This window comes from Chthonobacter rhizosphaerae (assembly GCF_013839525.1).
GTDB lineage: Bacteria > Pseudomonadota > Alphaproteobacteria > Rhizobiales > Pleomorphomonadaceae > Chthonobacter > Chthonobacter rhizosphaerae.
On the sequence record NZ_JACDIS010000006.1, the window covers coordinates 1 to 228,065 of the forward strand.

The 228,065-nt window shown below is 69.9% G+C and carries 200 protein-coding genes, 5 tRNA genes, 1 pseudogene and 1 other annotated feature (1 of these 207 running past the window's edge); of the genes and pseudogenes, 77 read left to right on the plus strand and 129 right to left on the minus strand.

The features are described 5' to 3' along the window. Positions 1-260 precede the first annotated feature (260 nt). The 12 genes from dnaE to HND91_RS12090 all read right to left on the minus strand — a co-directional run bounded on the left by dnaE (position 261) and on the right by HND91_RS12090 (position 17,416). Positions 261-3,716 (minus strand): DNA polymerase III subunit alpha, encoded by a 3,456-nt coding sequence (gene dnaE / locus HND91_RS12035; RefSeq protein ID WP_181707134.1) that lies wholly within the window; start codon positions 3,714-3,716, stop codon positions 261-263. Positions 3,717-3,882: 166 nt separating this feature from the next. Beyond that, entirely contained in the window at positions 3,883-4,173 is a 291-nt protein-coding gene (locus HND91_RS12040; RefSeq protein ID WP_181706830.1) for a hypothetical protein, read from the minus strand. 339 nt (positions 4,174-4,512) lie between these two features. After that, positions 4,513-5,583, minus strand: coding sequence for a BMP family ABC transporter substrate-binding protein (locus HND91_RS12045; protein WP_181706831.1), 1,071 nt, complete (start codon positions 5,581-5,583; stop codon positions 4,513-4,515). A gap of 117 nt (positions 5,584-5,700) precedes the next feature. Continuing rightward, positions 5,701-6,615: an ABC transporter permease subunit gene (locus tag HND91_RS12050; protein ID WP_181706832.1), complete on the minus strand. Its 915-nt coding sequence runs from the start codon at positions 6,613-6,615 to the stop codon at positions 5,701-5,703. Beyond that, positions 6,608-7,696 (minus strand): ABC transporter permease, encoded by a 1,089-nt coding sequence (locus HND91_RS12055; RefSeq protein ID WP_181706833.1) that lies wholly within the window; start codon positions 7,694-7,696, stop codon positions 6,608-6,610. The genes HND91_RS12050 and HND91_RS12055 overlap by 8 nt, the downstream gene beginning before the upstream one ends. Before the next feature lie 385 nt (positions 7,697-8,081). Beyond that, the gene (locus HND91_RS12060; RefSeq protein WP_181706834.1) at positions 8,082-9,656 is read right to left on the minus strand and encodes an ABC transporter ATP-binding protein; all 1,575 of its coding nucleotides are present in this window, start codon (positions 9,654-9,656) and stop codon (positions 8,082-8,084) included. 37 nt (positions 9,657-9,693) lie between these two features. Continuing rightward, positions 9,694-10,683 (minus strand): xanthine dehydrogenase accessory protein XdhC, encoded by a 990-nt coding sequence (gene xdhC / locus HND91_RS12065; protein ID WP_181706835.1) that lies wholly within the window; start codon positions 10,681-10,683, stop codon positions 9,694-9,696. 38 nt (positions 10,684-10,721) lie between these two features. Continuing rightward, positions 10,722-13,070: a xanthine dehydrogenase molybdopterin binding subunit gene (xdhB, locus tag HND91_RS12070; RefSeq protein WP_181706836.1), complete on the minus strand. Its 2,349-nt coding sequence runs from the start codon at positions 13,068-13,070 to the stop codon at positions 10,722-10,724. Next, positions 13,057-14,553: a xanthine dehydrogenase small subunit gene (xdhA, locus tag HND91_RS12075; RefSeq protein ID WP_181706837.1), complete on the minus strand. Its 1,497-nt coding sequence runs from the start codon at positions 14,551-14,553 to the stop codon at positions 13,057-13,059. The genes xdhB and xdhA overlap by 14 nt, the downstream gene beginning before the upstream one ends. Before the next feature lie 4 nt (positions 14,554-14,557). Continuing rightward, positions 14,558-14,914 carry a hydroxyisourate hydrolase gene (gene uraH / locus HND91_RS12080; RefSeq protein WP_181706838.1) on the minus strand — a complete coding sequence of 119 codons (357 nt, stop codon included), beginning with the start codon at positions 14,912-14,914 and terminating at the stop codon, positions 14,558-14,560. 275 nt (positions 14,915-15,189) lie between these two features. Continuing rightward, positions 15,190-16,158 carry a quinone oxidoreductase family protein gene (locus HND91_RS12085; protein WP_181706839.1) on the minus strand — a complete coding sequence of 323 codons (969 nt, stop codon included), beginning with the start codon at positions 16,156-16,158 and terminating at the stop codon, positions 15,190-15,192. 79 nt (positions 16,159-16,237) lie between these two features. Next, entirely contained in the window at positions 16,238-17,416 is a 1,179-nt protein-coding gene (locus tag HND91_RS12090) for an MFS transporter (protein ID WP_181706840.1), read from the minus strand. A gap of 281 nt (positions 17,417-17,697) precedes the next feature. On the opposite strand from HND91_RS12090, the gene HND91_RS12095 reads away from it, so the two are divergent. After that, the gene (locus HND91_RS12095) at positions 17,698-18,198 is read left to right on the plus strand and encodes a TIGR00645 family protein (protein WP_181706841.1); all 501 of its coding nucleotides are present in this window, start codon (positions 17,698-17,700) and stop codon (positions 18,196-18,198) included. Between the two features lie 164 nt (positions 18,199-18,362). Then, positions 18,363-18,438, plus strand: a tRNA-Lys gene (locus tag HND91_RS12100). A gap of 318 nt (positions 18,439-18,756) precedes the next feature. On the opposite strand, the gene HND91_RS12105 is transcribed toward HND91_RS12100, so the two are convergent. From HND91_RS12105 to HND91_RS12120, 4 genes are all read right to left on the minus strand, one after another. Beyond that, positions 18,757-19,374, minus strand: coding sequence for a hypothetical protein (locus HND91_RS12105; protein WP_181706842.1), 618 nt, complete (start codon positions 19,372-19,374; stop codon positions 18,757-18,759). Positions 19,375-19,799: 425 nt separating this feature from the next. After that, entirely contained in the window at positions 19,800-21,434 is a 1,635-nt protein-coding gene (locus HND91_RS12110; protein ID WP_181706843.1) for a glycosyltransferase family 39 protein, read from the minus strand. Beyond that, positions 21,431-21,868 carry a GtrA family protein gene (locus HND91_RS12115; RefSeq protein WP_181706844.1) on the minus strand — a complete coding sequence of 146 codons (438 nt, stop codon included), beginning with the start codon at positions 21,866-21,868 and terminating at the stop codon, positions 21,431-21,433. Before HND91_RS12115 ends, HND91_RS12110 begins: the two co-directional genes overlap by 4 nt. Continuing rightward, entirely contained in the window at positions 21,865-22,881 is a 1,017-nt protein-coding gene (locus HND91_RS12120; RefSeq protein ID WP_181706845.1) for a glycosyltransferase family 2 protein, read from the minus strand. The genes HND91_RS12115 and HND91_RS12120 overlap by 4 nt, the downstream gene beginning before the upstream one ends. A gap of 324 nt (positions 22,882-23,205) precedes the next feature. Between HND91_RS12120 and HND91_RS12125 the strand changes: the two genes are divergently transcribed. From HND91_RS12125 to HND91_RS22760, 3 genes are all read left to right on the plus strand, one after another. Next, complete coding sequence (locus tag HND91_RS12125) at positions 23,206-24,294, plus strand: glycosyltransferase (RefSeq protein WP_181706846.1); 1,089 nt, start codon at positions 23,206-23,208, stop codon at positions 24,292-24,294. Positions 24,295-24,341: 47 nt separating this feature from the next. Further along, positions 24,342-24,518: a hypothetical protein gene (locus HND91_RS12130; protein ID WP_181706847.1), complete on the plus strand. Its 177-nt coding sequence runs from the start codon at positions 24,342-24,344 to the stop codon at positions 24,516-24,518. Positions 24,519-24,618: 100 nt separating this feature from the next. After that, the gene (locus tag HND91_RS22760; RefSeq protein ID WP_246329454.1) at positions 24,619-25,401 is read left to right on the plus strand and encodes a restriction endonuclease; all 783 of its coding nucleotides are present in this window, start codon (positions 24,619-24,621) and stop codon (positions 25,399-25,401) included. 100 nt (positions 25,402-25,501) lie between these two features. Here HND91_RS22760 and HND91_RS12140 read toward each other — a convergent pair whose 3' ends face one another. From HND91_RS12140 to HND91_RS12150, 3 genes are read right to left on the minus strand one after another with little or no spacing between them, the layout of a single operon-like run. After that, positions 25,502-26,212: a Bax inhibitor-1/YccA family protein gene (locus HND91_RS12140; protein ID WP_181706848.1), complete on the minus strand. Its 711-nt coding sequence runs from the start codon at positions 26,210-26,212 to the stop codon at positions 25,502-25,504. A 29-nt stretch (positions 26,213-26,241) separates the two neighbouring features. After that, positions 26,242-27,003 (minus strand): anti-sigma factor family protein, encoded by a 762-nt coding sequence (locus HND91_RS12145; protein ID WP_181706849.1) that lies wholly within the window; start codon positions 27,001-27,003, stop codon positions 26,242-26,244. Then, entirely contained in the window at positions 26,990-27,538 is a 549-nt protein-coding gene (locus HND91_RS12150) for a sigma-70 family RNA polymerase sigma factor (RefSeq protein WP_181706850.1), read from the minus strand. The genes HND91_RS12145 and HND91_RS12150 overlap by 14 nt, the downstream gene beginning before the upstream one ends. 159 nt (positions 27,539-27,697) lie before the next feature. Here HND91_RS12150 and HND91_RS12155 point away from each other — a divergent pair, with 159 nt between their 5' ends. Next, positions 27,698-28,075, plus strand: a complete 378-nt coding sequence (locus HND91_RS12155; protein WP_181706851.1) for a DNA-binding transcriptional response regulator — start codon at positions 27,698-27,700, stop codon at positions 28,073-28,075. A gap of 267 nt (positions 28,076-28,342) precedes the next feature. Continuing rightward, a complete protein-coding gene (locus HND91_RS12160; RefSeq protein ID WP_181706852.1) occupies positions 28,343-28,669 on the plus strand; it encodes a hypothetical protein in 327 nt (108 codons plus the stop codon). Positions 28,670-28,708: 39 nt separating this feature from the next. Here the strand turns inward: HND91_RS12160 and HND91_RS12165 are convergent, their stop codons facing one another. Beyond that, a complete protein-coding gene (locus HND91_RS12165; protein WP_181706853.1) occupies positions 28,709-28,918 on the minus strand; it encodes a hypothetical protein in 210 nt (69 codons plus the stop codon). A gap of 201 nt (positions 28,919-29,119) precedes the next feature. On the opposite strand from HND91_RS12165, the gene HND91_RS12170 reads away from it, so the two are divergent. Further along, positions 29,120-29,422: a hypothetical protein gene (locus tag HND91_RS12170; RefSeq protein WP_181706854.1), complete on the plus strand. Its 303-nt coding sequence runs from the start codon at positions 29,120-29,122 to the stop codon at positions 29,420-29,422. 205 nt (positions 29,423-29,627) lie between these two features. Then, positions 29,628-30,035 carry a DUF4864 domain-containing protein gene (locus tag HND91_RS12175; protein ID WP_181706855.1) on the plus strand — a complete coding sequence of 136 codons (408 nt, stop codon included), beginning with the start codon at positions 29,628-29,630 and terminating at the stop codon, positions 30,033-30,035. Positions 30,036-30,084: 49 nt separating this feature from the next. On the opposite strand, the gene tgt is transcribed toward HND91_RS12175, so the two are convergent. The 19 genes from tgt to HND91_RS12270 all read right to left on the minus strand — a co-directional run bounded on the left by tgt (position 30,085) and on the right by HND91_RS12270 (position 56,884). Then, positions 30,085-31,227, minus strand: coding sequence for a tRNA guanosine(34) transglycosylase Tgt (gene tgt / locus HND91_RS12180; protein ID WP_181706856.1), 1,143 nt, complete (start codon positions 31,225-31,227; stop codon positions 30,085-30,087). Then, positions 31,228-32,313 carry a tRNA preQ1(34) S-adenosylmethionine ribosyltransferase-isomerase QueA gene (gene queA, locus HND91_RS12185; protein ID WP_181706857.1) on the minus strand — a complete coding sequence of 362 codons (1,086 nt, stop codon included), beginning with the start codon at positions 32,311-32,313 and terminating at the stop codon, positions 31,228-31,230. Positions 32,314-32,966: 653 nt separating this feature from the next. Continuing rightward, entirely contained in the window at positions 32,967-34,307 is a 1,341-nt protein-coding gene (locus HND91_RS12190) for an aromatic ring-hydroxylating oxygenase subunit alpha (protein WP_181706858.1), read from the minus strand. Positions 34,308-34,452: 145 nt separating this feature from the next. Beyond that, a complete protein-coding gene (locus tag HND91_RS12195; protein WP_181706859.1) occupies positions 34,453-36,051 on the minus strand; it encodes a dipeptide ABC transporter ATP-binding protein in 1,599 nt (532 codons plus the stop codon). A gap of 235 nt (positions 36,052-36,286) precedes the next feature. Further along, on the minus strand, positions 36,287-37,153 hold the full coding sequence (locus HND91_RS12200; RefSeq protein ID WP_181706860.1) for an ABC transporter permease: 867 nt from the start codon (positions 37,151-37,153) through the stop codon (positions 36,287-36,289). Further along, on the minus strand, positions 37,150-38,106 hold the full coding sequence (locus HND91_RS12205) for an ABC transporter permease (RefSeq protein WP_181706861.1): 957 nt from the start codon (positions 38,104-38,106) through the stop codon (positions 37,150-37,152). Before HND91_RS12205 ends, HND91_RS12200 begins: the two co-directional genes overlap by 4 nt. Positions 38,107-38,825: 719 nt before the next feature. Further along, the gene (locus tag HND91_RS12210; RefSeq protein WP_246329455.1) at positions 38,826-40,454 is read right to left on the minus strand and encodes an ABC transporter substrate-binding protein; all 1,629 of its coding nucleotides are present in this window, start codon (positions 40,452-40,454) and stop codon (positions 38,826-38,828) included. Between the two features lie 105 nt (positions 40,455-40,559). Next, positions 40,560-41,672 carry an enolase C-terminal domain-like protein gene (locus HND91_RS12215; RefSeq protein ID WP_181706863.1) on the minus strand — a complete coding sequence of 371 codons (1,113 nt, stop codon included), beginning with the start codon at positions 41,670-41,672 and terminating at the stop codon, positions 40,560-40,562. Between the two features lie 14 nt (positions 41,673-41,686). Further along, entirely contained in the window at positions 41,687-43,198 is a 1,512-nt protein-coding gene (locus HND91_RS12220) for an aldehyde dehydrogenase (protein ID WP_181706864.1), read from the minus strand. A 96-nt stretch (positions 43,199-43,294) separates the two neighbouring features. Beyond that, entirely contained in the window at positions 43,295-44,440 is a 1,146-nt protein-coding gene (locus HND91_RS12225) for an iron-containing alcohol dehydrogenase (protein WP_181706865.1), read from the minus strand. Positions 44,441-44,651: 211 nt separating this feature from the next. Continuing rightward, on the minus strand, positions 44,652-47,126 hold the full coding sequence (locus HND91_RS12230; RefSeq protein ID WP_181706866.1) for a GcvT family protein: 2,475 nt from the start codon (positions 47,124-47,126) through the stop codon (positions 44,652-44,654). A gap of 773 nt (positions 47,127-47,899) precedes the next feature. Beyond that, complete coding sequence (locus HND91_RS12235; protein WP_181706867.1) at positions 47,900-48,757, minus strand: DUF4747 family protein; 858 nt, start codon at positions 48,755-48,757, stop codon at positions 47,900-47,902. A gap of 111 nt (positions 48,758-48,868) precedes the next feature. Beyond that, positions 48,869-50,212, minus strand: a complete 1,344-nt coding sequence (gene hflX, locus HND91_RS12240) for a GTPase HflX (protein WP_343057339.1) — start codon at positions 50,210-50,212, stop codon at positions 48,869-48,871. A 479-nt stretch (positions 50,213-50,691) separates the two neighbouring features. Beyond that, positions 50,692-50,937: an RNA chaperone Hfq gene (hfq, locus tag HND91_RS12245; RefSeq protein WP_181707136.1), complete on the minus strand. Its 246-nt coding sequence runs from the start codon at positions 50,935-50,937 to the stop codon at positions 50,692-50,694. A gap of 169 nt (positions 50,938-51,106) precedes the next feature. Further along, entirely contained in the window at positions 51,107-51,991 is an 885-nt protein-coding gene (locus HND91_RS12250; RefSeq protein WP_181706869.1) for a D-amino-acid transaminase, read from the minus strand. Positions 51,992-52,000: 9 nt separating this feature from the next. Continuing rightward, positions 52,001-52,723 carry an ABC transporter ATP-binding protein gene (locus HND91_RS12255; protein WP_246329456.1) on the minus strand — a complete coding sequence of 241 codons (723 nt, stop codon included), beginning with the start codon at positions 52,721-52,723 and terminating at the stop codon, positions 52,001-52,003. After that, positions 52,720-53,988: a lipoprotein-releasing ABC transporter permease subunit gene (locus HND91_RS12260; RefSeq protein WP_246329457.1), complete on the minus strand. Its 1,269-nt coding sequence runs from the start codon at positions 53,986-53,988 to the stop codon at positions 52,720-52,722. Before HND91_RS12260 ends, HND91_RS12255 begins: the two co-directional genes overlap by 4 nt. A 76-nt stretch (positions 53,989-54,064) precedes the next feature. Next, positions 54,065-55,387 carry a proline--tRNA ligase gene (gene proS, locus HND91_RS12265; RefSeq protein ID WP_181706870.1) on the minus strand — a complete coding sequence of 441 codons (1,323 nt, stop codon included), beginning with the start codon at positions 55,385-55,387 and terminating at the stop codon, positions 54,065-54,067. A 909-nt stretch (positions 55,388-56,296) separates the two neighbouring features. Continuing rightward, positions 56,297-56,884: a class I SAM-dependent methyltransferase gene (locus HND91_RS12270; protein WP_181706871.1), complete on the minus strand. Its 588-nt coding sequence runs from the start codon at positions 56,882-56,884 to the stop codon at positions 56,297-56,299. Positions 56,885-57,243: 359 nt separating this feature from the next. On the opposite strand from HND91_RS12270, the gene HND91_RS12275 reads away from it, so the two are divergent. Further along, positions 57,244-57,567: a hypothetical protein gene (locus HND91_RS12275; protein ID WP_181706872.1), complete on the plus strand. Its 324-nt coding sequence runs from the start codon at positions 57,244-57,246 to the stop codon at positions 57,565-57,567. A gap of 13 nt (positions 57,568-57,580) precedes the next feature. Here HND91_RS12275 and HND91_RS12280 read toward each other — a convergent pair whose 3' ends face one another. The 4 genes from HND91_RS12280 to HND91_RS12295 form a co-directional block, all read right to left on the minus strand. Further along, a complete protein-coding gene (locus HND91_RS12280; RefSeq protein ID WP_181706873.1) occupies positions 57,581-58,228 on the minus strand; it encodes a glutathione S-transferase family protein in 648 nt (215 codons plus the stop codon). A 199-nt stretch (positions 58,229-58,427) separates the two neighbouring features. Next, positions 58,428-58,880 (minus strand): DNA polymerase III subunit chi, encoded by a 453-nt coding sequence (locus HND91_RS12285; protein WP_181706874.1) that lies wholly within the window; start codon positions 58,878-58,880, stop codon positions 58,428-58,430. Positions 58,881-58,890: 10 nt separating this feature from the next. Next, positions 58,891-59,061, minus strand: coding sequence for a hypothetical protein (locus tag HND91_RS12290; protein WP_181706875.1), 171 nt, complete (start codon positions 59,059-59,061; stop codon positions 58,891-58,893). 238 nt (positions 59,062-59,299) lie between these two features. After that, on the minus strand, positions 59,300-60,796 hold the full coding sequence (locus HND91_RS12295) for a leucyl aminopeptidase (RefSeq protein WP_181706876.1): 1,497 nt from the start codon (positions 60,794-60,796) through the stop codon (positions 59,300-59,302). Between the two features lie 270 nt (positions 60,797-61,066). On the opposite strand from HND91_RS12295, the gene HND91_RS12300 reads away from it, so the two are divergent. From HND91_RS12300 to HND91_RS23220, 9 genes are all read left to right on the plus strand, one after another. Beyond that, the gene (locus HND91_RS12300; protein ID WP_181706877.1) at positions 61,067-62,245 is read left to right on the plus strand and encodes an LptF/LptG family permease; all 1,179 of its coding nucleotides are present in this window, start codon (positions 61,067-61,069) and stop codon (positions 62,243-62,245) included. A 2-nt stretch (positions 62,246-62,247) separates the two neighbouring features. Next, positions 62,248-63,333: an LPS export ABC transporter permease LptG gene (gene lptG / locus HND91_RS12305; RefSeq protein WP_246329469.1), complete on the plus strand. Its 1,086-nt coding sequence runs from the start codon at positions 62,248-62,250 to the stop codon at positions 63,331-63,333. Positions 63,334-63,370: 37 nt separating this feature from the next. Then, positions 63,371-65,704, plus strand: a complete 2,334-nt coding sequence (locus tag HND91_RS12310; protein WP_181706879.1) for an LPS-assembly protein LptD — start codon at positions 63,371-63,373, stop codon at positions 65,702-65,704. Between the two features lie 234 nt (positions 65,705-65,938). Further along, positions 65,939-66,898 (plus strand): SurA N-terminal domain-containing protein, encoded by a 960-nt coding sequence (locus HND91_RS12315; protein WP_181706880.1) that lies wholly within the window; start codon positions 65,939-65,941, stop codon positions 66,896-66,898. Positions 66,899-66,935: 37 nt separating this feature from the next. After that, the gene (gene pdxA / locus HND91_RS12320) at positions 66,936-67,970 is read left to right on the plus strand and encodes a 4-hydroxythreonine-4-phosphate dehydrogenase PdxA (RefSeq protein WP_181706881.1); all 1,035 of its coding nucleotides are present in this window, start codon (positions 66,936-66,938) and stop codon (positions 67,968-67,970) included. A 49-nt stretch (positions 67,971-68,019) separates the two neighbouring features. After that, positions 68,020-68,880: a 16S rRNA (adenine(1518)-N(6)/adenine(1519)-N(6))-dimethyltransferase RsmA gene (gene rsmA, locus HND91_RS12325; RefSeq protein ID WP_181706882.1), complete on the plus strand. Its 861-nt coding sequence runs from the start codon at positions 68,020-68,022 to the stop codon at positions 68,878-68,880. A 152-nt stretch (positions 68,881-69,032) separates the two neighbouring features. Next, positions 69,033-70,556 (plus strand): hypothetical protein, encoded by a 1,524-nt coding sequence (locus HND91_RS12330; RefSeq protein WP_181706883.1) that lies wholly within the window; start codon positions 69,033-69,035, stop codon positions 70,554-70,556. Between the two features lie 151 nt (positions 70,557-70,707). Next, complete coding sequence (locus HND91_RS12335) at positions 70,708-71,001, plus strand: hypothetical protein (protein WP_181706884.1); 294 nt, start codon at positions 70,708-70,710, stop codon at positions 70,999-71,001. Beyond that, on the plus strand, positions 70,998-72,449 hold the full coding sequence (locus HND91_RS23220) for a methyl-accepting chemotaxis protein (RefSeq protein ID WP_210272687.1): 1,452 nt from the start codon (positions 70,998-71,000) through the stop codon (positions 72,447-72,449). The genes HND91_RS12335 and HND91_RS23220 overlap by 4 nt, the downstream gene beginning before the upstream one ends. A gap of 84 nt (positions 72,450-72,533) precedes the next feature. Here HND91_RS23220 and gmk read toward each other — a convergent pair whose 3' ends face one another. From gmk to pabB, 5 genes are all read right to left on the minus strand, one after another. After that, positions 72,534-73,214 carry a guanylate kinase gene (gene gmk / locus HND91_RS12345; protein ID WP_181706885.1) on the minus strand — a complete coding sequence of 227 codons (681 nt, stop codon included), beginning with the start codon at positions 73,212-73,214 and terminating at the stop codon, positions 72,534-72,536. Positions 73,215-73,220: 6 nt separating this feature from the next. Beyond that, a complete protein-coding gene (locus tag HND91_RS12350) occupies positions 73,221-74,105 on the minus strand; it encodes a YicC/YloC family endoribonuclease (protein WP_181706886.1) in 885 nt (294 codons plus the stop codon). 112 nt (positions 74,106-74,217) lie between these two features. After that, positions 74,218-75,069: an aminotransferase class IV gene (locus tag HND91_RS12355; RefSeq protein ID WP_181706887.1), complete on the minus strand. Its 852-nt coding sequence runs from the start codon at positions 75,067-75,069 to the stop codon at positions 74,218-74,220. Next, a complete protein-coding gene (locus tag HND91_RS12360) occupies positions 75,066-75,650 on the minus strand; it encodes a glutamine amidotransferase-related protein (RefSeq protein ID WP_181706888.1) in 585 nt (194 codons plus the stop codon). Before HND91_RS12360 ends, HND91_RS12355 begins: the two co-directional genes overlap by 4 nt. Beyond that, entirely contained in the window at positions 75,647-77,047 is a 1,401-nt protein-coding gene (gene pabB / locus HND91_RS12365; RefSeq protein WP_181706889.1) for an aminodeoxychorismate synthase component I, read from the minus strand. Before pabB ends, HND91_RS12360 begins: the two co-directional genes overlap by 4 nt. Before the next feature lie 291 nt (positions 77,048-77,338). On the opposite strand from pabB, the gene rimO reads away from it, so the two are divergent. The 6 genes from rimO to HND91_RS12390 all read left to right on the plus strand — a co-directional run bounded on the left by rimO (position 77,339) and on the right by HND91_RS12390 (position 83,203). After that, entirely contained in the window at positions 77,339-78,703 is a 1,365-nt protein-coding gene (gene rimO, locus HND91_RS12370; RefSeq protein ID WP_181706890.1) for a 30S ribosomal protein S12 methylthiotransferase RimO, read from the plus strand. Between the two features lie 336 nt (positions 78,704-79,039). Continuing rightward, on the plus strand, positions 79,040-79,786 hold the full coding sequence (locus HND91_RS12375) for an ABC transporter substrate-binding protein (RefSeq protein WP_210272688.1): 747 nt from the start codon (positions 79,040-79,042) through the stop codon (positions 79,784-79,786). 9 nt (positions 79,787-79,795) lie between these two features. Then, a complete protein-coding gene (locus HND91_RS22460; protein ID WP_210272689.1) occupies positions 79,796-80,020 on the plus strand; it encodes a substrate-binding domain-containing protein in 225 nt (74 codons plus the stop codon). A gap of 16 nt (positions 80,021-80,036) precedes the next feature. Continuing rightward, positions 80,037-80,798 (plus strand): ABC transporter permease, encoded by a 762-nt coding sequence (locus tag HND91_RS12380; protein ID WP_181706891.1) that lies wholly within the window; start codon positions 80,037-80,039, stop codon positions 80,796-80,798. Beyond that, complete coding sequence (locus HND91_RS12385; protein WP_246329458.1) at positions 80,798-81,589, plus strand: ABC transporter ATP-binding protein; 792 nt, start codon at positions 80,798-80,800, stop codon at positions 81,587-81,589. The genes HND91_RS12380 and HND91_RS12385 overlap by 1 nt, the downstream gene beginning before the upstream one ends. A 288-nt stretch (positions 81,590-81,877) precedes the next feature. Further along, positions 81,878-83,203, plus strand: a complete 1,326-nt coding sequence (locus tag HND91_RS12390) for an NAD(P)/FAD-dependent oxidoreductase (protein ID WP_181706893.1) — start codon at positions 81,878-81,880, stop codon at positions 83,201-83,203. Positions 83,204-83,388: 185 nt separating this feature from the next. Here HND91_RS12390 and HND91_RS12395 read toward each other — a convergent pair whose 3' ends face one another. Next, entirely contained in the window at positions 83,389-83,958 is a 570-nt protein-coding gene (locus HND91_RS12395) for a TetR/AcrR family transcriptional regulator (RefSeq protein ID WP_181706894.1), read from the minus strand. 174 nt (positions 83,959-84,132) lie between these two features. Between HND91_RS12395 and HND91_RS12400 the strand changes: the two genes are divergently transcribed. Further along, positions 84,133-84,579: a DUF2214 family protein gene (locus tag HND91_RS12400; RefSeq protein ID WP_181706895.1), complete on the plus strand. Its 447-nt coding sequence runs from the start codon at positions 84,133-84,135 to the stop codon at positions 84,577-84,579. A gap of 50 nt (positions 84,580-84,629) precedes the next feature. On the opposite strand, the gene HND91_RS12405 is transcribed toward HND91_RS12400, so the two are convergent. The 3 genes from HND91_RS12405 to uraD are packed head-to-tail and all read right to left on the minus strand — an operon-like array spanning position 84,630 to position 87,657. Next, positions 84,630-85,847 carry a M20/M25/M40 family metallo-hydrolase gene (locus HND91_RS12405; RefSeq protein ID WP_181706896.1) on the minus strand — a complete coding sequence of 406 codons (1,218 nt, stop codon included), beginning with the start codon at positions 85,845-85,847 and terminating at the stop codon, positions 84,630-84,632. Then, positions 85,844-87,121 (minus strand): allantoate amidohydrolase, encoded by a 1,278-nt coding sequence (locus HND91_RS12410; RefSeq protein ID WP_181706897.1) that lies wholly within the window; start codon positions 87,119-87,121, stop codon positions 85,844-85,846. Before HND91_RS12410 ends, HND91_RS12405 begins: the two co-directional genes overlap by 4 nt. Continuing rightward, entirely contained in the window at positions 87,118-87,657 is a 540-nt protein-coding gene (gene uraD / locus HND91_RS12415) for a 2-oxo-4-hydroxy-4-carboxy-5-ureidoimidazoline decarboxylase (RefSeq protein ID WP_181706898.1), read from the minus strand. Before uraD ends, HND91_RS12410 begins: the two co-directional genes overlap by 4 nt. Before the next feature lie 159 nt (positions 87,658-87,816). On the opposite strand from uraD, the gene HND91_RS12420 reads away from it, so the two are divergent. Further along, complete coding sequence (locus tag HND91_RS12420; RefSeq protein WP_343057330.1) at positions 87,817-88,485, plus strand: MarC family protein; 669 nt, start codon at positions 87,817-87,819, stop codon at positions 88,483-88,485. A 56-nt stretch (positions 88,486-88,541) separates the two neighbouring features. Here HND91_RS12420 and ssb read toward each other — a convergent pair whose 3' ends face one another. Next, entirely contained in the window at positions 88,542-89,090 is a 549-nt protein-coding gene (gene ssb / locus HND91_RS12425) for a single-stranded DNA-binding protein (protein ID WP_181706900.1), read from the minus strand. Positions 89,091-89,810: 720 nt separating this feature from the next. Between ssb and uvrA the strand changes: the two genes are divergently transcribed. From uvrA to trmFO, 3 genes are all read left to right on the plus strand, one after another. Beyond that, positions 89,811-92,729 (plus strand): excinuclease ABC subunit UvrA, encoded by a 2,919-nt coding sequence (uvrA, locus tag HND91_RS12430; RefSeq protein ID WP_181706901.1) that lies wholly within the window; start codon positions 89,811-89,813, stop codon positions 92,727-92,729. 525 nt (positions 92,730-93,254) lie between these two features. Next, positions 93,255-93,404, plus strand: a complete 150-nt coding sequence (locus HND91_RS12435; RefSeq protein ID WP_181706902.1) for a DUF1127 domain-containing protein — start codon at positions 93,255-93,257, stop codon at positions 93,402-93,404. Positions 93,405-94,156: 752 nt separating this feature from the next. Continuing rightward, a complete protein-coding gene (gene trmFO / locus HND91_RS12440; RefSeq protein ID WP_425485450.1) occupies positions 94,157-95,572 on the plus strand; it encodes a methylenetetrahydrofolate--tRNA-(uracil(54)-C(5))-methyltransferase (FADH(2)-oxidizing) TrmFO in 1,416 nt (471 codons plus the stop codon). Between the two features lie 50 nt (positions 95,573-95,622). Here trmFO and HND91_RS12445 read toward each other — a convergent pair whose 3' ends face one another. The 5 genes from HND91_RS12445 to yajC all read right to left on the minus strand — a co-directional run bounded on the left by HND91_RS12445 (position 95,623) and on the right by yajC (position 99,991). Further along, positions 95,623-96,489, minus strand: coding sequence for a phytoene/squalene synthase family protein (locus HND91_RS12445; protein WP_181706903.1), 867 nt, complete (start codon positions 96,487-96,489; stop codon positions 95,623-95,625). A 4-nt stretch (positions 96,490-96,493) separates the two neighbouring features. Further along, positions 96,494-96,910: an Mth938-like domain-containing protein gene (locus HND91_RS12450; protein ID WP_181706904.1), complete on the minus strand. Its 417-nt coding sequence runs from the start codon at positions 96,908-96,910 to the stop codon at positions 96,494-96,496. A gap of 50 nt (positions 96,911-96,960) precedes the next feature. After that, complete coding sequence (gene secF / locus HND91_RS22770; RefSeq protein ID WP_181706905.1) at positions 96,961-97,905, minus strand: protein translocase subunit SecF; 945 nt, start codon at positions 97,903-97,905, stop codon at positions 96,961-96,963. 30 nt (positions 97,906-97,935) lie between these two features. Continuing rightward, positions 97,936-99,549: a protein translocase subunit SecD gene (gene secD / locus HND91_RS22775; protein WP_181706906.1), complete on the minus strand. Its 1,614-nt coding sequence runs from the start codon at positions 99,547-99,549 to the stop codon at positions 97,936-97,938. A gap of 97 nt (positions 99,550-99,646) precedes the next feature. Next, positions 99,647-99,991, minus strand: a complete 345-nt coding sequence (gene yajC, locus HND91_RS12465) for a preprotein translocase subunit YajC (RefSeq protein ID WP_181706907.1) — start codon at positions 99,989-99,991, stop codon at positions 99,647-99,649. Positions 99,992-100,230: 239 nt separating this feature from the next. Here yajC and HND91_RS12470 point away from each other — a divergent pair, with 239 nt between their 5' ends. Beyond that, positions 100,231-101,109, plus strand: coding sequence for an ATP-binding protein (locus tag HND91_RS12470; RefSeq protein ID WP_181706908.1), 879 nt, complete (start codon positions 100,231-100,233; stop codon positions 101,107-101,109). A gap of 108 nt (positions 101,110-101,217) precedes the next feature. Here the strand turns inward: HND91_RS12470 and HND91_RS12475 are convergent, their stop codons facing one another. The 14 genes from HND91_RS12475 to HND91_RS12540 all read right to left on the minus strand — a co-directional run bounded on the left by HND91_RS12475 (position 101,218) and on the right by HND91_RS12540 (position 116,511). Further along, positions 101,218-102,663, minus strand: a complete 1,446-nt coding sequence (locus HND91_RS12475; RefSeq protein ID WP_343057331.1) for a peptidoglycan DD-metalloendopeptidase family protein — start codon at positions 102,661-102,663, stop codon at positions 101,218-101,220. A 277-nt stretch (positions 102,664-102,940) separates the two neighbouring features. Further along, complete coding sequence (locus tag HND91_RS12480; protein ID WP_343057332.1) at positions 102,941-103,594, minus strand: protein-L-isoaspartate(D-aspartate) O-methyltransferase; 654 nt, start codon at positions 103,592-103,594, stop codon at positions 102,941-102,943. A 32-nt stretch (positions 103,595-103,626) separates the two neighbouring features. Further along, positions 103,627-104,394, minus strand: a complete 768-nt coding sequence (surE, locus tag HND91_RS12485) for a 5'/3'-nucleotidase SurE (RefSeq protein WP_181706910.1) — start codon at positions 104,392-104,394, stop codon at positions 103,627-103,629. Between the two features lie 71 nt (positions 104,395-104,465). Then, entirely contained in the window at positions 104,466-105,764 is a 1,299-nt protein-coding gene (serS, locus tag HND91_RS12490) for a serine--tRNA ligase (RefSeq protein ID WP_181706911.1), read from the minus strand. Between the two features lie 54 nt (positions 105,765-105,818). After that, the gene (gene tatC, locus HND91_RS12495; RefSeq protein WP_181706912.1) at positions 105,819-106,607 is read right to left on the minus strand and encodes a twin-arginine translocase subunit TatC; all 789 of its coding nucleotides are present in this window, start codon (positions 106,605-106,607) and stop codon (positions 105,819-105,821) included. After that, complete coding sequence (gene tatB, locus HND91_RS12500) at positions 106,604-107,281, minus strand: Sec-independent protein translocase protein TatB (RefSeq protein ID WP_181706913.1); 678 nt, start codon at positions 107,279-107,281, stop codon at positions 106,604-106,606. The genes tatC and tatB overlap by 4 nt, the downstream gene beginning before the upstream one ends. A 194-nt stretch (positions 107,282-107,475) precedes the next feature. After that, a complete protein-coding gene (locus tag HND91_RS12505; protein ID WP_181706914.1) occupies positions 107,476-107,721 on the minus strand; it encodes a twin-arginine translocase TatA/TatE family subunit in 246 nt (81 codons plus the stop codon). A gap of 113 nt (positions 107,722-107,834) precedes the next feature. Then, positions 107,835-108,950: an ABC transporter ATP-binding protein gene (locus HND91_RS12510; protein ID WP_181706915.1), complete on the minus strand. Its 1,116-nt coding sequence runs from the start codon at positions 108,948-108,950 to the stop codon at positions 107,835-107,837. Positions 108,951-109,043: 93 nt separating this feature from the next. Further along, positions 109,044-109,844 (minus strand): SMC-Scp complex subunit ScpB, encoded by an 801-nt coding sequence (scpB, locus tag HND91_RS12515; RefSeq protein ID WP_181706916.1) that lies wholly within the window; start codon positions 109,842-109,844, stop codon positions 109,044-109,046. Continuing rightward, positions 109,841-110,719: a segregation and condensation protein A gene (locus tag HND91_RS12520; RefSeq protein ID WP_181706917.1), complete on the minus strand. Its 879-nt coding sequence runs from the start codon at positions 110,717-110,719 to the stop codon at positions 109,841-109,843. Before HND91_RS12520 ends, scpB begins: the two co-directional genes overlap by 4 nt. Before the next feature lie 54 nt (positions 110,720-110,773). Beyond that, positions 110,774-111,784 (minus strand): beta-N-acetylhexosaminidase, encoded by a 1,011-nt coding sequence (nagZ, locus tag HND91_RS12525; protein ID WP_181706918.1) that lies wholly within the window; start codon positions 111,782-111,784, stop codon positions 110,774-110,776. A gap of 112 nt (positions 111,785-111,896) precedes the next feature. Then, positions 111,897-113,423, minus strand: coding sequence for an SPOR domain-containing protein (locus HND91_RS12530; protein WP_181706919.1), 1,527 nt, complete (start codon positions 113,421-113,423; stop codon positions 111,897-111,899). Between the two features lie 80 nt (positions 113,424-113,503). Continuing rightward, positions 113,504-115,255 (minus strand): arginine--tRNA ligase, encoded by a 1,752-nt coding sequence (argS, locus tag HND91_RS12535; RefSeq protein ID WP_181706920.1) that lies wholly within the window; start codon positions 115,253-115,255, stop codon positions 113,504-113,506. Positions 115,256-115,293: 38 nt separating this feature from the next. Next, complete coding sequence (locus HND91_RS12540; protein ID WP_181706921.1) at positions 115,294-116,511, minus strand: deoxyguanosinetriphosphate triphosphohydrolase; 1,218 nt, start codon at positions 116,509-116,511, stop codon at positions 115,294-115,296. Between the two features lie 183 nt (positions 116,512-116,694). On the opposite strand from HND91_RS12540, the gene erpA reads away from it, so the two are divergent. Then, positions 116,695-117,021: an iron-sulfur cluster insertion protein ErpA gene (gene erpA, locus HND91_RS12545; RefSeq protein ID WP_181707142.1), complete on the plus strand. Its 327-nt coding sequence runs from the start codon at positions 116,695-116,697 to the stop codon at positions 117,019-117,021. Positions 117,022-117,054: 33 nt separating this feature from the next. Here erpA and HND91_RS12550 read toward each other — a convergent pair whose 3' ends face one another. Then, the gene (locus HND91_RS12550) at positions 117,055-117,876 is read right to left on the minus strand and encodes a hypothetical protein (protein WP_181706922.1); all 822 of its coding nucleotides are present in this window, start codon (positions 117,874-117,876) and stop codon (positions 117,055-117,057) included. 205 nt (positions 117,877-118,081) lie between these two features. Here HND91_RS12550 and xth point away from each other — a divergent pair, with 205 nt between their 5' ends. Beyond that, positions 118,082-118,873: an exodeoxyribonuclease III gene (gene xth, locus HND91_RS12555; protein WP_181706923.1), complete on the plus strand. Its 792-nt coding sequence runs from the start codon at positions 118,082-118,084 to the stop codon at positions 118,871-118,873. 124 nt (positions 118,874-118,997) lie between these two features. On the opposite strand, the gene HND91_RS12560 is transcribed toward xth, so the two are convergent. From HND91_RS12560 to HND91_RS12570, 3 genes are all read right to left on the minus strand, one after another. Further along, positions 118,998-119,321 carry a hypothetical protein gene (locus HND91_RS12560; protein WP_181706924.1) on the minus strand — a complete coding sequence of 108 codons (324 nt, stop codon included), beginning with the start codon at positions 119,319-119,321 and terminating at the stop codon, positions 118,998-119,000. Between the two features lie 98 nt (positions 119,322-119,419). Further along, positions 119,420-120,265: a tetratricopeptide repeat protein gene (locus HND91_RS12565; RefSeq protein WP_246329459.1), complete on the minus strand. Its 846-nt coding sequence runs from the start codon at positions 120,263-120,265 to the stop codon at positions 119,420-119,422. A gap of 656 nt (positions 120,266-120,921) precedes the next feature. Continuing rightward, complete coding sequence (locus HND91_RS12570) at positions 120,922-121,998, minus strand: hydantoinase/oxoprolinase family protein (RefSeq protein WP_181706925.1); 1,077 nt, start codon at positions 121,996-121,998, stop codon at positions 120,922-120,924. 34 nt (positions 121,999-122,032) lie between these two features. On the opposite strand from HND91_RS12570, the gene HND91_RS12575 reads away from it, so the two are divergent. Next, the gene (locus tag HND91_RS12575; protein WP_343057333.1) at positions 122,033-122,731 is read left to right on the plus strand and encodes a HisA/HisF-related TIM barrel protein; all 699 of its coding nucleotides are present in this window, start codon (positions 122,033-122,035) and stop codon (positions 122,729-122,731) included. A 255-nt stretch (positions 122,732-122,986) separates the two neighbouring features. On the opposite strand, the gene fae is transcribed toward HND91_RS12575, so the two are convergent. The 7 genes from fae to HND91_RS12610 all read right to left on the minus strand — a co-directional run bounded on the left by fae (position 122,987) and on the right by HND91_RS12610 (position 129,592). Then, complete coding sequence (fae, locus tag HND91_RS12580) at positions 122,987-123,493, minus strand: formaldehyde-activating enzyme (RefSeq protein ID WP_181706926.1); 507 nt, start codon at positions 123,491-123,493, stop codon at positions 122,987-122,989. A gap of 182 nt (positions 123,494-123,675) precedes the next feature. Then, a complete protein-coding gene (locus tag HND91_RS12585) occupies positions 123,676-124,512 on the minus strand; it encodes a triphosphoribosyl-dephospho-CoA synthase (protein WP_181706927.1) in 837 nt (278 codons plus the stop codon). Further along, on the minus strand, positions 124,509-125,447 hold the full coding sequence (locus HND91_RS12590) for a RimK family alpha-L-glutamate ligase (RefSeq protein ID WP_181706928.1): 939 nt from the start codon (positions 125,445-125,447) through the stop codon (positions 124,509-124,511). The genes HND91_RS12585 and HND91_RS12590 overlap by 4 nt, the downstream gene beginning before the upstream one ends. Beyond that, positions 125,431-126,408 carry a methenyltetrahydromethanopterin cyclohydrolase gene (gene mch, locus HND91_RS12595; protein WP_181706929.1) on the minus strand — a complete coding sequence of 326 codons (978 nt, stop codon included), beginning with the start codon at positions 126,406-126,408 and terminating at the stop codon, positions 125,431-125,433. Before mch ends, HND91_RS12590 begins: the two co-directional genes overlap by 17 nt. Further along, entirely contained in the window at positions 126,405-127,634 is a 1,230-nt protein-coding gene (locus HND91_RS12600) for an ATP-grasp domain-containing protein (RefSeq protein ID WP_181706930.1), read from the minus strand. Before HND91_RS12600 ends, mch begins: the two co-directional genes overlap by 4 nt. Before the next feature lie 11 nt (positions 127,635-127,645). Next, positions 127,646-128,545: an NAD(P)-dependent methylenetetrahydromethanopterin dehydrogenase gene (locus tag HND91_RS12605; protein WP_181706931.1), complete on the minus strand. Its 900-nt coding sequence runs from the start codon at positions 128,543-128,545 to the stop codon at positions 127,646-127,648. A 78-nt stretch (positions 128,546-128,623) separates the two neighbouring features. After that, positions 128,624-129,592, minus strand: coding sequence for a beta-ribofuranosylaminobenzene 5'-phosphate synthase family protein (locus HND91_RS12610; protein WP_181706932.1), 969 nt, complete (start codon positions 129,590-129,592; stop codon positions 128,624-128,626). Between the two features lie 145 nt (positions 129,593-129,737). Between HND91_RS12610 and HND91_RS12615 the strand changes: the two genes are divergently transcribed. The 5 genes from HND91_RS12615 to HND91_RS12635 all read left to right on the plus strand — a co-directional run bounded on the left by HND91_RS12615 (position 129,738) and on the right by HND91_RS12635 (position 134,695). After that, entirely contained in the window at positions 129,738-130,106 is a 369-nt protein-coding gene (locus HND91_RS12615) for a 4a-hydroxytetrahydrobiopterin dehydratase (protein ID WP_181706933.1), read from the plus strand. Positions 130,107-130,267: 161 nt separating this feature from the next. Further along, positions 130,268-131,362: a molybdopterin-binding domain-containing protein gene (locus tag HND91_RS12620; protein WP_181706934.1), complete on the plus strand. Its 1,095-nt coding sequence runs from the start codon at positions 130,268-130,270 to the stop codon at positions 131,360-131,362. Beyond that, positions 131,359-132,999, plus strand: coding sequence for a formylmethanofuran dehydrogenase subunit A (locus tag HND91_RS12625; RefSeq protein ID WP_181706935.1), 1,641 nt, complete (start codon positions 131,359-131,361; stop codon positions 132,997-132,999). The genes HND91_RS12620 and HND91_RS12625 overlap by 4 nt, the downstream gene beginning before the upstream one ends. Next, complete coding sequence (fhcD, locus tag HND91_RS12630) at positions 132,987-133,892, plus strand: formylmethanofuran--tetrahydromethanopterin N-formyltransferase (RefSeq protein WP_181706936.1); 906 nt, start codon at positions 132,987-132,989, stop codon at positions 133,890-133,892. Before HND91_RS12625 ends, fhcD begins: the two co-directional genes overlap by 13 nt. Next, entirely contained in the window at positions 133,892-134,695 is an 804-nt protein-coding gene (locus tag HND91_RS12635; RefSeq protein WP_181706937.1) for a formylmethanofuran dehydrogenase subunit C, read from the plus strand. Before fhcD ends, HND91_RS12635 begins: the two co-directional genes overlap by 1 nt. 27 nt (positions 134,696-134,722) lie before the next feature. Here HND91_RS12635 and recO read toward each other — a convergent pair whose 3' ends face one another. The 4 genes from recO to coaD all read right to left on the minus strand — a co-directional run bounded on the left by recO (position 134,723) and on the right by coaD (position 137,282). Further along, positions 134,723-135,457 carry a DNA repair protein RecO gene (gene recO / locus HND91_RS12640; RefSeq protein WP_181706938.1) on the minus strand — a complete coding sequence of 245 codons (735 nt, stop codon included), beginning with the start codon at positions 135,455-135,457 and terminating at the stop codon, positions 134,723-134,725. A gap of 202 nt (positions 135,458-135,659) precedes the next feature. Continuing rightward, positions 135,660-136,139, minus strand: a complete 480-nt coding sequence (locus HND91_RS12645) for a peptidylprolyl isomerase (protein ID WP_181706939.1) — start codon at positions 136,137-136,139, stop codon at positions 135,660-135,662. A gap of 68 nt (positions 136,140-136,207) precedes the next feature. Beyond that, complete coding sequence (locus tag HND91_RS12650) at positions 136,208-136,744, minus strand: peptidylprolyl isomerase (RefSeq protein ID WP_181706940.1); 537 nt, start codon at positions 136,742-136,744, stop codon at positions 136,208-136,210. A gap of 43 nt (positions 136,745-136,787) precedes the next feature. Then, positions 136,788-137,282, minus strand: coding sequence for a pantetheine-phosphate adenylyltransferase (gene coaD, locus HND91_RS12655; protein WP_181706941.1), 495 nt, complete (start codon positions 137,280-137,282; stop codon positions 136,788-136,790). Between the two features lie 232 nt (positions 137,283-137,514). Here coaD and HND91_RS12660 point away from each other — a divergent pair, with 232 nt between their 5' ends. The 3 genes from HND91_RS12660 to HND91_RS12670 all read left to right on the plus strand — a co-directional run bounded on the left by HND91_RS12660 (position 137,515) and on the right by HND91_RS12670 (position 139,036). Continuing rightward, positions 137,515-137,784, plus strand: coding sequence for a hypothetical protein (locus tag HND91_RS12660; protein ID WP_181706942.1), 270 nt, complete (start codon positions 137,515-137,517; stop codon positions 137,782-137,784). A gap of 129 nt (positions 137,785-137,913) precedes the next feature. Further along, complete coding sequence (locus HND91_RS12665) at positions 137,914-138,219, plus strand: hypothetical protein (RefSeq protein ID WP_181706943.1); 306 nt, start codon at positions 137,914-137,916, stop codon at positions 138,217-138,219. Positions 138,220-138,847: 628 nt separating this feature from the next. Next, positions 138,848-139,036 carry a hypothetical protein gene (locus HND91_RS12670; protein ID WP_181706944.1) on the plus strand — a complete coding sequence of 63 codons (189 nt, stop codon included), beginning with the start codon at positions 138,848-138,850 and terminating at the stop codon, positions 139,034-139,036. A 63-nt stretch (positions 139,037-139,099) separates the two neighbouring features. Here the strand turns inward: HND91_RS12670 and parC are convergent, their stop codons facing one another. Continuing rightward, positions 139,100-141,352 carry a DNA topoisomerase IV subunit A gene (gene parC / locus HND91_RS12675; RefSeq protein ID WP_181706945.1) on the minus strand — a complete coding sequence of 751 codons (2,253 nt, stop codon included), beginning with the start codon at positions 141,350-141,352 and terminating at the stop codon, positions 139,100-139,102. Positions 141,353-141,897: 545 nt separating this feature from the next. Between parC and folP the strand changes: the two genes are divergently transcribed. Genes folP through HND91_RS12710 form a run of 7 tightly spaced genes read left to right on the plus strand, consistent with a single transcriptional unit; the run spans position 141,898 to position 147,000 of the window. Continuing rightward, positions 141,898-142,722 (plus strand): dihydropteroate synthase, encoded by an 825-nt coding sequence (folP, locus tag HND91_RS12680; protein ID WP_181706946.1) that lies wholly within the window; start codon positions 141,898-141,900, stop codon positions 142,720-142,722. Next, the gene (gene folB / locus HND91_RS12685) at positions 142,719-143,087 is read left to right on the plus strand and encodes a dihydroneopterin aldolase (RefSeq protein ID WP_181706947.1); all 369 of its coding nucleotides are present in this window, start codon (positions 142,719-142,721) and stop codon (positions 143,085-143,087) included. Before folP ends, folB begins: the two co-directional genes overlap by 4 nt. Further along, positions 143,080-143,625: a 2-amino-4-hydroxy-6-hydroxymethyldihydropteridine diphosphokinase gene (folK, locus tag HND91_RS12690; RefSeq protein WP_246329460.1), complete on the plus strand. Its 546-nt coding sequence runs from the start codon at positions 143,080-143,082 to the stop codon at positions 143,623-143,625. Before folB ends, folK begins: the two co-directional genes overlap by 8 nt. After that, positions 143,625-144,311, plus strand: a complete 687-nt coding sequence (locus tag HND91_RS12695; protein ID WP_181706948.1) for a (5-formylfuran-3-yl)methyl phosphate synthase — start codon at positions 143,625-143,627, stop codon at positions 144,309-144,311. Before folK ends, HND91_RS12695 begins: the two co-directional genes overlap by 1 nt. A gap of 5 nt (positions 144,312-144,316) precedes the next feature. After that, entirely contained in the window at positions 144,317-144,952 is a 636-nt protein-coding gene (locus HND91_RS12700) for an amino acid kinase family protein (protein ID WP_343057334.1), read from the plus strand. A 24-nt stretch (positions 144,953-144,976) separates the two neighbouring features. Further along, a complete protein-coding gene (locus HND91_RS12705; RefSeq protein ID WP_181706949.1) occupies positions 144,977-146,440 on the plus strand; it encodes a DUF6513 domain-containing protein in 1,464 nt (487 codons plus the stop codon). Further along, a complete protein-coding gene (locus tag HND91_RS12710) occupies positions 146,440-147,000 on the plus strand; it encodes a DUF447 domain-containing protein (RefSeq protein WP_181706950.1) in 561 nt (186 codons plus the stop codon). The genes HND91_RS12705 and HND91_RS12710 overlap by 1 nt, the downstream gene beginning before the upstream one ends. Here HND91_RS12710 and HND91_RS12715 read toward each other — a convergent pair. From HND91_RS12715 to HND91_RS12740, 6 genes are all read right to left on the minus strand, one after another. Then, a complete protein-coding gene (locus HND91_RS12715) occupies positions 146,988-147,293 on the minus strand; it encodes a type II toxin-antitoxin system RelE/ParE family toxin (RefSeq protein WP_246329474.1) in 306 nt (101 codons plus the stop codon). The two genes, HND91_RS12710 and HND91_RS12715, sit on opposite strands and share 13 nt — an antisense overlap. Then, positions 147,293-147,547: a ribbon-helix-helix domain-containing protein gene (locus HND91_RS12720; RefSeq protein WP_181706952.1), complete on the minus strand. Its 255-nt coding sequence runs from the start codon at positions 147,545-147,547 to the stop codon at positions 147,293-147,295. The genes HND91_RS12715 and HND91_RS12720 overlap by 1 nt, the downstream gene beginning before the upstream one ends. Positions 147,548-147,773: 226 nt before the next feature. Next, positions 147,774-150,503: a valine--tRNA ligase gene (locus HND91_RS12725; RefSeq protein ID WP_181706953.1), complete on the minus strand. Its 2,730-nt coding sequence runs from the start codon at positions 150,501-150,503 to the stop codon at positions 147,774-147,776. Positions 150,504-150,705: 202 nt separating this feature from the next. Continuing rightward, positions 150,706-151,458, minus strand: a complete 753-nt coding sequence (locus HND91_RS23070) for a PopZ family protein (RefSeq protein WP_181706954.1) — start codon at positions 151,456-151,458, stop codon at positions 150,706-150,708. A gap of 174 nt (positions 151,459-151,632) precedes the next feature. Next, the gene (locus tag HND91_RS12735; protein ID WP_343057335.1) at positions 151,633-152,976 is read right to left on the minus strand and encodes a TolC family outer membrane protein; all 1,344 of its coding nucleotides are present in this window, start codon (positions 152,974-152,976) and stop codon (positions 151,633-151,635) included. Between the two features lie 464 nt (positions 152,977-153,440). Beyond that, positions 153,441-154,103 (minus strand): protein-L-isoaspartate O-methyltransferase family protein, encoded by a 663-nt coding sequence (locus HND91_RS12740; protein ID WP_181706955.1) that lies wholly within the window; start codon positions 154,101-154,103, stop codon positions 153,441-153,443. Between the two features lie 201 nt (positions 154,104-154,304). On the opposite strand from HND91_RS12740, the gene HND91_RS12745 reads away from it, so the two are divergent. Together HND91_RS12745 and HND91_RS12750 are read left to right on the plus strand one after the other, a co-directional pair. After that, positions 154,305-154,378: transfer RNA gene (locus HND91_RS12745), tRNA-Cys, on the plus strand. A gap of 113 nt (positions 154,379-154,491) precedes the next feature. Further along, positions 154,492-154,884, plus strand: coding sequence for a DUF2177 family protein (locus HND91_RS12750; protein WP_181706956.1), 393 nt, complete (start codon positions 154,492-154,494; stop codon positions 154,882-154,884). A gap of 32 nt (positions 154,885-154,916) precedes the next feature. On the opposite strand, the gene HND91_RS12755 is transcribed toward HND91_RS12750, so the two are convergent. Further along, positions 154,917-155,183 (minus strand): PGPGW domain-containing protein, encoded by a 267-nt coding sequence (locus HND91_RS12755; protein WP_425485452.1) that lies wholly within the window; start codon positions 155,181-155,183, stop codon positions 154,917-154,919. 158 nt (positions 155,184-155,341) lie between these two features. Here HND91_RS12755 and HND91_RS12760 point away from each other — a divergent pair. Beyond that, a tRNA-Asn gene (locus HND91_RS12760) sits at positions 155,342-155,417 on the plus strand. A gap of 234 nt (positions 155,418-155,651) precedes the next feature. Here HND91_RS12760 and HND91_RS12765 read toward each other — a convergent pair. The 8 genes from HND91_RS12765 to HND91_RS12800 form a co-directional block, all read right to left on the minus strand. After that, on the minus strand, positions 155,652-156,677 hold the full coding sequence (locus HND91_RS12765; protein WP_181706958.1) for an acyltransferase family protein: 1,026 nt from the start codon (positions 156,675-156,677) through the stop codon (positions 155,652-155,654). Between the two features lie 260 nt (positions 156,678-156,937). Beyond that, positions 156,938-157,636, minus strand: coding sequence for a phosphate regulon transcriptional regulator PhoB (gene phoB / locus HND91_RS12770; protein ID WP_181706959.1), 699 nt, complete (start codon positions 157,634-157,636; stop codon positions 156,938-156,940). A 34-nt stretch (positions 157,637-157,670) separates the two neighbouring features. Beyond that, positions 157,671-158,375 (minus strand): phosphate signaling complex protein PhoU, encoded by a 705-nt coding sequence (gene phoU, locus HND91_RS12775; RefSeq protein WP_181706960.1) that lies wholly within the window; start codon positions 158,373-158,375, stop codon positions 157,671-157,673. Between the two features lie 38 nt (positions 158,376-158,413). Beyond that, positions 158,414-159,244 (minus strand): phosphate ABC transporter ATP-binding protein PstB, encoded by an 831-nt coding sequence (pstB, locus tag HND91_RS12780; RefSeq protein ID WP_425485453.1) that lies wholly within the window; start codon positions 159,242-159,244, stop codon positions 158,414-158,416. A 34-nt stretch (positions 159,245-159,278) separates the two neighbouring features. Continuing rightward, positions 159,279-160,568, minus strand: coding sequence for a phosphate ABC transporter permease PstA (pstA, locus tag HND91_RS12785; RefSeq protein WP_181706961.1), 1,290 nt, complete (start codon positions 160,566-160,568; stop codon positions 159,279-159,281). Between the two features lie 28 nt (positions 160,569-160,596). Next, a complete protein-coding gene (gene pstC / locus HND91_RS12790) occupies positions 160,597-161,976 on the minus strand; it encodes a phosphate ABC transporter permease subunit PstC (protein WP_181706962.1) in 1,380 nt (459 codons plus the stop codon). A 108-nt stretch (positions 161,977-162,084) separates the two neighbouring features. Beyond that, entirely contained in the window at positions 162,085-163,122 is a 1,038-nt protein-coding gene (locus HND91_RS12795) for a PstS family phosphate ABC transporter substrate-binding protein (protein WP_343057336.1), read from the minus strand. A 289-nt stretch (positions 163,123-163,411) separates the two neighbouring features. Then, the gene (locus HND91_RS12800) at positions 163,412-164,827 is read right to left on the minus strand and encodes a glycoside hydrolase 5 family protein (protein WP_181706964.1); all 1,416 of its coding nucleotides are present in this window, start codon (positions 164,825-164,827) and stop codon (positions 163,412-163,414) included. Positions 164,828-165,004: 177 nt separating this feature from the next. Between HND91_RS12800 and HND91_RS12805 the strand changes: the two genes are divergently transcribed. The 4 genes from HND91_RS12805 to HND91_RS12820 all read left to right on the plus strand — a co-directional run bounded on the left by HND91_RS12805 (position 165,005) and on the right by HND91_RS12820 (position 167,583). Next, positions 165,005-165,658 carry a DUF2076 family protein gene (locus tag HND91_RS12805; protein WP_181706965.1) on the plus strand — a complete coding sequence of 218 codons (654 nt, stop codon included), beginning with the start codon at positions 165,005-165,007 and terminating at the stop codon, positions 165,656-165,658. Positions 165,659-165,852: 194 nt separating this feature from the next. Next, positions 165,853-166,857: a UV DNA damage repair endonuclease UvsE gene (gene uvsE, locus HND91_RS12810; RefSeq protein WP_246329461.1), complete on the plus strand. Its 1,005-nt coding sequence runs from the start codon at positions 165,853-165,855 to the stop codon at positions 166,855-166,857. 76 nt (positions 166,858-166,933) lie between these two features. Continuing rightward, entirely contained in the window at positions 166,934-167,143 is a 210-nt protein-coding gene (locus HND91_RS12815) for a hypervirulence associated TUDOR domain-containing protein (RefSeq protein ID WP_181706967.1), read from the plus strand. A gap of 20 nt (positions 167,144-167,163) precedes the next feature. After that, positions 167,164-167,583, plus strand: a complete 420-nt coding sequence (locus HND91_RS12820; RefSeq protein WP_181706968.1) for a VOC family protein — start codon at positions 167,164-167,166, stop codon at positions 167,581-167,583. 62 nt (positions 167,584-167,645) lie between these two features. Here HND91_RS12820 and HND91_RS12825 read toward each other — a convergent pair whose 3' ends face one another. Beyond that, on the minus strand, positions 167,646-168,956 hold the full coding sequence (locus tag HND91_RS12825; RefSeq protein ID WP_181706969.1) for an O-acetylhomoserine aminocarboxypropyltransferase/cysteine synthase family protein: 1,311 nt from the start codon (positions 168,954-168,956) through the stop codon (positions 167,646-167,648). Between the two features lie 590 nt (positions 168,957-169,546). Here HND91_RS12825 and opgC point away from each other — a divergent pair. The 6 genes from opgC to HND91_RS12855 all read left to right on the plus strand — a co-directional run bounded on the left by opgC (position 169,547) and on the right by HND91_RS12855 (position 180,082). Next, the gene (opgC, locus tag HND91_RS12830; protein ID WP_181706970.1) at positions 169,547-170,764 is read left to right on the plus strand and encodes an OpgC domain-containing protein; all 1,218 of its coding nucleotides are present in this window, start codon (positions 169,547-169,549) and stop codon (positions 170,762-170,764) included. A 205-nt stretch (positions 170,765-170,969) separates the two neighbouring features. After that, the gene (locus HND91_RS12835) at positions 170,970-171,761 is read left to right on the plus strand and encodes a hypothetical protein (protein WP_181706971.1); all 792 of its coding nucleotides are present in this window, start codon (positions 170,970-170,972) and stop codon (positions 171,759-171,761) included. A gap of 578 nt (positions 171,762-172,339) precedes the next feature. Continuing rightward, positions 172,340-174,550, plus strand: a complete 2,211-nt coding sequence (gene bcsA / locus HND91_RS12840; protein WP_181706972.1) for a UDP-forming cellulose synthase catalytic subunit — start codon at positions 172,340-172,342, stop codon at positions 174,548-174,550. 38 nt (positions 174,551-174,588) lie between these two features. After that, entirely contained in the window at positions 174,589-176,967 is a 2,379-nt protein-coding gene (locus HND91_RS12845; protein ID WP_181706973.1) for a cellulose biosynthesis cyclic di-GMP-binding regulatory protein BcsB, read from the plus strand. A 2-nt stretch (positions 176,968-176,969) separates the two neighbouring features. Further along, complete coding sequence (locus HND91_RS12850; protein ID WP_181706974.1) at positions 176,970-178,247, plus strand: family 8 glycosyl hydrolase; 1,278 nt, start codon at positions 176,970-176,972, stop codon at positions 178,245-178,247. Next, a complete protein-coding gene (locus tag HND91_RS12855; RefSeq protein WP_181706975.1) occupies positions 178,238-180,082 on the plus strand; it encodes a tetratricopeptide repeat protein in 1,845 nt (614 codons plus the stop codon). The genes HND91_RS12850 and HND91_RS12855 overlap by 10 nt, the downstream gene beginning before the upstream one ends. Before the next feature lie 86 nt (positions 180,083-180,168). Here HND91_RS12855 and HND91_RS12860 read toward each other — a convergent pair whose 3' ends face one another. From HND91_RS12860 to HND91_RS12885, 6 genes are all read right to left on the minus strand, one after another. After that, entirely contained in the window at positions 180,169-181,614 is a 1,446-nt protein-coding gene (locus tag HND91_RS12860; protein WP_181706976.1) for an amidase family protein, read from the minus strand. Then, positions 181,611-181,826, minus strand: a complete 216-nt coding sequence (locus tag HND91_RS12865) for a hypothetical protein (RefSeq protein WP_181706977.1) — start codon at positions 181,824-181,826, stop codon at positions 181,611-181,613. Before HND91_RS12865 ends, HND91_RS12860 begins: the two co-directional genes overlap by 4 nt. A gap of 18 nt (positions 181,827-181,844) precedes the next feature. After that, on the minus strand, positions 181,845-182,855 hold the full coding sequence (locus HND91_RS12870) for an ABC transporter permease (protein WP_181706978.1): 1,011 nt from the start codon (positions 182,853-182,855) through the stop codon (positions 181,845-181,847). Beyond that, positions 182,855-184,435 carry a sugar ABC transporter ATP-binding protein gene (locus HND91_RS12875; protein ID WP_210272693.1) on the minus strand — a complete coding sequence of 527 codons (1,581 nt, stop codon included), beginning with the start codon at positions 184,433-184,435 and terminating at the stop codon, positions 182,855-182,857. The genes HND91_RS12870 and HND91_RS12875 overlap by 1 nt, the downstream gene beginning before the upstream one ends. After that, a complete protein-coding gene (locus tag HND91_RS12880; RefSeq protein ID WP_181706979.1) occupies positions 184,432-185,538 on the minus strand; it encodes a sugar ABC transporter substrate-binding protein in 1,107 nt (368 codons plus the stop codon). Before HND91_RS12880 ends, HND91_RS12875 begins: the two co-directional genes overlap by 4 nt. Positions 185,539-185,885: 347 nt before the next feature. Continuing rightward, a complete protein-coding gene (locus tag HND91_RS12885; protein ID WP_181706980.1) occupies positions 185,886-187,112 on the minus strand; it encodes an MFS transporter in 1,227 nt (408 codons plus the stop codon). Positions 187,113-187,450: 338 nt separating this feature from the next. On the opposite strand from HND91_RS12885, the gene HND91_RS12890 reads away from it, so the two are divergent. From HND91_RS12890 to HND91_RS12910, 5 genes and pseudogenes are all read left to right on the plus strand, one after another. Beyond that, positions 187,451-188,263: a GntR family transcriptional regulator gene (locus HND91_RS12890; RefSeq protein WP_181706981.1), complete on the plus strand. Its 813-nt coding sequence runs from the start codon at positions 187,451-187,453 to the stop codon at positions 188,261-188,263. Between the two features lie 171 nt (positions 188,264-188,434). Continuing rightward, the gene (gene rutA / locus HND91_RS12895) at positions 188,435-189,517 is read left to right on the plus strand and encodes a pyrimidine utilization protein A (RefSeq protein WP_181706982.1); all 1,083 of its coding nucleotides are present in this window, start codon (positions 188,435-188,437) and stop codon (positions 189,515-189,517) included. Positions 189,518-189,577: 60 nt separating this feature from the next. Beyond that, positions 189,578-190,885: an amidase gene (locus HND91_RS12900; protein WP_181706983.1), complete on the plus strand. Its 1,308-nt coding sequence runs from the start codon at positions 189,578-189,580 to the stop codon at positions 190,883-190,885. Next, the gene (locus HND91_RS12905; protein ID WP_181706984.1) at positions 190,882-191,514 is read left to right on the plus strand and encodes an isochorismatase family protein; all 633 of its coding nucleotides are present in this window, start codon (positions 190,882-190,884) and stop codon (positions 191,512-191,514) included. The genes HND91_RS12900 and HND91_RS12905 overlap by 4 nt, the downstream gene beginning before the upstream one ends. A gap of 102 nt (positions 191,515-191,616) precedes the next feature. Beyond that, a pseudogene (locus HND91_RS12910) lies at positions 191,617-193,020 on the plus strand (erythromycin esterase family protein); the annotation flags it as partial. A gap of 58 nt (positions 193,021-193,078) precedes the next feature. Here the strand turns inward: HND91_RS12910 and HND91_RS12915 are convergent. The 5 genes from HND91_RS12915 to HND91_RS12935 all read right to left on the minus strand — a co-directional run bounded on the left by HND91_RS12915 (position 193,079) and on the right by HND91_RS12935 (position 196,636). Beyond that, entirely contained in the window at positions 193,079-193,468 is a 390-nt protein-coding gene (locus tag HND91_RS12915; protein ID WP_181706986.1) for a hypothetical protein, read from the minus strand. A 131-nt stretch (positions 193,469-193,599) separates the two neighbouring features. Further along, the gene (locus tag HND91_RS12920) at positions 193,600-193,917 is read right to left on the minus strand and encodes a hypothetical protein (protein ID WP_181706987.1); all 318 of its coding nucleotides are present in this window, start codon (positions 193,915-193,917) and stop codon (positions 193,600-193,602) included. A gap of 22 nt (positions 193,918-193,939) precedes the next feature. After that, complete coding sequence (locus HND91_RS12925; RefSeq protein WP_181706988.1) at positions 193,940-194,248, minus strand: YggT family protein; 309 nt, start codon at positions 194,246-194,248, stop codon at positions 193,940-193,942. A 91-nt stretch (positions 194,249-194,339) separates the two neighbouring features. Then, positions 194,340-196,334 (minus strand): sodium:solute symporter family protein, encoded by a 1,995-nt coding sequence (locus HND91_RS12930; RefSeq protein ID WP_181706989.1) that lies wholly within the window; start codon positions 196,332-196,334, stop codon positions 194,340-194,342. A gap of 11 nt (positions 196,335-196,345) precedes the next feature. Next, on the minus strand, positions 196,346-196,636 hold the full coding sequence (locus HND91_RS12935) for a DUF4212 domain-containing protein (RefSeq protein ID WP_343057337.1): 291 nt from the start codon (positions 196,634-196,636) through the stop codon (positions 196,346-196,348). A gap of 277 nt (positions 196,637-196,913) precedes the next feature. Here HND91_RS12935 and HND91_RS12940 point away from each other — a divergent pair, with 277 nt between their 5' ends. Both HND91_RS12940 and HND91_RS12945 read left to right on the plus strand, forming a co-directional pair. Beyond that, entirely contained in the window at positions 196,914-197,537 is a 624-nt protein-coding gene (locus HND91_RS12940; protein WP_181706991.1) for a hypothetical protein, read from the plus strand. Between the two features lie 75 nt (positions 197,538-197,612). Beyond that, on the plus strand, positions 197,613-199,727 hold the full coding sequence (locus HND91_RS12945; protein WP_181706992.1) for a DUF294 nucleotidyltransferase-like domain-containing protein: 2,115 nt from the start codon (positions 197,613-197,615) through the stop codon (positions 199,725-199,727). Positions 199,728-199,761: 34 nt separating this feature from the next. On the opposite strand, the gene HND91_RS12950 is transcribed toward HND91_RS12945, so the two are convergent. The 8 genes from HND91_RS12950 to HND91_RS12985 all read right to left on the minus strand — a co-directional run bounded on the left by HND91_RS12950 (position 199,762) and on the right by HND91_RS12985 (position 209,498). Beyond that, positions 199,762-199,837: transfer RNA gene (locus HND91_RS12950), tRNA-Val, on the minus strand. A 355-nt stretch (positions 199,838-200,192) separates the two neighbouring features. Beyond that, complete coding sequence (locus HND91_RS12955; RefSeq protein WP_181706993.1) at positions 200,193-200,468, minus strand: HU family DNA-binding protein; 276 nt, start codon at positions 200,466-200,468, stop codon at positions 200,193-200,195. 303 nt (positions 200,469-200,771) lie between these two features. Further along, positions 200,772-203,195 (minus strand): endopeptidase La, encoded by a 2,424-nt coding sequence (gene lon / locus HND91_RS12960; protein WP_181706994.1) that lies wholly within the window; start codon positions 203,193-203,195, stop codon positions 200,772-200,774. Positions 203,196-203,562: 367 nt separating this feature from the next. After that, positions 203,563-204,828: an ATP-dependent Clp protease ATP-binding subunit ClpX gene (clpX, locus tag HND91_RS12965; RefSeq protein WP_181706995.1), complete on the minus strand. Its 1,266-nt coding sequence runs from the start codon at positions 204,826-204,828 to the stop codon at positions 203,563-203,565. A gap of 391 nt (positions 204,829-205,219) precedes the next feature. After that, the gene (locus HND91_RS12970; protein ID WP_181706996.1) at positions 205,220-205,855 is read right to left on the minus strand and encodes an ATP-dependent Clp protease proteolytic subunit; all 636 of its coding nucleotides are present in this window, start codon (positions 205,853-205,855) and stop codon (positions 205,220-205,222) included. Positions 205,856-206,208: 353 nt separating this feature from the next. Beyond that, positions 206,209-207,564: a trigger factor gene (gene tig / locus HND91_RS12975; protein ID WP_181706997.1), complete on the minus strand. Its 1,356-nt coding sequence runs from the start codon at positions 207,562-207,564 to the stop codon at positions 206,209-206,211. A 216-nt stretch (positions 207,565-207,780) separates the two neighbouring features. Then, positions 207,781-207,865: transfer RNA gene (locus HND91_RS12980), tRNA-Leu, on the minus strand. A gap of 118 nt (positions 207,866-207,983) precedes the next feature. Continuing rightward, positions 207,984-209,498, minus strand: a complete 1,515-nt coding sequence (locus tag HND91_RS12985; protein ID WP_181706998.1) for an NAD(P)H-hydrate dehydratase — start codon at positions 209,496-209,498, stop codon at positions 207,984-207,986. 421 nt (positions 209,499-209,919) lie between these two features. On the opposite strand from HND91_RS12985, the gene HND91_RS12990 reads away from it, so the two are divergent. The 4 genes from HND91_RS12990 to HND91_RS13005 all read left to right on the plus strand — a co-directional run bounded on the left by HND91_RS12990 (position 209,920) and on the right by HND91_RS13005 (position 214,950). Further along, positions 209,920-210,258 carry a P-II family nitrogen regulator gene (locus HND91_RS12990; protein WP_181706999.1) on the plus strand — a complete coding sequence of 113 codons (339 nt, stop codon included), beginning with the start codon at positions 209,920-209,922 and terminating at the stop codon, positions 210,256-210,258. Positions 210,259-210,357: 99 nt separating this feature from the next. Next, entirely contained in the window at positions 210,358-211,767 is a 1,410-nt protein-coding gene (gene glnA / locus HND91_RS12995; protein ID WP_181707000.1) for a type I glutamate--ammonia ligase, read from the plus strand. A 243-nt stretch (positions 211,768-212,010) separates the two neighbouring features. Beyond that, a complete protein-coding gene (locus HND91_RS13000) occupies positions 212,011-212,886 on the plus strand; it encodes a universal stress protein (RefSeq protein ID WP_181707001.1) in 876 nt (291 codons plus the stop codon). 162 nt (positions 212,887-213,048) lie between these two features. After that, the gene (locus HND91_RS13005; protein ID WP_181707002.1) at positions 213,049-214,950 is read left to right on the plus strand and encodes a PhoX family protein; all 1,902 of its coding nucleotides are present in this window, start codon (positions 213,049-213,051) and stop codon (positions 214,948-214,950) included. 537 nt (positions 214,951-215,487) lie between these two features. Here HND91_RS13005 and HND91_RS13010 read toward each other — a convergent pair. Together HND91_RS13010 and HND91_RS13015 are read right to left on the minus strand one after the other, a co-directional pair. Continuing rightward, entirely contained in the window at positions 215,488-216,735 is a 1,248-nt protein-coding gene (locus HND91_RS13010) for an Hsp70 family protein (RefSeq protein ID WP_181707003.1), read from the minus strand. A gap of 126 nt (positions 216,736-216,861) precedes the next feature. After that, the gene (locus tag HND91_RS13015) at positions 216,862-217,080 is read right to left on the minus strand and encodes a hypothetical protein (RefSeq protein ID WP_181707004.1); all 219 of its coding nucleotides are present in this window, start codon (positions 217,078-217,080) and stop codon (positions 216,862-216,864) included. Positions 217,081-217,470: 390 nt separating this feature from the next. On the opposite strand from HND91_RS13015, the gene parE reads away from it, so the two are divergent. Further along, positions 217,471-219,546, plus strand: coding sequence for a DNA topoisomerase IV subunit B (gene parE / locus HND91_RS13020; RefSeq protein ID WP_181707005.1), 2,076 nt, complete (start codon positions 217,471-217,473; stop codon positions 219,544-219,546). Positions 219,547-219,602: 56 nt separating this feature from the next. Here parE and HND91_RS13025 read toward each other — a convergent pair whose 3' ends face one another. Then, positions 219,603-221,729, minus strand: a complete 2,127-nt coding sequence (locus tag HND91_RS13025) for a heavy metal translocating P-type ATPase (RefSeq protein ID WP_181707006.1) — start codon at positions 221,727-221,729, stop codon at positions 219,603-219,605. Between the two features lie 69 nt (positions 221,730-221,798). Here HND91_RS13025 and HND91_RS13030 point away from each other — a divergent pair, with 69 nt between their 5' ends. After that, positions 221,799-222,227, plus strand: coding sequence for a MerR family transcriptional regulator (locus HND91_RS13030; RefSeq protein WP_181707007.1), 429 nt, complete (start codon positions 221,799-221,801; stop codon positions 222,225-222,227). A 119-nt stretch (positions 222,228-222,346) separates the two neighbouring features. Here HND91_RS13030 and HND91_RS13035 read toward each other — a convergent pair whose 3' ends face one another. The 3 genes from HND91_RS13035 to HND91_RS13045 form a co-directional block, all read right to left on the minus strand. Continuing rightward, positions 222,347-223,198, minus strand: coding sequence for a universal stress protein (locus HND91_RS13035; RefSeq protein ID WP_181707008.1), 852 nt, complete (start codon positions 223,196-223,198; stop codon positions 222,347-222,349). A gap of 72 nt (positions 223,199-223,270) precedes the next feature. After that, positions 223,271-224,752: a SulP family inorganic anion transporter gene (locus HND91_RS13040; protein WP_181707150.1), complete on the minus strand. Its 1,482-nt coding sequence runs from the start codon at positions 224,750-224,752 to the stop codon at positions 223,271-223,273. An 83-nt stretch (positions 224,753-224,835) separates the two neighbouring features. Further along, positions 224,836-224,895, minus strand: a sequence feature (sul1 is cis-regulatory element that is thought to sense ions involved in sulfur or methionine metabolism; They are found in Alphaproteobacteria). A gap of 95 nt (positions 224,896-224,990) precedes the next feature. Further along, positions 224,991-225,695, minus strand: a complete 705-nt coding sequence (locus HND91_RS13045; protein ID WP_181707009.1) for an alpha/beta fold hydrolase — start codon at positions 225,693-225,695, stop codon at positions 224,991-224,993. Positions 225,696-225,909: 214 nt separating this feature from the next. Between HND91_RS13045 and HND91_RS13050 the strand changes: the two genes are divergently transcribed. Then, positions 225,910-227,472 (plus strand): DEAD/DEAH box helicase, encoded by a 1,563-nt coding sequence (locus tag HND91_RS13050; protein WP_181707010.1) that lies wholly within the window; start codon positions 225,910-225,912, stop codon positions 227,470-227,472. Positions 227,473-227,733: 261 nt separating this feature from the next. Then, positions 227,734-228,065, plus strand: partial view of a GGDEF domain-containing protein gene (locus HND91_RS13055; protein WP_181707011.1) — the 5' portion only. The gene runs 736 nt beyond the window's last position; the window shows 332 of its 1,068 coding nt (coding positions 1-332); the start codon lies at positions 227,734-227,736; the stop codon falls past the right edge of the window.

Sequence of the window (228,065 nt, forward strand, 5' to 3'; positions counted from 1 at the left end):
CACCTCTCCCCGGCCCTCTCCCTCAAGGGGAGAGGGGGTGGGGTGCGTCGATGGGAGGCGTGGTGGTTCACACCTCTCCCCGGCCCTCTCCCTCAAGGGGAGAGGGGGTGGGGTGCGTCGATGAAAGGCGTGGTGGTTCACCCCTCTCCCCGGCCCTCTCCCTCAAGGGGAGAGGGGGGAGCGTTGTGCGGGGGCGGCCGCGGTTGTGCGGAGGCGGCCGCGGTTGTGCAGGGGGGCTGCGGCCGTGATGCCGGCTGTCGTCAGGCCACCAGTTCGACCTCCACCACGCCCGGGACGGCGCGCAGCGCGCCGGCGATCTGGGGGGAGACCTTGTAGCGGCCGGGGAGCTTGACCTCGACCTCGCCCTTGCCGCCGCCGGACACCACGATGAGCGACACGTCGCCCTCGCCCGTCGGCTCCAGGCGCTTGGCGATGGCTTCCAGCGGCTGCTCGTCGCGAAGGAAGACGCGGAGCGCGTTCTTCAGCTTGCCGGCGGCCTGGTCGAGCGGCTCCACCGTCTCGATGCGGACCGAGATGCCCTCCGGCTTGTCCTCGGCGGAGACCAGCAGGATGACCGAATGGCCGGGCTCCAGGAGGTCCCGGTAGTGGTTGAGCCCCTCGGAGAAGATGACCGCCTCGTACTGGCCGGTCGGGTCCGAGATGCCGAGGATGCCCATCTTGTTGCCGGTCTTGGTCTTGCGCTCCTGGCGGGCCACCACGGTGCCGGCGAGGCGGCCGGCGGTGGCACCGCGCTTCACCGCGGCCGAGAACTCGCCCCAGCTCTGGACGCGCAGGCGGCCGAGGATGGCCTGGTAGGCGTCGAGCGGATGGGCGGAAAGGTAGAAGCCGATGGCGCCGTGCTCGCGCTGGAGGCGCTCCTCGGGCAGCCAGTCGGCCACGGCCGGCAGACGGACGGGCTCCGGCTCGCCGCCGCCGCCGAACATGTCGTTCTGGCCGGTCGCCTCCTGGCCGACGCGCCGGGCGGCGACCGCCAGGATGATGTCGAGGCCCTCCACGATGCGGGCGCGGCTCTTCTCCAGGGCGTCGAAGGCGCCGGCGGCGACGAGGTTTTCGAGGACCCGCTTGTTGAGCGCCTTGGGCTGGATGCGGTCGGCGAAGTCGGCGAGCGACTTGAACGGGCGGTCGCCGCGCACGTCCACGATGTGCTCGACCGCCTGCCGGCCGACGCCCTTCACGGCGGCGAGCGCGTAGAGGATGCGGCCGTCCTTGACCTCGAACTCCACATCGGATTCGACCACCGAAGGCGGCTGGACCTTGATGCCGAGGCGGATGGCGTCGCGCCGGAAGTCGTTGATCTTGTCGGTGTTCGCCATGTCGAGCGTCATGGACGCGGCGAGGAATTCGACCGGGTGGTTGGCTTTCAGGTAGGCCGTCTGGTAGGCGACGAGCGCGTAGGCGGCCGCGTGGCTCTTGTTGAAGCCGTAGTCGGCGAACTTCGCCAGGAGGTCGAAGATCATGTCGGCCTGGGCCTTGTCGATCCCGCGCTCCACCGCGCCGGAGACGAAGCGGACGCGCTGCGCGTCCATCTCGGCCTTGATCTTCTTGCCCATGGCGCGGCGCAGAAGATCGGCCTCGCCGAGGGAATAGCCCGACAGGATCTGGGCGATCTGCATCACCTGCTCTTGGTAGACGATGATGCCGTAGGTCTCCTTCAGCACCGGTTCGAGGCTGGGGTGCAGGTAGTCGGGCTCCTCAAGGCCGTACTTGCGCGCGCCGTAGACGGGGATGTTGGCCATCGGACCCGGCCGGTAGAGGGCCACGAGGGCGATGATGTCCTCGAACCGGTCCGGCTTGATCTCCGAGATGGCCTTGCGCATGCCCATGGATTCCAGCTGGAACACGCCGACGGTCTCGGAGCGCGCCAGCATGGCGTAGGTGGCCTCGTCGTCGAGCGGCAGGGCCGAGAGGTCGATGGTGACGCCCTTGCGCTCGATCAGCCGGAGCGCCTTTTCGAGCACGGTCAGGGTCTTGAGGCCGAGGAAGTCGAACTTGACGAGGCCGGCGCTCTCCACCCACTTCATGTTGTACTGGGTGACCGGCATGTCGGAGCGCGGGTCGCGGTAGACCGGCACCAGCCGGTCGAGCGGCCGGTCGCCGATCACGATGCCGGCGGCGTGGGTGGAGGCGTGGCGGTAGAGGCCCTCCAGGCGCAGCGACATGTCGAGCAGACGGTCGACGATGGGCTCGTCGCGCCGGGCCTCGCGCAGGCGCGGCTCGTCGGTGAGGGCCTGGGCGAGCGTGACCGGGTTGGCGGGGTTCTGCGGCACCAGCTTGCAGAGCTTGTCCACCTGGCCGTAGGGCATTTGGAGCACGCGGCCGACGTCGCGCAGCACCGCGCGGGCCTGCAGGGTGCCGAAGGTGATGATCTGGGCGACCTGCTCGCGGCCGTACTTCTCCTGGACGTAGCGGATCACCTCCTCGCGCCGGTCCTGGCAGAAGTCGATGTCGAAGTCAGGCATCGACACGCGTTCCGGGTTGAGGAAGCGCTCGAACAGGAGCGCGAACCGCATCGGATCGAGGTCCGTGATGGTGAGCGCGAAGGCGACGAGCGAGCCCGCGCCCGAGCCGCGACCCGGCCCGACCGGGATGCGGTGCGCCTTCGCCCACTTGATGAAGTCGGCCACGATGAGGAAGTAGCCGGGGAACTTCATCTTGGTGATGATGCCGAGCTCGAAATCGAGCCGCTGGCGGTAGTCGTCCTCCGTGGTGCCGGGGGCGCAGCCGTGCACCTTGAGGCGCGCGTCGAGGCCCTCCCACGCCTGGCGGGCGAGTTCCGCCGCCTCGGCGCGCTCGGCCTCGGCCACGTCGGCGACGTCGGCCCCGGCGAAGCGCGGCAGGATGGGCTTGCGCTTCTTCGGCCGGTAGGCGCAGCGCATGGCGATCTCGACCGTGTTGTCCACGGCCTCCGGCAGGTCGGCGAAGACCTCGCGCATCTCGCGGCGGGTCTTGAAATAGTGCTCCGGAGTGAGCCGGCGGCGGTCGTCGTCGGCGAGCACGCGGCCTTCCGCGATGGCGATCAGGGCGTCGTGGGCCTCGTAGTCGTCGCGGGCGGGGAAGAAGCACTCGTTGGTGGCGACGAGCGGAATGCCGCGGTCGTAGGCGAAGTCGAGGAGGTCCGGCTCGACCATCCGCTCCTCGTCGGTGCCGTGGCGCTGCAGCTCCATGTAGAGCCGGTCGCCGAACAGCTCCTCCAGCAGGGTGAGGCGGGCGGCGGCGCAGTCGCGGTCGCCGCGCCGGAGCGCCTGGTCGACCGGGCCGCCGGGGCCGCCGGTGAGCGCGATCAGCCCGCCGGTCAGACCCTTCAGCGCGTCGACCGACACATGGGCGCGGGCGCCGGGCTCGGTCTCCATGAAGGACTTGGAGACGAGGAGGACGAGGTTGTCGAAGCCGGCCTGTGTGCCGGCGAGGAGCACGATGGACGGCAGCGTCGGGCCGAGGCCGGGGCGGCGGCGATCGAGCGGCTCGTCGGCGAAGTCGAGGGCGAGCTCGCAGCCGACGATCGGCTGGATGCCCTTCTCGGCCGCCTTCTCGGAGAATTCCAGGGCGCCGAACAGGTTGCCGGTGTCGGTGACCGCGATGGCGGGCTGGCCGTCCGCGTCGGCGAGCTTCAGGATCTTGCCGAGCGGCAAGGCCCCCTCGAGCAGCGAATAGGCCGAATGCACGCGCAGGTGCACGAAACCGACGTCGTCCGCCATCGTGTCCGCCACCGTCACCCTCCCGTCGGCGCCGATCCGCGCCGTTTCGACCTGTCGGGCCCCGCCACGCGCGGCGGGCCGCCCGATTCGGCCACTGTGAACCGCCCCCCTTCCCCACTCAATCGTCAGACCTCGCCAGCGCCCCGGTCATCAACAGCCAGGCCCGTCAGACGCCCGGATCGCCGCCGAGCACGAGGGCCAGCATGGTGGCGAACAGGATGAGCGCCCCGAAGGCGGCGACGTCTCGCACCAGGGCGGCCTGGAGGACGCTGGCGGCGATGCGGCGGTGGGCGGGGACCATGAAGTCGGAGACGGTGAGGATCATGGTCTCGTCCGCCTCGCGCGACCGGATCAGCGGCACCACCGGGGTGCGCCGCTGCTGACGGCGGCTGACCGGGCGGGCCGGCATGGAGACGGGGAGCGGATGGGAGATGGTCGCCCGAGCAGTGGCCCGCATGTGATCCTCCGGAACTCGTTATGATTTTAGTTTGTTCTTATTTTGTTCTCTCGTCAAGCGCTTCGTATCATCCACTTGGGTGATGCATTTTCGGCGTCCGCATGGCCCCGGACGCTGATGTTCGCCAAGCGTTCTCGGCTTCGGCAAGGCCGGTCCCGCGCACCGTCGCGCCAGGTTGGAGAGATGCGCGGCGACGCTGGGGGCTCGACAAGGGCCGGCGGGTCGGGCGGGGCTGGACGATGGCGCGGCGGGGCCTGGGGCCGTCTCGCAACGAAAAAGGCCGGCCCTCGGGTGAGGGCCGGCCGCGTCGTCCGGCGGGGTGGAGGCGCCCTGCCCGGCTTACTGGGGCAGCTTGTCGTCCACGCCCTTCACGTACCAGTTCATGCCGAGGAGGTCGCCGTCCGGCACCACCGCGCCGGCCGGGTAGCGCTCCTTGCCCTCCTGGTCGACGATCGGGCCGGTGAACGGGTGGAAGCTGCCGTCGGCGATCTTGGCCTCGGTCTCTTCGGCGAGCTTCTTGGTGTCGTCGGCCATGTTGGCGTACTCGGCCATCACGACGGCGCCGTCCTTGATGCCTTCCCAGACGTCCGTGGCGGTCCAGGTGCCGTCGAGGGCGGCCTGTACGCGCTTGACGTAGTAGGGACCCCAGTCGTCCACGATGGAGGTCATCTGCGCCTTCGGGGCGAACTTGACCATGTCGGACGACTGGCCGAAGCCCTTGAGGCCGCGCTCCTCGGCGATCTGCAGCGGAGCGGTGGAGTCGGTGTGCTGGACGATGATGTCCGCGCCCTGGTCGAACAGCGCCTTGGCGGCGTCGGCTTCCTTGCCCGGGTCGAACCAGGTGTTCACCCAGACGATCTTGACCTTGAAGTCCGGGTTCACGGACTGGGCGCCGAGCATGAAGGCGTTGATGCCCATGACGACTTCCGGGATCGGGAAGGACACGATGTAGCCGGCGAGACCGGCCTTCGACTCCTTCGCGGCGATCTGGCCGAGGATGTAGCGGCCCTCGTAGAAGCGGGCGTTGTAGATGGCGACGTTGTCGGCCTTCTTGAAGCCGGTGGCGTGCTCGAACTTCACGTCCGGAAACTTCTTGGCGACCTTGATGGTCGGGTCCATGAAGCCGAAGGAGGTGGTGAAGATCAGCTGGCAGCCTTCGCGGGCGAAGCGCTCGATGGCGCGTTCCGCGTCCGGACCCTCGGCCACGTTCTCCAGGTAGGCGGTCTCGACCTTGTCGCCGAGTTCCTTCTCCACCTGCAGACGGCCCTGGTCGTGCTGGTAGGAATAGCCGAAGTCGCCGATCGGGCCCACGTAGACCCAGCAGGCCTTGAACTTGTCCTGGGCGGAGGCGGCGGAGGCGCCGAGCGCGACGGCGAGCGCCGTGCCGGCGAGGAGGAGCATCTTCTTCATTCTGGTGTCTCCCTGGAAGGGGTCGTCAGCGGCCTGTCATAGGCGGGCGGAAGCGGGCCGTTTCGCCTCCGCCGGTTCGGCCGGCGCGCCGATGGGCGCGCCGATGCCGGTCCGGGGTCACCGGTCCGGCACGAAGGGGGTCCCGAGGCATGCGGGCGTGTTGAAGCGCGTGGTGCGGCGGTTGCCCGAGATGAGCACCAGCACGATCACCGTGGCGAGATAGGGCAGCATGGACATGAACTGCGCCGGCACGCCGAGGCCGAGCGGCTGGGCATGGAGCTGCAGGATCGTGACCGCGCCGAACAGGTAGGCGCCGACCACGAGGCGGCTCGGCAGCCAGGACGAGAAGACCACGAGGGCGAGCGCGATCCAGCCGCGGCCGGCGGTCATGGTCTCCACCCAGAGCGGCGTGTAGGCGAGCGACAGGTAGGCGCCGCCGAGGCCGGCGCAGGCGCCGCCGAAGAGGACCGCGAGGTAGCGCACCCTCACGACCGAGTATCCGAGCGCGTGGGCCGAACCGTGGTTGTCGCCCACGGCCCGGAGCACGAGGCCGGCGCGGGTGCGGAACAGGAACCAGGAGACGCCGAGGACGAGCGCGAAGGAGACGTAGACCAGGATGTCCTGGCCGAACAGGATGCGCCCGACGACGGGCAGGTCCGTGAGGCCGGGGATGAAGAGGGCCGGGAGCTTCAGGCCCGGCGTGCCGACGAAGCCCTCGCCGAGGAGGCCGGCGAGGCCGAGGCCGAACAGGGTGAGCGCGAGGCCCGACGCCACCTGGTTTGCGACGAGCGTCTGCGTCACGAAGGCGAACACGAGGCTGACCGCCATGCCGGCGAGCGCGCCGGCCACGATGCCGGCGAAGGGCGTGCCGAAGGTGAGCGAGGCGGCGAACCCGGACACAGCGCCCATGGCCATCATCCCCTCGACGCCGAGGTTGAGGACGCCGGAACGTTCCACCACCAGTTCGCCGATGGCGGCGAGGAGGAGCGGCGTCGCGGCGGTGATCACGGTGAGGATGATGGCCTCAAGCACGGGCGGGCTCCTTCGGCGCGCGGCCGACCAGACGGACGCGGTAGAGGATGAGCGTGTCGCAGGCAAGCACGAAGAAGAGCAGCATGCCCTGCACCACCGTCGCCACCTTGGAGGACATCTGCAGGGTGGTCTGGATCGCCTCGCCGCCGAGGTAGGAGAGCGCGATGACGAGGCCGGCGATCAGGATGCCGATGGGGTTCAGCCGGCCGAGGAAGGCCACGATGATGGCCGTGAAGCCGTAGCCGGGCGAGATGGCCGGCTGCAGCTTGCCGATCTCCGACGCCACCGTGAGGATGCCGGCGACGCCGGCGAGCGCGCCGGAGACCATGAAGGCGAAGAGCGTCATCCTCTCGGCGGAGAAGCCCGCGAAGGCACCGGCCCGCGGGCTCTGGCCGAGGACGCGGATCTCGAAGCCCTTCAGGGTGCGGCCGAGGGTGACGGCGAGCACGACCACGAGGATGAGGGCGAGGAAGGCGGAGAGGTTGAGGTAGAGCGGCCCGATCGGGAAGGTGGCCGGGACGGCCGCCTCGTTGAAGTCGATGGTGATCGGGAAGTTGTAGCCCTGCGGGTCGCGCCACGGGCCGCGCACCAGCCAGTCGAGGAAGAGGCCGGACACGTAGACGAGCATCAGCGAGGTGAGGATCTCGTTGGTGCCGAAGCGGGTCTTCAGGAGGGCCGGAACGGCCGCGTAGAGGGCCCCGCCGAGCGCGCCGAGGAGGATCATCAGCGGCAGGGTGGCGGGGGAGACGAACTCCGGCAGGAGGACCGGCAGGATGGAGCCGGTGATGGCCCCGACGGTGAGCTGGCCCTCCGCGCCGATGTTCCAGTTGTTGGAGAGGTAGCAGACCGACAGTCCGAGGGCGATGATGACGAGCGGCGTCGCCTTCACGATCAGCTGCTCGATCGACCAGGGCGAGAGCAGCGGCTCGACGAAGAAGTGGTAGACGCCGGCGGCCGGGTCCTTGCCCTGGAGCGCGAACACGACGGCGGCGAACAGGACGGTGAGGCCGACGGCGAGCACCGGCGAGACCACCATCATGACGCGGCTGACCTCTGGCCGCTTGACGAGTTCTAGGCGCATGGGCGGGCGTCCGGGCGGGGGTGATCTGGGCGGTGGGATTTCGATCGGGCGGCGGTGGCACCCCCCTCTCCGGCTCTCCCCCTCAAGGGGGGAGAGGGTTCGGTGGTGGGTGGGGTGGAGGTGGCGCCTCTTTCTCGGGCTCTCTCCCACAAGGGGAGACAGAATTTGGTTGGGATGGAGGTGGCACCCCTCTCTCCCACTCTCTCCCACAAGGGGAGAGAGGGCCGGTTGGCGGATGTGAGTTCTGCCGTCCCGAACCGGCCACAGGCGGTCCGGCGCTTCACGACTGAGCCGCTGACGGGACCCTCTCTCCCCTTGTGGGAGAGAGCCGGAGAGAGGGGTGTCGGCGAAGACGCCTGGCGTTGCTCGCCTCGACAGATCCCCATCACCGCTTCTCCGCCCCGCCGGCCATCAGAAGGCCGATCTCCTCGCGGGTCATGGCGTCGGCGTCCTTCGGGGGGCTGAGGTGGCCTCGGGAGATGACGGCGATGCGGTCGGCGATCTCGAAGATCTCGTCCAGGTCCTGGCTGATGACGAGGACGGCGGAGCCGGCGCGGGCGAGGTCGATGAGGGCCTGGCGGATGACGGCGGCGGCGCCGGCGTCGACGCCCCAGGTGGGCTGGGCGACGACCAGGATGCCGGGGGTGCGGTCCACCTCGCGGCCGACCACGAACTTCTGCAGGTTGCCGCCGGAAAGCGACCGGGCCTCCGGGTCGGCGGGGCCCTTGCGGACATCGAAGCGCTGGGTGACGGCCTCCACGATGCGGCCGGCGAGGCCGAAGCGCGTGAAACCGCGGGCGGCGATGCCCTCGCCGGTGCCGTGGCGGGTGAGAACGACGTTCTCCGACAGCTTGAGGCTGGGCACGGCGCCGTGGCCGAGCCGCTCCTCCGGCACGAAGGCGGCGCCGAGCCGGCGGCGGCCGTTGACGCCGAGGTGGCCGACCGGCTTGCCGTCGATCACCACGGCCTCGGCGCGGCCGGGACGCTCGCCGGAGATGGCGTCGAAGAGCTCGCCCTGGCCGTTGCCGGCGACGCCCGCGATGGCGACGATCTCGCCGGCGGAGACGGCGAGGTCGATGGCGCGGAGCGGCACGCCGAAGGCCCCGAGGGCCGGCATGTCGAGGCCGGAGAGGACGAGGCGCGGCGCGCCGGGCGTGCCCCTGGTGCGGTTGACCGCGTCCACCGCTGTGCCGACCATCAGGCGCGCGAGGGTCCCGACCGTCTCCGCCGTCGGATCGGTCTCGGCCACCACCTTGGCGCGGCGCATGATGGTGGCGTGATGGCAGATGGCGCGCACCTCCTCCAGCCGGTGGGAGATGTAGAGGATGGCGCAGCCTTCCGAGGCGAGGCGCTTCAGCGTCTCGAACAGCTGGTCCGCCTCCTGGGGCGTCAGCACGGACGTGGGCTCGTCCATGATGATGAGCTGCGGGTTCTGGAGAAGGCAGCGGACGATCTCGACCCGCTGGCGCTCGCCGACGGAGAGGTCGGCGATGCGCGACGCGGGATCGAGCGGCAGGCCGTAGTCGCGGGAGACGCGGGCGATGGTGGCGGAGAGATCGCGCGTGTCGGTGCCCTTCGGCAGGGCGAGCGCGATGTTCTCGGCGACCGTGAGCGCCTCGAACAGCGAGAAGTGCTGGAACACCATGCCGATGCCGAGCGCCCGCGCCTCGGCCGGCGAGGCGATCACCACCGGCTGGCCCTTCCACAGGATCTCGCCGGCGTTCGGCTGCAGGGCGCCGTAGAGGATCTTCACCAGGGTTGACTTGCCGGCGCCGTTCTCGCCGAGGAGGGCGTGGATCTCCCCCGGCATGACCCGGAGGCTGACGTCGTCGTTGGCCGTGGTGGCGCCGAAGCGCTTGACGATGTGCCGGGCGTCGAGAAGCGGCACGCCGCCCCCGTCCCCTCTCCCGCCGCGCGGGCGCGCGGGCGTCGGTCCCGGTTGCGTGCTCGTCGCCGTCATGGTCTCGCCGTCCACCCTCGTTTCGCTCCCTCGACGCTCATGGCACAGCCTGGATCAGCGGCTCGCCCGGATGGCGGCGCGCCCGCACGGCTTCGTCCTCGATCAGCAGTTCGGCCGCAACCGCCGCGGCGATCAGCGCGGGCTCCTTGGACGTGATCCCCGACACGCCGATGGGGCAGCGGAAGGCCCTCGCCTCGGCCGCCGGCAGCCCGAGCGCCTGCAGCCGGCTCTCGAACCGGGCGCGCTTGGTGGCGCTGCCGATGAGGCCGAGGAAGGCGTGGCGCCGGGCCCTCAGCGCCGCGTGCATGATGGCGAGGTCGACGCCGTGGTCGTGGGTCATGACGAGCGCGAAGGCGCCCTCCTCCATGGCGGCGGCGACGACCTCCGGCCGGTCGGTGACGACCGGCTCGGCGGTGCGCGGCATGGCGGCGGGAAACATGTCGGCGCGCTCGTCCACCCAGAGGACCCGGAACGGCAGGGGCGCGAGGGCGAGGACCACGGCGCGGCCCACGTGGCCGGCGCCGAACAGGTAGACCGGCCGGCGGCGCTCGCCGAACACCTCGTGGAGGGTGCCGTCGTCGGCGAGGCGGGCGGTGGGCGACGCGGGGCCGTGGCCGACGATGGCGCGGCGGACGCCCTGCCCTTCCGTGAAGCGCGCGGCGGTGACGAGGCCGCCCGCGGCCTCGCCGGCGGAAAGCGCCTCGATCTCCGGCCGATGGGCGGCGGTGATGGCCTCGATGGCGAGGGTCACGTGGCCGCCGCAGCACTGGCCGAGCGCCGGGCCGAGCGCGAATCGGCGGAGGATGGCGGTGTCGCGCCCGGCGGACGCAAGGGCGCGGGCGGCGTCGACGGCCTCGAGCTCCAGGCGGCCGCCCCCGATGGTGCCGGAGATGGCGCCGGCGGCGGTGACGACCATGCGGGCGCCCGCCTCCCGCGGCGTCGACCCGCGCGCGCCGACTACCGTGACGAGCGCCACGGCGGGTTCGGCGGCAAGGACCTTCGCGAGGGTGGCGAAGACGGCGGACACGGGTACGGCTCGCTTTCTTACCGGGGGACGGGGCCTGGTCAGGCCTCCGCCCGTCGCATGGCGGTGACGGCGCGCATGATGGCCTCCGGCGTCGCCGGCGCGTCGAGGAGCGGGACCACCCCGGGCCTCAGGCTGGCGACGGCGTCGAACACGGCGGAAAAGACGGACGCCGCCAGCATGAGCGGCGGCTCGCCGACGGCCTTGGAGCGGAAGATGGTGATCTCCCGGTTGCCGGGGCTGTCGTAGAGCGCGGTGTGGAAAGCCTCCGGCACGTCGGACGAACAGGGGATCTTGTAGGTGGACGGGGCGTGCGTGCGCAGGCGGCCCCGCTCGTCCCACCAGAGTTCCTCGGTCGTGACCCAGCCCATGCCCTGGATGAAGCCGCCCTCGATCTGGCCGATGTCGATGGCCGGGTTCAGGGACTTGCCGACGTCGTGGAGGATGTCGATGCGGTCCACCTTCATCTCGCCGGTCATGGTGTCGATGGTCACCTCCGAACAGGCGGCCCCATAGGCGAAGTAGAGGAAGGGCCGGCCCTCCGCGCGGTCGCGGTTCCAGGTGATTTTCGGCGTCTTGTAGTAGCCCGCCGAGGAGAGCTGGATGCGGGCGAGGAAGGCCTTCTTGACGATGTCGCGGAACGGCACGGAGCCGTTGCCGATGATGACCTGGCTGTCGCGGAAGGCGATCTGGTCGGCCGGTGTGCCGTATTCCAGGGAGACGAAGTCGACGAGGCGGGCCTTGATCTGCCGGCAGGCGACCTGGGCGGCCATGCCGTTGATGTCGGTGCCGGAGGAGGCGGCGGTCGGGGCGGTGTTCGGCACCTTGCCGGTGGTGGTGGCGGTGATCTTCACCTGGTCGAGCGGCAGGCCGAACTCCTCGGCCACCACCTGGGCGACCTTGGTGTTGAGCCCCTGCCCCATCTCGGTGCCGCCGTGGTTGAGGTGCACCGAGCCGTCCGTGTAGACGTGCACGAGCGCGCCCGCCTGGTTGAGGTGGACGAGCGTGAAGGAGATGCCGAACTTCAGCGGCGTGAAGGCGATGCCCTTCTTCAGGATGCGGTTCTTCGCGTTGAAGGCCTTCACCTCGGCGCGGCGGGCGGCGTAGTCGGACGTGCGCTCCAGCTCGGCGATGATCTCCGGGAGAACGTTGTCCTCCACCTTCATGCCGTAGGGCGTCAGGTCCCGGCCGGGGCCGTAGATGTTGCGCTTGCGGACCTCGAGCGGGTCGAGGCCGGTCTCGACCGCGATGGTGTCCATGATGCGCTCGGCGGCGAGCACCCCTTGCGGGCCGCCGAAGCCCCGGAAGGCGGTGTTGGACACCGTGTTGGTCTTCAGCCGCTGGGACAGGATGCGCACCGCCGGGTAGAAGTAGGCGTTGTCGGCGTGGAACATGGTGCGGTCGTTGACCCCGAGCGAGAGGTCGGGGGAATAGCCGCAGCGGGCGTAGAAATCGAGCCGGGTCGCGACGATCCGGCCCTCGGCGTCGTAGCCGACGTCGAACTCGGCCACGTCGTCGTGGCGCTTGCCGGTCATCACCATGTCGTCGTCGCGATCGAGGCGGAGCTTGCAGGGTCGGCCGGTTTGCGCCGCCGCGAGGGCGGCGATCACGGCCCACTGGCTCGCCTGGCTCTCCTTGCCGCCGAAGCCGCCGCCCATGCGGCGCACCTCGGCGGTGACGGCGGCGTCGGGCACGGCGAGCGCCTTGGCGACGAGGTGCTGGACCTCGGTCGGGTGCTGGGTGGACGAGTGGACGTGCATGTCGCCGTCCTCGCCCGGAACGGCGAGCGCGATCTGGCCCTCCAGGTAGAAATGCTCCTGGCCGCCCATGGTGATGCGGCCGCTCACCCGGCGCTGGCAGTCGCCGAGGTCGCGGTCCACGTCGCCGCGGCCGAACCGGTATTCGGGCAGGACGTGGAGGTCGGCCGCGCGGGCGTCGGCGACCGTGATGGCGGGCGTCTCGGCGACCGCCTCGAAGCGGGCGAGCCTGGCGGCCCGGCGGGCGGCGTCGCGGGTGGTGGCCACGACGGCGAACACCACCTGGCCCCAGAACTCGATCTCGCCCTCGGAGAAGATCGGATCGCCGCCGACCGACGGCGAGCAGTCGTTGACGCCCGGGATGTCGGCGGCGGTCAGGACGGCGACGACGCCCGGATGGGCGCGGACCGGATCCAGGTCGACGGCGGTGAAGCGGCCCTTGGCGAGCGACGCGCAGAAGCCCGGCGCCACGTGCAGCGTGCCCTCCGGCTCGCGCATGTCGTCGATGTAGACGGCCGCGCCGGTGACGTGCTTGACCGCGCTGTCGTGTCGGATCGGCTGGCGGACGACGGCGAAGACGCCGTCCTGGCTGTCGTCGCGCGTGTCGTCGTGATCGCTCTCAAGCGCCGACATGGGCGGCCTCCTGGCGGGGTTCGCGGTGTCCGACGACGCGGGTGCGGCTGGTGGGGGCGCCGGCCGTCTCCAGGAGCGCCTTGGCGAGGAGGGCCCGCGCGGTCTCCAGGCGGTAGTGGGCGCTCGCCCGCATGTCGGTGAGAGGCTGGAAGTCCTCGGCGAAGGCCTCGATGGCCGGGCTCCAGGCGGCGGCGGACGCCGGCGAGACGCCGACGAGCCTCTCCTCCACGGCCCGCGCCCGTTTCGGGATGGCGGCCATGCCGCCGAAGGCGACCCGCGCCTCGGTGATGACGCCGTCGCGGAGGGTGAACAGGAAGGCGCCGAGGACGGCGGAGATGTCCTGGTCGAAGCGCTTGGAGATCTTGTAGGCGCGGAAGACCTGATCGTCCTTCAGCTTCGGCACCAGGACGCCGGCGACGAACTCGGACGGGCGGCGGTCCTGGACGCCGTAGTCGAGGAAGAACTCCTCCAGCGGCATGGCGCGGTTGGCCTCGGCGGAAACGAGCTCCAGGGTCGCCCCGAGGGCGATCAGCATGGGCGGGGTGTCGCCGATCGGCGAGCCGTTGGCGATGTTGCCGCCGATCGTGCCGGACGCCCGCACCTGCCGTGAGCCGAGCCGCCTGAGGACGGCGCCGACGTCCGGGTCGACGGCCGCGAGCGCGTCGAACGCCGCCTCGTAGGTGGCGGTGGCGCCGATGATGAGCGCGGGGCCGAGGTCCTCGATCCGGTCGAGCCCGTCGACGCGGCCGAGGTGGATGAGCTTGCGGATCGGCCGGAACTGCTTGGTGATCCAGAGCCCGACGTCGGTGGCGCCCGCCACCAGGGTGGCGTCCGGATGGCGGCCGTAGAGGGCGGCGAGCGCCTCCACGGAACGCGGCGCGGCGAAGAAGGCGTCCTCGGTGCCGACGAACACGTCCTGGTCGTCGGCGAGGAACTGGAGGACGCCGGTGGTCGCCTCGGCGGAGCGGGTGAACATGTCGTCCGCCGGCGACGCGAGAGCCGTCCTGGCGGCGTCGACGATCGGCCGGTAGCCGGTGCAGCGGCACAGGTTGCCGGCGAGCCATTCGTCGATCACGGCGCGGGACGGCGGCGTCTCGCGCGCGGCGTCCTGGTAGAGGGAGAAGAGGCTCATCACGATGCCCGGCGTGCAGAAGCCGCACTGGGAGCCGTGGTGGTCCACCATGGCCTGCTGCACCGGATGGAGGCCGGACGGACCGGCGATGTCCTCCACGGTGACGATCTCCTTGCCATCGAGCTGGCCGACGAACTGGATGCAGGCGTTGACCGGCCGGTAGATCAGCCGGTCGCCCTCCACGGAGCCGACCGCCACGGTGCAGGCGCCGCAGTCGCCCTCGTTGCAGCCTTCCTTGGTGCCGCAGGCGCGCTCGCGCAGGCGCAGATAGTCGAGCAGGGTCTCGGTCGGGGCGACGTCCCGCACCTCGACCACCCTGCCCTTTCGAATGAAGCGGATGGTGTCGCGCATGGGGTCAGCTCCCGCGATAGGTGGAATAGCCGTAAGGCGAGAGGAGCAGCGGCACGTGGTAGTGGCGCGACGGATCCGCGATGCCGAAGCGGATCGGGATGATGTCGAGGAAAGCCGGCTCGGGCAGCGCGTGACCGGCCGCGCGCAGATAGGCGCCGGCTTCGAAGCGGAGCTCGTAGGTGCCGGCGGCGAGCGCCTCGCCCTCCAGGATGGGCGCGTCGCAGCGGCCGTCCGCGTTGGTGACGACCGTCTTCACCGGCTCGCCGGCGCCGTCCGGACCGACGCGCAGCAGGTGCGCCACAAGCCCGGCGGCGGGCAGGCCCGATGCCGTGTCGAGTACATGCGTCGTCAGTCGACCCAAACCGCACCTCCCGGACAACCCCAGCGAAGACCCTAACGCTCCGCGGCCTCGCCGTTTTTCTCACCATGCCGAAAAAACGATCGCATACAAGAGGACGGCCGGGAAGGTGCGGAATGAAGTTCCCCAACCGATGTTGGCGGAGGGACGAGCCCGCCCGATCGGAGGACCGGTCGGGCGGGGACTCCGGACGCCCGCGCGCACGGCGCGCTTCGAGAGCCCGCCGGGCGCACGGCGCCCTTCGAGAGCCCGGCGGAGGGCCGCCGGGCCGCGCTCCGTCACGGCAGCAGGAGGGTGGCTCCGCGCGTGGTGCGGGCCGCCATGGCCTCGTGGCAGGCAACCACGTCGTCGAGGGCGAAGGTCTGGCCGATCTCCGGGCGGACCACGCCGGCGGCGACCTTCTCGAACAGGTCGGCGGCGGCGGCGGTGAGTTCCTCGCGCTTCGCCACGTAGTTGAACAGCGTCGGCCGGGTGGCGAACAGGGAGCCCTTGCGGGAGAGGAGCAGCATGTCGAACGGCGGGACGGGTCCGGAGGAGTTGCCGAACGAGACGAACAGGCCGCGCGGCTTCAGGCAGTCGAGCGAGCCGGGGAAGGTGTCCTTGCCGACGCTGTCGTAGACCACGTCCACCTTGGCGCCCTCGGTGAGTTCGGCGACGCGGGCGACGAAATCCTCGGTGCGGTAGTTGATGACATGGGTGTAGCCGGCGGCCTTGGCGGCCTCGGCCTTCTCGTCGGAGCCGACCGTCGCGATGGAGGTGCATCCGATCGCCTTCAGCCACTGTCCGGCGATGAGGCCGACGCCGCCCGCCCCTGCGTGGAAGAGCACGGTGTGCTCCGGCCCGACCGGAAAGGTGCGGGTGAGGAGGAACTGGACGGTGAGGCCCTTCAGGAGCACGGCGGCGGCGGTGCGGTCGTCCACCCCGTCGGGGATGGAGACCAGCCGGTCGGCCGGCATCACGCGCATCTCGCTGTAGGCGCCGGTGGAGCCCGCGTAGGCGACGCGGTCGCCGGGCTTCACGGTGGTGACGCCCTCGCCCACCGCCTCGACCACGCCGGCGGCTTCGGCGCCCGGCACAAAGGGCAGATCCGTGGGGTAGAGGCCGGAGCGGAAGTAGGTGTCGATGAAGTTGACGCCGATGACGGTGTGGCGGACGAGCGCCTCGCCCGGCCCTGCGGACGGGACGGGGACGTCCTCGATCCGCAGCACCTCGGGGCCTCCGGTCTTCGTGACGCGAACGGCTTTCATGCGCTTTCTCCACCCAATCAACGAGTCGCTGGTCGGACGCTAGCCGATGGCGCGGCCGGCGTGAACCGGTCGCCGCCCGTCACGCGGCTTCGGGACACGCCGCCGCCGAGGTCGGGTCCCGGCGGACGCGGGCGTGGCCGGCGAGGAGGCCGGTCATGACCACCGCCGGCAGAAGCGCCAGGAACGCCGTGCCGAGGCCGGCGACCTCGGCCATGAAGCCGATCAGCGGCGGCGCGGTGAGGAGCGCCGCCATGACGGCGAGGGAGAGGCCGGCGAGGTTGTTGGCCGCGCTCGCGCCGCTCCGGTCCGCGACGGCGCTCGCCGCCATCGGGAAGACGAGCGAGACGCCCGCGCCGAGCACCACCAGGGCCGCGCAGGCGAGCGGCACGGTGGGAGCGAGAATGAAGCCGACGAGGCCGATGGCGGCGGCGAGCGAACAGGCCCGGATGATGGTGGGCGCCGGGAAGCGCTCGCGGATGACGTCGCCGGAGAAGCGGCCGACCGCCATGGCGACGGCGAAGCAGGCGTAGCCGACGCCCGCCGCGAACGGCGACGCGCCGAGATCCTGGCGCAGGAAGAGCGTGCCCCAGTCGTAGAAGGCGCCCTCGGCCAGGGTGACGCCGATGGCCATGAGACAGGCGCCGAGCACGGCCCGGCCGGGCAGCGCGAAGATCGGCGCTTGGCCGCCCTCCCCGCCGGTCTTCGGCTTCACGAAGGCGACCGGCGGCAGGGCGCGCGCGAGCGCGAGGGCCGCCCCGATGGAGACCGCCGCGACGGCGGCGAAATGGACCGGGTAGTCGACGCCGATCTGCCCGGCCGCGCCCGCGACGAGCGCGCCGGTCATGATGCCGAGGCTCCAGAAGCCGTGGCAGCGCGCCATGACCTTGCGGCCGTCCGCCTTCTCGGACGCGTCGGCGGCGGCGTTCTGGGCCACCTCCATGCCGGCGTTGGTGACGCCGGCGACGAAGATCGCCACCGTGAGGGTGAGCCAGTCCGGCGCGAGCGCGATCGGCAGGAGCGCCAGCGCGAGGCCGACCCCGGATGCGATGAAGACCGTGCCGGGCGACGTGCGGTCGATCCAGCGGCCGACGAACGGCAGCACCGCGAGCGTGCCGATGGGACCGGCCGTGAGCGCGAGGCCCATGGCCGCCTTGGTGAGTCCGAGCGCCTCCATCACGTCGGGCACCCGGGTGAGCCAGGTGCCGAGGAGGACGGCGTTGAGGAAGAAGGCGGCACCGATGCGGATGAAGACGGGCACGACGGGCACCAGACGGGCGAGAGACACGGGCGGAAGATGACGAACGCGCGGCACAAGGCACCGTTCCGGTGACGCCGCGATGACGGCCACCGCGCGGGCGGCGGCCGGACCGATCCGCGATGGACACCGGCCGTGTGGCCGATCCGTGGCGGAGCCTGCGTCATGGCGCTGTCTCGACGCTGACAAGGCCGGCGGCCTAGAAGAACTGCGAGGGATTCGGCGGGGCCGGCCCCGTCGGGCGTCGTGCCGCGACGCCGGCCCGCCCACGGACGGGGGTTCGCATGAAGGCGGTGGAGATCTTCGTCGAGCGGCTGATTCTCGCCAGCCGGTTCGTGCTGGTGGTGTTCTACGTGGGGCTCGGGCTGGCGCTCGCGGTCTACGCGGTCTCCTTCATGGCGAAGCTCTGGAAGGTGGCGGCCAGCGTGTTCGTGCTCTCCGACGCGGAGATGATCCTCGCCATGCTGGCGCTGATCGACGCCGCGCTGGTGGCGAGCCTCCTCGTGATGGTGATGATCTCGTCCTACGAGAACTTCGTCAGCCGGTTCGACGACGAGGAGGCGGACATCTCCTTCCTCGGCAAGCTGGACAGCGGCAGCCTGAAGATCAAGGTGGCGTCGTCGATCGTGGCGATCTCGTCGATCCACCTGCTGCAGGTGTTCCTGAACGCGGACCAGTATGCCAACGACCGGATCATGTGGCTGACCATCCTGCACATGGCCTTCGTGATCTCCGCGCTGCTGCTGGGCTTCCTGGAGAAGCTGATGGCGAAGACGAAGGTGTGACGGCGTCCCGCCCGCCGGGCCGCGGCGCGCCGGCGCGGCCGCATGTGTTGCGCAAGCCCGTGCGCTTGCGTATAGGAGTGCCCACCGCGGGCGAGCGGCCCCTCGCCCACCGCCGTTCAGCCGAACGGCACCGCACCTCCGGCCGGAGGCGCGACGCGGTTTGGGAGCGCGTAGCTCAGCCGGTAGAGCACGTGACTTTTAATCATGGGGTCCTGGGTTCGAGTCCCAGCGCGCTCACCAAAACCCTTGAACGTATCGAACATCGTGCGCTGAACTCTAGTCGAGGGCAAGTTGTCCGATACGCGGCCGCTACCGAGACCAAGTAACGGTTATCATCCATCGACAAGATAGCTGAAGACGGTGGGACGAAACGCATGAAACGATCAGATGCTCATCGTCGGCCACGCTAGAGCATTCTCCGATCAAATTGCACGACCTGATCGCCGAAAGAATGCTCCGGCTTATCGAATCTGGAGCGATTTCTTGTCGACCTGACGTTACCGTCAGGTCGGGAAGCGCTCTAGGCGCTGCACTGGCAACGGCTGTGAACCCTCGCAATCAGCGTTCGACGTCCATCGCACCTGCAAAAGCGCGCGACATCTTCGCCGCCGTGGAACGGTCCAAGTAATGGAAAATCGAAGCCGGCCTGCCCATCGAGTATGCTACAATAAGAATGGGCACAGAGAACACAATCGTCGTAAATATCACAGCTACCGACAAAGGCGAGTTGAGAACCTGAATCTTCTCGGACAATTCAAATATTTCTTTCCGAGCTTCTGAATTCCAGAAAATAGGCTCATGATCGTAGCCATCAAGCTCGCTACGCAGCCATTCTTCTTCGATCTTATCTGCACGCTTGGACAGGTTCTCGAAATCGGAGGAACCGCGGTCAGGCGAGCGCAGGGAACGAGGGTATAACAACGCCTCTCCGACAGCGGCGATGATCGCCAACGGCAGACCGAGCGCCATCAGCGGCAGCTCTATGCGATTGAGCGCCTGATTCATCGCGAGTGTGAGCCACGCGCGGTCCGCGTCGGTCGCGCTGGGCTCGGAGGCGATACGTTCCACCATGACGGCGAGCCGGCTATACATCGGACGGGAAAGAAAAGCCGTGACGGCGCGAAGCGACCCTACGATGATCAGCCCCATCAACGCCCACTGACCGATCTGTTCCATCACTTATCTCCGCCCCGATCCATTTTGTCTCGCAGACGCTCCAGATCTCTTTTCGGCCCCTCGAGCCCCCACCGTATTGTGAAAACGCCCACGTAGCAGAGACCGAGGCCGGCTGCCAGAAGCCGATTCTGTATAGCCCAAACCCTTACATCCTCGTCATACCCGAGGAAAAACAGGACTGTGGCCGTCGCTCCACCATATGTGGTGATGTTGGCCGCCAGATCCTTCAGGAACCTGAAAAGTTCTCGCCCCAACTGAAGCCCCCGCCGCCACGCGTCGGAGACTTGCACATTTTCCGCGTTTCCGCACACGATTCAGCACGGATGAACCGCTACCGACGACGCGCCCCGCACCCGGCGGGCGGCCGAGCGGCGGGTGTCGGGTTCGCCGGCGACGTCGGGACCATCGCGACCGGCCCGGCGGCGTCAACGGGCGGGCGGGGCGTAGGTCTCGGCGGTCACGCCCGCGTAGGTGCGCCGGCCGTCGGTCTGCAGACCCGCGGCGGCGAAGGCGGCTCGGACCGCGTTGGCGAAGCCGCCCTTGCAGAAGATCTCCGGGCGGATCGTGGTGATCCGATCGTAGCGGGCCGGGAGATCGGACAGGGAGAGCCGGGACCGGCCCCGTTCGGCGAGGACGCGGGCGATGGTGGCGTCCACGTCTGGACGGCGCTCGGCGACCGGCAGGCCGAACACCGCCAGCCAATCGTCCAGGGTGAACTGCCAGACGCCGCCGTCCGGGAAGAGCACGAGCACGTCGGCCTCGCGCACGTAGGTGCTGACGGTCGGGACCGAAAAGCTTTCGCAGAGGAGGATGGCGGACCGGGGCGTGTCCGGGCTCTCGGCCACGGCGGCGCGCCAGTTCTGCACCAGATGGCCGCCGAGGGAGGGGTCGGCGGGATCGCGGGTGAGATAGGCGACGGACGAGACCGCCGAGGCGAGGAGCGCGGCGCCGGCGACGGCCGCCGCGACGGCGCGCCACCGGACGAGGGCGGCGACGGCGCCGACCGCGAGCGCGGCGCCGAACAGCATCGGCAGGATCGTCCGCTCCATGTAGATGGGCTTGTAGACGAAGCCGAAGGCCCAGATCAGCAACGGGAAGACGATCAGGTGGAAGAGGACCGCCGTGGCGAGGCCGATGTTGCGGGAGAAGACGGTGACCGCGAGGCCGAGCACGATGGCGAGCGCGGCGGCGAGCGCGCCCAAGGCGCCGACGTCGTTGGGCAGCACGGTGACGAGCGCCACCCAGGCGGCTTCCCGGATGCCGGCCTGAGGGAGCCAGTTGAAGTCGTCGGTGGTGGAGAGGATGACCCTCAGCCAGGGAATCCAGGCGGCGACGACCGGCAGGTTGAGGAGGATCAGCGCGACCCCGAGGCGGACGATCGTCCGGGGGCTGCGGACGAGTTCGGCGACGCCGACGGCGGCGTTGGCGAAGACCAGGTAGAAAACGCTCTGGTTGTGGGTGTAGAGCGCCGCCACGGCGCACCCGGCGTAGACCAGCGCCGGCGCGGCGAGGCGGCGGGCGGTCGGGCGAGCGGGCGCACGGATGGCGTCGGCGACGGCGAGGAGCGCCCCGAAGGCGCCGAGCATCAGGACGAGCAGGACCGTGTAGTTCCGGGCGTTGGCGGCGTAGACGAGGCTCGTGTACTCCAGCGCCAGGACGGCGGCGGTCACGAGGGCGCCGACCGGGCCGATCAGCCGGCGCGCGATGGCGTAGGCCACGCCCATCGCCGCCAGCGACGCGACGACCGACGGCAGCCGGACCGCCGCCTCGCCGTCGCCGAAGACCATGAACGCCTTGACGATCGTGTAGTGGAGCGCCGGGTGGACGTCGAACGGCACGCTCCACAGATGGCCGAACGGCAGCTGGGCGATCGCCAGGGTGTAGCCCTCGTCGACCCAGAGCGAATCCGCCGAGATAGTCGCGAGGCGCAGGGCGGCGCCGACCGCCAGGATGAGCGCGAGAAGAACGGCCTCGGTGCGCGGCGCGACGGCGGCGGGCGCGCCGACGAGCGAGGGCACGCGGAGAGCGGGCGCTGTCGCGACCCAAGACTGCCGGTTCACGCCTGCCTCCCGCGGAATGCCCAGAACTTGCTGGCGAGGTAGAGGAAGCCCGCGACGGCGACGATGACCGCCGCCAGCGCTGGACGGTGCGGCAGGCCGGCCCCCTCCACGAGGAGGAGGACGCCGGTCTGGTTGAGGAGAAAGCCGGTGAGCGCGAGGGCCAGGAAGCGGCCGGCCGACTGGCCGGTGACGCTCGCCGCGCGGCCGTAGCGCCGGGCCGAGAATGTCAGGAAGGCGTGTCCGAGATAGCTGACGGGAAGCGCCGTCAGGAAGGCCACCATGTTGGCGAGCCAGGGCCGCAGGCCGGCCTCCTCGATGAGGAGGACGGCGGCGGCGAAGTGGACGACGGAGGCGGTGAGGCCGACCGCCGCGAAGGCGGCGACCTCCCAGAGGCGGCTGTCGATCCGCAGGCCGCGCAGGATGCCGACGGTCATGTTGGCTCGACGAGGCGGGTGGCGCCTGGCACGGGGGCGTAGCCGGGGGCGCCGTCGAAGCCGTCGATCTCGTTGATGAGATAGATCGGGCGCCCCTTCACCTCGACGAAGATGCGGGACACGTACTCGCCGATGACGCCGAGACTGATCATCACCATGCCGTTGAAGAAGAGGATGACGCTCATGGTGGAGGCGTAGCCCGGCACCTCGATGCCGGTGAGGAGCGTGCGGACGACCAGGAAGACCATGAAGCCGACCGCGAGCACGCTGACCAGGAAACCGAAGTAGGACCAGACCTTCAGCGGGAAGGAGCTGAACGACACGATGCCGTCGAGCGCGAAGTTCCAGAGCTTCAGGTAGTTGAACTTGGTGGCGCCGGCCGCGCGGGGCTGGCGCACGTAGTCGATCGTGACCTGCCGGTAGCCGACCCAGGCGAACAGGCCCTTCATGAAGCGCGACCGCTCGGGCAGGCGCTTCAGAGCCTCCACGACCGTCCGGTCCATGAGGCGGAAATCGCCCACGTTGTTCGGCATGGCCGGCTGGGCCATCCTGGCGAGGACATAGTAGAAGCCGGCGGACGTGGCGCGCTTCAGGGGGCTGTCCGAGGACCGATCGATCCGGCGGGCGAGCACGACCTGGGCGCCGGCGCGCCAGGCGGCGACCATGTCGGCGAGGAGTTCGGGCGGGTCCTGCAGGTCCGCGTCGATGGGCACCACGGCCCGGCCGGTGGCGAGGTCGAGGCCGGCCGTGAGGGCGGCCTCCTTGCCGAAGTTGCGGGACAGATTGACGACCTTGATCCGCGGATTGCGCGAACGGTGGGCCAGCAGCCGTTCGAAGGTGCGATCCCGGCTGCCGTCGTTGACGCAAACGATCTCATAGTCAGGATCGAGATTCTCCAGGATCGGCTCGACCGTGTCGAAGAAGAGGTCGCAGTTCTCCTCTTCGTTGTACATGGGCACGATAAGCGAAATCTCGGGCGGCGACTTGTCCCGGCCAATGACCGACTGGAGCATCGGACTCCTCCGGACGATGAAACGTGTCCCTCTGTCGAGGGGAGGCGAAAACGCGCGGTCCGACGCGGCGCATGTCCGACGCGGCGGCCGGCAGGCCGGAAATGAGGGTGGCCTGCGTTTTGAGTATGCTTGAACGTATATATCACATGGTTCCCGGCATATATTAGATGTTTGATGCAAGGTTAAGGACCGCGCTGGGCCCGCGCCGGACGGGTGGGGCCGGCCCGCTGGTTTTGCGGCGCACCCGATCGTGCTAGACGCAGCCCGGGAGCGGCGCCGACAAGGGCTTTTCGGCGGCCCCGAGCCCTTTCGGGAAGGACTTCGATGACGGAGCCTCGTGTTTCCATCGCCCTGGCGACCTACAACGGCGAGCGGTACCTGGCGGAGCAGCTGGCGAGCATCCGCGCCCAGACCCTGGCGCCTGCGGAGCTGGTGGTCGGCGACGACGGCTCCACGGACGGCACGATGGGCATCCTCGCCCGGTTCGCCGAGGACGCGCCGTTTCCGGTGCGGATCCTGCCGCCCGGCGGGCGGCTCGGCTATCGGCTGAACTTCATGCGCACGGCCGAGGCGTGCGCGGGCGACCTGGTCGCCTTCTGCGACCAGGACGACGTGTGGCTGCCGCGCAAGCTGGAGGCCTCGGCCGCCGCCTTCGCGGACCCGACCATCCTGGCGAGCGCCCACAACGTGTTCCTGATGACCGCCGAGGGCGACCGGATGGGCCGCCTGAAGCCCCCGTTCGCCGACCGGACGGTGACCGAGCGGGACATGCCGCCGTTCAGCTTCTTCCCCGGCTTCACCATGACGATCCGGCGCGACCTGGTGCTGTTCGAGGCCTTCTGGCGGATGAGCGACGACACCTTCAACGTGGGCGAACGGCTCGGCCACGACACCTGGTTCTTCTTCCTGGCGTCCGCGATCGGGCGCATGCGCCTGATCGGCGAGGAGCTTGCGCTCTACCGGCAGCATCCGGCCAACGTGTCGGGCCAGAAGAGCGACCGCTCGCTCGGCTCCGACCTGGCCGCCAAGCTGAAGGACCGGACGGCGGAATACCGGCGGCGGGTGGAGCTCGCCCGCAACCGGGCGGACATCCTGGACGCCATCCTGGAGGCGGCGCGGTCCGGCCGGCGGCCGGAGATCGCCGAATTCCTAAAAAGCCACGGAGCGTCTTCAGACGGCATTGCCGAGTTGCGCGATAAATACATGACGCTGGAGGCGCGCTCGCGCCGGCGGGCCGAGATCTACGGCGAGCGCTCGCCGCTCGCCTTGGCCGGACGGCTCGGCCGGAGCGCACTTCTCGGCGACTACGGCGTGTCCGACCCGTGGCGGCCGAGCCTGCTCGGGCTCGCGCGCGACGTGGTGACCGGCGTGGCCGGGGCGGTTTCGCCCCGACGGGTGAGCGAGGGGCGCTGACCGCGGCCGCCGCCACGACCCGGCGGGGGACGGAGGACGGGCGGGACATGGAGCGCGACGAGGACCGGTATCGGGTCGCCCTGGAGACGATCCACTATTATGCCGACCATCCGAAATGGGGGCCGGAACGGATCCGCGCCGTGGTGGCCGAGACGCTCGGCCCGGTGGAGCGCCCTCCCCTCGTGCGACGGCTCCTGTCCGCGCTGAGGCCGGCGATCCGCTGACGGGCGTCGCGCAGCGTTCGGCCGGCGGCTTGACAAGCGCACCCGATCTCTGACGTTTTCTGCCTGTTCCGGTTTTGGTCCATCAGGAGGGGCAGGCTCGATGACGTGGGCTTTCGCGGCCGCAATTCTTTGCGCCGGACTGGCCTTCGAGGTGACGCGCGCCTACGCGGTGCTGGGGGTGCTCGCCATGGCGGGCGTCGGCGGGACCATCATGATCCGGACGGCCGTGTCGGTGGACCGGGGCCTGCGCGAGGCCCGGGACGCCGTGGAGGCTGCGGTCGACACCCACCTGGAGACGCTCGCGCGCAGGCGCCTGAACCTCGTGACGCGCGACCACTACGGCGTGCTGACGGACGGCGGCTGGGACGCGGAGATCGACCATTTCCTCGACAACGTGGTGGCGCCGGAGCTGGGGCCGGAAGGCCGGCGCGCGCTGTTCGGCAGGTCCCGCCGGGACGGCTACTGGCAGCGGCTGATCGAGGAGCCGGTGTTCGCCCGCGCCCGGGCCATCGACCGGCAACTCGCCTTCACCGAGACCCTGAGCCCGGCGGAGTTCGAGCGCTGGTGCGAGAAGATGCTCGCCAAGGCCGGCTGGCGGACCACCGCGACGGGCGCTTCCGGCGACCAGGGGGCCGACGTGCTGGCCGAGAAGAACGGCGTGGTGGCGGTGCTCCAGTGCAAGCTCTACGGCTCGCCGGTGGGCAACAAGGCGGTGCAGGAAGCCTTCTCGGCCCAGCGCCACTACCGCGCCGACCTTGCCGCCGTGGTGACGAACGCCGCCTACACGCCGTCCGCGCGGGCGCTGGCGGAGTCGACCGGGGTGTTGCTGCTGCACCAGTCCGACATGGACCAGTTCGACGCGCTGGCGGCGGCGCGGGCGTGACGGTGGGGGCGAGGATGCCCGGGCGGCGGGCATGAAAAAGGCCGGCGCTTCGGGGGCGCCGGCCGGAGTTTCTCGTGCTGTCAGGCTTGCGAGGCCGTGATCACTCCTCGCGCTGGCCGAGCAGCGACAGGAGCATCTGGAACAGGTTGATGAAGTTCAGGTAGAGCGACAGGGCGCCGAAGACGGCGAGCTTCTGGTTGCTCTCCTCGCCGAAGCTCTCGGCGTACTGGGCCTTGATGTTCTGCGTGTCGTAGGCGGTGAGGCCGGTGAACACGATCACGCCGATCACCGAGACGGCGAACTGCAGGGCGTCGGACGCCAGGAAGATGTTCACCAGGCTGGCGATCACGATGCCGATGAGGCCCATGATCAGCAGCGAGCCGAACTGCGACAGGTCGCGCTTGGTGGTGTAGCCCCACAGCGCGGTGGCGCCGAACATGGCGGCGGTGATGAAGAACACCCGCACGATGCTCTGCCCGGTGAAGACCAGGAAGATGGACGCCATGGAGAGGCCCATCACGGCGCAGAAGGCCCAGAACAGCAGCTGTGCGGTGCCGGCCGAGATGGCGTGGATGCGGAACGAGAAGAAGAACACGAAGGCGAGCGGCGCCAGCATCACCACCCACTTCAGCGGGGTGGAGAAGATGGGCACGTAGAGCGCCGGCGTGGTGCCGACCACGAAGGCGACGACGCCCGTGATGACGAGGCCGAGGCCCATGTAGTTGAACACGCGCAGCATGTGCTGGCGCAGGCCCTCGTCGAAGGCGGCGCTGTCGACGCCGATGTGCGAGCGGTAGATGGGAGTGGCCATGAGTTTCCTCTGGTTGCGATGGTAAGCGGTCAGTACAGGCTGCCGGCCAGCCGCTCTGCGGCAAGCCGCAGCCGCGCGGGCTCCGTTTCGCCGGACAGCACGAACACGTCCTGGCCGACCTGCCAGTAGACGCTGTCGCCGTCCTCGGACGACATCGGCGTGGGGCGGACCACGTCGAAGCTGGGGGCGCGGGCGGCGAACAGCGAGACGCGGCCGGCGTCCTTTGCGTCGGCCATCAGTTCCACGCTGAAACCACCCGCGTAGGGGAATATCTGCACGTCTGCGACCCGCCAGTCCTTGGGCAGGGACGGCAGGGCCAGGCTGGTGGCGCGGCGCAGCTCGGCCGGATCGTAGACGTCCGACTTCGGCTGCGAGGCGAGCTCGGCCCGGGTGCGGGCGGTCTTCAGGGCGGCGAGCGCCCCGTCCACCACCGGCGGCACCGTGGCGGCGACGCTTTCGCGCACGCCGGCAAGACCGAACGCCGCGTGGGCGTACCAGCCGCCGGCGACGAGGAGAGCGGCCGCCGCGAGCCGGGCGAGCGGCAAGAGGCTTCGCCGGCGCTCCAGGCCGCGCTCCAGCACCCGCGCCGCCTCGGTGAGCCGCGGATCGGGGTTCAGGTCGGCGGCGGCGAGCCGGAGGGCGTCGCGGGCCGCGAGGTCGGCCATCACCCGGGCTGCGATGTCCGGATGGGCGGCCAGGTGATCCTCCACCTCCACGCGCCGGGCCGGGTCGAGCTGGTCGTCCACATAGGCGTGGAGGTCGATGTCGGTGATCGCGTCAACGCGGGTCATCGTGTCCTCCGACGATCTTGAGATTGGGCCGCGGCGACGGCTCGGCCGCCCGGTCGGCCTCCAGGGCCCGGAGCGCGGCGCGCGCCCGGCCGATGCGGGACATGAGCGTGCCGACCGGCACGCCGAGCACGGCGGCGGCCTCCTGGTAGGGAAGGCCGTCCACGGCGACGAGGTGCAGCGCCTCGCGCTGGTCGTGCGGCAAGGCGTCGAACGCGCGGCGGATCTGAGACAGGCGCACCGCGGCGTCCTGGGCCGGTTCGGCGACCGTGCCGACCGCGTCGCGGCCGTAGTCGCCGTCGCGCGCGGCCTCCGCCTTGCGGCGGCGGACCCGATCGATGAACGTGTTGTGCAGGACCGAGAACAGCCACGGCTTCAGGCCGCGGCGGGTGTCGAACGAGCCGCGCCGCTCGTAGGCCCGGACGAGGGCGTCGTGGACGAGGTCGTCGGCCTCCGTGTCGTCGCGCGTCAGCGTACGCGCGAAGCGCCGGAGCGCCGCGAGGTGCTGGACCACGTCGAAGGAACGGTTCTGCGTCATGCCCCATGTACGGAGCCGAACCGGCCCCGCATCCCTGGCCCGACCGGATTTTTTGTCGCAGCCGGCCGAAAACGCCAGTGCTGGCCGGTCAAGCTCGAACCAACCGGCCGAGCAGGCGTTGGCGGATAGTTCACCGAGGGAATCGAGACGGAGGCCACCATGGGACAGGCGATACCGCGACGGCAGATCCTCATCGTCGACCGGGACGAGGAAGCACGCCATCTGGCCGGTGCGCTTTTCGAGGAAAGCGACCTCGACCCGATCGAATGCGACACCGCCGCGGACGCCCTGAGGCAGCTGGAAACGGTCGGCGACCAGGTGGTCGCCCTGTTCGTGGATCTGGACGACGCCGGACCGGCCTCGGCCAAGCTGTTCGAGACCGTGCGGGCGCGGTTCCCATGGGTGCGCGTGATCGCGACCGGCCGTCACGCCGGGCAGCAGACGCCCGCCGATGCCCGCTTCATGCGCAAGCCCTGGCTGCCGCTCGACCTCCTGATAGCGGCGGAGACGACCGTGCCCCAGGGCCGGCCGCACTGACCGCACGGACGGGCGTCCGAGGCCCGCGTCGACGCGTCGAACGCTCCGGGCGGGCGCGGCGCGCGGGGCGGGCGTGTCGGCAAGGACACAGGAGCCCGATCCTGTATGTCGCATACGTCATGACGCGTATTCAGTTCGACGGCTCACCGGCATAGCGTTTGCAAGCGACCTCGTCGCCTGCACGCGCGCGGTTTCGCGCGCGGCTTCAACCGCCCTTCGGGGCGGGGCGGAAGGCGCCCACCGTTGTCTGTCGAGAATAGCCCGCCCATGACGATTTCGATGCACCCCAGGATGCGCTCCCGGCTGGACCGGATCGAGCGGGAACGAACCCTTGCGGCCGATCGCGCCTTTCTGACGTCGATCGACGAGGTCGAGACGCTGGCGACCACCATGGAGAGCCAGATCGGCCGCAGCCTGACCGAGGCGGTGCTGGACACCTGCCGCGTCCTCCGCCGGTCCATGGACACCCACGACCCGGACAGCCCGGCGGGCGCCATCATCCGCCGCTTCCTGCCGCTGCGTCTCGACGAGTTGCGCCTCGTGTGCCAGGAATCCGCCGTGATGCTGTCGGAGCGGCAACTGGCGGACGCCTGACCGCCGGCCGATCGGCCCGCGCGGGGGATCGGCCGGGATCTAGCGTGCGTCGCGCGCCGGCCACCGCCATGCGACCGCCGGGCCCGGCAGCGGCTCGCCGTCATAGACGAGCGGCGTTCCGACCTTGCGGCACTCGGCGCGGGCGATGACCCCGTTCGCGTCGCGCACGTCCACATGCGCGTGCACGGGCATGAAGGCGATCGGCTGCCACGGATCGGCGGCGAGCCCGACTCTCGGCGTAAAATTCACGGCAACCCCCCGATTCATTTGGCGCACCGACGCGGAAACGCGCCGGACGTCGGGCCGTTCAATTGGCAGACGATCAATCCGCGCTGTGGTTGACGTTTCCTTTCGTCGGCTCAAGTGTCCGGTCTCGGCCCTCGGCAAAGCCGAACTTCAGCGCGGCCTTCGGCGTTGTCGTCGAACAACGCGACAGAAGGAAGGACGCCCATGTCGGCAGCCCAGCGGACACCCGGCCAGAAACCCCTGACGGCGCTCCACGTGTACCGGGCCGACGACGGCTCCGCCTGCGCCTATGCGGACATCCCGGAGGAGGGGGTCTCGGGCGTCACCTGGCACCGCATTCCGTTCGGAACGCCGCTCGTGGACGCGGAGCGCGAGGCCATGCTCCTCGCCGATCGGCTCGGCATGGCGCTGGAGGTGCGCGACCCGCTGCGCCTGCGGACCGGGGCGGCGGTGAGCGACCTCGGCGTCCTGCATCCGCAGGACCTCAACGCGTCCAACGACGATTGACCACGGCGCGGCATCGGCGCGCTTGAGCGCCGGCGCCGCGTGCAGCCTCTTTTCCGGAGCGGAAAGGGTGCTACCTTCTTTTCCAGTGAGATGGTCCGCCCTCGCCCGCCCCGGACGACGGACCGTCCCGGCACTCGGCGCGTCGACCTCCGGCCGGCCCGCATGTTTCAGAATGCTGACCATTCCGGCTCAGGAGGACATGACGATGCGTGTCGCGAGTTGGTGCCTCGGGTTTCTGCTTCTGACGTCCCCCGCCCTCGCGGAGGATCCGGCGTCGTCCATCAAGTCGCTGATCGATCGCCAGATCCAGGCGTTCCAGGCGGACGACGCCTCCACGGCCTACAGCTTCGCGTCCCCGAGGCTGCAGGAGATCTTCCCCAACCCGGACGTGTTCATGTCCATGGTGCGGAGCGCCTACCGGCCGGTGTACCGGCCGAAGTCCGTGGCCTTCGGCCAGCTCCGCGACCGGAACGGCGCCTTCATCCAGGAGGTGTTCCTGGTGGATCCGGACGGCGTCGAATGGACCGCGCTCTACGCCCTGCAGCAGCAGGCGGACGGCACGTGGCGCATCGCCGGATGCCAGCTGACGAAGGAGCCGCGGGTGAGCGCCTGACGGCGGCGCCGATGCGGTCTTCTCGACGCCGCGACGTGGACGCGGCCGGTCAGCGCGGCGGCAGGTCGCCCCGCGCCCAGCCCGACTTGGTCTCGGCGACGAAATCCGCGTAGCGGCCCGCCTCGATGGCCGCGCGGATGCCTTTCATCAGCGTCTGGTAGTAGGCGACGTTGACCCAGGTGAGCAGCATGGCGCCGAGCGCCTCGCCCGTGCGGACGAGGTGGTGCAGGTAGGCGCGGCTGTAGTCGCGCGCGGCCGGGCAGTCGCTCTCCTCGTCCAGGGGACGGGGGTCGTCCATGTGGCGGGCGTTCTTCAGGTTGATCTTGCCGAAACGCGTGTAGGCGAGGCCATGCCGGCCGGCGCGGGTGGGCATGACGCAGTCGAACTGGTCGATGCCGCGGGCGACGCTCTCCACGATGTCGTCCGGCGTGCCGACGCCCATCAGGTAGCGCGGCTTGCCGGCGGGCAGGACCGGCGTGGTGATCTCCAGCATGGCGAGCATCACCGCCTGCGGCTCGCCGACCGCGAGGCCGCCGACGGAATAGCCCTCGAACGGGAGCGCGCGCAGCCCCTCCGCGCTGGCGACGCGCAGGTGCGGCACGTCTCCGCCCTGGACGATGCCGTAGAGCCCCTGCCCTTTCGCCGGGCCGCCGAGCGCCTCGAACTTCGCCCGCGACCGCTCGGCCCAGCGCAGCGACAGGCGCATGCCGCGCTCCACCTCGTCCGGGGTGGCGGGCAGGCGCACGCACTCGTCGAGCTGCATCTGGATGTCCGAGCCGAGGAGACCCTGGATCTCGATCGACCGCTCGGGCGTGAGCTCGTGCCGCGATCCGTCGATGTGGCTCTGGAAGGTGACGCCGCGCTCGGTCAGCTTGCGCAGCTGGGCGAGCGACATGACCTGGAAGCCGCCGCTGTCCGTCAGGATGGTGTGCGGCCAGGTGGAAAAGCGGTGCAGGCCGCCGAGCGCCGCCACCCGCTCCGCCCCCGGCCGGAGCATCAGGTGATAGACGTTGCCGAGCACCACCTCCGCGCCGGTGGACCGGACCGTATCCATGAACATCGCCTTGACGGTGCCCTGCGTGCCCACCGGCATGAAGGCGGGCGTCTGCACCGTGCCGTGCGGCGTGGCGATCTCGCCCCGGCGGGCCATGCCGTCGGTGGCGAGGAGGCGGAAGGAGAAGGGCTGGGTCATTCAGGGTCCGGGAAAGAGCAGCGAGCTGTCGCCGTAGGAGTAGAAGCGGTAGCCCTCCGCGATGGCGTGGGCGTAGGCCGCCTTCATGACGTCGAGGCCAGAGAAGGCGGAGACGAGCATGAAGAGCGTCGACTTCGGCAGGTGGAAGTTGGTCATCAGGGCATCGACCGCCCGGAACCGGTGGCCAGGGGTGATGAAGATGTCGGTTGGGCCTTCGAATGGCCGGATCGCGCCGGTCTCGTCGACGGCGCTTTCGAGGAGCCGGAGCGAGGTGGTGCCGACCGACACGATCCGCCCGCCCCGGGCGCGCACCGCGTTCAGCGCGGTGGCGGTCTCGGCCGACACGTGGCCGACCTCGGCGTGCATCTTGTGGTCGCGGGTGTCGTCGGCCTTCATGGGCAGGAAGGTGCCAGCGCCCACGTGAAGGGTCACGAAGTGCCGCTCCAGGCCGCGCCCGTCGATCCGCTCCAGAAGCTCGGGCGTGAAGTGGAGACCGGCGGTGGGGGCCGCGACGGCGCCGTCCTCGCGGGCGTAGACGGTCTGGTAGTCGGCCCGGTCGCGGGCGTCCTCCGGGCGGCGGGCCGCGATGTAGGGCGGCAGGGGAATGTGGCCGACGGCGGCGAGCGCCTCGTCGAGGGCCGGGCCGGCGAGGTCGAAGGCGAACTCGGCCTCTCCGTCCTCGCCCTTCTCGGAAACGGTCGCCTCCAGCGCGCCGAGCAGGCAGACCGAGGTTCCGGGCCCCTCCCCTTCGAAGCGCACCCGGTCGCCCGCCTTCAGCTTGCGCGCCCCCTTTACGAAGGCCTTCCAGCGGTCCGCCCCCACGCGCATGTGGAGCGTGGCGGAGAAGCGCGCCGGCTCGGCGCCCTCGCGCAGGCGGACGCCCTCGAGCTGGGCCGGGATGACGCGGGTGTCGTTGAAGACGAGCGCGTCGCCGGGGTTCAGGAGATCCGGCAGGTCGCGGACCACCCGGTCGTCGAACGGCGCGCCCGGACGGACCACGAGCAGCCGCGCGGCGTCGCGCGGGGACGCGGGCCGAAGGGCGATCCGCTCGGGCGGCAGCTCGAAATCGAACAGGGAAACGTGCATGGCCGACGGATACGCGACGGGGCGGCCGGAGGCAACAGCGAGCGGGGGTCGCGCGCGAGGATCGGGGGCGGGCGTGGTCCGCGGGCGTGGGCTGTGGCAGTCGGCGGGGCGTGGCCAGGGCGCGTCGGGGGACCTCATTCCGTCATCCCGGCGAACGCCGGGATCCAGCCGACGGGTGGGCTGGCCGCCCGTGGCGGTTTCCATCGACGACGGTTGGGCCCCGGCTTTCGCCGGGGTGACGGGCTGGACTGGCGGGGGTGGCGGGCTGGACAGACGGGGGTGGTGGGCTGGACAGGCGGGGGTGGCGGGCTGGACAGGCGGGGGGTGGGCTGGACAGACGGGGGTGGCGGGCTGGACGAAGGGCGGCGCGTCGGGAGACCCGCTTCCGTCATCCCGGCGAACGCCGGGATCCAGCCGACGGGTGGACTGGCCGCCCGTGGCGGTTTCCATCGACGACTGTTGGGCCCCGGCTTTCGCCGGGGTGACGGTCTGGACTGGCGGGGGTGGCGGCCGGGAGTAAGGCTGGCGCGTCGGCCGGCCGGTCTCAACCGCCGACCGGCCCGTTCGTCGTGGTCTGCGTCGGGCAGACCACCCACGCATCGTTCCTTCGCTCCGGCCGAGGGCTCCCTTCCGGCCCTGCCGGGAGCTTCGTCTCACTCCGCCGGGGCGGCCGGGGCGGCGGCGGGGGCTCGGCCGGGGGGCGGGGTGTAGACGGCGCGCTCCGTCGGCGCGGTGGAGACGGCCGGGGGCGGGAGGCCGAGGGTGTCGCAGAGGGAGACCTCAAGCTCGTCCGTGTACCACTGGATCAGGTCGCGGACGCCCATCTCGATCACCGCCGAATAGGGGCCGGGCTCGTAGCGGGAGTTGTTGATGCCGAGCTGGTTCCACTCGGCCAGTTCCTTGTCCTGGTCGTTGGTGGCCTTCCAGACGGCGGTCAGCTTCTCCACGTCGTAGTCGACGCCCTCGACCGCATCCTTGTGGACCAGCCACTTGGTGGTCACGATGGTCTCCTGGGCGGAGATCGGCATCACCCGGAACGCCATCATGTGGTCGGACAGGAGGTGGTTCCAGTTGTTCGGCAGGGAGAGCATGCGCACCGAGCCGAGGTCGTAGTCGGTGAAGTCGGCCATCAGCTTGCGGCAGGCGAGCGTGCCGTCCAGCGTCATGGACTGGTGGCCGTCAATGAACGGCAGCCGCACCGCCCGGTAGCGGATGTTCGGGTCGGTCGGGCCGTGGGGAACGCCCTGCGCGTCCCACTCCTCGTTCTTGCGGCGCATCAGGTCGACGTACTTCGGATCGACGCGCGGGTCGGTCGGGTCGTCGAACTCGGCGAGGGTGCGCAGGAGTTCCGGGTGGTTGGAGGCGCAGTGGTAGCACTCGCGATTGTTCTCCATCACGAGCTTCCAGTTGGCCTTCTCGTGCAGCACCTGGGTGTAGGCCACCTTGGCGTTCTCGATGTCCTGGCGCTTGATGAAGGGCTCCAGGTCGGCGCGGAACTTGTCGAACGCGGGGGCCTCGTCGGCGAGGCAGAGGAAGATGTAGCCGGAAAGGTTCTCGCAGTGGACCGGCTTCAGGCCGAATTCGGAGCGGTCGAAGTCGCCTTCCATGTAGCGGGTGCGGATCAGCTCGCCGGTGAGATCGTAGGTCCACTGGTGGTAGGGGCAGACCAGGCGCTTGGCCTTGCCCTGGTGCTCCAGGCAGATGCGCGAGCCGCGATGGCGGCAGGAGTTGTGGAAGGCGCGGATCTGCCGGTCGTTGTCGCGCAGGATGATGATGGAGTCGCGCCCGACCTCCACGGTGATCCAGTCGCCCGGGTTCGGCACCTCGCAGGAGAGCGCCACGAAGATCCACTGGCGACCGAACACGTGCTTCATGTCGATCTCGAAGAAGGCCTCTTCCGTGTAGAAGGGCTGCGGCAGGCTCCAGTGCTTCCTGCGGGTGCGCAGGAGGTCGAGGGCATAGGTTTCCAGTCGGCTCATCTCATGAGGCAGCATCGGGTCCCCCTTCGTCCGGCGCAATGGCACGTCTGACCGCGTAGGAGGATGCAACGGCGGGCGAAACGCATGAACGTTTGCGCCGCCGCACCCCTCAGAACCGCCATGGCGCGCGTTTCGCCGTCGGCGACGGACGCCTTGAGCCCTACTCGGCCGCCGCGTCCGCGTCGCTCCGCATCTGGCCGGGAGCGGCGGCGACGAGCTCGCGCGTGTAGGGGTGTTTCGGCCGGCGCAGCACGTCGCGCGCGAGGCCGAACTCCACCACCTCGCCGCGCTTCATCACGGCGATATGGTCGGCGATCTGGGCGGCGACGCGCAGGTCGTGGGTGATGAACAGCATGGTCATGCCGGTCGTCTTCTGCAGGTCGTCCAGAAGGGTGAGCACCTGCGCCTGGACCGAGACGTCGAGGGCCGACACGCTTTCGTCCGCGATCACGATCTCCGGGTTCATGGCGAGCGCGCGGGCGATGGAGATGCGCTGGCGCTGGCCGCCGGAGAAGGCGTCCGGCCGGCGGTCGAAGGCCTCGCGCGGCAGGCGGACGAGGTCGAGCAGTTCCAGGGCGCGGCGGCGGGCGGTGGCCGCGTCTGCGCCGCCGAGCACGCCGGCGCGCATCAGCACCTCGCCGACGGTCCGGCGCGGGTTGAGCGAGCCGAACGGGTTCTGGAAGATCATCTGCACCAGCCGGCGGCGGGCCTGGAGATCGCGCCCCTTGAGGGCCGTGTAGTCCACCCCGCCGACCGCGATGGTGCCGCTGTCCGGCTCGTGCAGGCGGATGATGGTGCGGGCGAGCGTGGACTTGCCCGACCCGGATTCGCCCACCACCGCCAGGGTGGCGCCCTTCGGGATGGAGACCGACACGTCCTTCAGGGCCTTCACCGGGCCGTAGAAGGCGACGAGGTCGTCCGCCTTCAGGGCCGGCGGGGCCGAGAGGTCGGTGGACCGCGCCGGCGGGTTCAGCGACGGCACGGAGGCGATCAGCGTGCGGGTGTAGTCGTGCGACGGCCGGTCGAGCACGTCGGCGGCGGGGCCGATCTCCACCAGCCGGCCGTGGCGCATGACGGCCACCCGGTCGGCCACCTCGCGCACCACGCCGAAGTCGTGGGTGATGAACAGGATGCCGTGCTGGTCGCCGCCCCGCAGTTCGTTGAAGAGCCGCAGGATCTGCGCCTGGGTGGTGACGTCGAGCGCGGTGGTCGGCTCGTCCGCGATGAGGAGCTTCGGCTCCAGAGCGAGCGCCATGGCGATCACCACGCGCTGGCACTGGCCGCCGGAGATCTGGTGCGGATAGGCGCCGTGGATGCGCGCCGGTTCCGGCAGGTGCGTGGACTCCAGGAGCGCCAGCGCCCGGGCGCGCCGCTCCTCCGGCTTCAGGTCGGTATGGATCTCGAACACCTCCTCCACCTGCCGGCCGACCGGGATGGCGGGGTTGAGCGAGGCGATCGGGTCCTGGAACACCATGGCGATCTCGTTGCCGCGGATCGACCGGAGGTCCCGGGCCCTCAGTTTCGTGAGGTCGCGGTCGCCGAACCGCACGCTGCCGCCGCCGAACGTCAGCCCGCGCGGGAGGGCGCCCATGATGGCGGCCGAGAGCACCGACTTGCCCGAGCCGGACTCGCCGACGACGCAGAGGATCTCGCCGCGCCGGACATCCAGGCTGACGTCCTCCACGGCGAAGGGCCGATCCGCGCCCCGTGGCAGGCGGACGGAGAGGTTCTGGACGGAGACGACGGAAGGGTGGGTCATGGCCGTGCTCCGGGGGAGAGAATGCATGAAGGTGAGGATGAGCCGGCGATCCGGGCGGCGGCGACGCCCGGATCAATATCGTGCGCGGAGGCGGACAACCCACGCATGCCTTCGGGCAGCGAGGGGGTGAATGCATGGGTGGTCCGCCTGCGCGGATCCTGACGGCTGGGGGCGGCGGCGGCGGTCATACGCGGACCCGCGCCCTCCCCCGCGCTCGACTTCGACCCGGCCCCCATCACGCCCTCCCGTGCCTCAGGCCGAGCTCGCGGATGCCGTCGGCCACCAGGCTGAGGCCGAGGGTCATCATGGAGATCGCGATGCAGGGGAAGATCACCATGTGCGGGAAGGCGATGGCCATCGGGCGGCCGTCGTTGACCATGCTGCCCCAGTCGGGCGTCGGGGGCGGCAGGCCGAGGCCGAGGAAGCCGAGGACGCCGATGGTGATCGTCGTGTAGCCGAGCCTCAGGCAGGCGTCGACGATCAGCGGCCCGGCGGCGTTCGGCAGGATCTCCACCGCCATGATCCGCAAGGGGCTTTCGCCCTGCACGATGGCGGCCGCCACATAGTCCTGCGCGGCGATGTCGATGGTCAGCGCCCGGACGATGCGGAAGATGCCGGGCGCGGAGGCGAACGTCACCGCGAGCACGATGTTGAGGCCCGACGCCCCGAAGGTGACGATCACCAGGATGTAGAGGACGAGCACCGGAAAGGACAGGATCACGTTCGCGATGAACGAGAGGACCTTGTCCACCCAGCCCTTGTAGAAGCCGGCGACGAGGCCCATCGCCAGCCCGACCGCGAAGGCCGTCGCCGTGGCGAGGCCCGCCCAGAGCACCACCGCGCGCGCGCCCCAGATGAGGCGCGAGAGGATGTCGCGGCCGAGGAGGTCCGTGCCGAGGAGGTAGAGCGAGCCGTCCGGCCCGCGCGACATCGGCAGCTGCAGCGGCGCTCGGCTCTGCAGCGGGTCGTAGGGGGCGATCCAGGGCGCGAACAGGGCGGCGAAGACCCACACGCCGACAAGGACGGCGCCGAGCAGGATGGTGGGGCTCTTCAGCGCGGCCGGAACGCGCAGGCCGGTGCGGCGGGTCTCGATGGCGGTCATGCGGTGGCTCCAGCCGGCTTGACGGCCACGCGCAGGCGCGGGTTGAGCAGGCGGTAGAGGATGTCGGAGATGAGCTGCGTGGCGACGACGACGACCACGCTGACCATCGCGCAGGCTTCGATCAGGAAGACGTCGGAGTTGAGCGCGGCCTCGTAGAGAAGCGTCCCGAAGCCCTTGTAGGCGAAGAAGACCTCCACGACGATCACGCCGGAGAGGAGCCACGGGATCTGCAGCATCACCACGGTGACGGGCGCGATCAGGGCGTTGCGGAGGGCGTGGTGCAGCACGATCCGCGAGGTCGAGGCGCCCTTCATCAGGGCCGTGCGCACGTAGGGGCTGCGCATCGCCTCCACCATGGAGGCGCGGGTGATGCGGGCGAGATAGCCGGCCGAGTAGAGCGTCAGCACGCTGACGGGGAGGATCAGTTCGGTGATCGAGAAGCCGCTGATCATGGTGGAGGCGCCGGGCAGCCAGCCGAGCCAGAACACGAAGATGGCCGACAGGAAGACCGCCGTGGCGAATTCCGGGATCGAGGTGGTGAGCACGGAGAAGAAGGACACCGACCGGTCGGTGGCCGACCCCTCGCGCATGCCGGCCACGATACCGAGCACGAGGGCGATCGGCACCATCAGGGCCAGCGTCGCGCCGGCGAGAACGCCGGTGGCGGCGAGCCGCTGGGGCAGCACGTCGGTCACCGGCACGCGGAACAGCGTGGACTGGCCCCAGTCGAGGGTGACGAAGTCCCAGAGCCAGCGCACGTATCGGACCAGGAAGGGATCGTTGTAGCCGTTCTCGGCCAGCCAGGCGGCGCGCTGGTCCGGCGCCGAATAGGCGCCGAGCACCTTCACGGCCACGTCCTCCACGTTCGCTTCCAGCACCAGGAAGACGATGAACGACACGACCAGCATGGCGCCGAGCACCTCGGCGGTCTTCTTGGAGATGGCGCTGAGCATCGGACCCTTGACGTTTGCGGTCGGCCGGCGGATGGACCGGGGGTCCATCCTACCGGAAAACATGAATGCGGTCGCCCGGAGTGGGGCGGGCGGGTGTCCCGGTCCGCGGCGCGCGGCGCGCGGCGAACCGGAATGGGCGGGCGTCGCGGACCGTGACCGGGAGGAGACATCCGCGACGGTGGAGCCGGTCGCACGGTTGGCTGGATCCCGGCTTTCGCCGGGATGACGGGTCGGAAGGAGTTGGCGGCCCCGCAGGCGTCCGGCCCTCCCACTCGGCGAACCGTCATGGTCCGGTTCATCCGGACCACCCACGATTTTGCCCGGCGTGCCCAGGACTGCGGGGATGATCCGCCGCGCCCGGTCCAGACCGTCACCCCGGCGAAAGCCGGGGCTCGACCGTCGCGGGCGTTGTCCGCGACAGTCAGCCGGTCGCACCGTCGGTTGGATCCCGGCTTTCGCCGGGATGACGGATCGGAAGGAGCCGGCGGATTCGCAGGCTCCTGTCCCTCCCCATCCGCCAACCGTCATGGTCCGGTTCATCCGGACCACCCACGCCTTCACTCGGTCCAGACCGTCACCCCGGAAAGCCGGGGCCAACCCGTCGCGGGCGTTGTCCGCGACGGTCGAGCCGGTCGCACGGTCGGATGGATCCCGGCTTTCGCCGGGATGACGGATCGGGCCGTCACGACTGTGCGTCGCGCGCGCCCGACAGTCGCGGATCAGGCGGACAGCCAGACCTTGTCCATCTTGAAGTAGTCCGACGGGTGCAGCTTGAAGTTCTGCACCTTGGTGGACGTCGCCGTGAACTTGCCGGCCCAGTAGGGCTGCACCATCACGGCGGCGTCCTGGAGGATCTGCTCCACCTCGACCATGGCCTTCGACCGCTCCTTCGGGTCGACGATGGCCATTGCCTTGTCGAGGGCCGCGTCGAACTTCGGGTCGGAGTAGCGGGACTCGTTCCAGACCGCGCCGGTGCGGTAGGCGAGGTTCAGCGTCATCACGCCCAGCGGCCGGTGCGACCAGAAGGTGAGCGAGAAGGGCGCCTTGTCCCAGATGTTCCAGTATTCCGTGGCAGGCATCACGTTGAGCTTGATGCGGATGCCGGCCTCGGCCACCTGCTGCTGCAGGATTTGCGCCGTGTCCTGCTCCCACTTGCCCTGGGTGTTGCCGACCACGAGCTCCACGTCGATGCCGTCCGGATAGCCGGCCTCGGCGAGCAGCTTCTTGGCGCCTTCCACGTCGCGCGTCAGCTTCGGCAGCTCGGCATATTCCGGATGGAACGGCGCCACGTGATGGTTCTCGCCGACCACGCCCTTGCCGCGGTAGGCGATGTCCAGGATCTGCTGGTTGTCGGCCGCCATCACCAGCGCCTTGCGGACGCGGACGTCGTCGAACGGCTTCTGCGGCTGCATGCGGATGCAGAGCGTCTGCGCCGCGTTGCCGGTGAGAAGCTTCACGTTCGGCAGCTTCTCGACGAGGTCGAGCTCGGCGATGGTGATGCGGTAGAGGAGGTCCACCTGCCCGGCCGCGAGCGCCGCCACGTGGGCGGCCACGTCGGCGCCGAGGTCGATGTACTGGATCTCGTCGAGCAGCGCCTTCTCGCCCCAGTAGGCGTCGTTGCGCTTGAAGAAGGCCTTCTGGCCGACCGCGTAGTCGGTCAGCAGGAAGGGCCCGGTGCCGACGGGATCCTTGGACCAGTCACCCGCGAAGTTGCGGTTCACGATGGCGCAGGTGAACGCGTAGAGCATCTCCGGAATGGCGAGGTTCGGCTGGCTCAGGGTCAGCACGATCTCGTGGTCGCCCTTCTTCTCGATGTTGGTGATCATCTCGAAGGAGGTGCGGTTCGGCGACGCGGAGTCCTTCTCGGTCCAGCGCTTCAGGTTGAAGATGACGTCGTCGGCGTTGAAGTCGTCGCCGTTGGTCCACTTCACGCCCTGGCGGAGCTTGAAGGTCCAGGTCTTCAGGTCCTCGGACGGGTCCCAGCTTTCCGCGAGGTAGGGATGGGTGACGTTGTTCTCGTCCACCTCGGTGAGGAATTCGCACGAGTTGCGGATCAGGTCCGACGCCTCGACCCAGTTCACCAGCATCGGGTCGGTGATCTCCTGGATCTGGCAGGCGAAGCGCAGGGTGCCGCCGGCCTTCGGCGTCTCCTGGGCGGCGGCGGCCGAGACCATCGGCATGCCGATCTCACCGAGGAAGGCGTTGGCCGAGACGGCCGAGACGCCCAGAAGGCACACGGTGCGCAGGAAGGCGCGGCGGTCGATCTCCCCGGCGGCCACCTGCTCGCAGAGGCCCTCCACCTTCGGGTGCGTCGGTCGTCCACTGTTGGTCCAAAGCTTGAAACGCATGCTCGTCATCCTCCTCGGGTTGAACGGTGGCGGGCCGGGGCTGGTCCCCTGTTTTGTGTTGAGCCCGTAACGATCCGGCCACCGTGGTTCAGGTTTGCGAAACTGTCATGAATATGCGGTCGCGCGCAGCGCCTCCTCGTCCGGGCGGTAGCCGAGACCGGGCGCGTCGCCGAGATGGATCCAGCCGTCCCGATCGACGGCGAGCGGCTCGGCCATCATGAAGTCGCGCCGCGCCAGGCTCCATTCCGGGGGATCGTATGGGAATTCCAGGAAGGGCGCATCGGAAAGCGCGGCGGTCAGGTGGGCATTGGCGGCGACGCCCATGCCGTTGGTCCAGGTGTGCGGCGTGAAGGCCACGTTGTGCTCCTGCGCCATCAGGGCGACCCGGCGAAGGCCGGTGATGCCCCCGACGAGCGCCGCGTCCGGCTGCAGCACGTCGAGGCAGCCGTCGCGGACGAGATCGCGGAAGGCGGTGAGCTCTCGCGTCATCTCGCCGCCGGCGATGCGCACGTCCACCGCCTCGCGCAGGCGGCGCATGCCCTCGCGGTCGGCCCGGTGGAGCGGTTCCTCCATCCAGTAGACCGCGAGGCGCTCCAGTTCGCGCGCCACCTGGAGGGCGTCCTTGAAGGTCCAGGGCGCCACCGTGTCCCAGGGCATCCGCCAGCCCTGGTTGCAGTCCACCATCAGGGTGAGGCGGTCGCCCACGCGGGCGCGGACCGCCTCCAGCGCCCGGATGTCGTCCTGCCAGCGGCCCCGCTGGAAGCGGATCTTCATGGCGGGAAAGCCCTCGCCGATGAAGCGCTCCGCCGTGTCCGCCATGGCGGACGGGTCGCGGAGCGTGCCGGACGACGCATAGGCGCGCACCTTGTCGTTGAGGCCGCCGAGGAGCTTCCACACCGGCTGGCCGGTGATCTTTCCGGCGAGATCCCAGAGCGCCAGGTCGAGCGGCCAGGAGCGGCCGTAGTGGAAGTCGAGGTGCGACAGCACCCGGTAGTGCCGCTCGATGCGAAGCGGATCCTCGCCGACGAACAGGTGCTCGTGGCCGGCGAAGCCGAGCATCAGGTCGCCGGACGCGACACCTTCGTGGCCGTCGTCGGTGAGGACGCGCACCACCGTCGCGTCGAAGTGGGTGCGCGGGCGCGAGTCCCACGAGGCCACGAACGGCGGGTCCAGCGGCAGCCGGTGGTGGGAGATCTCGATGCGGTCAATCTTGGTCACGAGAGGTTCGCCCGTCAGCCGAAATGGGTCCAGATCGTCTTGAAATCCATGTACTTGTCGATCGCGTGCGGGCTGCGGTCGCGCCCGAAGCCCGACTGCTTGAAGCCGCCGAACGGTGTCGCGAGGCTCGACCGGTCGTAGCAGTTGACCCACACGGTGCCGGCGCGGATGGCCGACGACAGGCGGTGCGCCTTGCCCATGTCGCGGGTCCAGACCGCGGCGGCGAGGCCGTAGATGCTGTCGTTGGCGAGGCGGACCGCGTCCGCCTCGTCGTCGAAGGTGAGCACGGTCAGGACCGGGCCGAAGATCTCCTCGCGGGCGACCCGGTGCTCGGGCTTCACGCCGTCGAGGATGGTGGCCTCCACGTAGGCGCCGCCCGGCAGCGCGTCCACACGGGTGCCGCCGAGGGCGACGCGGGCGCCCTCCCCCTTGGCGATGGCGACGTAGTCGAGGACGCGGTCGGCGTGGCGCTTCTCCACCAGCGCAGCCATGCGCGAGGCCGGGTCGAGGGCGTGGCCGAGGGTGATGGTGGCGGCGTGCTCGGCGATCTTGTCGACCAGCGCGTCCTTGATCCGGGCGTCGACGATCACCCGGCTGCCGGCGTGGCAGGTCTCGCCCTGGTTGTAGAAGATGCCCCAGGCGATGCCGGAGGCGACGGCGTCGAGGTCGCCGCAGTCGGCCAGCACCACGTGCGGGCTCTTGCCGCCGCATTCCAGGGCGACGCGCTTCATGTTGGAGCGGGCGGAGGCCTCCAGCATCAGCTTGCCGACCTCGGTGGAGCCGGTGAAGGTGATCATGTCCACGTCGCCGTGGCAGGCGAGCGGCGCGCCGGCGGCTTCGCCGAAGCCGGTGACCACGTTGAGGACGCCGTCGGGAAGGCCGGCGTCGGCGGCGAGCCTGGCGAGGAGGAGAGCCGACAAAGGGCTCTGCTCAGCCGGCTTCAGGACCACCGAATTGCCGGCGACGAGAGCGGGGCCGAGCTTCCAGGCGGTGATGATCAGCGGATAGTTCCACGGCACGATGGCGCCCACCACGCCCAGCGGCTCGCGCCGGATCAGCGCCAGGTCCGCCGGCCCGGTCGGGGCGATCTCGTCCACCAGCTTGTCGGCGAACTCGGCGTAATACTGGATGCAGTCCGCCGCGAAGGGTGCGTCGACGGCTAGCGAGTCGGAGATGGGCTTGCCGACGTCGAGGGTCTCCAGGAGCGCCAGTTCCTGGGTGTGGGCGCGGATGAGGTCGGCGAACCGGTGCAGCACGGCCTTGCGCTGCTTCGGCTCCAGGCCGCGCCAGCGCCCGTCCTCGAACGCCGCCCGCGCGCTCGCGACCGCCCGGTCCACGTCCGCCGCGCCGCCAGCCGCCACCTCCGCCACCACGCGCCCGTCCACCGGCGACACCTTGGCGAAGGTCTCGCCCGACTGGCTGGCGACGAAGGCGCCGCCGATGAAGTGCGACGCCTCCGGCTTCAGCACGGACGCGGCGGCTTCCCAATCGGCGCGGGTGGCGGGGAAGACGGCGGGCTTGTTCATCGGTCGGTCGCTCTGTCGTCGGATGAAGAAAACGAGGTCCGCCCGAGGCATGGACGGGAGCCCTAAGGCCCGGATGGAAGGTCGCGCCGGACGGCGCTACGCCTGCGTCAGCACGCGCTCGGCGAAGACCATCAGGTCGTCGTCGGTCACGGTCCGCGCGTTGGACCGGCGCATCGGCGCGTTCTCCGGCGCGGCCATCTTGGCGGCGAGCGCCGCAGGCGTGATACCGTCGAAGCCCTCTCCGACGAGCGAGACCTTGACGCCGCTCGCCCGCAGCAGCCGCTCGTAGGCGTGCGCGAGCGCCGCCGCGCCGCCCGTCTCGCCCATGGCGGCGGCGACGGCGGCGAAGCGGCCGTCGGGGTCCTCCGCGGCGTTCCAGGCGAGCGTCGCCAGCACCGCGACGCCGACCGCACGCCCGTGGTGGATGGGTCTCAGCGAGGCGAGCGCATGGCCGATGTTGTGGCCGATGGCGGTACCGGCGTTGTCGATGGCGACGCCCGCCAGGGCGGCGGCGAGCTGCAGGCCGGCGCGCGCGGTCAGGTCAGCGGGATGCTCCACCGCCCGCAGCAGGTGCCGCGTCACGAGGCCGATCGCCGCGTGGGCGTAGACGTTGTTGGCGGCGGTGGCGTTCACGTTCGTCGCCGCCTCCATGGCGTGCACGAAGGCGTCGATGCCGGTCGCCGCCGTCAGATGCGCCGGCAGACCGACCGTCACCGTCGGGTCGAGGATCACCTCGTCGGCCTTCATCTCGTCGCCCCAGAGCCAGACCTTGGAGCCGTCAGCCAGGCTCAGCACCGACACCCGCGTGGTCTCCGACCCCGTGCCCGATGTGGTCGGCACGCAGATCTTCGGCAGTGGCTTTGCCGGCAACGGGTTGGCGCAGAGCGCGTAGGCGTCGCACGAAAGCGTGCCCGGCGCCGCGCAGGCCACCGCCTTGCCGAGGTCGAGCGCCGATCCGCCGCCGAGCGCCACCACCAGCCCGGCACCGCTTTCACGCGCGAGCGCCGCCGCCGCGTCGGCCGACGCGGTCGTCGGGTCCGACTTGAACGCGTCGAATACGACCGGACGGAGCCCCGCGCCGACCAGCGACGCGATCGCCCGGTCGGTGATACCGGACGCCTTCAGCCCCGGATCGGCCACCAGCAGCACCGCGCCGCCCGGCGCATGCCGCGCCGCCAGCGTCCCAACCCTGTCGAGCGCCCCCGCCTCCTGGATCATCCGCGGAACCCGGTCCAGCATCATCGCCCGTCACTCCCCCAAGTGGCCGTCGTCGATCCAACCCTCAACCGTCATCCCGGCGAACGCCGGGATCCAACCGCACGCCGTGGCAACCGCGACGTCGCGGCCCGCCCGCACCGGCTTTACCCGTCCGCCCCGTCGGCTGGATCCCGGCGTTCGCCGGGATGACGGGACGGGCGGGGGCAAACTTCGGGGCCGGGCGTCACCCCACCCCTCAGGCGCGCAACTTCTTCCCTTCCGGATCGAACAGCGGGTCGTTCGCGACGGTCGCGGCGAAGCGCTGGCCGAGGTATTCGATCTCCACGCTTTCGCCCACGGTGGCGAGCGCGACGGGGAGATAGGCGAAGGCGATCATCTTGCGGACCGCGTAGCCGTAGTTGGCGCTGGTGACGTAGCCGACCGGGGCGCCGTCCTTCAGGACCGGCTCCTTGCCGAGGGCGACGGCGTCGGCGTCGTCGAGGGTGAGGCAGCAGAGGCGCGAGGGCACGCCGGCGGCCTTCTGGGCGGCGATGGCGTCGCGGCCGATGAAGTCGCCCTTCTTCATGCTGACCGACCAGCCGAGCCCGGCCTCGAGGGCCGTCTTGTCGCCGGTGAGGTCGGCGCCGGCGAGGCGGTAGCCCTTCTCGATCCTGAGGCTGTCGAGGGCGCCGATGCCGCAGGCGACGAGGCCGTGCGGCTTGCCGGCCTCCACGAGGAGATCCCAGACGGCGCGGCCGTGGGGCGCGGGCACGTAGATCTCGAAGCCGAGCTCGCCGGCGTAGGAAATGCGGAGCGCCCGCGCCTCCACGTAGCCGATCTGGATCAACCGGGACTTGTAGTAGGGGAGCGCCTCGTCGGAGACGTCGGTCTCGGCGACGGCGGCGAGGATGTCGCGCGCCTTCGGACCCCAGAGGCCGATGCCGCAGAGCTCGTGGGTGATGTTGCGGAAGCGCAGGACGTCGGACCCGAGGCCCTTGGCGCGGGCGACCCGCCGCATGTGGGCGAGGTCGGAGAGGCCCGAGCCGGTGCCGGTGAGGATGAGGAACTCGGTCTCGCCGGTGCGGGTGACGACCATGTCGGACATCACGCCGCCGCGCTGGTTGAGCATGCAGGTGTAGACCACCTGGCCGACCGGCTTGTCGATGTCGTTGGCGAGCACGTAGTTGAGGAAGGACACGGCCTCCGGCCCCTCCACCACCAGCTTGGTGAAGGTGGAGACGTCGTAGAGGCCGGCGGCGGAGCGGGTGGCGACGGCCTCCGCCCCCTGGATGGGCGACCACTCGATGGCGGACCAGCCCTCGCGCTTCGGCAGGGCGAGGTTGGCGGTGAGGCCGGCGTTCGCCTCGTTCCAGGCCGGACGCTCCCAGCCTGCGACCTCCCAGAAGTGGGCGCCGTTGGCGAGGTGGCGGTCGTGCATGGGCGAGGTGCGCAGGCCCCGCGCGACCGTGGGCTGCATCATCGGGTGGATGATGTCGTAGACCTCGCGGTACTGCTGGGAGCCGCGATCGTTGACGTACTTGCGCGTGGTCTGGAAGCGGGCGAAGCGGTTCACGTCCGCCTCGCGGATGTCCACGCCCGGATCGCCCTCGATCATCCAGTGGGCCATGGACCGGCCGATGCCGGCCGAATGGGTGATCCAGACGCCTTCGCAGACCCAGAAGCCCGGCAGCTCCGCATGCTCGCCCATGAGGGGCATGCCGTCCGGCGGGAAGGAGAAGATGCCGTTGAACGCATCCGCCTGGGCGGCGCCCTCCACCACCGGGAAGAGGTTCACGGTGGCGCGGTGGCATTCCTCGAAGTGCTCGGGCGTGAACTCCATGCAGGAGGGCATGCGCGGGGCGAGCTTGAAGGGAAGCAGCGTCTCGGCGTCCACCGGCAGCGGGGCGTGGCGGTAGTTGCCGATGCCGAACTGGTCGAAGTGCTGGCGGAAGTAGAGCGAGTTGTCCTGGGCGCGGATCAGCGGCATGGCGCTTTCCACCGTGCCGCCCCGGCTCAGCTCCTTCAGGACGCCGAGCGCCTCGGTCTTCACATACTGGTGCTGCATGGGCTGGAGCGCGATGGGCACGCCGGCGAGCCGGCCGACCTTCGGGCCCCAGATGCCGGCGCAGCAGAGCACCATCTCGGCCTCGATGCGGCCCTTGGTCGTCACGACGGCGGACACGCGGCCGTTGCGGCGCTCGAACCCGGTGACCTCCACCTCGCCGTGGAACTCGATGCCGGCGTTCCGGGCGGCGACGCCCATGGCCTCGGCGGCGAGAACCGGCCGGCCGATGCAGTCGTCCGGCACGTAGAGGCCGCCGAGGATCTTCTTCTCGTCGATGATCGGGATGTGCGTCTTCACCTCGGACGGGCCGAGGATCTCGCCCGGGATGCCCCAGCTCTGCTGCAGGCCGCGCCGGCGCTTCAGCTCCTGCAGGCGCTCGGGCGTTTCGGCGAGCTCGATGCCGCCGAGGAAGGCGGCGCCGGACTTGCCGTCCACCTCCAGGCCCGCGAAGGTCTGGATGGTGTAGCGCGCCCAGGTGGACATGGTGCGCGACGTGTTGGTCTGGAACATGCCGCCCGGCGCGTGGCTGGTGGAGCCGCCGGTGCGGAACAGCGGCCCCTGGTCGATGACCACCACGTCGGTGACGCCGAGCTTCGCCAGGTGATAGGCCGTGGAGGTGCCCGCGATGCCGGCCCCGATGATGACGATCCGCGCCCGTTCCCGCATGGCCCATTCCCCTCGATCACACCGCCGTCTGGCTCGTGGGGACTAAACTCGTGGGAAAGCGAAGGCGGGGAAAGGACGACGGCGACATGCGGGGGGTGAAACGCGACACGACGTCGGGAACGTTCAAGGGGGGGTGGTGGGGAGGAATTTATGTCGACACGATCCAGCCAAGTTGGCCCACTAGGCTCAAGTTGGCCCGCTAGGCTAATGATCGGCTGGATCGCTAATGCCCGCGATACGATAAACCGCAAGCGCGGCAGCTATTGTTAAAGTTATGCAGTAGGTTAGGAAAAAGTGACCGACAAATGAGATTAACAATCTTGCGTACTCGATTGCCTTATAGATCCTTTCTTTCCAAGCCCCTAATTGGCTAAGATCTAGACAGTAGTCGAAAACCCCGTCCGCTAGTATCGCCCAAATTACACACAATACCTGAACAAATATGAAATGGTAGAATGTCGCGTTTATTTCATCTAAATAACTGACCCCTCTGGAATTTTTTACTGATCTCAGAGCCTTTTTGAGTCGTCCGGTCATCAAACTAAATAAAATTGCATAAGATCCGAGGCTGAAACCTAGTAAACTCGGAATCATCGAGTAAGTACTCTCTATCCAATCTTGTTGCAGCCAATTCGGATAGCTAAATCCGCTTACAACTATAGCTACAATGAACATGGGCGAGCTAAAAATAGCTGCCCAACCACCATACGCGCAGAAATACCTACGCGTTTGCCGCTGAAATGCCTTGAATTGCTCGAGAATGTGCAAATCAGTTATCCGTCTTTCGCGACTATGCGGCGGAACGCGTTTTCCTCCGACATAACATTCGGATCATATCGGTCCTGCAGTAACTTGGGGTATTCGTTTGTTGACCGATAAACTGCACCGGTCTCATCGCGTCCTTTGATCTCGACTCCGCCGTTTTCGAGCGCAACTTGGGTAACATTCTTGATACCCTCGTTTATCACGATCGACTGCCCTGGCTCAGCATCATACGTCAACACAAGACTTCTTGAATGCGTCTCATGCAAATGGGCTTCGATTTTTGCTTCGAAGTCATCTTCGAAAATGTCAGAATTTGGTTTTAGTATTGTGATTTTCACTTCATTTATCTTGGCGACGCTAAACAGTTGTGCCAGCCCCTCAGCACTTTGTACGATGGTTATAGTCGCCAGGTTGTACTTAGCTGTAATATCAAGATTATCAGAAAGCCCTTCGAAAAGGCGTAATGCAGAGGCGGGTGTAAACTGCCGTCCTTTTGTGTACTGCTGGATATATATTCGGTGCTTCTTGGTATCGAATAGAAAATAGAATGATGCAGAATTCGGGTACAGGTTTTCTGGTATAGACAGCCTTGAGATCTGGTTCTCGGTTGCCTCTTCTAGCTTGTCTGCATCGAACCATGAACCATTTTTGTCGATTCGAGTGAATGCAGTGACCGCTCCAAAGAATGTTCCATCGGACGCGTTCGACGTATCCAGCATGGAAAGCATCGCATATCTGTCGCCATGAATCCGTACAGGCAGCCTACGCTGATGTAGATCTTTTATGTATTCGGCATAAATGCTTGGCGAGTGCGGGTGAAGTCTGACATTAAGGATACTCACGGCCATCTTGATTGTGCGCGCCATTTCTTTCGCCCCCTGATGGAGACGTCACTATCAGATATCGCGCACATCCGTAACTAGCAAACGGGAATGTTCCACAATGTTCACACTCACTGGTGTAGTGTGGATATAAAACTACGTGATATTGCCCACCCGATACCGCCCCAAGAACTCGTCCTGGAACTTCTCCGGAATCCGCACGGTCAAATGCAGCCCGTCCTCGGGGCTGTCGTCGCGGGTGAGGACTTCGCCGTGGCTGTAGAGCCAGGCGAGGCCTTCGCCGTCGGTCTTGTCCACCACCACCGCGAAGGTGGGGCGGTCGCCGACGAGGCGGCGCTCGATGGAGGCGATCAGGGGCTCCAGGCCCTCGCCGGTGACGGCGGAGATGGCGAAGCGCTCCTGGCCGGCGGGGTCCGGGGCGTCGGCCTGGGCGAGGAGGCTTTCGCGGCGGGCCGGGTCCAGCGCGTCGATCTTGTTCCAGACCTCGATCACCCGGGCGGCGTCCTCCGGGTTCACGTCCAGCTGGCGCAGCACGTCCGAGACGTCCTCGGCCTGGGCCTCGGTGTCCGGGTGTGAGATGTCGCGCACGTGGAGGATGATGGTGGCCTCCACCACCTCCTCCAGCGTGGCCCGGAAGGCGGCGACCAGGTGGGTGGGGAGGTTGGAGATGAAGCCCACCGTGTCGGACAGGATGGCGTCGGTGCCGTGCGGCAGCCGGACCTTGCGCAGGGTGGGGTCGAGCGTAGCGAACAGGAGGTTCTGCGCCAGCACGTCGGCGCTGGTGAGGCGGTTGAACAGGGTGGACTTGCCGGCGTTGGTGTAGCCGACGAGGGCGATGACCGGGTGCGGGGCCTTCTGGCGCTGGCGGCGGTGCAGGTCGCGGGTGCGGCGGACCTGCTCCAGCTCCTCCTCCAGGCGGGAGATCTTGTCCTGGAGCTGGCGGCGGTCCGCCTCGATCTGGGTCTCGCCGGGGCCGCCCATGAAGCCGAAGCCGCCGCGCTGGCGCTCCAGATGGGTCCAGGAGCGGACGAGGCGCGACTTCTGGTAGTTGAGGTGGGCGAGGTCCACCTGCAGCCGGCCCTCGCGGGTGTGGGCGCGCTCGCCGAAGATCTCCAGGATCAGGCCCGTGCGGTCGAGCACCTTGGCGCCGAGGCCCTTTTCCAGGTTGCGCTGCTGGATGGGCGTGAGGGCGTGGTCGACGATGACGAGCTCGGCCTCCTCGGTGGCGACGGCGAGCTTGATCTCCTCGAGCTTGCCGGTGCCGACCAGGGTGGCCGGGCGCACGGTGGTGAGCCGCACCGGGATGGTGGCGCGCACGTCGAGGTCGATGGCGAGCGCGAGGCCGACGGCCTCCTCCACGCGGGCGTCCATGGAGCGGGAGGCCACGCGGCCGCGCTCGCGGTCGGCGTCGCGCTGGGCGCGGTTGTCGATCTCGGGGACGACGACGATCGCCTTCGTCCGCTCGGCAAGGCGGGAGATGGTGCGGGGCTTCGGGGTGTTGAGCCCGCTCTCGTCGCGGGGATCGCGGTGATCCAAGACGCCTCCCAAGGGTGTCGTTCGTTGATGGCTCGCCGCCCGGGACCCGCCTCGCCTGTCGGGCGGCCCGGGAGCCGCCGCCCCTGGCCTCTCCAACACCCGGCGGGGCGGAATGATCCCGCCGGCGGCGGCGGCATGTGCCGGGCCGGGGGTGAAGCCGGCCGGCGCGGGGTGCGAAGCGCGCCGTCGGGGGCCGGCGCGGGGGTGAAGCGGGCCGGCGGGCGGGGGCGTCCGGCGGGGATGGCCGCCGGGCGACGGAGGATCGGCCGCGCGGCGGGCGCGGGATCAGCCGCGCGCTGCGTTCGGCGGGCGCGGGATCCGGCGCCATAGGGCGCGAGATCGGCCACGCCTCGCCGAGGATCGGCCGCGCGGCGGGCGGCGGCCGCGCCTTGCTCAGGATCGGCCGCGCGGCGGGCGCGGGATCAGCTGGCCGCGTCCTCCCCCGGCTCGAACAGCTGGACCGGCTGGGCCGGCATGATGGTCGAGATCGCGTGCTTGTAGACGAGCTGCGAGTGCCCGTCGCGGCGCAGCAAAACACAGAAGTTGTCGAACCAGGTCACCACGCCTTGGAGCTTGACGCCGTTGACGAGAAAGATGGTCAACGAGGTCTTGTTCTTGCGTACATGGTTGAGAAAGGTGTCCTGAAGGTTCTGGGCTCGGTCCGCCATTGTCTGTTGGCCTTTTTTTCGGCGTTTATAGTCGCGTTGTCCGGCGTTGGTCCGAAGGGGGACGGACACCCGATGGGTGTCCGCCAAGAGAGTATTCCACCGCGAAATCAAACGAAAGTCACCCCCCGCGCGCCGCGCGGGGAAGACAATGTGCAGATTGAACCCAACCTCAGGCCGACTTGTTGCTGCCCTGCAACGGAACATGCTCCGCCACGCCCCGGAACGCGGCCCGGAGCCGCGTCGCCACCGAGCCGGGCGCACCGTTGGCGATGGGCCGGCCGTCGAGGGTGACGATCGGCATGACGAGGTTGCCGGCCGAGGTGAGGAAGACCTCGCGGGCGGCGAGCGCCTCGGCGACGGTGAAGCGGCGCTCCTCCACGGACAGGCCCTCGGCGGCCGCGACCTTCAGGACGGTGGTGCGGGTGATTCCCCTCAGGATGCCCCGGTCGGCCGGCCGGGTGACGAGCGCGCCGTCGGCGGTGACGATCCAGACGTTGGTGGAGGCGCCCTCGGTGACGTGGCCGTCCGCGTCCACCAGGATGGCCTCCAGCGCCCCCGCCTCGCGGGCTGCCTGCTTGGCGAGCGCGTTCGGCAGGAGGCCGATGGTCTTGATGTCGACCCGGTCCCAGCGCTCGTCCGGCCGCGTGATGGCGGCGACGCCAGCGGCCGCCATGGCGTCGCCCTTGGCGGGATCCGCCGGGCGGGCGGTGACCACGAGGGCGGGCCGGACGGGCGTCTTCGGGAAGGCGTGATCGCGCGGGGCGACGCCGCGGGTGACCTGCAGGTAGACGAAGCCGGAGCGGATCCGGTTGCGCCGGGCGACCTCCCTCAGGACGGCCACGAGGGCCAGACGGCTCATGGGGGCCGCGATGGCGAGTTCGGAGAGCGAGCGGTCGAGCCGGTCCAGGTGACCGGTGAGGTCGATGAAGTCGCCCTCGTGGAGCTCCACCACCTCGTAGACGCCGTCGGCCAGCTGGTAGCCGCGATCCTCCACGTGCACGGCCGCGTCGGCATGGCGGACGTAACGGCCGTTCACATAGGCGGTGCGGAACATGGCGACGGTCTACTCCAGCTCGACGACCTTGCCGTCTTCCAGCGTGATGCGCCGGTCCATGCGGGCGGCGAGGTCGTGGTTGTGGGTGGCGATGATGGCGGACAGGCCCGTGGCGCGCACCAGCGCCGACAGGGCGTCGAACACGTAGTGCGACGTCTTCGGGTCGAGGTTGCCGGTGGGCTCGTCGGCGAGCAGCACCTTCGGGGCGTTGGCGACGGCGCGGCCGATGGCGACGCGCTGGCGCTCGCCGCCGGACAGCTCGGACGGAAGGTGGGTCGCCCGGTGCTCCAGCTTCATGTAGGCGAGAAGCTGCATGGCGCGCTCGGTGGCGTCCTTGCGGGCGAGGCCGGCGATCATCTGCGGGACGACCAGGTTCTCCACGGCGGTGAATTCCGGGAGAAGGTGGTGGAACTGGTAGACGAAGCCGATGGCGGTGCGGCGGACGGCGGTGCGCTGGGCGTCGTCCATCTTGCCGCACGCCTTGCCGGCGATCACCACCTCGCCGGAATCGGGCCGCTCCAGGAGGCCGGCGATGTGGAGAAGCGTGGACTTGCCGGCGCCGGACGGCGCGACCAGGGCCACCACCTCGCCGGCGTAGAGCTCGAACGCCGCGCCGCGCAGGATGGGCAGGACGCCGTCGCCCTCCCGGTAGGACTTCTCCACGGCGGCGAGGCGGAGGACGGGGTCCTCCACGCCGGTGATCAGGCCCTTCGGCGCCTCGGTCATGGTCATTCGTACCTCAGGGCGTCGACCGGATCGAGGCGCGCGGCGCGCCAGGCCGGGTAGAGGGTGGCCAGGAAGGAGAGGAGCAGCGCCATCACGACGACGGTGGCGGTCTCGCCGGCCTGGATGTCGGCGGGCAGCCGGCTCAGGTAGTAGAGTTCCGGGGAGAACAGCTCGGTCGTGGTCAGCCAGGAGACGAACTGGCGGATCTCCTCCACGTTGAGGCAGACGATCAGGCCGAGGACGAAGCCCGCCACGGTGCCGGCGAAGCCGATGGACGCGCCGGTGATGAGGAAGACGCGGAGAATCGCCCCGCGCGTCGCCCCCATGGTGCGCAGGATGGCGATGTCGCGGCCCTTGTCCTTCACCAGCATGGTCATGCCGGAGATGATGTTGAGGGCGGCGACGAGCACGATCAGCGTCAGGATCATGAACATCACGTTCCGCTCCACCTCCAGGGCGGAGAAGAAGGTGACGTTGCGCTGCCGCCAGTCGGTGACGAGGGCCGGCCGCTCGGCGGCGACCACGATGCTGTCGCGCATGGCGCCGACGGAGTCCGGATCCTCCAGGAAGACGTCGATGGCGCTGACGTTGTCCGGCATGGCGAAGAATCGCTGCGCCTCGGCGAGCGGCAGGAACACGAAGGTGCCGTCATACTCCGACATGCCGATCTCGAAGATGGCCGTCACCGGGTAGGACTTGACCCGCGGCGTGGTGCCGAGCGCGGTGACGTTGCCCTTGGGGCTGACCAGCGTGACCCGGTCGCCGACGGCGACGCCGAGCGACTGGGCCATGCGCAGGCCGATGGCGACGCCGTTGGCGGTGTCGAACCCGTCGAGCGTGCCCTGGCGGATGGTGCCGGAGACGAGCTTCAGCCCGGCGAGATCGGACGCGCGGACGCCGCGCACCAGGGCGCCGGTGGCGTTGGACGGGCCGGAGGCCAGCACCTGCCCTTCCACGAAGGGCATCACCAGGGTGACGCCCGGCACGCCGGCGATGCGCTGGGACACCACGTCGAAATCGGTCAGCGGCTGGTCGATGGCCTGCACCACCACGTGGCCGTTGATGCCGAGGATCTTTTCCAGGAGCTGGCCGCGGAAGCCGTTCATGACCGCCATGACGATGATGAGCGTGGCGACGCCGAGCATGATTCCCGTGAAGGAGAAGCCCGCGATGACGGAGATGAAGGCCTCGCGCCGACGCGAGCGCAGGTAGCGCCCGGCCAGCATCCATTCGAAGGGGGCGAAGGGTCGTCCCGCTTTCGCCTCGCTCATACCATGCTCCTCATACTGCCCATGAGGGGGACCGAGGCCGTGGTCCCCTCCCCGTCCGGCCGGATCAACGGCGCGATCAGGACTTTTCTGTGACGCGGGCGAGCGCGGACTCCAGCGACACCGACTGCTTCTCGCCGGTGGCGCGCCGCTTGAGCTCGACCACGCCCTCGGCGAGGCCCTTCGGCCCGACGACGATCTGCCAGGGCAGGCCGATGAGGTCGGCGGTCGCGAACTTGGCGCCGGGCCGCTGGTCCGTGTCGTCGTAGAGCGGATCGCGGCCGGCGGCGGCCAGGGTGGCGTAGGCGCTTTCGCAGGCCGCGTCCACCGCCGCGTCGCCGGGCTTCAGGTTGAGGATGCCGACGCCGAACGGGGCGACCGAATCCGGCCAGATGATGCCCGCGTCGTCGTGGCTCGCCTCGATGATGGCGCCGAGGAGACGGGAGACGCCGACGCCGTAGGAGCCCATGTGGACGGGGCGCTCCACGCCGTCCGGACCCGCCACCTTGGCGCCCATGGCGTCGGAATACTTGGTGCCGAAGTAGAAGATGTGGCCGACCTCGATGCCGCGCGCGGAGACCTGGCGGTCCTCCGGCAGCGCCTTGAAGGCGGCCTCGTCGTGCATCTCCTCGGTGGCGGCGTACTTCGTGGTGAAGGACTCCACGATCGGGGTCAGGTCGGCGTCGAAGTCCAGGTCCTCGCCCGGGACCGGCGTGTCGAGGAGCGCGCGGTCGCAGAAGACGGCGCTCTCGCCGGTGGACGCCAGAATGATGAACTCGTGGCTGAGGTCGCCGCCGATCGGGCCGGTGTCGGCGCGCATCGGGATGGCCTTGAGGCCGAGACGCTCGAACGTGCGCAGATAGGCGACGAACATCTTGTTGTAGGCGACGCGCGCGCCGGCCTGGTCGAGGTCGAACGAATAGGCGTCCTTCATCAGGAACTCGCGGCCGCGCATGACGCCGAAGCGGGGGCGCACCTCGTCCCGGAACTTCCACTGTATGTGGTAGAGGTTCAGCGGCAGGTCGCGGTAGGACCGGACGGACGTGCGGAAGATGTCGGTGATCATCTCCTCGTTGGTCGGCCCGAACAGCATCTCGCGCTCGTGGCGATCCGTGATGCGCAGCATCTCTTTGCCGTAGGCGTCGTAGCGCCCGCTTTCGCGCCAGAGGTCGGCCGCCTGAATCGTGGGCATGAGAAGTTCGATCGCGCCGGAGCGGTCCTGCTCCTCGCGCACGATCTGCTCGACCTTCTGGAGCACCTTGAAGCCGAGCGGGAGCCAGGCGTAGATGCCCGCCGCCTGCTGGCGCATCATGCCGGCGCGCAGCATCAGCCGGTGGGAGACGATCTCGGCTTCCTTGGGCGTCTCCTTCAGGATCGGCAGGAAGTAGCGGCTGAGACGCATGGAATCCTCGTGTCGGCGGGTCTTGGTGAGCCGCGTCAGTCAAAGCGCATCGAACCGGAAAACTCAAGCCCGGCCGGGCGTTCGGAGCCGGCGTCCAACACGAGAAACCGTGTTGCGACAATACGACCAAAGGCGCGGCATTTTTTTTGTGCGAGGGGTGCACAGGGAGATGACAATCCTAAGAACGGGGTGTAAGGTGGCCCCATAAAAACAAGGAGACACCTGTCGGACGATGTAATGTCTCAATAATCGAGACCGTCAGCCGACTATAGCGGAAGTGTTCTCATCAAATCGCGGTCTGAGTCTTGGGAGGAAAAACCCCGCTGGCGCGGAAATCGCTGCCTCTTCTTTGATCGGTCGGGAGGTCTATTCGGTCAGAGTCGTAAGGGGTCGACACGCGGAACTACCATAGAGCGGGGCTTCGGCTCCGCTCTTTTGTTTTTGTTAATCGATTTATTTTTCGACCGGCGCGATCTATCGCGTGACGGGCATGCGCGCAGATGTGCCGCGCGGGCGCTGGAGACATCCGCGACGATCGCGGGGTTGGCCGGATCAGCAGCGGAAAACAGGGAAGCGGGACGGTCGGCGGGTGTTCGCCGGGCGAGGTGGATGGGTCGGCCGGTTCGGGCGATCCGTTGTCCGCCCGCTCGACCACCCGTCATGGTCCGGTTCGTCCGGACCACCTACGCATGCTCCGGCCGACCGAGCGCCCTGCCCTATGGTGAACGCGGGGTTGGCCCGCCTGCGCGGGCCATGACGGCGGTGGAGCGGGCCGGCGGGGGCGGGTCGGGTCCTCGGGCGGACCTTCGGTGGTCCGTCTGCGCGGACCATGACGGTGAATCGTGAGGGTCGCCGGGGACGGGCGGGGCCGCGTCCCTGGCGCCTATCGCGGCGCGGGCGTCGCTCGGGTCAGCGGGGGAGGACGGGCTTGCGGCCGCAGTAATGGACGCGCCAGCCTTCGCGGGTGCCGCCGAAGATGTCGCCCACGTCGCGGCGGGCGCGGCGGGTTTCGTCGCGGCGGCGCTCGGTTGCGTCGAACTCGGCGGTCAGGCACTCCAGGCTCTCGAACAGCGACTTGAGGCCGTCCGGCGTGAAGCGGAAGAAGTCCTCCGGCCGGGGCTGGTAGCGGGTCGTGAACACCGTGGTGTGGAAGGTGATGCCGCCCGGCTTCAGGATGCGGGCGATCTCGTCGGCGACGCGCCACGGCGTGCGGACGTGCTCGATGGAATCGACGGAGAAGACCGCGTCGTAGCTGCCGTTGGGGATGTCGGCCAGGATGGAGACCACGTCGGCCGGGAGACCGTCGCGGACGATGTCGCGCTGGTCATGCCGCACACCCTCGTCGAGCCAGGCGGCATGGGACTGGCCGCAGTGACCGATCTCCAGGACGCGGACGGCGCGACCATGCTGGCGGATCTGACGGCGGAAGAGCGTCTCGGCCCTGCATGTCTCGGACGGGGCGAAGCCCTTGAGCCCGACCGACACCTTCGGCGTCATGCCTGAGCCCACGTCGATCCCGGCGCCGAGGAACCTGAAGAAGCGTGATCCGAACCGTTGCCTTAAAGCGTTCACAGCGCTCATTTTCACCCCCAACCCGATCGTTCGACCGGTGTCGGCGTTCCTCTCCAGGGTCCGGGTTCTATGCCCGGACCTCGACGTGGTCCCGTCAAGGGCCGCACCCGTGAGGTTCACGCCGCGCCCCTGTCAGGACGAAACATCTTCCCCACAAAAATCCCGTCGATGCAAGGCTGAACTGAGAAAAACACTAATAGAAATCGCCGCTGATACCATAGTCAAACCCGATCACCGGTCCGGCGGATATTCCATTGGGAGTCGAATGAAATGCGAGGACTAGGATGATGATCGAACACATACGGCGTTTGCTGACCGTTTCTGTACACCTGTTGGTGTTCGCCGGAGCCCTCGGTCCGGTCGCCCCCGCGATCGCCGAGACTTTGCCGCTCCGCTCGCCGACCGGCCAGGGCGACGTTCCGATCTACCGGCCGAGTGACGCCAGACCGCGAAATATTCTGCCGATACCTGAAAACGGGATCGAAAACCCCGACAACGTCGTGCCGGAGAAATCCTCGCCGTCGTCGGTCTATGACAGATGCAGAACACTGCCGGGGGTCGGCGAAGGGTCCAACCGGCCGATCTACTGCAAGGGCATCCGGCGTTGACCGGCGGGCGGGGTCAATCCACCTCGTCGGAGGGAACCACCCAGGTCTCCGCCCTCCCCGCCTCCGCCCACTCGGCCATGGGGCCGAAGGCCATGACGGCGTCCATGTAGGCGGCCTCCACCGGCCCGACCGGAATGCGGTACGTGGCGAATCGGCTGACCACCGGCGCGTAGAAGGCGTCCGCGATGGTGAAGGCGCCGAAGAGGAACGGCCCGCCGGCCCCGAAGCGGGCGCGGGCGGTGCGCCAGATCTCGCGCACCCGGGCGATGTCGGCCGCCGCCGCGGGCGTCGGCTCGCGAACCGCAGGCGGACGGCGGATGTTCATGGGAAAATGGCCGCGCAGGCCGCCGAAGCCGGAGTGCATCTCCGCCGCGATCGCCCGCGCGACCGCGCGCGCCGCCGGATCCGTCGGCCAGAGGTTCGCCTCGGGCGCCTTCTCGGCCAGGTATTCGGCGATGGCGAGGCTGTCCCAGACGGTGACGTCGCCGTCGACGAGCACCGGCACGCGGCCGGCGGCGGAATGGGCGGCGATGCGCTCGGCGGTGTCCGGCGCGTCGAGGTCGATCAGCACCTCGTCGAACGGCAGGCCGGTCGCCTTCAGGGCGAGCCAGGCGCGCAGCGACCAGGACGAATAGTTCTTGTTTCCGATGATGATCTTCATGAAGACGGTCCCGCCGGTCGGACGTGAGGCCCGGACGGTGCGCCGGTCCAAAGCGGCGGTCAAGCCTCCGGCAGCACGGCTCGGGGCGGGCGCGTCTCGGGCGGGCGGGGCACGGGCGGGCGGGGCACGGGCGGGCAGGAACTGAGCGGGCGCTCCCGGGACCGGTGGTGGACGCCGGCGCGCAGGCGCGGACGGCGGTTCAGGCCTTGCGCTCCCAGCCGCCGCGCGCGGTCTGCTGCCAGTATGTCACCTCGTGGCCATCGGCCTTCAAGCGTTTCCACGCCGCCCTGGCCTCCGCGAGGGCGTCCGGGTCGCCGCCGTCGAAGACGAGGACGAGGCGCTGGTAGGCGGCCGGATCGAGCGGGGGCGGCGCGCGGTCCACCAGGAAGCGGACGGCGGCGCCGTTGGGGTTGGCGTCGTCGGTGGTGAGGAAGACCGGCTGCTCGGCCTCGAACCCGTCGGCGGCGGTGCCGTGGGGCAGGAAGCTCTCGTCCGTGAAGGTCCAGAGGTGGGTGTCGAGGGCCTCCAGGCGCTCGGCGGACCCGGCCTGGACGACGGCGGTCCAGCCGCGCTCCAGCGTCTTCTGGAGAAGAGCGGGCAGCACCGCCTCCAGGGGACGGTTTTCCAGATGGTAGAACAGGACCTCGGTCATGAGGCGAGGTCTACCACCCGATGTGGGCATCCATAAAGACAATGATGCCGGCCACCACCGCGGCGCCCACGAGGGCCGACAGGAAGGTGGGCGGGCGGCCCGTGAAAGCCCGGCCGAGAGTGACGGCGATGAACCAACTCACCACCGCGACGGTCACGATCTTGACTGTGATGCGTATCACGCCGGCACCGCATATTCGCCAACCGGCAACAACGCCGGCCCCATGAGCATTGGGGCAGATTTCGGTTAAAAATTCCGATATTCGATTGGACGACTCGAACGCAAGGCGGCGGGGGGCGGCTCCAGGGAAGCGACATCGGCTTCGTGGATCGGGCCGCGCGGATGCCGCCAGGCGGATCGGGCGCGCCGTGGGTGACGGCGCGCCCGTGCGAGGCGAACGAAGGAGAGGAGCGTCGCCCTCAGCTCTCGTAGTTGTCGCGCACCAGGCGGTCGAGGAGACGGACGCCGAAGCCCGACCCCCACGAGCGGTTGATCTCCGAATCCGCGGCCGCCATGGCGGTGCCGGCCACGTCGAGGTGCGCCCACGGGGTTTCGTTGACGAAGCGCTTCAGGAACTGGGCCGCCGTAATGGCGCCGCCGTAGCGGCCGCCGGTGTTCTTCATGTCGGCGAACCGGCTGTCGATCTGCTTGTCGTAGTCCGGGCCGAGCGGCAGGCGCCAGATCTTCTCGCCGGTGGCCTGGCCGGCCCCGTAGAGCTTCTCGGCGAGGGCGTCGTCGTTGGAGAAGAGGCCCGCGTGCTGGGTGCCGAGCGCGACCATGCAGGCGCCCGTGAGGGTGGCGAGATCGATCATGAAGGCCGGCTTGAACCGGTCCTGGGCATACCAGAGCGCGTCGGCGAGCACGAGGCGGCCTTCCGCGTCGGTGTTGATGATCTCGATGGTCTGGCCGGACATGGAGGTGACGATGTCGCCCGGCCGCTGGGCGTTGCCGTCCGGCATGTTCTCCACGAGGCCGAGGATGCCGATGGCGTTGACCGCGGCCTTGCGGCCCGCGAGCGCCCGCATGAGGCCGATGACCGCCGCCGCGCCGCCCATGTCGCCCTTCATGTCCTCCATGCCGGCGGCGGGCTTGATGGAGATGCCGCCGGTGTCGAACACCACGCCCTTGCCGACGAAGACCAGCGGCTGATCGTTCGACTTGCCGCCGTTCCACGTCATGATGGCGAGGCGGGCCGGACGCGCGGAGCCCTGGGCGACGCCGAGGAGCGCGCCCATGCCGAGCTCGCGCATGTCCTCGTCGACCAGGATCTCCACCTCCAGGCCGTGGGCCTCGAGCGCCTTGGCGTGATCGGCGAACTCGACCGGGCCGAGGATGTTGGGCGCCTCGTTGACGAGATCGCGGGCGAGCTCGACGCCCGCGGCGACCTCGGCGGCGGCGGCCCACAGGCCGCCGGCCCGGTCGGCGTCGTCGATCGCGAGGGTGATGGCCGCCGCCGGCGGGGGATCGTCCTTCTTCTTGGTCTTGTGCTTGTCCCACTCGTAGGCGCGCAGGCGCAGGCCGAGGGCGATCTCGGCGGCGAGCGCCGGGTCGAACGCCTCGCCGTCCGGCCGCTCCAGGACGAGGGTGACCTCGGCGGCGCGGGACTCCTTGATCTTGCCCATGAGGGTGCCGCCGAGCTTCAGGGCGGCGGCGGCGTCGAAGGCGTCGAGCGCCCCGAGGCCGACCACGAGCACCCGGTCGACCGCAAGGCCCGCGGGGGCGACCACGTCGAGGACCGAATTGACCTTGCCCTTGAAGGCGGCCGCCGAGAGGGCGCGGGCCAGCGCGCCGCCGGACGCCTCCAGCATCTGCCGGCCGAGCGGGCCGAACCCGTTGTCCGCGTCGACGAACAGGACCGCCGCGCCGCGCTCGGGCAGCGCGGACTGGGCGAAGGAGATGGTGGGTAGGGCTGCCATGATGGGAACGTGTGCCTTTTCTGCGGGCGGCGGCTGACGCCTGCCGGCCGTCGCCTGTTACGTCGAGGGTGCGCGATCGCGCGATCCGGCCCGAACGCCGCGCGCGGCCGGCGTGTCGGCGGGGCCACAAGGTGGCGCGTCTCGCGCGGGACGGCAAGAACCCTCTTGCGCCGGTCAACCCCGACAAGAGACAAGGGCGGTGCCGGCGCGCGTTCATGGCCGGGGGGTCCCGCGGCCCTTGCGGCCGCCCCGAGAGCATGACTTGTCGCGATGAGCAGACTGGCCGTTCACATCTTCGCCAGAACCGGCGTCGTCTTCCTCGCGGTCCTGGCCACGCTGACCGGCATCGTGTGGGTCACGCAGGCGCTGCGGCGCTTCGACCTGGTGACCGCCAAGGGCCAGGCGATCGCGACCTATCTCGGCATGACCTTCCTGGCGGTGCCGTTCCTCACCACCGTGGTGGCGCCGTTCGCGCTGGCGATCGCCATTATCGTGGTGCTCAACGCCATGCATTCGGACAGCGAGCTGGTGGCGATCAACGCGGCGGGCGGATCGCACCGGCAGATCGCGCGGCCGTTCGTGATGCTGGGGCTGATCGTCGGCATCTGGGTGGCGTTCATCTCGCTGTTCGCCGGGCCGCAGGCGCTGCAGACCCTGCGCGACATGACCAACAGGATTCGCGCGGACGTGGTGGCGAACGTGCTGCAGCCGGGCCGCTTCGTGGAGATCGACGAGGACTTCACCTTCCACATCCGCAACCGCGCGGGCGACGGATCGCTGGAGGGCCTGTTCATCTACGACAGCCGCGACCCGGTGTTCCTGTTCACCTACACGGCCGAGCGGGGGCGCGTGGTGGAGGCGCTCGGCCGCAGCCTGGTGGTGATGGAGAACGGCACCATCGAGCGCACCCGGCGGGCGGACCAGTCGTCCACCTTCGTGGCGTTCGGATCCTACGGGTTCGACCTGTCGGAGCTGCAGCCGGAGGGCACGGACCGGCCCTACCAGGTGAACGAGCGGACGATCGTGGAGCTGATCACGACGCCGGTGGACGACCCGTTCCGGGCGAAGCGGGAGGACCAGTTCCAGGCGGAGATCCACAACCGGCTCACGGTCGGGGTCTATCCGCTGCTGATGGTGCTGGCGGTGCTGGTGTTCATGGGCCTGCCGCGCACGACCCGCGGCGGGCGCGCGGCCGCGGTGGTGAGCGCCATGCTGGCGGCGACCGGCGTGCGCATCGCGGGATTCCTGGTGGCCGGGGCGGCAGGGTCGAACGCGGCGCTGATCCCGCTCGTCTGGGCGGTGCCCGGAGGGCTGATGGTGGTGCTCGGCGCGGCCTTCTGGGCCGGGCGCCAACCCGCCCTCCCCGGCTTCGTGACCGACGCGGCCGACCGGGTCGCCGAGTGGGCGCGGGCGCTCGCGGCCCGGGCCGTGAAGGCGGGCGGGTCGTGAGCATGGTCGGAACGCTCGGGCTCTACTACGCGCGGCTTTTCCTGAAATGGATCGTCGGCCTCTTCCTCGGGGCCGGATTCCTCGCCTTCCTGATCGACATCCTGGAGGTGATCCGGGCGAACGGCGACAACGAGAACTTCACGCTCCTCGGCGCGCTCGGCGTGTCGGCGCTCCGGATCCCGCTGATCACCGAGCAACTGCTGCCGTTCGCGGTGCTGATCGGGTCGATCGCGGCCTTCCTCAACCTGTCGCGACGGTCCGAGCTGATCGTGTCGCGCGCGGCGGGGCTGTCGGTCTGGCAGTTCGCGATGCCGGGGCTGGTGGTGGCGCTGGCGATCGGGGTGTTCGCCACGCTCGTCTACAATCCGGCCGCGACGGCGATGAAGATCCAGTCGGACCGGATCGCGGCGGGATTCGGGTCGGTGGCGTCCATCCTCAGCGACACGGCGAGCGACACGTGGCTGCGCCAGCGCACCGAGGAGGGCGAGGCGGTGATGCGGGTGGAGGGCATCGCGGACGCCGGCCGGATGATCCTGGAGCCGACGTTCTGGCTGTTCGACACCGAGGGCCGCCTGATCCGACGTGTGGAGGCGGTGGTGGGCGAGCTGGTGGACGACCACTGGCTGCTCTCGGCGGCCATATCCACAGATATCTCCGGCCAGCCGGAAAGCCTGCCGGACCTGCGTCTGCCCACCTCGCTGACGGCCGACCAGGTGCGGGACCGGCTGTCCGCCCCGGAGGCCGTGTCCTTCTGGCGACTGCCGGAGACGATCGAACAGGCGGCGGCGGCCGGGTTACCTCCATATAGATTTAATTTGCAATTTCATGTCCTCCTGGCGAGACCGCTGCTGCTCGCCTCGATGGTTCTCATCGCCGCGACGGTGTCGCTGGGCCTGTCCCGGTCGGGTGGCGTGGGGCGAATGATTCTCGGTGGCGTAAGCTCGGGCTTCGTGCTTTATGTCGTCACTGAAATCGCTCGCGATTTGGGCAGCGAGGGGCTGGTTCCGGCAGCCCTGGCGGCCTGGGCTCCGGCAGTGGTGGCAAGCCTCTTGGGGTCTACAGTCCTGCTGCACCGGGAGGATGGCTGAGTTGCAGAATCGCGTCCGCACGAGACGGTCGACCACCATGCTCGCCTGGACCTTGTCCGGGGTGGCGCTGGGCGCGCTCGTGCTCTCGGCGACCGGGCCGGCGCCGGCCCAGGAGGCCGCCCAAGGAACCGACGATCCGTCGCTGTCGGGCCTCGCGGGCGCCGGCCAGGACCAGGGCCGCATGCTGGTCGAGGCGGATTCGCTCATCTACGACATCGACGACGAGACCATCGCGGCCGTCGGCAACGTGGTGATCTACTACGGCGACTACACGCTCGCGGCGGACCGGGTGGACGTGGAGAGCCAGACCGAGCGGGTGCGGGCATCGGGCGCGGTGCAGCTGACCGACGCCAGCGGAACGGTCGTGCGGGCCGACAGCCTGGACATCACCGACGACCTGAAGGAAGGCGTGATCGAGGCGCTGCAGATCGTCACCGCCCAGCGGACGGCCTTCACGGCCGAGCGCGCGCGGCGGACCGGCGGCGACGTGACCGAGCTCGACAACGGCGTCTACCTACCGTGCGTGGACTGCGACGGCGTTCCGGGCCGCCAACCGGTGTGGCGGATCAACGCCAAGCGGATCATCCACCGCCAAGGCGACCGGACGATCACCTTCCGGCAGACCACCTTCGAATTCCTGGGCGTGCCGATCGCCTACGTGCCGGCGTTCAGCGCGCCGGACCCGACCGTCCGGCGCAAGTCGGGCTTCCTGGCGCCACGCCCGAGCTATGACGGCGACCGGGGCGTCGGCATCCAGACGCCCTATTTCCACGTGCTCGCGCCCAACATGGACGTGACGCTGTCGCCGGCCTTCTATTCGAACCAGGGCCCGCTGCTCGACGCCGAGTTCCGCCACCGGGTGATGGACGGCGCCTACTCGATCCGGATCGCGGGCCTGCGCCAGGAGGACCCGGCTGCCTTCGAGGACACGTCGGGCGACCGGCTCTACCGGGGCTCCTTCTCGTCCACCGGCGACTTCCGGATCAACGAGCGCTGGACCTGGGGCTGGGACATCGCGGTGGCGACGGACCGTTCGTTCTTCGAGGACTACGACCGCCCCGAGGCGGACGACGACGTGGCCGTGAACGACATCTTCCTGACCGGCGTCGACGGCCGGAACCGGTTCGACGCGCACGCCTACGGCTTCTTCGTGCAGCAGGAGGACAGCACCGAGCCCGGCGCCCTGGAGCAGGACGTCTCGCTTCAGGCCAAGCAGCCGATCGTCCACCCGGTGATCGACCACGAGGTCTACGCGGACGAACCGGTGGCGGGCGGCGAGTTCTCGGTGCGCAGCAACTTCACCAGCCTGACCCGGCGCAAGGACGACATCTTCGAGTTCGAGACCGGCCCCGAGACTCGCCTGCGCGCCGCCTCGGGCACGTTCACCCGCGGATCGGTGGACGCGCTGTGGCGTCGGCGGCTGGTGGATTCGGCGGGCCAGGTATTCACGCCCTTCGCCTACATGCGCGGCGACGTGTTCTTCACCGCGCCGGAGGACGGCAGCGCGATCGGCCTGACCGAGACGGACGTGGCGCTGCGCGCCATGCCGGCTGTGGGCCTGGAGTACAGCTATCCGCTGCTGTTCCAGTCGGCGATCGGCTCCACGGTGATCGAGCCGACGGCGCAGCTGATCGTGCGGCCGAACGAGACCGAGACGGGCGACATTCCGAACGAGGACGCCCAGAGCCTGGTGTTCGACGCCACCTCGCTGTTCGACTACGACAAGTTCTCCGGCTACGACCGGGCCGAGGGCGGCACGCGGCTCAACGTGGGCCTGCGCTATTCCTCGCAGTTCGTGGGCGGCGTGTCGGTGAGCGGCGTGGTGGGCCAGTCGATCCACCTTCTCGGCCGGAACTCGTTCGAGACGGACACCGCCTACAACACCGGCGCGGATTCCGGCCTCCAGAGCGACCAGTCGGACTACGTGGCCTCGCTCAACATCAACACCAACCAGGGCCTCCTCCTCGGCACCAGCGCGCGCTTCGACCAGGAGGACTTCGCGCCGAACCGCGTGACCGCCCAGGCGGTGGGCCTCGCCGGCCCGCTGACCACCGCCGTCACCTACGCGTTCATGCGCGAGCAGCCCGACCTCGGCATCGACGACGACCGGTCGGAGCTGCAGGCGGCCGCGAGCCTGCGGCTGAACGAGCACTGGCGCGTGTTCGGGGCGACCCGCTTCGACATCGAGAACGAGAACTTCGTGCGCCACGCGCTGGGCTTCGCCTATGACGACGAGGCCTTCTCGTTCTCGCTCGCCTATGCGGAAGACAAGACGCGCACGACCGGCGAGGCGACCGACCGGACGATCTATCTCCGGCTCGGGTTCCGGACGCTCGGCGACATCAACGGCTCCTTCGACGCCATGGAGTGACCCCGGAGCGGCCGGGGCCGGCCGACCGGCGTCCTACGGGCGTGGAGGGGCGTGGACCGGGCGTGCGCCGAGAGAGTCGGTCGTTCGCCGGCTTCGCCTTCCGAGCGGCGCGCCTTCAAAGCGCCATCAGCGGCCGATAACCGCTCCTTTGGCTTGACAGGCCGCACCCGGACGACGCTACATCCCGGCAAACCGCGATGAGCCGGTCCGATGCCGTTCGAGACGGAAATGAAGATGCGCATGCCCAAGACCTTCCTGACGTCCCTCTTCAAGGGCACTGCCGCAGCCGTCCTGGCCGTCGGCCTCCTGACCGCCGGACCGGCGGTGGCGCCCGTGGCGGCGCAATCGTCCATCAAGGTGATAGTCAACGACAGCGCGATCACCACCATGGACATCTCCAGCCGCGCCAAGCTGCTGCAGCTCGCCAACCGGCTGTCGCCCGGAGCGGCCCAGAAGGCCGCCGTGGAGGAGCTGATCGACGACACGCTGCGGCTGTCCGAGGCCAAGCGCCGGGGCATCACCATCAAGGACGAGCAGGTGAACGAGGCGGTGGCGGAGATCGCCTCGCGCTCCAAGCTGACGCCCGCCCAGTTCGCGCAGGCGCTCGGCCAGTCGGGCATCTCCATCAAGACCCTGAAGGAGCGCATCCGCGCCCAGATGGCCTGGGGCCGCATCGTGCGCGCCAAGGTGCAGCAGAACGTGCGCCAGGAGCAGACCGACCTGGTGGCGCAGATGCGCCGGCAGGAGCAGTCGCCCGACAGCGTGACCGCCGAGGACTACGTTCTGCAGCGCGTGGTGTTCACCCTGCCGGCCAAGCGCGGCGATGCCGACGTGCAGCGCCGCCGCCGGGAGGCCGAGGCCCTGCGCAGCCGCTTCAACGGCTGCGAGGAGGGTCTCGCGGCCGCCAAGTCGCTGAAGGAGGTGGCGGTGCTCAACATCGGCCGCCGGCTCGCCAGCGAGGTGCCGCCGCAGATGCGCGAGCAGGTGAAGGAGACCAAGAAGGGCGCCCTCACCAAGCCGCAGGTGACCGACCAGGGCATCGAGATGCTGGCCGTGTGCGACCGGATCACCGTGACCGGCGAGAGCGCCATGTCGGCGAGCCTCGACGCCGAGCAGATGAGCGCGCAGGCCAAGACCGTCTCGGAGACCCTGCTGCGCGAGCTGAGGCAGAAGTCCAACATCGTCTACCGCTGAGCGGCCCCCGCTCGGCGCACCCGGAGCCGCGCCGCCCATGGTTGTCGAGACAGACGCGGCGGGCGGCCCCGCCCTACCCCTCGCCGTCAGCGTCGGCGAACCGGCCGGCATCGGCGCGGAGATCGTGGCGCGCGCCTTCGAGCGGCGGACCGACGCGTCCGTGCCGCCCTTCTATCTGCTGGCCGACCCGGATTTCGTATTCTCGCGTCTGGCGCGGGCGCGCATCGCGGTGCGGGTGGAGACGACCACGCCGGAGGAGGCCGCCGACTGCTTCGCCCGCGCGCTGCCGGTCGTCCCGCTGACCGCCCGGATGGGCGACAGGCCGGGCAGGCCCGATCCGGCGGACGCTCGGGCGGTGGTGGAGGCGATCGAGACCGCCGTCCGCCACGTGGCCGAGGGCCGGGCCTCGGGGCTGGTGACCGCGCCGATCCAGAAGGCGAGCCTGTACGCCGCGGGCTTCGACCACCCGGGCCACACGGAATTCCTGGGCGCGCTTGCCGAACGCCACTTCCCCGGCGAGCCAGCCGAACCGGTGATGATGCTGGCCGGGCCAGAGCTTTCCACGGTGCCGGTGACGGTGCACATTCCGCTGAAGGACGTGCCGCGCGCGCTGACCGCCGAGCGGATCGTGACCGTGGGGCGGATCGTGGCGCGGGACCTCGCCCGACGCTTCGGCCTCGAGGCCCCTCGCCTCGCCCTCGCCGGGCTCAACCCGCACGCGGGCGAGGACGGCACCATGGGGACCGAGGACCGGGACGTGATCGCGCCCGCGGTCGCGGCGCTCGTGGCCGAGGGCATACGGGCGACCGGGCCGCACCCGGCGGACACGCTGTTCCACGCGCGCGCCCGAGCTGGCTACGACGTGGTGCTCGCCATGTACCACGACCAGGCGCTGATCCCGGTGAAGACCATCGCGTTCGACGAGACGGTGAACGTCACCCTCGGCCTGCCGTTCGTGCGCACCTCGCCGGACCACGGGACGGCGCTCGACATCGCCGGCAAGGACGTCGCCCGACCGGACAGCCTGATCGCGGCGCTCCGGCTGGCGGGGCGAATGGCGGCCGTTTCATGAGCCGGGCCGCCCCTGCGGGTCGGGTCGCCCTCGCGAGCCCGGTGACCGGATGAGCCAGATCGACGATTTGCCGCCGCTGCGCGACGTGATCGAGCGGCACGGGCTCCAGGCCATGAAGAGCCTGGGGCAGAACTTCCTGCTGGACCTGAATCTCACGTCGCGGATCGCCCGATCGGCGGGCGCGCTCGCCGGTCACACGGTGGTGGAGATCGGCCCCGGCCCCGGCGGGCTGACGCGGGCGCTGCTCGCCAACGGGGCCGAGCACGTGGTGGCGATCGAGCGCGACCACCGGGCCATCGCGGCGCTGGCCGAGATCCAGGCGGCCTATCCGGGGCGGCTGACCGTGGTGGAGGGCGATGCGCTCTCGCTGGACACCGTGGCGCTGGGGGCCGGCGACGGGCGGCCGCTGCGGATCATCGCCAACCTGCCCTACAACATCGCGACGCCGCTTCTCATCGGCTGGCTGTCGGCCGAGCCCTGGCCGCCGCGCTGGGCCTCCATGGCGCTGATGTTCCAGAAGGAGGTGGCCGACCGGATCACCGCGCGGGAGGCCGACGACGCCTACGGGCGGCTCGGCGTGCTGACCGGCTGGCGGACGCGGGCGACGCAGATGTTCGACATCTCGCCCAAGGCCTTCGTGCCGCCGCCGAAGGTGACCTCCACGGTGGTGCATTTCGAGCCGCGGCCGGAGCCGCTGGCCTGCCGGCAGGGCGCCCTGGAGGCGGTGACGCTGGCGGCCTTCGGCCAGCGGCGGAAGATGCTCCGCCAGAGCCTGAAGAGCCTCGGCGTCGACCCGCAGGCGCTCTGCGACGCCGCCGGGCTGGACCCGACCGTGCGGGCGGAGGTGGTGCCGGTGGCGGGATTCGTGGCGCTGGCCAACGCGTTCGACGCGATGAAGGGACGGGGCTGAGCGAGGCGGGCCGAGGAACGTGTCTGGCCTCGGCCGGCGCGCGACGGATGGCTTAACGCGCATTTCAGAGCTTTCGGGTTCAACTGCCGGACGGCCCGGACCGACCGGGCGCACAGGCGGCGGCTTCGGGTCGCCGAAAGCGCGGGTCCCGGATGAGCAGCGCGTCGCAGTCCACCGCCGGTACGGCAGACCGGCTCCGTTTCGGGGCCGGCGCCGTCGTGGCGCTGGTCGTGCTGGCGGCGTTCGCGGCACACACCGCCCTGGTGGGGACGACGCCGGACTTTCCGCTCGACGACGCCTATACGGTCCTGCACAACGCCCGGCTGCTTCACGAGGGCGGTGCGGACCCGACCTATCCGGGCGTGCCGGCGCTCGTCGGCAGCACGAGCGCGGTCCACTTGGCGATCGTCGCCCTGCTGGGCTTCGTGCTGCCTCTCCCCTTGGCGTTGCATGGGGTCGCTTGGGCTGGTGCGCTGCTCTATGGCCTCGGGTGCGCGCGGCTCGCCGGCGCGGCGGGCGCGGGACCGCGGACGGCGGCGGGGTTCGGGCTTGCGGCGCTCCTCGTATCCGATACGCCGATGCAGCTTCTGAACGGGCTGGAGACCGGGCTCGCCATGGCGGCGGTCGCCTGGGCGCTGGCGCTGGCCGCCGAGGGCGTGACGCGCCGGCCGCTGGCCACGGCGGCGCTGGCGGGAGCGATGCCGTTCATCCGGCCCGAGCTGGCGGCCCTGGCGGCGCCGCTGTTCGGCTGGCTGATGCTGGCCACGACCCGGGCGGCCGGGGACATGCGCGGGGGTCTGGCGCGGTGCGCGGGGCCGGCGGCGGTGGCCGTACTTGTGGCGGCGCCCTGGATGGCGTGGGCTCTGGCGGAGACCGGGGGCGTGCTGCCGGCGACGGCGGCGGCCAAGCGGGCGTGGTTCGCGGAGGCGGGCCTCGGTGCGGGGCGGTCGCTGGCGCTGGTCGGCGTGGCGGTGGCGTCCTTCCTGGGACCCTTCTGGATGGCCATCCTGGCGGCGCCGCAATTCCCGGTGCGGACGGCGGCGGGCCGGCTGGCGATCGGATTCGCCGGGCTGGTGGTGGGAAGTTTCGCGGTGAATCTGCCGGGGGCGCTGTTCCACAACGATCAGCGGTATCTCTACGGGCTGGCGCCGGTGCTGCTGCTCGCGATCGCCCAGATGGCGCGGGCGCCGCTGAGGCTGCCGGGCGGGCGAACGATCCCGCCGGCATGGGTGATCGGGCTCTTCGTCGCACAGGCGGTAGTGCTCGCGCCGGCGGGGATCGAGCGGTATCGGGCGGCGCTGGAGCGGACGGACGTGGAGCTGGCGAGCCTGTCCCGGTGGGCGCGGGAAACACTGCCGGCAAACGCGCACCTGCTGGTCCACGACGTGGGGCACCTGTCGTGGGCGACGGGGTTCCGGATCACGGACCTCGTCGGGCTGAAGACGCCGTCGAGCATTCCAGACCACTTGGCGCTGACCCTGCCGTCGAACGGGGCGCGGCGCGGGGAGGCCGTCGCCCGGATCGCCGCCCGGGCGGGCGCCACCCATCTGGTCGCGCTCGACGAATGGGACAGGCTGTTCGCCATCACGGACGGGCTCCGGGCGGCAGGATGGACGCTCGTGCCGGTGCGGGGCGACGGGCGGTACCGGGTCTACGCGCTGACGCCGCCTGTGTGACGCGGACTCCGTGCGATCGTGCGGGCTTTGCTCGCGCCGGGCGAAGTGCACCGCACAGACCGAATGTGCAATGCACATTTTTGCATGCATATCGCCGATCTTAGGACATTCTTTGGAACATATGCCGATATGCATTCCTCAGGAGGAACGCATGTCGGCAGGTCTTCTGTCCTTTGCCGCCGCCGCAGGCGCGGTGGCGATCCTGTCCCTCGCGCCCGGGGCGAACGGCGAGGTGGCCGTGCTCGCGCCCGCGTCTACGCCGGCGGTCGAGATCGTGGCGGCGGCGGGTGGCGCTGTGGCGGCGGTGTCGCCGTCGGGCCGGGTGGCGATCGCGGTCGCGACCGCCGACGGCTTCGTCGGCCGCCTCTACCGGGCCGGCGCCCTCCTGGTGTTCAACCCAGCGCTCGCCTCCGGATGCGAACCGCAACAAGGACGTGACCAGTGACAGCCATCGATACCATCCGCAATCGCTTTTCCGTGTTCCTGATGTCGGTGATCTGGCTGAACGTCGGGTTCATCGCCCTCCGGTCGATCTGGTCCGAACAGTCGGCGCTGGCGATGATCGGCGCGGCCCTTCTCTGCGCCCTGGTGGCGACCGGCGCCTGGATGACGGACCGCACCGGCGCGCAGACGCGGATCGCGACGTCCGTCGCGTCGACCGCCATGGTGATGATCCTCGTCTATGGCTTCGCCGGCACCACCATGCAGATCGACCTCCACATGTATTTCTTCGCCATGCTGGCGGTCATCGCCGGCTGGTGCGACTGGCGGGCCCTGGTGGCGAGCGCCGGCATGACGGCGGTGCACCACGTGGTGCTGAACTTCACCATTCCGGCGGCGCTCTACGGCGGCGATGCCGACGTGGTCCGGCTGGGGCTCCATGCGGTGATCCTGCTGGCGCAACTCGGCGTGCTGGTCTGGGTGGTGGACCAGCTCAACGCCGCCTTCGCGACCTCCGCCCGGGCGACCGCCGACGCCGAGGCCGCGCGGGAGCGGTCCGAGGCGCTGGCGCGCGAGCGGGAGGCGGCCGCCATCGCGGACCGGGGCCGCGGCGAGGACCTGATGCGCGCCGTCGCCGAGTTCCGCGCCCTGGCGGGCGGCGCCATCGAGACGGTGCGGGCCGACATCGTGCGGGCGCATGGCGTGACCCAGCGCATCACCGGCATCTCGGCGTCGGCCGCCGACCAGGCGCTCAGCGTGGCGTCCGCCTCGCAGCAGGCGTCGTCGAACGTGCGCACGGTCGCGGCCGCGGCGGAGGAGCTGTCGAGTTCCATCCAGGAGATCGACGACACGGTGAGCCGGACGCGGTCGGTGATCGACCAGGCCCGCGCCGACGTGGACGGTACGGTGCAGCGGGTGGGCGACCTGTCGCAGGAGGCGGTGAAGATCGGCGAGATCGTGACACTGATCCAGGCCATCGCCGAACAGACCAACCTTCTCGCCCTCAACGCCACCATCGAGGCGGCGCGCGCCGGAGAGGCCGGGCGCGGCTTCGCCGTGGTGGCGGCCGAGGTGAAGGGCCTCGCCGACCAGACCCGGAAGGCGACCGAGGAGATCGCCGCGCGGGCGAACGGCATCGGGGCGTCGACCGACGCGGCGGTGACGGCGATCCGAGGCATCGCGCACAGCATCGGCGACGTAGTGCGCTTCGCGGACTCCATCGCGGCCGCCATGGGCGAGCAATCGAGCGTCACCTCCGAGATCGCCCGCAACGTGGCCGAGGCGGCGCGCGGCACGGAGGCGATCGCGGTGAACTCCACGAGCGCGGTCGAGGGAGCGCGGGGAACGAGCGACGGCGTGACCGAGATGGCGCAGGCGGTCCAGTCGATCGCCTCGGCGGCGGACCGGCTGTCAACGGAGATCGACGTGTTCCTGCGCCGCGTGGCGGCCTGATGGGAATCGAGCGGGCGGGGCGGACGACCTGTCCGTCCCAGTGCCCGCCTCCGACCGGCCGGTTCGACCGCTCGAGAGGGGCGGTCAGATGGGCTGGTCGAGGAGGCGCTGGACCAGGGCCTCGGTGCCGGGGGCGATGCGGGCGCGCTTCTTGCGCTCGGCCCGCAGGATCGCGTTCAGGTCGCCAAAGGCGCCCTGCAGGTCGTCGTTGACGACGATGTAGTCGAAGTTCGGCCACTGCTGGATCTCGGAGCGGGCGTTCTTCAGCCGCTTCTCGATCACGTCGGCGGCGTCCTCGGCCCGGCGCGTGAGGCGCGCCTTCAGCTCGGCCATGGTGGGCGGCAGGATGAAGATGGAGACCACGTCGTCCGGCATCTTCTCGCGCAGCTGGGCGGCGCCCTGCCAGTCGATGTCGAACAGGACGTCGCGGCCGGCGGCGAGCGCCTTCTCCACCGGCGGGCGGGGTGTGGCGTAGAGGTTGCCGTGCACCTCGGCCCATTCCAGGAGCTCGCCGCCGTCGCGCATGGCGTGGAACAGCGGCGGCGTGATGAAGTGGTAGTGGACGCCGTCCACCTCGCTCGGCCGGCGCTCGCGGGTGGTGACCGAGATGGAGAGGGTGATGTCCCGGTCCGTGTCGAGCAGGAGGCGCGACAGCGTTCCCTTGCCAGCGCCGGACGGGGACGAGATCACCAGCATGACGCCGCGGCGCGCCATCGGCACGCGCTGCAGGTCCGGCGAGGACGGGGACGACTTGGCAGCACTCATCGGGGCCTACTCGATGTTCTGCACCTGCTCCTTGAACTGGTCCACCGTCGCCTTGAGGGCGAGCCCGATGCGAGTGAGCTCGGTGTCGTTCGACTTGGAGCAGAGCGTGTTGGTTTCGCGATTGAATTCCTGGGCGAGGAAGTCGAGCCGGCGGCCGACCGCGCCCTCGGCGGCGAGAAGGTCGCGCGCCTGGGCGACGTGGGCGGACAGGCGGTCGAGTTCCTCGCGCACGTCGGCCCGGGTTGCGAGGAGCGCCGCCTCCTGGTGCAGGCGGGCGGGGTCGATGTCCTCGCGGGCGAGGAGCACGGAGAGCTGGTCGAGGAGGCGTGCCTTGATGGCCTCGGGCGTGCGCGCGGGCAACGCCTCGGCCTCGGCGGCGAGGCGGGCGATCTCGTCCACCTGGGCGGACAGGATGCGCAGGAGCGCCGCGCCCTCCTGGCGGCGGGCGGCCACGAAGTCGTCGAGCGTGGCGTCGAAGGCGGCGAGGAGCGCCTCCTCCAGGCCCTTCTGGGCGGCTTCGTCGGGCAGCGCGTCCACGATGTCGACGACGCCGCGGATGGCGAGGAGACCGTCGATGGAGGCGGGCGTGACGCCGGGCCGGTCGGCGTAGCGGCCGGCGGTGGCGATCAGCGCCTCGAGGAGGTCGGTGTCCACCTGGAAGACGCGGCCGCTGCCCTCGCGGGCGACCGTGAGGCCGACGGAGACTGTGCCGCGGGCGAGCCGGTCGCCGGCGAGCGCGCGGGCCTTCGCCTCCACGGCGTCGAAGCCCTGGGGGGTGCGGAAGCGCAGGTCGAGCCCGCGGCCGTTGACGGACCGCATCTCCCAGGCGAACCGCCACGCCTCGAAGCGTCCGTCCCGTCGGGCGAAGCCGGTCATGCTGGTGAGCGCCATCAGGGCCGTCCTTCCGAGGGCTTGGGCGGTACGGCCGTTCATGTGCCACAGGCACGAGGGGGCGGCAAGGACAAGCCGACGGGCGGGCGCGTCGGGGGTGGGTGCCCTCCCCTTACAGGCGGACCGGGTCGACGCCGCATTCCTGGACGATGACGTCGAGGACCCGGTCGAGGATCGCGCGGACGAGGGGCTGGTCGCCGGCGAGGCGGCTGTTGTCGATGGTGGTGACCGGTTGGACGAGGCGGACGGAGTTGGTGAGGAAGACCGTGCCGGAGGAGACGAGATCGCGCGCGGTCAGCGACTTCTCCACCGGCTTCAGGCCGAGGTCGGCGGCGGCGGCAAGGACGATGGAGCGGATGATGCCCGGCAAGACCCCGTCGCGGATCGGCGGGGTGAAGAGGTGGCCGTCGGCGATGCAGAACACGTTGGCGGCCGTGGTGCAGGCGACGCGCAGCTGGCTGTTCAGCATCAGGGCGTCCTTGGCGCCCTTCGAGACGGCCTCGCGGAGGGCGAGGACGTTGTCGAGGTATTGGAGCGACTTCAGCCGCGCCAGGGGCGAGCCGTCGTTGCGCCGGATCGACGAGGTGAAGAGCGTGGTCGGCTCGAACACCAGCTCGCGGCGAAAGCCTGAGAGCGACAGCATCACGGTCGGGACCGGATCGGCCGGCGGCGCGAGGCCGCGGGCGCCGGGGCCGCGGGTGACGGTGAGGCGCAGCACCGCCCCGTCCGGCGGCTCGTGGCCGGCGATGCGGATGATGTCGGCATAGAGCCGGTCGCGCTCGACCGAGAAGCCCAGGACCTTGAGGCCGTGGTCCAGGCGGTCGAGATGGGCATCCAGGCGGAAGACCGTGCCGCCGAACAGCGTCATGGTCTCGAACAGCCCGTCGGCGAGGGTGAGGCCGCGGTCGGTCAGATCGAACGGCGCGACGTTGCCCTCGTGGAGCTCGCCGTCGAGGGAAATCATCGGCCGGTGCGCTCCGCGGCCAGCTTCAGGAAATTGGCGAGCATGGCATGTCCCCCTTCGGTGAGAATCGATTCCGGGTGGAACTGCACACCGTAGGTCGGATGTTCCCGATGGGCGAGACCCATTACCTCTCCCTTATCCGATCGGGCTGTGACGACCAGCGGGCTCTCGGGGTCGTCCACCTCGACGATGAGGGAGTGATAGCGGCCGACCTTTACGGGATTGGGGAGGCCGGCGAACACGTCGGTGCCCTCGTGGGTGACGAGGGAGGCGCGGCCGTGCATGGGCTCGCGCGCCCGGACGACGCGGCCGCCGAGCACGTCGCCGATGCACTGGTGGCCGAGGCAGATGCCGAGGATCGGCGTGCGACCGGACAGCGCCTCGACGATGCCATTGGAGATGCCGGCCTCCTTCGGGCTGCACGGGCCGGGCGAGATGACGATGGCGCGGGGGCTCAGCGCCTGGACCTCGTTCACCGCCAGGGCGTCGTTGCGCACGACGGTGACCTCCTCGCCGAGCTCGCGGAAATAGCGGGCGACGTTGCCGACGAAGCTGTCGTAGTTGTCCACAATGAGGATCACGGGCGGTCCTCCGGCCGGAAGGTGGCCAGCACCCGGCTCGCCTTGACGAGCGTCTCGTCATACTCGTCGGCCGGGTCCGACAGGGCCGTGATGCCGCCGCCGCCGAACAGGATGGCCTCGCCGTTGACGAAGGTGACGGTCCGAATGGCGATGTTGGTGTCGGCCGCGCCGTCGAAGCCGAGGTAGCCGATCGACCCGCAGTAGACGCCGCGTTCCACCTTTTCCAATTCCGTGATGATCTCCATGGCCCGGATCTTCGGCGCCCCCGTGATCGACCCGCCGGGGAAGGCCGCGGCGAGGAGGTCCACCACGTCCCTGCCCTCGTCGAGGACGCCGGTGACGACCGACACCAGATGGTGAACGGTGGCGTAGGTTTCCAGGACGTTGAGCGCCGGCACGTGCACGGTGTGGGGCCGGCAGACGCGGGACAGGTCGTTGCGCAGGAGATCGACGATCATGACGTTCTCGGCCCGGTCCTTCTCCGAGCCGAGGAGCACGCCGGCGAGGTTCATGTCCTCCAGCGGATGGGCGGAGCGCCGGATGGTGCCCTTGATGGGCCGCGTCTCCACCCTGCCCTCGTAGACCTGGGCGAAGCGTTCCGGCGACGACGAGGCGATCTTCAGCGGGCCGTAGTCGAGCCAGGCGGCGAAGGTGGCGGCGTTGCGGGCGCGGAGGCGCTGGTAATAGGCGAAGGCGTCGAAATCGGCCGGAAGCCTCGCCGAGAACCGCTGGGCGATGTTGGCCTGGAAGATGTCGCCCGCGAGGATGTACTCCACCGTGCGGGCGATGATCGCCTCGTACTCCGGCCGGGTGAAATTCGACTGGAAGGCGAGCTCGGCGGTGCCGACGCCGGTGCCGGTGAAGAGCGCGGGCGCGGCGAGCCGCTCCTCGAACGCGTCGGCGCGGGCGGCGGCGCGCCTCTCGCGGGCGAGCGGGTCCGTCTCGGGCCAGCCGGTGGAGACGAGCCAGGCGCGGTTCTCCCGGTGGTCCCAGGCGAAGACCACGTCGTAGAAGTGGAGAAGCACCTGGGGGACGCCGGGCTGCAGCGTCTCGGGCGTGGGCAGGCGTTCCAGCTCGCGGCCGAAGTCGTAGGCGAGGAAACCCGCGGCGCCGCCCTGGAAGGGCGGCAGGCCAGGCACGCTGACCTGGCGATAGAGGGCGAGCTTTTCCTTGAGGACCGCCAGCGCGGCGCGGCCGCCCTCGGCGATCCGCTCGCCGTTCCAGGTGGCGACGCCGCCCTCGACCTTGAAGGTGGCGAACGGGTCGGCAGCCACGAAGGAGAAGCGCCCCAGGGTGGCGTGGGCCATGGCGCTGTCGAGGAAGGTGACGTTCGGCAACCCCGACAGGCGGCGGACCACCTCCACGGGATCGCGCAGGGAGAGCGACCGGACCAGCATGACGGAGACGACCTCGCGTGACCGGGCGCGGCGGACGCGGCCGGATTCCTGTGAGCGGAAGCTAGGCGGCGCGAGGGGGCGTGTCGAGGGGGTGCGGGGTCGCGGGGGTGAAGCGCGGGCGGGACCGGGCGGCGGACGATCGATACGGGCCTGGCCCGCGTTCGCGGACGTGACGGACCGGTCGGCAGTGGCGGATCTCTGCGGACATCCTTGACGTCGCCGCAATTCGCCGGCATGCATCCGGCCAACGTTTGTCGCGGGTGCGCCCGCCCTGATCACGATCCCCGACCCATGACCGACATCCAGTCCGCCGCCCTGGGCGCGCCGTCCTCGTCCGCTGCCGAGAGCGCCCCGAAGATCTCGTTCGTCAGCCTCGGCTGCCCCAAGGCGCTCGTGGACAGCGAGCGCATCGTCACGCACCTGCGCTCGGAAGGCTACGAGATCGCCAGCAAGCACGACGGGGCCGACGTGGTGATCGTCAACACCTGCGGCTTCCTGGACAGCGCCAAGGCCGAGAGCCTGCAGGCGATCGGCCAGGCCATGAAGGAGAACGGCCGGGTGATCGTCACCGGCTGCATGGGCGCCGAGCCCGAGCAGATCCGCGAGGCCTTCCCGGACGTGCTGGCGATCACCGGGCCGCAGGCCTACGAGAGCGTGATGACGGCGGTGCACGAGGCGGTGCCGCCCCGGCACGACCCGTTCGTGGACCTGGTGCCGCCCCAGGGCGTGAAGCTGACGCCGAGGCACTACGCGTACCTGAAAATTTCCGAGGGCTGCAACAACCGGTGCACCTTCTGCATCATCCCGAAGCTGCGCGGCGACCTCGTCTCGCGGCCGGTGGTGGACGTGCTGCGCGAGGCGGAGCGGCTGGTGAAGGCGGGCGTGAAGGAACTGCTCGTCATCAGCCAGGACACGTCGGCCTACGGCCTGGACCTCAAGTACCAGACCGGGATCTGGAAGGACCGGGAGGTGCGGGCGCGCTTCTTCGACCTCGCCGAGGCGCTGGGCGAGATGGGTGTGTGGGTGCGCATGCACTACGTCTACCCCTATCCGCACGTGGACGAGGTGATCGGCCTGATGGCGGAGGGCAAGGTGCTGCCCTACCTGGACATCCCGTTCCAGCACGCCGCCCCGCCGGTGTTGAAGGCCATGCGCCGTCCCGCCCACCAGGAGAAGACCCTGGAGCGGATCCACAGATGGCGCGAGATCTGCCCGGACCTCGCCGTGCGCTCCACCTTCATCGTGGGCTTCCCCGGCGAGACCGAGGAGGACTTCGAGTACCTGCTGCAGTGGCTGACCGAGGCGAAGCTGGAGCGCGTCGGCTGCTTCAAGTACGAGCCGGTGGCGGGCGCGACCGCCAACGACCTGGGCCTCCCGGCCGTGCCGCCGGAGGTGCAGGAGCGCCGCTGGCACCGGTTCATGGCGCACCAGCAGGCGATCTCGGCGCGGCTCCTGCAGCGGCGCGTGGGCAAGCGCATCCCGGTGATCGTGGACGAGACGCAGGGAACGGTGGCCAAGGGCCGGTCCAAGTGGGACGCCCCGGAGATCGACGGCACGGTGCACATCGCCAGCCGCCGCCCGATCCGGGCGGGCGAGATCGTGACCGTGAAGGTGGACCGCGCGGACGCGTACGACCTCTACGGGACGGTGGTGTGAGAGCGCGTGCTGAGATCTGCAGAGGAAGGCCCTACGCGAAGGCAAAGGGTCATTGAGCGGTCAGGCGCGGCGACGAATCGACTCCTCCGCCTGCGCTGACATCTGCACTCGAAATAAGCAAATTTGTCGCCATTGTATGCAATCGTGAATTCAGCGCTTCAGCGAAGCTGAAGTATGAAATGAGGCAATGTACTCAACGGGCCGAGGCGAAAGGCAGATCCAGCTTTCAATTAAGCATGATTCAATCAGAATTCTTGTTGGTACAATTCTCGCTTTAGAAGGTTCAAGCGCCTGGCGTCGCGAATTCCCGTTCCCCACGCCAAGGAATTCTTGACCATGACTTTCAAGTTGAACCGCCGACAACTCCTGTCCGGCGGCGTCGGCCTTGCGACGCTTGGATTTGTCGGCCCGGCCCGGGCGGACGACACACCGATCAAGATCGGCTATTGGCCGATTTCGGCGGGCCTCCCCTTCTATACGGCCGTCGAGAAAGGCTTCTTCAAGGACGCCGGACTGAATGTGGAACCCGTAAAGCTGGCCAGCGCAAACCAGATCGTCGAAGGCATGATCGCCGGCCGTGTCGACGGTTCCGCCAACGGCACCGCGTCGGCCACGCTGGCGCTTGGCGATTTCACGTCGCCCGGGTTCATGAAGATCTTCTGCTCCAACCCGAGCAACCGGTCGCTGGTGCTGGACCAGTTCCTGGTTGCCAAGGACAGCCCGATCCAGACGATCGGGGAACTCGCCGACAAGCGGGTCGCCTGCGGTCCCGGCATCCAGAACGTGGCGCTCGCCAAGACCGTGCTCGAGCGCAACGGCGTGAAGGACCCCTCCGTCATCGAGCTGCCCATCGGCCAGCATGTCGCGGCCCTGGCGGCCGGCCAGATCGACGCCTGCTATACGCTGGAGCCGACCGGCACGGTTGGGACGCTCAAGGGCATCTCCCGCATCCTGGAGAGCGGCGTCATATCCAAGTACATCCTGGGTGACCCGGATGCGCCCTGGTACGGCGGCTCGGCGTCGCTGACCACAAGTTTTCTGAACACCCGGCCGGAGACCGCCAAGGCCTATATGGAGGCCTAAGCGCGCGGCGTGGCCTTCGTGAAGGAGAAGCCGGACGAAGCTCGCGCTTTCCTTCCGGGATACACGAGCATCGAGCCCGACCTCGTCGACAAGGTGCCGCTGGCCGGATACGTGCTTGCCAAGGATTTCACCGAGAAGGACCTCGGCTACTTCCAGACCTTCTTCGACCTCTTCACCGAAAAGGGCGTGTTTCCGGCGAAGGTGGACGTGCCCTCGCTGATCCTGAAATCCTGACCGGGCGCGCCGCGACATGACCTCCCAACTGACGCAACGCCTGCTGCCGCTCGTCGGCCCGCTCGTCTTTTTCGCGACATGGTGGGTCGCGGTCGCGGCGCACCTGGTGAATCCCGTGTTGATGCCTTCACCAGTGGATACGGTCATCCACATGGCGGCAGCTCTCGCGACCGGAACGCTCGGAGGCGACCTCGCAGTCACCTTTTTGCGAACGAGCATCGCCTTCCTGGTGGCGGCCATCGTCGGCGTGCCCTTGGGCACCGCCCTCGGCGCGTCCGCGCCGCTCTATCGGAGCGTGGAATTCCTCATCGACTTTTTCCGCTCAACCCCATCGAGTGCGCTGATCCCCCTGTTCATGCTCATCTTCGGATTGTCGGACGCTAACAAGATCGCCATAGCGGCCTTCGCGGCTCTGCTGCTCGTCGTCTTCAACTCCGCCTACGGCGTGATGAACGCCCGCAAGACGCGCATTCTGGCGGCCAAGGTGATGGGCGCCACGCCCTGGCAGATCTTTCGCGAAGTGCTCCTGAAGGAAAGTCTGTCACAAACCTTCGTGGGATTGCGGACCGGCGTCTCGATGGCGCTCGTCATCGTCATCGTGGCGGAGATGTTCATCGGGGCGGAAAGCGGCCTCGGTCACCGTATCATCGACGCCCAGCAAGTGTTGAACGTGAAGGACATGTATGCCGCCATCCTCGTGACCGGCGCGCTCGGCTACCTTCTCAACGTCGGCTTCCTGGTGATCGAAACCCGGTTCATCCATTGGAGCGGCAAATGATGGAACAGCTCGTCGCGCAAACCGGCCCTGCCGTGGAGGCCGCCCACATCGAGGTCCGGCGCCTCAGCAAGTCATTCTCAGGCTCGCCGCTCTACACTGATTTCGACGTAGACTTCCCGCGCGGCAAGATCGTCTCGATCTTCGGGCCGAACGGCTGCGGCAAGTCCACGCTGATGAACATGATCGCCGGCATCACGCCGATCGACAGCGGCGACATCCGGATCGGCGGCAAGACCGTCAAGGAGAGCCGGATCGGCTACGTGTTCCAGCAATACCGGGAGGCGATGTTTCCTTGGCTCCGGGCGTGGGACAACATCGCTTGGCCGTTGCGCATCGCCAAGGTGCCGGAAGCCGAGGTGAAGGCGCGCGTCGATTCGATCGTGGCGTCCTTCGAGATCCGGTTCGACCTCCACCGCTATCCGTACGAGCTATCCGGCGGACAGCAGCAGACGGTCTGCATCATGCGGGCGCTGGTGACACGGCCGGAGGTGCTCTTCCTCGACGAGCCCTTCTCCGCACTCGACTACGAGATGACGCTCTTCATCCGCGAGAAGCTGCAGGACATCCAGATGCGGACGGGCACCACGATGGTGATCGTATCGCACGACCTGGAGGACGCCGTCTTTCTCGCCGACAAGGTGCTGCTGCTGACGCGGCGCCCCACCCGGATCGCGGAATACCTTCCTTTTCCGCTTGGCCGCCCGCGAACGGCGGAATCCATGGAGGATCCTCTCTACCTCCAAACCCGCAGCCATGCGCTGGCCGTGTTCAAGCGGGAGGCATGGGCCTGACCGCCGCGCCGGCCGGCAAGCCCGCCCGGTCGATCCCGGTCGACCGCGCGGCGGTCACCGAGCCGTACCAGAGAGTCATCGCTGACGGCACTGATCGGCCCGAGACTCCTAACCTCGACGGCGGGTCGCTCCCGCCGTCTCCCTGCTCGCGTCGCCGCTCCCTCTAGCCCCCTCCCCGCGACCTCGCGACGCAAGGCTCGGAAAGTCATGCTTAGGTGAAGGAGGGGAACATAGGCTTGGTCCGGGAGATCGGCCGGAGAGTCGGTGAGCGAGGGGGAGAGGCGCGAGATGGCGCGGAGCGACGACGAGAGCCTGCATCACATCGTGGTGGTCGGCGGCGGGGCCGGTGGGCTGGAGCTGGTGACGCGGCTCGGAAACACGCTGGGCAAGCGCGGCAAGGCGCGGATCACGCTGATCGACGGATCGCGCACGCACGTCTGGAAGCCGCTGCTGCACGAGGTGGCGGCCGGCTCCATGGACGAGGACCGGCACGAACTGGACTATCTCGCCCACTCGCACTGGCACCATTTCCGCTTCCGCTTCGGCCGGATGGTGGGCCTTGACCGGGAGAGGAGGCTCGTGCACCTGGCGCCGACCCACGACGAGGAGGGCGACGAGATCACGCCGGCGCGGTCGTTCCAGTACGACACGCTGGTGATCGCGATCGGCTCCACCACGAACGACTTCGGCACGCCCGGCGCCAAGGAGCACGCCATCGCGCTGGAGACGCCCGAGGAGGCGGCGCGCTTCAACCGGCGGATCGTGAACGCCTGCTACCGGGCGCACACCCAGCCGGAGCCGATCCGCCCGGGCCAGTTGCACGTGACCATCATCGGCGCGGGCGCGACCGGCACCGAGCTTTCGGCCGAACTGCACCGGACCACGCGCGCGGTGGTGGCCTACGGGCTGGACAAGATCGACCCGGACCGGGACCTGAAGATTACGCTCGTGGAGGCCGGGCCGCGCATTCTGCCGGCGTTGCCCGAGCGGCTTGCGGCCTCCACGTCGGAGCTTCTGCACGGCCTCGGGGTCCAGGTGCGCACCGGTGCGAAGGTGACGCGGGTGACCGGCACGGGCGTGGAACTCGCCGACGGATCGTTCATCGACAGCGAACTGGTGGTCTGGGCGGCCGGCGTGAAGGGGCCGGACGTGCTGAAGGACATCGGCGGGCTGGAGACCACGCGCACGAACCAGCTGGTCGTGGAGCCGACCCTGCAGACCACGCGGGACAAGGACATCTTCGCCATGGGCGACTGCGCGGCCTGCCCGCGCCCGGAGGGCGGCCTGGTGCCGCCCCGCGCCCAGGCGGCCCACCAGCAGGCGGCGCACCTCTACGGCCAGATCCGGCGGCGGCTGGCGGGCAAGCCGCTGAAGCCGTTCGTCTACCGGGACTTCGGCTCGCTCGTGTCGCTCGGCCACTATTCCACCGTGGGCAGCCTGATGGGCTTCGCGGTCGGCCGGTCCATGTTCATCGAGGGGCTGTTCGCCCGGCTGATGTACAAGTCGCTCTACAAAATGCACGAGATGGCGCTGCACGGCTTCCTGAAGGTGGCGCTCGACACGGTCGTGCGCAGCATCGTGCGGCGGACCGAGCCGCAGGTGAAGCTGCACTGAGGGGCTCGAGGAGTGACGAGGCGGCGGGCGGTACGCCCGTCATCAGGCCGGTGGGAGGACGGCTCGGGCGTCGCCATCGACCTCGCCGGTCCGCGCGCATGTTGACGCCATCGATATTCGCTCGATCTTGATGGCGAGCAGATCGGGCCGCGATCTGCGGGCCGCACAGATGCGCGGGTGGCCGGTCATGCTCCTGCCCTGGTGAGCGGCAGGCGTTCGGCCAGGTCCTCGAAGCGGGAGACAGCGACCTCCAGAGGCCCGATCCGGCCGGCGTTGTGCAGGGTCACCAGGCCGTGCACGGTCGCCCAGGCGAACAGCGGCGCGTCCGGGTCGCCGTCCTCGGTTCTGGCGGTCTCGGCCATGACGGCGAAACACTCGGCCGCCGCCGCCTTCAGCCCTTCGCTGGACGCCTCCCCATGGCGACCGAACATCAGGTCGTAAAGGTGGGGATTCTCGATGCCGAAGCGGAGATAGACGCGGGCGAGCGCGGTCATGCGGGCGCGCCTGTCCGGCCGGGACGCGACCAGGATCTCGCGGCTGCGGGCTGTCAGCTCCTCGAAGCCGAGGCGGGCGAGTTCGGCCAGAAGCTCGTCCTTGCTGGCGAAGTGGGAGTAGGGCGCGTTGAAGCTGACCCCCACCGCCGTCGCCAGCTGGCGCAGGCTGAGCTTCGCCGGCGGCTCGGAGCGCAGCGCCTCCCTGGCGGCCGCGAGCAGCGCGGCGCGGAGGTTGCGGTGGTGATAGGCGTCCTTGGCCATGAGCCCTCCCCTGTGCGGGCCGGACACGACCCCGGCCCGATCTTGGCGGCGTCAACTTGTAACTTGACGCCACACATATCGGTGTTCAGTCTTGACGGTGTCCACATTACACCAGACGAGCCCGGCCCGCCTCTCCTTTCGTCGGGACGGCTCGCGCTTCAAGGAGGCGCCGTCATGGATGCCGCATATGCGCTCGCGCTCGCCCACCATCTCGCGGTGTTCGCTCTCGTGGCGACGCTCGCGGCCGAAACGGCCCTGCTCGCGGCGGGACCGCCCTCCCCGCCCATTCTGGCGCGGCTGGGCAGGTTGGACCTCGCCTACGGGGCGCTCGCCCTGGCGGTGATCGCCATCGGGGTGGTGCGGGTGCTGTTCAGCCTGAAGGGCTGGGCGTTCTATGTCGCCAACCCGTACTTCTGGGCGAAGATGGGCGCGTTCGTCCTCGTGGGCGCGCTCTCGGCGCCGCCCACGATCGCCATCGCCCGGTGGGGGCGGGCGCTGAAGGCGAGCGGCGCGCTGCCGAGCGCGGACGCGGTCGCCCGGGTGCGCGGCTGGGTGAAGGCAGAGTGGGCCGTGCTCGCCACGGTGCCGGCCTTCGCGGCGGCGCTGGGGCTGAACTGGTGAAGGGGGAGGGGCGGCGGCGCCCTTCCGGGATGAGCGCCGCCGCCCTGCCCTCACCCGGCTTTGAGAAGGTCCGCGAGGGCGAGCGCCACGACCTCGGTGGCGGCCTTCAGGTCGGAGAGTTTCAGGTGCTCGTCGGCCGCGTGGGCGTTGGCTTCCAGGATGGAGCGGGGGCCGGCACCGTAGAGGATGGTGGGGATGCCGGCGGCCGCATAGTGGCGGGCGTCGGTGTAGAGGGGGACGCCGGTGGGCTCCACCGGGACGCCGAGAACGGCGGTGGCATGGGTGCGGACCGCGTCGACCAGCTTCTCGACGCCGGGCAGCGGGCGCAGCGGCTCGGCCAGCATGATGCGGCGGACTTCCACCTCCAGACCCGGCGCCTTCGGGGCCGCGTCCTCGATCAGCTTGACGAGGGCGGCCTCCACGTCGAGGCCGACCTCCTCCGGGATCAGGCGGCGGTCGAGCCGCAGCATGATGCGGTCGGGCACCACGTTGGTGTTGATGCCGCCGGAGATGAGCCCGACGGTGAGCTTCGGCGAGCCGATGCCCTTCTGACCGGACACGGTGGCGTCGAGGCGGTGCCGCTCCGCGTAGAGCGCCTGGAGGATGGGCACCGTGTGCTCCAGGGCGTCGACGCCCGTCTCCGGCATGGCGGCGTGGGCCTGGCGGCCGCGAACGACGATCTCCAGGTGGAGGACGCCGTTGTGGGCGGTGGTGATGGCGTAGGAGAAGCCGGCCGAGAAGGCGAGGTCGGGCTTGGAGAGGCCCTGCTCGATCAGCCACTTGGGGCCGACGAAGCCGCCCGCCTCCTCGTCGTAGGTGAGGTGCAGCTCCACGGTGCCGTCGAGCGGCTGGCCGGAGGCGACGAGCGCCTTCAGGGCATAGGCGTAGGTGGCGAAGTCGGACTTGGAGACCGCGACGCCGCGGCCGTAGATGGCGCCCCCGCGCTCCTCGGCGCCATAGGGATCGGCGGTCCAGCCCTCGCCGGGCGGCACCACGTCGCCGTGGGCGTTGAGGGCGATCACCGGGCCCTTGCCGGTGCCGAACACGTGGCGGACGATCAGGTTGGTGACCGAGCGCATGCCGTGCTGGCGCACGAAGGGCTCCGGCACCGGATGGCGCTCGACCGCGAAGCCCATGGCCTCCAGAAGCGCGGCGGCGGTCTCGGCGTGGGCGGCGCAGTCTCCGGGCGGGTTGTCGCTCGGCACGCGCACGAGCGCCTTCAGGAAGGCGACCTCCTCGTCGAAGGCGGCCTCGATGATGGACTTCATGTGCTTCCCTCTCCCTCACCGTCCGCGAGGGCCGTCAGCGCCCGGATGAGCGCCTCGACCGCCAGTCCCATGTCGCCCGCGTCGGCATATTCGTTCGGATTGTGGCTTATACCAGCCCGGCACCGGACGAACAGCATGCCGATGTCGCAAAGGGCGTGCATGGCGTGTCCGTCGTGGCCCGCGCCGGACGTGAGGCGCCGGGCCGGCAGGCCGAGGTCGCCCATCGCCCGGGCGAAGGCGTCCTGGATCCGGCCGGCGCAGGGCGTGGTGGGCGTGTCGTGGTAGCGGTCCATCAGGAAGGCGACGGACCGGGCCTCCGCGATGGCGCGGAACCGGTGCCTGACGGCGGCTTCGGCGGCGGCGCGCGGCGGGTCGGTCGCGGCCCGTAGGTCGACCGTGAAGCTCACCCGCGACGGGATGACGTTGACTGCCCCCGGCTCCAGCGACAGGCGGCCGACGGTGGCGACCATCTGGTGCTCGCGGCCGGCGCGGGCGATCTCCTCCACGGCCAGGATCATCTCGGCGCCGGCGGCGAGCGCGTCGCGGCGGTGGCCCATGGGCACGGTGCCGGCGTGGCCGGCGTCGCCGGTGACGGTGACGAGGAAGCGGGACTGGCCGGCGATGGACGTGACGACGCCGAGCGGCCGGTCCTCGATCTCCAGCACGGGGCCCTGCTCGATGTGGACCTCCAGGTAGCCGAGCACCTCGTCGCGAGGATAGGCGGCGGATGCGACGCCGTCCGGATCGCCCCCGAAGGCGACGAGCGCCTCGCGCAGGCTGACGCCGGCGGCGTCGCGGGCCCCGTCGAGATCGGCCGTGTCGAACACGCCGGCGACCGCCGACGAGGAGGCGAGCGTCGTCGGAAAGCGCACGCCCTCCTCGTCGCCGAAGGCGAGCACGTCGACGCCGAACGGCAGCCGAATGCCGCGGGCGGCGATCTCCTGCAGGGCGAGGATGCCGGCGACCACGCCGAGCATGCCGTCGTAGCGGCCGGCGTCCACCACCGTGTCGATGTGCGAGCCGACCAGGTAGCGGCGGTTGGAGGACGGCCCGGGGGCGCCCGGCGGCGTCGATCCGCGCACGGTGCCGAGGGCGTCCTCGCTGACGGCCATCCCAGCCTCGCGCATCCAGCGGGCGACGAGGTCGGCCGCGCGCCGGTGGGCCGGCGACAGGTAGAGGCGCGTGATGCGCCCCTCCTCGTCCGAGATGGCCGCGAGGGCGTCCAGCATCGCCTGGGCGCGACGGCCGAGTTCGGCGGGGCTGTCGGCGGTCATGGGCGGGGCTCGCCGTCGGTCACCCGGTCCTCCAGGCGGAAGCGGAAGATCCGCGCCACCTGGGCGAGGGCGGTGTCGAACTCGACCTCGACGTCGTTGCCGACGCGGGCCTCGAAGGCGTCCAGGATCATGTGCTTGGTTGCGCCCTTGACGGCGAAGATGAACGGGAAGCCGAAGCGCGCGCGATAGCGGTCGTTGAGGGCGGTGAAGCGGGCGTACTCGTCGGGCGTCAGGGTGTCGAGGCCGGCGCCCTTCTGCTCGCGCCGGCTGTCCTCCGCGATGGCGCCGGCGAGCGCCGCCCGGCCGGCGAGGTCCGGATGGGCGCGCAGAAGCGCGAGCCGGGCGTCCCGGTCGGCCTCGTCCACCACCGCGGCGAAGGCGGCGACCATGGCCTCCCGGTCCGCGAACGGGCGCCGGGCGGCGGCGCCGGCGGCGACCCAGGGCGAGTGTTCGGCCACGTCGCCGAACCGGGCGAGAAAGGCCTCGTCGTCCAGCGCGTTCACGGCGGACAGGGCGATGGGGAAGGCGGCCGTCATGGGCGGGGCTGAATCCGGGCCTCTTGGAAGGGAGTCGCGGAACGCAAACTGCCACCCCGACGCGGACGTCCGCAAGGGCGGATGCGGGGGCGCACTCTCCCCTTGCGCGCCGGTCCTGTCCCTTGCGAAGGTTCGGCGCGGCCGGAGGAGGCGCGACTCGTGGACGATTACATCCTGAACGCCTTCGCGACGCTGCTCGTGACCATCGACCCGATCGGCCTTGCGCCGCTGTTCCTCGCCGTCAGCCGGGGCGCCTCGGCGGAGATGCGCCACGCCATCGCGGTGCGGGCCTCGCTGATCGCCGCCGGGATCCTGGTGGCGTTCGCTCTGACCGGCACCACGGTGCTGAATTTCCTCGGCATTTCGCTGCCGGCCTTCCGGATCGCAGGCGGCCTGCTGCTGTTCTGGATCGCGTTCGAGATGGTGTTCGAGAAGCGCGAGCGGCGGAAGGCCGCCTCGGCCGAACAGGCCCGCGCGCCGCACCCCACCGGGCCGCATCCGCACACGCCGCCCCCGGCCGCGCCGGAGGACCTGCGGCACCTGGCGGTGTTTCCGCTGGCGATCCCGCTGATCGCCGGGCCGGGCGCCATCTCGGCCACCATCCTGCTCGCGTCCCAGGCCCGCGACACCCTGGCGCTGACGGTGCTGATCGCGCTGGTGATCGCCATCATCGCCAGCTGCTTCCTGGTGTTCATCGCGGCCGACCGGGTGGACCGCTACCTGGGCGAGACGGGCCGCAGCGTGCTGACGCGGCTTCTGGGCGTGCTCCTGTCGGCGCTCGCGGTGCAGTTCGTGGCGGACGGCGTGAAGGCGATCATGGCGGTGTGAGGCTAAGAAGAGAACGGCCCGGGAAAGCCGGGCCGCCATCGTGCGTTCCGTCCTGCTCAGAACGGGATCTCGTCGTCCATGTCGGAGCCGTAGTTCGACGGGCCGGAGCCGCCGCCGGACCGGCCGCCGCCGCCACCGCCGGAGCGCTGGCCGCCGCCGTAGCCGCCGCCACCGCGGCCTTCCATCGGGCCGGAGGAGCCGAATTCCGCGCCGCCGCCCTCGCCATAGTCGTCGCCGCCGCCGGCCCGGTCGCCGCGCCCGCCGAGGAGCGTCAGTTCGCCACGGTAGCGCTGCAGCACGATCTCGGTGGTGTAGCGCTCCTGGCCGGACTGGTCCTGCCACTTGCGGGTCTGCAGCTGGCCCTCGATGTAGACGGTGGAGCCCTTGCGCAGATACTGCTCGGCGATCTTGGCGAGGTTCTCGTTGAAGATCACGACCGAGTGCCACTCGGTGCGCTCCTTGCGCTCGCCGCTCGCCTTGTCGCGCCAGGTTTCGGACGTGGCGATCCTGAGATTGACCACCGGCTCGCCGGATCCGAGCCGCCGCACTTCCGGGTCCCGGCCCAGATTGCCGACGAGGATCACCTTGTTCACGCTGCCAGCCATGGCCTTACTCTCCTGCTTCGTTTCGCGGCACCCGGCGCGGCGACGGCCTTTCGACCGCCCTGCCCCGCCGGCCGGACCGTGGCACGGTCCCGCGCCCCAGAACGGGGCACCCTACGCTGCGGGCCGGCGATGCGGAACACCGGCGGCCGACTGCGTCCGGTTTTCCACAGCCGTTAGGAAATCGTTAGCACAGTCTCGTCGTTCCTGCTATGTTCTTTGCAGCCGGTTGGCGGTTTTCGATTCCAGCCTATATGTGAGCCGGTCCGGACGGGTTTTCTCTTCTGATCAGTGGATCCACGGCAGCGGATGACGTCGCCGACGGGACGCCGTCGACGGTGGGTATGTCCGCTCTCGCGGCGCGTGCGCGGTTCGTGCGGTTCCTCGGGAGGCGACGGGGGGCGGGCGACGGGCGATCGCGCTGCTGACGGCCCGCGTCAGCAGCGACGGCTAGCGTGGGCTGGCCGGCACGGGGCTTGCGAGGGTTCGGGCTCGCGAGAGTTTCGGGCTCGCGAGAGTCCAGAAGGGCTCGGGCGGGCTCGGGGCCAGTCGGATCGGGGCTGGTCGGATCGGCGGTCGGGGCGATGCGCGGGCATGCTCCGGCCGGCACGAGTCCGGGCGGGCGAGAGGCGGCGGGATCTCGGCGGCTGTCCGCGCCGGGGTCGGTCGGGGCGAGGGGCCGGTCGGCGAAGGACCGGTGAACGGAATGACTCGGGTGAGCGAATGACCAAGTCGAAGACGAGCGCGTTCGACACGGCGCGGCGGGTGATCTCCATCCGCGGGGCGCGGGAGCACAATCTGAAGAACGTGGACCTGGACCTGCCGCGCGACTCGCTCGTGGTGATGACGGGGCTGTCCGGCTCGGGCAAGTCGTCGCTGGCGTTCGACACCATCTACGCGGAAGGCCAGCGGCGCTACGTGGAGAGCCTCTCCGCCTATGCGCGCCAGTTCCTGGAAATGATGCAGAAGCCGGACGTGGACCAGATCGACGGCCTGTCGCCGGCCATCTCGATCGAGCAGAAGACCACGTCGCGCAACCCGCGCTCGACCGTCGGCACGGTCACCGAGATCTACGACTACATGCGCCTGCTGTTCGCCAGGGTGGGCGTGCCCTATTCGCCGGCGACGGGCCTGCCGATCGAGAGCCAGACCGTCAGCCAGATGGTGGACCGCACACTGGCGCTGCCGGAGGGGACGCGGCTCTACCTGCTGGCGCCGATGATCCGCGGCCGCAAGGGCGAATATCGCAAGGAATTGGCGGACCTGCAGAAGAAGGGCTTCCAGCGCGTCAAGATCGACGGCGCCTTCCACGAGATCGCCGACGCGCCGGCCCTGGACAAGAAGCTGAAGCACGACATCGACGTGGTGGTGGACCGGGTGGTGGTGCGCCCGGACATGGCGACGCGGCTCGCCGACAGCTTCGAAACGGCGCTCGGCCTCGCGGACGGCATCGCGGTGATCGAGTTCGCCGACGAGAAGGACGACAAGGGCGACGCCCGGCGGATGCTGTTCTCGGAGAAGTTCGCCTGCCCGGTGTCGGGCTTCACGATCTCGGAGATCGAGCCGCGGCTCTTTTCGTTCAACAATCCCTTCGGCGCCTGCCCTGCGTGCGACGGCCTCGGCGTGACCATGAAGTTCGAGGCGGCGCTGGTGGTGCCGGACGACAGCCTCAGCCTGCGCGGCGGCGCCATCGTGCCGTGGGCGAAGACCGGCTCGTCGTCGCCCTATTACGCGCAGACGCTGGAAGCCCTCTGCCGGCACTTCAAGGTGTCGATGACCGCGCCGTGGCGCGATCTGCCGGAGCGGGTGCGCGAGGTGATCCTGCTCGGCTCGGGCAGCGAGGAGATCGAGTTCACCTATGACGACGGCCTGCGCGGCTACAAGACCCGCAAGCCGTTCGAGGGAGTGGTGAACAACATCGAGCGGCGTTGGAAGGAGACCGAGAGCGACTGGGTGCGCGAGGAACTGGGCCGGTTCCAGTCGGACCACCCCTGCCCCGCCTGCAACGGATACCGCCTGAAGCCCGAGGCGCTGGCGGTGAAGATCGACGGCCGTCACATCGGCGAGGTGTCGCAGCAGTCCATCCGCCAGGCGTCGGTCTGGTTCGAGGGGCTGCCGGGCCGCCTGTCGGACAAGCACAACGAGATCGCCGGCCGCATCCTGAAGGAGATCCGCGACCGGCTGAAGTTCCTGAACGACGTGGGCCTCGAATATCTGACGCTCGCCCGCTCGTCCGGCACCCTGTCGGGCGGCGAGAGCCAGCGCATCCGGCTGGCGTCGCAGATCGGGTCGGGCCTGACCGGCGTGCTCTACGTGCTGGACGAGCCCTCCATCGGCCTGCACCAGCGCGACAACGACCGGCTGATCGACACGCTGAAGCGCCTGCGCGATCTCGGCAACACGGTGATCGTGGTGGAGCACGACGAGGACGCGATCCTGGCGGCCGATTACGTGGTGGACGTGGGCCCGGGCGCGGGCATCCACGGCGGGCGGATCGTGAGCCAGGGCACGCCGGCGGAGGTGATGGCCGACCCGAATTCGCTGACCGGCCAGTATCTGTCCGGCGCGCTCGGCATCCCGGTGCCGAAGGAGCGGCGCAAGCCCCAGAAGGGCAAGATGCTGAAGGTGGTGGGCGCGCGCGGCAACAATCTGAAGAACGTCTCGGCCGAACTGCCGATCGGCACCTTCACGTGCGTGACCGGCGTGTCGGGCGGCGGCAAGTCCACCTTCCTGATCGACACCCTGTTCAAGGCGGCGGCCCGGCGGCTGAACGGCGCGCGCGAGCAGGCGGCGCCGCACGACCGGATCGAGGGCCTGGAGCACCTGGACAAGGTGATCGACATCGACCAGTCGCCGATCGGCCGCACGCCGCGCTCCAACCCGGCCACCTACACGGGCGCGTTCACGCCGATCCGGGAGTGGTTCGCGGGCCTGCCGGAGGCGAAGGCGCGCGGCTACCAGCCCGGGCGCTTCTCCTTCAACGTGAAGGGCGGCCGGTGCGAGGCCTGCCAGGGCGACGGCGTCATCAAGATCGAGATGCACTTCCTGCCGGACGTGTACGTGACCTGCGACGTCTGCAAGGGCAAGCGCTACAACCGCGAGACCCTGGACGTGCAGTTCAAGGGCAAGTCGATCGCGGACGTGCTGGACATGACCGTGGAGGAGGCGTGCGACTTCTTCCAGGCGGTGCCGGCTGTGCGGGACAAGATGACGTCGCTGCGGGACGTGGGCCTCGGCTACATCAAGGTGGGCCAGCAGGCGACGACCCTGTCGGGCGGCGAGGCGCAGCGGGTGAAGCTCGCCAAGGAGCTGTCGCGCCGGGCCACGGGCCGGACGCTCTACATTCTCGACGAGCCGACCACCGGCCTGCACTTCCACGACGTGGCGAAGCTCCTGGAGATGCTACACGAGCTGGTGGACCAGGGCAACACGGTGGTGGTGATCGAGCACAACCTGGAGGTCATCAAGACCGCCGATTGGCTCGTGGACCTCGGCCCGGAGGGCGGCGACGGCGGCGGCACGATCGTGGCGACCGGCCGGCCGGAGGACGTGGTCAAGGTGGGGCTGTCCTACACGGGCCGCTACCTGAAGGACCTGCTCGGCCGCCGGCCGGTGCGGCCGGGGCGCGTCGCGGCGGAATAAGGTCCGGCCGGCGAGTGGTCGCCGGCCTGCGTGGTCCGAACCCGAGTCGCGGCTCGAGAAGGCCCGGCGGGCCGCTCCGGGTTTTCCGCGTTGTTTCGGCGCTTTCCTCCCTGTGCATCTGCCTGGTTCGGACCAGCCGAACGGGGCGCGATACCTCCCTGACATCGATGTCCACAGGCCAAGGCAGAGGTCGCCCTGACCTGATGCAGATTTGCCACAGCCGTCATTGTGCAGTGCGAAATATTGCTTGGGGCCAAAATAAATCGGTTTAGCGGCGCCGCCCGCCCGCTTCTGCGCGATTTCCGCAGAATCCAGCCGCCTTTCAGCCTCAGAGTTTAAGAAAAAGTTACCGTCACGGCCGCGTGATTAATGCTGCCTTGCAACAAGCGCATCGCTGACATGCGAATATCCCCCTGCCAGCGCAGGGCTCGGGGCCCTATCTCTGTGTTCGTCAAGAGCGACGCACCGCAGGCCACCGGGTCAGTGTAGAGCGACGCCACTCCAAGTTTCGTGAAGGAACACGTCATGTTCGACACCGTTGTCAAGAAGCTCCGCACCTACCGCAAGTACCAGGAGACCTATCGGGAACTGTCCCGCCTCTCGTCCCGCGAGCTGGACGATCTGGGCATCTCCCGTTCGGACATCCCGTACATCGCTCGTCGCGCCAGCTTCTGAGTGAAGAAATACGGTGCGATGGCACCGGAACACTTGAACCCGGTTCCGACCCCGCATACATGGGGTCCATGAAACGGAACCGCGACTCAGGGGTTCACGACATCAGACACCGCCGCCACCCCGCATCCTCCTCCCAGCGGGCCCGGCGGTTCTGATCGAAGCCGCGGCAGACCTCCTCCCCTGCCCCGGCCTCACGAGCCGGCGACGCGAACCTCCTCCCTCGCCTCGTCGGTTCTTGCAAGAACGGTCGCTCGTCGGATCCTCCTCCCCCGCCGAGTCGCCGTCATCAGAAGCCCGGACGCCTGAGCCAACCTCCTCCCTGGCTCCCGTCCGGACAAGCCGGCACCGACCTCCTCCGTCGTGCCGGTGACCGTGGTGGCCTCCTCCACCCGGTCCGAGCCATGAAGCGGACCTCCTCCCCCGCATTCATGGCGTTACACGTCGCCCGCCGGATCTCCTCCCCCGGCGGGCGATCGTGTTTTCGGGGGTAACTCCAGTCGTGACCGGTCGGGCGGCGTTGCGCGCGCCCCGCGTTCAATGCATGGGCGGCCCGCGGCCGTGGTCCGTCCAGGGCGTCACCGCGGCGAAGGCCCGGGTTGAACCGTCGCGCGTGGATTGTCGCCGGACGGGCGGGTTGCGCCGTCGGCTGGGCCCCGGCTTGCGCCGGGGTGACGGGGCTGGCGGGGTACGGTGGGCGGGTCTCGCGGTCCTGTGCGTTGAACCGGCGACCGCGTGGTCCTATGGTCCGCCGCATGATGAAAACCTCACCTTCCCCCATCCATGTCGTCGGCGGCGGGCTCGCCGGGTCGGAGGCCGCGTGGCAGCTGGCCGAAGCCGGCGTGCCGGTCGTGCTGCACGAGATGCGTCCGGAGCGGCGCACGGACGCCCACGGGACCGACAAGCTCGCGGAGCTCGTCTGCTCCAACTCGTTCCGCTCCGACGACCACACCCAGAACGCCGTCGGACTGCTCCATGAGGAGATGCGCCGGGCGGGCTCGCTGATCATGGCGTCGGCGGACAGGAACCAGGTGCCGGCGGGCGGTGCGCTCGCGGTGGACCGGGACGGGTTCGCGGACGCGGTGACGGCGGCGCTCGCCGCCCATCCGCTGATCACCATCGACCGGCGCGAGGTGGCGGGCCTGCCGCCGGCGGACTGGGACAGCGTGATCGTGGCCACCGGCCCCCTCACCTCCCCGGCCCTCGCCGAGGCGGTGCGCGGCCTGACCGGGGCGGAGAGCCTGGCCTTCTTCGACGCCATCGCGCCGATCGTCCATTTCGACAGCATCGACATGGGCAAGGCGTGGTTCCAGTCGCGCTACGACAAGGCCGGGCCGGGCGGCACCGGGGCGGACTACATCAACTGCCCGATGAACCGGGACGAGTACGAGGCCTTCATCGACGCGCTGCTCGCCGGCGAGAAGACCTCGTTCAAGGAATGGGAATCGACGCCCTATTTCGACGGCTGCCTCCCCATCGAGGTGATGGCGGAGCGGGGCCGCGAAACCCTGCGCCACGGGCCGATGAAACCGGTCGGCCTGACCAACCCGCACGACCCGACCGTGAAGGCCCATGCGATCGTGCAGCTGCGCCAGGACAATGCGCTCGGCACGCTCTACAACATGGTCGGCTTCCAGACCAAGCTGAAGTATGCCGAGCAGGTGCGGGTGTTCCGGATGATCCCGGGCCTGGAGACCGCCGAATTCGCGCGGCTCGGCGGCCTGCACCGCAACACCTACCTGGACAGCCCGCGCCTCCTCGATGGCACGCTGCGGCTGAAGGCCGATCCGCGCCTGCGCTTCGCCGGCCAGATCACCGGCTGCGAAGGCTATGTGGAATCGGCCGCCATCGGGTTGCTGGCGGGCCGGTTCGCGGCGGCGGAGCGGCTCGGCCGCGAGCCGTCGCTGCCGCCCGTCACGACGGCGTTCGGGGCGCTGCTCGGCCACATCACCGGCGGCCACCTGTCGGTGGAGGGCGAAGGCCCGCGCTCCTTCCAGCCCATGAACGTGAATTTCGGCCTGTTCCCGCCCGTGGAGGTGCCGAAGGAGCCGGGCAAGCGGCTGCGCGGCGCCGAGAAGGCGATCGCCAAGAAGCGCGCGCTGACCGGCCGGGCGCTCATGGACGTGGACGCCTGGCTCGGCCGCGCCGGCACGCGCGAGGCGGCGGAGTAGCAGGGCTCGGGCACGGCCCGGCAGGGAGCCGGGCGGCTTCGCCCGGGGCCTCAGCGCAGGCGTCGGGCGAAGCGCCAGAGCAGGACGGGCTTGCGCCAGGACGCCACGTCGGCGACGGCCGCGAAGGGATCGCGCTGGCGCTCCAGCGCGTTGAGGTAGGGCTCCACCAGCGCGAGCGGCACGAAGGCCGGCAAGGCCCGGCGGTCGACGCGGTCGAGCGCGGCCATGGCCCGGGCGAGATGGTGGCGGGCGTGCTCGCGCATCTCGGCGAGCGCCCCCTCGACGGCGGGGGTCGGCTTGGCGGCGCGGATATCGTCGGGACCGGCGCCATGGCGGGCGAGGACGTCCGCCGGAACGAACACCTGGCCGCGCCGGGCGTGGATCGGCAGGGCCCGGAGCAGGCCGGTGATCGCGTAGGCGACGCCGGCGTGGCCGGCCGCATCGGCGGCCTTCGGATCCTCGCCGTCGCAAAGCACGAGAGCCGCCGCCTGGAAGAGCACGGAGGCGGTCTCGCCGGCGTAGCCCTCCAGGTCGAGCAGGCTGGGCATCGGGTCGTCGTAGAGGTCGAAGGTGCGGGCGTCGATGAGGCCGACCAGCGGCGCGAGCGGCAGGGAGAAGCGGCGCACCGTGTCGATGAGCGCGGCGGCGGCCGGATGGCCTTCCACGTCGCCGTGGCCGTGACCCTCCAGGGCGTCGCGCCACCACTGCAGGCGCACCTCCCCCGGCAAGGGCTCGCGGACGGTCTCGCGCACGCGGGCGATCTCGGACGAGAAGGCCTGCAGCGCCGCCACGTGGCGGCGCTTGTCGGCGGGAACGAACAGGTCGGCGAGCCAGCGGTCGCGGTCGGCGTCGCGGACGATCGCCTCGGCGGCGTCGTAGGCGCCGGCGAGACGGTCCGGAGCGGCGGCGTCGGTCATCCGGTCACTCGACCGCCAGGAGGGCGGCGGCGACCGCGCGATTCTCGCCGAGCATGATGTTGTAGGTGCGCACGGCCGCCCCGGTGGGCATCACGTCCCCGCGAAGGCCCCGTTCGCGCATGGCGAAGCGCAGGGATTCGGCCATGGGCACAATGCTCCGGCCGGAGCCGATCAGCAGGACCTCGAAGTCCGCCGCCTCGTCGAGGGCCTTCCTCAGGGTCTCGACGCCGATCTCCGAGGCTTCGGACACGCTCCAGCCGTGGATCCCCGACGGCAGGCACAGGATGGACCCTCGGTGGGACATGTCGGCGAAGCGGAAACCGCCGTTGCCGTAGGCGCTGATGGGCGCCCGGCCGGGAAAGTGCTGCTCCCGCATGACGATCCCGTGCGCGCCGCGCGGTTCGAACAGCTTGCCGGCCATGACACCCTCTCGACGCTCGCGCCTGAAGCAGCCGTCCGCGGCGGCCCCGGTCAGGCCGCCTTGGGCTCCGCGGTGGTCTCCTCCTCGTCCGCCGGATTCGGGGTGAGCTGCGGGTCGAGGAAGATCAGCACCGGGGCGGCGATGAAGATGGACGAATAGGTGCCCACCAGCACGCCGAACAGCATGGCGAAGGTGAAGGAGCGGATCACCTCGCCCCCGAAGAGATAGAGCGACGACAGCGCAATCAAGGTGGTGGCCGCCGTCATGGTGGTCCGCGCCAGGGTCTGGTTGATGGCGAGGTCCAGGAGGGTGATCAGGTGCATGCGCTTGTACTTCCGCCGCAGCTCGCGGATGCGGTCGTAGACCACGACCGTGTCGTTCAGCGAATAGCCGATGATGGTCAGGATGGCGGCGATGGACGACAGGTTGAATTCCAGCTGCAGGAAGGCGAACAGGCCGACCGTGAGCACGATGTCGTGCAGCGTCGCCACGATGGCCCCGAGGGCGTACTGCCACTCGAAGCGGAACCACACGTAGACCATGATGCAGAGGAGCGACAGGAGGACGCCGAAGGTGCCGTTCTGGGCGAGTTCGCCCGAGACGCGCGGGCCGACGACCTCGACGCGGCGGTATTCCACCTCGTCGCCGAAAGCCGCCTGCACCTTGCCGACGACCGCCTGCTGGGCGTCGTCGCCGCCCTCCTGGCGGACGATGCGGATCAGCACGTTCTGCGGCTCTCCGAACTCCTGGACCTGGACCTCGCCGAGGTTGAGTTCGCCCAGGCGCTCGCGGATGGCGCCGAGGTCGGCGGGGCCGTCCTTCGTCTCGATCTCCATGAGCGTGCCGCCCTGGAAGTCGATGCCGGTGTTCATCCCGATCAGGAAGAAGCCGAGGAAACACACCACGGACAGGAGGCCGGACAGCGGGAAGCTGAGCTTCCGCCAGCGCATGAACGGGTAGTGCGTATCGTCTGGGAACAGGCGAAGGAGACGCATGCTTCTGGTTTTCCTTGTCCCGGCCGGCGGTCAGATCGGCACCGTCGTCGGACGACGGCGGCGGACCCAGAGGGCGATCAGGAGGCGGGTGAAGGTGATGGCGGTGAACACCGTGGTGACGATGCCGACGGTCAGCGTCACGGCGAAGCCGCGCACCGGACCGGAGCCGAGCTGGAACAGCACCGCCGCGGCGATCAGGGTGGTGATGTTGGCGTCCATGATGGTGCCGAAGGCTCGCTGGAAGCCGGTGTCGATGGCGGTCACCGCCGAGCGGCCGAGCCTCTGCTCCTCACGGATGCGCTCGTAGATGAGCACGTTGCTGTCCACCGCCATGCCCATGGTGAGCACGATGCCGGCGATGCCCGGCAGGGTGAGCGTCGCCTGCAGGAGCGTCAGCACCGCGAAGATGAGCACGATGTTGACCAGGAGGGCGATGTTGGCGAACACGCCGAGCAGGCCGTAGGCGGCCATCATGAAGAGCGCCACCGCGATCGCGCCGATGAGTGAGGCGATCTGGCCGGCGGCGATGGAGTCGGCGCCGAGCCCCGGGCCGACGGTGCGTTCCTCCACCACGGTGAGGCGGGCCGGCAGGGCGCCGGCGCGCAGCAGCACGGCGAGGTCGTTCGCGCTCTCCACGGTGAAGCTGCCGGAGATCTGGCCGGAACCGCCGGTGATCGGCTCGCGGATGACGGGGGCGGAGATGACCTCCCGGTCGAGCACGATGGCGAACGGCCGGTTCACGTTGTCGGTGGTCACCTGGGCGAACCGGCGCGAGCCGCCGGTCGAGAGCCGGAACGAGACGATCGGCTCGTTGGTGCGGCTGTCGAAGCTCGCCTGCGCGTCGACGAGGTCTTCGCCGGAGAGGAGCGGCGCCTCCTCGACCACGTAGGGGATCGGCGGGTCGTCCATGGATTCCAGCACCATGGTGCCCGGAGGCGCGTTGCCGGCGAGGGCGTCCTGCGGGTTGGCGTTGACGTCGACCAAATGGAAGGTGAGCTGGGCCGTTCGGCCGACGATGTCCTTCAGGCGCGCCGGATCCTTCTCGCCGGGCGCCTCCACGAGGATGCGCTCGGCGCCCTGGCGCTGGATCGACGGCTCGGTGGTGCCGAGTTCGTCCACGCGGCGCCGGATGACCTCGATCGACTGGTTGATCACCGTGCCGATCCGCTGCTCCAGGCCCTGGGTGGTGAAGTTCATCCGGAACAGGCCGTCGCCCTCGTCGTCGACGGCGAACTCGGTGAGGGCGGTGCCGCCGAGGAGATTGTTGCTGATCGGATTGACGAGGCCCTGGAGGCGCTCGGCGGCTTCGGCGACGCGCGCGGTGTCGCGGATGCGCAGCTGCACGCCGTCGCCCTGGACGCCGAGCCCCGTGTAGCCGATGCGCGGCTCCTGGCGCATGGCGTTGCGGATGTCGCTCTCCAGGCCCTTGAGGCGGCGGGCCTTGTAGTCGGCCGTGTCGACTTCATAGAGCAGGTAGACGCCACCCTGGAGGTCGAGGCCGAGCACGATCTGGCGGCCGGGCAGCCAGTTCGGCCAGTTGTTCCGCAGCTGGTCCGCCGACAGGAAATTCGGGACGACGACCAGGAGCCCGAGCAGGATCGTGCCCAGGATCGCCGTGATCTTCCAGCGGGAGAAGTAGAGCATGGCACCCTCGCGCCCCGTCGGTCCGGGGCCTCTGGTTCAAAAGGCAGGCGGCGCCCAGGGCGCCGCCGGCTTCCCGTATGCGCGCCGATGGCGGGCGTCAGGCGTCCTTGACCGGCTCGCCCTTGGAGCGCAGCTCCGCGACGGCGCCGCGGGCGACGCGCACCTTGATGCCGCCGGCGCCCTCGCCGATGTCGAGCACCATCTCGCTGTCGTCCACGATCTTGGCGATCTTGCCGACGAGACCGCCGTTCATGACCACCACGTCGCCGCGGCGCAGGTTCTTGATCATGTCGCGATGCTCGGCCGCGCGCTTCTGCTGCGGGCGGATGAGCAGGAAGTACATGATCACGAAGATCAGGATGAACGGCATGAACTGAATCAGGAAGGCGGTGGCGCCCGCCGGCTCTCCTGCCGCCTGCGCAAACGCGGGGGTGACGAACATCCGTTCTGGCTCCTTGACGACGGTCGGGTTCGGGCGCCTCGTCGTTGACGGGTGCGAGGCGGCTTCGGGTCCCCCGGTCGCCGAGGCACCCCACGAAAGCGCGCGGACTATAGCGACAGGCGGGCGGAAAGCAAATGACCCGTAACCATGCCGCGCGCCGCATCCGGCCATACGGAATTGCGGTCGCGCGCCCGACAGGCTTTAAGTCGTGGCATTGACCAACGGGATCACCGCCGCCCATGTCCAACGACCCCATCGCCGTCCTCAACCAGCACCTGTCCCGGCTCGTGGAGCTGATGGAACGCACCGCGCCGCCGAAGCCGGTGCGGCCCGACTTCGAGGCGGCGGACGCGTTCGTCTGGGTGGCCGGATCGCGGTCGCTGCAGCCGGTGCCGCGGGTGAACCGGGTGGAGATGGTTCTCCTCAAGGGCATCGACCGGAACCGCGACCTGATCACCGAGAACACCGCCCGGTTCGCGGCGGGCCTGCCGGCCAACAACGTGCTCCTGTGGGGCGCGCGCGGCATGGGCAAGTCCTCGCTGGTGAAGGCGGCGCACGCGTCGATCAACCAGGAGCGCCGGACGGCGGGCGAGCCGACGCTGAAACTCGTGGAGATCCACCGGGAGGACATCGAGAGCCTGCCGGAGCTGATGACCCTGGTGCGCGCCGACCGGCACCGGTTCGTGATCTTCTGCGACGACCTCTCGTTCGACCATGACGACACCTCCTACAAGTCGCTGAAGGCGGTGCTGGAGGGCGGCATCGAGGGCCGGCCGGAGAACGTGCTCTTCTACGCCACCTCGAACCGCCGGCACCTGCTGCCGCGGGACATGATGGAGAACGAGCGCTCCACGGCCATCAACCCGAGCGAGGCGGTGGAGGAGAAGGTGTCGCTGTCCGACCGGTTCGGCCTCTGGATCGGCTTCCACAAGTGCTCGCAGGACGACTATCTCGCCATGGTGGAGGGCTACGTGGCCCACCACGGCCTGACGATCGATCCGGCGACGCTGCGGGCCGAGGCGCTGGAATGGTCCACCACGCGCGGGGCCCGGTCGGGGCGCGTGGCGTGGCAGTACGTGCAGGACCTCGCCGGGCGCCTGGGCAGGCGGCTCGGCTGACCGCCCTGCCCCATTGCGGGTTCGGGATGCTGGGCTACGGGCGGAACGAACGCGACAAAGGCCGCGACGGGAGTCGCGGCCTTTGTCGTTGAACGTGAGGAGCGGCGGTCAGCCGTTCAGGTGCGGCAGCGGATCCACCGGGCGGTTGCCGTTGCGGATCTCGAAATGGAGCTGCGGGCGACTGACGCTGCCGGTGGCGCCCACCTTGCCGAGGGTCTGGCCGCGCATGATGGTGTCGCCGCGCCGGACCAGGATCTCGCTGGCGTGGGCATAGGCGGACACGAAGCCGTTCGGGTGCTTGACGAGCACCAGGTTGCCGTAGCCCTTCAGCTCGTTGCCGGCGTAGATGACCGTGCCGCCCTCGGCCGCCTTGATGGGCGTGCCCTCGGGCACCTCGATGTTGATGCCGTCGTTGCGTTCGCCGTTCGCCTTGGCGCCGAAGCCCGAGATCACGCGGCCGCGCACCGGCCAGCGGAAGCTGCCGGACTTGGCGCTCTCCACGCCGCCGGACTGGGGCACCGCCGTCGGGGCCGGAGCGGGCTGGAGCGCGGCCTGCTGCTGCGGAGCCGGCTGGGCGGGCGCGGCGGGCTGCTGCACCGGCTGGGCCGTCATCGGCTGGGTGGCCGGCTGGCCCGGCTGGGTGACGGCGGGCAGCCGCGGCACCGCCGCCGGCTGGGGCGCGTCGGTCATGGTGGTGGTCGGCAGGGCTGCGACCTGTGTGCCCTGGCCGGCGGCGCCCGGAATGGTGAGCTTCTGGCCGATGCGGATCGGCGCGCTCGGGTCGATGCCGTTGGCGCGGGCGAGGTCCGCCGACTTCATGCCGTGCCGGTTGGCGATCTTGCCGAGGCTGTCGCCGGGCTGGACCGTGTAGACGGTCGCGCCGCCGGCCGAGGCCATCTGGGCGGGAGCGCCGGAGGCCGGCAGCTGGCCGAGGGTGGCCGGGCCGGGCGCGGTGCCGCCCACGGGCGCCGGGGCGAGCTGGCCGACCGGGGCCGCGGATGCGACCTGGCCGCCGCCGGAGCTGTAGGTCGGGATGACGATCTGCTGGCCGGGCTGCACCATGCTGGAGGCGGTGAGGCCGTTGGCGGCCCGGATCGCCTTCTCCGGCACGCCGTAGCGCTGGGCGAGGGTCGCGATCGTCTCGCCCTGGCGGAGCATGACGGCGGAACCGCCCTCCGCGCTCCAGCCGGCCGCGCGGGGCGCGGTGGGAACCGGCGCGAGGGCCGCCTGCTGGGGCGCCGCGCCGAGCGGCGGCAGGGCCGCGGTGCTGGCCGGGCCGGGCGGAAGCGGCGCGACCGAACTCGGCGTCGCATAGGGATCGGCGCCGGCGAGCGGAGACCGCTGGAACGGCGCATTGGACACCACCGCGCCCGGGGCGGGTGGGAGGGTGTTCGAGGTCACGGACGGCGTCCGGTAGGCCGGGGCCTGGCCGACCGAGCCGGTCACCACGTCGTCATTGGCATAGGCGGGCTGGGCGGGCGCCTGGGCGGGGGACTGGGCCACGATCGCGGATCGGTTGCCGGTCTCGTCGAAGAGCGTGCCGAACCGAGTCACGTCCGAGCTGCAGCCGGCAACCCCGGAGGCCATCAGGGCCAAGGCCGCAGCCCGAGCCAGATAAACGCCTTTGGAACGTCGGGTGGTCATGCACTTCATCGGGATTCTCGCCACGCTTCACCGTCTTCGGCGATTAAAGCCCGGTAACGTTTATAAAGATTTAAAATCGGCAACCGACCGACCGGCCACCGCTCGTGTTTTTCCGCAGAATACCGCCTGTTTTCCTGGACTTGCGTTGCTCTTCGGCAACGGTCGGCCGTTGTCGTGGCGGCAGCGGTCAGAGGCGAGCTGCAACACCCTCGACGAGCGGCACGAAACGGACGGTGCCGACCTCCTGTCGATGGAAGAGCCGCCCGTCGCGCACGACCCTGACGAGCGTCTGACTCGATCCGGTGCCGACCGGCGCGACCAGCACGCCCTTGTCGCCGAGCTGGTCGAGGAGGGGCGGCGGGATCCGCGACACCGCGCCGTCCACCAGGATCCGGTCGTAGGGCGCATGGCGGGTGAACCCCTCCAGGCCATCGGCAACGATGACGTTGACGTTCTCGATCTTCAGCGCCGCGAGCCGGTCCTCGGCGAGCTCGCCGAGGGTGCGGAACCGATCCATCGTGACCACCCGGGTGACCATGTGAGCGAGAATCGCGGTCTGGTACCCGCTGCCGGTGCCGACCTCGAGCACCTTGTGGTCGAGCTTCAGGTCGAGGGCGGCGAGGAGGACGGCGGTGACGGACGGGGCGCTCATCACCTGTCCGCATTCAATCGGCAGCGCCTTGTCGGTGTAGGCGCTGGGCTGGTAGGGCGCGGAGACGAAGACGCGACGTGGCACGGCCGCGATGGCCGACACGATGCGCCGGTCGGTGACGCCGTCCCGGCGCAGACCCGCCAGCATCTCCACCAGGGCGGCCTTGTCCCGAGGGCTCAGCGCGATCACCGGCTTTCATGCTCCCTGAACGGATCCGAAGGTCAGCGAAGGGCCGGGCCGAGAAGGTCGGCCAGACGGCCGAGGCCGTCGTGGTCGGTCATGTCGAGCCGGAGCGGGGTGACGGAGATTCGGCCGGCCGCGAGCGCGTGCACGTCGGTGCCGGGCTCCGGCGGCGTGGTCGAGCGCGCGTAGGCGAGCCAGTAGTAGGGCTTGCGGCGGCTGTCGATGCGGGCCTCGGCCGTGAGGCCGTGGGTGGCTGTGCCCTGGCGGGTGATCTCCACGCCGGCCACCTCGTCCGGGGCGCGGTCGGGGAAGTTGAGGTTCACCAGGGTGCCGCGCGGGATGCCGGCGGCCGCGATGCGGCGGACGAGGTCGGGCGCGTGGCGCTCGGCGGTCTCGTAGGGGATCACCGCGCCTTCGGTCCAGGAGAAGCCCTGGCTGAGCGCGATGGACGGGATGCCGAGGAGCGTGCCCTCGATGGCGCCGGCCACCGTGCCCGAATAGGTGACGTCGTCGGCGATGTTCGACCCGGCATTGACGCCGGAGAGGATGAGATCCGGCGGCGACGGCATCAGCTCGCGCACCGCCATGATCACGCAGTCGGTGGGCGTGCCCCGGACCGCGTAGGTGCGCTCCTCGATGTCGCGGACGCGCAGCGGGTCGTGCAGCGTCAGCGAATGGGCGAGGCCGGACTGGTCCGTCTCCGGAGCGACGATCCACACCTCCGTGCCGACCGCCGCGGCGATGCGGGCGAGCGTCTGCAGGCCGGGAGCGAGGATGCCGTCGTCGTTCGTGATCAGGATTCGCATCGTGTCCTCGATACGCGGGAAATCGGGAATCGGACCCCGGACGGGGCGGCGGCGGTGCCGTCGCCCTGGTTTCAGACCCGCTCGATCCGGTCGAGGCCGCCCATGTAGGGCTTCAACACCTCCGGGACCGTGATGGATCCGTCCTCGTTCTGCCAGGTCTCCATGACGGCGATGAGGGCGCGGCCGACCGCGGTGCCCGACCCGTTCAGCGTATGGACGAAGCGGGTGCCCTTGGCGTCGCCGGCCGGGCGGTAGCGGGCGTTCATGCGCCGGGCCTGGAAGTCGCCGCAGACCGAGCAGGAGGAGATCTCGCGATACTGGTTCTGGCCCGGGAGCCAGACCTCGATGTCGTAGGTCTTCCGGCTGCCGAAGCCCATGTCGCCGGTGCACAGCGTCACGACCCGGAAGGCGAGGCCGAGGCGCTTCAGCACCTCCTCGGCGCAGGCGAGCATGCGTTCGTGCTCGTCGCGGGACGTGTCGGCGGACGTGATCGAGACGAGCTCGACCTTGTTGAACTGGTGCTGGCGCAGCATGCCGCGCACGTCGCGGCCCGCCGACCCGGCTTCGGAGCGGAAGCAGGGCGTGAGCGCGGTCATGCGGACCGGAAGCTCCTTCTCGTCCAGGATCTCGCCGGCCACGAGATTGGTGAGCGGCACCTCGGCGGTCGGGATCAGCCAGCGGCCGTCGGTGGTGCGGAACAGGTCCTCGGCGAACTTCGGCAGCTGGCCGGTGCCGAACATGGCGTCGTCGCGCACCATCAGCGGCGGCTGCACCTCCGTGTAGCCGTGCTCGCCGGTGTGGACGTCGAGCATGAACTGGCCGAGCGCCCGCTCCAGCCGGGCCACCTGGCCCTTGACCACCGTGAACCTTGCGCCGGAGAGGCGGGCCGCGCGCTCGAAATCCATGCCGCCAAGCGCCTCGCCGAGCTCGAAATGCTCCTTCGGCGCGAAAGCGAAGGTCTTCGGCTCCAGGTGCCGGCGGTATTCCACGTTGTCGTGCTCGTCCTTGCCGTCGGGCACGTCGTCGGCGGGGACGTTCGGGATGACCGCGAGGGCGGTCTGGAGCGCGAGGTCGAGCTCCCGCTCCGTCTGCTCGCCGTCCTGGATGAAGCTCTTGAGCTGGCCGACCTCGGCCATCAGCGCCTGGGCGGCGGTCTCGTCCTTGGCGGCCTTCGCCTTGCCGATCTCCTTGGAGGCGCTGTTGCGGCGCTCCTGGGCTTCCTGCAGAGCCTTCAGATGCTGGCGGCGGGCGTCGTCGCGGGCGATCACGTCGGCCACGGTGGCGCGGGCGGCGTCCTCCGGCTGGTTGCGTCGGACGAGCGCGCGGACGAGCGCCTCGGGCTCGTCACGGATCCACTTGATATCCAGCATCGGCGACCTTGATCCCGGGCGCGGGGATCGCCGGCGCGTCCGCGGGCCTGACGATCAGGTTCCCGCCGCGGTCCGCCGCTCCTCGTCGCGCTTCTTCATGAGCCTGAGGGCAATGATGGAGACTTCGTAGAGAAGCATCGTCGGTATCGCAAGAAGGATCTGGCTGAGCGGATCCGGGGGCGTCAGGATGGCCGCGGCCACGAAGGCCGCCACGATGGCGTAGCGGCGCTTCTCCTTCAGGGTCTCCTCGGTGATCACGCCGGCCCGGCCGAGCAGCGTGAGGATCACCGGCAGCTGGAAGGTGATTCCGAAGGCGAAGATCATGGTCATGATCAGGCCGAGATACTCGGACACCCGGGGCAGGAGCGAGATGGCCGCCTGCCCCTCCCCGCCTTCCTGCTCCATCGACAGGAAGAAGTGCATGATGGTCGGCATCACGAGGAAGTAGACCAGCATCGCGCCGAGAAAGAAGAGGATCGGCGTCGCGATCAGGAACGGCATGAAGGCCTGGCGCTCGTTCTTGTAGAGGCCGGGCGCAACGAACATGTAGATCTGCGACGCGATGACCGGGAACGCGATGAAGAGCGCGCCGAACAGGGCGATCTTCAGCTGCGTGAAGAAGTACTCCTGCGGAGCCGTGTAGATCAGCTGCACGTCCTGACCGACGCCGGCGGCCTGCTCGTAGGGCACGACCAGGATGTTGAAGATGCCGGTGGCGAAATAGAAGCAGATCAGGAAGCAGATGAAGATCGCGATCAGCGACTTGATGAGCCGCGACCGCAGTTCGATCAGATGCTCGATCAGCGGCGCGCGGGACGCTTCGATGTCGTCTTTGTCGCTCACCGGTCAACTCCGTCGGCGGACGATGCGGTCCTGGTCAGGTCGAGGGGCGCTCCGACCGGAGCGGGCGCGACCGGTTGAGGCGCGGCAACCGGCGCGGCGGGCACGGGCAGCGGCTGGCCGGAGGGAGCCCTCGGAACGGGCTGCGCGGCGGACACCGGTTGGGCGGCGGGTGCAGGCTGGGCGGCGGCGGGCGCCGGGGTCGGCTGCGCGGGGGCGGCGGCGGGCTGGGCCGCGGCAGGCGCGGGCTGGGCCGATGCCGCCGGGGCCGGAGCGACGGCCGGCGCGGGATCGGCCGGCGTGCCCGGAATCGGCGCGGCGTGGCCGGTCTTGGCGGGCTCCGCCGCCTCCGGCTCGGCCTGGTCGGACGAGGAGTCGACCGCGGCGAGATCCGCTTTCAGGCTGTCGCCGATGGAGCGGATCGGATCGAGCGCCGTCTTGACCTCGTCGAAGGGGTTGATGGACTGGACCGCCTTCTTGGTTTCGAGCAGGTCGACCTCCCGCTCCGCCTCGCGCAGCGCGGCGTTGAACTGGGACTGGAAGTCGCCGGCCAGGCGGCGGGCCTGGCCGATGAAGCGGCCGACCGTCCGCAACAGACGCGGCAGATCCTTCGGGCCCACGACCACGATCGCCACGATCGCGATGAGGAAGATTTCCGACCAACCGATCTCGAACATAACGGTCGTCCGCACAGGCGTTCAGCGCGGAAACCGACCGGCCCCGCGCGCGGAACGCCCCCTTTCCTGGATCCCGGCCCTTAGAGCATTCTCCGATCAAGTTGCACGACCTGATCGCCGAGAGAATGCTCCAGCTCATTGAATCTGGAGCGATGTCTTGTCGACCTGACGAGTCCGTCAGGTCGGAAGGCGCTCTAGACCTTGTTGACGTCCTGCGGCTTCGTCGCGACAGGGTCGGCCGTCTTGTAGTCGAGGACCTTCGGATCGGTCACAGGCTTGGTCTCGTCGGCGACGTCGTCGTCCTTGTCCGCGAGGCCCTTCTTGAAGTTCTTGATGCCCTTGGCGAAATCGCCCGCGAGCTCCGGAATCTTGCCGCGACCGAAGAGGAGAAGCACGACCACCAGCACGATGAGCCAGTGCCAGATGCTGAACGAACCCATACCCAGAAACTCCCCGCTGTGGCGGTGCATTCGAATTTGCCGGCACCATGGCACAAAGGACTAGGCACCGCAACAAAGCCCCTTGTGCACGGCCGTTCCCCCCATGTGGGAGGTCATCTCGGAAATACGAGGACGTCGCGCGGATCCGTGTCGACGGAAATGTCGGCGCCGACGGAGAACGGCTCCGACATGGCCCGCAGCCGCGCCTTCAGCGGCCGGTCGAGGCCTTCCACGACCACCTCGACGAGGGACACCTCGCCGAGGAAGCGCTGGCGGATGACGCGGCCCTCCGCGCCGGCGCCGGGCGGGCCGAGGAGGACGCCGGGCAGGCGCACGCAGACGTCCACCGCGGCGCCTTCGGCGAAGCGCTCGGCCGGGAATCGGCCGATCGGGGTCTCCACCATGCCGCCGCGGACGACGCCCTCGATGACGTTCACCTCGGAGAAGAAGCGGGCGGCGAAGAGGTCCACCGGGCGGGCGTAGAGGTCCTCGGCGGTGCCGATCTGGACGAGGGCGCCGCCGCGCATGAGGGCGATCCGGTCGGCCATGCGCATGGCCTCCTCCGGGTCGTGGGTGACCACCAGGGCGGTGGCGCGGGTCTCGCGCAGGACGGCGATAGTCTCGTCGCGGACGTTGTCGCGCAGGCGCCGGTCGAGGCCGGAAAAAGGCTCGTCCATCAACAGGATGGACGGCCGCGGCACGATCGCTCGGGCGAGCGCGACCCGCTGCTGCTCGCCGCCCGAGAGGGCGTGGGGATAGTCGTCCGCGTGGCTCTCCAGGCCCACCCGGCCGAGGGCGGCGCGGGCGGCGCGTTCGGCGGCGGCGCGGTCGAGGGAGGTGAGGCCGAACATGACGTTCGCCAGGATCGTCATGTGCGGAAAGAGCGCGTAGTCCTGGAACATCAGGCCGACGCCGCGCCGCTCCGGCGGGACGAAGCGGTTGGGGCCCGCCATCTCCATGCCGTCGATGCTGACGCGGCCGGAACTCGGCTGTTCCAGACCGGCGACGATGCGCAGGAGCGTGGTCTTGCCGCAGCCGGAATGTCCAAGCAGGCAAACGATTTCGCCCGGCGCGACGTCCAGCGAGACGCCCTTCAGGGAGGGCACGCCGTCATAGTCGTGGACCACCGCCTCGAAGGTCAGCCGCGACGCGATGATGGCGGGCGCGGTGCCGCGCTGGCCCCAGTTCGGCAGGTCGGCGGCGGACGTCTTGGCGGCCGGATCGGGCATGGACGCGGAAAACCTCGTGGTGGATTTCGCGCCCTTACTATCAGGTTCGAGCCGGATGCGAAGCTCAAAGGCGGGTGAACGGCGGACGTGCGTTCACCGCCCCCCGACATCGGTTTTGTCGGAAATCGAGGGCGGAAAACCGGTCCCACCGTCGGGCGTGTCGTCGTCCATGTCGTCTTCCGCCGCCTCGTCGGCGTCCTCCTCGACGAGGTCGGGCGGATCGCCGTCCGTCGGGTCGTCGTCGAGCGGATCCTCGTCGGGACCGAGGCCGCCGTCCTTCGGAACCGGGATGGAGAAGCCGGCCGGGATGGTGCCCTCGATCAGGCCGGCGCCCTTCAGCTCGTCGAGGCCGGGCAGGTCGGACAGGCCGTCGAGCCCGAAGTGGACCAGGAAGGCTTCCGTCGTGCCGTAGGTGACCGGACGGCCGGGCGAACGGCGGCGGCCGCGCATGCGCACCCAGCCGATCTCCATCAGGACGTCCATGGATCCCTTCACGGTGCTGACGCCGCGGATCTCCTCCACCTCCGCCCGGGTGACGGGCTGGTGGTAGGCCACGATGGCGAGGGTCTCCAGGGCCGCGCGGGACAGCTTGCGCTGCTCCCGCGCCTCGTGGCGAAGAAGGAAGGAAAGGTCGTCGGCGGTGCGGAACATCCACTGGCCGCCGACCTTGGCGAGCGTGACGCCGCGCCCGGCGTAGAGGGCCTGGAGGTCGGCGAGGATCTCGCCGACCGGAACGCCCGCGGGCAGGCGCTCCGCGAGGGCGGCCTCGGACAGCGGGGTCGCGGAAGCGAAGAGCAGCGCCTCCACGATCCGGTGAGCGAAGAGGCGGACCTCCTCCGGGCCGTCCGGCAGCGGCGGCGCGGGTTGGTCGTCCTCGTCCGGGGCGGCGGTCATGGGTGCCCCTCCCCGCCCGGACCGTCGCCGGCGTTCTCCTCGGAGAGCGCGTCGAGGTCCACCGCCCGGGGGGCGGCAGCGCGGACGTAGAGCGGGCCGAAGGCCTCCGACTGGCGGAGCTCCATCTTGCCCTCGCGGACCAGTTCGAGCGTGGCCGAGAAGGTGGACGCCCGGACGGTGGCGGCGAGGTCGCGGGTCGTCATGTAGGGCTTGAGGAAGGTCTCCAGGGGAAACCAGTCGCCGTGGCGGCCGATCAGGCGGGTCAGGATGTCCCGCGCCTCCACGAGCGACCAGACGGCCCGGCGGCGCACGTGGACGCGGGTGACCATGTGGCGTTGGCGGTCGGCCGCGTAGGCGGCGAGGAGATCGTAGAGCGTGGCGTCCCAGACCGTGTGGCGGTCCACGACCACGGGCTCGGGCGCCCCCCGGCCGAAGACGTCGCGGCCGAGGCGGGAGCGGTCCATCAGATGGTCGGCGGCCCGGCGGATCGCCTCCAGGCGGCGGAGCCGGAAGGCGAGCTGGGCGGCGAGTTCCTCGCCGGTCGGCTCGTCGTCGTCGGCCGGCGGATCGGGGATCAGGAGGCGCGACTTCAGGTAGGCGAGCCAGGCCGCCATGACGAGGTAGTCGGCGGCGAGCTCCAGGCGGAGGCGGCGGGCCTCCTCCACGAAGACCAGGTACTGCTCCGCGAGCGCCAGGATGGAGATGCGGGCGAGGTCCACCTTCTGGGTGCGGGCGAGCGTGAGGAGGAGGTCCAGCGGCCCCTCGAACCCTTCCACGTCCACGATGAGCGACGGTTCGCCGGGCGCGATCCGGTCCGCCCCGGGGGACGACCAGGGATCCGCACCGGCTGCGACCTCGTCCTTCGCCTCGCTCATCCGCCCCGTCCGCTCCCGATAGGAGGCCCCTCCCCGTCTCGCCCGCGCGGGCCGTCAGATGCCGGCGTCGGTCGCCTCGGCGAGCGCCCGGTCGAGCCGGGCGTGGATGGCCTCCAGGTCGACCGTATCCGGCTCGGCGATGGCGCTCAACGCCCGCGTGGCGCGCTCCAGGGCCGGGCCGGCGAGGACCGGGGCGACGGCGGCGACCGCCTCCATCTCGTCCATCAGGCCGTTGCAGTGGAGGGCGATGTCGCAGCCGGCGGTGAGGGACCGCTCGGCCCGAAGGCCGACCGCGCCCTCGAGGGCATTCATCGACACGTCGTCGGAGAGAAGGAGGCCGTCGAAACCGATCACGCCGCGGATGATCTCGTCGATCACGATCGGCGACTGGGTGGCGGGACGGTCCGGGTCGATGGCCGTGTAGACGATATGGGCCGTCATGGCTGCGGGAAGGTCCGCGAGCGCCATGAAGGGAGCGAAATCGAGGGCGGCGAGGTCGTCGTAGGCGGCCTCCACCACCGGCAGGTGATGATGGCTGTCCACGAGCGCCCGGCCGTGGCCGGGCATGTGCTTGATCACCGGCAGGACGCCGCCCGCCAGGAAGCCGACGGCGGCGGCGCGGCCCGCGGCCGTGACGACGGCCGGGTCGCCGGAAAAGGCGCGGTCGCCGATGACGGTGCTCTGGCCCGGCAGGCCGAGGTCGAGGCAGGGCGCGCAATCGACCGTGATGCCGGCGGCGCGCAGGTCGGCCGCCATGGCGCGGGCGGCATCGCGCACCAGGGTCAGGTCGCCCGAGGCGGCCTCCAGGAGGCGGCGGGCGGAGGGGTATTTGCGCCAGTGCGGGGCGGTCAGCCGCTGGACGCGGCCACCCTCCTGGTCGACGAGCACAGGCGCCGCCCAGCCGACGGCGGCCCGGAAGTCGTCCGTGAGGCGGCGGACCTCGTCGGGCGCGCCCACGTTGCGGCGGAACAGGATGAGGCCCCACGGGTCGGCGTCGGCGATGAAGCGGCGCTCGGCATCGGTGAGAGCCGGACCGGAGACGCCGGTGATGAAGGCGCGGGGCATGACGGGCCTCTTGGGACGTCCGCCGGCCGACAGGACCGCGGACGGGTGACGGAACGCGAAGGCCCGCGCCACGCCGGAGGCGCGACGCGGGCCTTGGACTTGATCGCCGCGCTCAGTTGCGGGCGATGAGGCAGTCGCCGCCGGCGGCCTTCAACTGTTCGCACAGGCTGACGGCGGCCTCGCGGGTCGGCTTGCCGACGCGGGCCCGGTAGTAGATGCCCTTGTCGCCGAGATCGGCCCGCTGGACGTCGGGCGTCACGCCGCCGAGGATGGACGGGAACTTCTTCTGCAGCGCCTGGAAGCTGGACAGGGCGGCGGCTTCCGACCGCTGGGACGCGATCTGCACGTAGGCGGCGGCTCCGGACGCGGCCGGCGCGGCAGCGGCGGGGGCCGGGGCGGCAGCGGCGGGGGCTGGGGCGGCCGACGCGAACGGATCGGCGGTGGCGACCTGGGTGGGCGCGGCGGCCTGCGGGGCCGGCTCGGCCGGAGCGGCGGACCGGGGCACGTCCGGGCGACGGACCGGCATGGGCGCGGTGACCTGGACCGGGGCGGCCTCGGCCACCGGCGGCTGGGCCAGGGGCTCGCCGACGGGCGTCGGCGCGGCGGCGACCGTGTCGGTCGGCGCGCCGAGCGGGGGCAGCGGCTCCATGCTGGCCGGCTGGGTGGCGACCGGAACCGCCGGCGCGTTGGCGAGCGACGCGATGGGGTCCACCTGCTCGGGGCTCGGCAGGATGCCGGCGGTGGTCATCGGGTCGCCGTCGATGCCGGGAGCGGCATCGGCCGGAGCCGGCGCGGGAGCGGCGCGGTTGGCGAGGGACGGCGGCGGCCCGTCGGGGGATTCGATGATGGTGCCGTCCGGCTTGACGAGCACGGTGCGGACGCGGCGCGGGCCGGCGTCCACCAGTTCGGCCTCGGGCAGGACCTCGTCGCCGTTCGGCAGGATGACCCGAGAGCCCGGCACCGTGACGCCCGGCAGGTCGGGCACGGTTTCAGGACGGGCGACGAGGCGGTCCTCGCCCTTCTCGGGCAGGGCCTCGCGCGGGCTGAACACGGGCGAGGCGTCGGCCGTCTCGGCGGCCTGCTCGCTCGCGTCCGGGATCACCTTGTAGGGGCCTTCCGGAGCGCGGACGAGCTGCGGCTCGCCGATGCCGCCGACCCCGCCGATGAGGCCGTAGGCCACGCCGCCGACACCGGCGAGGACCACGAGGCCGGCCAGCGCCATCAGGCCGGACCGACGGCGCGGCGCGGGGGCGGCCCGCTCCTCGTCGTAGGAGTGCGGCGGCAGCATGCCTTCCTCGAACCGGTCCGGCTCGGACTCGGTGAAGGAGATGAGATCGTCGGAATAGGCCTGGAGGGCGTCGTCGTCCCAGGCGTCGTAGACCTGCGGACGGCGGCCGGCGGACCGGGAGCCGTCGAGATCGACCGGCTCCATGGAGCCGTAGTCCCGATCGAACTCGGTCGCGAGCGCCTCCACCAGATCGTGGGGGGAGTTCTGGCGGCGGACGGTGGCCTGGAGATCCTCGTCCACGAGCCGGGCCAGTTCGGCCATGGCCTCCTCGTCATCCCAGCCGTGGTGCCCGTGGGCGCCGGCGGGATGGACGGGTTCCTGGAACTTGTGGGCGCGACGCATGTTGAACATCGGGTACGGGTCTTTCTGTCACCGACCTTCGTCCATCCGCGTTCAGGCTGCGGCTCGACGACGATCGTTGGTGCCGACGGTCAACGCATTTCGTCCGGGGCATTCACGCCGAGTATACCGAGACCCGACTGAATAACAATCATAACGGCCCGGACGAGAGCGAGACGGGCTCGGGTCGAGACTGGATCAACAGGGTTAACGAACCGCAAACGCGGCTGGTCCTTGCCCCTGTTCCAGTGCCCGTGGAAATCCCCCGACAGGTCGTAGAGATAGAACGCGATCCGGTGCGGCTCGTGCGCCTCCGCGGCGCTCTCCACCACGCGCGGGAACTCGGCGAGACGCCGGATGAGGGCGAGCTCTGCCGGGTCGTCCAGTGTCTCGAACGGGGCGTCCGCCGGGTCGGCGTCGGCGAGGTCCGGCGCCTGCTCGCGCGCCTGGCGGAAGATCGAGTGGCAGCGCGCGTGGGCGTACTGGACGTAGAAGACCGCGTTGTCCTTGGACTGCTCCTTGACCTTCACGAAGTCGAAGTCGAGCGGCGCGTCGTTCTTGCGCATCAGCATCATGAAGCGGACGGCGTCGCGGCCGACTTCCTCCACCACCTCGCGCAGGGTGATGAAGTCGCCGGAGCGCTTGGACATCTTCACCGGCTCGCCGGCCCGGTAGAGCTTCACGAGCTGGCAGAGGCGCACGACCACCTTGGCCTTGCCGCCCGAGATGGCGTTGCCGACGGCCTCCAGGCGCTTGACGTAGCCGCCGTGATCGGCGCCGAGGATGAAGATCATCTCGTCGAAGCCGCGCTGGACCTTGGAGCGCATGTAGGCGACGTCGGCGGCGAAATAGGTGTAGCTGCCGTCGGACTTCTGGAGCGGCCGGTCGATGTCGTCGCCGTATGCGGACGCCCGGAAGAGGGTCTGCTCCCGGTCCTCCCAGTCGTCCGGCAACTGTCCCTTGGGCGGCGGCAGACTGCCCTGGTAGACGAGGCCGCGGCCGCGGAAGTCCTCGATCATGGCGTCGATCTCGGACGGGGCGGTCCCGGTCCGGTCGTGGAGGGACTTCTCGGAGAAGAAGACCTCGTGCTCGACGCCGAGGATGGCGAGATCCTCGCGGATCATGTCCATCATCATGACGACGGCGACCGGCTTGACGAGCGGCATCCAGTCCGCCTCGTCCATGGCGAGGAGGCCGTCTCCGTGGGCGGCCTTCAGGGCCTCGCCGACGGGGACGAGATAGTCGCCCGGATAGAGGCCCTCGGGGATCTCGATGGTCTCGCCAAGGGCTTCCCGGTAGCGCAGGAAGGCGGAGCGGGCGAGGACGTCGATCTGCCCGCCGGCGTCGTTGATGTAGTATTCCTTGGTGACGTCGTTGCCCGCGAAGGCGAGAAGGCCGGCGAGCGCGTCGCCCACCACCGCGCCGCGGCAGTGGCCGACGTGCATGGGGCCGGTCGGGTTGGCGGAGACGTACTCCACGTTGACCTTGTGGCCGCGGCCGAGGGCCGAGCGGCCGTAGCCGGCCGGATCGGACACGATGGCCTTGACGAGGCCGGCCCAGAAGCCGGGCGCGATCTTCAGGTTGATGAAGCCTGGGCCGGCGACGTCGACGGCCTCCACGTCCGCGTCGGCGCGGAGCGCGGCGGCGATCGCCTCGGCGAGGTCGCGCGGCTTGCGGCCGAGCGGCTTGGCCAGCACCATGGCGGCGTTGGTGGCGATGTCGCCGTGGCTGGCGTCGCGGGGCGGCTCCACGGCGACGCGGCCGAGGTCGGCCTCGGCCACGCCGAGATCGAGCCCGCGGATCGCCGCCCGGATCCGATCGCCGAACACCTGGAACACGTTCATCGCCACACCTGCCAAAAACCCGGAAAACCGAGGCTCGCCTAGCGCAATTCCGGTGTGGCGTCAAACCAGCGCCGGTGCTCCTGGACGGCGAAGCGGTCGGTCATCCCGGCGATGTAGTCGCCCACCCGGCGGGCGAGCGTGTGGTCGTCGCAGGCCTCCAGGCCGGCGCGCCATTCGTCCGGCAGGGTGTCGGGCCGGGCGACGAAATGGTCGTAGAGGTCGCGGACGATGAGGTCCGCGTTGGCGCGCACGCGCACCACGTCCGGGTGGCGGTAGACGTGCGGGAAGAGGAAGGCCTTGATGGCCTTGTCGACCGCCGCGATCGGCGCCGAGAAGGTGGCGAGCGCGCGCCCCGCCGCCCGGACGTCGTCGGCGCACTGGGGCTTCACGGCGTCGAGGTTGTGGATCGCGACGGTGATGACGTCCTCCACCATGGCGGTGATCAGCCGGCGGGTGAGTTCGTGGATGGTGCGGTTGCGGTCGAGGCCGGGATAGCGGGCCGCGATGGTGGCGAGGAAGCCGCCGATGAGCGGCAGGTCCGTCAGGTCGGCGAGGTCGAAGAGGCCCGCGCGAAGGCCGTCGTCGATGTCGTGGGCGTTGTAGGCGATGTCGTCCGCGATGGCGGCGACCTGGGCCTCCAGGCTCGGCCAGGTGTGGAGGTCGAGGTCGCGCCAGGCGGGATAGCTCGTGAGCGCGAGCGGCAGGCCGCGGGCGGCGTAGCGCGGCACCGGGTTGCCGGCGGGGTCGATCATGGGGCCGTTGTGCTTGACGAGGCCCTCCAGGGTCTCCCACGAGAGGTTGAGGCCGTCGAACTCGGCGTAGTGGTTCTCCAGCAGCGTGACGATGCGCAGGGACTGGGCGTTGTGGTCGAAGCCGCCGTGGTCCTCCAGGCAGGCGTCGAGCGCATCCTCGCCGGTGTGGCCGAAGGGCGTGTGGCCGAGATCGTGGGCGAGCGCCAGGGCCTCGGCGAGGTCCTCGTCGAGGCGGAGCGCGCGGGCGAGCGCGCGGGCGATCTGGGCCACCTCGATGGTGTGGGTGAGGCGGGTGCGGAAGTGGTCGCCCTCGTGGTAGACGAACACCTGCGTCTTGTGCTTCAGCCGCCGGAAGGCGGTGGAGTGGATGATGCGGTCGCGGTCGCGCTGGAAGGGCGTGCGCGTGGGGCTCGCCGGCTCGTCCTTCAGGCGACCGCGCGTGCGGGCGGGGTCCACGGCGTAGCGCGCCCGCGGTTCCACGCCGAAGCCCAGTGTGACGACCACGCACCCTCCCCGACCGGCCACGCCGGCGCCGTCCGCATGCCTGACGGTCGTTGCGGTCGATTGACCGTTCCGTCTTGGCTACTTACCTATTGGCAGACGAAGATGACAAGCCGGCTGCAGGTTCCAGGCGGAACCCTCCTCGCGGCCGCGAGAGGACAGAGGTCGCCGATGACCGTGGACGCGATCGACAGCGTGATGCTCACGGACCGTGCCGCGCGCCGGATCCGCAAGATCATGGACAAGGACCCGACGGCGGGCGCGCTGCGCGTCTCGGTGGAGGGCGGCGGCTGCTCGGGCTTCTCGTACAAGTTCGACCTGACCGACGCCCGCGCGGAGGACGACCTGGTGATCGAGAAGGACGGCGCGACCGTGCTGATCGACCCGACCTCCCTGCCCTTCATGGCCGGCTCGGAGATCGACTTCGTGGACGACCTGATGGGCCAGTCGTTCCAGATCCGCAACCCGAACGCCACCGCGTCCTGCGGCTGCGGCACCAGCTTCGCGATCTGACCCGGTTCCGGGCGGCGCTCCTCCGGGCGGCGCTCAGGCGAGGTCGAGCGCCACGTCGTCGATGGCGACCACGTGGTGGACGCGCGCCGTGTCCGGGCTCTCCTCGCCGTAGGGCGCGACGGTCCACTCCCAGCTTTCCGTCTCCTCCGGCAGCGTGACGCCGTGGAGGACATCCTGCTCGTCGATCACGTTGCCCTCGCGGTCGACCACCACGTAATCCGTGTCCGTGACGAGAACCGACCGGCAGGACATGCCGGCGAGCGAATAGACGTGCGCGGCGACGAGCTGGCGCGTCACGTCGGGCGGGACGGTGAACTTCGGGTCGACGGTCTCGGCCCGGCGGGACGGCGTGAAGGCGAGCTGCGACAGGAGGTTGGCCGAGACGACCAGGTCCACCTCGGGCATGCGGCGCACGAAGGCGAGCGGGTCCAGCCGGCCGCCGATCTCGCCGCCGGTGACGGCCCGGCGGAAGCGCTCGCGCTTCAGGGCCTCGTCGAAGCCGGACAGATCGGCGGTCACGAACTCCACGTTCCGCCAGCCCTTGCGCCAGACCGCGAGCCGGACGGCGGCGAGATGGACCGCGTCGACGAGGACCACCTTGCCGAACATGGACGCCATGCGGTCGATCGGCACGTCGTCCAGAAGGCCGGAGCCGAGGACGACCGCGGTGCGCCTTCGGGTGACCGCGTCGATCGCCCTGTCGACCGCCGCCCGCGACCGCGCCTTGTGGGGCGCCCACGCCGCGCGGAAGCGCCGGGAGCGCGACCAGAGGCTCACCTTGTCGGCGAGCAGCCCGCTGCGGCGGGCCTCCAGCGTGGCGGGGGTGACGAGGGCGTGGGCGAGTTCGGAGAGCATCGGGAGAGCGGGCGATTCGGCGGGGAGACGATAGCACCTGAGGCGGGGGCGAGGGGCGGGAAGGAATGCGGGGGTGGTCCGCCTGCGCAGACCGGGACGGTGGAGGGTGGAGGGTCGGGCATCTTTTCCTTCGGCGGCGGATCTGTATAGCTCCAGCGGGTGTGGCCGCGCCGGCGGCCGTCTTGTCCGAGCACTGGAGCCCCGCATGCGGATCGCCACCTGGAACATCAACGGGGTCAAGGCCCGGATCGAGACGGCGCTGAGCTGGCTCGGGGAGGCGTCGCCGGACGTCGTGTGCCTGCAGGAGATCAAGTCGGTGGACGAGGCCTTTCCGAGGGCCGAGTTCGAGCGGCTGGGCTACAACGTGGAGACCCACGGGCAGAAGGGGTTCAACGGCGTCGCGATCCTGTCGAAGCTGCCGTTCGACGAGGTGAACCGGGGGCTGCCGGGCGACGACGAGGACGCGCAGGCGCGGTTCATCGAGGGCGTGTTCTCGGTGAAGGGCGGCGTGATCCGGGTGGTGTCGCTCTACCTGCCGAACGGCAATCCGATCGGCACGGAGAAGTTCGACTACAAGATCGCCTGGATGCGCCGGCTGGAGGCCTTCGCGCGGGACAGGCTGGCGCTGGAGGAGCCGACGGTGCTCGCCGGCGACTACAACGTGATTCCCGACGCCAAGGACGTCCACGACCCGCGCGCCTGGATGAACGACGCCCTGTTCCAGCCGGAGAGCCGGATGGCGTTCCGCTCGCTCCTCAACCTCGGCTACACGGACGCGCTCCGGGCGACGGACGATTCGCCGGGCCGGTACACGTTCTGGGACTATCAGGCCGGCGCGTGGCAGAAGAACTGGGGCATCCGGATCGACCACCTGCTGCTGTCGCCCCAGGCGGCGGACCGGCTGGAGGCGTGCGAGATCGTCAGCCACGTGCGCGGCTGGGAGAAGCCGAGCGACCACGTGCCGGTGGTGGCGAGGCTGCGGTTCGAGGCGCCCTGAGGGCCCGCCGGACGGAAGGCGGTTATATACTTGAGCCGGCCTTTTTGCTGGAGTCAGCCATACGCAGGTTTAGATTTAGGTTCGTTCTTCGGCTCGCGCGATTGCTCAACGTGCTAATGAGCATTCACGAGAGTTTTTTTGCTTTCGGGAAGAACGATAGCAGCACATTTCTATCTGGCACCACGCCGAAGTAAGCTCCAGACATATCTGTCGGGTCGAAAACAAAGACCATGTCATCGGCTTCGCTCAGGCCAGCAAACACCATTTCTGCAAAACCATAAGTATCGAGAGACGATTCAACTAAAATGAATGAAGTTGTCCCATCCCAAAAACTCAAACCATTCGTCCGCGCATTCTCTATTAACCTAAGTCTACGCTCATTGTAGGTCTTGCCCTTAACAGTCTTATCGGCAATCCGGAACGTCACGCAGTAAGTAAAACCAGCCATCCCACCCTCCGAGACTCAAAGGTTGTGAACCTCGGTAACCATACATCTAATTCGGGTGGTGCGGGAGGTACATAATCTCCAAACCGAAAGCCGTTGGCCTACTGGCCGGCGGCGATGATGGACTGGTTGTCGGCGAGCCACTGGTCGGCCAGACGGGTGGCCTTGCGGCGGACGTCCTCGCTGGCGACGGCGAAGGCCTTCTCGTGCTCGAGCCGCACGAATTCCTCGTCGCGGCCGGTGGCGCGCGAGTGCTTGAGGGCGATCGTCAGCCACATGAGGCCGTGCACCGGGTTGGGCTCGATGTCCTCGCCGTTGAACAGCATGCTGCCGAGACGGGCCTGGGCGTCCACCTGACCCTTGCGGGCCGCGAGCAGGAACCAGCGCGCGGCCTGACGGGGATCCCGCTCGCCGCCGATGCCGTCGAGGAACATGCGGCCGAGGTTCACCTGGGCGAGCGCGTCGCCGAAGTAGGACGCCGCGTAGGTGAAGATCTCCCGCGCCCGGTTCATGTTCGGCCGGAGCGCGTTGTCGATCCCGGTCATGTAGTAGGAGCCGATCTCCACGAAGGCGTTGGACACGAACGGCGCCTGGGGCGACGTGGGGCTGTCCTCCGCGTGGGCGGCGACGACCTGGTTGAAGTAGTCGAAGGCCTTGAGGTCGTCCTCCTCGACGCCGTCGCCGTTCTGGTACATGCGGCCGAGCTTCCACTGGGCGGCCGGATGACCGCTCTGGGCGGCGGCCTGGAGACCGTCGAGCGCGGAGGCGGTGTCGCCGGCGTAATAGGCGCGGGTGCCTTCGCGGAAGGCTTCGATGACGTCCTGGTCGCTCCAGTTCTGCGAGCCTTCGCCCGGCAGGTCGAATGCCGCCGCCGGCGACGCGCAGAGCGCCATGCTGACGCAAAGGGCCATCCAACCGTTCACTGCCACCTGCCCGACCTTCGCCATGCCCGTTCTTCTCGCAAGCCCTACGCGCCCTTCTGGACGCTTCGGCGACATGTGGAAGGCGCACAGACCCGCAACCCGCCCCGCGACAGTGGCCGCGGGCCGATGCGTACCAGCATCGTCAATGGGATACGGTCTTTCCTCCACCCAAGCCCACCGTGACACGCGACCCGTAAACGCCGAGTTCTCTTCTACGTCGGCCGAAGTTGCCGCATGACGTTCCGGCAGGTGCGAAAGACGCAGGACGCGCCTCCCAGCATTCCGCCAGGACGAAACCCGGACCACGTCAACGTCCCGTGCCCCGATCGTGCCACCATTGAACAGATTTTCGGCATTTCTACGGCCACGCCGGACAGTCTTCTTGAGGGCGCCGAGAACTGATCGGCTGGTGAAGAATGCGTTGCCGACGACCGAGTCGCGCGCACGCCCTTTACCGATCTTCGATGACCCGTGACGCGGATCCTGTTCCGCTTCTTCTGCCCAGACCGCCAACAAACGCATTCGACCACCTCGGATCGAACCTTCGGCTTCCTGTGCCGAGCCCCGGTTTCGATCTCACGCCCCGGGAGGGACGCTCACGCCGGAAAATGGCTGAATAGGGGCACGACCGCCGGCCCGCGGGAGGCGATCGCGAGTCGACATGAACTGTTGCTGAATCGTCACGAACCTGTCGACGTTGACGGGTCGGCGGACGCCAGGAGGGCCACGGCGACGGCCGGCGCGCACGCGCCCGCCCAGGCGCGGAGCGACGGGTCGGCGGGGTCGGCGAGCGGGACCAGGTCCTCCACGGGCGCGAGCGGCCGGCCGAGGCGGGCCGCCACGTCGGCCACCGCCGCCCGGCCGATGCCGCAGGACACCACCGGAGCGGCGTCGGGCAGCGACAGGGCGGACAGGCAGAGGAGCGCGGCGTCGTGGACCGAGCGGACCTGCGCCTCGGCGAAGGCGCGGGCGAGCGCCGTCCAGGCAGCCTCCGGCAGGTCGGCCACGTCGCGGCCGGTCATGCGCGACAGGCGCAGGCGGCTCTCCGGCACGGACTTGCCCCGGCCGTCGGCGGTGCCGTGCTGGTCGTCGCCGTCGGCGAGGCGGCCGAGCAGACGGTTCGCGTCGGCCATGGTGGCGAAGTGCTCGGCCATCAGGGTGGTCCAGCGGCCGGCCACCGGCACGCGGATCGCGACCGCCATGAGGGGGGTGCGGGTGGCGCCGGTGTAGACGAGCTCACCCGCCTCCATGCGGCCCGCGTCGGTGCGGCCGCGCGCGGCGACCCGGCCGGCGAGGACGGGAATCACGTCGGTGGTGGTGCTGCCCATGTCGACGAGGAGCGCGTCGGCGAGGCGGGCGCCGACGAGGGCGGCGGTGGCGTGCCAGTTGGCGGAGGCGATCGCGTCCACGTGGCGGGCGGCCTCCAGGGGGGACACGAAGCCGCGGTCGGCGGCGTAGATGGAGACGCCCGCAAGGCGGCGGGCGGCGACGGCGGCGAGCGCGTCCACCCCGGCGGCGCGGCTGTCGAAGAGATCGACCAGCTCGCCGGTCATGGTGGCGGGGTTGAGGGGCGCGGCGCCGAGGCGCGCGCCGATGGCGTCGAAGGCGGCCTCCAGGCGGTCCAGCCCCTGCCAGAGGGCGCAGGGCTCCTGGGCGACGGCGACCACGCGCCCGCCTTCCACGCGGGCGGCCTTCAGGTGCGCGCCGCCGATGTCCCAGCCGATCGCCGCTTGTGCCGTCGTGCCCGCGAGTGTCATCGTCCCGGTCCCTTTCCCCATCATGAATGGCACGATGGCTATGCGCGTGATCCCCGTGATCGACCTGAAGGACGGCGTCGTGGTCCGGGCGAGAGCCGGCGACCGGGCGTCCTATCGGCCGATCGTGTCGCCCCTCTGCCGGTCGGCGTCGGCGTCCGACGTGGTGGACGGCCTGTTCGGCGTCCATCCGTTCGAAGCGCTCTATATCGCGGACCTGGACGCGATCGAAGGGCGTGGCGGCAACAGGCCGCTGGCGGCGGCGCTGCTGAAGGCCCGTCCCGGGCTGGAGATCTGGCTGGACGAAGGGGCGGCGGACGCGGCGATGGCGGCGGGCGCCGCCGCGATGGGCGTGCGGCCCGTGATCGGCAGCGAGAGCCAGACCGGGCCGGAGACCCTGGCGGCGGCGGGGCCGGACGCGGTGCTCTCGCTGGACTTCCGGGACGGATTCGTGGGGCCGGAGGCCATTCTGACGACGCCGTCGGCCTGGCCGCGGGACGTGATCGTGATGACGCTGGCGCGGGTGGGCACCGACGGCGGGCCGGACGAGGCGCGGCTGTCGGCGGTGCGCGAGGCGGCCGGACCGGGCCGGCGGGTGTTCGCGGCGGGCGGGGTGCGCGGCGAGGATGATCTCGTCCGCCTGAAGGCGGCGGGAATCGCCGGGGCCCTGGTGGCCACCGCGCTCCACGACGGGCGGCTGGACGGGGCGGCGCTGGCGCGGCTCGCGGGGGCGTGAGGCCGAGGTAGGGCGCGAGGTCGGCGAAGGGCGCGAGGCCGCCGGAGGGCGCGCGCGGGGCGTGAGGCCGAGGCAGGGCGCGCGCGGCGCTTGAGGTCGACGAACGGACTCCGAGGGAGCGGCCGCCGAAATGAAAAGGGGCAGCCGAAGCCGCCCCGATCCTATCCGTCATCATCCAAAGAACTTGGCCATCAACCGCTGGAGCAGTGACCGCGGCATCGCCGGGGCAGAGGCCTGCCCAGAGTTGTCCCGGATCTAAGCGCCGAAGGGGTGCTTAGCGGAGTCCTTCTGGGCATTGACTTCAGCCGCAGTCGGCTTGCCGGCGACGGCGCGCTCGATCGAGAGCTTGGTGGCCTCGTAGTTGTACTGCTGGATCTTGGCGTCGTCATCCGCCTCCCAGTGGATGAACACGCCGACCAGGATGTACAGGTCGTCGGCTTCCTCGACCGGGATGGTGCCGTTGGCGACGCAATCCTGCACCGCCTTGGCGACGCCGTACTGGGCCGGGCCGAACATCTGGACGGCCTGCTTGGCGCCCTTGATGGTGACCTTGTTGAACAGGATCGTGTTGGGCTTGCACGGCAGGTTCGGCGCAATCACCGCGAGCAGGGTGGTGAAGCCGTCCTTGTTGTTGGACAGGGCGTTCACGAACGCGACCTCAGCGGCCGAGTTCCGCGGCCCAATAATAAGGTCGATGTGGGCGACTTCATTGCCGTCGCCGACGAGCGCCTCGCCGAGCATAACCTTGTTAATCTTCGCCATCGGTCTAACCTCCCAAAAATAAACCGAACTAACGGACGTCGCGCTCGCAACGACCGCCCCCCGTCGATCCTTGTTTCTGCGTTTGGCGAACCAAACCGGTTGGCCGGACACGAGGTGTTGCCAGACGGGAGGGAGCCTAATCCGCCCCTCCCCACGCGGCAAGGGACGGCGTATACGTATTCTCACTTATCTTCAAGGGCGCGAGCGAGGAATTCGGTTGCTACCGTAAGGTCGGCGGAGGTCCCAGGATTCACGCCGAGAACTTTCAACTCGCGGTCGTAATTCAAGAGCTGCGAAATGTCATAATTCGCAAACGCTTCGCGGTGTTCGGCGAACTTTATCCGTGTGGCTTCCGCAACTTCCGGTCCGTGCTTGCGAGTGACATGGGTGTCCGGCATGGCCGACGCATAGGCGTGGTACACCGCCAGAGTGCGACGAAGAGGGTCACCGGCCGGCTCCGATCTCCTCCAGGCGGGGAGCCCGATCGAGAAAAGATCATCAAAACAGGTGACGAATTGCAGCGCGATCCGATCGCGATCGGCCGCTTCCGCCATGGCCTGCGTCAACGTGACCAGGGGTTTGGCGGCCACGTCGTGGCTCTCGGAGCGGCCGAGTCCGCCCGGATTCGCGATCCGGATGGCTTCGAAGACCTTTTCGGCGTCCTCCACCGTGGTATTCGCGAGAATCGCATGCAGTTCCCGGCGGAGATCACCGCCCTGCCCCGCCGCCATAGCGATCGGCGCGGTGAGAAGCAGGATGCCGAGATTGGTGTTGCAGCCGACCGCCGCGACGGTCGCCCGCATGGCGCCGAGCACCCGGTCGCCGATGCGGGCGCCCCGCCAGGCGATGTAGGGCGCGGACACGGCGGCGCTCGTCTCGAAATCCGCGACGGTCATGCGGTGGCCGGGGGCGAAGTCGTGGACGTTGCCGGGCTTCGGCGCGCGCAGCTCGGCGAGGCAGGCGGCGAGGAAGGCGTCCGCGAGGCGCGGGTCGACGGCGGGTCCGGAGGGGGCGCTCACGACGAGACCAGTTGCGGGGCCGCGGGGACGAGGCCGGCGGCGGCGAGGAAGTCGGACACCACGGCGGCGGCGACGTCGCAGCCGGCGACCTTCTGGAGGCCGCGCCAGGCGGGCATGGAGTTGACCTCCAGGACCATCATGCCGCCGTCGGGCGCCTCGATGAGGTCGACGCCGGCGAAGTCGGCCCCGACGGCGGCCGCGGCGGCGAGGGCCATGCGCTCGGAGGCGGAATCGAGGCGGATCGGCTCGGGCGTGGCGCCCTGGTGGACGTTGGTGATCCAGGTGGCGCCGACCCGCACCATGGCGGCGACGATCCGGCCGCCGGACACGAAGGCGCGGATGTCCTTGAAGCGGCCGTCGCGGGCGGGGATGAAGCGCTGGAGATAATAGACGCCAAAGACGTCGTCCTCGCCGGGCAGGTCGCGGATGCGGGCGAGGAGCCTCAGGCCCTTGCCCTGGCTGCCGAACAGGGGCTTCAGGACCACCTGGTTGCCGAAGCCGATCTCGGCGGCGAGGAAATCGAGCGCGCGGCCGCGGCTCTCGGTGACGAGGGTGCGCGGCGTCGGCAGGCCGGCGCGCACCAGGGCGACGCTGGTGGCGGCCTTGTCGACGCACTTCTCGATGGCGCGGGCGCCGTTCCAGACGGTGACGCCCGCGTCCGCGAGGGCGTGGAGCACGCCGAGCCTGAGGGTGATCGCCTCGAAGCTGCCGGCGGCGATGCCGCGGACGAGCACCGCCCGCGGGAGCCGGCCGTTGAGGCCCGGGATCGCGAGCGGCTCGCGGGCGCCGACGTCGAACACCACCTGGCGGAGGGAGGACACGACCGGCTCCACGCCGGCGGCGTGGAGCGCGGACCTGACCCGCTTCAGGTGCCAGTCGGCCTGGTCGGTGAAGACGACCACGCGACCGGGGGACACATCAGGCGAACGAGGCATCGACGAGATCCGGCGCAACGGCGCCGCCGCGGAAGGACCGGCCGCTGTCGACGGCCGTCACCACCACTTCGGCGGGGGAGAAGAGCGCGCCGTCGATAGCATAGAAATCGCCGTTGAACTTCTTGAAAACCTCCGCGAACGGAGACCCGTAGTCGCGCGAGGAGCGGCTCGGCAGGTTCTTCGACAGGTTCTCCGCCTCGTCGTCCGGACCGGTGACGTAGAGGTGGACGCGGCCGCCGTAGATGATGGCGTCGTTGGTGCGGCCCATGGCGGTGACGAAGTCCGGGTGCGGCGGGCTGAGCGGCGCGACGCCGATGCCGTCGACCACCCGCTCCAGCGGGAAGTGCAGCGTGTGGACCTTGTGGAGCGCCACCTCCAGCACCCGGCCGACCACCTGGGTGGCGCCGGCGAGCGACTGGGTGGGCGCGTAGAGGAAGGTGATGCCGTCGGCGGCGACGCCGGTCGCCTCCATGACCTTGGCGACGACGCTCTCCGGCGGCGGCGAGGCCGCCTCGAGCACCAGGGCGATGCCGCTGGCATCGTCCTTGTAGCCGAGCTCCTCGTAGAGCGTCTCGACGGCGGCGGTGGCGCGGCCCGGGCCGGAGCCGAGGGCGAACCAGTTGGGATCGTCCTCGCCGCCGGCGAGCGCCCAGCCGGCATACTGGCTGCCGAGGCAGGCGGTGACCGGATCGGTGGAGCCGACCTGGATCGAGTAGGGCCAGACGCCGAGAGTGGCGATGGTCGGCACGATGGAGACCTGGCCGAGGCCGCCGAGACAGATCTCGGTCAGCCGGCGCCCGGCCTCCAGGCCGCCCGGCACGGACGCGCCGGCGTCGATCAGGCGGCAGCCGCGCGGGCCGGACGAGACCTTCACGCGTAGGCGGTCGGCGTCGGCCGCGAAGGCCTCCACCAACGGCATCACGAGAGCGCCGACGCTCGGACGGGTGGAAGCTGCGGTCATGCCTCAATTCCTCTCAGGATCTCAGTCAACGCGTCGGCTCTCCTGGTCAGGAGCCGTTCGGCAGAAACTCGGGTCGCCGCCGAGGCCGCCACGGTGGCGAGCGGCTCGCCGGCCGTCGGGCGCGATCCGGCGGCCGGCCGGTCGAGCACCCAGGCCGGCCAGGAGGCGGCGGGAACGGGGGGATAATCGGCTTCCGCGTAGACCACAAGCGTCGCGCGAATTGTCGCATCGGCGATCCGGACGGGCGGAATCGTCCCGCCGGCCGCGGTCCAGTGGGCGGCGAAGAGGGACGTCGCGGGGGGATCGCGGGGCTCCGAGCCCCCTGCCCCGTGGCCCTCGGCCGCAGGGTCCGAAGCGGCCCCGGCCGGGGCTTCGGCCCAGGGCTCGGCGGGCGCGTCGAGCACGTCGAGGGACGCGCCGGGGCGCGGGTTGATCTCCAGGAGCCACCAGGATCGGCCGTCGACCATCAGGTCGAGGCTGAGGAGGCCCTTGAGGCCGAAACGGGCGGCGAGCGCCGAGGCGGCGGCGCGGACGGCGGCGTCCACCGGCGGCGGCACGCCAACGGGGCCGAGCACGCCGGCGAAGCGGAAGGGCGCGCCCGGCGCGGGCGACGCCCACTGGTCGGTGAAGGCGACGACGGCGGCGTCGCGGCCGTCGGCGAGGACGGCGGCGGAGACGGGGCGGCCGGAGACGCGCGCCATGGCGACATGACCGGTGGGGATCGGGCCGGGTTGCGACGCCGCGGTGATGTGCGCGCCGCCGGAGCCGGCGCGGCGGCGGACGAGCCAGCGGGACGGATCGTCGCCCGCCGGCACGTCGCGGCGGACGGCCGGGTGCGGGATGCCGAGGTCGGCGCAGGTGGCGGCGAGCCCGAAGGGAGACTTGGCGGCGGCGACGGCCTCGGGCGGGCAGCCGACGAGCGGCCAGCGCGCCGCGATGGAGGCGATCAGGCGGGGGCGGTCCTCGAAGCCGGCGCCGAGCACGACGCCGGCCACCGTGAGACCGGCGGTCGCGGCCTCCAGGAGCGGCAGGAGGGCGGCGCGGCGGAAGCCGCAGCGCCAGCCGCCCGGATAGCGGTGGGCGGCGAGGGACACGGCGCGGGTGTCGTCGTCGGCGAAGAAGTCGACCGTCACGGGCGAAAAGCCGGCGCGCGCGGCCGCCTCGGCGAGCGCGCGCGCGGACAGGGCGACGATGAGGACGACGGGCCGGTCCGCCCCGCCCGTCATCCCGGCGGCGCTCATCCCTTGATGAAGGCGCGCGCCTCCTCGAAGGCGTGGCGGAAGTCCAGCGACAGGGGCTTGTCGGTGGAGATCATGCGCTTGAAGAGCAGATGCTGCGCCTGGTACTTGACGTTGCCGATGGCGAGCGCCCCGAGGGCGACACCCTTGGCGGTGCCCGGGATGGACTCGCCGTTGGCCATCACGTCCACGCCGGCGATGCCCGGGGGCGGCACGGCGTTCACGTCGGCGGCGACCAGCAGGCCGGTGACCGACTTGATCTGCTCCTCGTTGAGGATCTGCACGCCGGCCGGGCCGGCGGAGAAGATGATCTCGGCGCCGTTCGCCGCGGCGAGGTTCGCCTCCGGGGTGGAGCCGTCGGCCGGCTCCACGTCCACGCCGAAGCGGGCCTTCATGTCGGACGAGATGGCGGTGACGCGCTTGGTGCCGTCATACCCGGTAATGACCACGGACGCGCCCTCGAGCGCCGCGATGACGGCGGACGAGAAGGCCACCACGCCGGTGCCGCCGTAGATCACCACGCGCTTGCCCTTGAGGGTGGTGCCGAACTTGTCCTTCAGGAGCTTCTCGGTGCAGGCCACCATGCCGGCGGCGGTGGTGAAGGAGCCCGCCGGATCGGCGAACAGGTTCACCACGAAGGGCGGCACGAAGGACTCCTCGGCGCTCTTCATCATGTCGAGCGCCTGGATGGCGTTCTTGCCGGCGAAGAAGATGCCGGTGCGCACCGCGTCGTTCGGCGAGCGGGAGAAGATGGCGTCCTGGACCAGGCCGCGGACCTCCTCGGGAGTCACGCCCTGGTAGGTGGCCAGAACGTCGTAACCGGCGTCAGCCGCCATGTTCACGTCGAACGGGCTCATGTGCTTGAGCGGCGTGATCATGTGAAGGATGGTCTTGGCCATATATCCCCCGGATTTTCTTGACGGATCGTCGCCCCGAGTGCGGAAACGCCTATGGCGCAATAGATCCAGACATTTGATTCACTTGACGGTTTCCACCGTCGCCCCCCGGTTTCTGCCGGTTGCCACCATGAAGTTCAAGCGCTCGGCCGTGTGACAGTTCCGCACAAGATGATCCCGCAGGGCAAGGGCCTCGGCGTCGGATCCGACGAGCGCGAACCCGGTGGGGCCCCAGGAGCTCTGCCCGACGCCGGCGGCGCCGGCGGCGGCCGCGAGGGCGAGCGCCTCGGATACGGCGGCGGAGGCGAATCGGCTGCCGCCCTGGGCGGGGGCGAAATGGTCGCCGACGCTCGCCTGGATCTCGGTGAGGGCGGAGCCGACGGCGGCGAGGTCGTGCTCGGCGAGGCCGGGCAGGAGGCGCATGAGGATGACGCGGCAGAGATGGGCGGCGGCGTCGGACGGGAAGACCGGCAGGTCGCGGAAGGCGGCGACCTCCTCCGGCCCGTGGACGCCTTCGGCGGCGGTCTCCAGCATGAGGAGAAGGCGCCAGTCCTCCGGGAACGGCAGCCGGGCGATGAGCGGCGGGACCCCTCCCCCCGGCTTCCGGCCGCCGTCGACCAGGAAGCCGCCGTCGAGAAAGGCGGCGACGCCGATGCCGGACCGGGCGCCCCGGTCGAGCTCGGCGCCAAGGGCGCGCAGGTCCACCGGCACGCCGCGAAGCCTGGCGAGGCCGGCGGCCACCGCGAGGGCGAGCTGGGTGCCGGACCCGAAGCCGGCGTGGGCGGGCATGGCCTCGACGACCCTGAGGGCGACCGCGTCGGACACGCCGAGGGTCTCGGCGGCCTCCGACAGGTAGCGCGCCGCGCGGGCGGCCTCCGGGCCGTCCACCGTCAACCGGGCGGCGGGGCGGAGTTCCACGGTGAAGGCCGGCCTGTCGACGGCGAGGCCGATCGACCCGAAGGACCGGCCGAGCCCGCCGTTCATGTCGATGAGGCCGAGATGCAGGCGCGCCGGAGCCCGAACGCGTACGCCGTCCCGTCCGTCAGCCATTCCTCGTCTCTCCCTGGCGCGTTTGGCGTGGCCGAATGCACGCGACCTCCGTATCATCCCGCCGACCCGTCCGTCGACCGCCTCGACGCGGGAGGCGGCCCGGCGCTGACGAGACGGACGAACCGATACGCGCGAGGAGACGGCCATGGCGGAGAAGACCTATACGGACGCGGAAGTGACCGAGCGGCTGACGCGGGAGCTGCCGACCTGGCGGCTGGAGGACGGCTGGATCCGGCGCACCTACAAGACCGCGTCGTGGAAGAGCACGCTGATGGTGATCAACACGGTCGGCCATCTGGCGGAGGCGGCGTGGCACCATCCGGACCTGACGGCGTCCTACGCCTGGGTGGAGGTGCGGCTGACGAACCACCACGCCAAGGGCATCACCGACAAGGACTTCGCGCTGGCGAAGAAGATCGAGGAGGTGGTGATGTGGCAGCCGGGGCTGGAGGGCCAGGGCCTGGAAGGCACGCCGCAGAAGGACCTGCGCTTCGCCTACGTGAAGTACGAGTGAGCGTCCGGACCTGATGACCGGGCGGGGGCCGGCGCGGCGGTTTTCGGGGCCGTTTCGCGCCGCCTCTCCCCCGCGACAAACCATGCCACCCGGCCGCCTTGTCGCGCCGGAGCGGCGGGACCAATATGCGGCAAATCAGAATCGAGGATCGGGGGGAGCGCTTGTCCGTCCAGACGGGACAACCAGAGACCGACGCCGACGCGGCGATCGGACGTGCGGCGGCCCTCCTGGCGAAGGCCCGCCACCCGGTGATCGGCGGCCTCGGCTGCGACGTGGACGGCGTGCGCGCGGCCCTTCGGCTGGCGAACGCCATCGGGGCCAGCGTCGACCACGCCGCGACCGCCCACGAGCGGGTGGAGCTGCGGGTGCTCGCCGACAGCGGCGTCATGACCACCACCGTCTCGGAGGCCCGGCACCGGGCCGACCTGATCGTGCTCGCCGGACCCGGCGCGGTGGCCTGGGCGGATCACGCCCGGGCGCTCGCCGACGGCGGCGGGCTCTACCCGTGGCGCGGCGAGCGGGGCGTGCTGTGCCTGGCGACCGGCGGCGCGCGTCCGGCCCACGTGGCGGCGGACGGCACCGTGTCGGCGCTCGGCGACGACCTGCCGCTGCATCGGGTGCTGGGGTTGCTGCGCGCCCGGCTCGGCCAGAAGCCGATCGGGCCGCTCGCTCAGGACGGGCCGGACCGGACCGCGATCGACGCGGTTGCGCTGCAGATGAAGTCGGCCGCCTTCGGCGTAATGGTGGTGGACGCCAACGACGTGGACCACGTGACGCTGGACAGCCTTCAGGGACTGGTGAAGGACCTGAACCGGGACACCCGGTTCACGACGCTGGGCGTGCCGGCGCACCATCACGGGCGCGGCGCCAACCTCGTGTCGGCCTGGACCACCGGCGACCATCTGCCCGTCGGCCTCGGCCGGGGCTATCCGGTGCAGGACGACTGGCTGCACGACGCGGAACGGCTGGTGACGTCCGGCGAGGCGGACGCCCTCCTCTGGGTGGGCGCGCTCGGGCCGGACGTGCCGGCGTGGGCGTCGTCGGTGCCGACGGTGGCGCTGGTCCACCACGGCGCGAGCGCATCCGCCGAGGTGGTGATCGAGGTGGGCGTGCCGGGCGTGACGCACCCGGGCGTGCTGACCGATGCGGTGCGCGACGCCTTCGCCTTCGTGGACGCCAAGGCGCCCCAGCCGCTGCCGAGCGTGGCGGCGGTGATCACCGCCATCGAGGCGGCCCTTCCGGGAGGACACCCATGACGACGATCAGGCTGATGGGCGGCCGCGTCGTAGACCCCGTCTCCGGCGCGACCTCGGTGCGCGACGTCTATCTGGTGGACGGGCGCGTCGCCGCCGCGGCGCCGGTGGGCGGCGCCGTGGACGAGACCTACGACTGCACCGGCAAGATCGTGATGGCTGGCGGCGTGGACGTGCACAGCCACATCGCGGGCGGCAACGTGACCATGTCGCGCCTGCTGCTGCCGGAGCTGCACGTTTCGGAGACGGCGGGGCCGGACGGCATGCCGTTCGCCACCGCGTCGTGGTCCGGCTGGGAGACCGGCCGGCTCTACGCCGAGATGGGCTTCACGACGGTGGTGGAGCCGGCGCTCGCCCCGGCGCAGGCGCTGCAGACGCACCTGGAGCTCGCCGACATCCCGATCATCGACCGGGGCGCGCTGACGGTGGTGGGCAACGACGACCACTTCCTGTCGCTGCTGCGGGACCGGGAGAGCGAGACGGCGATCCGCGACGCGGTCGCCTACCAGCTCGCGACGTCGAAGGGCCTCGGCCTGAAGGTGATCAACGCGGGCGGGCCGGCGGCCTTCCACTCGGGGCTGCGCACGTTCGAACTCGACGACGTGGTGCCGCACTACGGGGCGAGCTCGCGCCAGATCCTGACCACGCTCCTGACGGCGGTGGACCAGATCGGCGTGCCGCATCCGCTCCACGTGCACGCGAACAACCTCGGCGTTCCGGGCGCGCCGAAGACGATCGAGGAGACGATCGCGGCGGCCGAGGGCCGGCGGATGCACTTCGCCCACATCCAGTTCTACTCCTACGGCAAGGACGCCGAGGGGATGATGACCTCCGGCGCGGAGGAGATCGCGGCGGCGCTGGCGGCGGCGCCGAACGTGACGTGCGACGTCGGCCAGGTGATGTTCGGCCCGACGGTGACCATCTCGCTCGACCTGATGAAGCAGTGGCAGGGCGCCGCCTACGCGAGCCCGAAGAAATTCTCACTGACCGACGGCGACGCGGAGGGCGGCGGCGTGGTGCCGCTGGTCTACGCGAGGAAGAACTGGATCAACCAGCTGCAGTGGGCGATCGGCCTGGAGCTGTTCCTGCTGTCGCCGGATCCGTGGCGCGTGCTGATGACGACCGACCATCCGAACGGCGGGTCGTTCACAACCTATCCACAGATCATCCACCTGTTGATGGACAGTGGAGAACGCGCCCGCTGGATCGAGCACATGCCCCAGAAGGCGCGCGAGCGCACGGCCCTGGAGGAGATGACGCGGGAGTATACGCTGGAGGAGGTGGCGATCATGACGCGCGCCGCCCCGGCGAAGATCCTCGGCATCACCGACCGCGGGCACCTGTCGGACGGCGCGGTGGCGGACGTGGCGGTCTACGACGACCTCACGGACAAGACCGCGATGTTCACGAACGCCCGCTACGTGTTCAAGGACGGCCGCCTGGTGGTGCGCGACGGCCGGGCGCTCGGCTGGATCAGCGGCCGCACGTCTATCCTGGCGCCCGACGTGGACGGCCAGATGGAGCGGCGGATGGCGGACTACATCACCGACCGGTACGGCGTCGGTCCCGCCGCCTTCGCGGTGCCCGAGCGCGCCTTCGGCGAACGCCACGTCTTCAAGGTGGAACCATGCCTGACCTGAGCCTCAACGGCGTTCGCATCGACGACACGTTCGCCGAGGCCTTCGACATGGCGGCGACCGGCGTGATCATCACGGCGCCGACCGCCAAGTGGGCGGAGATCGCCGCCAAGACCATGACGGGCTTCGCCACATCGGTGATCGCCTGCGGCTGCGAGGCGGGAATCGACAAGATCCTGTCGCCGGAGGAGACGCCGGACGGGCGGCCGGGCGTGCGCGCGCTGATCTTCGGCTTCGACGGCGCCGGGCTGGAGGTGCAGCTGCGCAACCGGGTGGGCCAGTGCGTGCTGACCTCGCCGGGATCGGCTTGCTACTCCGGCCTCGACACGGACAAGCGCCTGAAGCTCGGCGCCACGCTGCGCTTCTTCGGCGACGGGCACCAGATCTCCAAGAAGCTCGGCAAGACCCGCTACTGGCGCGTGCCGGTGATGGACGGCGAGTTCACGGTGGAGCACGACACGGGCCTGATGGAGGGCACCATCGGCGGCGGCAACGTGCTGATCCTCGGCCGCAGCTTCGACGAGGTGCTGGTGGCCGCCGAGGCGGCCGTGGAGGCGGCGAGCACGGTGGAGGGCGTGATCCTGCCCTTCCCGGGCGGCATCGTGCGCTCGGGCTCCAAGGTGGGCTCCAAGTATCCGGCCATGATCGCGTCAACCAACGACACCTTCTCGCCGGTGCTGCGGGGGAACCCGAACAGCAACCTCGACCCGGACACCGGGGCGGTGCTGGAGCTCGTGATGGACGGGCTCACCTTCGACGCCGTGAAGGAGAGCATGCGCCGGGCGGTGCACGCCGCCTGCGAGCTCGGCCCGGGCCGCGGCATCCAGCGCATCTCGGCGGGCAACTACGGCGGCAACCTCGGCCGCCATCATTTCCACCTTCGGGACCTCATCTGATGGCCGCGCTGACCTTCACGCTGAAAGCGACGCCGCCGGAGCGGCTGGACCTCTCGGCCCTGGTGCCGGCCCGGCTGACGGGCCTGTCGGCGGCGGAGATCGCGGCTCTGGCCATCGGCTCCACCCGGTCCGGCGTCACCCTCGGCGACATGTTCGACATCGCCGGCGACGACCCGACGGAGATCCGCATCACCGGCCACGAGCGGCTGGACAACGTGGGCCGGGGCCTGACGGGCGGCACGATCGCGGTGGACGGCGACGTGGGCATCTACGCCGGGCGCGCCATGAAGGCCGGCACGGTGACGGTGTCCGGCTCGGTGAAGGGTCCCTATCTCGGAACCGCCATGACGGGCGGGGCGATCCGGGTGGCCGGGGACGCCGCCGACGCGGTGGGCGGTGCGGTTCCGGGCGCGATGCACGGCCAGGCCGGCGGCCTGATCGTGGTGGGCGGCTCAGTCGGGGACTACGCGGGCGACCGCATGCGCCGGGGCGTGCTGGTGGTCAAGGGCTACGTGGGCGACGCCGCGGGCGTGCGCATGGTGGGCGGCACGATCGTCGCCCGCGCGCTCGGCACCCGGGCGGGCCTCGGCATGAAGCGGGGCACCTTGATCGGCAAGACCGTGGCGGACCTGGAGCCGACCTTCGTGCCGACGGGCACCTACGACTTCCCCTTCCTGGCGCTGCTGAGGCGCTATCTGGAGACGGAGGCGCCCGGTACGGGCGCGCTGGTGCCGCAGAAGAACCCGCGCCGCTATCGGGGCGACATGGCGGCGCTCGGCAAGGGCGAGATCATCGTCGATTGAGGGCGGCCGATCGTCCGACGATGACGATCAGGCCTTAGCGGCGGACCTCAGGCGCTCGATGAACTGGGCGCGGGCGGGCGTGAGCGGTTCGCCGCGCGGCTCGGCCACGTGCCGTTCGAGAAAGTAGCCGGTGAGCTGAAACGCGGCGACGAGGTCGGCGGCCGTGGGCGCGAGCGCCTCGCCGCCCGGGGCCAGGAAGGCCGGGAGCGGCAGCAGCCGGTCGCGGTAGGGCGCGCCGGCGGCGGCGCTGACGGCCCGGGCGCTCTTCGGGCTGACGTAGACCAGGTTCTCGGTGACGCCGGTGGCCGCGCAGGCGGCGAGATCGAGGGCGAAGCCGAGCTCCTCCAGCACCGCGAGCTCGAACCGCACCAGGAGCCGGCCGGCGTCGACCGGGTCGTTCAGGTGGTCGACCACGATGGTGGCGGCCTCGAACAGGGCCGGGTGCGGGTCCCGCTCCGGCAGGGTGCGCAGGAGCGCCGTGAGCAGCTGGATGCCGTAGACGCCGGTGGCGCTCTCGATGAGGCGCGCGGCCCGGCCGGTGACAAGCTCCGTCGTGAACATGCCGAGATGAGCGTCGAGGCGGGCGCGCCAGGTGACCAGCACCGTGTTGCCGGGCTGCAGGATGGGCGCGGTGCGCCGCGTGCGGCCGCCCTTGACGAGCCCCAGGTGCCGGCCGCGCTCGGCGGTCATCACCTCCAGGATGACGCTTCCCTCCCCGTGCGGCCGGGTGCCGAGGACGAGGGCTTCCGATGTCCATTCCATGCGACGCGACCCTGAGGTGATCAGGGGGAAGTCATAGCGGGTCGGCAGGCGCGGAGCCACCGGGGCGCAGGGGGAGGAGGAACGCGCGGGTGGTCGGGGTGCGCGGGCCTCGACGGCCATGGCGGGAGCGGTCGGGGTGCGCGGGCCCTCGACGGCCGCGGAGGGGGTGGGGTGGGCCGGTGACGGCCCTCCCCTCAAGTCGTCAGGCGGCGAGGTCGGCGGCGACCTTGACGCTGACCATCTTGTCGGGATCGCGCACGGGCTCGCCGCGCTTGATCTTGTCGACGTTCTCCATGCCCTCGATCACCTTGCCCCAGACCGTGTACTGCTTGTCCAGGAAGCGGGCATCGTCGAAGCAGATGAAGAACTGCGAGTTGGCGCTGTTCGGGTTCTGGGCGCGGGCCATGGAGGCGGTGCCGCGGACGTGGGGTTCGGCGTTGAACTCCTGCTTCAGGTCCGGGTACTTGGAACCGCCGGTGCCGGTGCCATGGGGGCAGCCGGTCTGGGCCATGAAGCCCTCGATCACGCGGTGGAAGACGACGCCGTCGTAGAAGCCCTCGCGGGCGAGCTTCTTGATGTGAGCGACGTGGTTCGGGGCGAGATCCGGGCGCATCTCGATGACGACGCGGCCTTTGGTGGTCTCGATGACCAGCGTGTTCTCCGGGTCCTTGTAGTCGGCCATGTCAGTCTCTCCTTCTTGGCGCAAGCCCCGGGCCGTCATGGCCGGGGCCTCGGGTGTTCGGATAACGCTCAGTTGGCCTCGGAGGCGAGACGGAGCGTGACGATCTTGTCGGGATTGGCCGGCGGCTCGCCCTTGTTGATCTGGTCGATCACGTCCATCCCCTCGGTGACTTCGCCCCACACCGTGTACTGGCCGTTCAGGAAGCTGCCCTCATCGAACATGATGAAGAACTGGGAATTGGCGCTGTTCGGGTCCTGGGCCCGGGCCATGCCGACCGTGCCGCGCTCGAACGGCTCCTGGGAGAACTCGGCCGGAATGTCCGGAAGATCCGAACCGCCCATGCCGGTGCCGGTCGGATCGCCGGTCTGGGCCATGAAGCCGGGGATCACCCTGTGGAAGACGATGCCGTCGTAGAACTTGTCGGCGACGAGCTTCTTGACCTGGGCCACATGCTGGGGGGCCAGATCCGGCCGGAGCGCGATGACGACGCGGCCCTTGGTGGTCTCCATGACCAGCGTGTCCTCGGGGCCGGCGGCCTCGGCCGTGACGGGCGCGAGGGCGAGCCAGAGTGCGGCGGCGGCGGCCGCGACGAGCTTTCCGAACATAGGGTCTCCTGGAATGCTTCTGAAAGGGCTTCAGGGGAACGCGTCAGCGCATATACTGCGCGCGGAGCTTTTCCGCCACGTGGGGCGGAACGAAGGCGGAGATGTCGCCGCCGAGAGCCGCGATCTGGCGCACCAGGCTGGACGCCACGTGTCGGACCTCCGCCGAGGCGCCGAGGAAGACGGTGTCGATCTCCGGCGCGAGGGCGCCGTTCATGCCGGCCATCTGCGCCTCGTAGTCGAAATCGGTGGTATTGCGCAGGCCCCGCACGATGGCGACGGCGCCGGCGGCGCGCGCCGCGTCCACCACGAGGCCGTCGAAGGTGACGATCTCGATGGGCGTGCCGGTGTCGGCCGCGATCGGATCCACGACCGCCCGCAGCATGGCGACGCGCTCCTCGGCGCTGAACAGCGCCTTCTTGGCGTGGTGCACGCCCATGGCCACCACCAGCCTGTCGAACAGACGGGCGGCGCGGCGGATGACGTCCACATGACCAAAGGTCACCGGATCGAACGAACCGGAATAGAGCGCTGTCTTCATGGCTTCTTAGTTACAGAAGCCCGGGCGCGCCGACAACGGCGTTGACGGCGGGAAGACCGCGGGCCGGAACCGGCCGGAGCGGCGCGGCGCGCGCCTGCGGGCAGAGCGTCAACCCTTTGTTAAGCTTGCCGAACCCTGTTCGGTGAAGAGACCGTTTCGATTCATATCCGAGTAACCGGCGGGCCGGAAACTGGACAGCGAGGGGCACTTCAGAAGGAAGGGACATCCGATCATGACGCGGCAGATCCAGACCAAGCTGAAGCGCATCGCTGCAGTCACCGCCGTCAGCGCGACGGCCTTGACACTGTTGATCGGCGCCACCCGATCCGAGTGGTCTATCGTCGGCAAGGACGATCGCGTCCCGTCGGTGGCCGACTGCCGTAAAGCCGAGATGAAGAGCGACGACTTCTGTTCCGGTGTGAAGCTTCCGGAAACAACGACCGAAGCCTATCAAGTGATGCCCGGCCTTTCGATCATCGAGCAAGTCGAAGCCCGGAGCTGACGCGTTACGGAACCATTCCATCCCGCCCACGTTGAAGAGAACACAAGGTCATCGCTGACCTGTGATTGGGCCGTTGAAAGTTCAATGCGTATGGTCATCGGCACAGAACCATCAATCCGGAGCGCTTCGATGCTGGACGGCGAAGGCATCGCCGAGGGGGCATTCGAAGCCAGAGGCATGAAGGGGTGGGACATCATGGCGAAGTCCTCCACGACGCTCGTGACGATGGGCTGCGCGGCTGCGGTCGCGATGGCGCTGGTTGGCGCCGCTTACGCGATCGACGCTCCGGCCCCGCGTGAGGACATCCTCATGAAGGGCGACCGGGTCGCGCCGGTGGCCGGCGGCGAGCCGAACGCGCTGACGGTCGAGGAAGTGAACCTCGACGCCGGCATCTCCAATCTTATTCGCGTGAAGGCGGAACCGGCGGTCATGTGAGGCGTTGACCTGACAGCCTGATCGACCAGATTCGCGTCCAAAGTCATCATCGAGAAGCCCGCTGCCGACCCCACGGCAGCGGGCTTCGCCGTTTCGAGGCCTGGTTCGACCCCTCGGCGGGCGGACGAGAGGTGATAGATCCGGCGTGCGGGTCGGGCTATATGACACCTCCGTGACATCCCGGATAGCCGCACGGGCCGTCTTGCGCCGACGGGCGGGCGGAACCATATGCTGCGTCGGCCGGATCTTCGAAACGGCGGAGGCGGCGTTCGGCCGTTTGCCGCAACCGGGTTGTTCGCGCCCGGCCGCGCGGATGCCTAGTCTCAACATGCCGTCGTCGACGTGTTCGCCGGCGATGGCCGCGGTGATTTGGAAGCAGCTTGCGCCGCGAAACCAAACGCTAAAGAGCGCCACGGGCCGCCGTGGCAGAGAGTTCGACCATGACGACGACGCTCCGCCTGACCCTCCGCCAGACCGCACCAACTTTCGTCGATCCGTCGAAAGCGATGCAACGAACCCTTCACCGAACGCGTTGTCGGGGGCGCCTCATCGCGCACTGACACGCATGGCTCGCCCATGGGTCCAAGGTTGAAGCCGCGTCTAAAGCGGCCGTTGTTCAGGTCTGGAAATGTTCAACAATTATCTCGTGGAAGTGAAGAACAGCCCGGTCGGAATCCTGGTCCGGGAGGGGAACGCCTACGCGTTCCACGCCCTGGAACCCGGTCTCGGCGACCTGGAGGGCACCGTCTTCAAGGATGCGTTCGCGGCCGAGCAGGCGGCGCGCAAGACCCTGGAGAACCGCCGCAAGAAGGCGTGATGACCGTGGCGCGCCCCCGCTCACGCGGGGGTGCGCGCCGACCGCCCCGCACGAGGGCGGCCGTCAGAAGCCGCGATCGCCGAAGCTGTTGGACCGCGGGAAGCCGGTCGGCGGCAGCCGGCCCGCCATGGCCCGATCGGTCAGCCAGTCGGCGAGGTCCGTGAGCGTGCGCAGGAAGACGCGCCCGCCCGGATCGGTCCAGGTGAGGCCCTTCTCGCCTTCGAACACCTTCACGTCCGCGACGCCGCCGCTCTGGTAGCGCTGCAGCCGCACGCCCTTGCCGCGGCTCATCTCCGGCACCTGGCCGAGCGGGAAGACGACCAGCTTCCGATTCTCGCCGATGATGGCCACGTGGTCGCCGGTGACCGGCACCACGGGACGGGCCTTCGCGCCGGCGGTCAGGTTGAGCGCCTGCTTGCCCTTGCGGGTGTTGGCGACGAGATCCGCCTCGGCCACCACGAAGCCGTAACCGTCGGTGGAGACGAGGAGGAGCTTGCGCTCCGGGTTGTGGACGAACACGTCCACCACGTCCGCGCCTTCGTCGAGGTCCACCATGAGGCGGACCGGCTCGCCGGTGGAGCGGCCGCCGGGCAGCTTGTCGGCGCCGAGGGTGTACATCTTCCCCGTGTCGGAGAAGACCATCAGCTTGTCGGTGGTCTGGGCGGTGAACGAGATGGCGAGCTTGTCGCCGGCCTTGAACTGGAGGCCGGACAGGTCCGTCACGTGGCCCTTGAGGGCGCGGATCCAGCCCTTCTCGGACACCACGACGGTGATCGGCTCGCGCTCGATCAGCGCCTGGGACACCGCCTCCGCCCCGTGGGTGGGCGCCTCGCCGAAGCTGGTGCGGCGCTTGCCGAGGGGGGTGTCCGGGCCGAAGGTCTTGCGGACCTTGGAGATCTCCCAGCGCACCGTCTTCCACTGCTTCGCCTCGGAGGCGAGCAGGTCCTCGATGTCGCGCTTCTCGTCGGAGAGCTCCTCGTGCTCCTTGCGGATCTCCATCTCCTCCAGCTTGCGCAGGTTCCTGAGGCGCATGTTGAGGATGGCGTCCGCCTGAGTGTCGTTGAGGCCGAAGGCGGCCATCAGCTCCTTCTTGGGCTCGTCCTCCTCGCGGATGATGCGGATCACCTCGTCGAGGTTGAGGTAGGCGATGATGTAGCCTTCCAGGAGCTCCAGCCGCCGGACGATCTCGCCGAGGCGGAAGTTGGTGCGCCGGATCAGCACCTCGCGCCGGTGGGCGAGCCACTCGACGAGCACCTGCTTCAGGCCGATGACGTTCGGCACCTGCCCGCGGGAGAGGACGTTCAAGTTGAGCGGGATGCGGCTTTCCAGCTCGGAGAGCTTGAAGAGCGCCTCCATCATGATCTTCTCGTCGACGTTCCGGCTCTTCGGCACGATGACGATGCGGACGTCCTCCGCGCTCTCGTCGCGGATGTCCTCCACGAGCGGGAGCTTCCGCTCCTGGACGAGCTCGGCGATCTTCTCGATCAGGCGCGACTTCTGGACCTGGTAGGGAATCTCGGTGATCACCGCCTGCCACATGCCGCGGTCGAGCTCCTCCTTGTCCCAGCGGGCGCGGACCCGGAAGCCGCCGCGGCCGGTGCGGTAGGCCTCCACGATGTCGGCCTTCCGCTCGATCAGGATGCCGCCGGTGGGGAAGTCCGGCCCCTTCACGAACGCGACCAGATCCTCCACCGTGGCGTCGGGCTTGTCGATCAGGTGCATGGCGGCGTCGCAGAGTTCCGCCGCGTTGTGGGGCGGGATGGACGTCGCCATGCCGACCGCGATGCCGGACGAGCCGTTGGCGAGGAGGTTCGGGAAGGCGCCCGGAAGAACGATGGGCTCCTTGTCCTCGCCGTCGTAGGTCTCGCGGAAGTCGACCGCGTCCTCGTCGAGGCCGTCGAGGAGGAGGCGCGCCACCTCGGTGAGGCGCGCCTCGGTGTAGCGCATGGCCGCGGCGTTATCGCCGTCGATGTTGCCGAAGTTGCCCTGGCCGTCCACCAGCGGATAGCGCTGCGAGAAGTCCTGCGCGAGGCGCACGAGGGCGTCGTAGACCGACTGGTCGCCGTGCGGGTGGTACTTGCCGATCACGTCGCCGACGACGCGGGCGCACTTCTTGAAGGCCGCGCCGGGATCGAGGCGCAAGAGCCGCATGGCGTAGAGCACGCGCCGGTGCACGGGCTTCAGGCCGTCGCGCACGTCCGGCAGGGCGCGGTGCATGATGGTGGACAGCGCGTAGGCGAGGTAGCGCTCCTCGAGCGCTTCGCGCAGGTTGACGGGCTCGATGCCGTGGCCGGGTGGAATCAGATCTTTTCCCATGGGGCATGGGTAGAATCAGGAACGCTTTGTGGCAACCGCCAGCGCGGGCGGAGCGGGGGATTTCTGCGGAAAAGCGGGGAATGAGGCACGGGGGTGACGGACGGTTCGCCCGTCGGAGAGACGGCGCGCAGCGCGGCGGAGGATGCACCCGTCCTCCAGGCCAGCACGGACCGCGAAGGCGGACCACCGACGCATCGCCCGAACCCCCACGCCAGGACTGCGTGGACGGTCCGCCGGACGCCGACCATGACGATGGCGAGCGCCAAGGCCATACAGCAATCCACACCCCCTTTCCAGGACGTCACCCCGGCGAAAGCCGGGGCCCAACCGTCGCCGACGGCTTCTCGACGGTCGTGGTGCGGACGCCGCAGCTGGATCCCGGCTTTCGCCGGGATGACGACCACCCACGGCCATCCCGGTCTCAGCCCACCCCCTCCCCCACTGCGGCATCGCCGCGCGCACAATCTTCCCCGCGCCGGTGGATCATCCCGGCGGCGCGGAGTAGAAGGCGAGCTTGACCTTTCGTCCTCGTCCGGGTGCCGACCATGCCGTCCCGTATCGCCATCTTGCCGAAACTCGGGGTGAAGACCCTGGTGATGGGCATCCTCAACGTCACGCCGGATTCCTTCTCCGACGGCGGGCGGTTCGCGGCCATCGAGGCGGCGGTCGCGCACGCGGGCGACCTGGTGGAGGAAGGCGCGGACATCCTGGACATCGGCGGCGAATCCACCCGGCCGGGCGCCACCGAGGTGCCGCTGGAGGAGGAGATCCGGCGGGTGGAGCCGGTGATCCGGGAGATCGTGGCGCGGCATTCGACGCCGATCTCGATCGACACCTACAAGGCCGGCACGGCGGACGCGGCGCTGAAGGCCGGGGCCAGGATCGTCAACGACGTGTGGGGGCTGCAGCGGGAGCCCGAAATCGCCAGGGTGGCCGCCGACCACGGCGCCCCGGTGATCGTGATGCACAACCGGCGCGCCATCGACGAGACCCTCGACATCATCGAGGACATGAAGACCTTCTTCGGCCGGTCGATCGAGATCGCCCTCAAGGCGGGCGTGCCGGACGGGCACATCGTGCTCGACCCCGGCGTCGGCTTCGGCAAGACGTTCGAGCAGAACCTCCAGGCGGTGGCCCGGTTACCGGAGGTGAAGGCGCTCGGCTACCCGATCCTGATGGGGACGTCGCGGAAATCGCTGATCGGAATCCTCAACGACAACAAGTTGGCGCCGAAGGACCGGATCCACGGCACCATCGCGTCGAACGCGGCCGCCATCATGCTGGGCGCCGACATCGTGCGGGTGCATGACGTGCGCGCCCACATCGAGGCGGCGCGGGTGGTGGAAGCCATCAAGGAGCGCATGCGGTGACCGACCGGATCTTCGTGCACAACATCGCCGTGTTCGCCCACCACGGGCTGCACCCGGAGGAGACCAGGCTCGGCCAGCGCTTCTACATCTGGCTGGAAGCCCGGGTGGACACCCGGCCGGCGGGGCTTTCGGACGATTTCGAGAAGACCGTCTCCTACGTGGACCTGACCGAGATCGCCATCGAGGTGGCGACCGGGCGGACGTTCAAGATCATCGAGGCGCTCGCCGAGACGATCGCCGCCGAGATCCTTGCGCGCCTCCCCCTGGTGGAGAGTATCGTGGTGCGGGTGGACAAGCCGTCCGCCCCCGTTCCGGCCCTCATCGACGGCGTGACGGTGGAGATCGAACGGAGCCGGCATGGCTGAGCCGCTGAAATCCCCCAACCATCCGCCATTCCAGATGCACCGGCCCGCCCTCGCCTACCTGGGCCTCGGCGGCAACATCGGCGACGTGCGGGCGACCATCGACGACGCGCTGGGGCTGCTCGCCGAGCGGGGCGCCCGGCTGGTGCGCCGCTCCGCCGACTACGAGACGCCGCCCTGGGGCAAGACCGACCAGCAGAGCTTCGTGAACGCCTGCGCGGTGGTGGAGACGTCGCTGTCGCCGCACGAACTGCTGGCGCTCTGCCTGTCGGTCGAGGCGGAGCTCGGCCGGGTGCGGTTCGAGAAGTGGGGGCCGCGGGTGATCGACATCGACGTGCTCGTCTACGAGGAGCGCGTGATCGACACGCCGGACCTGATCGTGCCCCATCGCTACATGCTGGACCGGGCCTTCGTGCTGGTGCCGCTGGCCGAGATCGCGCCGGAGCTTTCGATCGGCGGCGTGACGGTGGCCGAGCACGCCCTGAAGTTCGACGCCACCGGCATCACCAAGCTGCCGCCGCGGGATGGGGAGACCGCCTGATGACCGAACTCCTGGTGTCGGTGACCTCGCCGGAGGAGGCGATCGCCGCCCTCGACGCGGGCGCGACCGTGATCGACCTGAAGGACCCGGCCGCCGGCGCGCTCGGTGCCGTGCCGGTGGAGACCGCGAGGGCCATCGTGGCGGCGGTCGGCCATCGGGGCACGCTGACGGCGGCCGCGGGCGATGCCGCCACGGTGGAGGACGCGCGGGCGCTCTACGACGCCGGCGTGGTGACCGTGAAGGTGCCGATCCCGGCCGGCGACGCGGGCGCGAAGGCCTTGAGCGTGTTCGGCGCCGCCCTCGGCGGCACCGCGCGCCTCGTGGCCGTGTTCGCGGCCGACCAGGAGCCGGACGCCGGCCTCGTGCCGGTGGCGGCCTTCTCGGGCTTTTCCGGCGTGATGCTGGACACGACCGCCAAGACCGGCGGGCTTCTGGACGTGATGGAGCTGGCCGACATCGCCCAGTTCGTGGCGGCGGCCCGGCGGGCGAAGCTGATGGTGGGCCTTGCCGGCTCGCTGAAGGTTGTGGACGTCGGCACCCTGCTGCCGCTGAAGCCGGACGTGATCGGCTTCCGCGGCGGCGTGTGCGTGAACGGGATCCGCACCAACCCGCTGGACCCGGCGCGGGTGCGCGCGGCGGCGACGGCGCTGGCCGTTCACGCGGTGCGGCGCGAGACGGCGGAGTAGCGGCTGTGAGCTGGCCGCGCACGGGGCAGATCGTCGTGGTCAAGATCGGCGGCAGCCTTGCGGCCGACAGGAGCCGGCTCGACCAGGTGATCGACGCGCTCGCGACCGCGTCGTCGCGGGTGGTGATCGTGCCGGGCGGCGGGCCGTTCGCGGACGCGGTGCGGACGGCGCAGGGCGCGCTCGGCTTTTCGGACCGCCTCGCGCACGGGCAGGCGCTCGGCGCCATGTCGCTGTTCGCGGAGGTGCTGGCGGATCTCTACAGGTCCCTGGTGATGGCGTCGACGCGCGGCGACGTGGAGGCCGCCCACGCGGCCGGCAAGGTGCCGGTGTTCCGCATGGACCGGCTGATGTCGGGCGGCGGCGGCATTCCGGAGGGCTGGCACGTGACCTCCGACAGCATCGCCGCGTGGCTCGCGTTCGAACTGTCGGCGGCGGGTCTGGTTCTGGTGAAGTCGGCGGACGGGCCGCACCTCGCCGGGGCGGCGGCGCTGGCCGCCGACGGGCTGGTGGACGAGGCCTTTCCGACCTTCGCGAGCCGGCTGACCTGCCCGGTGCGGCTCGTCGGGCCGGGCGCCCTCTCGCGGCTCGCGGACGTGGTGGCTTCGCCGGCCGCGCGGGTGGGGACGTCGGTGACGGGCTGACGGGCGCAAGGACAGGACGGACAGATGACCGACAGCGCCGCCGACGACCACGTCGTCCTCCTCACCGGCCACCTCGCCTACCCGAGGGTGGAGACGGTGATGGCCGGCCTCGGCGCGACGTTCGCCTATACGATCCTGGACGTGGGCGTGAAGGTGGCGGCGCTGATGACGGAGGACATCATCCGCCGCCGGGTGACCCTGCCGGCGGGCGCCACGCGGGTGGTGGTGCCGGGGCGCTGCCGTGCGGACCTCGACGCCCTGTCGGCGCACTTCGGCATGCCGGTGCTGCGCGGGCCGGACGAGGTGGTGGACCTGCCGCAATTCTTCGGCCGCGGGGCGCGGGAAGCGGACCTTTCCCGCTACGAGCTGATGATCTTCGCCGAGATCGTGGAGGCGCCGGAATCCTCGATCGACCACGTGGTGAAGCGCGCCCACGAGCACAAGGCGGCGGGCGCGGACGTGATCGACATCGGCTGCCTGCCGGACACGCCCTTCCCGCACCTCGAAGAGCTGATCCGCACCCTGAAGGCGGAGGGCTTCAAGGTTTCGGTCGACAGCGCCAATATCGACGAACTGATGCTGGGGGCGCGGGCCGGTGCGGACTACCTGCTGTCGCTGAACGAGACCACGGTGGAGCGGGCGCGCGACATCGAGGCGGTGCCGATCCTGGTGCCGGCGACGCCCGGCGACCTGGACAGCCTGATCCGGGCGGCGGAGCGGATGGACGGCTGGGGCCTGCCCTACCTGGCGGACCCGATCCTCGACCCGATCCACTTCGGCTTCACTGAGAGCATCGTGCGTTATTTTGAGTTCCGCCGGCGCATGCCGCACGCCCGCATGCTGATGGGCACCGGCAACCTGACGGAGCTGACGGAGGCCGACACGTCGGGCATCACCGCCATGCTGCTCGGCATCTGCTCGGAGCTCGACATCTCGGGCGTGCTGATCGTGCAGGTCAGCCCGCACACCCGCCGGACCGTGCACGAGCACGACGCCGCCCGGCGGATCATGTACGCCGCCAAGCGCGACGGCGGGCTGCCGAAGGGCTATTCCAACGCCCTCCTAGGCCTCCACGACCGCAAGCCCTACGCCAACACGCCGGGCGGGATCGCGGACCTGAAGAAGGAGACCCGCGACCGGAACTACCGGATCGAGGTGGCCGAGGACGGGGTGCACATCTACAACCGCGACATCCACCTGGTGGACAAGGACGCGTTCGAGTTCTTCCCGCATCTCGGCGTGGAGACCGACGGGGGGCATGCCTTCTATCTCGGGGCGGAGCTGCAGAAGGCGGAGATCGCCTATGCGCTCGGCAAGCGCTACGCCCAGGATAACCCCATCGACTGGGGCGTCGCCGCCGACCGGCGCGAGGAGGACCGGACGCGGCTGCAGGAGGCGGGGCACACCCTGAAGGGGCGCAAGAGCCGGGGCGAGGATGGTCCGCCTCCGGCGGCGGAGACGGATCGGAGCGAGGGAGAGACCGGCTGATGCCCTTCATCCTGGAGACGATCGTCGCGACCAAGAACGCGGACGGGACGTTCCACGTGCGGCCCTACGGGCTGCACAAGGACGGGGACGCGTGGATCTTCCTGCCGTTCCGCCCCTCCCCGGCCATCGACAACGTGCGGCGGCATCCGTTCCTGACGGTCTCGGCGCCGTCGGACGTGCGGGTGATCGCCGGGCTCCTGACCGGGCGCGACGTGGTGGCGACGGTGCCGGCGGACCGGATCGACGGCGTGCGGCTCCAGGGCACCACGGGGCACATGGAGCTGGAGGCGGTGGCGTTCGACGACCACGAGCTCAGGCCGCGATTCCGCTGCCGGGTGGTGCACGAGGCGGCGCACCGGCCGTTCGTGGGCTTCAACCGCGCCCAGGCGGCCGTGCTGGAGGCGGCCATCCTGTCCACCCGGCTGACCATGCTGCCGCGCGAGAAGGTGGACGGCGAGATGGCCTACCTCCGGATCGCCGTGGAGAAGTGCGCCGGGCCGGAAGAGGCCGAGGCGTGGGGGTGGATCGCGGAGAAGATCGCGGCGCACTACGGCGACTGAAGGTCGTCGAGGAGGCGGGTGAGGTCCTGCCGGGCGTGAAGAATGTGGTGGACCAGGACGACGTCGGCTTCGATACGGAAGACGATAATGTAGTTGCGGAACACCTTCCGCCGGAAGTTCTGCTTACCGGCAACATCCAGCCTGCCGTAAGCCAATGGAGAGTCACCGATCGCCCGGCACTCCTCCCGTAGCGTCACGAGAAAAGTGACCGCCCGTCGCGGATCGTCTCTACCGATCCAGTCGGCTATCTTCTCAAGATCGTACTCCGCGGAATGCGCGAAGCGGACCTCCATCAAGGCCGCTGAGCGTCGACCGAATAGCGCGCGAGGAGGCGATCGAAGACCTCGTCGATGGATGACACGCGCCCGGCTGCGACGTCGGCTTCGCTCCGGGCAAGCGCCTCCTCCAACAGCCTCTTCGCCTCACGCCGCCTGAAATCCTCCATCGCTTCACGGACCACGTCCTCAACCGAGCCGTAGCGCCCTTCCGCGACCAGCGTTTCGGCCATTGCGGCGGAAGCGTCGTCGAGCTTGATGGTCCGACCCATGGCACCCTCCGTAGTCCGGACAGTATGACAGAGCGGGAAGCGCGCGGGCAAGGGACGCTTCGGCGGGAGGGGCGGGAGGGGGGTCGTTGCGGTGTGTGCGACGATACCCGCCCGCCTTCATCGTTGACGGGCGAAAGACGACCCCTTCCGGCCGGTCTCCGCCGGCCACCTTCCCCTGAGGGGAAGGATCGCGGTGCGGGCTGAGCTTCGTTGAGAGGCCGCTCGCTCACCTCAGGCGGTCGAGCGCTTCCCGCACCTTGGCGAGGCGTTCCTGGTAGCCCTCGCGCTTGGTGCGCTCCTCCTCCACCACGTCCTCCGGCGCCTTGGCGACGAACTGCTCGTTGGAGAGCTTCTTGTCGATGCGCGAGATCTCGCCTTCCAGCTTGGTCTCCTCCTTGCCGAGGCGGGATCGCTCGGCGTCGAGGTCGACGACGCCGGCGAGCGGCAGGGCGACCACGCCGTCGGCGAGGACGATCTGGGCGGACTGGGGCGGGGCGGCGTCGGCCGTCGAGACCTCGGAGACGCGGGCGAGGCGCTGGATGGCGGGCGTGTGGGTGGCGAGCCAGCCGCGCACCTTGGCGCTGCCGCCGACGAGGACGAGCGGCACCTGGATGCCGGGCGCGAGGCCCATCTCGGCGCGGACGGAGCGGATTTCGGAGATGACGTCGACGAGCCAGTTGATCTCGTCGGCGGCGTCGGACTCCTGGACCGGCAGGTCCGGCCAGCGGGTGAGCGCCAGGATTTCGGTGCGCGCCGGGCCCCATTCGCCCGTGGCGGCCCACAGCTCCTCGGTGATGAACGGCATGAAGGGGTGGAGAAGCTTCAGGATCTCGTCGATCACCCAGCCGCAGGTGGCGCGCACCTCGTCCTTGGCCGGGCCGTCGTCGCCGGTGAGGACGGGCTTGGCGAGTTCCAGGTACCAGTCGCAGAAGCCGTTCCAGACGAAGCGGTAGATGGCGGCGGCGGCGTCGTTGAACCGGTAGGCGTCGACCGCCTCGGTCACGTCGCGGGCGGCGCGGCCGGTCTCGGTGACGATCCAGCGGTTCAGCGTCTCGGTGACGCCGCTCGGGTCGAAGCCGGCGACGCGGGCGCAGCCGTTCATCTCGGCGAAGCGGGTGGCGTTCCAGAGCTTGGTGGCGAAGTTCCGGTAGCCAGCGACGCGGCTGGTGGCGAGCTTGATGTCGCGGCCCTGGGCCGCCATGGCGGCCAGCGTGAAGCGCAGGGCGTCGGCGCCGTACTCGTCGATGAGGTTCAAGGGGTCGATGACGTTGCCCTTCGACTTCGACATCTTGGCGCCCTTCTCGTCGCGGACGAGGGCGTGGATGTAGACGTCGGAGAAGGGCTCCTGGTCCATGAAGTGCAGGCCCATCATCATCATCCGGGCGACCCAGAAGAAGATGATGTCGAAGCCGGTGACAAGCACGTTGGTCGGATAGTAGCGGGCGAGCTCCGGCGTCTCATCCGGCCAGCCGAGGGTGGAGAAGGGCCAGAGGGCGGACGAGAACCAGGTGTCGAGCACGTCCTCGTCGCGGGTGAGCGCGGTCTCGGCGCTATAATGAGCCGCCGCCTCGGCGAGGGCTTCAGCCTCGCTTTCAGCGACGAAGACCTTGCCGTCCGGGCCGTACCAAGCCGGGATCTGGTGGCCCCACCAGAGCTGGCGGGAGATGCACCAGGGCTGGATGTTCTCCATCCAGTCGAAGTAGGTCTTCTCCCAGTTCTTCGGCACGAAGGTGGTGCGGCCCTCGCGGACGGACGCGATGGCGGGCTTGGCGAGCTCGGCCGCGTTCACGTACCACTGGTCGGTGAGATAGGGCTCGATCGGCACGCCGCCGCGGTCGCCATGGGGGACCATGTGCGTGTGCGGCTCGATCTTCTCCAGGAGGCCGCGCTCCTCCATGAGGGCGACGATCGCCTTGCGGGCGACGAAGCGGTCGCGGCCGTGGAGCGCCTCGATGGTGGCGGCGAGCTCGTCGGTCTCGGCGAGGCCGTCGAGGAAGTCGGCGTTGCCCCTGAGGACGACCTGGGCCTCCACGTCGAAGATGTTGATCTTCGGCAGGTCGTGGCGACGGCCGACCTCGAAGTCGTTGAAGTCGTGGGCGGGGGTGATCTTGACCGCGCCGGAGCCCTTCTCCGGGTCGGAGTATTCGTCGGCCACGATCGGGATCAGGCGGCCGACGAGCGGCAGGCGGACCTTGGCGCCGCGCGCGACCAGGGCGGCGTAGCGCTCGTCCTCCGGATGGACCGCGACGGCGGTGTCGCCGAGCATGGTCTCCGGCCGGGTGGTGGCGACGACGATGTAGGTGGCCGGGTTCTCCGGGTCGAAGGTCTCACCCTCGATCGGATAGCGGAAGTGCCACAGGCTGCCCTTCACCTCGGTCTGGACGACCTCCAGGTCCGAGATGGCGGTGAGGAGCTTCGGGTCCCAGTTGACGAGGCGCTTGTCCTTGTAGATCAGCCCCTCGCGATAGAGCTGGACGAACACCTTGAGGACGGCCCTGGACAGGCCCTCGTCCATGGTGAAGCGCTCGCGCGACCAGTCGCACGAGGCACCGAGGCGCTTCAGCTGGTTGACGATGGTGCCGCCGGACTCACCCTTCCAGGTCCAGACCTTCTCCACGAAGGCGGCGCGGCCGATGTCGCGGCGGTTTGGCTCCTGGCGCTCCATCATCTGGCGCTCGACCACCATCTGGGTGGCGATGCCGGCGTGGTCGAGGCCGGGCTGCCAGAGCACGTCGCGGCCGCGCATGCGCATCAGCCGGACCAGGATGTCCTGCAGCGTGTTGTTGAGCGCGTGCCCCATGTGGAGCGAGCCGGTGACGTTCGGCGGCGGGATGACGATCGTGTAGGAGGCCGCGCCGGGTACGGCGCCGCGGCCGGCCTTGAAGGCCTCCGCCTCCTCCCAGAGCTTGGAGATCTTGGGCTCGACGGCCGCCGCTTCGAAAGTCTTGTCCAGCATGTTCGCCGCTGTTGTCCGGATGGTGTCGCGTGGGGTCTTTCGCGTAGCCGGACGAGGCGGGACAAGTCAAACGGAAAGGCGGGCGGAACAGCGGGCGGGCCGGCGCGCGCCCCTGGCGAGAGCCGCCGGGCGGCGGGCGCGAAACGGAACCGGCCGCACGGATAGCGGCCGGACGGGGCTGTCGCTGGTGCGGGCAGCGGCCTCAGCGGCCGCGGCTGACGCGCTCGATCTCGGCGCGGACGAGGCGCTCCACGATCCCGGGCAGGTTCTCGTCCAGCCAGACCTTCAGCATGGGACGGAGCATTTCCTTGACGAGGTCGTCCAGCGTCTTGGCGTTGTTGGACAGGATGGTGTGCGAGAGCGACCCGAAGGCCGCGTTCACGGATTCGGTCGTCCGGCGGGAGACCAGCGGCTCGTCGAGGGTCATGGGCTCGTCGGCCTCGATGACGGGGGCCGGCTCGGGACGAACCTTGGCGGCGGGCTTCGGCGGCGGCGGCGGCGCGGCGGCGACCACGGGTTCGGGCTCCGGTTCGGGCACCATGGCGTCGGCGAAGGGGTCCTCCTCCGCGCCGGCGGTGTCCGGCTCGGCGGGCTCGTCCTTGGCGGCGGGATCGACGAAGGAAAGCTCCGCCTCGTCGGGCATCAGGCCCTCGACGAGTTCCAACGGGTCGTCGTCGGCGGAGGACGGCTCGTCGGGGACGAGTTCCAGGACGTCCTCGTCCTCCACCTCGGGGTCGAGGTCAAGGACCGGTTCGTCGGAGTCGTCCTCCTGGGAGAAGAGCTTGTCGAGGTCGTCCTCGGACACGGTCTCCGGCGCGGGCTCGGGCTTGGCGGCGGCCTTGGCGGGCGCCGCCGGCGGAGGCGGAGGCGGAGGCGTTTCGTCGGAGATGATCCGACGGATCGAGGCCAGGATCTCCTCCATCGAGGGTTCCTGGGACGTGTTCGCCTTCGCCATGCGCATCTCTCCACACCGGACCGGGTCGCCCGCCCGCTCCAGCCGTTCACTCGCCCGTCCGCCGGAGCCTCCCGGCGGCGGTGACGATTCGGGCCTCACCCGAAGTATATCGATTCGTTAGGCAATTGCGCACAACGACGAACGGGGACTTGTCCTTATCCCCGTCGAAGACCTTCAGCGGCCATCGGGAGTGCGCAGGCCGATCCACTTGTCGCGAACCGCCTTGTAGTGCTGCTCAGGCTGGTAGGACGCGACCTTCAGCCCGAGGGTCTGGCTGTTGAGCTTGCCGACCGAGGCGAGGACCGAGTAGCTCGCCACCACCGTGTCGCGCTCCGCCTGCACCAGGGTGATCTGGGCGGAGATGACTTCGGCCTGGGCGTTCAGCACGTCGAGCGTGGTGCGCTGGCCGACGCGCTGCTCCTCCACCACGCCTTCGAGGGCGAGGCGGCCGGCCTCCACCTGCGAGCGGGCGGCGACGACCTGGGAGCGGGCCGACTCCAGACCCGACCAGGCGGAGATCAGCGCCGACTGAACCTGATCGCGCGCGCTGTCGATCTCGATCTTGCGCTGGCCGAGGCGCTCCTTCTCCTGGCGGACGCGGGAATAGACCTGGCCGCCCTCGTAGATCGGGATGGAGACGCGGCCGACCACCTGGGCGCTGTTGCCGGTGGCGGCCTGGTAGCCGTCCTCCCACGAGCGCTGGGCGGTGGCCTCGAGCGACACGGTCGGCAGGAGTTCGCCCTCGACGATCTTCACGTTGAAGGCCTGGGCGTCGGCATTGTAGACGGCCGCCAGGATGGCCGGATGGTCGGACCGGGAGGCCGCGACGGCGGCGTCGAGCGAGCGCGGGATCAGCTTGTCCACGGCCTTGGCGGACTTCAGGTTCCGCGGCGTGCGGCCGATGACCTGGATGTAGATGCCGCGCGACGACTCAAGGTTCGCCCGGGCGGCGGACACGTCGGCGCTGGCGGACGCGAGGCGCGCTTCCGACTGGGCGACGTCGGTGCGGGTGCCCTCGCCCACCGAGAAGCGGTCGCGCGAGGCGCGGACCTGCTCCTCCAGGAAGCGGACGTTCTCTTCCGACAGGCGCAGGATGGCGGCGTCGCGCACCACGTTCATGTAGGCCTCGACGCCGTCGAGGAGCGTGTTCTGCTCGGTGTTGCGCAGGGCCTCCCGCGAGGCCTTCACGGACGCCTCCGCGGCCTTGGTGCCGTTGACGGTGCGAAACCCGGAAAAGATCGGCTGGGTGATGGTGATGCCGGCGGCGGCCGAGCGCTGCTCGAAGCCACGGGTGTTGGAGGCGCCGGCGTTGGCGAAGGCGTTCACCGAGGGCCGGTAGCCGGACAGAGCCTGCGGCACCTCCTCGTCGACGGCTCGGGTCTCGGCGCGGGCGGCGTTGAGGGTGGGGTTGTTCGCGTAGGCGGCCGCCAGCGCTTCGGCCAGCGTTTCGGCCCGGACCGAAGTGGCCGACAGGAGAGCAACCAGCGCGGCGGAGACGAGCAGCATTCGGTTCGACACGGCAGACCCCTCAGGACGTCGGGGTCCGTCGGCCCCGACCTATTGCGCGCCGCGACCGGAGGGCGACGCGCAGAGATTCTTCACCCTGAGGAGAGACCGCTTCGCGGCCCAAGCGCAAGTGTAGATCAGCTGACGCTTGCCTGAAGCTGGATAAAAGCTGGACGCTGCGGCAGCGAGGTCACATCGGAGACCGGGGCCGAGCCGGATTCTTCAGACCCGATCATCGTAAGAATTGCCACGCGAAGTGGCTGGCGCAGATGATCGCGCGAACGTTATTGTTCGTGAAGCGCGCCAATATTGCCGCGCGGCGTGCGCTACTACGAAACGACGGGACAACTATATAGTAATCCTAATCCATTATGACCGGAACGGAGGCGCCCGCCAAGCCCCTCGACAACAGGCCATTCGAGCCGCCTGTTCAGCCGGGCGCCGCGGAAGGACAGGCGCCCGGGCGAGCGTGTGCCTCAGAACTCGAAGGCCGGCTCGCGGGCGAAGCCCGGCAGCAGCGGCACCGCGGCGTTCATCAGGACGCGGCCGCTGATCTCCGCGCCGCTGCGGGTGTAGAGCATGCCGCGCGCGGCCTGCCCGGTGCCGAGGACCACGAGCAGCCGGCCGCCCTCCGCCAGCTGGTCGGCGAGCGCGTCCGGCAGGACCTCGACCGCGCCGCTGACGATGATGACGTTGTAGGGTGCCCCGGCGGGCCATCCGGCGGCCAGGGGGCCGGTGACGACCTCGACCGTATGGATCCCCTGCCCGGCGATGGCCGCGCGGGCGACCTCGGCGAGGGAGGCGTCCTCCTCCAGGGCGACGACCTTGCGGGCGAGGCGCGACAGGATCGCGGCCGTATAGCCGGTGGTGGCGCCGACCTCCAGCACGGTGTCGGTGGAGGCGATGTCGGCCTGCTGGATGAGCCGGGCGGTGATCATCGGCTGCAGCATGTAGCGCGGGGTCGGGTCGCCGCCGACCAGGAGGTTCTGGTCGATGTAGGCGAGCTTCCGGAGGGCGGGCGGCACGAAGGCCTCGCGCGGCACCGTCAGCATCGCGTCGATGATGCGGTGGTCCGTGACGTCGTTGGGTCGGATCTGACCATCGACCATCTTGGTACGCAGCGCGGCGGTGTCGGCCATCGGGTTATCCTGGGTTCTTCAAGCGCTAGCGTTCCTCTAGCCCTCTCGCACACGCGAGACAAGGGGTCGCGGCCCGGGTCCGTGGAAAGGCCGATGCGCGGTTCCCGGCCCGCGTGCGGTGGGAGCCGTCGCGCACCGCAGGGCCGCATCGCAAAGGGCCTTGCCTCCCCGCGGGTTCTCGCCTAATACCTCCGACCGTGAGGCCACGTGGCGGAGTGGTTACGCAGCGGATTGCAAATCCGTCTACGGGGGTTCGATTCCCTCCGTGGCCTCCAGTTTGCCCCCTCCTCCCCGTCCGACATCGATGCCGGCCCACAGGGCCGACGCGGCGGATTCGCGTCCGCCCCGGCGGCTCGTCCGTAGAGACGGCGGGAGAGGACGTTCGGACATGATCCTGATCGGATATCTGGCCGCCGCGGCGGTGTTCCTGGCGGTGGACGCGCTCTGGCTGGGGCGGGTGGCGCGGGGGTTCTACGCGGCGGAATATGGCGACCTGCTGCGCCCGAAGCCGCGGCTCGGGGCGGCGGCGGCGTTCTACCTCGCCTATCTGGCCGGGCTCGCCTATTTCGCCGTCGCGCCGTCTCTGGACGGAGACGCGTGGGACGCCGCGATCGACGGCGGGCTCTATGGGCTCGCCTGCTACGGCACCTATCACCTGACCAACCTGGCGACCCTGAAGCGCTGGCCCATGCGCCTCCTGGCGGTGGACATGGGCTGGGGCGCCGGGCTCAGCGCGGTTTCCGCCGTGGCCGGGCGGGCGGCGGCCCTGTCGGTCGGCTGAGGCGCGGCTGCCGGCGACCGGCGCGGGGCGTCTCAGGGCCGGGGGCGGTCCGGGTCGGGGGCGCCGGACGAGTGGAGGCCGCCCATGCGGCGACTCGCCTTCCGATTTCGCCACCAGCGCACGACGGCGACTTCGCTGCGGCGCCGGACCCGGCGGGCGATCGCGAAATCGATGGAGAGGACGAGGAGCCCGAGCGGCACCATCCAGAAGCCGAGAATCGGCAGAAACCCGACGAGACCGCCCAGAAGCAGGGCGACGCCGAGGCCGATGCGCAGGATCCGGTTCCGAGGCACCGGCATCGTCCGGCCGTTCATTTTCACACGAGGCATACGTTTTCCCGAGCAATCGGCCCCGTTCCGATATGGGGCCGGTCTGCGTCCTATTCCAGGTCTGGACGAGATCCCGAAAAGGGGTTTGCAAAACCAAACCCCTCTGCTATACGCACCGCCATCGCTGATCCGCGATAGCTCAGTTGGTAGAGCGTTCGACTGTTAATCGAATGGTCGCAGGTTCGAGTCCTGCTCGCGGAGCCAGATCTTCCTGAGATGTCAGGGCAAATAAGGCGGCTAGCCGGTGACGGCAGCCGCCTTTTGTGTTTGCGGGCGCCTGGGAGCGGCGCGCCGGGCACCCGGCGGATGGGCGCGCAGGCCCGGTCTCGATCTTCGCAGTGCTGCCGGCCATCTGGTCGGGCCCGGTCAGGAGGCCCGTCGAAGACTTGGCGGGCCTTTGCGGCTCCCCTGCCCTTTCCCAAGTCCGACGGCGGCCGGCTAGCGGCCTCGCGCCTCCGCCGGCTCGCGGGTGCCCGGCAAGGCCGGCGGCGCGTAGAGCCAGCCGGCGCCCACCCGCTCGACCACGACCTTGAGGAGGAGCGAGCCGGCGATGGCGGCGACCACCACGCCCGGGATCACCACGTAGCTGGACCAGTACGGCAGGCCGTCGATCCGGCGGATCAGCCGCAGCATGATGGAGAGCAGGAACGGGTGGGCCAGGTAGATGGCCAGGGTGTTGTGCCCGAGATAGGTGAGCGGATCCGGCAGGCGCGGAACCCGCGAAATCCACTCGGCCATCCGGCAGCCGACCAGGAGGCCGGTGATACACATGGCGAGCTCGGCCATGCCGAGCGCCAGGCCGGTGAGCTCCATCTTGCCGTAGAACAGCGTCACGTAGAGGACGGCGAGCGCCGCCAGGGTGAGGACGCCGAGGGAAGTGATCCGCTCCACGGCGATCTCGCCGAACAGACAGCCGATCAGGAAGAAGGCGTAGTACTGCAGCAGCCCCTTGTGGGAATGCTCGTCCACCTGGATGAGGCCGCTGAAGGACAGGAAGGTCATCACCAGCGCCGCCCCCAGGAGGGCATGGCGCGGCAGTTTGTAGAGGCCCTTGGTGGCGACGGTGTAGATCGCCAAGGCGTGGATGAACCAGATCTCGGACGATGGCGTGATCAGGCTGTTGAGGAAGGTGCCGATCACCACCGACGGCGGCTGGCCGTAGAGGATGCCCTGGCGGTAGATCGCGTGCAGGATGGTCCAGAGCACGAACAGGTAGATGAGCAGCCAGACGCGCTTCGTCAGCACGACCCGCCACTCCTTGCGGATGAGGCTGCGCACCAGATAGCCGGAGACGGCGAAGAAGACCGGCATCCGGATCGGCCCGAAGATGGTGTTGATCATCCAGATGTGGCTGTTGCCGATCCCCGCGTCCTCGGCCTTGATCGAGGCGTGCAGGAAGACGACGAGCAGGATCGACCCGCCCTTGGCGATATCGAGCCACGCGATGCGTGTTGAGGCTGACAAAGGCGCCCCCCGAAGGTCCACCGGACCCGCGCGCCCCGCCTGGACAGCGCAAAATCCATTTCTGACAATATCCTTCCCGGGCGGGCCGGCCCTAACCCGCCGCGAAGAGGCACTGTGGGGCGGAACGGATGATGCCGGGGTTTGTTCCACCGGCTCGCGCGAACGACTGATTGCGCTGTGGAAAACAGTCAACCGAACAAACGAAAAGGCGCGCGGAATGGTCTCCGCGCGCCTTGAAGAGACGGATGTCCGCCGGTTCGTCACCCGGCCTTGGCGAACGTGTCGTCGAAGGAATAGCCGGCGCCGCGGACCGTGCGGATCGGGTCCTTCTTGGCGGTGCGGTTCAGCACCTTGCGCAGACGGCCCACGTGGACGTCGACCGTGCGTTCGTCCACGTAGACGTCGTGGCCCCAGACGCCGTCGAGCAGTTGCTCGCGGGAGAACACCCGGCCGGGCGAGCGCATGAGGAACTCCAGGAGCTTGAACTCGGTCGGTCCGAGGTGGAGTTCCCGGCCCGCGCGGCGGACCCGGTGGGTCTCGCGGTCGAGCTCCAGATCGCCGAGCGCCAGCACGGAGGACAGCACCTCCGGCTTGGCGCGCCGCAGGATGGCGCGGATGCGGGCGACCACCTCCGGCACGGAGAAGGGCTTCACGATGTAGTCGTCGGCCCCGGTGCCGAGGCCGCGCACGCGCTCGGACTCCTCGCCCCGGGCGGTCAGCATGATGATCGGGACGCGCTCGGTCTCCGGCCGGGCCCGCAGGCGCCGGCAGAGCTCGATCCCGGACAGGCCGGGCAGCATCCAGTCGAGAAGGACGAGGTCCGGCGTCACCTCGCGCAGACGGATCTCCGCGTCATCGCCGCGGAACGCCTGCTCGACCTCGTAACCCTCGGCTTCCAGATTGTAGCGCAGGAGCAGGCTGACCGGCTCCTCGTCCTCGACGATCAAGACCTTCGGCATCGATCCACTCTCTCATGTCCCGACCGCCAGAGGGTCAGGGCTGGATGGACTCCAGGCTCGTGCTGTCCGACTTCGGGCGCTCAAGCTCGAACGCGTGGCCCGTGACCGAGTAGTGGACGGTCTCGGCGATGTTGGTGGCGTGGTCGCCGATGCGCTCGATGTTCTTGGCGCAGAACAGGAGATGCGTGCACTGGGAGATGTTGCGCGGATCCTCCATCATGTAGGTCAGGAGTTCGCGGAAGAGCGACGTGTAGAGGGCGTCGATCTCCTCGTCGCGCTGGCGCACGGCGGCGGCCTTGCTGTCGTCGCGGTTGGTGAAGCTGTCGAGAACATCCTTCAGCTGTTCGAGCGCGATCTCGGCCAGGTGCTCGACGCCGACGATCAGGCGCTTCTGGACGACCGCGCCGTTGATGGCGATCACCCGCTTGGCGATGTTCTTGGCGAGGTCGCCGACCCGCTCCAGGTCGGACGAGATGCGCATGGCGGCCACGATCTCGCGCAGGTCCGACGCCATCGGCTGGCGGCGGGCGATGATCAGGATGGCCAGTTCCTCGGCCTCGCGCTGGAGCGTGTCGAGCCGGGCGTCGTCCGCGATCACCCGGTGCGCGAGGTTGACGTCGAGGCGCGTGAGAGCCGTGATCGAGTCGTTGACCAGGTGCTCGGCGAAACCGCCCATGCGGGCGATCCTGCCGGCGAGATCGCGCAGCTCGTGCTCGTAGGCGGAGATGGTGTGTTCCATGAAAGTCCCCTTCCCGGGATCCTGGAGCGAGCGGCGGATCAGCCGAAGCGGCCGGTGATGTAGTCCTGCGTCCGCTTCTCGATGGGGTTGGTGAAGATGTGGTCGGTCGGACCCTCCTCCACCAGCACGCCGAGGTGGAAGAAGGCCGTGCGCTGAGACACGCGGGCCGCCTGCTGCATGGAGTGCGTGACGATGATGATGGTGTAGTTGGTCCTCAGCTCGTCGATCAGTTCCTCCACCTTGGCGGTGGCGATCGGGTCGAGGGCCGAGCAGGGCTCGTCCATCAGGATCACGTCCGGCGACACCGCGATGGCGCGGGCGATGCAGAGGCGCTGCTGCTGGCCGCCGGACAGGCCGGTGCCGGGCTCGTGCAGCCGGTCCTTCACCTCGTTGTAGAGGGACGCGCGCTGGAGCGAGGACACGACGATCTCCTCCAGGTCGGTCTTGGACCGGGCGAGGCCGTGGATGCGCGGGCCGTAGGCCACGTTCTCGAAGATCGACTTCGGGAACGGGTTCGGCTTCTGGAACACCATGCCGACCCGGGCGCGCAGCTCGACCACGTCGAGGTCGGTATCGTAGATGTCGCGGTTGTCGAGGGTGATCTTCCCCTCCACCCGGGCGCCCACGATGGTGTCGTTCATCCGGTTCAGGCAACGCAGGAAGGTGGACTTGCCGCAGCCGGACGGGCCGATGAAGGCGGTGACCGCCTTCTCCGGGATGTCGATGGTGACGCCGAACAGCGCCTGCTTGGCGCCGTAGAAGACGTTGACGTTCTCGCCGCGCACCTTCACGGGCCGGGGTGCCGCGTCCGGGGTGCGGACGGTGGTGAAGGTCTGGGTTTCGCGCGGCATTTCGGCGACGGTGGCCATGGAATGTACCTCTGGTTCGAGGAGATCGGGGGTCTTACCAGGTGCGCTCGAGGCGCTGCCGCAGCCAGACCGCAAGTCCGTTCATGATGATGAGGAAGCCGAGAAGCACAAGGATGCCCGCGGCGGTTCTGGCGACGAAGCCGCGCTCCGGGCTGTCGGCCCAGATGAAGACCTGGGTCGGCAGGGCGGTGGCGGCATCGGTGATGCCGCCCGGCTCGGACGTGATGAAGGCGTTCATGCCGATGAGCAGGAGCGGCGCCGTCTCGCCGAGCGCATGGGCCATGCCGATGATCGTGCCGGTGAGGATGCCCGGCATGGCGAGCGGCAGCACGTGGTGCATGATCACCTGGTGCTTGGACGCGCCCATGCCGAGGCCGGCCTCGCGGATCGACGGCGGCACGGCCTTGAGGGCCGCGCGGGTGACGATGATCATGGTCGGCAGGGTCATGAGGGCGAGCACCATGCCGCCGACGAGCGGGGCGGACCGGGGCAGGCCCATGAGGTTGAGGAAGACCGCGAGGCCGAGGAGGCCGAACACGATGGACGGCACCGCCGCGAGGTTGTTGATGTTCACCTCGATGAGGTCGGTCCACCGGTTCTTGGGGGCGAACTCCTCCAGGTAGATGGCTGCCGCGATGCCGATCGGGAAGCTGAGCACGAAGCAGACCAGCAGGGTCAGCGCCGAGCCCACGATGGCGCCGGAAAGCCCGGCGAGTTCGGGGAAGCGGCTGTTCGGGGCCGTGAACAGCGCCCAGTTGAACGGCGCCGTCACCCGGTCCTGCGCGACCAGCTGGTCGAACCAGCCGATCTGGCGGTCGGTCACCCGGCGCTGGTTCTCCGGCACGTTCCGGTCGATGACGCCCTTGTTGAGCTGGTCGAACGGGTCGGACGCGGGGATTTCCAGCGTCACGGACCGGCCGATCACCGACGGGTCGGCGAGCACCGCGTCGCGGACGAAGAACTGGGTGTTGTTGGTCAGGATCTGACCGAGCGAGCGCACGTCGGCCGGCGACGTGACGTCCGGGAAGAGGTCGGCGAGGGCGTCGCGGACGACGAGGCGGTAGTTGCCCTGGTCGATTGCGTCCGGCTTCACGTGGGTGGCCGAGATCGGGAAGTCGATCCGGACGTGGGTCTGCGTGAAGGCGGTGTAGCCGCTGACGATCAGGGACGCGAACAGGAGGGCGAGAAGGCCGATCGCGAACGAGATCGCGCCGATCCCGTAGTACTGGAGGCGCCGGTTGGCGGCGTCGCGGCGCTTGCGCCGGGCCGCCATGTCGTTGCCGCGGTCCGCCGCGTCGGAGCCGGAATAGGTCGTTTCCGTCATGGGAGGGTCATCCTTCGGACCGGGGCGATCAGTCGTACTGCTCGCGGTAGCGGCGGACGATCTGGAGGGCGATGATGTTGAGCGTCAGCGTGACGAGGAAGAGCACCAGGCCGAGCGCGAAGGCGGCGAGAGTCTTCGGACTGTCGAACTCGGTGTCGCCGGTCAGCAGCGTCACGATCTGAACGGTGACGGTGGTCACGCTGTCCAGCGGGTTGATGGTGAGCGACGCGATCAGGCCGGCCGCCATGGCGACGATCATGGTCTCGCCGATGGCGCGGCTGGCGGCGAGCAGGATGCCGCCGACGATGCCCGGCAGGGCCGCGGGCAGGATCACCTTGGTCATGGTCTCCGCCGGCGTTGCGCCGAGGGCGAGCGAGCCGTCGCGCATGGACCGCGGCACCGCCTTCATGGCGTCGTCGGAGAGGGACGACACGAACGGGATGATCATGATGCCCATGACGAGACCCGCCGCGAGCGCGCTGTTGGGCGAGGCGGCGAGGCCGAGCACGTTGGAGAAGTCCCGCACCGCCGGCGCGACCACCAGGATGGCGAAGAAGCCGAACACGACGGTCGGAATGCCGGCCAGGATCTCCAGCACCGGCTTTACGACGGCGCGCACCCGCTCGTCCGCGAACTCGACGAGGTAGATGGCCGTGAAGAGGCCGATCGGCACCGACACCAGGAGCGCGATGAAGGAGATCAGCAGGGTGCCGACGAAGACCGGGATGGCGCCGAACGCGCCCTGGCCGGCCACCTGGTCCGGGCGGAGGGCGATCTGCGGCTCCCAGCGCAGGCCGAACAGGAATTCGGTGAACGGCACCATGCGGAAGAAGGCGGCCGCCTCGTAGATGAGCGACACGATGATGCCGAGCGTGGTCAGGATGGCGATGACCGAGCAGCCGATCATCAGGCCCGAGATGATCCGCTCCACCACGTTGCGGGCGCGGAAGCGCGGCGAGAGCAGCCGGCGGGACAGCACCAGGCCGACGATCATCAGACAGGCGGCGACCACGATCATCGCCCAGTCGGCGATGGCGTGCCAGCCCTGCAGGCGCTCGGCGACGGTGACGATGTCGGCGGACGGCTGCGAGAACATGCGGCCGGCGGCGACGTTCTTGATCTCAGAGACGATAAGGTCGATCTCGGAGGCGGACTTGCCGGCCGTGAGCGTCTCCGGCAGGGAGGCGAGCAGCATCCGGTCGATGGCGGATCCCTGGAAGCTGACCCAGAGCAGCAGGAGCAGCAGCGCCGGCAGGCCGACCCACAGGGCCACGAAGGCGCCGTGGTAGCCGGGCAGCGAGTGGACCTTGCCGCCCGCCGTCGCGACGAAACGGGAACCGGTGGACCGCCCGACGAAATAGGCGACGGCCGAGAAGGCCAGGATGAGAAGGAAAGCGTAGCCGATCAAGGTCGCCCCCGAGGGTCCGAGTTCTGCGAGCCGTGGACGCCGGGGCGTCCGATGGCGGACGCGGACGGCGCGTCGGCGCCGTCCGCTCGATTGCCGTCGCTTCTACCCTTACTTCGCCGGCGCGGCCATGGCCGTCGACGAGGCGACCGCCTGGCGGACGTCCTCGCGCTTGCCTTCGTCGAGCGGGATCAGGCCGCGCTCGGCGAGATAGCCGCCTTCGCCGAAGGACGCCTCGGAGACGTACTCGGTCACGAACTCCTCAAGGCCCGGGATCACGCCGCGGTGGGCGTTCTTGATGTAGATGAAGAGCGGGCGCGAGATCTTGTACGAGCCGTCGGCGATGGTCTCGGTCGAGGGCGCGACGCCGTCGATCGGGGTGCCGACCAGCTTGTCCTGGTTCTCGTAGAGGAAGGAGTAGCCGAAGATGCCGAGGGCGGTCGGGTCGGCCTCGAGGCGCTGGACGATCAGGTTGTCGTTCTCACCCGCTTCGATGAACGGGCCGTCCTGGCGCATGCGCTCGCAGACTTCCTTCTTGGCGTCGCCTTCCAGGGCCTTGATGGCCGGGAACGCGTCGCAGCCCGGGTGCATGACGAGCTCGACGAAGGCGTCACGGGTGCCGGAGGTCGGCGGCGGGCCGAACACGGCGATCGCCACGTCCGGGAGCGACGGGTCGATCTCGCTCCACTTCTTGTACGGGTTGTCGACGATCTGGCCGTCCTTCTCGACCTTCGAGGCGAGCGCCTGGAAGAGCTGGGCCTTGGTCAGGTTGACCGACGTGCCGGAGCGGGCGTGGGCGATCGACAGGCCGTCGTAGCCGAGGAGCACTTCGGTGATCGACTCGACGCCGGCCTTCGTGCAGGCCTCGAACTCGGACTTCTTGATGGCGCGGGATGCGCCGGTGACGTCCGGGTGATCGACGCCGACGCCGCCACAGAACGCCTTGAAGCCACCACCGGTGCCGGTGGACTCGACGACCGGGGCCGGCTTGCCGGTGGAGTTGGCGAACTGCTCGGCGACGGCCTGGGTGTACGGGAACACCGTGGAGGAGCCCACGATGCGGATCTGGTCACGGGCCTGGGCGGCGGAGGCGACCGTCAGGGCCGCGGCGGCGAGCGCGATCGCGCTGGCAGTGGTGATGAGCTTCACGGGACAACTCCCTGTCATTTTTCGTCACGCGGGCGATGACGCTCGCGGTTGGCATCGGTGTCCTAGGAGGGGGAGGAAACAGCCCGATGAACTTTTGATGACACTTCCATGACAGCGGCCGGCGGCCCGGAACGGACCACCCTCCCCGGCCATTGCCCGGTTTTTCGCCGGCTCATCTATCCGGCGAAGGGGTTCGATTGTTCCCGTCGGTGACCATGAACGGCCGGCACGGGCGCCGCGGCCAGCGGAGACCGTCCGCCGCCCCCGCCGGCGCACCGCGGGGCGCGGTTCAGCCGTCCGGCCGGATGGCGAGGGCGACGTCGCCGAGGAGGTTGGGCACGGTGAACGCGAGCCGCCCGCCCTCCGCGTCCGCGACGGATTCGCCCAGGGGGTGGCCCTCGGCGGTGTCGAAGCGGAGCACGCGGTAGCGGCCGTCGCGAAGGCCGGGGACGGTGATCGGACGGGCGACCGACGGCACGCGGCGATCGATCATGCCGTCCCGGCCGATGATGTCGCGCCTGAGGAGCCAGACCACCGCCTGCCGGTCGTCGCCGATGCCGAACACGGCGCAGTCGGACGCGGAGCCGAGCGCCTCCCGGTCGAGCACCGTCCGGCGGAAGCCGCGCCAGTCGATCTCCCGGCAGAAGGCGGCGAGCGCCCGCTGGGCGCGCCGCATGCCGTAGGTCAGCCGGTGCGGGCTGCGGTTCGGCCAGCGCATGCCGCCGCCGCACCCGCCGGAGGCGAAGTGCGCCCACTGCATGTGCCGGAAATATTCGTCGTCAAAGGCTTCCGGCAGGGTCTTCTTCTTGTCCTTGAAGCGGTGGATGGGGCCGTGCTCGGTGTCGAGGAAGGGTCGTCCCGCGGCAGTCTCGGCGACCGAGTCGGCGGTGATCGCCGCCATGGCGAGGGCGGCGTCGACCGTGTTCGACGGGTCGTCGATGGTGCCTTCCTGGTAGATGTGGATGGACGCGAAATCGAGATCGGGGTGGCGGAAGATCGGCTCGCGCAGGGGCATGTGCGACCGCCAGCGCAGTTCCGGGCCGAACAGCGAGACGGTCTGCGGGTGGGAGCGGCCGTAGAGGCGCGTCTCCAGCGAGCGCACGTGGGCCGACAGGTCTGCGATGAACTCGGGAAAGACCTCGGCGCTGTCGCGGGCCTGGGCGGGGTGGATCTCGTTCCAGAGGTCCCAGGCGAAGACGGCGCCGCTGCCGCCCCAGCGCTCCACCGCGAAGGTCAGCCGGGCCTTGATGGCCGCCCGGACCTCGCGGTCGAGAAGGAGGTCGGCGGGAGTTTCCAAGGGGCCGCCGTTCTGCCGGTTGTAGGGATGATGGCGCCAGCGGATCCAGGTCCAGAACGTGTCCACGGGCGTCAGGAGGAGGCGCATGCCCGTCTCCTCGCAGAGCGCGACCATGTCGTCCCAGAAGCGGACCACGTTGGGCGTGAACACGCCGATGGGCCGCTCCAGAAGCCGGTGCCGGGCGTGCGCGCACTCCAGCATCATGCGGATCACGGTGACGCCGTGGCTGCGCAGGTCGCGCAGGTGGGCGGCGACGGACGGCATGTCGCGGCGCCGGTAGAGCGGGGCGAGGTCCACCCAGCTCATGGCGTCGTTGTAGCCGATGGGAATGAAGGGCTCGCCGGTCTCGGTCTCGAAGGCGGGCACACCGGGAATGACCCGGATCCAGGGAAGCGGGCTTGCAGCCAAGGAACCATCCTGTGGGAACGGCGCCCCCTCGGCGCCGACGCAAGCGCTCCAACGCAGAGCTTTCGATTCTGTTCGCGGGCGAACTGCCACACGGTTGATGCGTTGGGAGATCAGACTGCCGGCCGACCGGGCGACGACGTCTCGGCATCCGGCGAACCCTGTGCCTTGGAGGCGGCCGTGAACCAGGAAGAACGCACCCTCATCCGCGGGCTGTTCGAGAAGCTGTCCCGCGTCGGCGCGAGCGCCGGCCCGCGCGATCCGGAGGCGGAGGCCTTCATCCGGCAGGAGATCGACGCCGAGCCGGGGGCGCCCTACTACATGGCGCAGACCATCATCATGCAGGAGAAGGCCCTGGAGGCCGCGCAGGCGCGGATCGCCGAGCTGGAGCGCAAGCCGGCGGCCACCTCGGACGCGCCGCGGCCCGGCACCTTCTCCGGCGCCTGGGGCGGCCAGCCGCGCGCGCCGTCGCGGCCGATCCACGACGACGGCTACGGCGGCCACGGAGGTCGCACCAGCGTGCCGACCGTCGGCCAGCGCTCGGGCTTCGGGGGCGGCTTCGGCGGCGGCGGCTTCCTGGCGGGCGCGGCCCAGACCGCGATGGGCGTCGCGGGCGGCGTCCTCCTCGGCAACATGCTGGCCGACATGTTCGACGGCAACGACGGCACGGAAACCGCCGCCGCCGATACGGGTGACGGGGCCAACGCGGGCGCCGACACGGCCGCGGACAGCGGGGCCGACGCGGGCGCGGCCGACACGGCAGGCTTCCAGGAGGCCGACTACTCCGACCCGGGCCTCGACGACGGCGGGTTCGACATGGGCGAGGACATCTGAAGCGGCCGACGGCCGGACGGGCGACCCGTCCGGCCGCCTTGGAACGCCTCCCGGCGGGGCGCGTTCGCCCACCACGTGAAAGACGGCGCCCCCGCCCTCCCCGGCTGCCGGCCGGGACGGGGCGGGGCGCACCTCAGCCCGTGGGAGACGTCATGGAGGCCGCGCCGCTGCGGATAGGGTTCCCGGTCAAGGTGATGGCGCGGCCCGATCTGAAGTCCAACGACACCCGGCGCTGGTCCAACGGCCCGCACCTGAGGACGTCGCTGGAGTATCTGGACGCCATCCTGGACCACCTGGCGAAGCACCGGATCTCCATGTACCGGATGTCGTCGGACCTGGCGCCCTACGCCACCCACCCGGACATGCCGCAGTTCCACGGCATGGTGGCCGAGAGCGCGGCGGAGCTCGCCGCCATCGGCCGGAAGGCGCGCGACCTCGACATCCGCCTGTCCTTCCATCCGTCGCAGTTCGTGGTGCTGAACAGCCCGGATCCGGACCTGGTGGCGAAGAGCGTCTGGGACCTGACCTCCCAGGCGGAGATGCTGGACGCCATGGGTCTCGGGCCCGAGGCCGTGCTCGTCATCCACGTGGGCGGCACCTACGGCGACCGGGCGGCGAGCAACGCCCGGTGGGTGGAGACCTGGGCGACCCTGCCGGAGCCGGTCCGCCGCCGCCTGGTGCTGGAGCACGACGACATCCGGTTCAGTGCGTCCGACACGCTCTGGATCCACGAGCACACGGGCGTGCCGCTGATCTTCGACCACCAGCACTTCTGGTGCCTGAACCCCGACGGGCTGGACATGAAGGAGACGCTGTCGCGCATGCTGGCCACCTGGCCGGCGGGCGTCCGGCCCAAGGTTCACTTCTCCTCGCCGCGCACGGAGCTGCGCGAACTGAAGCGCAAGGACCCGAAGACCCGGAAGGTGACCACCTCTCTGGTGGCGCCGGTCTGGACCGGGCATGCGGACTTCTGCCACCCGTTCGAGTTCATCGGCTTCATGCGGCTCGCCGAGGGCCTGACCTTCGACGTGATGCTGGAGGCGAAGGCCAAGGACCTAGCGCTGATCCGCCTGCGGCCGGACCTCCTGCGCTACGCGCCGGACGTGGCGGCCCGGTTCGGCCTCCACGCCGCCGATACGCCCGCCCTCGCGGCCGAGGAGGCCGGCGTGCTGGAGACCGCCGACGACGGCGGCGCGTGACGGAACGGCCGGCCGCCCTTCGCCGTTCGCCCCCCGGACGGGACACGGCAGCCGACAGAGCGCGAGGACCCTGGACATGACCAAGGAACTGAAGGCCGGCGACAAGGTGGAGTGGGACTCCTCCGGCGGACACAGCGTCGGGACCGTGGTGCGCAAGCAGACAACGCCGACGAAGATCAAGTCGCACACGGTGAGCGCGTCCAAGGACAATCCGGAATACATCGTGAAGAGCGACAAATCCGGCAAGCTGGCCGCGCACAAGCCCGAGGCGCTGAAGAAGCGCTGACGGGGATCGGGAGACGGGGCATGGCGGCGCCGAAATTGAACGCGGTCGTGGAGACCGGCCTCTACGTGGACGACCTCGACAGGGCGCGGGCCTTCTACGAGGGCACGCTCGGCCTCCGTCACATCTTCGGCGACGACCGCATGGCGGCGCTCGACGTGGGCGGCCGGTCGGTTCTGCTGCTGTTCCGGCGCGGAGAGTCCCTTGCGCCGATCGACACGCCGGGCGGCTCCATTCCGCCGCACGACGGGTCCGGGCCGCTTCACTTCGCCCTCGCCATCGCGCGGGACGACCTGGAGGCGTGGGAGCGCTACCTGGACGAGACGGGCGTGCCGATCGAGGGGCGGACGCACTGGCCGAAGGGCGGCGTCAGCCTCTACTTCCGCGACCCGGACAACCATCTGGTGGAGATCGCCACCCCGGGCCTCTGGGACATCTATTGACGGCGTGTTGCAGCGGCGGGGCGGGGCGCACCCGCGCGGATGCGCCCCGCCCTGCCGGATCGTCAGGCCTTGTCGAGGGCCTGGGCGAGATCGGCGATGATGTCGTCCGGATGCTCGATGCCGATCGACAGGCGGACGTAGCCCGGCGTGACGCCCGTGGCGGCCTGTTCCTCGGCGGTCAGCTGGGAGTGGGTGGTCGAGGCCGGATGGATGGCGAGCGACCGGGCGTCGCCGATGTTGGCCACGTGGTAGAGCAGCTGCAGGGCGTCGATGAAGCGCCGGCCGGCATCGCGGCCGCCGGAGAGTTCGAAGCCGAGAAGCGCGCCGTAGCCGCCCTTGAAGAGCGCGTCGGCGCGGCGGCGCATCTCGCCCTCCTGCCGGCTCGGGTGAATGACCTTCGTGACTTTCGGGTGGGTGGACAGGAAGTCCGCCACGGCGAGCGCGTTGGCGTTGTGCTGGCGGATGCGCAGCGGCAGCGTCTCCAGGCCCTGGATGATCTGGAAGGCGTTGAACGGCGAGATGGCCGCGCCGAGGTCCCGCAGCAGGCGGACGCGCGCCCGGAGCACGTAGGCGATCGGGCCGAGCGGCTTGGCGGCCTCGGTCCAGACCGCGCCGTGGTAGGTGCTGTCCGGCTGGTTGAGGAGCGGGAAGCGCTCCGCGTGCCGGTCCCACGGGAAGTTGCCGCCGTCCACCAGCATGCCGCCGATGGAGGTGCCATGGCCGCCGATGTACTTGGTGGTCGAGTGCACCACCACGGCGGCGCCGTGGTCGAGCGGGCGGGCGGTGATCGGCGCGGCGGTGTTGTCCACGATCAGCGGAACGCCGAGTTCGCGCCCGATGCGGGCCACCTCGGCGACCGGGAAGACGTTGAGCTTCGGGTTTGGCAGGGTCTCGGCGAAATAGGCCCGCGTGCGCCCGTCGGTCGCCCGGCGGAAGTTCTCCGGGTCGGACGGGTCCACGAAGCGGGCCTCGATGCCGAACTGCTTGAAGGTGGCGGCGAAGAGCGTCCAGGTGCCGCCGTAGAGATCGGTGGACGACACGAAGTTGTCGCCCGCCTCCGCGACGTTGAGGATCGAGAAGGTGGAGGCCGCCTGGCCCGAGGCGAGCGCGAGCGCGGCCACGCCGCCCTCCAGCGCCGCGACGCGCTGCTCCAGCACGTCCACCGTCGGGTTCATGATGCGGGTGTAGATGTTGCCCAGCTCCTGCAGGGCGAACAGCCGGGCGGCGTGGTCGGCATCCTGGAACTGGTAGGACGTGGTCTGGTAGATCGGCACGGCGACGGCCCCGGTGGCCGGGTCCGATCGATAGCTGCCCCCGTGCAGCGCGAGCGTCTCGGGGTGGCGGGCGGCGGGCGCGTTGTGATCTTCGGCCATGGTCGGCTCTCTCGTCTGGCGCAACACTCCTGCGGCGGCCGCCAGATTGGCGCGTCGCAGGGACGGCGAATGGACGACCCGTCTCGGGTCTGGCGGGACCTCCTCCCGGGAGCCCGCCGGGGACGCAGAATGCGCGGAGCGCGCCCCGATCTCCAGGGGCGGAATTCTCATTCGCGCAGGATCCGGGGCAAAATCGTTCCCGCCGCACAGGATGCGGCGTTCACCGCGCGCGCTGGTTTTGCAGCTTTCGCGCGACGGAGTGCCGCGCTGGGGGCACGCGCGACGGCGGAACATGGCGACAGCGACTGCAGAATGGCGCGCATCCATCCAAGGATACCGCACTCTCGTGCAAGAAATTCGGACAGGAACCAATGCCCGTGAAGGAAGAGCGCGGTTGCAGCGACAGTGCTGATTCTATTAAGATTACTACGCGGACGCCCTTTGGCGGCCTTGTTAGGCGCCAGTTAACCACCCGCTGCCACTCTGGGCTTGTGTGTGCCGCCCAAGCAACAGTGCCGGGCGGAATCGTCCTCGCCCAGTGTCGACCTGTGCCGCGCAAGCGGAGTATCGGCCGATCGGAGTAATGCGTCATGCGAGACGAACGCCTGGACGTTGTCCGGGGTTTGGCTATTGTTGCCATAACCGTCAACCATATCAGCGGGCTGTTTCTTCACCTAGACGACCTGCCGTTCTACATTCCATCCCTGACGGATCTCGGCTATTCGTCTGCGGCGGAGATCTTCGTCGCTCTGTCCGGCTATATGGTCGGCCTCGTCTACGTGGGCCGGCCCGGGGCGGGCGGCGTGGTGCTGCAGCGCGCCTGGAAGCTCTATCTCATCAACCTGTTCGTCTATGGCTGTTCGGCGATCGTCGTGGCGGCCGCGCCCGTTGGTCTGCACGAGGCGTCGCGCTTCATCTATCTGTTCGAGGCGGAGGGGCTGAAGCCGCTGATCCGCCCGCTGATCCTGTTCGCTCCGCCGGCCTTCCTGGACGTGCTGCCGCTCTACTCGGTGCTCCTCGCCCTGGCCGTGCCGATGATGATGCTGCTGGTGAAGGCGCCGGGCGTGTTCGCGGCCGTCAGCCTGACGGTCTACGTCGCCGCCCAGATGGTGACCCTCGGCGGCGCGCAGGTGTTTCCGTTCCACCGGTTCGACTGGCACTTCAACGTGTTCGCCTGGCAGGCGCTGTTCTTCCTCGGCATGGCGCTCGGCCACCGGCGGCTGCACGGACGGGCGTTCGACTGGTTCGCGGCCCGGCCGCGCCGCGCCTACGCGACGTTCGCGGCCTTCGCGGCGGCGGCCGTCGTGACCCGGCTCGAGGTCGCCGGGCTGATGCCGGCCCTGCCGCTGACGGACAAGGGCAATCTCCAGCCGCTCCGGCTCGTTCACAACGCGCTGGTGTTCGCCACGGTGCTGGCCGCGCTCTCCTTCGTGCCCCGAGGCGCGCGACTGGACTGGCTGCGCCCCGTCGCCCTCCTCGGCCGGCAGTCGCTCGACGCCTTCGCGGCGAGCATCGTGCTGACCTACACGGCGGCCGCCCTGTGGCTGCATGCGGACGGCGGCGTGCCGGGCTACCTGATCTCGTGCGTGATCGTCACGCTGGCGGTCTTCGCCGTGGCGGTGGCGAGGTCCGGCGTGCCGCTGCGCGACGCCCTGCCCAGCGCGATCGCCGTGGATGCCGGCGCGGCGCTGATGCGCCAGCCGTTCGCCCGCCGCCTGGACGGCCGTCGGCTGGGATTCGGTCATCCGGCCCCGCGTTCGCCGCGGGTGGAGATGGCGACCCGGGACCAGGCGCGCACGTCGCCCTGAAAGGTGTCGGCCGCGGCCATGCGCGAGGCGCAAACCTGCGGCCGTTAACCATGCGGGCGGTGTTCTGTCGGTTACGGCTTGATCGGACCCGGAAGCAGGCCCAGTATATATTCTGTTAATCATAACTCACCGGTTCGACGCGACCCGGTCGCGCAGTCGCGCGGCCGTGGCGGCGGTGCGTCGACCGGCGACGACGAGGTGTGCAATGGCGTCCTTGTCCGAGACCGTCCGGTCCGCGCAACTGCAATGGCACGCCGTGTGGCAGCCCGCGTTTCTGGCCCTTGCGCCGATGATCGTCACGGCGGCGGTCTGGCTGCCGGCCATCTTCAGCGTGTTCGGGCTTCCGCCCGTGGCGGTCCTCATCGCCGGGCTGATCTTCCTGCTCGGCCGGATGGCCGAGGAACGCGCGCCCGACATCCAGATGGAAGCGCCGAAGACGGCGGCCGAGCGCTATACGGCGATCCTGCTGCGCCATCGGGACGAGACCCTGGACGCCCAGACCAAGGCCCGCTTCCATGCGGTGCTGACGGCGCGCGGGTTCCGGCTGCCGAGCCCGCAGGTGGAAGCGGCCGGCACCGTGCAGGCGGACCGGGCCTACCAGGAGGCGGCCGAGTGGCTGATGCGGCGGACGAGGAGCCTTTCGGAGTTTCCCGACCTCGCGGCCCGGCGGTCCGACTACCTGCAGCGGCTCAACCTTCTCGCGTTGAAGCCGATCGGCATCATCATGGCGGTGGCGGGCGTCGCCATCAACGGCTGGTTGGTGCACCGGTACTTCCTGTTCGAGGGGGTCGAGTTCTGGATAGCCCTCGCGCTGGCGTTCGTGTCGTTCGGCGCACTGGCCATCTGGAAGAACGCCATCACCGGGCCGATGGTGGAGGACGCGTCCCGCGCCTATGCCGCCGACCTTCTCGGCACGTGCGACACGATCGCGGGCGGTGGCTCCAGCCGGCCGTCGTCCATGCGATACGAGTGGGTGGCGGGCGTCGCGGACCACTGAGCGCCGGCCGAGGCCGCCCTGCCCCTGACGGAAGGTCGCCAACAGGACGCCTCCCGGCGCCCGACCTCATCACACGCACGACTTGGCCGGGGGTGACCCGGCCGGCGTCCTTGCGGCGCGGCGGCCGAGACTGGCTTCGGGTTTCGGTGTCGGCGGAGCCGAGGCCCGTGACGGGTGGTCCGGGGCAACACGGCCGGTCACGCCGCCAGACCTATGCAGTTCTTCCTAACTGATAAAGTCTTCCTGCGATCTTCCCTGATTTTCCAGGTTTCCGCGCAATATTCGATTAACCACCGCATTACGAACTTCGCTGCCATCCGCTGTGGCCGAGGAACCTTCCGGCGCGCCAATGTTCCGGCCGGTGGCGGCGATTTCGCTATCTTTACCGCTCTTTTGCGCATGTCTTGTGCGGTTACCCTTACTCGCGACGTGAGCCTTGCACAGAAACCGGGCAGCTCTTGCCGTAGAGGCATGGTGCCCGCCGGGTGCGTCCAGATCCTGTAAACCATGACCGTTTACACGTAGTACTGGCCACTGATGCTATCCGCTGTTGCATGTCGACTAGTACGAGGGTTCACATGCGTGCAGTCCTATACTTTGCCGGGGTAGCGTCCTTCGGCCTCTATTTGTTGTTGCTGTCCTTGCCGGTCGGCCCCGACGCGCAGGTCGTGCTCGGGATAGCCGGCCTCGCGACCATGATCGTCATCGATCGGCTCGGGCTGAAGCACGCCGGTCGCATCGTGTTTCTCACGATCGGCCTCGCGCTCGTCGTCCGCTACATCGTGTGGCGCGCCACGAGCACGCTGCCGCCGACCAACGAGGCGCTGAACTTCGGCGCCTCGCTGATGGTGTTCGGGGCGGAGCTCTTCTGCTTCATCACCATGCTGCTCGGCCTGTTCGCCGTCGCCCGGCCCGTGGACCGGAAGCCAGCGCCCCGTCTGCCGGCCGACCAGGCGCCGACGGTCGACGTGTTCGTGCCGACCTACAACGAGGACCTGGAGATCGTCGCGGCCACCCTCGCCGCCGCGAAGGCCATGCGCTACCCGGACGGCAAGCTGACCGTCTACCTCCTGGACGACGGCGGCACCGACCAGCGCTGCGAGTCCGAGGACGAGGAGGTCGCCGCGACCGCCCGCAAGCGCCGGGAGGTCTTCTCGCGTGCTTGCGCCGATCTGGGCGTCATCTACCACGCCCGCGAGCGGAACGTGCACGCCAAGGCCGGCAACCTCAACGGCGGCCTCGGCGTCTCCAAGGGCGAGCTCGTGGTGGTGTTCGACGCGGACCACGCGCCGTCGCAGGACTTCCTGGAGGAGACCGTCGGCTACTTCAGCAAGGACTCGCGCCTCTTCCTGGTCCAGACGCCGCACTTCTTCCTCAACCCGGACCCGATCGAGCGCAACCTCGACACCTTCTCGTCCATGCCGTCCGAGAACGAGATGTTCTACGGCGTCATCCAGAAGGGCCTCGACAACTGGAACGCGGCCTTCTTCTGCGGCTCGGCGGCGGTGCTCCGTCGCGAGGCCCTGGAGGAAGTGGGCGGCTTCTCCGGCGTGTCGATCACCGAGGACTGCGAGACCGCGCTCGACCTCCATTCGCGCGGCTGGAACAGCGTCTACGTGGACAAGCCGATGATCGCCGGCCTGCAGCCGGAGACCTTCGCGTCCTTCATCGGTCAGCGCTCGCGCTGGTGCCGCGGCATGATCCAGATCCTGCTCCTGAAGAACCCGGTGTTCCGCCCGGGCCTCACGCTGGCGCAGCGCATCTGCTATCTGTCGTCGTCGCTCTTCTGGATGTTCCCGCTGCCGCGCGCGGTGTTCCTGATCGCCCCGCTGCTGTTCCTGTTCCTGGACATGCAGATCTACAAGGCGACCCTGGAGGAGTTCTTCGCCTACACGGTGATCTACATGGGCGCGCTGCTGCTGATGCAGAGCCACCTCTATGGCCGCGTGCGCTGGCCGCTGATCTCGGAACTCTATGAGTACGTGCAGTCCGTGCGGCTGTTCCCGGCGGTGTGGACCGTCATCTTCAACCCGCGCCGTCCGAAGTTCAACGTGACCGACAAGGGCATCTCGGTGGAGAAGAACTATCTCTCCGAACTGTCCCTGCCCTACTACGTCATCTTCGGCGTGCTCCTCCTCGGCCTCGTGGTCACCATCGGCCGCTATGTCACCGAGCCGGACACCCGCGGCCTGATCCTGATCGTGGGCGTGTGGAACTTCCTCAACCTCGTGATCGCGGGCCTCGCCCTTGGCGTGGTGTCCGAGCGGCGCGAGCGCCGGCGCATGCCCCGCGTCAGCGGCTCCAAGCATGCGGCGGAACTCCTCTACGACGGCGTCGCCCTGCCGGTCGTGGTCACGGACGTCTCGTCGGGCGGCCTCAAGATCCGCCCGAACGACACCGTGCCGTCGGGCTTCGGTACCGGTCGGCAGGCCCTGCTGCGGGTGCCGGTGGAGGCCCGCGTCGGCCAGCCGGCCGAGGTGATCGAGGTGTCGGTCTACGTCGCCAACGCCGGGCGCACCCAGTCGGGCCGCTACTACGGCCTGAAGTTCGCCGGCACCGGGCAGGACCGCTTCCGGCTCGTGGCCGCGCTCCTCTATGCGGACCTCGATCCGCTCGGCAACAGCCGTTTGAAGCGCCGCATCCGCCGCTTCATGCCGCTCTTCCTGATCCGCGTGATCGCGTGGTCCGCCGGGCAGACCGCCCGGGGCATGTCCTACGCGCTCTTCCACCGCAATCCCGAGACGTCGGACCAGGGAGCCCCGGAGAAGGCCGCCAAGGCGACCAACTGATCCCCTGCCCCCGCCTCTCGTTGAAAGGACTATCGCCGATGCGTTCTATCCTTCGCGCGTCCGTGTCCCGTCTGGCGGCCGTCGGCCTCGCCGCGATGGTGCCGGCCGCAGCCCTCGCCCAGGATCTTCCGGGCGTGTTCGACCCCCTGTCGCCGCCCTCGGCCGTGGTGGCCGAGAAGCCGGTGGTGATCCGCCCGCTGCCGGCCTCCCCCGATGAACTGGTTCTGCGCGGCGAGTACGACCGCCTGAACCTGCCGGTCTACCTGAGCCCGTCGGAAGCGGCGGAAGCCCGGGCGCTGAACGTCCGGATCTCCGAGCGCGCCGTGTCCGACCTTCCCGAGAGCGCGGCCATCACCGTGCTCGTCAACGGGCAGGTGGTGTCGAGCGTGCGCGGCGAGGACGTGGCGATCGGCGAGGACATCCGCGTCCCGCTGTCCCCCGGCATTCTGACGCCGGGCTTCAACGCCGTCGCGTTCGTGGTCGAGAACCAGCACCGGGTCGATTGCACGCCGGAGGCGACGTACGAGCTCTGGACCCGGCTCGACGCCCAAAGCACCGGCTTCGTCTACAGCGTCGCGCCGGCGCTGACCGATACGCTCGCCAGCCTGCCGTCCGTGCTTCAGCGCAGCAGCAGCGGCGGGGCCTTCCGGCTGGTCGTGCCGGCCGGGATGGATGCCGAGACGACCGGCGCCATGGTGCAGGCCATCCAGTCCGTCGCCATCGCGGGTTGGACCTGGAAGCCGACCGTCACCGTGGTGGACGCGCCCACCGGCGCGCCCGGCACGGAAGTGCACGTGGTGCCGCCGTCCGCCCAGCAGCAGCTGCGCAGCCGCGGCGGCGCCGAGCTCTCGCGGGGCTTCTGGGTCGTGCCCGCGAAGGACATGCCGGGCCGTCTCGACCTCGCCTTCGTGGCCGACTCGGCCGGCGACCTGAAGGCGATCGCGTCGCGGATCGCGGACGAAGGCCGGGCTCGCCAGGCCGAGGGCACCGCGGACGGCCTGATCGCCCTCGGTGAGAACCTCGTCCGTCCGATCAGCGGCGAGACGACGCTGCAGCTCGCCGACCTCGGCTTCGAGAGCGTCACCTTCGCCGGCCGGCGGTTCTCCGACGACGTGCGCGTGGCGCTGCCGCCCGACTTCTTCGCCTCCGGCTACGGCACCGTCAAGCTGAAGCTGGAGGGCGGCTATTCGCCGGGCCTCACCCGCGACAGCGAACTGGTCGTGCGCGTCAACGGCCGCGTGGCGGTGACGCTGCGCATGGCCGACGGCGACGGCGACAGCTTCGTCCAGCAGGAACTGCGGATGCCGCTCACGCTGTTCCACCCGGGCATCAACGCCGTGTCGTTCGAGGCGATCACCCGCACGAGCGACGATCTCGTCTGCGATCCCGCGACCCGGACCACGGGCTCGGGATCCCCGCGCTTCGCCCTTCTCGACACCACCAGCCTGGAGTTCCCGACGCTCGCCCGGACCGGCAGCCTGCCGGAGATGAGCTCCGCGGTCGCCTACGGCTTCCCTTACGTGAAGGGGTCCGATCCGGTGCCGTTCTACGTGCCGGGCCGCGACAACGCTTCGCTCGGCGCCGCCGCCACCCTGGCGCTGCGCATGGCGGTGAACCTCGGCCAGCCGGTTCCGGTGGACCTGAAGCTGGCCCAGCCGGCCGCCGCCGCGACGGGCGGCATCGTGGTCGGCCCGCGGCCGTCGCTGCCTTCCTGGCTCAATGGCGTCGCGATGGCGACAGCGCCGGCGCCCGTGCGGGAGGCGGTCGCCCGGCCTGCGAACCAGCCCGCCGCGCAGCCGGTCGCCCCGGCGCCCCAGGTGCGGCAGACCCTGAACCCGTTCACGGCGCCCGCCGCGGATGACGGGGACGGATGGCTGCCCACCTCGCTCGTGTCCGCGGTGGACCCGCGCACCTGGCGCATGCCGACGATCGACGTCCACCACTATTTCGTCCGCCTCGCCGAACGAACCTTCGGCCGGCCGGCGGCCGTCCCGACCGCACCGCTCGGGGCGGGCGACCTGGTGATCGCCCAGGCCGCGGCCCTGCCGCCGGGCGTCCCCGCGTGGGAGGCGCTCTACAAGGTGGGCCTGCGGCCGACCACCTGGACGGTGGTATCCGCGCTCGACGAGGCATCGCTCGCCACCGGCATGGCGCGGTTCGCCGGCCAGGACGGCTGGGACCGGGCCTACGGTCAGCGGATGATCAGCCGGGCCGACGGGATCGAGACCGAAGCGGCCGTGACCGGCACGCAGGTCGTGTTCGCCACCCAGGAGCTGACGATCGGCAACGCCCGGCTGACGCTCGCCGGCTGGCTGTCGAACAAGGCCGGGCTCTACATGGCCCTGGTGGTGGCCGTCAGCGCGCTTCTCGGAGCCATCGCGTTCGCACTAGCGCGGCTGAACGGCGCCAAGGAGTGACGATGGCCCGCCACACCCGATCCCTCGTCGTTCTGGCGGCCGCGGCGGCCGTCGGCGGCATGGTGACGGCCGCGGAGGGCGAAAACTTTGTCTTCTCCAGGACCCCTCCGGCCCTGGAGACGCCCACCGATGCCCCACCTCATCCTCCAGGGCCGGCCAATTTCGTGTTCGTTACCAGGTCGGACCCGGAGCCGGCGCCGTCCGCACCCAAGGTCCCGACGCCGAGTTTCGTCTACATGCCCCCGCTGCCGCGATCGAACCCGGTCCCGACCGTCGAGACGCCCGACCAGGCCGTGCTGCTGGGCGAGCAGATCGAGGCGTTGTGGCTGCGGTTCAAGAGCCGGCATGTGGACGCGACCGGGCGGGTGATCGACAACGCGAACGGGTCCATCTCCCACTCGGAAGGCCAGGGCTACGCCATGGTGCTCGCCGCCCGGATGGGCGACCGCGCCACCTTCGACCGGATCTGGGCCTGGACACGGGCCGAGCTGATGGCGGGCGGCGGGCCGTTCGCCGCGTGGAAGTGGGACCCGAAGGCCTCGCCGCACGTAACGGATCCGAACAACGCCACGGACGGCGACCTGCTGATCTCATGGGCCCTCGCTCTCGCGGCGGACCGGTTCCAGGAGACCGGCTATCGGGACGAGGCGGCGCGGATCGCCCGGGCGATCTACACCGAGCTGACGGTGGAGATGCCGTTCGGGCGCATCCTCCTGCCGGGCAAGGTGGGGTTTTCGGCGGACGACCGGGATGACGGTCCCGTCGTGAATCTCTCCTACTGGATCTTCCCGGCGCTCGACGCCTTGGCGGCCCTGACGCCCGATCTCGACTGGGCCGCCGTGAACCGGGCCGGACGGCACCTCCTGCAGGTCGGCCGCGTCGGCCCGCTCCGGCTGCCGCCGGACTGGCTGTCGCTGGCCGGGCCGGATCCGGTGCCGGCGGCGGGGTTCGATCCGGTGTTCGGCTACAACAACGCCCGCATCCCGCTCTACCTCGCCCTCGACGCCAAGGCGGTGCGGGCGGAGTTCCTGCCCTATGCCGGGCAATGGAACGCGGCCGACGACCTCGGCCCCTTCGTGATCGACGTCACCACCGGGGCGGCGCACGACACCCTCGGCGGCGGCGGCTTCAAGCTGGTCGCCTCCCTGACCGACTGCATCGTCAACCAGACCCGCGTGGACCCCCGGCTCCTCGCGATCGACGACACATTCTACTACCCCGCTGCGCTGGGGCTGCTTGCCCTGATCAGCATCAAAGAGGGTCACCTGGCATGTCTGTGAAGTATCTCCTCGCCGGCGGTGTCGCTCTCGCCGCCATCCTGCCGCTCGGCGCGGTCGCCCAGGGCTGGTCCGGAATGACCGCCGCGCCCGCGTTCGACCCGGCCGCCCCGCAGACCGCGCCGGCCGCGCCGGCCCAGCCCTTCGTGCTCGCGCCGGCAGCCCCGGCCGCGCCGGCGGTCCAGCCCGGCGCGCCGGCCCAGCCGTTCGTGCTCGCGCCGGCCGCTCCCGCGGGGGCCGCGGCCGCCGCGGCGCCCGAGAAGCCCGCGATCGACGAGTCGGCTCTTCGCTACTATGCGTCGAAGAACGACGTCGCCCGCGTCGCCGCCGAGATCCGGCGCCTGCGCGCGCTCCACCCGGACTGGCAGCCGCCGGAGGACCTCTTCACCGCGTCCAACCGCGTGGATGTGGACCTCGCGCCGCTGTGGGCGCTGTTCTCCGCCGGGCGCTACGACGAGATGCGCATCGCCCTGGAGCAGCTGAAGGCGACCAAGCCCGGCTTCGTGCCGCCGGCGGAACTCGTCACCAAGCTCGACGAGGCGCAGGCCACGGCCTACCTGGTGCAGGCGTCCGACAACGGCGACCACCCGCGCGTCGTCGCCATCGCCCGGAACTTCCCGGGCCTCCTCGTCTGCGAGCGCATCGACGTGCTGTGGCGGGTCGCGGAGGCGCTCGCCAAGACCGGCGAACCCGAGCGGGCCTACGGCGCCTACGACTACGTGCTTGCGTCCTGCCCCGGCGCGCCGGAGCGTCTCGCCACCGTGCAGAAGGCGAGCGAGCTGCTGCCGGAGGCGGCGCTGCGCAACCTGCTCGCCCGCGGCCAGATCCGGTTCGACGGCACCAACGAGTTCGAACCGGTGCTTCTCGACTTCGCCCGCCGCCGCATCGGCGAGGCGATCGGCCGGGCCGACGTGGCCTCCGCCGAACCGGGCGACCTCGCCCGGATCGGGTCGGAAGCCAAGATGAAGAAGTCCATCGGCGACGCCACCCTGCTCGGCTGGTACCACTACGCCAAGAAGGATTTCGCCGGCGCCGAGACCTGGTTCCGGACCGCGCTCGGCTTCGGCGACGACGCCAAGGCGACCGAGGGCCTCATCCTGGCGGTCCGCAACAAGGGCGACACGGCGGCCGCCGAGGCGATGGCCTACGACAACCGCGCCAAGGCGCCGGAGATCGCCAAGGTCTACGTGGAGATCGTCTCCGCCACGCTGACCGACACGGTGACGGAAGACTATCCCGCCGCGCGGTTCGCCGCCTTCCAGACGGTGGTGGACGAGCTGAAGTCGCCGCTCGGGGCGCAGTCGGCCGGCTGGTACCTGTTCAACAGGGGCGAGTTCAAGGTGGCGGCGCCGTGGTTCGAGAAATCGGTCGCCTGGGAGGAGACCGGCGAGGGCGTTCTCGGCCTCGTGCTCACCGCCCAGCGGCTCGGCGACAAGAAGCGGTTCGCATCGCTGGTGGAGACCTACGCGCCGAAGTACGCGGCCGTCGAGGCGCTGCGCACCTCCAACGCCACCGCGCAGGTGGCGGCCGGCGACGGTACCGTGAAGGTGGCGGTGAACCGCAAGAAGAGCGGCGGCGGGTCGCTCGCCCGCGAGGCCGTCGCGCTCTACGAGGGCAAGCGCTACCGGGAGGCCATCGCGGTTCTGGACAAGCTGAAGGCGAGCGGCCGCGAGACGACGGACCTCGCGGTGCTGCGCGGCTGGGCCTACTACAACACCAGGGACTACCGGAAGGCCAAGGAGACGTTCGAGAACGCGAACGCCCGCAAGTCCACCGGCGACACCCGCACAGGCCTCTACTACTCCAGCCAGAAGCTGCGCGCGCCGCACTTCCAGTGACAGCGGCACCGAGGCCGCAATGACGGACGGGGCGGCACCGCCAGGCGCCCGCCCCGTTCGCGTTTCCGGCCGCCCGCAACCGGGCGTCAGGCGGCCGTCGCCGCCAAGTCGGGTTTGGAGGGCAGCGCGCGGCGCGCCTGGCCCGTGGCGACCTCGTACGCCATGCCGACCGACAGGATGGCGGCCTCGGCGAACGGCCGGCCGACCGTCTGCATGGCGATCGGCAGGCCGGACTGGGACCGACCGATCGGCTGCGCGAGCGACGGGAGGCCCAGGTAGGAGATCGGCCGCGTGTAGCGGGCCATGGCGGCGACCATCTGCGGGATGGCGGCGGCGCCGGCCACACCGGCGGCGCCGGCGGCGCCGTCCATGTCGGCGCTCGTCGGCGGCACGAACGGCACGACCGGCAAGACGAGCGCATCCGCCTTGCCGTAAGCCGCGACGACCCGCTCGAGAAGCGGCGCCCGCATGGCGATGGCGCGCAGATAGAGCGCGCCCGGGATGACCATCCCCTGCCGGAGGCGCGCCAGCACCTGGGGGCCGTAGTCTCCCGGCCGCTCGCGGATCCAGTCGCCGTGGATGGCGGCGGCTTCCGTCATGGCGACGATGTTGGAGAACTCGCCGAGATCCAACGGATCTGGCAGTTGCACATCCACCAGCGACGCGCCGAGATCCCGCAGCGCGCGGTGCGCCTCCTCGTGCGCCGCGGCGGTCTCGGCGTCGAGATCCTGCAGCCAGCCGCTGGAGACGCCGACGGTGACGCCGTCGAGCCGCTCGCGCGGCGCGGGCGCATCCACGGGCACAGCCGCCGACGTGGGGTCGAGTGGGTCCGCCCCCGCGATCACCCCGTAGAAGGCCGCGACGTCGGCGACCGTCGGCGCCATGGGGCCGAGGCAGTCCTGCGAAAAGGACAGCGGCATGGCGCCGTAGCGGCTGACGCGCCCCTGCGTGGGCTTCAGGCCGGCGATGCCGCAGAGCGCCGCCGGCAGCCGGATGGATCCGCCGGTGTCCGACCCGATCGCCCCGAACGCAAGCCCGGCGGCCACCGCCGCGCCGGAGCCGGACGAGGATCCGCCGGTCACGACGGCGGGATCCCACGGATTGCGCGCCCGACCGTGGTGGTGGTTGAGGCCGGTCGGCCCGAGGGCGAACTCCGACATGTTGAGGCGGCCGAGGTCCACCGCGCCGGCGGCGTCGAGACGGGCGAGCACGGTCGCGGTGGTGCTTTCCACGGACGCCGCACGAATCCTCGATCCGCATCCGGTGACGCGGCCCGGACGGTAGAGCATGTCCTTGTGAGCGAGCGGCACGCCGTGGAAAGGTCCGACCGGTTCGCCCGCCGCGAGCGCGGCGTCTGCTCTTGCCGCCGTCGCGAGGGCGGTCTCGGCCTCGATGGCGATGAAGGCGTTGGCGACGGGCTGCCAATCCTCGGCGCGGGCGAGGCACGCGGCCGTGAGCTCGACGGAGGAGACGCGCCGCTCCCGGATCGCCGCGGCGGCCTCCAGGAGCGTCAGGCTGCAGAGGTCGGTCACGAGGGCCTCCCCGGCGCGAGGCGCAGGAGCGCGGCGGCGTGGCTCGACGGCTCGCGCTCGAACAGCGATCCGGTCGGGACCGGCGGACGGGCCAGGATGCCGGACGCGCGATCGAGCTGCGCCGCCATGAGGCCGGCATCCTCGGCGGGGCCGGCGGGCCCGAGCAGTGCGGACATGGCTTCCGTCCAGGCGGCGATGAGGCGGGGATCCATGGTCTGGCGCTCCGTGGTTCAGGAGAAGTTCTGCGGCTGGCGCTTGCGGACCAGCTGGCTGAGGGCGACGGCGATCACCAGGCCGCCGCCGTAGAAGAGGTTCTGGACGAAGGTGTCGACGCCAAGGATGGTGAGGCCGGTGATGCCGGACACGAGGAAGTAGACCGCGACGAAGGACCCCCACGGGTTGAACCGCCCCGGCACGATCGAGGTGGCGCCGAGGAAGGCGGCCGCGAAGGCCGGCAACAGGTAGGTGAGCCCGGAGAGCGGATCGGCCGAACCGGTCGTGCCGGCGTAGAGCACGCCCGCGAAGGCCGCGATCACGCCGGAGCCGATGAAGGAGAGGAGCCGCACCCGGTCGACGGCGATGCCCGAGAGGCGCGCCACCTCCCGCCCCCGCCCGACGAACAGCAGCCTGCGGCCCGGCGAGGTGTATTCCAAAAAGTACCAGAGCGCGGCACAGAGGATCACCGCGTAGTAGAAGGACAGGGAGATGCCGAACACCCGCTGGACGATCACCCAGTCCACCAGCGCCATTGACACGCCGCCGACGGTCTGGGAGCCGGAGATCCACAGGACCGTGCCGTTGATGAACGTGCCGGTGCCGAGCGTCACGATCAGCGAGTGGATGCGGAAGAAGAGCACGAAGGCGGCGTTGATCAGGCCGATCAGGAAGCCCAGCCCCAACGCCACCACGATAGCGGCGCCGACCGGCCAGCCGTGGAGCGCGTTCAGAACCGCCACCGTCATGGCGGAGAGGACCATGGTGGAGGCGACGGAAAGGTCGAAGTCTCCAGCCGTCAGCGGAATGATGAGGCCGAGGGTCAGAACCACCAGGATCGCCTGCGACGAGAACATGGTCGAGAAGTTGATCCAGGTCAGAAAGGCCTCCGGGCTGAGCGCCCCGAACAGCGCCACGACGCCGGCCCAGGCGGCCAGGAGGCCGAAACGTTCGGCATTCGCCTTGAGAGAGACGCCGCCGGCCGGGCTCGCGGCGCGGCTGCGGACTGCGGGGTCGATCGCGGACATCAGGCGGCCTCCTCGACGGGTGGGGCGCTGCGGTAGCAGGCCTCGGCAATACGCTCCTTCGTGACGTCGCCGCCGACGAGTTCGGCGACGATCCGACCCTTGGCGAACACCAGAACGCGCCCGGCGATCTGCGAGAGCTGCTCGTAGTCGGTGCTGGCGACGACCACCGACGTGCCCGCGCGGGCTGCGAGGTCGAGCGCCGCGTAGATCTGCTGCCGCGCCCCGACGTCCACCCCCTGGGTAGGCTCGTCGAGCAGCAGCAGCTTCGGCGCGGTCTGCAGCCATTTGGCGAGCAGCACCTTCTGCTGGTTGCCCCCGGACAGCGCCTCCAGCGGCAGCGATGGCACGTTCGGCCGGACGTCGTGCTCCGCCCCGAGGGCGCCTGCGCGGGCGAGCATGGCGCGCCGGTCGAGCCCGAACCAGCGACGGAAGGACGGCAGCACCGGCAGCGTGATGTTGTCGGCGACCGACAGATTGCCGATGCCGGCGGACCCGAGCCGATCGGCCGGCAGCAGCGCCATGCCGGCGGCCTGCGCCGCCCGCGGCGTCAGGCCCGCCAGCGGAACGGTGACGTCCTCGATGGTGATGCTGCCGGAGGTGGCCGGGACGGCCCCGGCCAGCAGCGCCGGCGCGTCCGAGAAGCCGGACCCGATCAGGCCGGCGAGGCCCAGGATCTCACCCCGACGCAGGGAGAAGGACACGTCCGCCACCCCTGCCCCGGCGAGGTTCCGGACGCGGATCGCGGGCGGCGCCGCGTCGCCGGTCGGGGCGCGGGTGATCCGGTAGGTCTCCACCTTCCGGCCGATGATGAGGTCCACCAGGTCCTGGCGTGGGGTCTCGCGCGTGTCGACCGTGCCGGCCAGCCTGCCGTCCCGCAGGATGGTGGCGCGGCTGGTGATCTCGCGCACCTCGTCGATGTCGTGGGAGACGAAGACCACGCTCGATCCCGCCGCCACGATCCCCCGGACGAGCGCGAACAGCTGGTCGACGCCCGCCTTCGGCAGAAAGGGCGTCGGCTCGTCGAGCACCAGGATGCCGCCGCCCACATCGGTCTGCGTCCGGCGGACATCCTCGAAGGCCCGCACGATGGCGAGGAGCGCCCGCTCCACCGGCGAGAGGGTGGAGACCTCCGCCGATGGATCGAGCGCCAGGCCGAAGCGGGAGAAGATCGCCTCCGCGTCGCGCGCCTCCCTGGCCCAGTCGATCCGCCATCGGCGTTCGGCGGCGAAGTCGCCGATGCGCAGGTTCTCCAGAACCGTCAGGGAGGGGACGAGGCCGAGGTGCTGGTGCACGAAGGCGAGCCCGTGGCGTTTGGCCTCGGTCGGCAGGATCGGCAGGGCCGCGGTCTCGCCGAAGAGCGTCAGCGACCCGCCGGGGTCCGGCGCGTGGTAGCCGGAGAGGATCTTGATGAGGGTGGACTTGCCCGATCCGTTGGTGCCGAGGAGGCCGTGGACCTCCCCGAACCCGACCGTGAAATCCACGCCCTGCAGCGCCTTGGCGCCGCCGAACGTCTTCGACAGATTGCGTGCCGCGAGGGCGGCGGCGCGCTCCCGCGGCGGCGCGGCCGCCCCGCCGGTCACTCGATCCCCCAGAGCGTCTTGAAGCCGGCGACGTGGCTGTCGCCATAGCCGTCGTTGAAGGTGGCCGGCACGCCGGCCGTTTCGGCGTTCGAGGCGTCGAAGATGTAGAGCGGCGAGTTCAGCACCTCCACCGGCGGCAGGCCGCAGAGCGCGCGCATGTTGACGTCGATCGCCGCATAGCCGATCCAGCCGATGCTTTCGCCGATGTTCATGTCCACCTCGCCGGTGCGCACCATGTCGATCACGAAGGGCGTGCCGTTGTACGAGGCGATCTTCACCGCGCCCATCCGGCCGGTGAGGCGCAGCGCCGGCACGACGAACTGGGACATGCTGTCGTAGATCGGCAGAACGAAGTTGAGGCCCGGATCCGCCACCAGGGCGGACTGCACCGACGACTGGATCTTGGTGCCCCACTCCGGCACCGGCACGTTCACGTACTTCTGCTTGCAGTCCGGGCAGAGGCTCTTCAGCGTGTCCTGGATGCTCTTCACGAACGGCGCGGTCGGGATGATCTCGTCGGAGCCGATGATGAGCACGTTCGGCTTGCCCTCGGTCCGCTTGAAGGCCCAGGCGGCGAGGATCTTCCCGGCCTGGCTGTAGTTGGTCTTGGCCGAGGCGTCGAGGCTGTCCGACTTGGTCTGGGTGACGTCATAGAGGTGGGTCGTCGTCACCTTCACGCCCTTGTCGCGCGCCGCCGCGATCTGCGGCAGCAGCGCTTCGGGCGGGATGCCGCCCTGCAGGTCGATCAGCGAATAGCCCTCGGCGGTGGCCTGGGCCATGCCCTGGATCCACTGGTCCACCTTCAACTGGTTGTCCCAGTTGGCGAACGGGAAGCCGACGACCGCGGCGGCCTCCTCCATGGCCTTAGACACCTGGACATTGAAGGGGTTCGTCATGGTGAGCGGGATGACGAACATCTTCTTGTCCTTCATGCACGCCTTGGCGTCGAACGCCTCGCCGGGAGCCGTGAAGGCCGGCATCGTCTTGTGCGCGGCGATGATGGCCTCCGCTTCCGCCATGGGATCCGCGTGGGCGCTGGCCGCGAGGAGGGCCGAACCGAGAAAGGCGGTCGTGAGGGTCCAGATCCGACGGGAACGCGACATGGTGGAAGGTCTCCGGGTTGGCCGTGGCGGCCGGGTGCATGGAGCCGCCGTTGGACGCCGACCTCGCAAGCGGTGTGCCAACAGGCGCGTCCGGTCGTCCCGACCGCCGCCACCATGTACGGACATGTCTTTCGCGCCCGCGTCTCCTCCCGGCAATATGCCCCCGCGCCAGCGGCGGGCCGTAAGCTTGGGCAGGTGCCGCCGTTTTGAGCCACATTCGGACCGCCCGTCGTCGATGAGCGCGCGATCCCGTCCGTGATCGACGGACGAGCGCGGGCGGACCGGCCCGTCCGGTCACTGGATATGTTCGAACTTTTTCTATGGTGGGCGTGATGGACGCCGCTCCATCAGGCAGGCGCCGGCGCGGAGCGCAGGGCGGCCTCGCGGGCGTGGAGCCGCCACGCGATCACGGTGCCGGTCAGCGACAGGGCGCCGAAGACCGCGAACGTCAGGGCGTAGGACCCGGTCGCCGCGTAGAGGCCGGCAAAGCTCGCCGGCCCGACCATGACGCCGATGAAGATGTAGACGAGCACCGCGCCCGTGACCGGCCCCACATGGCCGGCCGGCGCATTGCGGGCGGTCTCGGCGAGGAGAACCCCGTTCCAGCCGATGGAGCACATGCCGAGCACGACCAGGATCCCGACCTGCACGACGGCCGAATAGTCGGCCATCCAGGCCGACGCGACACCGAGCACGCCGCTGACGAGGCCGAGCAGGCCGAGGATCAGGAAACCCGCCCCGACCCGATCGGCCACCACGCCCCAGACCACGCGCCCGACGGCCCCGCCCACCTGCATGGCGGCCGCCACGCTGCCGGCCGCGAGCAGCGACCATCCGGCGTCGTGGACCAGCATGGTGACCGCGAAGGCGGAGAGGGACAGTTGCACCGCCGAATAGAGAAGGCCCAGCATGGCGAGCGTGCGAAGCGCCGGCCGCCTCCAGACCAGCCGCTGTTCGGCGATCAGGTTGCCGCCGAACCGGGCGTCCGGGACGCGGTCGAACGGGATCGTGTGTCCGCGCACCATCAGGGCGACCGCGGCCACGGCGGGGATGGCAGCCGCGCCGAGGAAGGCGAGCTGCCAGCCGATCGTCTGGGCGAGCGGCGGGAAGACGAGGCTCGCCACCACGGCCCCGATCGGCACGCCGGCCTGCTTCACCGAATAGACGACGTTGCGCTTCTCCTTCGGGGTGACCGCGTTGAGAATGTGCGACGACGCCGGATTGTTCAGCCCGTAGCCGATGCCGATGGCGAGCGAGCCGAGCACGATGGTGAGAACCGAACCGCCCGCGAGGCCGAGGAAGCCGAGCACGAAGGTGACGAGCACCACCTGCTCGATCGCCACCGGCCCATGGCGCAGCACGAGCGTGCCGGCGACCGCCGACGCGAACGCGCCGGAGAAGTAGATCAGGCTGACCTGATAGCCGATCCAGTGCGGGCCGATCCCGAGGTCCGCCGCCACCAGCGGGGTTATCGCCGTCAGCGCGAGCACGGTCGCCGTGGCGACCACCTGGATCAGGGTCGCGATGGCAAGTGCGCCGGCCAGAGCCGAGGACAGCACGGGATGATCGGTCATGGACGGGAAACTCGGCGGACGGAGGTCAGGCGCGGCGCCCGACGGCGGAAGCGATCGATCCCACTCATTGTACGGACTTATGCAGCCCGTCAAGAGAGACACGAGCCCCCGGACCACTCTGCCGGCCGGACCGGCCCGTCTCCGCCGGCCGACGGTGGCCACCCCCCCGTGTCCCGCGCCGAAGCGCTCGACTCTTCTCCACGGCGGGGCCGATCTTCTCCCCGGCGGGGCCGCCGACCTTTTGATCCCGCCCCTCCATCGTCGATCTTGCTTGCGTCGATCCGTGCCGGACGATAGGCCGACACGAACAAGAACCGGTTCCGACCGGGAGGGTGGACATGAAGCCCGAGGTCAGTATCGCCGAGCCGGCAGACGCGCCTGACGCGTTCGGGCCGGACGAACTCGCCGCCTCCCGTCTGGGCGAGGAGGGAAATCCGGTTCCGCTCTACCTGCAGGTCGCCAAGCTGATCGAGCGGAAGATCAGCGACCGCACGCTCCCGGTCGGGTCGCTGCTGCCGACCGAGAACGACCTCGCGGCGCGCCTCGGCGTCAGCCGCCAGACCGTCCGCCATGCGATCGGGCATCTGCGCGACCTCGGCCTTCTCTCCGCCCGCAAAGGGGTCGGCACGCGGGTGGAGTCCTCCGCCAAGGACTGGCGCACCTCCTATTCCGTAGGCTCGGTCGCGGATCTCGTGGAACTCGCGCGCGAGACCGAGATGCGGGTGACCCGTCGGGGAGAGGTGGAGGCGCGCGGCAAGCTGGCGGTCGAGCTCGCCTGCCGGCCGGGCCGCCGGTGGTATCACTTCGAGGGGCCGCGCTTCCACGTTCCGGCCGAGACGGCCTACTGCTGGAGCGAAGTCTGGCTGGACGGGCGGCTCGCCTCCATCGTTCGCAACATCGACGTGTTCCGCACCGCCGTGTTCGCCCTCGTGGAGGACCAGTCGGGCGAGCACATCGTGGAGATCAAGCAGGACATCAGACCCGCGATGATCGACGCGGACCGGGCGCCCGTGCTGGGCTCCGGGCCGGGCGACCTGGCGCTCGAGATCACCCGCCGCTATCTCGGGACCGGCGGCCGCCTGCTGCAGATGTCCCGCACGCTCCTGCCGGCGGATCGCTTCTCCTATTCCATGACCTTCCGGCCGGACTGACCGGCCCTGCCCATCGGTTCGGCAGCACCGGAAGGCACATGACCTTCCGGCGGGCACCCTCGCGCGGCCACGCGCCGGCCAGATCGTTTGTCCGTACATAGTCTGCGGTTGGCATCCGGATTGCAGGTCCCGATCGGACAGGTTTCCGCACGTCTGAAGGAGCGACCCGCGATGGACATCGGCGTCTTCATCCCGATCGGCAACAACGGCTGGCTGATCTCGACCACCTCGCCCCAGTACAAGCCGACGTTCGAGCTCAACAAGGAGATCGTCCAGAAGGCGGAGGAGCACGGCTTCGAGTTCGCCCTTGCGATGATCAAGCTGCGCGGGTTCGGCGGCCCCAGCGAGTTCTGGGACTACAATCTGGAAGCGTTCACGCTGATCGCCGGCCTCGCGGCCGTGACGACGAAGATCAAGCTGTTCGCCTCCACGGCGGTGCTCACCCTGCCGCCCGCCATGGTGGCCCGCATGGCGACCACCATCGATTCCATCTCCGGGGGGCGGTTCGGCGTCAACATCGTGTCCGGCTGGGCCAAGGGCGAGTACGACCAGATGGGCCTCTGGCCCGGCGACGAGTGGTTCGGCTACCGCTACGACTATTCGACCGAGTACGTGAAGATCATGCAGGAGCTGTGGGAGAAGGGCTCGTCCGACTTCAAGGGCAAGTACTTCCAGATGAACGACTGCCACATGAAGCCGACGCCGGGCAGCAAGGTGGAGATCGTGGCGGCGGGCCAGAGCCCGGTCGGCATGGAGTTCGCCGCCACCTACTGCGACTACAACTTCGTGCTCGCCACCGGCGTCAACACGCCGACCGCGCACGTTAAGGTCAACGAGCAGCTGATGGCCGCCGTCGCGAAGACCGGGCGCGACGTGGGCGCCTACGTGCTCTTCATGGTGATCGCCGAGGAGACCGACGAGGCGGCCTGGGACAAGTGGCAGATGTACAAGGACGGCGTCGACGCGATCGCCCTCGCCTGGATGGCCGACCAGGGCGGCAAGGACGAGACCGCCGCGGACGGCTCCACCGCCAAGACCATCAACCTGCCGGACCAGGCGGTGAACTTCAACATGGGCACCATCGTGGGCTCCTACGCGACCTGCGCGAAGCTGCTCGACGAGGCCGCCTCGGTGCCGGGGACGAAGGGCATCATGCTGACCTTCGACGACTTCGTGGAGGGCATCGAGAAATTCGGCGCCCATGTGCAGCCGCTGATGGCCTGCCGCGCGGGCAAGCTCGCGGCCGCCGCCTGATCCGCCCGGCAACCGCATTGGCTGCCGGGCGGCCCTCCCACCGATGTCTGGAGCCCGCCCATGTCGGCCGATGCGCACCCGCTCTGGCGCCTCACAGCCTCGGAGGCGAGCGCTCGGCTTCAGGCAGGGCTGATCACCTCGGAGGCGCTGGCGCGGTCCTGCCTCGCGCGCGTGGCGGACCGTGATCCGGCCCTGAAGGCCTGGGCCTACCTGGACGCGGACCACGTCATCCGCGCCGCGCGGGAGCTGGACAAACAACCGCGCCGGGGGCCGCTCCACGGGCTGCCGGTGGCCGTGAAGGACATGATCGACACGGCCGACATGCCGACCTGCCACAACTCGCCCCAGTTCGAGGGGCATCGCCCGTCGCTGGACGCGGCGGCCGTGATGGCGCTCCGGGCAGCCGGCGCGCTCGTCTTCGGCAAGACCGAGACGACGGAGTTCGCCGCCGCCGGCCGGAACGCGCCGACCGGCAACCCGCACGACCCGTCGCGCACGTCGGGCGGCTCGTCCGCCGGTTCCGCGGCGGCGGTGGCCGACAGCCACGTGCCGCTCGCCCTCGGCACCCAGACCGGCGGATCCCTGATCCGCCCGGCCTCGTTCTGCGGCGCCTACGCGCTGAAGCCGTCCTGGAGCACGGTCTGCCGCGAGGGCGCGAAGATCTATTCGGTGACGCTGGACACCATCGGCTGGTACGCCCGCTCCGTCGCCGACCTCGACCTCCTCGCCGACCTCTACGGTTTGCCCGGCACGCCCGCTCCCGTCCCGACCGTGAAGGGCCTCCGCTTCGCCGTCTGCCGGTCGCCGGAGTGGGACTGGACGGAGCCGGAGAGCCGGGAGGCTCTGGCCGAAGCGGCCGGCCGGCTGGCGGCGGCAGGGGCCGAGGTGGTGGACCTCGATCTGCCGGAGCGCTTCGACGGGCTCACCCCAGCCCACAAGCGCATCCTCTACGGCGAGGGCCGCACCGCCTTCCTGCCGCTCGCGCTCCGCTTCGGCGACGCGCTCCACGACGACTTCCGGAACCGGGCCGAGAACCGCGAGGGCTTCACGCCCGAGGAGCTGGTGGCGGCCTACGACCTCGCCGCCCTTTGTCGGATCGAGTTCGACGCCCTCGCCCGCGGCTTCGACGGGGTCCTGACGCCGAGCGCGCCGGGCGAGGCCGTGCCGGACCGGCATCCGGGCAACCCGGTGATGAACCAGATCTGGACGCTCCTCCACGTGCCGGTGATCAACCTGCCCGGCTTCAAGGGTCCGAACGGGCTGCCGGTGGGCGTCTCGCTCACCGGGCCGCGGCTCACCGACCGGCGTCTGCTCGCGGTGGCGGTCGCGGTCGCTCCTCTCCTCCTGCCGCAGACGGATGTGCCGTGACCGAGGATCTCGACAGCAACTACGCCCGGGCCGGCTTCCATCACCGCCTGGCCTACGGCCGCCGGCCCGCTCTCCTGCTCGTGGATTTCGTGGAGGCCTATTTCGAGCCGACGTCTCCGCTCTATGCGGGCGTGGACGCCGCGCTGGCGTCGGCGCTCCGCATCCGGGCAGCGGCGCGAACCGCCGGCGCGCCGGTGATCCTGACGAATATCGTCTATACGCAGGGCGTCTTCGACGGCGGCCTGTTCCGGCGCAAGGTGCCGGCGCTCTCCTGCATGGAGAAGGGCAACCCGCTCGGCGACTGGCCGAAGGGCCTGGAGCCCCTTCCGGACGAACTGGTCATCACCAAGCTCTACCCCTCCGCCTTCTTCGGCACCGCCCTCGCCTCCACCCTGACGGCGGCCGGCATCGACACGGTCATCATCACCGGCCTGTCCACCAGCGGCTGCGTGCGGGCGACCTGCGTGGACGCCATGAGCTACGGCTTCATGCCGATCGTGGTCCGCGACGCCTGTGGCGACCGGGCGGCGGGCCCCCACGAGGCCAATCTCTACGACATGAGCGCCAAGTATGCCGAGGTGGTCGACGAGGCGGAGGCGATCCGCTATCTCGCCGCCGTGTCGCCCTAGGCGGACCTCGGCGGCGACGGCCGCCAGGGCCGTGCTGCTGCTCCATCGGGCTGGCGGGAACGAGTGTCCGTCCCCGATGTTCCGCCGTCGGACGGCGCGGCGCCTTGCGCCGGACCCGATGGCGAGGAGGAGCACATGGGCGAGATCGACCTGCCGAAGCGGCCCGGCCCCGGCCGGCCTGCCGGGGCTCAGGCTCCGGTCCACGTTCCCACCCTGATCGCGGAGGCGGCCGAAGAGCTGCCGCCGTTCGACGATCCGGCCTTCGGGCGGCTGTTCGACCGCTATGCCGACCGCCGGGTCGTGCTTCTCGGCGAGGCGAGCCACGGGACGGCGGAGTTCTACAGGGCCCGCGCGGCCATCACGCGCCATCTGGTCGAGCGGCACGGCTTCACCATCGTGGCGGTGGAGGCGGACTGGCCGGACGCGGCGGTGATCGACCGCTTCGTCCGCCGGCGGGACGGGGCGCCGCCGGCCGAGCCTCCGTTCCAGCGCTTCCCGACCTGGATGTGGCGGAACACGGACGTGGCCGACCTCATCGCCTGGATGCGCCGGCACAACGACGGCATCTTCGAGGCCGACAGGAAGGCGGGCTTCTACGGCCTCGACATGTACAACATGAGCGGCTCGATCGCGGCGGTGATCGACTATCTGAGCTCCGTCGACCCGGAGGCCGCCACGGTCGCGCGCGAACGCTACGGCTGCCTGTCGGCGTGGCAGGAGACGCCGGCCCACTACGGACGGGCCGCGCTCAGCCGCGGCTTCAAGGCCTGCGAGGCGGCGGTGGTGGAACAGTGCCGCGCGCTTCTCTCCCGGCGCTTGGACTATGCGGGCCAGGACGGCGACGACTTCCTGGACGCCACCCAGAACGCCCGCCTGGTGGCTTCCGCCGAGCGCTACTACCGGATCATGTACAATGGCGGGGCGGAGAGCTGGAACCTCCGCGACAGCCACATGGCGGAGACGCTGGCGCAGGTGCTGGACGCGCGAGGGCCGCAGTCCAAGGCGATCGTCTGGGCGCACAACTCGCACATCGGCGACGCCCGCCACACCGACATGAGCTGGCGGCGCGGCGAGCACAACATCGGACAGCTCTGCCGGGAGCGCTACGGCGACGGGGCCGCCTTGATCGGCTTCGGCACCCACACGGGCACGGTGGCCGCCGCGTCGGACTGGGACGAGGACATGGAGGTCATGCGCGTGCTGCCGTCGCGGGGCGACAGCTACGAGCGGCTCTGCCACGACAGCGGCAAGCCGCGTTTCCTCCTGGACCTCGCCCCCGGACGGCACGACGCGGTGCGCGGCGCGCTGGCCGAGCCCCGGCTGGAGCGGTTCATCGGCGTCATCTACCGGCCAGAGACGGAATACTGGAGCCACTATGCGGAGGCGGTCCTGACCGACCAGTTCGACGCCTACGTGTGGTTCGACGAGACCGAAGCGGTGACGCCGCTCGGGCCCGAGCACGCGGCCTCGGGCGAGGTTCCGGACACCTTCCCGTTCGGCGAGTGACGGACCTGCGCCGGCTAACCGAGCGGATCCGCCGGCCCATCCCCACCGCCAGCGGTCATCAGCGCAGGCTACCCATGTCCGGCGGCAGCGCGGCGGCGAGCACGAAGGCGGCCGCGAAAAGGACGGCGCTGATGCCGGCCGCCCGGATCGCGAAGGTGTAGTAGGCCTCCTGCAGCGCCGTGCCGGTCACCTGCTGGGCGACCGCCGCCGGAGGCCGTTCGCTCTCCTCCAGCATCATCCAGGTTTCGGTGCGGCGGTGGTCGCGGGTCGGGGCCGCGTGACCCTTGGCGGTCAGGGTGGCCGCCGCGATGAGAGTGAGGATGCCGCCGGTCTTGGCCGCGAGTGGCGGATTCCAGGACAGGCCGACCAGAATGCACACGATCGCCAGACCGGCGAACCCGGTGCCCCGGGCGACCGTCTCGAAAGCCGCGCGTCTGAGCCGATCCATCGCTCCTTCTCCCTCCGGCCGCCCCCGAAGTATGGCGCGTCCGGACCGCTTGGCAAGGCGGTGCCGCACGACCCGGACGGGATCGGAACGCGGATGGGCGTCGGTGGTTCGCGCCGGCCGGCGGAGGACGGTCAGAGAACCCCGAAGGCGCGGGTGACGGCGGGCGTGGAGAGAAGCGCCGTGCCGGCGAGCCAGATCCAGGCGGAGGCCTTGTTGTCCTTCCGCTGCCCGCTGACGTGCTCGAAGATCGCGGCCGGCACGCCGGCGATCATGAGCGTGGCGGTCGCCACCAGGAGCGACGACAGGAGGAAGACGACCGGCAGGTAGAAGGGCGCGATCGGCGGATACCACAGCGGATGCAGCAGGAAGGCGAACGCCACCGCCGGCGAGAAGATGCCGTTGACGATCGCGAAGCCGAGGAGCGCCACGTAGAAGGACTGGTTGGTCATCGGTTGTGCCCGCAAGGTCCGGTCAGGTCGCCGACGGGGCGAGGCCGGCGGCCGCCAGCCCCACATAGAGGGCGATGCGCGCCAGGAAGATCCACAGGAAGCCGAACACGAGCAGCGCCACGGCGGGAGCCGCCGCGGGCGTCACCATGGCGACGACGCGGAGCACCGGGTCGGTGAGCCTCACGAAGGAGCGCCAGATGTAGTTGCCCGACCCCGGCGGCACGAAAGGCGTCAGCAGGAGCCGGCCCATCATCAGGTACATGGCGAGCGCCAGGACGTAGTTGGGGACGTGGAAATACCAGTGGTCCCAGAACGGATTGGTTTCGGCCATCGGGTGCCCCGGAAACAAAAGGGCCGCCGGCTGATCGGCCGGCGGCAGGGTCGGTGGGCGGGCCCGGTGCAGGCCCGCCCGTGGCGGCTCGTCAGGCCGCCTTCTCCTTCATGACCACGCCGCCGCTCGGACGCCGGATCTCGTCGATGAGATCCTGCAGTTCCTTCGACGGAGCCGGGGTCAGCCGGCTGACGATGATCATCGTCAGGAAGCCGACCGGCAGGCCGAAGAGAGCGGCGGAGATGTTGCGCACGCCGAACCAGTTGGCGATGGTCTGCGCGTGGGTGTCCAGCGCCTTCCAGGCCGCGGCCTTGGCGTCGGGCGCCGCCGCTTCCCAGGCGGTCTTCAGGTCGTTGAACTTCGTGATCGCCGCCTCGGACGCGCCGGAGAGGCCCGCCCAGGTCTGGTAGAAGTCCACCGCGTAGTAGCGCGACCCCACCAGGTAGTAGAGGGTGATCGAGAAGCCCACGATCATGCCGGCGATGGCGCCGGCGCTGTTGGTCCGCTTGGACCAGACGCCGAGAACCAGGGCCGGGAAGAGACCCGCGGCGGCAAGGCTGAAGGCCCAGGCCACCATGGCGACGATGTCCGCGGGGCGGAAGGACGCCGTGTAGGCGGCCAGCACCGCGACGAGCACCAGCAGGACGCGGGCGATGACCAGGCGGCGGGCCGTCGGCGCGTTCGGGTCGATCATCTTGTAATAGATGTCGTGGCTGAGCGCGTTGGCGATGGCCAGCAAGAGACCGTCGGCGGTCGAGAGCGCAGCCGCGAGGCCACCGGCGGCGACGAGGCCGGCGATGACATAGGGCAGGCCAGCGATCTCCGGCGTCGAGATCACGATCGCGTCGTTGTCGATGCGGAAGTCGGCCAGTCGGACGATGCCCGGATGGTCGGCCACCTTGGCGCAGGCGTCGATCACCGCCTGGGCGCTCGCCGCGTCCACGCCGCAGACCTTCACGAGGCCGATGGCGCCCCACTTGAAGAGCCACGCGAGGTCGGCGTTGTTGCCGAGTTCGGCCACCTGGGCGCCGATCACGGTGGTGTAGATCTCCAGCTTCGCGAAGGCCGCGTAGGCGGGCGCCGTGAAGTAGAGGATGAAGATGAAGAGCAGCGACCAGGCCACGGACTTGCGCGCGTCACGCACGCTCGGCGTGGTGAAGTAGCGCATCAGCACGTGCGGCAGGGACGCGGTGCCGACCATCAGGCAGAGGATGAGGCCGAAATAGTTCAGCGGGTCGTAGTTGGTGAAGGGCTGCGTATGCGGCTTCAGCGCCTCCGCGGCGACGAGGCCCTGGGCGACCATCTCCTGCTCGCGCGCCGCGATCTCCTGCAGCACGTTGCCGTACATGATCTGCGGCAGCGGCACGCCGTACTTCTGCGCCGAGAGCACGACCACCGGGATCAGGTAGGCGACGATCAGCACGATGTACTGGGCGACCTGGGTCCAGGTCACCGCCCGCATGCCGCCGAGGAGCGAACACACGAGGATGCCGATGAGGCCCACGTAGACGGCGACCTCGAAGTCCATGCCGATGAAGCGGCTGGCGATGAGGCCGGTGCCGACGATCTGCGCCACCACATAGGTGAAGGAGCAGCTCATCAGCACGATGATGCCGCAGATGGACGCCAGCTTGCCACCGTACCGCGCGTAGAGGAAGTCGGGCACCGTGTAGGCGCCGAACTTGCGCAGGTAGGGCGCGATCAGCACGGCCACCAGCACGTAGCCGCCGGTCCAGCCGAGGATGAAGGCGAGGCCGTCATAGCCGAGCGCGTAGAGCGTGCCGGCCATGCCGATGAAGGACGCGGCGGACATCCAGTCCGCGCCGGTCGCCATGCCGTTGTAGAAGGCCGGCACCTTGCGGCCGGCCACGTAATACTCCGACACCTGCATCGTGCGGGAGAGGACGCCGATCATCGCGTAGACCGCGATGGTGAAGAACACGAACAGATACCCGAGGATGTGGTCGGGCACGCCCATCTGTTCGAGGACCGCGATCAGCAGAACGAAGGCCGCGAACCCGCCCGTGTAGGCCAGATAGATCCGTCCGAGGTTGGACGTGAAGGCATCGCCGGTTTGTGTCGCCATGGCAGGTCTCCTCACCCTTCCTCGGCAAAACCGTGTTCGCGGTCGATCTTGTCCTGGGCGCCAGCGAACCAGAACAAGAGAGCCACGAAGACGATCAGTGAACCCTGCGCGGCCATGTAGAAGCCGAGCGGGAAGCCGAAGACGACGATGGTGTTCAGCGTCTTGGCGAACATGTGGATTCCGAAGCTGAAGATGAACCAGACGATCAGGGCTGTGATCATCAGCCCCCTCGTGCTGGCCCACCAAGCTTCCTGCTTGGTAGACGACATCGAAACCCTCCCTGGTGAAAGCGCCGAGGCCATTCCTCCGGCTCGGGCGCTGGCCGCCCATCCTCCTCAAGATGCACGACTTTCGACCGTTAGCACTTATCGTTAGTGGTTTCTCCTTATACCTTCGTCAAAGATGCAGATGCTAACAGTTCGTTTCGCACGCTTCACTGGCACGGATCGGCCGAAACGCGCGGGAAGTGCGGTCGGCTCGTCGGTTACCGACAGGATGTCGGATGTTGCGTAGAGGTTCGATTTGGCCCACGGTGTGGACAGACGACCACCGGCCCTCCGACATGAGGAAACGCGTGCCATGGGCCTTCTCGACCTGTTCCGCAGACCCGCCGAGATCCGCGACGGCGCCTCGCTCGACGTCTTCATCGGCGAGCAGACGGCTTTCCTCGTCCAGAAATCCACGTGGGAATACTCGCGCGCCCGATCCGGCGTGCTCTGGCAGAAGCTCTTCCACGAGGAAGCGTTCAAGACCGCCGTGCAGGCGTCCACGTGGGCGAACTATCCGCTCGCCCTCGCCTTCGTGGGCGAGATGGCCGCCGCGACCCTGCGCGGGCGCGGCCTGGACCCGGCGCTCGCCGTTTCCGGCGTCGCCGCGTCCTGCCGGCGGATCATCGCGTCGCAGCCCCAGCCGGCCGGCTTCGAGCCGACCTTCTGGGCCGAGGCGGAACGGTTCGTGTCCGGGCGGCTGAACCGGACGATGGTGGCGCCGCCGAAGGCCGTGAAGGACATTCCGCTCGACGGCCACCAGCTGTTCCACGAACGCCTGCCCATGCACCCGGACCTGACGAAGCACGACAAGCTGCTGCTCCAGAGCACGCTGCGGGTCCATCTCTGCCGGGCGCACGAGGTCATGCTGGAGCGCCTGAACCAGGCCGCGCTCGCTCAGGCGTTCGAGGCGGAGGTCGAGGGCGCGGCGCGCTGACGGCACGAAGGGTCGCCGGGTGGACCGCCGGGCCACCGAGGTCGGGCGAACGCCGGGCGGGTGGGGAATGACGCCATGGATCCCGGACGGATGCCGCTCGTCGCGATCGACGCGGTCGTGCTCGACACCGAGACGACCGGGCTCGATCCGGCGCGGGCCCGCCTCCTGCAGATCGGCGCGGTGACGATCGCCGGCGGTCAGCTGCGCGCGGACGAGACGTTCGAGACGCTCGTCGACCCCGGCGAACCGATTCCCGCCGCTTCCACCCGCGTGCACGGGATCGACGACCGCACCGTGGCGGGAGCCCCCGCCGCCGCGGCTGCCCTGGAGCGGCTGGAGAGCTGGATCGGCGGGCGGCTCGTGATCGGCCATTCGGTCGGCTTCGACCTCGCCATCCTGAAGCGCGAGGCGCAGCGCTTCGATCGGCCGCCGCCGCTCCTGCGCGCGCTCGACACGCGGCTCCTCGCCCGCATCGCCAACCCGAACCTGCCGGACGTGTCGCTGGAAGTGCTCGCCAGCTGGCTGAACCTGGAGATCTCCGGTCGGCACACGGCGCTCGGCGACGCCCGGGCGACCGCCGCCATCTTCCTCGCCCTGGTGCGGAAGCTGCGCGAGAAGGGCATCCGGACCGTCGCGGAGTCCGAGGCGGCGAGCCGCCGGCTCACCGACGCCATGGAGGCCCAGCACGCCGCCGGCTGGGCGACGATGGAGGGAGCGGTGGCGGACGCGGAGCGCACCCTCGCCCGCATCGACAGCTATCCCTACCGGCACCGGGTGTCGGACGTGATGGCGGCCACCCTGCGGACCGCCGATCCGGCCGAAAGCCTGGAGGCGGCGCTCCGCCGGATGGTGGACGCACGGGTGAGTTCGCTTTTCGTGGTGGACATGCCGCCCGATGGCCAGCCGGCCGCGGCCGACGCCGGCATCGTGACCGAGCGGGACGTGATGCGCGCCCTCGCCCGCGCGGGCGCGGCGGCCCTGGCGGCGCCCGTGTCGTCGGCCATGTCGAAGCCGATCGCGACCGTGCCGGCGGACGCCTTCCTCTACCGGGCCATGGGGCGGATGACCCGCCTCGGCATCCGCCATCTCGGCGCGGTGGACGAGGCCGGCCGGCTCGTCGGCGCCCTCTCGGCCCGCGATCTCCTCCGCCTGCGCTCCGGCATGGCGACCGCGCTCGGCGACGCCATCGACGTGGCGGAGAGCGCGCCGGCGCTGGCGCTCGCCTTCGCCAAGCTGCCGGCGCTCGCCGACAGCCTGATCGCCGAGGCGGTGCCGATCGCCGACATCGTGGCGGTGATCTCGCGGGAGGTTGGCGCGCTGACCCGGCGGGCCGCCCTGCTGGCGGAGGCGCGGATGATGGACGAGGGCCGGGGTCCGCCGCCCTGCCGCCATGCGGTCGTGGTGCTCGGCTCCAGCGGGCGCGGCGATAGCCTGCTCGCCGCCGACCAGGACAACGCCATCCTGTTCGAGCGCGGCGAGCCGGACGGCCCCGAGGACCGCTGGTTCGCCGCCTACGGCGCCCACCTCAACGACATCCTCGACGCCGCCGGCCTGCCCTATTGCAAGGGCGGCGTGATGGCCCGGACGCCCGCCTGGCGCGGCAGCCTCGAAACCTGGAGCGGCCGGATCGACACATGGGTGCGCCGCTCCCGGGCGGAGGACATCCTGGCGGTCGACATCTTCTACGATCTGCGCGCCGTGCACGGCGACGGCGCGCTGGCGCGGGACGTGCTCGCCAAAGCCTATGAGGCGGGGCGCACCTCCCTGCCCTTTCTGAAGCTGCTGGCGGCGGAGCTGGAGTCCTGGTCGCCGCCACTGACCCTGTTCGGCTCGCTGCGCACCGCGGACGGGCGGGTCGACCTGAAGCTCGGCGGCTTCCTGCCCGTGGTCACCGCCGCGCGCGTGCTCTCGATCCGCCACGGCGTCGTCCGCCGGGCCACGCGCGACCGGATCGCGGAGCTGCGCGCCCGCGCGATCGGCCACGACGCCGACCTCGCCCACATGGTGGAGACCTACGACCTGATCCAGCGCCTCGTGCTGGAGCAGCAGCTCGCCGACGGCAAGGCCGGACGTCCGCTCGGCAACGCCGTGGAGGTCGGCCGCCTCGGCCGCGACACACGGGCCGCCCTCAAGGCCGCCCTCGGGCGCCTCGACACGGTTCCCCAGATGACGCGCGACGCCCTGTTCTGAGCGACAGACAAGCGTGATATGCGGGCTGGGGAGGTGGTGGGCGGTGACGGTCTCGAACCGCCGACATCCTGCGTGTAAAGCAGGCGCTCTACCAACTGAGCTAACCGCCCGTCCGGCTGCGGCGCTTCGACGCCGCGCGCGGCCAAACCGGGATGTACGGCCTCTGTCGGCCCTTGGCAAGCCTTCGCGGAGCGGGCCGGCGGCGGGGGCCCCGGAAGCAAAGACGGGCCGGGGACCTTTCGGCCACCCCGCCCGCTCATCCTGCCGGCCCACTCGCCGGGCCATCTCGCCAGTCGGACCGGCCGCCCGTTTTGCGGGGGTGTCCTGCCCGCCTGCCCGTCCCGTCCTTCCCGGCCGGATGTCCCGCCGGGGTCCGGACCGGGAGCCCATCGGCTCCCGCGTCCGGAGGTCGGTCGGCGGGAGGCCCGGGGCGGCGCGGTCGCACCGCCCGGACCCGCCGTCCGGTCAGCCGTTGACGGCGTCCTTGAGGCCCTTGCCGGCGCGGAACTTCGGCTGCTTGGAAGCCGGGATCTGGATCGTCTCGCCGGTCTGCGGGTTGCGACCTTCGGTGGCGGCGCGCTCGGTCACGACGAAGTTGCCGAAGCCGACGATGCGCACCTCGTCACCGGCCTTCAGGGCGGCGCTGATGACGTCGAACACCGCGTCCACAGCCTCGCCGGCCTGCGCCTTGGTGAGCGACGCCTTGTCGGCGACCTGCGAGACCAGATCGTTCTTGTTCATGTCTTATCCCTTTTTCGATCCGTGACGGAGGCGATCGACCGACCGCCACCTCGGGCGGCACGTTTCCCGGATTTCCGCCCAAAAGCAAGAGGCGACCCGGCGGAAAAAGGCGGTTTTCCGCTCTCCGTGACCAAAATGGCCCGCTGCGGCGAGCAGGCGCCGGGGCGGATCGAAGCGGCTCGGGACTGCAAGCCGCCTTGCCTGCCCGGGGCGCGCTCCTCCGTTCGGTCGGACATGAAAAAACCCCGGCGACGGGTCGCCGGGGTTCTTCGTGGGGTCGACTTGGGCCGGACGGCCCGCGCCTCAGTGGGCGGTGACGGCGGAGGGGTCCTCGTCCGGCAGCGGCGCGCTCGCCACCACCTTCGATTCGTCCCACTCGATCGCCTCGGGCATCCGGGTGAGCGCGTTCTTCAGCACCTCGTCCATCCGGGAGACCGGGATGATGTCGAGCCCGCTCTTCACGTTGTCCGGGATGTCCGCCAGATCCTTGGCGTTCTCCTGCGGGATCATCACGGTCTTGATGCCGCCGCGGTGCGCGGCGAGCAGCTTCTCCTTCAGGCCGCCGATCGGCAGCACGCGGCCGCGCAGGGTGATCTCGCCCGTCATCGCCACGTCGTGGCGCACCGGGATGCCGGTCATGACCGACACGATGGAGGTCACCATGGCGATGCCGGCGGACGGGCCGTCCTTCGGCGTCGCGCCTTCCGGCACGTGCACGTGGATGTCGCGCTTGTCGAACAGCGGCGGCTCGATGCCGAAGTCCACGGCGCGGCTGCGGACGTAGGACGCCGCGGCCGTGATGGACTCCTTCATGACGTCGCGCAGGTTGCCCGTCACGGTCATGCGACCCTTGCCCGGCAGCTGCACCGCCTCGATGGTGAGGAGCTCGCCGCCGACCTCGGTCCACGCCAGACCGGTGACGACGCCCAGCTGGGCCTCCGCCTCGGCCTCGCCGTAGCGGAACCGCGGCACGCCCAGGTAGTCCTCGACCTTCTCGGCGGTAACGGTGATCGACGCGCCCTCCACCTTGTTCTTCAGGAGCTCGGTCACGGCCTTGCGGGCGAGCGTCATCATCTCGCGATCCAGGTTGCGGACGCCCGCTTCCCGGGTGTAGCGGCGGATGACGGTGCGGATCGCCTCCTCGGTCACCTCGTACTCGCCCTTGCGCAGACCGTGGTCGGCGATGGACTTGGGGATGAGGTGGCGCTTGGCGATCTCGACCTTCTCGTCCTCGGTGTAGCCGGCGATCCGGATGATCTCCATGCGGTCCATCAGCGGCGCCGGGATGTTCAGCGTGTTCGCCGTGGTCACGAACATCACGTCCGAGAGGTCGTACTCGACCTCCAGGTAGTGGTCCATGAACGTGGAGTTCTGCTCCGGATCCAGCACCTCCAGGAGGGCGGACGACGGGTCGCCGCGGAAGTCCATGCCCATCTTGTCGATCTCGTCGAGCAGGAAGAGCGGGTTGGACTTCTTCGCCTTCTTCATCGACTGGATGACCTTGCCGGGCATCGAGCCGATGTAGGTGCGACGGTGGCCGCGGATCTCGGCCTCGTCGCGCACGCCGCCGAGCGACATGCGCACATACTCACGGCCCGTCGCCTTGGCGATGGACTTGGCGAGCGAGGTCTTGCCGACGCCCGGAGGGCCGACGAGGCAGATGATCGGGCCCTTGAGCTTGTTGGCGCGCGATTGCACGGCCAGGTACTCGACGATGCGCTCCTTGACCTTCTCCAGGCCGAAGTGGTCCTCGCTCAGCACCTGCTCGGCGTAGGCGAGGTCGTTGCGCACCTTGGAGCGCTGCTTCCAGGGGATGCCCAGCAGCCAGTCCAGGTAGTTGCGCACCACCGTCGCCTCGGCCGACATCGGGCTCATCTGGCGCAGCTTCTTCAGCTCGCCGAGGGCCTTTTCGCGGGCTTCCTTGGTGAGCTTGGTCTTGTTGATGCGCTCCTCCAGCTCGGCCAGCTCGTCGCGGCCTTCCTCGCCGTCGCCGAGTTCCTTCTGGATCGCCTTCATCTGCTCGTTCAGGTAGTACTCGCGCTGGGTCTTCTCCATCTGGCGCTTGACGCGCGAGCGGATGCGCTTCTCCACCTGGAGGACCGAGATCTCGCTCTCCATCAGGCCGAGCACGCGCTCCAGCCGCTCGGGCACGGCGGTGAGGCCCAGGATGTCCTGCTTCTCGGCGATCTTCACCGCCAGATGCGACGCGATGGTGTCGGCGAGCTTGGAGTAGTCGTCGATCTGGCCGATGGTGCCGAGCACCTCGGGCGAGACCTTCTTGTTCAGCTTCACGTAGTTGTCGAACTCGGCCACGACGGAGCGGGCCAGGGCCTCGACCTCGACGCGGTCGCCCTGGTCCTCCTCGAGGAGGGCGGCTTCGGCCTCGAAATACTCGGTGCGGTCGAGATAGCGGGTGATGCGCGCCCGCTTGCCGCCCTCGACCAGCACCTTCACGGTGCCGTCGGGCAGCTTCAGGAGCTGCAGCACGGTCGCCAGCGTGCCGACGTCGAAGATGGCGCCGGGCGCCGGATCGTCATCGCCGGCGTTCTTCTGGGTGGCGAGCAGGATCTGCTTGTCCGCGGTCATCACCTCTTCGAGGGCGCGGATCGACTTCTCGCGGCCCACGAACAGCGGCACGATCATGTGCGGAAAGACGACGATGTCGCGGAGCGGGAGGACCGGGAAGGTGTCCTTGTCGAGACCGGACGCGGAGGGAGTAGCGGCCATCGGGTAACGTCCTTTCTTATCGGCCCGCCTTCGGTGCGCTGTGCCCGGCTCCGGGAGGGGTGGAGCGGGCGATACGGCCGGGGCGGCCTTTCTGATCGACGCGGCGGAACGGCTCGGGACTAAAGGCCGGGGCCGGCCGATCCGTCGTGATTGGAAACGCGATACCGTGGAGGATCGGGCTAGGTCCGCCCCTCCGGTCAGCCGGGTCCGGATGCCCTTCTGAAGGCACATCCGGCACCGCCGATCGAGCTTCCGGCGCTGCCGCGTCCCACTTCAAGTGGCGGACAGCGCAGCCTTTTTCAAGTCCGCCGGCGAACCGGCGGCGGTGCGCGGCGGTCGCCCGCGCGCACCTTCGGAACGCCGTCCGTCAGGCGTTCGTGCCGGTCTCTTCCAGGCGCTCGGCGTAGACGTAGATCGGCCGGGCCTTGCCGTCCACCGTCTCCTGGCTGACCACGACTTCGCGCACCCCGTCGAGGCTCGGCAGCTCGTACATGGTCTCCAGCAGGATAGCTTCCATGATGGAGCGCAGGCCGCGGGCGCCGGTCTTGCGCTCGATGGCCTTGCGGGCGATCGCCTTGAGGGCGTCGTCCTGGAAGGTCAGCTCCACGTCCTCCATCTCGAAGAGGCGCTGGTACTGCTTGACCAGCGCGTTCTTCGGCTGGGTCAGGATGGTGACCAGGGCTTCCTCGTCCAGGTCCTCCAAGGTGGCGAGGACCGGCAGACGGCCCACGAACTCCGGGATGAGACCGAACTTCAGGAGGTCCTCCGGCTCCACCTCGCGGAAGAGCTCGCCGGTGCGGCGATCCTCCGGAGCGGACACCTGGGCCTTGAAGCCGATCGACGTGGACTTGCCGCGCTGGGAGATGATCTTCTCCAGGCCCGCGAAGGCGCCGCCGCAGATGAACAGGATGTTGGTCGTGTCCACCTGCAGGAATTCCTGCTGCGGGTGCTTGCGGCCGCCCTGCGGCGGCACGGAGGCCACGGTGCCTTCCATGATCTTCAGGAGCGCCTGCTGCACGCCCTCGCCCGACACGTCGCGCGTGATCGACGGGTTGTCGGACTTGCGGCTGATCTTGTCGACCTCGTCGATGTAGACGATGCCGCGCTGGGCCCGCTCGACGTTGTAGTCGGCGGCCTGCAGGAGCTTCAGGATGATGTTCTCCACGTCCTCGCCGACGTAGCCGGCTTCGGTGAGCGTGGTGGCGTCCGCCATGGTGAAGGGCACGTCGATGATGCGGGCGAGCGTCTGCGCGAGCAGCGTCTTGCCGCAGCCGGTCGGGCCGATCAGCATGATGTTGGACTTGGCCAGCTCCACGTCGTTGTTCTTGGCGGCGTGGTTCAGGCGCTTGTAGTGGTTGTGGACCGCCACAGCCAGGACCTTCTTGGCCTTGTCCTGACCGATGACGTAGTCGTCCAGCACCTTCCGGATGTCCTCGGGCGTCGGCACGCCATCGCGCGACTTCACCAGGTTGGACTTGCTCTCTTCCCGGATGATGTCCATGCAGAGTTCGACACACTCGTCGCAGATGAACACCGTCGGTCCTGCGATGAGCTTGCGCACTTCATGCTGGCTCTTGCCGCAGAACGAACAATAGAGCGTGTTCTTCGACTCGCCGCCGCTGACCTTGGTCATCCAATTCGTTCCTGCTCGGTTGTCGGACGGCTGGGCCGCCCGGACGATCCGATGGGGTTCCGCCACGCCTTGCAAGGTTGATGCCGAATGTATCCGGCTTCCCGTCCCTTGCGAGGGCGGCGCGGTCCCCCGACCGCACCGTCACTCCCGATCCCCGTCGCCGATGCATGCCGCCGCGGTGGGCGGCGCCCGCATGCTGACCCGACAGGGATCAAGATAGACTTAACGTTCGCAAGGCCGCCGACCAGTCGCCGCGATGACGATCGCCGCCCGGCCGACCGGCCGCCCTGCCCCACCTCGAACCCAACGCCCGAACAGCCACAAGGGTTTGTCGGGGCGTCGCGCCTGTCCTGCCGCACCCCCCCATGCCGAGGGGCGCGGCCGGACGTCCTCACTTGCCGGCGCCGCCTTCCAGCGCCACCCGGCTCTCGATCACGTCGTCGACGAGACCGAAGGCCTTGGCGGCGTAGGCGTCCATGAAGTTGTCGCGTTCCAGCGCCTCCTCCACGGCCTTCAGGTCCTGGCCGGTGTGCCGCACGTAGATCTCGTTCAGCCGGCGCTTCAGCTTCAGGATCTCCTGGGCATGGAGCATGATGTCCGCCGCCTGGCCGCGGAAGCCGCCGGAGGGCTGGTGCACCATGATGCGGCTGTTCGGCAGCGTGAAGCGCATGTCCTTCTCGCCGGCGGCGAGCAGCAGCGAGCCCATGGAGGCGGCCTGGCCGATGCAGAGCGTCGACACCTTCGGGCGGATGAACTGGATCGTGTCGTAGATCGCCAGACCCGATGTCACATAGCCGCCCGGAGAGTTGATGTAGATGGAGATCTCCTTGTTGGGATTCTCCGACTCCAGGAACAGGAGCTGGGCGCACACCAGGGTCGCGACACCGTCCTCGATGCCGCCCGTGATGAAGATGATCCGCTCCTTGAGAAGCCGGGAGAAGATGTCGTAGGCGCGCTCCCCGCGGTTCGTCTGCTCGACGACCATGGGAACGAGCGTGCTCATATAGAAGTCGACAGGGTCCTTCATGCCACTCCTCGGCGTCAGAAATGCCGGCGCAGGCGCCGGCCGGGCAGGCGCCCTCGGCTGCTGCAAATCGATACTCTCGGGGATCGTTACATCCCGGCTCGCCCGTTGGCTACACCGGAACGCCGAATTTTGCGTTCCCGCGAACCTCCACCTTCGTCAGGGTGAAGGGCCCATGACCGCGGGACGACCTCATATGGGCAGCTCTCCGGACAATTCAAAGGGGCGATTGGTCGCCGCCTCCGACAGGTCCGAGAGAGCCGACTCGGCCGTCGCCTTGGCCGTTCCCCGGAACGGAAACCGGCCGGGGAGCACCCTCCCCGGCCGGTCGCCCGTCGTTCGGTCGGTCGTCGGGATCAGGCCGCGGCGGCCTCGTCCTCGTCGTCCTTGAAGAGCTCTTCCTTGGTGACGGTCTTGTCCTCGACCTTCACCTGGCCGAGCAGGTAGTCCACCACCTTCTCCTCGAACACCGGCGCCTGGAGCGAGGCGAGCGCCTGCGGGTCCTTGCGGTAGTATTCGAACACCTGGCGCTCCTGGCCCGGGAACTGGCGGGCGCGCTCCACGAGGGCGCGCTGGATCTCGGGCTCGGTCACCTGGATCTTGTTCTCCTCGCCGATCTTGGAGAGGACGAGGCCCAGGCGCACGCGGCGCTCGGCGATCTTGGTGTACTCCTCGCGCGCCTTCTCCTCGGTCGTGCCTTCGTCCTCGAAGGACTTGCCGGTGCGCTCCAGTTCGCCCGTCACCTGACGCCAGATGATGTCGAACTCCTGGCCGACCAGGGTCGGCGGCAGGTCGAAGGAATACTGCTTGTCCAGCTGGTCGAGCAGCTGGCGCTTCACCTTCTGGCGGGTCTGCGCGCCGTACTGCGATTCGACCTGCGCCTTCACGGCCGCCTTGAGGGCGTCCAGGCTGTCGAGGCCGAGCGTCTTCGCCCAGTCGTCGTCGAGCTTCACCTCGCCGGGGGCGGCGATCTCGAACACCTCGATGTCGAAGGTGGCCGGCTTGCCGGACAGGTTCGGAGCCGGATAGTCCTCCGGGAAGGTCACCTCGATGACCTTGGTGTCGCCGACCTTGAGGCCGACGAGCTGTTCCTCGAAGCCCGGGATGAAGCGCTTCTGGCCGAGGAACACGTAGGCCCGGTCGTCGGCGCCGCCCTCGAAGGGCTCGCCGTCGATCTTGCCGAGATAGGAGATCTGCACCCGGTCGCCTTCGGCGGCGGCGGCGTCGGACTCGCGCGGCTCGTAGGAGCGGGAGCCCTCGGCGATCTGCGTCAGGCGCTCCTGGATCTCCTCGTCGGTCACCTCGACCACCGGGCGCTCGATGCTGACGCCATCCACCGGCTGCACGTCGAAGCTCGGGATCACCTCGTAGGAGAGCGTGAAGGCGAGGTCGGCGTCGCCGTCCAGGACCTTCTCGGCCTCGGCGTCGGCGAGGTCCACCTTCGGCTGCACGGCGGACTTCTCGTTCCGCTCCTCGACCGCCTTGGAGGTCGTCTCGCCGATGACGGTGTTGACGATCTCGGCCATGGCGGACTTGCCGTACATCTTCTTCAGATGCGTCATCGGCACCTTGCCCGGCCGGAAGCCGCGGATCTGCACGCGGCCCTTCAGGTCGTTGAGGTAGGTATCGAGGCGGCTGGCCAGTTCCGTCGCCGGAACGACGATCTTGAGCTCGCGCTTCAGCCCTTCGACGGCGGTTTCGTGCACCTGCATGGGTCGGTCTTTCGTCCCTGTCCTTCGAATCGATCTGTCCCGAGGCCCCTCGGCCCACGGGAAAGGCCGTATCGAGCATCGTCCTTGCGCCCCGGCGCCGGTTGCCGCTTCCGCGGCCGGCAGCGGCCGGCGCGAAAGCCCGGTCTCACCCGGCGGTCGGCGAGCTCGGCGGGACGGTTGGCCGGCGATACGATCCCAAGATGGATCCTGCCGATCTGGTGCGGGCGGAGGGACTTGAACCCCCACGGCTTTCGCCAACGGAACCTAAATCCGTCGTGTCTACCAGTTCCACCACGCCCGCCCGCCAAAGAGCACGCTCGCTTCGCGGCCGGGGCCCGAGGCGGCGTCTCTATATCACCGCGTTCTCTGGGGAGAAAGCGAAAAGGCGGCTCTGTTCCGGCTTCTCTCGGGCGCTTCCCTCAGGCGTCCGGCGGCGGCGGAAGGCCGGCGGCGAGCACCGGCCGGAGCGCCTCGACCAGATCGTCCGCGATCGCGCCGGGGCCGGCGTGCCGGCCCGTCTCGCCGTGCAGCCACACGCCCATGGCCGCCGCCTGGAACGGCGCGACCCCGCGGGCGAGAAATCCGGCGACGATTCCAGCGAGGACGTCGCCCGATCCGGCGGTCGCCAGGTGCGGCGGCGCGTTCTCGTTGATGGCCCCGCGCCCGTCCGGCGCGGCGATCACCGTGTCCGGCCCCTTGAGGACCACCACCGCCCCGCTCGCCGCCGCGGCGGCGCGCGCCCGCTCCAGCCGCGACCCGGACGCGTCGGGGAAGAGACGCGCGAACTCGCCCTCGTGCGGCGTCATGACGGCGGGCGCCGGGCGGGCCTTCAGGGCCGCGAAGGCCGCCTCCCGGTCGGAGCGGGCGATCAGCGTCAGCGCGTCCGCGTCGAGCACCAGGGCCGGCGCGTGGCCGATCATGTGGTCGACCGCCTCGCCCCGGTCGCCGTCGAGGCCGAAGCCGGGGCCGATCACCACGGCGCGCAACCGCCCGTCGGCGGCGATCGCCCGGAGGTCCGCCGCCGTGTCGGCGGGCTTCACCACCAGCGCGGCCCTGTAGGCGGCCACAGTGGCGACGGCGTCGGTCGGGGCCGCCACGGTGACGATCCCCGCCCCGGCCCGCAGCGCCGCGACGGCGGCCAACCGGGCCGCCCCCGAGGCCTGCACCGGGCCGGACGCCACGAGAACCGCGCCGCGCGAATACTTGTGGAGGTCGGCGACCGACTCCGGCCAGGCCGCGCGCCAGAGCCCCGGCCCGTTGGCGATCGTGGCCGGCGCGATGGCGCCGAGCACGGACGGCTCGATCCCGATGTCCGCCACCTTCACGAGCCCCGCGTGGAGCCGCCCCGGCAGCAGGAGGTGACCCGGCTTGCGGCGGAAGAAGGTCACCGACCGCGTCGCCTCCACGGCGACGCCGAGCACCGCGCCGGTCGCCCCGTCGATCCCGCTCGGCAGATCCACCGCCACCACCACCGCGCCGGCCCGGCGTGCGCGGTTGATCGCGGCCACCAGGTCGGCCGCCGCCCCGTCCAGCGGCCGGGCGAGGCCGGCGCCGAACAGCGCGTCCACGATCACCGTCGCCTTGGCGAGCACGTCCGGATGCGCCGGCTCCACCTCGCCCCGGAAGAGGCCGGCCGCCCAGGCGGCGTCGCCCTTCAGCGCCGCCCTGTCCCCGAGAAGCCCCAGCCGCACGATGAACCCGCGCTGGGCGAGCACGCGGGCGACCACGAAGCCGTCGCCGCCGTTGTTCCCCGGCCCGCACACCACGGCCACGCGCGTGCCCTGCGCGTGGCGCGCGGAGATGTCGTCCGCCACCGCGTAGCCGGCATGCTCCATCAGGACGGTGCCGGGCGTCCCGGCCTCGATCGTCAGCCGGTCCGCCCGGGCCATCTCGGCCGGAGAGAGCAGCGCGGCGCCTTCGTCGTCGAATCGCATCGTGGTCTCCTGGCGCGGCCGCGCCCGCCGGCAGGGCGGATCTGCCGCAGTCGCCGTCCCGCCGGCGTCCGCCGCCCACCGGCGAGGCACCGCCGGACGGCCGGACGTCGGCCCGTCAAGTCTATGCCGCGGAAAACGCCCGGCGAAAGGGCGGAATGCCCACCTGCGAGGCCGAACCGCTGCTTGGCCATCACGCAAGCGGCCCACCTTGACGCCGCTAAAACGCCCACCTCGTGTGCAATTGCCTAATTTGTGGGCCTAATATTCGGCCTTGCCTGCACAAGGGACGAACCGGCATTGTGCGCACGCCTCATTTCGCGCCACTCAGATGGCTCGCGCCGTGTGGCACAGCGCGTGCTTCGGACTAGCCCGTTCCGGCCACGTGAGGCGGTCGAAACCAAGCGGCGAGGACAGGGAGGCGATGAAGAAAATCGAGGCTATCATCAAGCCCTTCAAACTCGATGAAGTGAAGGAAGCGCTGCAGGACGTTGGCCTGCAGGGCATCACGGTCACCGAGGCGAAGGGGTTTGGGCGCCAGAAGGGTCATACCGAGCTGTATCGCGGCGCCGAGTACGTCGTCGACTTCCTGCCGAAGGTGAAGGTCGAGGTCGTCCTGACCGACGAGATGGTCGACAAGGCCGTCGACGCGATCCGCAATGCGGCCCAGACCGGCCGCATCGGCGACGGCAAGATCTTCGTCTCTCCCATCGAGGAAGCCGTGCGGATCCGCACCGGCGAGACCGGCAACGACGCCATCTGACGGCGCCGCGCGCGCCTGCCCGGATTACCCGTTTCACCGCAGCCCGGGCGCGCCCGGACGCGGTCCAGAAAAGTTCAAGAAGTCTGAAAGGAAGGGCCTATGACCACTGCTGCCGACGTGTTGAAGAGGATCAAGGACAACGACATCAAATACGTCGACCTGCGCTTCACCGACCCGCGCGGAAAGCTGCAGCACGTCACGTTCGACGTGTCGCTCGTTGACGAGGACATGTTCGCCGAAGGCACCGCCTTCGACGGCTCCTCGATCGCCGGCTGGAAGGCGATCAACGAGTCCGACATGACGCTGATCCCGGACGCGAGCACCGCTCACGTCGATCCCTTCTTCGCCCAGTCGACCCTCGCGATCTTCTGCGACGTCATCGACCCGATCTCCGGCGAGCCCTACAACCGCGACCCGCGCTCGATCGCCAAGAAGGCGGAGGCCTACGTGGCCACCCTCGGCATCGGCGACAAGGTGTTCTTCGGTCCGGAAGCCGAGTTCTTCGTGTTCGACGACGTGAAGTTCGCCGCCGAGCCCTACCACACCGGCTTCAAGATCGACTCCGCCGAGCTGCCGATCAACTCCTACACGGACTACGAGTCGGGCAACCTCGGCCACCGCGTCCGCAAGAAGGGCGGCTACTTCCCGGTCCCGCCGGTGGACAGCCTGCAGGACATCCGCTCGGAGATGCTCTCGGTCATGGCCGAGATGGGCGTCGCCGTCGAGAAGCACCACCACGAGGTGGCGTCGGCCCAGCATGAGCTCGGCCTGAAGTTCCAGACGCTGACCACCGTCGCCGACCACCTGCAGATCTACAAGTACGTGATCCATCAGGTGGCCAACGCCTACGGCAAGTCGGCCACCTTCATGCCGAAGCCGATCTTCGGCGACAACGGCTCGGGCATGCACGTGCACCAGTCGATCTGGAAGGAAGGCAAGCCCGTCTTCGCCGGCAACCAGTACGCCGACCTTTCGGAGACCTGCCTCTACTACATCGGCGGCATCCTGAAGCACGCCAAGGCGATCAACGCCCTCACCAACCCGTCGACCAACAGCTACAAGCGCCTGGTCCCGGGCTACGAGGCCCCGGTGCTGCTTGCCTACTCGGCCCGCAACCGCTCGGCCTCGGTGCGCATCCCGTACACCACCAACCCGAAGGCCAAGCGCCTGGAAGTCCGCTTCCCGGACCCGACCGCCAACCCGTACCTGGCGTTCTCCTCGATGCTGCTCGCCGGCCTCGACGGCATCAAGAACAAGATCCACCCGGGCGACGCGGCCGACAAGAACCTCTACGACCTGCCGCCGGAAGAGCTGAAGGCCATTCCGACCGTCTGCGGCTCGCTGCGTGAGGCCCTGGCGTCCCTCGACGCCGACCGCGACTTCCTGAAGGCCGGCGGCGTGTTCGACGACGACTTCATCGACAGCTGGATCGAGCTGAAGATGGAGGAGAACATGCGCTACGAGATGACCCCGCACCCGGTCGAGTTCGACATGTACTACTCGGTCTGATCGGGCGGCCGGCTTCGGCCGGCATCCCATCGGCTCCAACGGACGGGGCGGCCTTCGGGCCGCCCCGTTGCGTTCCTGCGCCCGGAAACGCCGGCTTTCGGCCGCCTCGACCCGGCGCCGGGCCGCCGAACCGGCGCCCGTCCACCCCTCCGTACATGTCCCATCCGCGTCCGTCCGGATCGGATGAGAGCGGCGCGCGGGGTCGTACATGGTCCGAAGCCGGCTCCCTTCCCGACGCCGGCGATGACGGCCGGCCTCTCGGGCCGCCGCATGGAGGACGCCATGTACAAGGATCTCCTCATCCCGTTCAGCACCTTCCCGGATCCGGTTCCGGAGGCTTCCGCCCGCGCCGCGGTGCGCTTCGCCAAGCGGATCGGCGCCGGGATCTCGGCGGTCTCGTTCGACCTGGAGTTCCACCCGCCGGCGAACGCGATCGCCAACATGCTGCTCGACCTGCCGGGCATGGTGGCGACCGCCACCGAGCGCGCCAAGGCGAACGCGATCTCGGCCGACCGGGCCTTCGAAGCCGCGTGCCGGGAGACGGGCGTCACCGGCGACGTCCGGACCTTCCGGTGCGAGGAGTCCCGCGTCACCGGCTTCGTCACCGAACTCGCCCGGCTTCGCGACCTGACCATCATGGCGGCCCTGGAGACCGGCGTTCAGCAGCAGTATGTGGCGGAGAGCGTCATCTTCGGGTCGGGCCGGCCGGTGCTGCTCCTGCCCGCCGCCGCCACGGACGTGCCGCTGAAGACCGTCGCGGTCGCGTGGGACTGGTCGATGCCCGCCGCCCGGTCGCTCGCCGACGCGCTGCCGATCCTCCGGATGGCCGACGAGGTCCGCGTCTTCACCGTGGGCGACGAGAAGGACCTGCCGTCGTCGCGGGGCTTCGACGACCTGAAGCGCCACCTGGGTCTCCACGAGGTGGAGGCGGTCTGCGAAGTCGTGGACGGCGGCCGCCGGCCGATCGGCGACACCCTGGCGGACTATGCGGCCACCCGCGGCGTCGACCTCCTGGTGATGGGCGCCTTCGCGCATTCCCGGATGCGCGACTTCATCCTCGGCGGCGCGACCCGCAGCGTGGTGGCCGCCCCGCCGGTGCCGGTCCTCCTGTCGCACTGACGCTTGAGGGACGGGCCGGCGAGCGATCTCGTCGGCCCGTCACACAACTGTCGTCCGGCTGTTACGGATCGCCATTATCCACGATGCCGGCGGCCTGCCCCCGGAGGCCGCTCACCGCAGTCACGCGGCCGCAGACGCCGCGCAGCAACGTGGAGGCTCGCAATGAGTGACGTCGATCTGTCCAACCTGTCCTGGGACGAGTGGGACGAGCGCATCAATCCGCCGCCGGCCGTGACCGATTTCGACCGCGTGGTCGAGACGGCGATCTCCCGCCGCGGCTTCCTCGGCGGTCTCCTGGTGTTCGGCTCCGGCGCCGCCGCCCTCGGCACCGGCCTCCTGTCGCCCTCCGCCGCCCTCGCCTCCACCAGCCGCTTCGCCTTCAAGCCGATCCCGATCGCGACCGACGGCACCGTCCACGTGCCGGAAGGCTACACCTGGAAGCCGCTCGCCAAGTGGGGCCAGCCGCTCTTCTCCGGCGTGTCCGACCTCGACCACGCCACGGGCGGCGATCTCGCCAGCTCGGACAAGGTGTTCGGCGAGAACACCGACGGCATGGAGGCCTTCCTGGTCGGCGGCCGTCAGGTGATCGCCATCAACCACGAGTACGTGAACGAGAAGGTCAATCTGCCCAAGAACGAGAAGGGCATGCCGACGAGCGCCGACGACGTCGTCAAGCTGCAGAACCTGCAGGGCGTGACCGTCATGGAGATCGCCGAGGGCGATGACGGCTGGTCGATCGTGCTCGACAGCCCGTACAACCGCCGCATCCACCACCGCACCCCCATGAAGCTGACCGGCCCCGCCGCCGGCCACGACCTTGTCAAGACCGACCTCGACCCGACCGGCATGGAGGTGCTCGGCACCCTCAACAACTGCGGCTCGGGGAAGACCCCGTGGGGCACCTATCTGACCTGCGAGGAGAACTTCAACGGCTACTTCGGCTCCACCGTGGCCGACGCCAAGCTGCCGGGCGACTACAAGCGCTACGGCATCGCGGCCGAGGGCCGTTACGCCTACGAGAAGTTCGACGAGCGCTTCGACGTCTCCAAGCATCCCAACGAGCCGCGCCGCCACGGCTACGTGGTCGAGATCGATCCGTCCAAGCCGGACTCCACCCCGCTGAAGCACACGGCCCTCGGCCGCATCAAGCACGAGAACGCCGCCTGCGTGGTGGCCCGTGACGGCCGCGTGGTCGTCTACATGGGCGACGACGAGCGCGGCGAGTTCCTCTACCGCTGGGTCTCCAACGGCGTCTACGTGCCGGGCGGCGACACCTCCACCCTGCTCGTCGACGGCACGCTGTCGGTGGCGAAGTTCGCCGAGGACGGCAACGGCGAGTGGCTGGCGCTGACCCCGGAAAGCACCGGCATGTCGGCGGCCGAGATCGCCGTGTTCACCCGCATGGCCGCGTCGAAGGTGGGCGCCACGACCATGGACCGTCCGGAGTGGGTCGCGGTCAGCCCGGTCGCGGCCGAAGCCTACTGCTGCCTCACGAACAACAGCCGCCGCGGCACCCTGACCGACGACGGCAAGCCGCGCGGCAACGCCGGCGGCGACGTGATGGCGGTCGGAGGCCCGAACCCGCGCGCCAAGAACGAGTACGGCCAGATCGTGCGCTGGTACCCGGCGGACGAGGACCACACGGCCGGCGGCTTCAAGTGGGACCTCTACGTGATGGCCGGCAACCCGGTCGTCCACAAGGACGCCTACGCGGGCTCCGGCAACATCAACGAAGGCAACATGTTCAACTCGCCGGACGGGATGATGATCGACTCGACCGGTCTGATCTGGATCCAGACCGACGGCGAGGACACCAACGAGGGCGAGTTCGCCGGCCAGGGCAACAACCAGATGCTCGCCGGCGACCCGGCGACCGGCCGCATCGAGCGCTTCCTCACCGGCCCGAAGGGCTCGGAGGTCACCGGCCTCACCTGGTCGGCCGACCGGCGCACCATGTTCGTCGGCATCCAGCACCCGGACGCGCCGTTCCCGGACGGCGAGGGCAAGCTGCCGCGCTCGACCGTGATCGCCATCAAGCGCGACGACAACGCCCTCGTCGGCTGACGCCGCCCGAGGCTGTCCGTTCGGAACAGGGGGGCGCGCCGGGCAACCGGCGCGCCCCTGCTCTTTCGGCGGGATAGTCCCGCTGGCCGCTCCATTTCATAAAGCGTCATCCCGGCAAACGCCGAGCCCGGATGGCCACCGCGTCCGTCGCAGGCATCGCTCTCGGCTTCTCAACAGCGTCATCCCGGCGAACGACGAGCCCGGATGGCCACCGCGTCCGTTGCGGGCATCGCACTCGGCTTCTCAACAGCGTCATCCCGGCGAACGCCGAGCCCGGATGGCCACCGCGTCCGTCGCGGGCATCGCACTCGGCTTCTCAACAGCGTCATCCCGGCGAACGCCGAGCCCGGGTGGCCGCCGCGTCCGTCGCAGGCGTCGCACTCGGCTTCTCAACAGCGTCATCCCGGCGAACGCCGGGATCCAACCGTCACCGAAATCATCCGAACCGGTGCGGATGACGCCCCGTCGGTTGGATCCCGGCGTTCGCCGGGATGACGGAATGGAGCCGCGCCCAAAAGCCCCCCCGCCGCCCCCCCCTCACCCGTACCGGTTCGCCGCCTCTACGGTCAGGCCCAGGCCGACGCTGCCGAACGTGTCGCCCTCGACCACGCGGGCGGCGGGGACCGCGGCCAGGATGGCGGCGCGGACGTGCTCCAGGCGGGTGGAGCCTCCCGTCAGGAAGACGGCGTCGATGGCGTCCGCCGTCACGCCCGCCTGCCTGAGGCAGGTGTCCACCCGGGCGGCGATGCGGCTCGACAGTGTCTCCGTGTGGGCGACGAGGTCGCGGCGCTCCACCGCGGCGGCGAGGCCCGCCTCCAGGAAGGCGAGGTCCACGGCTGCCCTGCCCTCCTCGGACACGGCGATCTTGGCGCCCTCCACGCCGATGGCGAGCGCGTGGCCGCGCTCCTCCTCGACGACCCGCACGAGCCGGCCGAACAGGCCGGGGTCGGCGGCGTCGCGCTCCACCTCGTGAAGGGCGCGCAGGGTCTTCGGCTCGTAGAGCCGGTTGATGTTCGACCAGGTGGCGAGGTCGTGGAAATAGCCGGACGGCACCGAAAGCCCCTCCCGCTTCATGGCCGAGCGGTAGCCGAGGAGCGGCATCACCACGCCGAGCGAGAGCAGCCGGTCGAAGTCCGTGCCGCCGATCCGGACGCCGTCGTTAGCCAGGATGTCGGCCGCGCGGTCGGGGCGGCCGCGCCGGTCCGGCCCCAGGCGCACGATGGAGAAGTCGGACGTGCCGCCGCCGATGTCGGCGATCAGCGCCAGCTGCTCGTCGCCGATCTGGCGCTCGTAGTCCAGGCTGGCGGCGATCGGCTCGAACTGGAACGACACCTCGCGGAAGCCGATGTCGGTGGCGATCGCGTGCAGTGTCGCCTCCGCGCGCGCGTCGCCGGCCGGGTCGTCGTCCACGAAGAACACCGGCCGGCCGTGGACCACCGCGTCGAGCGACGCGCCGGCCGCGGTCTCCGCCCGGCGCTTGATGGTCCCGAGATAGTCCGCGATCACCCGCCGGAAGGTGAGGCGCTGGCGGCCGACGAGCGTCGTCTCGTCGATGAGCGCGGTGCCGAGCACGGACTTCAGGCTGCGCATCAGCCGGCCGTGCTCGCCGTCCACATAGGCGCCCACGGCGGCCCGGCCGACTCGGGTCGCGCCGGTCTGCGGATAGAAGATCGCGCTCGGGATCGTGTCCGCGTCCCCCTCCAGGGGCACGAGCGCGGGCTGTCCGGCGCCGGCGACGCCGAGCGTGGTGTTGGACGTGCCGAAGTCGAGACCGCAGGCGGCCATGGAAGGTCTCCGGAGCATGAGGGGCGAATGCGGTCGGCCGACGGGCGCCAGGAGCGTACCGGCCGGCGGGGCGAACCCGTTCGCACGGGACGGCCCGCGATGCAAGCGACCAGACCTGCCGGCGGGTCAGAGCAGGGTTGCGAACAGGCCGGCGAGGATCAGCGTCGGCGGCAGCCGCCGGAGCACGCGCGCGGCGGCGGGACCGACGCTCGGCAGCGGCGGCCCGTCCAGCTTGTCCTCCAGGTCGCGCCGCAGCGCGCCCAGCGAACAGGCCGCCAGGCTCGCCTGGATGCCCAGCATGGCGAGGTCGGCCGAGGCGGCCCTGACGGCGGGCGACTGACGCATGACGCTCCCGGACATAGCTTTTGGACGCACCCCACCCGAACGCGCGCGCACCCGGTCGGGATCCGCCGCACCGGATCGGGCCCGCGCGGGTGCCCGATCCGGGCAGCATGCCCCAGCGCCCTTAACGACGGGTCACCGGCTTGCGCCGAGGTCGCCAAGATGCGAACATAACAGGAACAAAGCTCAGCCAACCGGCGCAATCCAGCCACAACGGCACGGACTATGGCACTCTTGCACAGACGAATCGGCGATCGGCCTTCAGTTTCCGCCACCAAGGACGTAAACCGGACGCCGGCGGCGGGGCGGAAGGGTCGGGCCGAGCCCGGCCCGGCGCATGCCCCGGCGGCGCGGCAGCCGCGCCGCAAGCGAGGATCTGGCGAAACGAGCGACATGACGGACCGTGACGATCTCTTCGGCGACATGATCCCCGCGGCAGGGGAGGGTGAAGCCGCCAAGGCCCCCGCCCCCGCGCGCCCGGCCCGGACCAGGACGGCCGCCGCCGCGGCCGTCGCCGCCGCCGTGAAGAGCCCGGCGACGCCCGGCGAGCAGGACTACAACGCGTCCGCCATCGAGGTGCTGGAAGGGCTGGAGCCGGTCCGCCGGCGGCCCGGCATGTACATCGGCGGCACGGACGACCGCGCCTACCACCACCTCTTCGCCGAGGTGATCGACAACTCCATGGACGAGGCCGTGGCCGGCCACGCGTCCTGGATCGAGGTCCACCTGTCGGACGACGGCTTCCTGACCGTGATCGACAACGGTCGCGGCATCCCGGTCGACCCGCATCCGAAGTTTCCGGACAAGTCGGCCCTCGAAGTCATCATGTGCACGCTCCACGCGGGCGGCAAGTTCGACAGCAAGGTCTACGAGACCTCCGGCGGCCTCCATGGCGTCGGCGTGTCCGTGGTGAACGCCCTCTCCGAAACGCTCGAGGTGGAGGTCGCCCGCGGCCGCCAGCTCTACCGGCAGACCTTCTCGCGCGGCATCCCGCAGGGCCCGCTGCAGCACCTCGGCGAGACCATGAACCGGCGCGGCACCAAGGTGCGCTTCCGGCCGGACCCGCAGATCTTCGGCGCCGAGCAGGGCTTCGAGCCGGCGCGCCTCTTCAAGATGGCGCGCTCCAAGGCCTATCTTTTCGGCGGCGTGGAGATCCGCTGGTCCTGCGACGAATGCCTCGTCGCCGGCAAGGCGACGCCCGCCGAGGCGGTGTTCAAGTTCCCGGGCGGCCTGAAGGACTTTCTCGTCGAGGCGCTCGAGGGCGAACGCCGGGTCGCCGAGGAGATCTTCGCCGGCAAGACCGGCACCGGCGGCCACGGGTCCGTCGAGTGGGCGGTCGCCTGGTTCGCTGGCGACGGCTTCGTCAACTCCTACTGCAACACCATCCCGACGCCCGGCGGCGGCACCCACGAGCAGGGCCTCCGCATCGCCCTCACCCGCTCGCTGAAGTCCTATGGCGAGATGGTCGGCAACAAGCGCGTCGCCCAGGTGACGCCGGACGACGTGATGACGTCGGCGGGCGGCCTCCTGTCGGTGTTCGTGCGCGAGCCGGAGTTCGTCGGCCAGACCAAGGACAAGCTCGCCACGGCCGACGCCAGCCGCATCGTGGAGAACGCCGTCAAGGACGCGTTCGACCACTTCCTCACCGGCTCGCCCGCCCAGGCCGGCCGGCTCCTGGAGTGGGTGATCGAGCGGGCCGACGAGCGCCTCCGCCGCCGCCAGGAGAAGGACGTCCAGCGCAAGTCGGCGATCCGCAAGCTGCGCCTGCCGGGCAAGCTCGCCGACTGCTCGCAGACCGCCGCGCAGGGCTCGGAGATCTTCATCGTTGAGGGCGACTCGGCCGGCGGGTCCGCCAAGCAGGCGCGCGACCGGGCGAGCCAGGCGGTGCTGCCGCTCCGCGGCAAGATCCTCAACGTGGCCAGCGCCGGGCGCGACAAGCTCGCCGCCAACCAGCAGCTGTCCGACCTCCTCCAGGCGCTCGGCGTCGGCACCCGCAGCCACTATCGCGAGGACGACCTTCGCTACGACAAGGTCATCATCATGACCGACGCGGACGTGGACGGCGCCCACATCGCGTCGCTGCTCATCACCTTCTTCTACCGGGAGATGCCCCAGCTCATCCGCGGCGGCCACCTCTTCCTCGCCGTGCCGCCGCTCTACCGGCTCACCCACGGCGGCAAGACCGTCTACGCCCGCGACGACGCCCACCGGGAAGAGCTCTTGCGCACGGTGTTCAAGAACAAGAAGCCCGAGATCGGCCGCTTCAAGGGCCTCGGCGAGATGATGCCCGGGCAGCTGAAGGAGACCACCATGGACCCGAAGACGCGCACGCTGCTGCGCGTCGGCGTGATCGAGGAGGAGACCGAGATGACCTCCGACACGGTGGAACGGCTGATGGGCAACAAGCCGGAGGCGCGCTTCGCCTTCATCCAGGAGAACGCCGCCTTCGCGACCGACCTGGACATCTGACCCGGACATCGATCCCCCCGGGGGGGAGGGCGCCCCGCGCCCCCTCCCCGCGCCGATCAGAGCGCGCCGCGCCAGGCGAGCAGCCGCATGGCGTTGGCGGTGACGAGCACCGTGGCGCCCGTGTCGGCCAGGATCGCCGGCCAAAGCCCCGTGACGCCGAGGAGCGTCGTCACCAGGAACACCGCCTTCAGGCCGAGCGCGATGGCGACGTTCTGGCGGATGTTGGCCATCACCGACCGGGACAGCCGCACCAGCCTGGCGACGTCCAGCACCCGGCCATGCAGGATGGCGGCGTCCGCCGTCTCCAGCGCCACGTCCGTGCCGCCGCCCATGGCGATGCCGACATCGGCGGCGGCCAGCGCCGGCGCGTCGTTGATGCCGTCGCCCACCTTGCCCACGCGGTGGCCCGAGGCCTGCATTTCCCGCACGATCCGCTGCTTGTCCTCCGGCAGAAGCTCGGCCCGCGCCTCGATGCCGAGGGTCGCCGCCACCGCGTCGGCGGTCGTCCTGTTGTCGCCGGTCAGCATCACGGGGGTGACGCCGGCCGCCTTCAGGGCGTCGAGCCCCGCCCGGGCGTCGGCGCGCGGCTCGTCGCGCAGCGCGATCAGCCCCGCCACCTTGCCGCCCGCCACCAGCACGGACACCGACTTGCCGTCCGCCGCCAGCGCCGCCACCGCCGCCGCCTGCGCGTCGTCGAGCGGCGCGCGCTCGCCCGCCGCGGCGGCCGAGCCGAGGAACACCGGCACGCCGCCCACCTTGCCCTCCACCCCCTTGCCGGGGAGGGCGGTGGACCCGAACGACGGCGGCAGCGGCGCCTTGCGAGCCTGGGCCTCCGCCAGGATGGCGCGCGCGAGCGGATGGGCCGATTCCGCGCCGAGCGCCGCCGCATAGGAGAGGACCGCCCGCTCGTCGGCCGCCGCCGGCAACACGTCGGTCACCCGCGGGCGGCCTTCCGTCAGCGTGCCGGTCTTGTCGAGGGCGACCGCCGTGAGCCCGCCCACCTGCTCCAGCACGGCCCCGCCCTTCACGAGCAGGCCGCGCCGCGCGCCCGCCGCAAGCCCGGCCGCCACGGCGGCGGGCGTGGAGATCACCAGCGCGCACGGGCAGCCGATGAGGAGCAGCGCCAACGCCTTGTAGGTCCACTCCGACCAGTCGCCGCCCGCCACCAGCGGCGGCGCGACGGCGACGAGGGCCGCCACCGCGATCACCGCCGGCGTATAGACTCGGGCGAAGCGGTCGATCAAGCGTTCCGTCGGGGCCTTGCGCTCCTGCGCCTCCTCCACCAGCCGCACCACGCGGGCGATGGTGTTGTCCTCCGCGCTCGCGGTGACGCGGAGCCGCAAGGCGCCATCCCCGTTCACCGTGCCGGCGAACACCGGGTCGCCGGCGGCCTTCCGCTTCGGCAGGCTTTCGCCCGTCACCGGGGCCTCGTCCACGGCGCTCTCGCCGGTCAGCACCGTGCCGTCCGCCGGGATCCGGTCGCCCGGCCGCACGAGCACGACCGCGCCGACCGGCAGCGAGGTGGCCGGCACCTCCTCCAGGCCGCCGTTCCGCTCCACGCGCGCCACGGCGGGCACCAGCGCCGCGAGGCTGCGGATGCTGGCGCGGGCCCGCGCGGCGGCGACGCCCTCCAGAAGCTCGCCCACCAGGAAGAGCACGACCACCACCGCCGCCTCCTCCGCCGCGCCGATGAACACCGCGCCGACGGCCGCCACGGTCATCAGCGTCTCGATCGAAAAGGGCGTGCCCGCCAGGGCTGCCGAAACCGCGCGCCGGGCGATCGGCACCAGCCCGACGGCCAGCGCGAGCAGCAGCGCCGGCGTCTCCACCGCCGGGATCGACCACCCGACCATCATGGCCAGCCCGAGCGCCGCGGCGCAGAGGATCGTCAGTCGCGCCTTCGGGGCCGCCCACCACGGGGCGGCTCCCTCCTCGGCCGCGGGCGCGGACGAAGCGCGGTCGGCGACCGGCGTGGTCGGGTAGCCGAGCCCGCCCACCTGCCGGACCAGCGCCTTCAGGTCGGCGCCGGGCGCGTGGGTCACGGTCATGGTTTCGGTCGAGATCGAGACGGACACCTCCGCGACGCCGGGAATCCGCCGGACGGCGGTGTCCACCTTGGCGGCGCAGGAGGCGCAGTCCATGCCCTCCACGCGGAAGCGGCTGACGAGGCTCAGGTCGGTCATGCTGTCGGTCCTTGGCTATGTCAGGACCAGACGCTACATCCTCTAGCGACTAGAGGAGCAAGAGCGAAAATGCACGACGGTGTTCCGATCGGCGAGGCGGCCCGCGCCAGCGGCGTGAAGGTGCCGACCATCCGCTACTACGAGCAGGTGGGCCTCCTGCCCGAACCGCCGCGCACCGAGGGCAACCGCCGGCTCTACGGCGGGCGGCACCTGCGCCGGCTCGCCTTCATCCGCCACGCGCGGGAACTGGGCTTCGAGGTGGAGGCGATCCGCACCCTCCTGGACCTCCAGGACAATCCGGGGCAGTCCTGTTCGCCGGCGGATTCCATCGCCCGCCTGCGCCTGAAGGATGTGGAGGAGCGCATCGCCCGCCTCACCGCCCTGAAGGCGGAGCTTCAGCGCATGATCGACGGCTGCAGCCACGGCACGGTCGCGGACTGCCGCGTGATCGAGGTGCTCGCGGACCACGGCGCCTGCGCGAGCCCCACCCACCGTTGACGAACCGGCCGGGCGGGCGTGGCGCGCGCCCGGACCCGCAGGTCCGGCCGCGAGCGCCGCCGGTCCGGGCATCGATCGACCGCACGTCTGCCGCGCGCGGAGACGCCCTGCCCCGCGCCTCAGCGGAACAGCATCACCGGGATCAGGCAGGTGCGCACCATCGCCGACGTGGTGCTGCCGACCAGGAACTGGCGCACGCGCGAGTGGCCGTAGGCGCCGATGGCGAGGAGGTCGATCCGCTCGTTCTTCACATAGGCGCCGATCACGCCTTCCGGATCGCCGGGAATCACCCGCGCCACCACGGCGCCGCCGCGGCGGCGGATCGGGTCGGCGGCCTCCTCCAGGCGCGCGGTCGCCTCGGCGGTCGGCTCGCCGACGAGCACCACGTGCACGGCGAGCCCGCCGAAGAGAGGGTGGGACGTCACGTGGTCGACGGCCTTCCGGGCGCTCGGGCCGCCGTCATAGGCGAGGAGCACGCGGCTGATCGGCTTGAACGCCCGCGAGGCGACGAGCACCGGCTTGCTGGCCGTGCGCACCACCCGCTCGAGGTTGCTGCCGAGGTGGAGGCTGGCGAGGTCCGCGTTGGCGCCGCGCTTGCCGATCACCAGGAGGTCGTAGTCGGCCTCCATCTGGGCCACGGTGTCGACGAAGGACCCCGTCCGGTGCCGCGTCTCCACCGCCGCGACGCCCGCCTCCAGCAGGCGGGCCCGGCCGGTGGCGAGCAGCGCCCTGCCCCGCTCCTGGGCGAGGCGCGCATTGGCCTCGTCCGCCGCGGCCAGTTCCGCCAGCAGGTGGGCGTTGGCGTCGAACCCGAGCGCGCCGCTCAGGTCCATCATGTCGCCGCGTTCCTTGCGGCCGATCACGTGCAGGAGGTCCACCGAGGCGCCGGTCCGGTTGGCCGCCCAGGCGGCATGGTCGGCGACGCTGGTCGCGTAGGATGACACGTCCACGCAGGCAAGGATCCGGGTCATGGGTCTTCCTCCCGTCCGGCTCTCACCGAGGCCGGTTTCTGTGGTCGTTGCAGGTCCCTGAAGGACGGGCGGTCAATGGCCGCCCATCAATTTGTCCACGGCGGCGGGGTCGTTGTGAATGGCGAACCTGTCCACGAGCGTGGCGCTCGCCGCGTTGAGGCCGAGCACCTCCACCCCGGCGCCCTCCCGGCGGAAGCGCAGGATGGTCTTGTCGAGCGCCGCGATGGCGGAGACGTCCCAGAAGTGCGCGTTGCTGACGTCGATCACCACGCGCTCCACCACCTCCTTCACGTCGAAAGCCGCGAGGAAGGCCTCGGTCGAGGCGAAGAACACCTGGCCGCGCACCTCGTAGGTCCGCACCCGCCCGTCCTCCGACAGGCGCGAGCCGATTGAGAGGAAGCGCGCCACCTTTCTGGCGAAGAAGATGCCCGAGAGGAGCACGCCGACCAGCACCCCCTTGGCGAGGTCGTGGGTGTAGACCACCACCGCCACCGTGGAGAGCATCACGATGCTGGAGGACGTCGGATAGGTCCGGATCTCGGCGATCGAGCGCCAGTTGAAGGTGCCGATCGACACCATGATCATGACGGCGACGAGGGCCGCCATCGGGATCTCGGCGACCCACGGCCCGAGCACCACGATCAGGAACAGGAGCACGACGCCCGCCACGAAGGTGGACAGGCGCCCCCGTCCGCCGGACTTCACGTTGATCACCGACTGGCCGATCATCGCGCAGCCGCCCATGCCGCCGAGGAAGCCGCTGACGATGTTGGAGAGGCCCTGGCCGCCGCACTCCCGGTTCTTGTCGCTCGGCGTATCGGTGAGGTCGTCCACGATGGCGGCGGTGAGGAGCGACTCCAGAAGCCCCACCGCGGCGAGCGCCACCGAATAGGGCAGGATGATCCGCAGCGTCTCCAGGGTGAACGGCACGTCCGGGATCAGAAAGGCCGGCAGGCTGGAGGGCAGGTCGCCGAGGTCGCCGACCGAGCGCACGTCGAGCCCGAGCGTCAGGCTCGCGGCCGTCACCAGCACGATGGAGACGAGCGGGCTCGGCACCGCCTTCGTGACGAGCGGGAAGAGGTAGATGACGGCGAGGCCCGCCGCCACCATCACGTAGGTCACGGGCGTCACGCCCACCAGTTCGGGCAACTGGGCGAGGAAGATCAGGATGGCGAGCGCGTTCACGAAGCCGGTCATCACCGACTTCGACACGAATGTCATCAGCCGGTCGAGGCGCAGGAGCCCTGCGAGGATCTGCAGGACGCCCATCAGGACGGTGGCCGCCAGGAGGTACTGGAGGCCATGGTCGCGGACGAGGTCCACCATCAGGACGGCGGTGGCGGCGGTCGCGGCGGAGATCATGCCGGGCCGTCCGCCTGTGATGGCCGACGTGACCGCGATGGCGAAGGATGCGTAGAGGCCGATCTTGGGGTCCACCCCGGCGATGACCGAGAAGCCGATGGCCTCCGGGATCAGCGCGAGAGCGACGACGGTGCCGGCGAGGATGTCGCCCCGGACATTAGAGAGCCAGTCGCGGTGGACGTTGGAAAACATGGACATACTGTGTCTGGGATCCCGAAACGATGGACGGCGGACCCGGCGCCGCGGGCGCAAGGGTACGATGGTCGGTCGTGAGGGGTTGTCCGGCGGATGGGCGGCCGGAAGAGCCACCTCGGGAAAGGCTCCCGAAGTCCAGGGCGATGGTCAAGTCTAGCGGCAGCGCTGCCGCGAACGCAACCGTTCCGGTGCGAACGGGCGAACGGGCGCCCTCCCCGCCGCCCGGCCGGCGACCTCAGAGCCCGTGGTCGGCCAGGAAGGTCGTGAACGCGTGGGTCACGGCGGTCGGGCGCTCCAGCGTCGACAGGTGGCCGCAGACCGGCATCACGGCGAGCCGGGCGCCCGGGATGGCCGACACCATCTCCTCGGCGATCTCCGGCGGCGTGATGGCGTCCTTGTCGCCGACCACCACGAGGGTCGGGCAGGCGATCCGCCCCAGCACCGGCCGCGAGTCCGGGCGGGCCATGATGGCGCGCTGCTGCCGCACGAAGGCGTCCGCGCCGGTCTCCTCCGCCATGGCGCGGACGACGATGGTGATCGTCTCGTCCTCCAGCCGGCTCGGATGGACGAGCATCGGCAGCTGCAGGTCCGGGATCTCGCCGAACCGCCCGGCTTCGGCGATCGCGATCTGGCGCTCGCGCCGCTCCCGCGCCTCGTCGCTGTCCGGGCGGGCGGACGTGTCCATCAGGACGAGCCCCTTCACCCGCTCCGGCGCCGCCCGCATGACGGCGAGCGCGACGTAGCCGCCCATGGACAGGCCCGCGAGCACGAACCGCTCGGGCGCTTCGGCGAGCAGCGTGGCCGCCATGTCGTCGATGCTCCCGTCGTCACGATGATTCGCCACCGTCACCGTTCTTTCGCCCGCCACCGCGGCGATCTGGTGGTCGAACAGGGCGCCGGTACAGTTGAGGCCGGGCACGAAGATCACCGGATCAGCCATGAACACACACTCCGAATCTGTTCAGCCGGTTCACCACAATGGTCGCAAGGCCGGCGAATCCGCAGAAAACCCGGTGGCAACGATTGACATTACCGGCTTCATCCCTATTTTCAGCGTCCGAAGACGATACGCGACTCCGAGGGTGTCCCGGCACGCTTTTTTGATGTCGCGTTCCATGCCCATCGACACCGTACCGTCGGAACGCACCCAACACATGTCATTTTCTGAACTCGGCCTCAGCGAGAAGGTTCTCGCCGCTGTGGAAGCGGCCGGATACACCACGCCCACCCCGATCCAGGCCGAAGCCATTCCCCACGCGGTCACCGGGCGGGACATCATCGGCATCGCCCAGACCGGCACCGGCAAGACGGCGTCCTTCGTGCTGCCGATGTTAACGCTCCTGGAAAAGGGTCGCGCCCGCGCGCGCATGCCGCGCACCCTCATCCTGGAGCCGACGCGCGAACTCGCCGCCCAGGTGGAAGAGAACTTCATCAAGTACGGCGTCAACCAGAAGCTCACCGTCGCGCTTCTCATCGGCGGCGTCTCGTTCGACGAGCAGGATCGCAAGCTCGACCGCGGCGTCGACGTGCTGATCGCCACGCCCGGCCGCCTGCTCGATCACTTCGAGCGCGGCAAGCTCCTCCTCAACGGCGTCGAGATCCTCGTCATCGACGAGGCGGACCGCATGCTCGACATGGGCTTCATCCCGGACATCGAGCGCATCTGCAAGCTCATCACCAAGAAGCACCAGACGCTCTTCTTCTCGGCCACCATGCCGCCGGAGATCCAGCGGCTCACCGAGAACTTCCTCACCGACCCGATCAAGATCGAGGTGGCGAAGCCGGCGACCACCGCTAAGACCGTCGCCCAGCGCCTGATCGCGTCCGGCTACGAGGCGCACGAGAAGCGGCAGGTGCTGCGCGACCTGATCCAGGACGCCCAGGACCTGAAGAACGCCATCGTCTTCTGCAACCGCAAGAAGGACGTCGCGGTCCTGTTCCGCAGCCTGGAGAAGCACGGCTTCAACGTCGGCGCCCTCCACGGCGACATGGACCAGCGCGCCCGCATGGCGACGCTCGACGCCTTCAAGAAGGGCACGCTCACCCTTCTCGTCGCCTCCGACGTGGCGGCCCGCGGCCTCGACATCCCGGACGTGAGCCACGTCTACAACTTCGACGTTCCGATCCACGCGGAGGACTATGTCCACCGCATCGGCCGCACCGGTCGCGCCGGCCGGTCCGGCACCGCCGTCACCATCGTGACGCCGGACGACATCAAGTACCTGTCCGCCATCGAGAAGCTCACCGGCGACGACGTGGAGTGGATCGGCGAGAAGGTCCAGGTCGACCCGGAAGCCAAGCGGCGCCGGCGCAGCGCGTCGACGCGCGGCGGCGATGGCGAGGCCCGTCCCAGCGCGCGGGTCAGCCGGTCCCGGTCCGATCGTCCCGCCCGCGGCGAGGATCGTCCCGCCCGCGGCGAGGATCGCCCCGCCCGAGGCGGGGAGCGGCCGCAGCGTGCCCGCGCCGAGCGGCCGGAGCGTCCCGAGCGGGTCGCGGATGCCGTCGAGGCATCGCCCGAGGCTCAGCCCCATTCCGGCCGCCGGTCCCAGGAGCCGCGTCCGCCCCGCCGGGACGACCGTCCCGGGCCGGTGCGCAGCGGCGAGCGGCCCCATCGTCCCCGCCGCGACACCGACGACGGCCCGACCGTGATCGGCCTCGGCGATCACGTCCCGGCCTTCCTGCTCCGCCCGGTCCGGGTGACCAAGCAGGCATCCTGATCCGGCAGGCTGCGGTGATCCGCGACCCGGGACACCCGAACCGTGCCGATTATTGTCATCGGCAAGAAAAGCGAGGCTCCGGCCTCGCTTTTTTGTTGCCCGCGACGTCCGTCGAGCACACCGGAAACGTCTACCGGTACGTGTAGTCCTCGGTCCCTACTCTGTCCTGGGGCCGCGTGGACAACACCATCGCAGGAATTAACCACGCCTTCACATAGAGAGCTTAGTATCTGTTCCGTACTCACACGGCATGGGGCTCCAATGTCGCAGCGGGAAGAATTCCAGCGCACCATCGGCTACGGCGAAGCGGCCATCGGGCAGCTGCGGCGTAACGAGATCCCGGCGTATCCGCGGAACTACGAGCTCTGGTACACCTATTGTGCAGGGTTCAACCACGCGCTGAACAAGGCCGTGAACGACATCCTGCGGGCGCGCGGTCACATCAGCGCCGACGAGGTGCACGACATCTACAGCCAGTTCCTGGCGCCCAGCCGCCTCGGCGACCGGATCGAGGAGGTCGGCACCCGGCTGTCCGACGAGATCAACGACGTGGTCAACGCCATGGAGCAGACGATCTCGGCGAACGCGCGCTA

Excerpts from the sequence above, each read along its gene's own strand:
- dnaE (WP_181707134.1), bottom strand. The coding sequence starts at position 3,716 with ATGGCGGACGACGTCGGTTTCGTGCACCTGCGCGTGCATTCGGCCTAT.
- HND91_RS12040 (WP_181706830.1), bottom strand. The coding sequence starts at position 4,173 with ATGCGGGCCACTGCTCGGGCGACCATCTCCCATCCGCTCCCCGTCTCC.
- HND91_RS12045 (WP_181706831.1), bottom strand. The coding sequence starts at position 5,583 with ATGAAGAAGATGCTCCTCCTCGCCGGCACGGCGCTCGCCGTCGCGCTC.
- HND91_RS12055 (WP_181706833.1), bottom strand. The coding sequence starts at position 7,696 with ATGCGCCTAGAACTCGTCAAGCGGCCAGAGGTCAGCCGCGTCATGATG.
- HND91_RS12060 (WP_181706834.1), bottom strand. The coding sequence starts at position 9,656 with ATGACGGCGACGAGCACGCAACCGGGACCGACGCCCGCGCGCCCGCGC.
- xdhB (WP_181706836.1), bottom strand. The coding sequence starts at position 13,070 with ATGTCGGCGCTTGAGAGCGATCACGACGACACGCGCGACGACAGCCAG.
- xdhA (WP_181706837.1), bottom strand. The coding sequence starts at position 14,553 with ATGCGCGACACCATCCGCTTCATTCGAAAGGGCAGGGTGGTCGAGGTG.
- HND91_RS12085 (WP_181706839.1), bottom strand. The coding sequence starts at position 16,158 with ATGAAAGCCGTTCGCGTCACGAAGACCGGAGGCCCCGAGGTGCTGCGG.
- HND91_RS12095 (WP_181706841.1), top strand. The coding sequence starts at position 17,698 with ATGAAGGCGGTGGAGATCTTCGTCGAGCGGCTGATTCTCGCCAGCCGG.
- HND91_RS12105 (WP_181706842.1), bottom strand. The coding sequence starts at position 19,374 with ATGGAACAGATCGGTCAGTGGGCGTTGATGGGGCTGATCATCGTAGGG.
- HND91_RS12115 (WP_181706844.1), bottom strand. The coding sequence starts at position 21,868 with ATGACCGTCGGCATCCTGCGCGGCCTGCGGATCGACAGCCGCCTCTGG.
- HND91_RS12120 (WP_181706845.1), bottom strand. The coding sequence starts at position 22,881 with ATGCTCCAGTCGGTCATTGGCCGGGACAAGTCGCCGCCCGAGATTTCG.
- HND91_RS12125 (WP_181706846.1), top strand. The coding sequence starts at position 23,206 with ATGACGGAGCCTCGTGTTTCCATCGCCCTGGCGACCTACAACGGCGAG.
- HND91_RS12130 (WP_181706847.1), top strand. The coding sequence starts at position 24,342 with ATGGAGCGCGACGAGGACCGGTATCGGGTCGCCCTGGAGACGATCCAC.
- HND91_RS22760 (WP_246329454.1), top strand. The coding sequence starts at position 24,619 with ATGACGTGGGCTTTCGCGGCCGCAATTCTTTGCGCCGGACTGGCCTTC.
- HND91_RS12140 (WP_181706848.1), bottom strand. The coding sequence starts at position 26,212 with ATGGCCACTCCCATCTACCGCTCGCACATCGGCGTCGACAGCGCCGCC.
- HND91_RS12145 (WP_181706849.1), bottom strand. The coding sequence starts at position 27,003 with ATGACCCGCGTTGACGCGATCACCGACATCGACCTCCACGCCTATGTG.
- HND91_RS12150 (WP_181706850.1), bottom strand. The coding sequence starts at position 27,538 with ATGACGCAGAACCGTTCCTTCGACGTGGTCCAGCACCTCGCGGCGCTC.
- HND91_RS12155 (WP_181706851.1), top strand. The coding sequence starts at position 27,698 with ATGGGACAGGCGATACCGCGACGGCAGATCCTCATCGTCGACCGGGAC.
- HND91_RS12160 (WP_181706852.1), top strand. The coding sequence starts at position 28,343 with ATGACGATTTCGATGCACCCCAGGATGCGCTCCCGGCTGGACCGGATC.
- HND91_RS12170 (WP_181706854.1), top strand. The coding sequence starts at position 29,120 with ATGTCGGCAGCCCAGCGGACACCCGGCCAGAAACCCCTGACGGCGCTC.
- HND91_RS12175 (WP_181706855.1), top strand. The coding sequence starts at position 29,628 with ATGCGTGTCGCGAGTTGGTGCCTCGGGTTTCTGCTTCTGACGTCCCCC.
- tgt (WP_181706856.1), bottom strand. The coding sequence starts at position 31,227 with ATGACCCAGCCCTTCTCCTTCCGCCTCCTCGCCACCGACGGCATGGCC.
- queA (WP_181706857.1), bottom strand. The coding sequence starts at position 32,313 with ATGCACGTTTCCCTGTTCGATTTCGAGCTGCCGCCCGAGCGGATCGCC.
- HND91_RS12190 (WP_181706858.1), bottom strand. The coding sequence starts at position 34,307 with ATGCTGCCTCATGAGATGAGCCGACTGGAAACCTATGCCCTCGACCTC.
- HND91_RS12195 (WP_181706859.1), bottom strand. The coding sequence starts at position 36,051 with ATGACCCACCCTTCCGTCGTCTCCGTCCAGAACCTCTCCGTCCGCCTG.
- HND91_RS12200 (WP_181706860.1), bottom strand. The coding sequence starts at position 37,153 with ATGACCGCCATCGAGACCCGCCGCACCGGCCTGCGCGTTCCGGCCGCG.
- HND91_RS12205 (WP_181706861.1), bottom strand. The coding sequence starts at position 38,106 with ATGCTCAGCGCCATCTCCAAGAAGACCGCCGAGGTGCTCGGCGCCATG.
- HND91_RS12210 (WP_246329455.1), bottom strand. The coding sequence starts at position 40,454 with ATGCGTTTCAAGCTTTGGACCAACAGTGGACGACCGACGCACCCGAAG.
- HND91_RS12220 (WP_181706864.1), bottom strand. The coding sequence starts at position 43,198 with ATGAACAAGCCCGCCGTCTTCCCCGCCACCCGCGCCGATTGGGAAGCC.
- HND91_RS12225 (WP_181706865.1), bottom strand. The coding sequence starts at position 44,440 with ATGATGCTGGACCGGGTTCCGCGGATGATCCAGGAGGCGGGGGCGCTC.
- HND91_RS12230 (WP_181706866.1), bottom strand. The coding sequence starts at position 47,126 with ATGCGGGAACGGGCGCGGATCGTCATCATCGGGGCCGGCATCGCGGGC.
- HND91_RS12235 (WP_181706867.1), bottom strand. The coding sequence starts at position 48,757 with ATGGCGCGCACAATCAAGATGGCCGTGAGTATCCTTAATGTCAGACTT.
- hfq (WP_181707136.1), bottom strand. The coding sequence starts at position 50,937 with ATGGCGGACCGAGCCCAGAACCTTCAGGACACCTTTCTCAACCATGTA.
- HND91_RS12250 (WP_181706869.1), bottom strand. The coding sequence starts at position 51,991 with ATGTTCCGCACCGCCTATGTGAACGGCCGTTACGTCCGCCATGCCGAC.
- HND91_RS12255 (WP_246329456.1), bottom strand. The coding sequence starts at position 52,723 with ATGACCATGACCGAGGCGCCGAAGGGCCTGATCACCGGCGTGGAGGAC.
- HND91_RS12260 (WP_246329457.1), bottom strand. The coding sequence starts at position 53,988 with ATGAGCGAGGCGAAAGCGGGACGACCCTTCGCCCCCTTCGAATGGATG.
- proS (WP_181706870.1), bottom strand. The coding sequence starts at position 55,387 with ATGCGTCTCAGCCGCTACTTCCTGCCGATCCTGAAGGAGACGCCCAAG.
- HND91_RS12270 (WP_181706871.1), bottom strand. The coding sequence starts at position 56,884 with ATGACGCCGAAGGTGTCGGTCGGGCTCAAGGGCTTCGCCCCGTCCGAG.
- HND91_RS12275 (WP_181706872.1), top strand. The coding sequence starts at position 57,244 with ATGATGATCGAACACATACGGCGTTTGCTGACCGTTTCTGTACACCTG.
- HND91_RS12280 (WP_181706873.1), bottom strand. The coding sequence starts at position 58,228 with ATGAAGATCATCATCGGAAACAAGAACTATTCGTCCTGGTCGCTGCGC.
- HND91_RS12285 (WP_181706874.1), bottom strand. The coding sequence starts at position 58,880 with ATGACCGAGGTCCTGTTCTACCATCTGGAAAACCGTCCCCTGGAGGCG.
- HND91_RS12295 (WP_181706876.1), bottom strand. The coding sequence starts at position 60,796 with ATGGCAGCCCTACCCACCATCTCCTTCGCCCAGTCCGCGCTGCCCGAG.
- HND91_RS12300 (WP_181706877.1), top strand. The coding sequence starts at position 61,067 with ATGAGCAGACTGGCCGTTCACATCTTCGCCAGAACCGGCGTCGTCTTC.
- lptG (WP_246329469.1), top strand. The coding sequence starts at position 62,248 with ATGGTCGGAACGCTCGGGCTCTACTACGCGCGGCTTTTCCTGAAATGG.
- HND91_RS12310 (WP_181706879.1), top strand. The coding sequence starts at position 63,371 with ATGCTCGCCTGGACCTTGTCCGGGGTGGCGCTGGGCGCGCTCGTGCTC.
- HND91_RS12315 (WP_181706880.1), top strand. The coding sequence starts at position 65,939 with ATGCGCATGCCCAAGACCTTCCTGACGTCCCTCTTCAAGGGCACTGCC.
- pdxA (WP_181706881.1), top strand. The coding sequence starts at position 66,936 with ATGGTTGTCGAGACAGACGCGGCGGGCGGCCCCGCCCTACCCCTCGCC.
- rsmA (WP_181706882.1), top strand. The coding sequence starts at position 68,020 with ATGAGCCAGATCGACGATTTGCCGCCGCTGCGCGACGTGATCGAGCGG.
- HND91_RS12330 (WP_181706883.1), top strand. The coding sequence starts at position 69,033 with ATGAGCAGCGCGTCGCAGTCCACCGCCGGTACGGCAGACCGGCTCCGT.
- HND91_RS12335 (WP_181706884.1), top strand. The coding sequence starts at position 70,708 with ATGTCGGCAGGTCTTCTGTCCTTTGCCGCCGCCGCAGGCGCGGTGGCG.
- gmk (WP_181706885.1), bottom strand. The coding sequence starts at position 73,214 with ATGAGTGCTGCCAAGTCGTCCCCGTCCTCGCCGGACCTGCAGCGCGTG.
- HND91_RS12350 (WP_181706886.1), bottom strand. The coding sequence starts at position 74,105 with ATGGCGCTCACCAGCATGACCGGCTTCGCCCGACGGGACGGACGCTTC.
- HND91_RS12355 (WP_181706887.1), bottom strand. The coding sequence starts at position 75,069 with ATGATTTCCCTCGACGGCGAGCTCCACGAGGGCAACGTCGCGCCGTTC.
- pabB (WP_181706889.1), bottom strand. The coding sequence starts at position 77,047 with ATGCTGGTCCGGTCGCTCTCCCTGCGCGATCCCGTGGAGGTGGTCCGC.
- rimO (WP_181706890.1), top strand. The coding sequence starts at position 77,339 with ATGACCGACATCCAGTCCGCCGCCCTGGGCGCGCCGTCCTCGTCCGCT.
- HND91_RS12375 (WP_210272688.1), top strand. The coding sequence starts at position 79,040 with ATGACTTTCAAGTTGAACCGCCGACAACTCCTGTCCGGCGGCGTCGGC.
- HND91_RS12380 (WP_181706891.1), top strand. The coding sequence starts at position 80,037 with ATGACCTCCCAACTGACGCAACGCCTGCTGCCGCTCGTCGGCCCGCTC.
- HND91_RS12385 (WP_246329458.1), top strand. The coding sequence starts at position 80,798 with ATGGAACAGCTCGTCGCGCAAACCGGCCCTGCCGTGGAGGCCGCCCAC.
- HND91_RS12390 (WP_181706893.1), top strand. The coding sequence starts at position 81,878 with ATGGCGCGGAGCGACGACGAGAGCCTGCATCACATCGTGGTGGTCGGC.
- HND91_RS12395 (WP_181706894.1), bottom strand. The coding sequence starts at position 83,958 with ATGGCCAAGGACGCCTATCACCACCGCAACCTCCGCGCCGCGCTGCTC.
- HND91_RS12400 (WP_181706895.1), top strand. The coding sequence starts at position 84,133 with ATGGATGCCGCATATGCGCTCGCGCTCGCCCACCATCTCGCGGTGTTC.
- HND91_RS12405 (WP_181706896.1), bottom strand. The coding sequence starts at position 85,847 with ATGAAGTCCATCATCGAGGCCGCCTTCGACGAGGAGGTCGCCTTCCTG.
- HND91_RS12410 (WP_181706897.1), bottom strand. The coding sequence starts at position 87,121 with ATGACCGCCGACAGCCCCGCCGAACTCGGCCGTCGCGCCCAGGCGATG.
- uraD (WP_181706898.1), bottom strand. The coding sequence starts at position 87,657 with ATGACGGCCGCCTTCCCCATCGCCCTGTCCGCCGTGAACGCGCTGGAC.
- ssb (WP_181706900.1), bottom strand. The coding sequence starts at position 89,090 with ATGGCTGGCAGCGTGAACAAGGTGATCCTCGTCGGCAATCTGGGCCGG.
- uvrA (WP_181706901.1), top strand. The coding sequence starts at position 89,811 with ATGACCAAGTCGAAGACGAGCGCGTTCGACACGGCGCGGCGGGTGATC.
- HND91_RS12435 (WP_181706902.1), top strand. The coding sequence starts at position 93,255 with ATGTTCGACACCGTTGTCAAGAAGCTCCGCACCTACCGCAAGTACCAG.
- trmFO (WP_425485450.1), top strand. The coding sequence starts at position 94,157 with ATGATGAAAACCTCACCTTCCCCCATCCATGTCGTCGGCGGCGGGCTC.
- HND91_RS12445 (WP_181706903.1), bottom strand. The coding sequence starts at position 96,489 with ATGACCGACGCCGCCGCTCCGGACCGTCTCGCCGGCGCCTACGACGCC.
- HND91_RS12450 (WP_181706904.1), bottom strand. The coding sequence starts at position 96,910 with ATGGCCGGCAAGCTGTTCGAACCGCGCGGCGCGCACGGGATCGTCATG.
- secF (WP_181706905.1), bottom strand. The coding sequence starts at position 97,905 with ATGCGTCTCCTTCGCCTGTTCCCAGACGATACGCACTACCCGTTCATG.
- secD (WP_181706906.1), bottom strand. The coding sequence starts at position 99,549 with ATGCTCTACTTCTCCCGCTGGAAGATCACGGCGATCCTGGGCACGATC.
- yajC (WP_181706907.1), bottom strand. The coding sequence starts at position 99,991 with ATGTTCGTCACCCCCGCGTTTGCGCAGGCGGCAGGAGAGCCGGCGGGC.
- HND91_RS12470 (WP_181706908.1), top strand. The coding sequence starts at position 100,231 with ATGTCCAACGACCCCATCGCCGTCCTCAACCAGCACCTGTCCCGGCTC.
- surE (WP_181706910.1), bottom strand. The coding sequence starts at position 104,394 with ATGCGAATCCTGATCACGAACGACGACGGCATCCTCGCTCCCGGCCTG.
- serS (WP_181706911.1), bottom strand. The coding sequence starts at position 105,764 with ATGCTGGATATCAAGTGGATCCGTGACGAGCCCGAGGCGCTCGTCCGC.
- tatB (WP_181706913.1), bottom strand. The coding sequence starts at position 107,281 with ATGTTCGAGATCGGTTGGTCGGAAATCTTCCTCATCGCGATCGTGGCG.
- HND91_RS12505 (WP_181706914.1), bottom strand. The coding sequence starts at position 107,721 with ATGGGTTCGTTCAGCATCTGGCACTGGCTCATCGTGCTGGTGGTCGTG.
- HND91_RS12510 (WP_181706915.1), bottom strand. The coding sequence starts at position 108,950 with ATGCCCGATCCGGCCGCCAAGACGTCCGCCGCCGACCTGCCGAACTGG.
- scpB (WP_181706916.1), bottom strand. The coding sequence starts at position 109,844 with ATGACCGCCGCCCCGGACGAGGACGACCAACCCGCGCCGCCGCTGCCG.
- HND91_RS12520 (WP_181706917.1), bottom strand. The coding sequence starts at position 110,719 with ATGAGCGAGGCGAAGGACGAGGTCGCAGCCGGTGCGGATCCCTGGTCG.
- nagZ (WP_181706918.1), bottom strand. The coding sequence starts at position 111,784 with ATGCCCCGCGCCTTCATCACCGGCGTCTCCGGTCCGGCTCTCACCGAT.
- HND91_RS12530 (WP_181706919.1), bottom strand. The coding sequence starts at position 113,423 with ATGTTCAACATGCGTCGCGCCCACAAGTTCCAGGAACCCGTCCATCCC.
- argS (WP_181706920.1), bottom strand. The coding sequence starts at position 115,255 with ATGAACGTGTTCCAGGTGTTCGGCGATCGGATCCGGGCGGCGATCCGC.
- HND91_RS12550 (WP_181706922.1), bottom strand. The coding sequence starts at position 117,876 with ATGCTCTCCGAACTCGCCCACGCCCTCGTCACCCCCGCCACGCTGGAG.
- xth (WP_181706923.1), top strand. The coding sequence starts at position 118,082 with ATGCGGATCGCCACCTGGAACATCAACGGGGTCAAGGCCCGGATCGAG.
- HND91_RS12560 (WP_181706924.1), bottom strand. The coding sequence starts at position 119,321 with ATGGCTGGTTTTACTTACTGCGTGACGTTCCGGATTGCCGATAAGACT.
- HND91_RS12565 (WP_246329459.1), bottom strand. The coding sequence starts at position 120,265 with ATGGCGAAGGTCGGGCAGGTGGCAGTGAACGGTTGGATGGCCCTTTGC.
- HND91_RS12570 (WP_181706925.1), bottom strand. The coding sequence starts at position 121,998 with ATGACACTCGCGGGCACGACGGCACAAGCGGCGATCGGCTGGGACATC.
- HND91_RS12575 (WP_343057333.1), top strand. The coding sequence starts at position 122,033 with ATGGCTATGCGCGTGATCCCCGTGATCGACCTGAAGGACGGCGTCGTG.
- fae (WP_181706926.1), bottom strand. The coding sequence starts at position 123,493 with ATGGCGAAGATTAACAAGGTTATGCTCGGCGAGGCGCTCGTCGGCGAC.
- HND91_RS12590 (WP_181706928.1), bottom strand. The coding sequence starts at position 125,447 with ATGCCTCGTTCGCCTGATGTGTCCCCCGGTCGCGTGGTCGTCTTCACC.
- mch (WP_181706929.1), bottom strand. The coding sequence starts at position 126,408 with ATGACCGCAGCTTCCACCCGTCCGAGCGTCGGCGCTCTCGTGATGCCG.
- HND91_RS12600 (WP_181706930.1), bottom strand. The coding sequence starts at position 127,634 with ATGACGGGCGGGGCGGACCGGCCCGTCGTCCTCATCGTCGCCCTGTCC.
- HND91_RS12605 (WP_181706931.1), bottom strand. The coding sequence starts at position 128,545 with ATGGCCAAGACCATCCTTCACATGATCACGCCGCTCAAGCACATGAGC.
- HND91_RS12610 (WP_181706932.1), bottom strand. The coding sequence starts at position 129,592 with ATGGCTGACGGACGGGACGGCGTACGCGTTCGGGCTCCGGCGCGCCTG.
- HND91_RS12615 (WP_181706933.1), top strand. The coding sequence starts at position 129,738 with ATGGCGGAGAAGACCTATACGGACGCGGAAGTGACCGAGCGGCTGACG.
- HND91_RS12625 (WP_181706935.1), top strand. The coding sequence starts at position 131,359 with ATGACGACGATCAGGCTGATGGGCGGCCGCGTCGTAGACCCCGTCTCC.
- fhcD (WP_181706936.1), top strand. The coding sequence starts at position 132,987 with ATGCCTGACCTGAGCCTCAACGGCGTTCGCATCGACGACACGTTCGCC.
- HND91_RS12635 (WP_181706937.1), top strand. The coding sequence starts at position 133,892 with ATGGCCGCGCTGACCTTCACGCTGAAAGCGACGCCGCCGGAGCGGCTG.
- recO (WP_181706938.1), bottom strand. The coding sequence starts at position 135,457 with ATGGAATGGACATCGGAAGCCCTCGTCCTCGGCACCCGGCCGCACGGG.
- HND91_RS12645 (WP_181706939.1), bottom strand. The coding sequence starts at position 136,139 with ATGGCCGACTACAAGGACCCGGAGAACACGCTGGTCATCGAGACCACC.
- HND91_RS12650 (WP_181706940.1), bottom strand. The coding sequence starts at position 136,744 with ATGTTCGGAAAGCTCGTCGCGGCCGCCGCCGCCGCACTCTGGCTCGCC.
- coaD (WP_181706941.1), bottom strand. The coding sequence starts at position 137,282 with ATGAAGACAGCGCTCTATTCCGGTTCGTTCGATCCGGTGACCTTTGGT.
- HND91_RS12660 (WP_181706942.1), top strand. The coding sequence starts at position 137,515 with ATGACGCGGCAGATCCAGACCAAGCTGAAGCGCATCGCTGCAGTCACC.
- HND91_RS12665 (WP_181706943.1), top strand. The coding sequence starts at position 137,914 with ATGCTGGACGGCGAAGGCATCGCCGAGGGGGCATTCGAAGCCAGAGGC.
- HND91_RS12670 (WP_181706944.1), top strand. The coding sequence starts at position 138,848 with ATGTTCAACAATTATCTCGTGGAAGTGAAGAACAGCCCGGTCGGAATC.
- parC (WP_181706945.1), bottom strand. The coding sequence starts at position 141,352 with ATGGGAAAAGATCTGATTCCACCCGGCCACGGCATCGAGCCCGTCAAC.
- folP (WP_181706946.1), top strand. The coding sequence starts at position 141,898 with ATGCCGTCCCGTATCGCCATCTTGCCGAAACTCGGGGTGAAGACCCTG.
- folK (WP_246329460.1), top strand. The coding sequence starts at position 143,080 with ATGGCTGAGCCGCTGAAATCCCCCAACCATCCGCCATTCCAGATGCAC.
- HND91_RS12695 (WP_181706948.1), top strand. The coding sequence starts at position 143,625 with ATGACCGAACTCCTGGTGTCGGTGACCTCGCCGGAGGAGGCGATCGCC.
- HND91_RS12705 (WP_181706949.1), top strand. The coding sequence starts at position 144,977 with ATGACCGACAGCGCCGCCGACGACCACGTCGTCCTCCTCACCGGCCAC.
- HND91_RS12710 (WP_181706950.1), top strand. The coding sequence starts at position 146,440 with ATGCCCTTCATCCTGGAGACGATCGTCGCGACCAAGAACGCGGACGGG.
- HND91_RS12715 (WP_246329474.1), bottom strand. The coding sequence starts at position 147,293 with ATGGAGGTCCGCTTCGCGCATTCCGCGGAGTACGATCTTGAGAAGATA.
- HND91_RS12720 (WP_181706952.1), bottom strand. The coding sequence starts at position 147,547 with ATGGGTCGGACCATCAAGCTCGACGACGCTTCCGCCGCAATGGCCGAA.
- HND91_RS12725 (WP_181706953.1), bottom strand. The coding sequence starts at position 150,503 with ATGCTGGACAAGACTTTCGAAGCGGCGGCCGTCGAGCCCAAGATCTCC.
- HND91_RS23070 (WP_181706954.1), bottom strand. The coding sequence starts at position 151,458 with ATGGCGAAGGCGAACACGTCCCAGGAACCCTCGATGGAGGAGATCCTG.
- HND91_RS12740 (WP_181706955.1), bottom strand. The coding sequence starts at position 154,103 with ATGGCCGACACCGCCGCGCTGCGTACCAAGATGGTCGATGGTCAGATC.
- HND91_RS12750 (WP_181706956.1), top strand. The coding sequence starts at position 154,492 with ATGATCCTGATCGGATATCTGGCCGCCGCGGCGGTGTTCCTGGCGGTG.
- HND91_RS12755 (WP_425485452.1), bottom strand. The coding sequence starts at position 155,183 with ATGCCGGTGCCTCGGAACCGGATCCTGCGCATCGGCCTCGGCGTCGCC.
- phoB (WP_181706959.1), bottom strand. The coding sequence starts at position 157,636 with ATGCCGAAGGTCTTGATCGTCGAGGACGAGGAGCCGGTCAGCCTGCTC.
- phoU (WP_181706960.1), bottom strand. The coding sequence starts at position 158,375 with ATGGAACACACCATCTCCGCCTACGAGCACGAGCTGCGCGATCTCGCC.
- pstB (WP_425485453.1), bottom strand. The coding sequence starts at position 159,244 with ATGGCCACCGTCGCCGAAATGCCGCGCGAAACCCAGACCTTCACCACC.
- pstA (WP_181706961.1), bottom strand. The coding sequence starts at position 160,568 with ATGACGGAAACGACCTATTCCGGCTCCGACGCGGCGGACCGCGGCAAC.
- uvsE (WP_246329461.1), top strand. The coding sequence starts at position 165,853 with ATGGCGCGGCCCGATCTGAAGTCCAACGACACCCGGCGCTGGTCCAAC.
- HND91_RS12815 (WP_181706967.1), top strand. The coding sequence starts at position 166,934 with ATGACCAAGGAACTGAAGGCCGGCGACAAGGTGGAGTGGGACTCCTCC.
- HND91_RS12820 (WP_181706968.1), top strand. The coding sequence starts at position 167,164 with ATGGCGGCGCCGAAATTGAACGCGGTCGTGGAGACCGGCCTCTACGTG.
- HND91_RS12825 (WP_181706969.1), bottom strand. The coding sequence starts at position 168,956 with ATGGCCGAAGATCACAACGCGCCCGCCGCCCGCCACCCCGAGACGCTC.
- opgC (WP_181706970.1), top strand. The coding sequence starts at position 169,547 with ATGCGAGACGAACGCCTGGACGTTGTCCGGGGTTTGGCTATTGTTGCC.
- HND91_RS12835 (WP_181706971.1), top strand. The coding sequence starts at position 170,970 with ATGGCGTCCTTGTCCGAGACCGTCCGGTCCGCGCAACTGCAATGGCAC.
- bcsA (WP_181706972.1), top strand. The coding sequence starts at position 172,340 with ATGCGTGCAGTCCTATACTTTGCCGGGGTAGCGTCCTTCGGCCTCTAT.
- HND91_RS12845 (WP_181706973.1), top strand. The coding sequence starts at position 174,589 with ATGCGTTCTATCCTTCGCGCGTCCGTGTCCCGTCTGGCGGCCGTCGGC.
- HND91_RS12850 (WP_181706974.1), top strand. The coding sequence starts at position 176,970 with ATGGCCCGCCACACCCGATCCCTCGTCGTTCTGGCGGCCGCGGCGGCC.
- HND91_RS12855 (WP_181706975.1), top strand. The coding sequence starts at position 178,238 with ATGTCTGTGAAGTATCTCCTCGCCGGCGGTGTCGCTCTCGCCGCCATC.
- HND91_RS12865 (WP_181706977.1), bottom strand. The coding sequence starts at position 181,826 with ATGGATCCCCGCCTCATCGCCGCCTGGACGGAAGCCATGTCCGCACTG.
- HND91_RS12870 (WP_181706978.1), bottom strand. The coding sequence starts at position 182,855 with ATGTCCGCGATCGACCCCGCAGTCCGCAGCCGCGCCGCGAGCCCGGCC.
- HND91_RS12880 (WP_181706979.1), bottom strand. The coding sequence starts at position 185,538 with ATGTCGCGTTCCCGTCGGATCTGGACCCTCACGACCGCCTTTCTCGGT.
- HND91_RS12885 (WP_181706980.1), bottom strand. The coding sequence starts at position 187,112 with ATGACCGATCATCCCGTGCTGTCCTCGGCTCTGGCCGGCGCACTTGCC.
- HND91_RS12890 (WP_181706981.1), top strand. The coding sequence starts at position 187,451 with ATGAAGCCCGAGGTCAGTATCGCCGAGCCGGCAGACGCGCCTGACGCG.
- rutA (WP_181706982.1), top strand. The coding sequence starts at position 188,435 with ATGGACATCGGCGTCTTCATCCCGATCGGCAACAACGGCTGGCTGATC.
- HND91_RS12900 (WP_181706983.1), top strand. The coding sequence starts at position 189,578 with ATGTCGGCCGATGCGCACCCGCTCTGGCGCCTCACAGCCTCGGAGGCG.
- HND91_RS12915 (WP_181706986.1), bottom strand. The coding sequence starts at position 193,468 with ATGGATCGGCTCAGACGCGCGGCTTTCGAGACGGTCGCCCGGGGCACC.
- HND91_RS12920 (WP_181706987.1), bottom strand. The coding sequence starts at position 193,917 with ATGACCAACCAGTCCTTCTACGTGGCGCTCCTCGGCTTCGCGATCGTC.
- HND91_RS12925 (WP_181706988.1), bottom strand. The coding sequence starts at position 194,248 with ATGGCCGAAACCAATCCGTTCTGGGACCACTGGTATTTCCACGTCCCC.
- HND91_RS12930 (WP_181706989.1), bottom strand. The coding sequence starts at position 196,334 with ATGGCGACACAAACCGGCGATGCCTTCACGTCCAACCTCGGACGGATC.
- HND91_RS12935 (WP_343057337.1), bottom strand. The coding sequence starts at position 196,636 with ATGGCCTCGGCGCTTTCACCAGGGAGGGTTTCGATGTCGTCTACCAAG.
- HND91_RS12940 (WP_181706991.1), top strand. The coding sequence starts at position 196,914 with ATGGGCCTTCTCGACCTGTTCCGCAGACCCGCCGAGATCCGCGACGGC.
- HND91_RS12945 (WP_181706992.1), top strand. The coding sequence starts at position 197,613 with ATGGATCCCGGACGGATGCCGCTCGTCGCGATCGACGCGGTCGTGCTC.
- HND91_RS12955 (WP_181706993.1), bottom strand. The coding sequence starts at position 200,468 with ATGAACAAGAACGATCTGGTCTCGCAGGTCGCCGACAAGGCGTCGCTC.
- lon (WP_181706994.1), bottom strand. The coding sequence starts at position 203,195 with ATGGCCGCTACTCCCTCCGCGTCCGGTCTCGACAAGGACACCTTCCCG.
- clpX (WP_181706995.1), bottom strand. The coding sequence starts at position 204,828 with ATGACCAAGGTCAGCGGCGGCGAGTCGAAGAACACGCTCTATTGTTCG.
- HND91_RS12970 (WP_181706996.1), bottom strand. The coding sequence starts at position 205,855 with ATGAAGGACCCTGTCGACTTCTATATGAGCACGCTCGTTCCCATGGTC.
- tig (WP_181706997.1), bottom strand. The coding sequence starts at position 207,564 with ATGCAGGTGCACGAAACCGCCGTCGAAGGGCTGAAGCGCGAGCTCAAG.
- HND91_RS12985 (WP_181706998.1), bottom strand. The coding sequence starts at position 209,498 with ATGCGATTCGACGACGAAGGCGCCGCGCTGCTCTCTCCGGCCGAGATG.
- HND91_RS12990 (WP_181706999.1), top strand. The coding sequence starts at position 209,920 with ATGAAGAAAATCGAGGCTATCATCAAGCCCTTCAAACTCGATGAAGTG.
- glnA (WP_181707000.1), top strand. The coding sequence starts at position 210,358 with ATGACCACTGCTGCCGACGTGTTGAAGAGGATCAAGGACAACGACATC.
- HND91_RS13000 (WP_181707001.1), top strand. The coding sequence starts at position 212,011 with ATGACGGCCGGCCTCTCGGGCCGCCGCATGGAGGACGCCATGTACAAG.
- HND91_RS13005 (WP_181707002.1), top strand. The coding sequence starts at position 213,049 with ATGAGTGACGTCGATCTGTCCAACCTGTCCTGGGACGAGTGGGACGAG.
- HND91_RS13010 (WP_181707003.1), bottom strand. The coding sequence starts at position 216,735 with ATGGCCGCCTGCGGTCTCGACTTCGGCACGTCCAACACCACGCTCGGC.
- HND91_RS13015 (WP_181707004.1), bottom strand. The coding sequence starts at position 217,080 with ATGCGTCAGTCGCCCGCCGTCAGGGCCGCCTCGGCCGACCTCGCCATG.
- parE (WP_181707005.1), top strand. The coding sequence starts at position 217,471 with ATGACGGACCGTGACGATCTCTTCGGCGACATGATCCCCGCGGCAGGG.
- HND91_RS13025 (WP_181707006.1), bottom strand. The coding sequence starts at position 221,729 with ATGACCGACCTGAGCCTCGTCAGCCGCTTCCGCGTGGAGGGCATGGAC.
- HND91_RS13030 (WP_181707007.1), top strand. The coding sequence starts at position 221,799 with ATGCACGACGGTGTTCCGATCGGCGAGGCGGCCCGCGCCAGCGGCGTG.
- HND91_RS13035 (WP_181707008.1), bottom strand. The coding sequence starts at position 223,198 with ATGACCCGGATCCTTGCCTGCGTGGACGTGTCATCCTACGCGACCAGC.
- HND91_RS13040 (WP_181707150.1), bottom strand. The coding sequence starts at position 224,752 with ATGTTTTCCAACGTCCACCGCGACTGGCTCTCTAATGTCCGGGGCGAC.
- HND91_RS13045 (WP_181707009.1), bottom strand. The coding sequence starts at position 225,695 with ATGGCTGATCCGGTGATCTTCGTGCCCGGCCTCAACTGTACCGGCGCC.
- HND91_RS13050 (WP_181707010.1), top strand. The coding sequence starts at position 225,910 with ATGTCATTTTCTGAACTCGGCCTCAGCGAGAAGGTTCTCGCCGCTGTG.